This is a genomic window from Serratia liquefaciens (assembly GCF_027594825.1).
GTDB classification, from domain to species: Bacteria; Pseudomonadota; Gammaproteobacteria; order Enterobacterales; family Enterobacteriaceae; genus Serratia; species Serratia liquefaciens_A.
Map to the genome: position 1 here is coordinate 3,062,101 of NZ_CP088930.1, position 230,686 is coordinate 3,292,786.

The 230,686-nt window shown below is 55.5% G+C and carries 192 protein-coding genes, 12 tRNA genes, 6 rRNA genes, 1 other RNA gene and 1 riboswitch (2 of these 212 running past the window's edge); of the genes, 139 read left to right on the forward strand and 72 right to left on the reverse strand.

Features of this window, described 5'->3' with window-relative positions; all coding sequences use genetic code 11:
* Positions 1 to 272 carry the 3' portion of a dipeptide ABC transporter ATP-binding protein gene (gene dppD, locus LQ945_RS13910; protein WP_270100996.1) on the forward strand. Its footprint begins 709 nt before the window's first position, so the window shows 272 of its 981 coding nt (coding positions 710–981); its start codon lies off the left edge, out of view; it ends in the stop codon at positions 270 to 272.
* Positions 269 to 1,258 (forward strand): dipeptide ABC transporter ATP-binding subunit DppF, encoded by a 990-nt coding sequence (gene dppF, locus LQ945_RS13915; RefSeq protein WP_044554378.1) that lies wholly within the window; start codon positions 269 to 271, stop codon positions 1,256 to 1,258. Before dppD ends, dppF begins: the two co-directional genes overlap by 4 nt.
* Before the next feature lie 332 nt (positions 1,259 to 1,590).
* Here dppF and bcsG read toward each other — a convergent pair whose 3' ends face one another.
* Genes bcsG through bcsE form a run of 3 tightly spaced genes read right to left on the reverse strand, consistent with a single transcriptional unit; the run spans position 1,591 to position 4,998 of the window.
* On the reverse strand, positions 1,591 to 3,243 hold the full coding sequence (bcsG, locus tag LQ945_RS13920; protein ID WP_270100997.1) for a cellulose biosynthesis protein BcsG: 1,653 nt from the start codon (positions 3,241 to 3,243) through the stop codon (positions 1,591 to 1,593).
* The gene (gene bcsF, locus LQ945_RS13925; RefSeq protein ID WP_044554380.1) at positions 3,240 to 3,443 is read right to left on the reverse strand and encodes a cellulose biosynthesis protein BcsF; all 204 of its coding nucleotides are present in this window, start codon (positions 3,441 to 3,443) and stop codon (positions 3,240 to 3,242) included. The genes bcsG and bcsF overlap by 4 nt, the downstream gene beginning before the upstream one ends.
* Entirely contained in the window at positions 3,430 to 4,998 is a 1,569-nt protein-coding gene (bcsE, locus tag LQ945_RS13930) for a cellulose biosynthesis protein BcsE (RefSeq protein WP_270100998.1), read from the reverse strand. Before bcsE ends, bcsF begins: the two co-directional genes overlap by 14 nt.
* A 201-nt stretch (positions 4,999 to 5,199) precedes the next feature.
* On the opposite strand from bcsE, the gene bcsR reads away from it, so the two are divergent.
* From bcsR to LQ945_RS13975, 9 genes are all read left to right on the forward strand, one after another.
* Complete coding sequence (gene bcsR / locus LQ945_RS13935) at positions 5,200 to 5,391, forward strand: cellulose biosynthesis protein BcsR (RefSeq protein ID WP_044554382.1); 192 nt, start codon at positions 5,200 to 5,202, stop codon at positions 5,389 to 5,391.
* Between the two features lie 3 nt (positions 5,392 to 5,394).
* Positions 5,395 to 6,132: a cellulose biosynthesis protein BcsQ gene (bcsQ, locus tag LQ945_RS13940; RefSeq protein ID WP_044554383.1), complete on the forward strand. Its 738-nt coding sequence runs from the start codon at positions 5,395 to 5,397 to the stop codon at positions 6,130 to 6,132.
* Positions 6,129 to 8,732: a UDP-forming cellulose synthase catalytic subunit gene (gene bcsA, locus LQ945_RS13945; RefSeq protein WP_270100999.1), complete on the forward strand. Its 2,604-nt coding sequence runs from the start codon at positions 6,129 to 6,131 to the stop codon at positions 8,730 to 8,732. Before bcsQ ends, bcsA begins: the two co-directional genes overlap by 4 nt.
* A gap of 55 nt (positions 8,733 to 8,787) precedes the next feature.
* Positions 8,788 to 11,097: a cellulose biosynthesis cyclic di-GMP-binding regulatory protein BcsB gene (gene bcsB / locus LQ945_RS13950; protein WP_270101001.1), complete on the forward strand. Its 2,310-nt coding sequence runs from the start codon at positions 8,788 to 8,790 to the stop codon at positions 11,095 to 11,097.
* A gap of 5 nt (positions 11,098 to 11,102) precedes the next feature.
* Positions 11,103 to 12,215, forward strand: a complete 1,113-nt coding sequence (gene bcsZ, locus LQ945_RS13955) for a cellulose synthase complex periplasmic endoglucanase BcsZ (RefSeq protein ID WP_270102991.1) — start codon at positions 11,103 to 11,105, stop codon at positions 12,213 to 12,215.
* Complete coding sequence (gene bcsC, locus LQ945_RS13960; RefSeq protein WP_270101002.1) at positions 12,197 to 15,670, forward strand: cellulose synthase complex outer membrane protein BcsC; 3,474 nt, start codon at positions 12,197 to 12,199, stop codon at positions 15,668 to 15,670. The genes bcsZ and bcsC overlap by 19 nt, the downstream gene beginning before the upstream one ends.
* 214 nt (positions 15,671 to 15,884) lie before the next feature.
* Positions 15,885 to 17,891 carry a biofilm formation regulator HmsP gene (hmsP, locus tag LQ945_RS13965; RefSeq protein ID WP_270101003.1) on the forward strand — a complete coding sequence of 669 codons (2,007 nt, stop codon included), beginning with the start codon at positions 15,885 to 15,887 and terminating at the stop codon, positions 17,889 to 17,891.
* Positions 17,892 to 18,187: 296 nt separating this feature from the next.
* Positions 18,188 to 19,477 carry a dicarboxylate/amino acid:cation symporter gene (locus LQ945_RS13970; RefSeq protein ID WP_262240124.1) on the forward strand — a complete coding sequence of 430 codons (1,290 nt, stop codon included), beginning with the start codon at positions 18,188 to 18,190 and terminating at the stop codon, positions 19,475 to 19,477.
* Positions 19,478 to 19,756: 279 nt separating this feature from the next.
* On the forward strand, positions 19,757 to 21,250 hold the full coding sequence (locus tag LQ945_RS13975; protein ID WP_270101004.1) for a M16 family metallopeptidase: 1,494 nt from the start codon (positions 19,757 to 19,759) through the stop codon (positions 21,248 to 21,250).
* Between the two features lie 27 nt (positions 21,251 to 21,277).
* Here the strand turns inward: LQ945_RS13975 and ppiC are convergent, their stop codons facing one another.
* On the reverse strand, positions 21,278 to 21,559 hold the full coding sequence (gene ppiC / locus LQ945_RS13980; RefSeq protein ID WP_041415145.1) for a peptidylprolyl isomerase PpiC: 282 nt from the start codon (positions 21,557 to 21,559) through the stop codon (positions 21,278 to 21,280).
* 109 nt (positions 21,560 to 21,668) lie between these two features.
* Here ppiC and rep point away from each other — a divergent pair, with 109 nt between their 5' ends.
* Positions 21,669 to 23,693, forward strand: a complete 2,025-nt coding sequence (gene rep / locus LQ945_RS13985; RefSeq protein ID WP_270101005.1) for a DNA helicase Rep — start codon at positions 21,669 to 21,671, stop codon at positions 23,691 to 23,693.
* Positions 23,694 to 23,724: 31 nt separating this feature from the next.
* Here the strand turns inward: rep and ppx are convergent, their stop codons facing one another.
* Together ppx and rhlB are read right to left on the reverse strand one after the other, a co-directional pair.
* The gene (gene ppx / locus LQ945_RS13990; RefSeq protein ID WP_020824746.1) at positions 23,725 to 25,221 is read right to left on the reverse strand and encodes an exopolyphosphatase; all 1,497 of its coding nucleotides are present in this window, start codon (positions 25,219 to 25,221) and stop codon (positions 23,725 to 23,727) included.
* Between the two features lie 6 nt (positions 25,222 to 25,227).
* Positions 25,228 to 26,514 carry an ATP-dependent RNA helicase RhlB gene (rhlB, locus tag LQ945_RS13995; RefSeq protein WP_020824747.1) on the reverse strand — a complete coding sequence of 429 codons (1,287 nt, stop codon included), beginning with the start codon at positions 26,512 to 26,514 and terminating at the stop codon, positions 25,228 to 25,230.
* Positions 26,515 to 26,631: 117 nt separating this feature from the next.
* Here rhlB and trxA point away from each other — a divergent pair, with 117 nt between their 5' ends.
* The 19 genes from trxA to LQ945_RS14090 all read left to right on the forward strand — a co-directional run bounded on the left by trxA (position 26,632) and on the right by LQ945_RS14090 (position 44,441).
* A complete protein-coding gene (gene trxA, locus LQ945_RS14000; RefSeq protein ID WP_044554391.1) occupies positions 26,632 to 26,958 on the forward strand; it encodes a thioredoxin TrxA in 327 nt (108 codons plus the stop codon).
* A gap of 576 nt (positions 26,959 to 27,534) precedes the next feature.
* Positions 27,535 to 28,794 (forward strand): transcription termination factor Rho, encoded by a 1,260-nt coding sequence (gene rho, locus LQ945_RS14005; protein ID WP_004950874.1) that lies wholly within the window; start codon positions 27,535 to 27,537, stop codon positions 28,792 to 28,794.
* A gap of 315 nt (positions 28,795 to 29,109) precedes the next feature.
* Positions 29,110 to 30,207, forward strand: coding sequence for a UDP-N-acetylglucosamine--undecaprenyl-phosphate N-acetylglucosaminephosphotransferase (wecA, locus tag LQ945_RS14010; RefSeq protein ID WP_156033879.1), 1,098 nt, complete (start codon positions 29,110 to 29,112; stop codon positions 30,205 to 30,207).
* Positions 30,208 to 30,227: 20 nt separating this feature from the next.
* Entirely contained in the window at positions 30,228 to 31,280 is a 1,053-nt protein-coding gene (wzzE, locus tag LQ945_RS14015) for an ECA polysaccharide chain length modulation protein (RefSeq protein WP_262240195.1), read from the forward strand.
* A gap of 84 nt (positions 31,281 to 31,364) precedes the next feature.
* Complete coding sequence (wecB, locus tag LQ945_RS14020) at positions 31,365 to 32,495, forward strand: non-hydrolyzing UDP-N-acetylglucosamine 2-epimerase (protein ID WP_270101007.1); 1,131 nt, start codon at positions 31,365 to 31,367, stop codon at positions 32,493 to 32,495.
* Positions 32,492 to 33,754 (forward strand): UDP-N-acetyl-D-mannosamine dehydrogenase, encoded by a 1,263-nt coding sequence (gene wecC, locus LQ945_RS14025; RefSeq protein WP_129941186.1) that lies wholly within the window; start codon positions 32,492 to 32,494, stop codon positions 33,752 to 33,754. The genes wecB and wecC overlap by 4 nt, the downstream gene beginning before the upstream one ends.
* Complete coding sequence (rffG, locus tag LQ945_RS14030; RefSeq protein ID WP_270101009.1) at positions 33,745 to 34,818, forward strand: dTDP-glucose 4,6-dehydratase; 1,074 nt, start codon at positions 33,745 to 33,747, stop codon at positions 34,816 to 34,818. The genes wecC and rffG overlap by 10 nt, the downstream gene beginning before the upstream one ends.
* 51 nt (positions 34,819 to 34,869) lie before the next feature.
* Positions 34,870 to 35,751: a glucose-1-phosphate thymidylyltransferase RfbA gene (gene rfbA, locus LQ945_RS14035; RefSeq protein WP_270101010.1), complete on the forward strand. Its 882-nt coding sequence runs from the start codon at positions 34,870 to 34,872 to the stop codon at positions 35,749 to 35,751.
* A complete protein-coding gene (gene rffC / locus LQ945_RS14040; protein ID WP_270101011.1) occupies positions 35,729 to 36,460 on the forward strand; it encodes a dTDP-4-amino-4,6-dideoxy-D-galactose acyltransferase in 732 nt (243 codons plus the stop codon). The genes rfbA and rffC overlap by 23 nt, the downstream gene beginning before the upstream one ends.
* Positions 36,447 to 37,577: a dTDP-4-amino-4,6-dideoxygalactose transaminase gene (gene rffA / locus LQ945_RS14045; protein WP_270101012.1), complete on the forward strand. Its 1,131-nt coding sequence runs from the start codon at positions 36,447 to 36,449 to the stop codon at positions 37,575 to 37,577. The genes rffC and rffA overlap by 14 nt, the downstream gene beginning before the upstream one ends.
* Position 37,578: 1 nt before the next feature.
* Positions 37,579 to 38,829: a lipid III flippase WzxE gene (wzxE, locus tag LQ945_RS14050; protein WP_130016597.1), complete on the forward strand. Its 1,251-nt coding sequence runs from the start codon at positions 37,579 to 37,581 to the stop codon at positions 38,827 to 38,829.
* Entirely contained in the window at positions 38,826 to 39,911 is a 1,086-nt protein-coding gene (locus tag LQ945_RS14055; RefSeq protein ID WP_270101013.1) for a TDP-N-acetylfucosamine:lipid II N-acetylfucosaminyltransferase, read from the forward strand. Before wzxE ends, LQ945_RS14055 begins: the two co-directional genes overlap by 4 nt.
* Complete coding sequence (gene wzyE, locus LQ945_RS14060) at positions 39,908 to 41,284, forward strand: ECA oligosaccharide polymerase (protein WP_270101014.1); 1,377 nt, start codon at positions 39,908 to 39,910, stop codon at positions 41,282 to 41,284. Before LQ945_RS14055 ends, wzyE begins: the two co-directional genes overlap by 4 nt.
* A 14-nt stretch (positions 41,285 to 41,298) precedes the next feature.
* Entirely contained in the window at positions 41,299 to 42,039 is a 741-nt protein-coding gene (wecG, locus tag LQ945_RS14065) for a lipopolysaccharide N-acetylmannosaminouronosyltransferase (RefSeq protein WP_270101015.1), read from the forward strand.
* A gap of 367 nt (positions 42,040 to 42,406) precedes the next feature.
* Positions 42,407 to 43,810, forward strand: a complete 1,404-nt coding sequence (thrP, locus tag LQ945_RS14070) for a bifunctional threonine/serine APC transporter ThrP (RefSeq protein ID WP_182822686.1) — start codon at positions 42,407 to 42,409, stop codon at positions 43,808 to 43,810.
* 135 nt (positions 43,811 to 43,945) lie between these two features.
* Positions 43,946 to 44,022: transfer RNA gene (locus tag LQ945_RS14075), tRNA-Arg, on the forward strand.
* 62 nt (positions 44,023 to 44,084) lie between these two features.
* Positions 44,085 to 44,160 (forward strand) — tRNA-His (locus LQ945_RS14080).
* A gap of 43 nt (positions 44,161 to 44,203) precedes the next feature.
* Positions 44,204 to 44,290, forward strand: a tRNA-Leu gene (locus LQ945_RS14085).
* 74 nt (positions 44,291 to 44,364) lie between these two features.
* A tRNA-Pro gene (locus LQ945_RS14090) sits at positions 44,365 to 44,441 on the forward strand.
* A gap of 692 nt (positions 44,442 to 45,133) precedes the next feature.
* Here the strand turns inward: LQ945_RS14090 and hemY are convergent.
* The 4 genes from hemY to hemC are packed head-to-tail and all read right to left on the reverse strand — an operon-like array spanning position 45,134 to position 49,160.
* Positions 45,134 to 46,330, reverse strand: a complete 1,197-nt coding sequence (hemY, locus tag LQ945_RS14095; protein ID WP_270101016.1) for a protoheme IX biogenesis protein HemY — start codon at positions 46,328 to 46,330, stop codon at positions 45,134 to 45,136.
* Positions 46,331 to 46,333: 3 nt separating this feature from the next.
* On the reverse strand, positions 46,334 to 47,458 hold the full coding sequence (gene hemX, locus LQ945_RS14100; protein WP_270101018.1) for a uroporphyrinogen-III C-methyltransferase: 1,125 nt from the start codon (positions 47,456 to 47,458) through the stop codon (positions 46,334 to 46,336).
* A 17-nt stretch (positions 47,459 to 47,475) separates the two neighbouring features.
* Positions 47,476 to 48,222, reverse strand: a complete 747-nt coding sequence (gene hemD / locus LQ945_RS14105) for a uroporphyrinogen-III synthase (protein ID WP_270101019.1) — start codon at positions 48,220 to 48,222, stop codon at positions 47,476 to 47,478.
* Positions 48,219 to 49,160, reverse strand: a complete 942-nt coding sequence (gene hemC / locus LQ945_RS14110) for a hydroxymethylbilane synthase (protein WP_270101020.1) — start codon at positions 49,158 to 49,160, stop codon at positions 48,219 to 48,221. Before hemC ends, hemD begins: the two co-directional genes overlap by 4 nt.
* 316 nt (positions 49,161 to 49,476) lie before the next feature.
* Here hemC and LQ945_RS14115 point away from each other — a divergent pair, with 316 nt between their 5' ends.
* Positions 49,477 to 52,029, forward strand: a complete 2,553-nt coding sequence (locus tag LQ945_RS14115) for a class I adenylate cyclase (protein ID WP_270101021.1) — start codon at positions 49,477 to 49,479, stop codon at positions 52,027 to 52,029.
* A gap of 49 nt (positions 52,030 to 52,078) precedes the next feature.
* Here LQ945_RS14115 and cyaY read toward each other — a convergent pair whose 3' ends face one another.
* Positions 52,079 to 52,399 (reverse strand): iron donor protein CyaY, encoded by a 321-nt coding sequence (gene cyaY / locus LQ945_RS14120; RefSeq protein ID WP_270101022.1) that lies wholly within the window; start codon positions 52,397 to 52,399, stop codon positions 52,079 to 52,081.
* Positions 52,400 to 52,477: 78 nt separating this feature from the next.
* Here cyaY and lptM point away from each other — a divergent pair, with 78 nt between their 5' ends.
* From lptM to uvrD, 6 genes are all read left to right on the forward strand, one after another.
* Positions 52,478 to 52,684, forward strand: a complete 207-nt coding sequence (lptM, locus tag LQ945_RS14125) for an LPS translocon maturation chaperone LptM (protein WP_306341321.1) — start codon at positions 52,478 to 52,480, stop codon at positions 52,682 to 52,684.
* A 58-nt stretch (positions 52,685 to 52,742) separates the two neighbouring features.
* Complete coding sequence (dapF, locus tag LQ945_RS14130; RefSeq protein ID WP_020824769.1) at positions 52,743 to 53,567, forward strand: diaminopimelate epimerase; 825 nt, start codon at positions 52,743 to 52,745, stop codon at positions 53,565 to 53,567.
* Positions 53,564 to 54,268 carry a DUF484 domain-containing protein gene (locus LQ945_RS14135; RefSeq protein WP_182822697.1) on the forward strand — a complete coding sequence of 235 codons (705 nt, stop codon included), beginning with the start codon at positions 53,564 to 53,566 and terminating at the stop codon, positions 54,266 to 54,268. The genes dapF and LQ945_RS14135 overlap by 4 nt, the downstream gene beginning before the upstream one ends.
* Positions 54,265 to 55,176 (forward strand): tyrosine recombinase XerC, encoded by a 912-nt coding sequence (gene xerC / locus LQ945_RS14140; RefSeq protein WP_270101023.1) that lies wholly within the window; start codon positions 54,265 to 54,267, stop codon positions 55,174 to 55,176. The genes LQ945_RS14135 and xerC overlap by 4 nt, the downstream gene beginning before the upstream one ends.
* Positions 55,176 to 55,892, forward strand: a complete 717-nt coding sequence (gene yigB, locus LQ945_RS14145) for a 5-amino-6-(5-phospho-D-ribitylamino)uracil phosphatase YigB (protein WP_270101024.1) — start codon at positions 55,176 to 55,178, stop codon at positions 55,890 to 55,892. Before xerC ends, yigB begins: the two co-directional genes overlap by 1 nt.
* 77 nt (positions 55,893 to 55,969) lie before the next feature.
* A complete protein-coding gene (gene uvrD / locus LQ945_RS14150; RefSeq protein ID WP_044554480.1) occupies positions 55,970 to 58,132 on the forward strand; it encodes a DNA helicase II in 2,163 nt (720 codons plus the stop codon).
* Positions 58,133 to 58,183: 51 nt separating this feature from the next.
* Here the strand turns inward: uvrD and LQ945_RS14155 are convergent, their stop codons facing one another.
* Positions 58,184 to 58,669, reverse strand: coding sequence for a WbuC family cupin fold metalloprotein (locus LQ945_RS14155; RefSeq protein ID WP_270101025.1), 486 nt, complete (start codon positions 58,667 to 58,669; stop codon positions 58,184 to 58,186).
* 445 nt (positions 58,670 to 59,114) lie between these two features.
* Between LQ945_RS14155 and corA the strand changes: the two genes are divergently transcribed.
* Both corA and LQ945_RS14165 read left to right on the forward strand, forming a co-directional pair.
* Positions 59,115 to 60,065, forward strand: coding sequence for a magnesium/cobalt transporter CorA (gene corA / locus LQ945_RS14160; protein ID WP_020824775.1), 951 nt, complete (start codon positions 59,115 to 59,117; stop codon positions 60,063 to 60,065).
* A gap of 113 nt (positions 60,066 to 60,178) precedes the next feature.
* Positions 60,179 to 61,237, forward strand: coding sequence for an AbrB family transcriptional regulator (locus LQ945_RS14165; RefSeq protein ID WP_270101026.1), 1,059 nt, complete (start codon positions 60,179 to 60,181; stop codon positions 61,235 to 61,237).
* Positions 61,238 to 61,244: 7 nt separating this feature from the next.
* On the opposite strand, the gene rarD is transcribed toward LQ945_RS14165, so the two are convergent.
* Together rarD and LQ945_RS14175 are read right to left on the reverse strand one after the other, a co-directional pair.
* Positions 61,245 to 62,132 (reverse strand): EamA family transporter RarD, encoded by an 888-nt coding sequence (gene rarD, locus LQ945_RS14170; protein ID WP_270101027.1) that lies wholly within the window; start codon positions 62,130 to 62,132, stop codon positions 61,245 to 61,247.
* A 64-nt stretch (positions 62,133 to 62,196) separates the two neighbouring features.
* Positions 62,197 to 62,667: a thioesterase family protein gene (locus LQ945_RS14175; RefSeq protein WP_012004662.1), complete on the reverse strand. Its 471-nt coding sequence runs from the start codon at positions 62,665 to 62,667 to the stop codon at positions 62,197 to 62,199.
* A 202-nt stretch (positions 62,668 to 62,869) separates the two neighbouring features.
* Between LQ945_RS14175 and pldA the strand changes: the two genes are divergently transcribed.
* From pldA to rhtC, 3 genes are read left to right on the forward strand one after another with little or no spacing between them, the layout of a single operon-like run.
* A complete protein-coding gene (gene pldA, locus LQ945_RS14180; RefSeq protein WP_044554417.1) occupies positions 62,870 to 63,748 on the forward strand; it encodes a phospholipase A in 879 nt (292 codons plus the stop codon).
* A 48-nt stretch (positions 63,749 to 63,796) separates the two neighbouring features.
* Positions 63,797 to 65,629, forward strand: a complete 1,833-nt coding sequence (gene recQ, locus LQ945_RS14185; RefSeq protein WP_020824780.1) for an ATP-dependent DNA helicase RecQ — start codon at positions 63,797 to 63,799, stop codon at positions 65,627 to 65,629.
* A gap of 12 nt (positions 65,630 to 65,641) precedes the next feature.
* Positions 65,642 to 66,268 (forward strand): threonine export protein RhtC, encoded by a 627-nt coding sequence (gene rhtC, locus LQ945_RS14190; protein ID WP_270101028.1) that lies wholly within the window; start codon positions 65,642 to 65,644, stop codon positions 66,266 to 66,268.
* 51 nt (positions 66,269 to 66,319) lie between these two features.
* Here the strand turns inward: rhtC and rhtB are convergent, their stop codons facing one another.
* The gene (gene rhtB, locus LQ945_RS14195; RefSeq protein ID WP_122080562.1) at positions 66,320 to 66,940 is read right to left on the reverse strand and encodes a homoserine/homoserine lactone efflux protein; all 621 of its coding nucleotides are present in this window, start codon (positions 66,938 to 66,940) and stop codon (positions 66,320 to 66,322) included.
* 218 nt (positions 66,941 to 67,158) lie between these two features.
* On the opposite strand from rhtB, the gene pldB reads away from it, so the two are divergent.
* Together pldB and yigL are read left to right on the forward strand one after the other, a co-directional pair.
* Complete coding sequence (pldB, locus tag LQ945_RS14200) at positions 67,159 to 68,196, forward strand: lysophospholipase L2 (protein WP_270101029.1); 1,038 nt, start codon at positions 67,159 to 67,161, stop codon at positions 68,194 to 68,196.
* A gap of 11 nt (positions 68,197 to 68,207) precedes the next feature.
* Positions 68,208 to 69,008: a sugar/pyridoxal phosphate phosphatase YigL gene (yigL, locus tag LQ945_RS14205; RefSeq protein WP_020824784.1), complete on the forward strand. Its 801-nt coding sequence runs from the start codon at positions 68,208 to 68,210 to the stop codon at positions 69,006 to 69,008.
* 32 nt (positions 69,009 to 69,040) lie between these two features.
* On the opposite strand, the gene glpQ is transcribed toward yigL, so the two are convergent.
* Both glpQ and glpT read right to left on the reverse strand, forming a co-directional pair.
* On the reverse strand, positions 69,041 to 70,120 hold the full coding sequence (gene glpQ / locus LQ945_RS14210) for a glycerophosphodiester phosphodiesterase (protein WP_270101030.1): 1,080 nt from the start codon (positions 70,118 to 70,120) through the stop codon (positions 69,041 to 69,043).
* An 83-nt stretch (positions 70,121 to 70,203) separates the two neighbouring features.
* A complete protein-coding gene (glpT, locus tag LQ945_RS14215; RefSeq protein WP_020824786.1) occupies positions 70,204 to 71,559 on the reverse strand; it encodes a glycerol-3-phosphate transporter in 1,356 nt (451 codons plus the stop codon).
* A 365-nt stretch (positions 71,560 to 71,924) separates the two neighbouring features.
* On the opposite strand from glpT, the gene glpA reads away from it, so the two are divergent.
* The 3 genes from glpA to glpC are packed head-to-tail and all read left to right on the forward strand — an operon-like array spanning position 71,925 to position 76,025.
* Positions 71,925 to 73,568: an anaerobic glycerol-3-phosphate dehydrogenase subunit A gene (gene glpA, locus LQ945_RS14220; protein WP_270101031.1), complete on the forward strand. Its 1,644-nt coding sequence runs from the start codon at positions 71,925 to 71,927 to the stop codon at positions 73,566 to 73,568.
* Positions 73,558 to 74,829, forward strand: a complete 1,272-nt coding sequence (gene glpB, locus LQ945_RS14225; RefSeq protein ID WP_270102992.1) for a glycerol-3-phosphate dehydrogenase subunit GlpB — start codon at positions 73,558 to 73,560, stop codon at positions 74,827 to 74,829. The genes glpA and glpB overlap by 11 nt, the downstream gene beginning before the upstream one ends.
* Complete coding sequence (gene glpC / locus LQ945_RS14230) at positions 74,826 to 76,025, forward strand: anaerobic glycerol-3-phosphate dehydrogenase subunit GlpC (RefSeq protein ID WP_270101032.1); 1,200 nt, start codon at positions 74,826 to 74,828, stop codon at positions 76,023 to 76,025. Before glpB ends, glpC begins: the two co-directional genes overlap by 4 nt.
* Before the next feature lie 33 nt (positions 76,026 to 76,058).
* Here the strand turns inward: glpC and LQ945_RS14235 are convergent, their stop codons facing one another.
* The 3 genes from LQ945_RS14235 to LQ945_RS14245 all read right to left on the reverse strand — a co-directional run bounded on the left by LQ945_RS14235 (position 76,059) and on the right by LQ945_RS14245 (position 77,843).
* Positions 76,059 to 76,622 (reverse strand): DcrB family lipoprotein, encoded by a 564-nt coding sequence (locus LQ945_RS14235; protein WP_044554425.1) that lies wholly within the window; start codon positions 76,620 to 76,622, stop codon positions 76,059 to 76,061.
* 80 nt (positions 76,623 to 76,702) lie between these two features.
* The gene (locus LQ945_RS14240) at positions 76,703 to 77,137 is read right to left on the reverse strand and encodes a GNAT family N-acetyltransferase (RefSeq protein ID WP_269935301.1); all 435 of its coding nucleotides are present in this window, start codon (positions 77,135 to 77,137) and stop codon (positions 76,703 to 76,705) included.
* A gap of 40 nt (positions 77,138 to 77,177) precedes the next feature.
* Positions 77,178 to 77,843, reverse strand: coding sequence for a 7-cyano-7-deazaguanine/7-aminomethyl-7-deazaguanine transporter (locus LQ945_RS14245; protein WP_020824792.1), 666 nt, complete (start codon positions 77,841 to 77,843; stop codon positions 77,178 to 77,180).
* Positions 77,844 to 78,063: 220 nt separating this feature from the next.
* Between LQ945_RS14245 and tusA the strand changes: the two genes are divergently transcribed.
* A complete protein-coding gene (tusA, locus tag LQ945_RS14250; RefSeq protein WP_020824793.1) occupies positions 78,064 to 78,315 on the forward strand; it encodes a sulfurtransferase TusA in 252 nt (83 codons plus the stop codon).
* Positions 78,316 to 78,328: 13 nt separating this feature from the next.
* Here the strand turns inward: tusA and LQ945_RS14255 are convergent, their stop codons facing one another.
* The 4 genes from LQ945_RS14255 to LQ945_RS14270 form a co-directional block, all read right to left on the reverse strand.
* Positions 78,329 to 79,450 (reverse strand): DUF4056 domain-containing protein, encoded by a 1,122-nt coding sequence (locus tag LQ945_RS14255; protein ID WP_044554427.1) that lies wholly within the window; start codon positions 79,448 to 79,450, stop codon positions 78,329 to 78,331.
* A complete protein-coding gene (locus LQ945_RS14260) occupies positions 79,450 to 80,586 on the reverse strand; it encodes a BamA/TamA family outer membrane protein (RefSeq protein ID WP_270101033.1) in 1,137 nt (378 codons plus the stop codon). The genes LQ945_RS14255 and LQ945_RS14260 overlap by 1 nt, the downstream gene beginning before the upstream one ends.
* Positions 80,586 to 81,656, reverse strand: a complete 1,071-nt coding sequence (locus tag LQ945_RS14265; RefSeq protein ID WP_270101034.1) for a hypothetical protein — start codon at positions 81,654 to 81,656, stop codon at positions 80,586 to 80,588. Before LQ945_RS14265 ends, LQ945_RS14260 begins: the two co-directional genes overlap by 1 nt.
* A 175-nt stretch (positions 81,657 to 81,831) precedes the next feature.
* A complete protein-coding gene (locus LQ945_RS14270) occupies positions 81,832 to 84,147 on the reverse strand; it encodes a zinc/cadmium/mercury/lead-transporting ATPase (protein WP_270101035.1) in 2,316 nt (771 codons plus the stop codon).
* 673 nt (positions 84,148 to 84,820) lie between these two features.
* Between LQ945_RS14270 and LQ945_RS14275 the strand changes: the two genes are divergently transcribed.
* Together LQ945_RS14275 and LQ945_RS14280 are read left to right on the forward strand one after the other, a co-directional pair.
* Entirely contained in the window at positions 84,821 to 86,284 is a 1,464-nt protein-coding gene (locus LQ945_RS14275; RefSeq protein WP_262240162.1) for a serralysin family metalloprotease, read from the forward strand.
* Between the two features lie 55 nt (positions 86,285 to 86,339).
* On the forward strand, positions 86,340 to 86,717 hold the full coding sequence (locus tag LQ945_RS14280) for an AprI/Inh family metalloprotease inhibitor (RefSeq protein ID WP_269935307.1): 378 nt from the start codon (positions 86,340 to 86,342) through the stop codon (positions 86,715 to 86,717).
* A 39-nt stretch (positions 86,718 to 86,756) separates the two neighbouring features.
* On the opposite strand, the gene LQ945_RS14285 is transcribed toward LQ945_RS14280, so the two are convergent.
* On the reverse strand, positions 86,757 to 87,383 hold the full coding sequence (locus LQ945_RS14285; RefSeq protein ID WP_020824800.1) for a lysoplasmalogenase: 627 nt from the start codon (positions 87,381 to 87,383) through the stop codon (positions 86,757 to 86,759).
* Between the two features lie 405 nt (positions 87,384 to 87,788).
* On the opposite strand from LQ945_RS14285, the gene LQ945_RS14290 reads away from it, so the two are divergent.
* Positions 87,789 to 88,340 (forward strand): tyrosine-type DNA invertase, encoded by a 552-nt coding sequence (locus LQ945_RS14290; protein WP_269935337.1) that lies wholly within the window; start codon positions 87,789 to 87,791, stop codon positions 88,338 to 88,340.
* Between the two features lie 71 nt (positions 88,341 to 88,411).
* Here the strand turns inward: LQ945_RS14290 and LQ945_RS14295 are convergent, their stop codons facing one another.
* The 3 genes from LQ945_RS14295 to LQ945_RS14305 form a co-directional block, all read right to left on the reverse strand.
* Complete coding sequence (locus LQ945_RS14295; RefSeq protein WP_269935308.1) at positions 88,412 to 89,185, reverse strand: hypothetical protein; 774 nt, start codon at positions 89,183 to 89,185, stop codon at positions 88,412 to 88,414.
* 288 nt (positions 89,186 to 89,473) lie between these two features.
* On the reverse strand, positions 89,474 to 89,854 hold the full coding sequence (locus tag LQ945_RS14300) for a CaiF/GrlA family transcriptional regulator (protein WP_269935309.1): 381 nt from the start codon (positions 89,852 to 89,854) through the stop codon (positions 89,474 to 89,476).
* A gap of 721 nt (positions 89,855 to 90,575) precedes the next feature.
* Entirely contained in the window at positions 90,576 to 91,133 is a 558-nt protein-coding gene (locus LQ945_RS14305) for a tyrosine-type DNA invertase (RefSeq protein WP_269935338.1), read from the reverse strand.
* A gap of 145 nt (positions 91,134 to 91,278) precedes the next feature.
* Between LQ945_RS14305 and LQ945_RS14310 the strand changes: the two genes are divergently transcribed.
* The 4 genes from LQ945_RS14310 to LQ945_RS14325 all read left to right on the forward strand — a co-directional run bounded on the left by LQ945_RS14310 (position 91,279) and on the right by LQ945_RS14325 (position 94,015).
* Positions 91,279 to 91,584 carry a hypothetical protein gene (locus LQ945_RS14310; RefSeq protein WP_269935310.1) on the forward strand — a complete coding sequence of 102 codons (306 nt, stop codon included), beginning with the start codon at positions 91,279 to 91,281 and terminating at the stop codon, positions 91,582 to 91,584.
* Between the two features lie 22 nt (positions 91,585 to 91,606).
* On the forward strand, positions 91,607 to 92,293 hold the full coding sequence (locus tag LQ945_RS14315; RefSeq protein WP_269935311.1) for a hypothetical protein: 687 nt from the start codon (positions 91,607 to 91,609) through the stop codon (positions 92,291 to 92,293).
* 595 nt (positions 92,294 to 92,888) lie between these two features.
* Positions 92,889 to 93,572, forward strand: a complete 684-nt coding sequence (locus LQ945_RS14320) for a helix-turn-helix transcriptional regulator (RefSeq protein ID WP_270101037.1) — start codon at positions 92,889 to 92,891, stop codon at positions 93,570 to 93,572.
* An 86-nt stretch (positions 93,573 to 93,658) separates the two neighbouring features.
* Entirely contained in the window at positions 93,659 to 94,015 is a 357-nt protein-coding gene (locus LQ945_RS14325) for a DUF2500 domain-containing protein (RefSeq protein WP_270101038.1), read from the forward strand.
* A 27-nt stretch (positions 94,016 to 94,042) separates the two neighbouring features.
* Here LQ945_RS14325 and LQ945_RS14330 read toward each other — a convergent pair whose 3' ends face one another.
* Together LQ945_RS14330 and rsmD are read right to left on the reverse strand one after the other, a co-directional pair.
* Positions 94,043 to 94,315 (reverse strand): DUF1145 family protein, encoded by a 273-nt coding sequence (locus LQ945_RS14330; protein WP_006317223.1) that lies wholly within the window; start codon positions 94,313 to 94,315, stop codon positions 94,043 to 94,045.
* Positions 94,305 to 94,925, reverse strand: coding sequence for a 16S rRNA (guanine(966)-N(2))-methyltransferase (gene rsmD / locus LQ945_RS14335; protein WP_044554439.1), 621 nt, complete (start codon positions 94,923 to 94,925; stop codon positions 94,305 to 94,307). The genes LQ945_RS14330 and rsmD overlap by 11 nt, the downstream gene beginning before the upstream one ends.
* Before the next feature lie 221 nt (positions 94,926 to 95,146).
* Here rsmD and ftsY point away from each other — a divergent pair, with 221 nt between their 5' ends.
* From ftsY to rpoH, 4 genes are all read left to right on the forward strand, one after another.
* Positions 95,147 to 96,847: a signal recognition particle-docking protein FtsY gene (gene ftsY, locus LQ945_RS14340; protein ID WP_270101039.1), complete on the forward strand. Its 1,701-nt coding sequence runs from the start codon at positions 95,147 to 95,149 to the stop codon at positions 96,845 to 96,847.
* A gap of 5 nt (positions 96,848 to 96,852) precedes the next feature.
* A complete protein-coding gene (gene ftsE, locus LQ945_RS14345; protein WP_020824813.1) occupies positions 96,853 to 97,524 on the forward strand; it encodes a cell division ATP-binding protein FtsE in 672 nt (223 codons plus the stop codon).
* On the forward strand, positions 97,514 to 98,467 hold the full coding sequence (gene ftsX / locus LQ945_RS14350) for a permease-like cell division protein FtsX (RefSeq protein ID WP_269935314.1): 954 nt from the start codon (positions 97,514 to 97,516) through the stop codon (positions 98,465 to 98,467). Before ftsE ends, ftsX begins: the two co-directional genes overlap by 11 nt.
* Before the next feature lie 315 nt (positions 98,468 to 98,782).
* Positions 98,783 to 99,640 carry an RNA polymerase sigma factor RpoH gene (rpoH, locus tag LQ945_RS14355; protein ID WP_020824815.1) on the forward strand — a complete coding sequence of 286 codons (858 nt, stop codon included), beginning with the start codon at positions 98,783 to 98,785 and terminating at the stop codon, positions 99,638 to 99,640.
* Positions 99,641 to 99,699: 59 nt separating this feature from the next.
* On the opposite strand, the gene LQ945_RS14360 is transcribed toward rpoH, so the two are convergent.
* The 3 genes from LQ945_RS14360 to panM form a co-directional block, all read right to left on the reverse strand.
* Positions 99,700 to 101,697 carry a hypothetical protein gene (locus LQ945_RS14360; protein ID WP_269935339.1) on the reverse strand — a complete coding sequence of 666 codons (1,998 nt, stop codon included), beginning with the start codon at positions 101,695 to 101,697 and terminating at the stop codon, positions 99,700 to 99,702.
* A 70-nt stretch (positions 101,698 to 101,767) separates the two neighbouring features.
* Positions 101,768 to 102,985: a DUF3142 domain-containing protein gene (locus tag LQ945_RS14365; RefSeq protein WP_270101040.1), complete on the reverse strand. Its 1,218-nt coding sequence runs from the start codon at positions 102,983 to 102,985 to the stop codon at positions 101,768 to 101,770.
* Positions 102,982 to 103,374, reverse strand: coding sequence for an aspartate 1-decarboxylase autocleavage activator PanM (panM, locus tag LQ945_RS14370; protein ID WP_262240173.1), 393 nt, complete (start codon positions 103,372 to 103,374; stop codon positions 102,982 to 102,984). Before panM ends, LQ945_RS14365 begins: the two co-directional genes overlap by 4 nt.
* Positions 103,375 to 103,780: 406 nt before the next feature.
* On the opposite strand from panM, the gene LQ945_RS14375 reads away from it, so the two are divergent.
* The 12 genes from LQ945_RS14375 to LQ945_RS14430 all read left to right on the forward strand — a co-directional run bounded on the left by LQ945_RS14375 (position 103,781) and on the right by LQ945_RS14430 (position 116,359).
* Positions 103,781 to 104,896 (forward strand): branched-chain amino acid ABC transporter substrate-binding protein, encoded by a 1,116-nt coding sequence (locus LQ945_RS14375; RefSeq protein WP_044554444.1) that lies wholly within the window; start codon positions 103,781 to 103,783, stop codon positions 104,894 to 104,896.
* Between the two features lie 125 nt (positions 104,897 to 105,021).
* Complete coding sequence (gene livH, locus LQ945_RS14380) at positions 105,022 to 105,948, forward strand: high-affinity branched-chain amino acid ABC transporter permease LivH (RefSeq protein WP_044554445.1); 927 nt, start codon at positions 105,022 to 105,024, stop codon at positions 105,946 to 105,948.
* Complete coding sequence (locus tag LQ945_RS14385; protein WP_270101041.1) at positions 105,945 to 107,228, forward strand: high-affinity branched-chain amino acid ABC transporter permease LivM; 1,284 nt, start codon at positions 105,945 to 105,947, stop codon at positions 107,226 to 107,228. The genes livH and LQ945_RS14385 overlap by 4 nt, the downstream gene beginning before the upstream one ends.
* Positions 107,225 to 107,992: a high-affinity branched-chain amino acid ABC transporter ATP-binding protein LivG gene (livG, locus tag LQ945_RS14390; RefSeq protein ID WP_020824822.1), complete on the forward strand. Its 768-nt coding sequence runs from the start codon at positions 107,225 to 107,227 to the stop codon at positions 107,990 to 107,992. The genes LQ945_RS14385 and livG overlap by 4 nt, the downstream gene beginning before the upstream one ends.
* A gap of 3 nt (positions 107,993 to 107,995) precedes the next feature.
* A complete protein-coding gene (livF, locus tag LQ945_RS14395) occupies positions 107,996 to 108,697 on the forward strand; it encodes a high-affinity branched-chain amino acid ABC transporter ATP-binding protein LivF (protein WP_020824823.1) in 702 nt (233 codons plus the stop codon).
* A gap of 105 nt (positions 108,698 to 108,802) precedes the next feature.
* On the forward strand, positions 108,803 to 109,990 hold the full coding sequence (locus LQ945_RS14400; RefSeq protein WP_270101042.1) for a PLP-dependent aminotransferase family protein: 1,188 nt from the start codon (positions 108,803 to 108,805) through the stop codon (positions 109,988 to 109,990).
* Positions 109,991 to 110,303: 313 nt separating this feature from the next.
* Positions 110,304 to 111,623 (forward strand): sn-glycerol-3-phosphate ABC transporter substrate-binding protein UgpB, encoded by a 1,320-nt coding sequence (gene ugpB, locus LQ945_RS14405; RefSeq protein ID WP_044554448.1) that lies wholly within the window; start codon positions 110,304 to 110,306, stop codon positions 111,621 to 111,623.
* A gap of 108 nt (positions 111,624 to 111,731) precedes the next feature.
* Positions 111,732 to 112,619, forward strand: coding sequence for a sn-glycerol-3-phosphate ABC transporter permease UgpA (gene ugpA / locus LQ945_RS14410; RefSeq protein ID WP_044554449.1), 888 nt, complete (start codon positions 111,732 to 111,734; stop codon positions 112,617 to 112,619).
* On the forward strand, positions 112,616 to 113,461 hold the full coding sequence (gene ugpE, locus LQ945_RS14415; protein ID WP_044554450.1) for a sn-glycerol-3-phosphate ABC transporter permease UgpE: 846 nt from the start codon (positions 112,616 to 112,618) through the stop codon (positions 113,459 to 113,461). The genes ugpA and ugpE overlap by 4 nt, the downstream gene beginning before the upstream one ends.
* Positions 113,462 to 113,477: 16 nt before the next feature.
* Positions 113,478 to 114,554 (forward strand): sn-glycerol-3-phosphate import ATP-binding protein UgpC, encoded by a 1,077-nt coding sequence (locus tag LQ945_RS14420; protein ID WP_270101043.1) that lies wholly within the window; start codon positions 113,478 to 113,480, stop codon positions 114,552 to 114,554.
* Entirely contained in the window at positions 114,551 to 115,297 is a 747-nt protein-coding gene (ugpQ, locus tag LQ945_RS14425) for a glycerophosphodiester phosphodiesterase (protein WP_270101044.1), read from the forward strand. Before LQ945_RS14420 ends, ugpQ begins: the two co-directional genes overlap by 4 nt.
* A 105-nt stretch (positions 115,298 to 115,402) precedes the next feature.
* A complete protein-coding gene (locus tag LQ945_RS14430; RefSeq protein ID WP_270101045.1) occupies positions 115,403 to 116,359 on the forward strand; it encodes an AEC family transporter in 957 nt (318 codons plus the stop codon).
* Here the strand turns inward: LQ945_RS14430 and LQ945_RS14435 are convergent.
* Entirely contained in the window at positions 116,340 to 116,669 is a 330-nt protein-coding gene (locus LQ945_RS14435; protein ID WP_044554454.1) for a hypothetical protein, read from the reverse strand. The two genes, LQ945_RS14430 and LQ945_RS14435, sit on opposite strands and share 20 nt — an antisense overlap.
* A 150-nt stretch (positions 116,670 to 116,819) precedes the next feature.
* On the opposite strand from LQ945_RS14435, the gene LQ945_RS14440 reads away from it, so the two are divergent.
* Positions 116,820 to 117,683 carry a carboxylate/amino acid/amine transporter gene (locus tag LQ945_RS14440; RefSeq protein ID WP_044554455.1) on the forward strand — a complete coding sequence of 288 codons (864 nt, stop codon included), beginning with the start codon at positions 116,820 to 116,822 and terminating at the stop codon, positions 117,681 to 117,683.
* 32 nt (positions 117,684 to 117,715) lie between these two features.
* Here LQ945_RS14440 and metR read toward each other — a convergent pair whose 3' ends face one another.
* Positions 117,716 to 118,666 carry an HTH-type transcriptional regulator MetR gene (gene metR, locus LQ945_RS14445; RefSeq protein WP_044554456.1) on the reverse strand — a complete coding sequence of 317 codons (951 nt, stop codon included), beginning with the start codon at positions 118,664 to 118,666 and terminating at the stop codon, positions 117,716 to 117,718.
* A 90-nt stretch (positions 118,667 to 118,756) separates the two neighbouring features.
* Between metR and metE the strand changes: the two genes are divergently transcribed.
* Together metE and LQ945_RS14455 are read left to right on the forward strand one after the other, a co-directional pair.
* Positions 118,757 to 121,048, forward strand: coding sequence for a 5-methyltetrahydropteroyltriglutamate--homocysteine S-methyltransferase (metE, locus tag LQ945_RS14450; protein WP_270101046.1), 2,292 nt, complete (start codon positions 118,757 to 118,759; stop codon positions 121,046 to 121,048).
* Between the two features lie 201 nt (positions 121,049 to 121,249).
* Positions 121,250 to 122,107: an AraC family transcriptional regulator gene (locus LQ945_RS14455; protein ID WP_270101047.1), complete on the forward strand. Its 858-nt coding sequence runs from the start codon at positions 121,250 to 121,252 to the stop codon at positions 122,105 to 122,107.
* 15 nt (positions 122,108 to 122,122) lie between these two features.
* Here the strand turns inward: LQ945_RS14455 and LQ945_RS14460 are convergent, their stop codons facing one another.
* The 5 genes from LQ945_RS14460 to LQ945_RS14480 form a co-directional block, all read right to left on the reverse strand.
* Positions 122,123 to 122,467, reverse strand: a complete 345-nt coding sequence (locus LQ945_RS14460) for a PTS fructose-like transporter subunit IIB (RefSeq protein WP_270101048.1) — start codon at positions 122,465 to 122,467, stop codon at positions 122,123 to 122,125.
* 27 nt (positions 122,468 to 122,494) lie between these two features.
* Positions 122,495 to 123,391, reverse strand: coding sequence for a [formate-C-acetyltransferase]-activating enzyme (locus LQ945_RS14465; protein ID WP_270101050.1), 897 nt, complete (start codon positions 123,389 to 123,391; stop codon positions 122,495 to 122,497).
* Positions 123,357 to 125,654, reverse strand: coding sequence for a formate C-acetyltransferase (locus LQ945_RS14470; RefSeq protein WP_270101051.1), 2,298 nt, complete (start codon positions 125,652 to 125,654; stop codon positions 123,357 to 123,359). Before LQ945_RS14470 ends, LQ945_RS14465 begins: the two co-directional genes overlap by 35 nt.
* A gap of 55 nt (positions 125,655 to 125,709) precedes the next feature.
* Positions 125,710 to 126,030: a PTS fructose-like transporter subunit IIB gene (locus LQ945_RS14475; protein WP_270101052.1), complete on the reverse strand. Its 321-nt coding sequence runs from the start codon at positions 126,028 to 126,030 to the stop codon at positions 125,710 to 125,712.
* A gap of 61 nt (positions 126,031 to 126,091) precedes the next feature.
* Positions 126,092 to 127,171, reverse strand: a complete 1,080-nt coding sequence (locus tag LQ945_RS14480) for a PTS fructose transporter subunit EIIC (protein WP_270101053.1) — start codon at positions 127,169 to 127,171, stop codon at positions 126,092 to 126,094.
* 362 nt (positions 127,172 to 127,533) lie between these two features.
* Between LQ945_RS14480 and ptsP the strand changes: the two genes are divergently transcribed.
* Both ptsP and fsa read left to right on the forward strand, forming a co-directional pair.
* Complete coding sequence (gene ptsP / locus LQ945_RS14485; RefSeq protein ID WP_270101054.1) at positions 127,534 to 130,035, forward strand: phosphoenolpyruvate--protein phosphotransferase; 2,502 nt, start codon at positions 127,534 to 127,536, stop codon at positions 130,033 to 130,035.
* A gap of 50 nt (positions 130,036 to 130,085) precedes the next feature.
* Positions 130,086 to 130,751 (forward strand): fructose-6-phosphate aldolase, encoded by a 666-nt coding sequence (gene fsa / locus LQ945_RS14490; protein ID WP_270101055.1) that lies wholly within the window; start codon positions 130,086 to 130,088, stop codon positions 130,749 to 130,751.
* 42 nt (positions 130,752 to 130,793) lie between these two features.
* Here the strand turns inward: fsa and LQ945_RS14495 are convergent, their stop codons facing one another.
* Positions 130,794 to 131,630: a dienelactone hydrolase family protein gene (locus LQ945_RS14495; protein WP_270101056.1), complete on the reverse strand. Its 837-nt coding sequence runs from the start codon at positions 131,628 to 131,630 to the stop codon at positions 130,794 to 130,796.
* Positions 131,631 to 132,142: 512 nt separating this feature from the next.
* On the opposite strand from LQ945_RS14495, the gene udp reads away from it, so the two are divergent.
* The 12 genes from udp to hemB all read left to right on the forward strand — a co-directional run bounded on the left by udp (position 132,143) and on the right by hemB (position 142,808).
* Positions 132,143 to 132,904 (forward strand): uridine phosphorylase, encoded by a 762-nt coding sequence (gene udp / locus LQ945_RS14500; protein ID WP_044554459.1) that lies wholly within the window; start codon positions 132,143 to 132,145, stop codon positions 132,902 to 132,904.
* Positions 132,905 to 133,075: 171 nt separating this feature from the next.
* Entirely contained in the window at positions 133,076 to 133,858 is a 783-nt protein-coding gene (locus tag LQ945_RS14505; RefSeq protein WP_269935323.1) for a tyrosine-protein phosphatase, read from the forward strand.
* A gap of 87 nt (positions 133,859 to 133,945) precedes the next feature.
* On the forward strand, positions 133,946 to 134,476 hold the full coding sequence (locus LQ945_RS14510) for a DedA family protein (RefSeq protein WP_182822757.1): 531 nt from the start codon (positions 133,946 to 133,948) through the stop codon (positions 134,474 to 134,476).
* A 140-nt stretch (positions 134,477 to 134,616) separates the two neighbouring features.
* Positions 134,617 to 136,164 (forward strand): DNA recombination protein RmuC, encoded by a 1,548-nt coding sequence (gene rmuC / locus LQ945_RS14515; protein ID WP_270101057.1) that lies wholly within the window; start codon positions 134,617 to 134,619, stop codon positions 136,162 to 136,164.
* A 79-nt stretch (positions 136,165 to 136,243) separates the two neighbouring features.
* Entirely contained in the window at positions 136,244 to 136,999 is a 756-nt protein-coding gene (ubiE, locus tag LQ945_RS14520; RefSeq protein WP_020824839.1) for a bifunctional demethylmenaquinone methyltransferase/2-methoxy-6-polyprenyl-1,4-benzoquinol methylase UbiE, read from the forward strand.
* 13 nt (positions 137,000 to 137,012) lie between these two features.
* Positions 137,013 to 137,621 carry a ubiquinone biosynthesis protein UbiJ gene (gene ubiJ / locus LQ945_RS14525; protein WP_044554483.1) on the forward strand — a complete coding sequence of 203 codons (609 nt, stop codon included), beginning with the start codon at positions 137,013 to 137,015 and terminating at the stop codon, positions 137,619 to 137,621.
* The gene (gene ubiB / locus LQ945_RS14530; RefSeq protein WP_044554463.1) at positions 137,618 to 139,249 is read left to right on the forward strand and encodes a ubiquinone biosynthesis regulatory protein kinase UbiB; all 1,632 of its coding nucleotides are present in this window, start codon (positions 137,618 to 137,620) and stop codon (positions 139,247 to 139,249) included. The genes ubiJ and ubiB overlap by 4 nt, the downstream gene beginning before the upstream one ends.
* Positions 139,250 to 139,329: 80 nt before the next feature.
* Positions 139,330 to 139,593, forward strand: coding sequence for a Sec-independent protein translocase subunit TatA (gene tatA, locus LQ945_RS14535; protein ID WP_006323098.1), 264 nt, complete (start codon positions 139,330 to 139,332; stop codon positions 139,591 to 139,593).
* Positions 139,594 to 139,596: 3 nt separating this feature from the next.
* A complete protein-coding gene (tatB, locus tag LQ945_RS14540; RefSeq protein WP_270101058.1) occupies positions 139,597 to 140,163 on the forward strand; it encodes a Sec-independent protein translocase protein TatB in 567 nt (188 codons plus the stop codon).
* Between the two features lie 3 nt (positions 140,164 to 140,166).
* Positions 140,167 to 140,937: a Sec-independent protein translocase subunit TatC gene (tatC, locus tag LQ945_RS14545; RefSeq protein ID WP_128864858.1), complete on the forward strand. Its 771-nt coding sequence runs from the start codon at positions 140,167 to 140,169 to the stop codon at positions 140,935 to 140,937.
* A gap of 51 nt (positions 140,938 to 140,988) precedes the next feature.
* On the forward strand, positions 140,989 to 141,771 hold the full coding sequence (gene tatD / locus LQ945_RS14550) for a 3'-5' ssDNA/RNA exonuclease TatD (RefSeq protein WP_270101059.1): 783 nt from the start codon (positions 140,989 to 140,991) through the stop codon (positions 141,769 to 141,771).
* A gap of 14 nt (positions 141,772 to 141,785) precedes the next feature.
* Positions 141,786 to 142,808, forward strand: a complete 1,023-nt coding sequence (gene hemB / locus LQ945_RS14555; protein ID WP_044554465.1) for a porphobilinogen synthase — start codon at positions 141,786 to 141,788, stop codon at positions 142,806 to 142,808.
* 45 nt (positions 142,809 to 142,853) lie between these two features.
* Here the strand turns inward: hemB and rfaH are convergent, their stop codons facing one another.
* A complete protein-coding gene (gene rfaH / locus LQ945_RS14560; RefSeq protein ID WP_020824847.1) occupies positions 142,854 to 143,342 on the reverse strand; it encodes a transcription/translation regulatory transformer protein RfaH in 489 nt (162 codons plus the stop codon).
* A gap of 243 nt (positions 143,343 to 143,585) precedes the next feature.
* On the opposite strand from rfaH, the gene pepE reads away from it, so the two are divergent.
* The 3 genes from pepE (at position 143,586) to fre (ending at position 146,647) form a co-directional block, all read left to right on the forward strand.
* Positions 143,586 to 144,311 (forward strand): dipeptidase PepE, encoded by a 726-nt coding sequence (pepE, locus tag LQ945_RS14565; protein WP_044554466.1) that lies wholly within the window; start codon positions 143,586 to 143,588, stop codon positions 144,309 to 144,311.
* 63 nt (positions 144,312 to 144,374) lie between these two features.
* Positions 144,375 to 145,895 (forward strand): 4-hydroxy-3-polyprenylbenzoate decarboxylase, encoded by a 1,521-nt coding sequence (ubiD, locus tag LQ945_RS14570; RefSeq protein ID WP_270101060.1) that lies wholly within the window; start codon positions 144,375 to 144,377, stop codon positions 145,893 to 145,895.
* Between the two features lie 50 nt (positions 145,896 to 145,945).
* Complete coding sequence (gene fre, locus LQ945_RS14575) at positions 145,946 to 146,647, forward strand: NAD(P)H-flavin reductase (RefSeq protein ID WP_020824850.1); 702 nt, start codon at positions 145,946 to 145,948, stop codon at positions 146,645 to 146,647.
* Between the two features lie 168 nt (positions 146,648 to 146,815).
* Here fre and fadA read toward each other — a convergent pair whose 3' ends face one another.
* Positions 146,816 to 147,979, reverse strand: a complete 1,164-nt coding sequence (gene fadA, locus LQ945_RS14580) for an acetyl-CoA C-acyltransferase FadA (RefSeq protein ID WP_044554467.1) — start codon at positions 147,977 to 147,979, stop codon at positions 146,816 to 146,818.
* 10 nt (positions 147,980 to 147,989) lie between these two features.
* A complete protein-coding gene (gene fadB, locus LQ945_RS14585; RefSeq protein WP_269935328.1) occupies positions 147,990 to 150,179 on the reverse strand; it encodes a fatty acid oxidation complex subunit alpha FadB in 2,190 nt (729 codons plus the stop codon).
* A 233-nt stretch (positions 150,180 to 150,412) separates the two neighbouring features.
* On the opposite strand from fadB, the gene LQ945_RS14590 reads away from it, so the two are divergent.
* The 11 genes from LQ945_RS14590 to birA all read left to right on the forward strand — a co-directional run bounded on the left by LQ945_RS14590 (position 150,413) and on the right by birA (position 163,741).
* On the forward strand, positions 150,413 to 151,609 hold the full coding sequence (locus tag LQ945_RS14590) for an MFS transporter (RefSeq protein ID WP_270101061.1): 1,197 nt from the start codon (positions 150,413 to 150,415) through the stop codon (positions 151,607 to 151,609).
* 117 nt (positions 151,610 to 151,726) lie between these two features.
* The gene (pepQ, locus tag LQ945_RS14595) at positions 151,727 to 153,058 is read left to right on the forward strand and encodes a Xaa-Pro dipeptidase (protein ID WP_270101062.1); all 1,332 of its coding nucleotides are present in this window, start codon (positions 151,727 to 151,729) and stop codon (positions 153,056 to 153,058) included.
* On the forward strand, positions 153,058 to 153,672 hold the full coding sequence (locus tag LQ945_RS14600; RefSeq protein ID WP_262240191.1) for an IMPACT family protein: 615 nt from the start codon (positions 153,058 to 153,060) through the stop codon (positions 153,670 to 153,672). Before pepQ ends, LQ945_RS14600 begins: the two co-directional genes overlap by 1 nt.
* Positions 153,673 to 153,707: 35 nt before the next feature.
* Positions 153,708 to 155,159, forward strand: coding sequence for a Trk system potassium transporter TrkH (gene trkH / locus LQ945_RS14605; protein ID WP_020824856.1), 1,452 nt, complete (start codon positions 153,708 to 153,710; stop codon positions 155,157 to 155,159).
* 22 nt (positions 155,160 to 155,181) lie between these two features.
* Complete coding sequence (gene hemG / locus LQ945_RS14610) at positions 155,182 to 155,715, forward strand: menaquinone-dependent protoporphyrinogen IX dehydrogenase (protein WP_262240192.1); 534 nt, start codon at positions 155,182 to 155,184, stop codon at positions 155,713 to 155,715.
* A gap of 452 nt (positions 155,716 to 156,167) precedes the next feature.
* Positions 156,168 to 157,710: ribosomal RNA gene (locus tag LQ945_RS14615) — 16S ribosomal RNA — on the forward strand.
* 141 nt (positions 157,711 to 157,851) lie between these two features.
* Positions 157,852 to 157,927 (forward strand) — tRNA-Glu (locus tag LQ945_RS14620).
* Positions 157,928 to 158,172: 245 nt separating this feature from the next.
* Positions 158,173 to 161,082, forward strand: a 23S ribosomal RNA gene (locus tag LQ945_RS14625).
* Between the two features lie 98 nt (positions 161,083 to 161,180).
* Positions 161,181 to 161,296, forward strand: a 5S ribosomal RNA gene (gene rrf, locus LQ945_RS14630).
* The 16S, 23S and 5S rRNA genes sit together here with 1 tRNA gene alongside, the layout of an rRNA operon.
* A 448-nt stretch (positions 161,297 to 161,744) precedes the next feature.
* The gene (gene murB / locus LQ945_RS14635) at positions 161,745 to 162,782 is read left to right on the forward strand and encodes a UDP-N-acetylmuramate dehydrogenase (RefSeq protein ID WP_270101063.1); all 1,038 of its coding nucleotides are present in this window, start codon (positions 161,745 to 161,747) and stop codon (positions 162,780 to 162,782) included.
* Entirely contained in the window at positions 162,779 to 163,741 is a 963-nt protein-coding gene (gene birA / locus LQ945_RS14640) for a bifunctional biotin--[acetyl-CoA-carboxylase] ligase/biotin operon repressor BirA (protein ID WP_044554733.1), read from the forward strand. Before murB ends, birA begins: the two co-directional genes overlap by 4 nt.
* Before the next feature lie 45 nt (positions 163,742 to 163,786).
* Here birA and coaA read toward each other — a convergent pair whose 3' ends face one another.
* Together coaA and LQ945_RS14650 are read right to left on the reverse strand one after the other, a co-directional pair.
* Entirely contained in the window at positions 163,787 to 164,737 is a 951-nt protein-coding gene (gene coaA, locus LQ945_RS14645) for a type I pantothenate kinase (protein ID WP_261093971.1), read from the reverse strand.
* 220 nt (positions 164,738 to 164,957) lie between these two features.
* On the reverse strand, positions 164,958 to 165,506 hold the full coding sequence (locus LQ945_RS14650) for a GNAT family N-acetyltransferase (protein ID WP_270101064.1): 549 nt from the start codon (positions 165,504 to 165,506) through the stop codon (positions 164,958 to 164,960).
* A gap of 398 nt (positions 165,507 to 165,904) precedes the next feature.
* Here LQ945_RS14650 and LQ945_RS14655 point away from each other — a divergent pair.
* The 17 genes from LQ945_RS14655 to LQ945_RS14735 all read left to right on the forward strand — a co-directional run bounded on the left by LQ945_RS14655 (position 165,905) and on the right by LQ945_RS14735 (position 182,541).
* A tRNA-Thr gene (locus tag LQ945_RS14655) sits at positions 165,905 to 165,980 on the forward strand.
* A 24-nt stretch (positions 165,981 to 166,004) separates the two neighbouring features.
* Positions 166,005 to 166,089 (forward strand) — tRNA-Tyr (locus LQ945_RS14660).
* A gap of 46 nt (positions 166,090 to 166,135) precedes the next feature.
* A non-coding RNA gene (locus LQ945_RS14665) (RtT sRNA) lies at positions 166,136 to 166,250 on the forward strand.
* Between the two features lie 37 nt (positions 166,251 to 166,287).
* Positions 166,288 to 166,362: transfer RNA gene (locus LQ945_RS14670), tRNA-Gly, on the forward strand.
* 6 nt (positions 166,363 to 166,368) lie between these two features.
* A tRNA-Thr gene (locus LQ945_RS14675) sits at positions 166,369 to 166,444 on the forward strand.
* Positions 166,445 to 166,553: 109 nt separating this feature from the next.
* A complete protein-coding gene (tuf, locus tag LQ945_RS14680; protein WP_012147227.1) occupies positions 166,554 to 167,738 on the forward strand; it encodes an elongation factor Tu in 1,185 nt (394 codons plus the stop codon).
* A gap of 258 nt (positions 167,739 to 167,996) precedes the next feature.
* Positions 167,997 to 168,380 carry a preprotein translocase subunit SecE gene (gene secE, locus LQ945_RS14685; protein ID WP_020828746.1) on the forward strand — a complete coding sequence of 128 codons (384 nt, stop codon included), beginning with the start codon at positions 167,997 to 167,999 and terminating at the stop codon, positions 168,378 to 168,380.
* Between the two features lies 1 nt (position 168,381).
* Positions 168,382 to 168,927, forward strand: a complete 546-nt coding sequence (gene nusG, locus LQ945_RS14690) for a transcription termination/antitermination protein NusG (RefSeq protein WP_004953928.1) — start codon at positions 168,382 to 168,384, stop codon at positions 168,925 to 168,927.
* A gap of 162 nt (positions 168,928 to 169,089) precedes the next feature.
* Complete coding sequence (rplK, locus tag LQ945_RS14695; RefSeq protein WP_015376316.1) at positions 169,090 to 169,518, forward strand: 50S ribosomal protein L11; 429 nt, start codon at positions 169,090 to 169,092, stop codon at positions 169,516 to 169,518.
* 3 nt (positions 169,519 to 169,521) lie between these two features.
* Complete coding sequence (gene rplA / locus LQ945_RS14700; protein ID WP_012004742.1) at positions 169,522 to 170,226, forward strand: 50S ribosomal protein L1; 705 nt, start codon at positions 169,522 to 169,524, stop codon at positions 170,224 to 170,226.
* Positions 170,227 to 170,556: 330 nt separating this feature from the next.
* Positions 170,557 to 171,054 (forward strand): 50S ribosomal protein L10, encoded by a 498-nt coding sequence (rplJ, locus tag LQ945_RS14705; RefSeq protein WP_037425754.1) that lies wholly within the window; start codon positions 170,557 to 170,559, stop codon positions 171,052 to 171,054.
* Between the two features lie 62 nt (positions 171,055 to 171,116).
* A complete protein-coding gene (rplL, locus tag LQ945_RS14710) occupies positions 171,117 to 171,482 on the forward strand; it encodes a 50S ribosomal protein L7/L12 (protein WP_012004743.1) in 366 nt (121 codons plus the stop codon).
* Positions 171,483 to 171,816: 334 nt separating this feature from the next.
* Positions 171,817 to 175,845: a DNA-directed RNA polymerase subunit beta gene (gene rpoB / locus LQ945_RS14715; protein ID WP_044554731.1), complete on the forward strand. Its 4,029-nt coding sequence runs from the start codon at positions 171,817 to 171,819 to the stop codon at positions 175,843 to 175,845.
* Positions 175,846 to 175,963: 118 nt separating this feature from the next.
* Positions 175,964 to 180,184: a DNA-directed RNA polymerase subunit beta' gene (rpoC, locus tag LQ945_RS14720; RefSeq protein WP_262242645.1), complete on the forward strand. Its 4,221-nt coding sequence runs from the start codon at positions 175,964 to 175,966 to the stop codon at positions 180,182 to 180,184.
* Between the two features lie 170 nt (positions 180,185 to 180,354).
* Positions 180,355 to 180,801 carry a GNAT family N-acetyltransferase gene (locus tag LQ945_RS14725; protein WP_270101066.1) on the forward strand — a complete coding sequence of 149 codons (447 nt, stop codon included), beginning with the start codon at positions 180,355 to 180,357 and terminating at the stop codon, positions 180,799 to 180,801.
* A complete protein-coding gene (locus LQ945_RS14730; protein WP_270101067.1) occupies positions 180,801 to 181,265 on the forward strand; it encodes an oxidoreductase in 465 nt (154 codons plus the stop codon). The genes LQ945_RS14725 and LQ945_RS14730 overlap by 1 nt, the downstream gene beginning before the upstream one ends.
* Position 181,266: 1 nt before the next feature.
* A complete protein-coding gene (locus tag LQ945_RS14735; RefSeq protein ID WP_270101069.1) occupies positions 181,267 to 182,541 on the forward strand; it encodes a sensor histidine kinase in 1,275 nt (424 codons plus the stop codon).
* Here the strand turns inward: LQ945_RS14735 and LQ945_RS14740 are convergent.
* The 9 genes from LQ945_RS14740 to LQ945_RS14780 all read right to left on the reverse strand — a co-directional run bounded on the left by LQ945_RS14740 (position 182,527) and on the right by LQ945_RS14780 (position 190,666).
* On the reverse strand, positions 182,527 to 183,342 hold the full coding sequence (locus LQ945_RS14740; RefSeq protein ID WP_270101070.1) for a helix-turn-helix domain-containing protein: 816 nt from the start codon (positions 183,340 to 183,342) through the stop codon (positions 182,527 to 182,529). The genes LQ945_RS14735 and LQ945_RS14740 overlap by 15 nt on opposite strands.
* 304 nt (positions 183,343 to 183,646) lie before the next feature.
* Positions 183,647 to 184,138, reverse strand: coding sequence for an acyl-CoA thioesterase (locus LQ945_RS14745; protein ID WP_270101071.1), 492 nt, complete (start codon positions 184,136 to 184,138; stop codon positions 183,647 to 183,649).
* A gap of 306 nt (positions 184,139 to 184,444) precedes the next feature.
* Entirely contained in the window at positions 184,445 to 185,578 is a 1,134-nt protein-coding gene (thiH, locus tag LQ945_RS14750; protein ID WP_182825539.1) for a 2-iminoacetate synthase ThiH, read from the reverse strand.
* Positions 185,578 to 186,357: a thiazole synthase gene (locus LQ945_RS14755; RefSeq protein WP_270101072.1), complete on the reverse strand. Its 780-nt coding sequence runs from the start codon at positions 186,355 to 186,357 to the stop codon at positions 185,578 to 185,580. Before LQ945_RS14755 ends, thiH begins: the two co-directional genes overlap by 1 nt.
* A 1-nt stretch (position 186,358) precedes the next feature.
* Positions 186,359 to 186,559: a sulfur carrier protein ThiS gene (thiS, locus tag LQ945_RS14760; protein WP_270101073.1), complete on the reverse strand. Its 201-nt coding sequence runs from the start codon at positions 186,557 to 186,559 to the stop codon at positions 186,359 to 186,361.
* Entirely contained in the window at positions 186,556 to 187,305 is a 750-nt protein-coding gene (locus tag LQ945_RS14765) for a HesA/MoeB/ThiF family protein (protein ID WP_270101074.1), read from the reverse strand. Before LQ945_RS14765 ends, thiS begins: the two co-directional genes overlap by 4 nt.
* 4 nt (positions 187,306 to 187,309) lie before the next feature.
* Positions 187,310 to 187,948, reverse strand: a complete 639-nt coding sequence (gene thiE / locus LQ945_RS14770; protein WP_270101075.1) for a thiamine phosphate synthase — start codon at positions 187,946 to 187,948, stop codon at positions 187,310 to 187,312.
* Positions 187,941 to 189,884, reverse strand: a complete 1,944-nt coding sequence (gene thiC, locus LQ945_RS14775) for a phosphomethylpyrimidine synthase ThiC (RefSeq protein WP_270101076.1) — start codon at positions 189,882 to 189,884, stop codon at positions 187,941 to 187,943. The genes thiE and thiC overlap by 8 nt, the downstream gene beginning before the upstream one ends.
* Positions 189,885 to 189,998: 114 nt before the next feature.
* Positions 189,999 to 190,123: riboswitch (TPP riboswitch) on the reverse strand.
* A gap of 39 nt (positions 190,124 to 190,162) precedes the next feature.
* A complete protein-coding gene (locus LQ945_RS14780; RefSeq protein ID WP_044554717.1) occupies positions 190,163 to 190,666 on the reverse strand; it encodes an Rsd/AlgQ family anti-sigma factor in 504 nt (167 codons plus the stop codon).
* A gap of 99 nt (positions 190,667 to 190,765) precedes the next feature.
* Between LQ945_RS14780 and nudC the strand changes: the two genes are divergently transcribed.
* From nudC to LQ945_RS14810, 6 genes are all read left to right on the forward strand, one after another.
* Positions 190,766 to 191,533, forward strand: coding sequence for an NAD(+) diphosphatase (nudC, locus tag LQ945_RS14785; RefSeq protein WP_182825543.1), 768 nt, complete (start codon positions 190,766 to 190,768; stop codon positions 191,531 to 191,533).
* Positions 191,534 to 191,572: 39 nt separating this feature from the next.
* Entirely contained in the window at positions 191,573 to 192,637 is a 1,065-nt protein-coding gene (gene hemE, locus LQ945_RS14790) for a uroporphyrinogen decarboxylase (protein WP_020828729.1), read from the forward strand.
* Between the two features lie 9 nt (positions 192,638 to 192,646).
* Entirely contained in the window at positions 192,647 to 193,333 is a 687-nt protein-coding gene (nfi, locus tag LQ945_RS14795; RefSeq protein ID WP_270101077.1) for a deoxyribonuclease V, read from the forward strand.
* A 48-nt stretch (positions 193,334 to 193,381) separates the two neighbouring features.
* Positions 193,382 to 193,972: a YjaG family protein gene (locus tag LQ945_RS14800; RefSeq protein ID WP_004953973.1), complete on the forward strand. Its 591-nt coding sequence runs from the start codon at positions 193,382 to 193,384 to the stop codon at positions 193,970 to 193,972.
* Between the two features lie 188 nt (positions 193,973 to 194,160).
* Complete coding sequence (gene hupA / locus LQ945_RS14805) at positions 194,161 to 194,433, forward strand: nucleoid-associated protein HU-alpha (protein WP_012004757.1); 273 nt, start codon at positions 194,161 to 194,163, stop codon at positions 194,431 to 194,433.
* Between the two features lie 69 nt (positions 194,434 to 194,502).
* Positions 194,503 to 195,141, forward strand: coding sequence for a DUF1481 domain-containing protein (locus LQ945_RS14810; protein ID WP_182825545.1), 639 nt, complete (start codon positions 194,503 to 194,505; stop codon positions 195,139 to 195,141).
* A gap of 43 nt (positions 195,142 to 195,184) precedes the next feature.
* Here LQ945_RS14810 and purD read toward each other — a convergent pair whose 3' ends face one another.
* Both purD and purH read right to left on the reverse strand, forming a co-directional pair.
* Positions 195,185 to 196,468 (reverse strand): phosphoribosylamine--glycine ligase, encoded by a 1,284-nt coding sequence (purD, locus tag LQ945_RS14815; protein ID WP_270101079.1) that lies wholly within the window; start codon positions 196,466 to 196,468, stop codon positions 195,185 to 195,187.
* Between the two features lie 48 nt (positions 196,469 to 196,516).
* Positions 196,517 to 198,106 carry a bifunctional phosphoribosylaminoimidazolecarboxamide formyltransferase/IMP cyclohydrolase gene (purH, locus tag LQ945_RS14820; RefSeq protein WP_182825547.1) on the reverse strand — a complete coding sequence of 530 codons (1,590 nt, stop codon included), beginning with the start codon at positions 198,104 to 198,106 and terminating at the stop codon, positions 196,517 to 196,519.
* A 666-nt stretch (positions 198,107 to 198,772) separates the two neighbouring features.
* Here purH and LQ945_RS14825 point away from each other — a divergent pair.
* The 5 genes from LQ945_RS14825 to rrf (LQ945_RS14845) all read left to right on the forward strand — a co-directional run bounded on the left by LQ945_RS14825 (position 198,773) and on the right by rrf (LQ945_RS14845) (position 203,989).
* Positions 198,773 to 200,315, forward strand: a 16S ribosomal RNA gene (locus LQ945_RS14825).
* 75 nt (positions 200,316 to 200,390) lie between these two features.
* Positions 200,391 to 200,467, forward strand: a tRNA-Ile gene (locus LQ945_RS14830).
* 107 nt (positions 200,468 to 200,574) lie between these two features.
* Positions 200,575 to 200,650: transfer RNA gene (locus tag LQ945_RS14835), tRNA-Ala, on the forward strand.
* Between the two features lie 215 nt (positions 200,651 to 200,865).
* A 23S ribosomal RNA gene (locus tag LQ945_RS14840) occupies positions 200,866 to 203,775 on the forward strand.
* Positions 203,776 to 203,873: 98 nt separating this feature from the next.
* A 5S ribosomal RNA gene (rrf, locus tag LQ945_RS14845) occupies positions 203,874 to 203,989 on the forward strand.
* Between the two features lie 69 nt (positions 203,990 to 204,058).
* Here the strand turns inward: rrf (LQ945_RS14845) and LQ945_RS14850 are convergent.
* From LQ945_RS14850 to acs, 4 genes are all read right to left on the reverse strand, one after another.
* The gene (locus LQ945_RS14850; RefSeq protein ID WP_270101080.1) at positions 204,059 to 204,382 is read right to left on the reverse strand and encodes a hypothetical protein; all 324 of its coding nucleotides are present in this window, start codon (positions 204,380 to 204,382) and stop codon (positions 204,059 to 204,061) included.
* Positions 204,383 to 204,406: 24 nt separating this feature from the next.
* A complete protein-coding gene (gene actP / locus LQ945_RS14855) occupies positions 204,407 to 206,059 on the reverse strand; it encodes a cation/acetate symporter ActP (RefSeq protein ID WP_270101081.1) in 1,653 nt (550 codons plus the stop codon).
* Positions 206,056 to 206,367 (reverse strand): DUF485 domain-containing protein, encoded by a 312-nt coding sequence (locus tag LQ945_RS14860; RefSeq protein ID WP_044553908.1) that lies wholly within the window; start codon positions 206,365 to 206,367, stop codon positions 206,056 to 206,058. Before LQ945_RS14860 ends, actP begins: the two co-directional genes overlap by 4 nt.
* Before the next feature lie 92 nt (positions 206,368 to 206,459).
* On the reverse strand, positions 206,460 to 208,418 hold the full coding sequence (acs, locus tag LQ945_RS14865; RefSeq protein ID WP_182820985.1) for an acetate--CoA ligase: 1,959 nt from the start codon (positions 208,416 to 208,418) through the stop codon (positions 206,460 to 206,462).
* 833 nt (positions 208,419 to 209,251) lie between these two features.
* Here acs and gltP point away from each other — a divergent pair.
* Complete coding sequence (gene gltP / locus LQ945_RS14870) at positions 209,252 to 210,568, forward strand: glutamate/aspartate:proton symporter GltP (RefSeq protein ID WP_182820983.1); 1,317 nt, start codon at positions 209,252 to 209,254, stop codon at positions 210,566 to 210,568.
* Positions 210,569 to 210,642: 74 nt separating this feature from the next.
* Here the strand turns inward: gltP and actS are convergent, their stop codons facing one another.
* A complete protein-coding gene (actS, locus tag LQ945_RS14875) occupies positions 210,643 to 211,389 on the reverse strand; it encodes an amidase activator ActS (RefSeq protein WP_044553911.1) in 747 nt (248 codons plus the stop codon).
* Between the two features lie 210 nt (positions 211,390 to 211,599).
* On the opposite strand from actS, the gene LQ945_RS14880 reads away from it, so the two are divergent.
* Positions 211,600 to 212,223 (forward strand): DUF2238 domain-containing protein, encoded by a 624-nt coding sequence (locus tag LQ945_RS14880; RefSeq protein WP_044553912.1) that lies wholly within the window; start codon positions 211,600 to 211,602, stop codon positions 212,221 to 212,223.
* A gap of 79 nt (positions 212,224 to 212,302) precedes the next feature.
* Entirely contained in the window at positions 212,303 to 213,049 is a 747-nt protein-coding gene (locus tag LQ945_RS14885) for a sulfite exporter TauE/SafE family protein (RefSeq protein ID WP_044554255.1), read from the forward strand.
* A 141-nt stretch (positions 213,050 to 213,190) separates the two neighbouring features.
* Here LQ945_RS14885 and torD read toward each other — a convergent pair whose 3' ends face one another.
* From torD to torC, 3 genes are read right to left on the reverse strand one after another with little or no spacing between them, the layout of a single operon-like run.
* A complete protein-coding gene (torD, locus tag LQ945_RS14890; protein WP_270101082.1) occupies positions 213,191 to 213,832 on the reverse strand; it encodes a molecular chaperone TorD in 642 nt (213 codons plus the stop codon).
* Positions 213,833 to 213,844: 12 nt separating this feature from the next.
* Complete coding sequence (torA, locus tag LQ945_RS14895) at positions 213,845 to 216,379, reverse strand: trimethylamine-N-oxide reductase TorA (RefSeq protein ID WP_270101083.1); 2,535 nt, start codon at positions 216,377 to 216,379, stop codon at positions 213,845 to 213,847.
* A gap of 12 nt (positions 216,380 to 216,391) precedes the next feature.
* Positions 216,392 to 217,555, reverse strand: coding sequence for a pentaheme c-type cytochrome TorC (gene torC, locus LQ945_RS14900; protein WP_270101084.1), 1,164 nt, complete (start codon positions 217,553 to 217,555; stop codon positions 216,392 to 216,394).
* A gap of 134 nt (positions 217,556 to 217,689) precedes the next feature.
* Here torC and torR point away from each other — a divergent pair, with 134 nt between their 5' ends.
* On the forward strand, positions 217,690 to 218,385 hold the full coding sequence (torR, locus tag LQ945_RS14905) for a two-component system response regulator TorR (RefSeq protein WP_270101085.1): 696 nt from the start codon (positions 217,690 to 217,692) through the stop codon (positions 218,383 to 218,385).
* On the opposite strand, the gene torT is transcribed toward torR, so the two are convergent.
* A complete protein-coding gene (gene torT / locus LQ945_RS14910) occupies positions 218,332 to 219,414 on the reverse strand; it encodes a TMAO reductase system periplasmic protein TorT (RefSeq protein WP_270101086.1) in 1,083 nt (360 codons plus the stop codon). The two genes, torR and torT, sit on opposite strands and share 54 nt — an antisense overlap.
* 81 nt (positions 219,415 to 219,495) lie before the next feature.
* Here torT and torS point away from each other — a divergent pair, with 81 nt between their 5' ends.
* The gene (gene torS / locus LQ945_RS14915; RefSeq protein ID WP_270101087.1) at positions 219,496 to 222,237 is read left to right on the forward strand and encodes a TMAO reductase system sensor histidine kinase/response regulator TorS; all 2,742 of its coding nucleotides are present in this window, start codon (positions 219,496 to 219,498) and stop codon (positions 222,235 to 222,237) included.
* 223 nt (positions 222,238 to 222,460) lie between these two features.
* Here the strand turns inward: torS and LQ945_RS14920 are convergent.
* From LQ945_RS14920 to aspA, 6 genes are all read right to left on the reverse strand, one after another.
* Positions 222,461 to 222,536, reverse strand: a tRNA-Phe gene (locus tag LQ945_RS14920).
* A 159-nt stretch (positions 222,537 to 222,695) separates the two neighbouring features.
* Entirely contained in the window at positions 222,696 to 223,271 is a 576-nt protein-coding gene (dicD, locus tag LQ945_RS14925) for a division control transcriptional repressor DicD (protein ID WP_044553918.1), read from the reverse strand.
* Positions 223,272 to 223,311: 40 nt separating this feature from the next.
* Positions 223,312 to 225,021 carry a protein-disulfide reductase DsbD gene (locus LQ945_RS14930; protein WP_269935723.1) on the reverse strand — a complete coding sequence of 570 codons (1,710 nt, stop codon included), beginning with the start codon at positions 225,019 to 225,021 and terminating at the stop codon, positions 223,312 to 223,314.
* The gene (gene cutA, locus LQ945_RS14935) at positions 224,997 to 225,320 is read right to left on the reverse strand and encodes a divalent cation tolerance protein CutA (RefSeq protein ID WP_262241310.1); all 324 of its coding nucleotides are present in this window, start codon (positions 225,318 to 225,320) and stop codon (positions 224,997 to 224,999) included. The genes LQ945_RS14930 and cutA overlap by 25 nt, the downstream gene beginning before the upstream one ends.
* 125 nt (positions 225,321 to 225,445) lie before the next feature.
* Complete coding sequence (locus tag LQ945_RS14940; RefSeq protein WP_044553921.1) at positions 225,446 to 226,747, reverse strand: anaerobic C4-dicarboxylate transporter; 1,302 nt, start codon at positions 226,745 to 226,747, stop codon at positions 225,446 to 225,448.
* Positions 226,748 to 226,873: 126 nt separating this feature from the next.
* Entirely contained in the window at positions 226,874 to 228,310 is a 1,437-nt protein-coding gene (gene aspA, locus LQ945_RS14945) for an aspartate ammonia-lyase (RefSeq protein WP_020824881.1), read from the reverse strand.
* A gap of 345 nt (positions 228,311 to 228,655) precedes the next feature.
* Here aspA and LQ945_RS14950 point away from each other — a divergent pair, with 345 nt between their 5' ends.
* The 3 genes from LQ945_RS14950 to groL all read left to right on the forward strand — a co-directional run.
* Positions 228,656 to 229,147, forward strand: a complete 492-nt coding sequence (locus LQ945_RS14950; RefSeq protein WP_182820961.1) for an FxsA family protein — start codon at positions 228,656 to 228,658, stop codon at positions 229,145 to 229,147.
* Between the two features lie 184 nt (positions 229,148 to 229,331).
* Positions 229,332 to 229,625 carry a co-chaperone GroES gene (locus LQ945_RS14955; RefSeq protein ID WP_004952634.1) on the forward strand — a complete coding sequence of 98 codons (294 nt, stop codon included), beginning with the start codon at positions 229,332 to 229,334 and terminating at the stop codon, positions 229,623 to 229,625.
* Between the two features lie 44 nt (positions 229,626 to 229,669).
* Positions 229,670 to 230,686: the 5' portion of a chaperonin GroEL gene (gene groL / locus LQ945_RS14960; protein WP_262241313.1), read on the forward strand. Its footprint extends 630 nt past the window's final position; the window shows 1,017 of its 1,647 coding nt (coding positions 1–1,017); it begins with the start codon at positions 229,670 to 229,672; the stop codon falls past the right edge of the window.

A 230,686-nucleotide genomic window follows, 5' to 3' on the forward strand; every position in this document is an offset into this window, starting at 1 on the left:
AGGCATCGGAAATCTTCCGCGCACCGCGTCACCCTTATACTCAGGCGCTGCTGCGCGCGTTGCCGGAATTTGCCGCCGATAAAGCGCGCCTGGCTTCGCTGCCGGGCGTGGTGCCGGGTAAATATGACCGCCCAAGCGGCTGTTTGCTCAATCCACGCTGCCCGTACGCCACTGAGCGTTGCCGTACTGAAGAGCCGGAACTGCGCAGCATTCCCGGCCGTCAGGTTAAATGTCACACACCGCTGGATGATGCGGGGAGGCCGACCGTATGAGCCAGAATCAACCCTTATTGCAGGCGATTGACCTGAAGAAACACTACCCGGTCAAGAAGGGGTTATTTGCCCCGGAGCGGCTGGTCAAAGCGCTGGATGGCGTTTCCTTTACGCTTGAGCGTGGCAAAACGCTGGCGGTGGTGGGTGAGTCCGGCTGCGGTAAATCCACGCTGGGTCGCCTGCTGACGATGATTGAAATTCCGACCGGCGGCGAGCTGTACTATCAGGGGCAGGATTTGCTGAAGCCGGATGTCACTGCCGAGAAGCTTCGACGACAGAAGATCCAGATCGTGTTCCAGAATCCTTATGGATCGCTCAACCCACGCAAGAAGGTCGGGCAGATCCTTGAGGAGCCGTTGCAGATCAATACCGCGTTAAGCAGCGCAGAACGTCGTGAGAAAGCGCTGGAGATGATGGCCAAGGTCGGATTGAAAACCGAGCATTACGATCGTTATCCCCATATGTTCTCCGGCGGGCAGCGGCAGCGTATCGCCATTGCACGCGGGTTGATGCTTAACCCGGACGTGGTGATTGCCGATGAGCCGGTTTCCGCGCTGGACGTGTCCGTGCGGGCGCAGGTGTTGAACCTGATGATGGATTTGCAGCAGGATCTGGGGCTGTCTTACGTATTTATCTCCCACGATTTATCGGTGGTGGAGCACATTGCCGACGAAGTGATGGTGATGTATCTCGGGCGCTGCGTGGAGAAGGGCAGTAAAGACGCCATATTCAACAATCCGCGCCATCCGTATACCCAGGCATTGCTGTCCGCGACGCCGCGCCTGAATCCGGATATGCGTCGCGAGCGCATCAAGCTGACCGGCGAACTGCCCAGCCCAATGAATCCGCCGCCAGGCTGTGCATTCAATGCCCGCTGCCGTCGCGCTTTCGGGCCTTGCACCCAACTGCAACCGCAGTTAAAGCAATACGGCGAGCAGATGGTTGCCTGCTTTGCGGTCGATCAGGATGAAAATTCTGCGGCATAACTTTGTTATCCATGACAATTAACCAAGAATGCCGGCCTTTACGCCGGCATTTTTTTGCTTTTAATTATGAGCGTATTAATTAGTTTATTGAGAGGATTTTTTATTTGTATTAATGGCACTTATTTCTCTTAACGAAATCCTGACGAAATAAGCTGAATTAGGAATCTTCGCAAGCCAGTGATAATTAATCACCTGGCTTTTTCTGCCCGGATTATTACGCGGTTGGGAATGGAATTCCCAAAGTTAATGTAAAGGATTGAGGTTCCGCCGCAGATTGATGCCTGCAAAAAAGCACGCCCGAAGGCGTGCCCCTGAGTCATCACGTAATGCCATTACTGGGGATAAGGTACCCAATCGCCGCCGTTTAGCCGGATGTAAGGCTTGCCTTGGTATTGCATCACGATGGCGTTGTCATTCTCGGAAATGACCGCCGTCTGCGGCAGGTTCTGCGTCAGCGCCTGCCAGTCTACGCTCGGCGCGGTGAAGGCCTTGCCGTCCACCAAGCGAGAAACCAGCTCGGAAAGCGCCAGGTAGCTGCTTGGCGTTTTGACCTGCAGCGGACTGCCCTGATGCGGCGCTTTCATACCCACCAGTTTGATGCCCACCGGCGTATGGGTAATGTTCGGGCTGGGGATATCGCGCAGGCCGGACATCTGCATTTTGTCGCCTACCAGTGCTGCGCCGTGTTCCGGCACAATCACCACCATCACCTTGCGGCCGGATTTTTCCAGTTGTTCCAGGAAGGTGTTCAACTGGTCGAACAATTTCTGCGCCCGGGGTTGATAGTCCGCGCTCTTGTTCGAACCGACAAAACGGTTGCCGTCATGCAGCGGAATGATGTTGAAGAAGGTGGCGCTGCGGGTATCACCGGCCTTTTGCTGCTGATCCTGCCAGCGGGTGAGCAGTTCCAGATCGTTGTATATCGGTTCGCCGTCAAACGAGGCCAACTCATTACCGATCCCGGCCTGAGACATCAGCGGGGCCTGCATATCACCTTGTTCGCGCAGCTCTTTCAGGAAGTTGCCGAACACGCCGGAGTGATCCAGCATCAGCTGCTCTTTGAAGCCCAGCTTGGCAAGGTTATCAAACAGATAGCACTGCTGATTGACCGGCTGATACAAATCGTGATGCGAAGGCTGACCGCAGCTGGCGCGTAACAGACGAATTGCCGCCGGGCCGCTGTAGGCGGTTGCCGAGTTGAAGTTGTCGAACATGATGTCCATCTTCGACCACAGCGGGTGGTTTTCCAGTTTTACCGCGTCCATGTCGGCCCAGGCCAGCGAACAGATATTGATCACCAGCAGGTCAAACGGCTGAGCATCGGCAGGCAGGCTGGCCGGGAAGGCGGTAACGCGGGTTTTTTCTTTGTCGTAGAACTGGTTCAGATAGGCCGTCAGGTTGGCGCTGGTGGGGGGCGCGCTGTCTGCCGGTGCGCTGTCGCCCCCGGCAGCCGGGGCTGTCGTCGCCGGAGTGCTGCTGGTGGATGCACTGGTGCCGGTCGGCAGCAATGACACGGCTGGGCCGGCAATGGTGACCAGGTTCAGCCACACCAGCGCGGCAACGGTGAATACCGTAACCCGTACCCACTGGGCCAGAAACAGGTAGGCAACCAGCATCACAAAGGCGGCGCCGACCATCTGCCAATTGATAAAGCGATTTATCAGCTCCAGCAGATACTGGGCGCTGAAGCCGGTCAATTGCGAACCCTGGCTCATGATGCTGTTGATGCCGGGCAGCCAGGTATCGTGATAGAACAGCGCAATCCCAATCGGGATCGCCACGTAATGACGCCAGCGGTGCAGGCGCATCGCCGGTATCGGCATCAGCAGAAACGCCATGAACACCAGGTTGGGCAAGGCATGGAAGTTCAGGTAGCCGAACCACAGCAGGGCGAATTTGACCAGGAAGTAGTAGTTCCAGCCGCCCAGCCCACGCCAGTAGCGCCACAGGGAGTTATCGGATTGCGGGTTGTTTGTTGGCTTCATGGCTGTTTCTTACGCTTAATCTGAGAAGAAGACCCTTCGCGCACCCATAATCCGATGGATTTTAAATAGCGCGGTGATAACAACAGGTTTTGCCAGTACTGACGCCAGTGCGGGAAACGCCGGTGAAAGGCATAACCCAACGGGATAAAAATAACGGCGCACAGAATAATCAGTTGCACAATGTCGTTAAGATTCAACATGCTTATTCTCCCGTATGCCAGTCGTCAGCGTGAAGGCCACCGGTTGACGACGCTCCTGAGGGCGGTCAGCCGCGCTGGCGGCCTGGCGTGGCGCAGCCGTTGAGGTTGCCGCAGGCAACGGAATATTGGCGTTGTGCGCCAGCCGTTTGATTTCTGAAATAATATCCACGTCCTGGTGCCACACCACCCGGTTACTGAAGGCTTCATCCACCGGCAGACGAAAAATGAATTTCAGTGCGGTATCCAGATCGTTAATCCGGCAGGTGGAGAGGAACAGCACCAGCCGGCCTTGCACCACGGTCATCACGTCGCCGAAGCGCCGTAAAAAACACAGGGTCATCGCCTGTTCGGCGCGCAATCCGGGTACCGGACGTAGCGCGACCATCACGCCTTTGCCGTCTTCCGGCAGCAGCGTGTTGCCCATCAGCGAAATCACCGCCTGACTAAAATCGTCCGGCCGCATGTAACCCTTCAGTTGCAGCGGGCGCAGCCCGGCCAGCAGGGCATCGATATCTGCCGGAACGTGGCGGGAGAAGCGTTGCCCCTGGATCCCCTCAAGCATGGTCAAAAAACGCGATAACGGTGCCACGTGCGGCACAATCAGATTGGCGCCGCAGGCCAACAGCAGACGTTCGTCGCTGTAGCGCAGGCTGGCGCTCATCTCGCGTACGACAATTTTCAGGCCGTTGCCGCGTTGACGGCGCAGGCTGTGAATTTGATGCGCCAGCGCATCGATTTCGTCGCTCTGGTACAGGGCAAAAATCAGCGTTGCCGAGAGCGTCAACATGCCGTGTTGCGCCAGTTGCGCATTGGTTTCCAGCAGTTGCCAGTTGGCCGAGAGCGGTGGCGCACCTTCAAGAATGCTCCGTTGGGCCAGATAACGCCCTTCATCGCTGCGGATGGAGGTCGGAGAAGGTTTGTTGCTGTCGTCGTCACCCTGCCAGCCGTGCTCGCCGGTATATAACGTCAGCAGCTGGTTGGCGTTGATGCCGTTTTCGGTGCTCCACCAGTTAACCAGATACTGTGCGCTGTCCTGCTGCCACTGCAGGCTGGCCAACCCGTTAAGGATCCGGTGTTGGGTACTGAGTTGTCCTTTGAGTTTATTCACGCCGCCGCCGTGGCTGAGGATCAGCAGCGTACAGCCTTGTCGGCGCAGCCAGGCCACGGTGGCGCGGGTCCAGTCACGCAGCTCTTCGCGGGTGAAGGTCTGCCATAAACTGGCGTGGGCCAACAGAATCAATAGGCGATTTTGCGGTTTTAGGGCGCGCATCAGATCGTCGCCCAAGTGCAGCAGCGCCGCTTTTTTCTCGGGTAACTGGTACAGCGGGATTTTTTTCAATGCGGGCGAGGCCAGTTCCGCCAGCAACCCGTCGGGTTTTTCGCCGCTGCAAATCAACGCCACCTGGCTGGTCGCAGCCTGGGCAGCTAAAGTTTGCTGGCAGAGCTGGTTGGCATCGGTCTGACGGTCGACATTCACCCAATACAACCCCGGGGCTTGCATGACAGACAGTTCTTCCCAAATCTGCCGAACACCTAATGAGAAAGATTGCGCCATAGGATATTTTTCTACTTTCGTTGAAAGTGTCGTCGCGGCCCACTGAGTATAGCTATTCGGCCATCCTGTCATTGGGAACAATAATAAAAAAAATTAAAACCCGCCATGTACTAATATTTGTTGAGAATCATCTTATTGGCTATGTATTTTTTTACCGTTGCTATAGTTATTAACATTAGCCTATTTTTTTAAGGCGGCAGAATGAATAATCAATTAACGCGCTTTCATGCGGTGGCCCCATCGGAAACTCAGGACGATTTGCTGGCGCTCAGTCAGGCATTTTCGCTGCCAAAATTAAGCTATGTCGATATCGCACGTCAGGAGCGGTTAACGCAGATGATGGCCAACTGGCCGCTGCTGGCCGAATTGGCGCAGACCACGGGGAGCCGTTAGTTTATGCCGGTGATTGCTCTGCAGGGGTTGCGAGGCGGGATGGGGACGACGTCGGTCACCGCGGCGCTCGCGTGGGCATTACAGCAACTGGGCGAGTCGGTATTGGCGATTGATTTTGCGCCGGATAACCTGCTGCGTCTGCATTTTAATACGCCATTCGAGCTGGCTCGGGGTTGGGCCCGGGCCGAGCAGGACGGCGGCGATTGGCAACAGGGCGCGATGCGCTACTGTGAAAATCTCGACTTTCTCCCCTTTGGCCAGCTCACCCTGGCGGAACGGTTGAATGTACAACAATCTTGTCGGCAGCAGCCTGCTCGCTGGCAGGACAATCTGGCGCAGCTAAACGCCGCGGCGCAGTACAACTGGATCCTGTTGGATCTGCCGGCGGATGATGCGACGCTGGCTCAGCAGGCGCTGGCGGTGGCAGATTGTGTCTTTACCCTGATTGCCCCGGACGCCAACTGCCAGGTGCGGCTGCACCAGCAAGCGCTGCCGGAAGGCTGCCGTTTCCTGATTAACCACTATTTCGCTGCCAGCCGGCTTCAGCAGGATTTACACCAGCTGTGGCTGCAAACGCTGGGCGGATTACTGCCGGTGGTGATACACCGCGATGAGGCGATGGCTGAGGCCCTGGCGGTGAAACAGCCTTTGGGAGAATATCGGCCGGAAAGCCTGGCAGCAGATGAAGTGCTGACGCTGGCAAACTGGTGTTTGATCAACCTGAAGGAGACGGCGTCATGAGCCGGGTGTTGAACCTGCTGCTGGTGCCGCCGGTCCATCAGGCGGTGCAGGCGCGTTATCGCGCTTACCGTCGTCATGGTTCTTCGGCGTTCACCGCCTTTTTCACCACGCTGCTGGTGGCGTTGGGCTGGACTTTCCTGCGTTTCGAGTCTCCCGGCTGGCAACGGCTGAGGGCCGCGCGCAGCTACTGGTTCCCGCATCTGTCTTCCAGTCGTCCGCGGCCGGCGGATGCGCTGCGCTATCTGGTGCAAGGGTTGTGGCTGCTGGTGTTCCGCACCGATCGCGAACCTGTGGCCCGCCATCGTTTCGCCGGCTGGCGGCGCTTGCAATTGCGTTACGCGCAGTGGCTGCAAACCCTTCCTCAGCGGCTGGAAAGCGCTGGGCTGGAGCAGCGTTCGGTCGAGCGCCTTGGCCGGATGAGCCAGCGTATGCGTCGCCTGCTGTTTATCATTGTCGGCGTGCTGGCGGCAATCCTCGCCATACTCTGTATTTCGCAACCGTTTGATCTGCCGGCGCAGTTTGTGTTTGTTGTGCTGCTGTGGGGCATTGCCATGGTGGTGCGCCGGGTACCGGGCCGGCTGCCGGGGCTGATGTTGATCGTGCTGTCGCTGACCGTCTCCTGCCGTTACCTGTGGTGGCGCTATACCGCCACTTTGAACTGGGACGATCCGCTTAGCCTGACCTGCGGTCTGCTGCTGCTGATAGCGGAAACCTATGCCTGGGTGGTGCTGGTGTTGGGGTATTTCCAAACCGTCTGGCCGCTGAATCGCCAACCGGTGCCGATGCCCGCCGACAGCGCGACCTGGCCGACGATCGATTTGCTGGTGCCGACCTACAACGAAGATCTGGGGGTGGTGAAGCCCACCATCTACGCCGCGCTGGGCATCGACTGGCCGAAAGAGAAGGTCAGTATTTACATCCTCGATGACGGTAACCGGCCAGAATTCAAGGCTTTCGCCGAAGAGGTGGGGGTTAAGTATATCGCCCGGCCGACTCATGAGCATGCCAAGGCCGGCAACATCAACAACGCGCTGAAACAGGCCACCGGCGAGTTTGTCGCGATTTTCGACTGCGACCACGTACCCACGCGCTCGTTCCTGCAACTGACCATGGGTTGGTTCTTCAAAGACAAAAAGCTGGCGATGCTGCAGACCCCACACCACTTCTTCTCGCCGGATCCGTTTGAACGCAACCTGGGTCGCTTTCGTCAGACGCCGAACGAAGGCACGCTGTTCTATGGCCTGGTGCAGGACGGCAACGACATGTGGGACGCGACCTTCTTCTGCGGCTCCTGCGCGATCCTGCGCCGCAGTGCGCTGGACGAAATCGGCGGTATCGCGGTGGAAACCGTCACCGAAGATGCCCATACCTCCTTGCGTTTGCATCGCCGTGGACACACCTCGGCCTATATCCGTATTCCACAGGCGGCGGGGCTGGCGACCGAGAGCCTGTCGGCGCACATTGGCCAGCGCATTCGCTGGGCGCGCGGCATGGTGCAAATCTTCCGGCTGGATAACCCGCTGTTAGGCAAGGGGCTGAAGTTGGCGCAGCGGCTATGTTATGCCAACGCCATGCTGCATTTCTTGTCCGGTATTCCCCGCCTGATCTTCCTGACCGCGCCCTTGGCTTTCCTGTTGCTGCATGCCTATATCATCTTCGCGCCGGCGTTGGCGATCGCGCTGTACGTTTTGCCGCATATGATCCACGCCAGCCTGACCAACTCGCGCATTCAGGGGAAATACCGCCACTCGTTCTGGAGCGAGATCTACGAGACGGTTTTGGCCTGGTATATCGCCCGACCCACTACGGTGGCGCTGTTCAATCCGCACAAGGGCAAATTCAACGTCACCGCCAAAGGCGGACTGGTGGAGGAAGAGCACGTCGACTGGGTGATCACCCGGCCCTATATGTTCCTGGTGATCCTGAATCTGGCCGGGCTGGTCTTCGGCGTCTGGCGGTTGGGTTACGGCCCGACCGATGAAATCATGACGGTCATCATCAGCCTGGTGTGGGTGTTGTACAACATGACCATTCTCGGCGGCGCGGTGGCGGTGGCGGTCGAGGCCAAGCAGGTGCGCCAGGCACACCGGGTAGAGATTGCCATGCCGGCCGCCATTGCCCGCGCTGATGGCCACCTGTTCCCCTGCACGCTGCGCGATTATTCCGATGGTGGGGTGGGCATCGAGATGCGTGTCGCGGATGCATTGAAAGACGGCGACAAAGTGTCGCTGCTGCTCAAGCGCGGGCAGCAGGAATACAGCTTCCCGTGCGTAGTGACGCGCGCCTTCGGTAGCAAGGTCGGGATCCGCATGGTTTCCATGACCACCCGCGAACACATTGATTTTATTCAGTGCACCTTTGCTCGCGCCGATACCTGGGCGCTGTGGCAGGACGGATTCCCTGAAGATAAACCCATCGAAAGCCTGCGCGACGTTCTGGCGCTGGGCTTCCGGGGTTACGTACGTATGGCGGATTACGCACCGCCGATGGTGCGCCGGCTGCTGGTCGGGTTCACGACGCTGATTGCGTGGGGGGTGTCATTTATCCCGCACGGCGTTGGCAGAGCTCCGGCCTTCAGCCAAAAAGAGACAGTGGTATAGGCAAACCGCCCGCTCACTCGCCTGGCCTCCAGGCTATAACATTGATGATGATACGATGACGAGAAAAATAACCTGGTTTACCGCCCTGGCCTTAGGCATCAGCACCTTGTCTCAGGCTGAAACCGCCACCGCGCCAACCGTGGCCGCACAGCCGCCGGTGAATGTGCCTGCCGATGCGTCGGTCACCACACCTATGGGGTCGGCCGCGCCGGTGGATCCGAATGCGCCGGTGCGCGACGTGCAATTACCTTTCGCCACTATTGCCCCGCCGCCGGGGACCTTTACCCTGCGCGGAACCCGACCGGATGGTCAGGTTGAATTTGGCGTGCGCAGCGATGAAGTGGTATCGCAGGCGATGCTTGATCTGGAGTTTACGCCGTCACCGTCGCTGATCCCGGTGGAATCGCACGTCAAGGTGTACCTCAACGATGAATTGATGGGGGTAACCACCCTAGCCAAAGAGCAGCTCGGCAAGCCGAATCGTATCCAAATGGCGATAGATCCTCGCTATATCACCGATTTTAACCGCGTACGGCTGGTGTTCGTCGGTCATTACCAGAACATCTGCGAAAACCCGGCCAGCACCACCTTGTGGCTGGAGGTCAGTAAATCCAGCTCGCTGAACCTGCGCTTCCAGACCCTGCCGGTGAAGAACGAGCTGTCGCATTTCCCGGAGCCGTTTTTCGACAGCCGCGACAACCGCCCACTGATCTTGCCGATGGTGTTTGCCGGCCAGCCGGATATTACCCAGCAGCGCGCGGCGGGCATTTTGGCTTCGTGGTTCGGCAGCAAAGCGCAGTGGCGCGGCCAGTCGTTCCCGACGCTGTACAACAAGTTGCCGGAACAGCACGCCATCGTCTTCGCCACCAACAAGCAGCGTCCGGACTTCCTGCGGGATTATCCGGCGGTCAACGGACCAACGGTGGAGATGATCAGCCATCCGGATAACCCGTACATCAAACTGCTGCTGGTGCAGGGGCGCGATGACAACGATTTGATCACCGCGGTGAAAGGTATCGCGCAGGGCAATATTCTGTTCCGTGGCCAAAACGTCACGGTGGACAAGGTCGAACAGCTGGCTCCGCGTCAGCCCTATGATGCGCCTAACTGGGTGCGCACCGATCGGCCGATGACCTTTGCCGAGCTGCAGCAGTATGCTGAGCAATTGCAAACCAGCGGCATCGAACCGGGCCCCATTTCGTTGACCATGAACTTGCCGCCGGACCTGTTCCTGATCCGCAGCACCGGCATCGATATGCACCTGAAATACCGCTACACCGCGCCGCGCATTCAGGACGGTTCACGGCTGAGCGTCAGCCTGAACAATCAGTTCGTCCAGGCTTATTCGCTGGTACCGGAGCACGAGCAGGGTGCCCAGTTGCTGCGCTTGCCGCTCACCCAGGGGCTGATCGACTCGGACAAAAACGTCAATATTCCGGCGCTGCGTCTGGGGGCGACCAACCAACTGCGTTTCGATTTTGACTACACCACGCTGCTGGCCAGTGGCGCGGAAGGACGTTGTGAAACCTACTCCTTTACCGCTAACCATGCGGTGATCGATGGCGCCTCGACCATTGATTTCTCCGGTTACCGCCACTTTATGGCGATGCCGGACCTGCGGGCCTTCGCCAATGCCGGTTTCCCCTTCAGTCGGCTGGCCGATCTGTCGCAAACCCTGGTGCTGGTGAACAAGCAGCCACAGCCGCCGCAGGTCAGCGCCTTGCTGAACGCGATGGGCATCATCGGCGCGCAGACCGGTTACCCGGCGTTGGCGATGACGCTGAGTGACGACTGGTCGCAGGCCAAGGATCGGGATGCCGATATTTTGATGATCGGCACCATCCCCCCGGAGCTGAAGGACGACAAAAAGATCAGCCTGCTGGTGGATGCCACCCAGAGCTGGGTCAAACAACCAACGCGGCAGTTGCCGTTGCCGACCATGGACGTGCTGGCAGAAGACACCAAGCCGGACAGCAAAACCACCATCAGCTCAGAAGGCGCGATGTCGGCGATTATCGGCGTGCAGTCGCCGTTTAACGATCAGCGCAGCATCGTGGCGTTGCTGGCCGACAGCCCGCGTGGCTATGACCTGTTGAACACCGCGCTGCTGGACAGCGGCAAGCGTGCGGCGGTGTTTGGGTCGGTTGCGGTGATCCGTGAGTCGGGCGTGAACAGCCTGAGGGTGGGCGACGTTTATTATGTTGGCCATCTGCCATGGTGGGAACGTATCTGGCACGCGCTGTCGACGCACCCGGTATGGCTGGCGGTGATCGCCGTGGTGGTAGTGGTGGTGCTGGCGCTGATGTTGTGGCGTGGCCTGAAGGCCTTCAGCCGCCGTCGCCTGTCACCTGAAGACCGGGATTGATGACCATGCCTGCGCGGTTGAAGCGTCTGACCTTCGGCATGCTGCTGCTGTGCTCGTTCAGCGCGGCCGCAGCCTGTGAATGGCCGGCCTGGCAACAGTACAAACAGTTTTATATCAGCGAGCAGGGGCGGGTGATCGACCCGAGCAGTCCTGAGCGTATCACCACCTCGGAAGGTCAGAGTTACGGTTTATTCTTCGCCCTGGTGGCGAACGATCGGCCGGCATTCGACCTGTTGCTGGAATGGACGGAAAACAACCTGGCGGCGGGCGACCTCAGTGCGCATTTGCCCGCCTGGCTGTGGGGCGAAAACGAGAAGAAACAGTGGACGGTGCTGGACAGCAATTCGGCATCCGATGCCGACCTGTGGATTGCCTACAATCTGCTGGAAGCCGGCCGGCTGTGGAAAAGTCGCCGTTATCAAACCCTTGGCACGTTACTGCTGCAGCGTATTGCCCGCGAAGAAGTGGCGGAGATCCCGGGGCTGGGGTTGATGCTGTTACCGGGCAAAGTCGGCTTCGTGGCGGAAGATCGCTGGCGCCTCAATCCGAGCTATTTACCCCCGCAACTGCTGGCACGTTTTGCCGTGCTGAATGGCCCATGGCGGAAGATGCAGCAAACCAACCAGCGGTTGTGGTTGGAAACCGCGCCGCACGGCTTTTCGCCGGACTGGGTGGTGTGGCAGGTCGGCAAAGGCTGGCAGCCGGATACCGTCAAACCGAACATTGGCAGCTATGACGCCATCCGGGTTTATTTGTGGGCGGGCATGCTGGCGGATGACGACGAGCATAAGGCGGCGTTGCTCAAGCAATTGCAACCTATGGCGCAGCTAACGGCTCAGCAAGGCGTGCCGCCGGAGAAAACCGACACTGCCAGCGGTAAAACCCACGGCGATGGCCCGGTGGGTTTCTCGGCGTCGATGTTGCCGATGTTGGCGCACGAGCCAGGGGCCTTGCAGGCGCAGCGCCAACGCATCAAGCAAAACCCGCCTGGCGATCGGGCCTATTTCAGCGCCTCGCTGACGCTGTTCGGCCAGGGATGGGATCAACAACGTTATCGTTTTAATCGGCAGGGTGAACTTCAACCCTCCTGGGGCGGCCAATGCGTAACTTCCGAATAAACTGGCTGGGCCTGGTGCCTTTAAGCCTGGCGATGCTGCCGCAGGCGCAAGGGGCGGAAACCGTTGCGCCGGAGCAGTGGCTGCTGGAGCAGGTGCGTGTTGGTGAGGCCGGCAACAAAGATGAGCTGGTGCGGCAGTCGCTCTATCGGCTTGAGCTGATGGATCCGAATAACCCGGAGGTAATTTCCGCGCGTATGCGTCTGGCATTGCGTCAGGGCAATTTGGCGTTGGCGCAGCAGCAGTTGGATAAGCTGAAACAGATTGCGCCGCAGTCAAACAGCTATCGACAGGCAGAAATGAACATGCTGCTTACCCAGCCGGAAACCCGTCAAAAGCTGCAGCAGGCGAGGCTGATGGCGACCGCCGGGCGTTTGCCGGAGGCGAAGGCGCAGTATGACGAGCTGTTCCACGGCGATCCGCCGACGTTGGAGCTGGCGGTGGAATACTGGCGTCTGGTCGCCCGGTTGCCGGGCCAGGAAGCCGCGGCGCTGAAACAGTTACAGAGGCTGGATCAGCAATACTCCGGCAACGTGCCGCTGCGCATGTCGTTGGCACGGATGCTGTTTAGCCAGGATCGCGATGCGCAGGCCTATGATCTTTTGCAGAAAGTGGCTGCCGATCCTGCCGGGCGCGGGGATGCCGCCGATCTGTGGCTGGAGAAAGTCAAAGCGATGCCGGTCAGTCCGCAGAGCGTTGCTGCCCTTAACCGTTTTCTTGGCGTTTTTGAAACCGGCGATCAGGCGGTCAGCGCCCGGCAAGAACTGGCCCGGCAGCAGGCACTGCTTGCCGATCCTGTCTACCTGGCGCGGGTGCGCGGGCTGGCGCAGGTCGACAAGGGCGGCAGCCGCGCCGCCATTCCAGAGTTGAAAAAAGCGTTGGCGGCTTCACCCAACGACGCCGAGGTGCTGGGGGCGCTGGGGCAGGCCTATTCCCGCGTCGGTAATCGCCCACAGGCGTTGAGCCTGTTTCGTCAGGCCTTGCAGGCCGATAAAAGCGGTTACGGCAGCAGTAAATGGCAGAGCCTGATCAAGAGCAACAGCTACTGGCTGGCGGTTGACGAGGGCGATAAGGCCCTGAAAGCCGGCAATTTGGAGCTGGCCCAGCAAAAATACCAACAGGCGCGACAGATAGACAACAGTGACAGCAGTGCGGTAATTGGCTTGGGCGACGTTGCGGTGGCGCGTAAAGATGATGCTGCCGCCGAACGTTTCTACCAGCAGGCGCTGCGCTTGGATCCAGGCAGCGGCAGCGCGGTACGCGGTCTGGTGAATATCTATCAGCGTCAGTCTCCGGAAAAGGCGCTGGCCTATCTCAACAGCCTGCCACGCAGCCAGCAAAATAAATTGCGCAGCACGCTGGAAGGTTTGCAGCTAGACATGCTCAAGCAGCAGGCTGACCAGCTTGCAGAGCAAAAACAGTGGCATCAGGCGGCAGAGAAATATCGCCTCGCCCAACAGAAGGATCCTGACGATGTGTGGCTGACGTATCATTATGCTCAGACTCTGCGTCAGGCCGGGCAACCGGAGCAGGCGGACGCCCTGTTCAGTCGACTGGCGCAAAAACAGCGTGGCAACCCGCAACTGACGTATGCCTACGCACTGTATCTTTCCGGCAGCGATCGCGATCAGCAGGCGCTGGCGCAGTTGAATACCTTGCCTGCCGCGCAGTGGAACGACAATATGCGCGAACTGGCACAACGGCTGAAGATGCAGGCGACGCTGGAACATGCCGATCGGCTGCGTGCGGCGGGTGATGAGGCCGGGGCGGTGGCTTATCTGCGCCGGCAGCCGGCGGATACCCGCATCGATCTCCAGTTGGCCGACTGGGCGCTGGCGCGCGGTGAATATGATGCCGCACTAGCGGATTATCAGCGCGTGCGGACGCGTGAGCCGAACAATCCAGACGCGCGATTGGGTGAAATAGAAGCCTATGTGGCGCAGGGCAAGCTGAGTGAGGCGCGTCAGCGATTGCAAACCGCCGCGCCGGACCCAAGCGAATCAGACAACAGCGAACGGCGGGTGGCCAATGCCTGGTATGCCGTCGGCGAACCCCAAAAAGCGACCGAGATCTTTACCCGGCTAAAAATCGCGGCGCAGCAAGCGCCGGCAAGCCAGGCGAAGGCACTGATTTACCGCGATGCGGCGCGGCTTGAACGCGATCGGCAGCAGCCGGCACTGGCACAACAGGATTATAAACAGGCGATGGTCGCCAGCGGCATTACGCCGAGCGTGCCGCAGGATAATGACAGTTATACCTATCTGACGCGCAACAACCCGACAGATGACTGGCTGAAACGAGGCATTCGTTCGGACGCGGCGGATTTGTACCGCCAGCAAGACGTCAACGTCACCCTCGATCACGATTACTGGGGCTCCAGCGGCACCGGCGGCATCTCCGATTACAAAGCGCACGACACCATGTTGCAGGTGGATATGCCGTTGTATGACGGGCGGGCTTTTTTCCGTTCCGATACCGTGCAGTTGAATGCCGGCAGCTTTTCCAGCGACGGCAGTGGTAAATATTACGAAACCTTCGGCACCTGTAATACTCAAGGGTGCAGCGGCGATGAGCGTCAGAAAACCACCGGCACCAGCGTGGCGGTCGGTTGGAAAAACGATCGCTGGGCGGGGGATATCGGCACCACGCCAATGGGCTTTGAGGTGGTCGACTGGGTCGGCGGGCTGGCCTACAGCAACGACTGGAACCACATTGGCTGGACGTTGGCGGCTTCGCGGCGCCCCATCTCCAGTTCGTTGCTGGCGTTCGGCGGCACCAGGGATCCAAACACCGGTACCACCTGGGGCGGCGTGCGTGCGACCGGGGTCAGCCTTAGCGCCAGTTACGATCGTGGCGATGCGCATGGCGTCTGGGCCGACCTCAGCGCACATCAGTTAACTGGCAAAAACGTTGAGGATAACCAGCGTGAGCGCTTTATGGCCGGTTATTACTACAAGTTGATCAATGAAGATAACCGCCGTGTCACCGTCGGGCTGAACACCATGCTGTGGCACTACCAGAAGGATTTGAGCGGTTATTCTCTCGGTCAGGGGGGCTATTACAGTCCACAGCAATATATGTCGCTGGCGGTGCCGGTCAATTATCGCCAGCGCACCGAAAACTGGTCCTGGGAGTTGGGCGGATCGGTGTCGTTGTCCCATTCAAAAACCAACAGCCAACGGCGTTACCCACTGCAGGGGCTGATCCCGGATTCGCTGCCCGACAAGTTTGCCGTCGAGGACGGCAGCTCTTCTTCCGGCGTCGGTTATACCCTGCGGGCGCTGGTTGAGCGTCGCCTCAGTTCGCACTGGACGCTTGGTGCCGGCATCGACATCCAGCAGGCAAAAGACTATACACCGAGCCACGCTTTGATTTATCTGCGCTATTCGTTGGCCGGTTGGCAGGGTGACCTGGATTTACCGCCGCAACCACTGACGCCGTACGCCGACTTCAAGTAACCCAACAGAGGGAGATTCGGAGTGTCGACACAGGGTAGTTTTGCTACCCTGTGTTTATTCCCATTAGGAAAAGACTGAAACCCTGGTTTTTCTCGGTTTTGCCCAGGGCATGAAGAGATAAAAACAGCCAACAATCGAGTATACTCAGACCGGTTCAAGGGATGGGTATTATTCATCCCTTTTTTATTTCAGCCCGAATTAGCGGAGAGCAGGTTTGCGGGTCAGGCGCTCATTAACGATTAAACAGATGGCAACGGTGTCCGGCGTGGCGCTGGTGACGATCTGTATCTTTATCGTGATCCAGTTATTTCATTTTGTGCAGCAGCGCAGGGATGACTATGCCCAGCAACTTGAGAATATCGCTCATTCGGTACGCCAGCCGCTGGCGGAAGCCGTGCTGCGCATGGACGTGCTGGAAACGAAGAAGGTGCTGAATACGCTGTTGCCGGTAGGGATCCTGACGCGCGCGGATATCGTGCTGCCGAACGAATTTCAGGCACTACACGCCAACTTCCCGCCGGAACGCCCGGTACCGACAATGATCGCCCGCCTGTTCGAGTTGCCGATCCAGATTTCCGTTCCCCTCTATTCGGTAGAGCGCGTGCCGGCCAACCCGCAGCCATTGGCTTATCTGGTGCTGCAGGCCGATTCGTTCCGCATGTATCAATTTATTCTCAGTATGCTGTCGACCATGTTGTCGACCTATTTGCTGCTGGCCTTGATTTTGTCGGTTGCTATCAGCTGGTGTATGAACCGGCTGATGGTGCACCCGCTACGCGCTATGGCCAAAGAGCTGGAAAACATTTCCCAGGAAGAAGCGCCTTATCATCAACTGATGTTGCCGGCGTTGCACCAGGACGATGAACTGGGGCTGCTGGTGCGCAACTACAACCGCAATCAGCAGCGGCTGGCCAAGGCCTATGCCGAACTGAGCCGCATGAGCACTCGCCATCCGGTCACCGAGTTGCCCAATCAGGCGCTGTTCACCGCGCTGCTGGAACAACACATTGCTTCCAGCCTGCGGCCCGAGCGTTTCAATCTGCTGGTTATCGGCATTGAAACGCTGCATGAGGCCTCTGGCGTGCTCAACCCGACGATGCGTGAAGCGCTGTTGTTGACGCTGGCGAAGAAATTGCGTGAATGCATTGATGAAAACGGCGTGCTGGCGCAGTTAAGCAATACCGAATTCGCCATTCTGGCCAAAGGCGTTGAACGGCCGTTCCATGCCATGCAGTTGGCCCGCCGTATCATGGCGCAGATCAATGCGCCGCTGAGCCTGCAGGAAATGCCGTTGCGGCCCAGCGCCAGTATCGGTATTGCCCATTACCTGAACGCAGGGGAGAGCGCGGAGCAGCTGTTGCGCAGCGCCACCTCGGCGATGATGTCGGCGCATCGCGAAGGCAAAAATCAGGTGCTGTTCTTCGAACCGAGGCTGACGGAACGCACCCAAAAGCGTCTGACGCAGGAAAGTGAGATCTTGCATGCCATTGAGCAGCGTCGTTTCACCCTGTTCCTGCAGCCGCAGATAGATATGCAGTCCAACGCGGTGATCGGCGCGGAAGCATTACTGCGTTGGCAGCAGTACGACGGCAGCTTTACCTTGCCGGCAGACGTCATTCCATTGGCTGAAGAGCTCGGGGTGATTGTGCCGCTGGGCAACTGGGTACTGGAAGAGGCTTGCCGTATCCTGGCGGATTGGCAGGCTCGGGGCATCACCCTGCCGCTGGCGGTAAACGTCTCGCCTATCCAGATGCAGCATGAGAATTTTGTCCCGCATCTGAAAAGCCTGCTGGCTCAGCATCGGATTGACCCGCGCAAGCTGCTGCTGGAAATTACCGAAACGGTGCGCATTGACGACCTCGATCGTGCGCTGGCGCTGCTGCGGGAACTGCACGATCTGGGGCTTTCCATCGCGTTGGACGATTTCGGCATGGGCTATTCCAGCCTCAATTACCTCAATCGATTGAAATGCTTGCCGATAGACTTGATTAAAATCGACAAGAGCTTTATTCAGGGGCTGCCGACGGATGACGCCATGGTGCGCATCGTCAGTTCGATCTCCGAAGTGCTGGCGCTGCCGGTGATGGCCGAAGGCGTGGAAAATGCCGAGCAACGCGACTGGCTGCTGCAGCAAGGTATCCATAGCGGTCAGGGGTTCTTGTTTGCCCGCCCGTTGCCACGGGGCGAATTTGAAGCCGAGTTCTGCCCGCCGCCAGCCTGATTTCCCGCTTGGGCCTTTTGCTACGGGTGACATTCACGTCGCCCACTGGCCTTCTGGCTTGAAATACCCCGCTTTATCTACCCCTTTTGCGTTAGTGCAAAGAAAGGGTTACATCCTTTACAGCCTTGCATTCGGGCTGGCGCGTTTCAGCTCTTAAATTCGTATCAACATGTATCTATTGGTGCAACAAATTATTTCCATGTTGTTAGGCGGGTGTTATTTTCCGCGCAAGCGATGAACAGGCGAGATAACCATAACACCGCCTGGTGCGTGTCTTCCCCCCAAAGGATGTCCATATGAAACTCACTATCTTTAAAAGCCTCTATTTTCAGGTGCTGACGGCGATTACGCTGGGTATCCTGCTTGGCCATTTCTATCCTGACATTGGCGCACAGATGAAACCTCTGGGCGATGGATTCGTTAAGCTGATTAAAATGATCATCGCTCCGGTGATCTTCTGTACCGTGGTGACCGGTATCGCGGGCATGGAAAGCATGAAGGCCGTTGGCCGTACCGGTGCGATTGCACTGCTTTATTTTGAAATCGTCAGCACCATTGCGCTGCTGATAGGTTTGCTGATCGTCAACCTGGTACAGCCGGGCGCCGGGATGAACATCGATCCGGGTACGCTGGATGCCAAAGCGGTGGCGGTCTACGCCGAACAGGCTCAGCAGCAGGGCATCATTCCGTTCTTGCTGGATATCATTCCGGGTAGCGTTATTGGCGCCTTCGCCAGCGGTAACATCTTGCAGGTGTTGCTGTTTGCCGTGCTGTTCGGCTTCGCTCTGCACCGCCTGGGTGAGAAAGGTCAGTTAATTTTCAATGTGATCGACAGCTTCTCCCGCGTGATTTTCGGCATCATCAATATGATTATGCGTCTGGCACCGTTGGGGGCTTTCGGGGCGATGGCATTCACCATCGGTAAATATGGCGTGGGCACGCTGCTGCAACTTGGCCAGTTGATCGCCTGCTTCTACATCACCTGCGTTCTGTTCGTGGTGGTGGTGCTGGGCTCCATTGCTCGCGCCAACGGCTTCAGCATTTTCAAATTCGTTCGCTATATAAAAGAAGAGCTGTTGATCGTGCTCGGGACCTCTTCCTCCGAGTCGGTGCTGCCGCGCATGCTCGACAAAATGGAGAAACTGGGGTGTAAGAAATCGGTGGTGGGCCTGGTTATTCCTACCGGCTACTCCTTTAACCTGGACGGCACCTCGATTTACCTGACCATGGCGGCGGTGTTTATCGCGCAGGCGACCAACACCCATATGGATATCGTGCATCAGGTGACGTTGCTGGTGGTGCTGTTGCTGTCCTCGAAAGGGGCCGCGGGGGTGACCGGCAGCGGCTTTATCGTGCTGGCTGCGACCATTTCCGCCGTGGGCCACCTGCCGCTGGCCGGTCTGGCGCTGATTCTGGGTATTGACCGCTTCATGTCTGAAGCCCGCGCCCTGACCAACCTGGTCGGTAATGGCGTGGCTACGGTAGTGGTGGCCAAATGGTGTAAACAGCTGGACGAAAAACAGCTGCAAGACACCCTGTCCAACAAGCCGGGTGCAGGTGCCGACAAAACGCTGCCTTCAGCCTGATTTAATCCTCAAATCACCGGTTGCAGCCGCAGCCGGTGACGTTTTATCCCCCCGCGTAATGATTTCTTGCATTAAAAAACCGGTTATCCATTATTTTTCACCCCAATGAGTGACATCCGCAAAGGCGCGCGGTCTAACTCGATGGTACACTTTCTGCTTTCCGCCCCACCGTGAAACTCAGGGCGTTTTTATAGGCTGTGCGTCATGGCCTAATATTCCGGCGAATGGAATATCCGCATTTGCATAAAGAAATTGGATAGTCATTAAGTAGGGGTTCACATGCAGGGCACCAGAATTCATCTCATAGTAGGTGGGCTGCTGTTGGCTGCAGCCAACAGCAGCGTGCAGGCCGAAGCACTGCAACCCGATCCTGCCTGGCAGCAGGGGGCACTGGCCAACGGGTTTTCATGGCAGATACTGGATACACCGCAGCGGCCGAGTGACCGCGTAGAGCTGCGGTTGATGATCAATACCGGCTCGCTGGTCGAGTCCTCACAGCAGATCGGCTTTGCCCATCTGCTGCCGCGCCTGTCTTTAGCGCGCAGCGAAAGCTTTACGCCGCCGCAGTTGCGTTCACTGTGGCAGCAGAGCGTGGATCCGGAGCGGCCTCTGCCGCCGGCCATCAGCTCTTATGATTTCACCCTGTATAATCTCAGTTTGCCGAATAACCGCCCAGACTTGCTGAAAGAAGCGCTGGCGTGGCTTTCCGACACCACCGGCAAACTGGCGATCGACGAGCATACCGTGCATGCGGTAATAAACTCCAATGTCGATCCGGTGGGCACTTTCCCGCCGAACCCGAAAGAGGCCTGGTGGCGATATCGCCTGAAAGGCTCGACGCTGTTGGCGCACGATCCGGCCCAGCCACCGAAGCGGCCGGTGAATGTCGATCAACTGAAAAAATTCTACCAACAGTGGTATACCCCGGACGCCATGACGCTGTACGTGGTGGGCAAGGTAGACAGCCGCAGCCTGGGCGAACAAATCAACAAGGCCTTCTCGCCGCTGAAAGGCAAGCGTGAAACGCCGGCCACCATGCCGACGCTGACGCCGTTGCCACCGCAGCCGGTCAGCCTGATCAGCGAGCAGGTCAAGCAGGATACGCTGTCGATCATGTGGGATGCGCCATGGCACCCGATCCGCGATTCGCAGAATTTGAGCCGCTACTGGCGTGGTGATATGGCCCGCGAGGCGCTGTTCTGGCATCTCCAGCAGGTACTGGAAAAGAGCGACCAGAAAAACCTGCATCTGGGCTTTGATTGCCGCGTGCAATACCAACGTGCCCAATGCGCTATTCATCTCGACACGCCGAATAACAACCTGAACAACAGCCTGGGCTTTATTGCTCGTGAGCTGGCAAACGTGCGTAACAATGGGTTGTCGCAGGATGAGTTTAATGCCCTGCTGGCGCAGAAAACCGATCAGCTGAGCAAGCTGTTCGCAACCTATGCCCGTACCGATACCGACGTGCTGATGAGCCAACGCCTGCGTTCACAGCAGAGCGGCGTCGTGGATATCGCACCGGAGCAGTATCAGAAACTGCGCCAGGAGTTCCTGAGTGGATTGACGCTGGAAGCGCTGAATCAGGAGCTGAAACTGCAGCTTTCTCAGGATGCGACGCTGGTGTTGATGCAGCCGAAGGGCGAACCGGAAATGAGCATGAAGCAGTTACAGGAAACCTATAACGGCATTATGTCTCCGGCTCCGGCCGTGGTGTCGGAGGAGGTCAAACCGGCCGATACCGCCCCGGCACCGGAAACCAGCGCACAATAACGGCTGAGGGGGCGTTTGCCCCCTCACTCAGTTGCGGTACAGCACCTTGATGATGTGGTAGCCGAACTGGGTTTTCACCGGGCCGTAGGGCTTCAGCAGCGGAATGCTGAACACCGCTTTATCGAAGGCCGCCACCATGGTGCCCTTGTTGAATTCGCCAAGCGAGCCGCCGTTGCGCTTTGACGGGCACGTTGAGTATTTGCGCGCCAGCGTGTCGAAACTGACGCCGCGTTTAAGCTTGGCCAGCAGTTCTTCAGCCAGTTTTTCGTTATCTACCAGAATGTGCAGGGCGCACGCCGTCTTTGCCATGGTATTGCCTTTGTCGATACAGAAATTGCGCTGATTATACCCGTTAAATCTCATCGGCGCTTTCTGCTACAATCCTCTCCCACGTTATAAAGTCGAGCAATAAAGCGCCATGCGATTAAACCCCAGCCAACAACAAGCCGTCGAATTCGTTACCGGGCCCTGCCTGGTGCTGGCCGGTGCCGGTTCCGGCAAGACGCGCGTCATCACCAACAAGATTGCTCACCTGATCCATAACTGTGGCTATCAGGCGCGGCACATCGCCGCCGTGACCTTTACCAATAAGGCCGCGCGCGAGATGAAAGAACGTGTGGCGCAAACCATGGGGCGCAAAGAGGCGCGCGGGCTGATGATTTCTACGTTCCACACCCTGGGGCTGGAAATCATCAAGCGGGAATATGCCGCGCTGGAGATGAAATCCAACTTCTCGCTGTTCGACGATCAGGACCAGTTGGCGCTGTTGAAAGAGCTGACTGAAAAATGGCTGGAGAATGACAAAACGCTGGTGGCGCAGCTGATTTCCACCATCTCCAATTGGAAGAATGATCTGGTCGATCCCAAGAAGGCGATGGAGCTGGTGCGCTCTGAGCGCGACAAGCTGTTCGCGCATTGCTACGGCCTGTATCACGCGCATATGCGAGCCTGTAACGTACTGGATTTCGACGATTTAATTCTGTTGCCGACCCTGCTGCTACAACGCAATGAAGAGGTGCGCGAGCGTTGGCAGAACCGTATTCGCTACCTGCTGGTGGACGAATATCAGGACACCAACACCAGTCAATACGAGCTGGTGAAATTGCTGGTGGGTAACCGCGCGCGTTTTACCGTGGTGGGTGATGACGATCAGTCTATCTACTCCTGGCGCGGCGCTCGCCCGCAGAACCTGGTGCTGTTGAAGGAAGACTTCCCGGCGCTGCAGGTGATCAAGCTGGAACAGAACTACCGTTCGAGCGAACGCATTCTGAAGGCGGCGAATATTCTGATCGCCAATAACCCACACGTGTTTGAAAAACGACTGTTTTCCGAACTGGGTTACGGCGAAGAGCTGAAGGTGGTGACCGCCAATAATGAGGATCACGAGGCCGAGCGCGTAGTGGGCGAACTGATCGCCCACCATTTCGTGAAGAAAACCAACTACGGCGATTATGCGATCCTCTACCGTGGCAACCATCAGTCGCGGTTGTTTGAAAAAATGCTGATGCAAAACCGCATCCCCTACAAAATCTCCGGCGGCACCTCGTTTTTCTCGCGGCCGGAAATCAAGGATCTGCTGGCCTACCTGCGCGTTCTGACCAATCAGGATGATGACAGCGCCTTCCTGCGCATCGTCAATACGCCAAAACGCGAGATTGGCCCGGCGACGTTGCAAAAGCTGGGTGAATGGGCAAACCAACGCAATAAAAGCCTGTTCCGTGCCAGTTTTGATCTTGGGTTGAGCCAACACCTGACCGGGCGCGGGCTGGAGTCTTTGCAACGCTTCACTCACTGGCTGGACGGTATCGCCCAACTGGCGGAGCGCGAGCCGGTGGCTGCGGTGCGTGATTTGATTCACGGGGTAGATTACGAGAGCTGGCTGTTCGAAACCTCTCCCAGCCCGAAAGCCGCCGAAATGCGCATGAAAAACGTCAATACGCTGTTCGGCTGGATGACGGAAATGCTGGAAGGCAGCGAGCTGGATGAGCCGATGACGCTGACCCAGGTGGTGACGCGCTTTACCCTGCGCGACATGATGGAACGCGGTGAAAGCGATGAAGAGCTGGATCAGGTGCAACTGATGACGCTGCACGCCTCCAAAGGGTTGGAGTTCCCCTATGTGTTTCTGGTGGGGATGGAGGAGGGGTTATTGCCACATCAGAGCAGCATTGACGAAGATAACGTCGATGAAGAGCGACGTTTGGCCTATGTAGGCATCACTCGTGCTCAAAAGGAGCTGATTTTCACGCTGTGCCGCGAGCGCCGTCAATATGGCGAACTGGTCCGCCCGGAGCCGAGCCGTTTCTTGTTGGAACTGCCGCAGGATGACCTGGCGTGGGAAAGTGAGCGCAAAGTGGTCAGCCCGCAGGAAAGGATGCAAAAAGGGCAGAGCCATCTCGCCAATATTCGCGCTCAGTTGGCCAAGGCCAAGGGCGGAAGCTAGAAGAAAGGGCGCGGTTAGCGCCCTTGTCATTTTAACGTTGCTCTTCCAGTATCAGCGGCCAGTGAACGTAGCTTTGCCAATGACTTTCCTGTTCCAGCGCTTCTGCCCGTAACGGGTGCTGCTCCAGCCAGCCTGGCGGCAGGATCACCGTCAACTCGTCATCATGATTGGCGCGCAGGCGCACCGCTGGCAGCGTGTCGTCGCGGCGACGGCTGGCAAAGATGATCGCCAGGCGCAAAATCCGACATAAACGTTGTGCCGTACGTGGCGGCAGGGCGTTTTGCTGGCTCAGCAGTGGCAGGTCAAGGGTATTGCTCTGGTTTTGCAGCAGGGTGGCTAACAGTTTTTTCTGTGCCGGGGTGAAACCGGGTAAATCCAGATGGCGGATCAGGTAGGCGGCGTGTTGCGGCGCCTGCTTGAAATCAACGCTGAGGCCGATTTCGTGGATCAGGCAGGCGCTGTGCAATAACTCGCGACATCGCGCGTCCAACTGCCATTCATTGCTCACCTGCTGCGAGAAATTGGCCGCCAGTTGGCTGACGCGTTCGGCCTGCTCGGTATCCAACAGATAACGCCGTTGCAGGTTGCGGATGGTGCGGCTGCGGATATCCTGTTCAACCGGCAGATGCAGCATGCCGTAAACCAGACCTTCGCGTAGTGCACCGCCGGCCAGCATCATGCTTTCAATGCCCAACTCCTGGAAAATCGCCAGCAGAATGGACAGCCCGCTTGGGAACACCAGGGCGCGCTCCAGCGTTAGCCCTTCGATTTCCAGCTCTTCCAGCTTGCCGCACTGAATGGCACGCTGTTTCAATTGGCGCAGTTTGGACAGGGTGATGCGTTCATCCATGCCCTGCGCCACCATGATTTCCTGCAGCGCCTGGACGGTGCCGGAAGCGCCGACGCAGATTTGCCAGCCGTGCTGACGCAGCTGTGGCGCTATCGGGCGCACCATTTCACGCGCAGCCTGTTCGGCACGCTCGAAATTTTCCTGCCCCAAATTACGATCGGTGAAGAACCGTTCCAGCCAGGTGACGCAGCCCATCGACAGGCTATACAACTGAGCGGCCTGCGCGCCGGTCCCCGTGACCAGCTCCGTGCTGCCCCCGCCGATATCGACCACCAAACGTTGGTCCGGACCGCCGGTGGTATGGGCTACACCGTGATAAATCAGGCGCGCTTCTTCCTCGCCACTGATCACCTGGATCGGACAACCGAGGATCTGCTCGGCGGTCTGCAGGAATTCATCGGCATTGGACGCCAGCCGCAGCGTGGCCGTGGCGACCACGCGGATTTGCTCGCGAGGGATGTCCTGCAGGCGTTCGGCGAACAGCTTCAGGCATTGCCATCCGCGTTGCATGGCCTCATGCGACAGAAGATTGTTCTGATCCAGTCCGGCCGCCAGACGCACTTTGCGCTTGATGCGCGCCAGGGTCTGAATACTGCCGGCCACCTCGCGCACCACCAACATGTGGAAGCTGTTGGAGCCGAGATCGATAGCGGCATAAAGTGCGCTGGAACTGAGCATTGTCTATCAGCCTGAACGTTTACGGTTGTTGCGCGGCGCACCGCCACGACGTGGCGCTGAGTTACGACGTGGACCGTTGCCGCCGCGTGGGCGAGCCAGGCGTTTCGGCGCAGGCAGGTCAGTCAGTAACGCATCGCTGTTGTACTTGCTCACCGGGATGCTGTGGCCGGTATAGGTTTCGATCGCCGGCAGGTTGAGCGCGTACTCTTCGCAGGCCAGGCTGATGGAATGGCCACTTTCGCCAGCACGGCCGGTACGACCGATACGGTGGACGTAGTCTTCGCAGTCGTCAGGCAAGTCGTAGTTGAATACGTGCGTCACCAACGGGATATGCAGACCGCGAGCGGCGACGTCGGTGGCGACCAGGATATCCAGGTTGCCTTTGGTGAAATCGTCCAGAATGCGCAGGCGTTTTTTCTGCGCCACATCGCCGGTCAACAGGCCTACGCGGTGACCATCGGCGGCCAGGTGGCCCCAGACGTCTTCACAGCGGTGCTTGGTGTTGGCGAAGATGATGCAGCGGTCTGGCCACTCTTCTTCGATCAACGTCTGCAGCAGACGCATCTTTTCTTCGTTAGAAGGGTAGAACAGTTCTTCTTTAATGCGGTGGCCGGTTTTTTGTTCCGGTTCCACTTCGACATATTCAGCGTTGTTCATCTGCTCGAAAGCCAGTTCGCGTACGCGATAGGACAGAGTGGCAGAGAACAGCATGTTCAGGCGTTGATCGACCGCAGGCATGCGGCGGAACAACCAGCGAATGTCTTTGATAAAGCCCAGATCGTACATACGGTCGGCTTCATCCAGCACCACGACCTGGATTGCGCCCAGATCGATATAGTTCTGTTTGGCGTAATCGATCAAACGACCGGTAGTACCGACCAGGATATCCACGCCGCTTTCCAGCACTTTCAGCTGTTTGTCGTAGCCGTCGCCGCCATACGCCAGGCCAAGTTTCAGGCCGGTGGATTGGGACAGGGCTTCCGCGTCGGAGTGGATCTGTACCGCCAGTTCACGCGTTGGCGCCATGATCAAGGCGCGCGGCTGGTTGGTCTGGCGATCCTGTTTCGCCGGGTGAGAAAGCAAATAGTGAAAAGTAGACGCTAAAAATGCCAACGTCTTTCCGGTACCGGTTTGCGCCTGACCTGCAACGTCACGCCCGGAGAGCGTGAGCGGCAATGCTAACGCCTGGATAGGCGTGCAATGTTGAAACCCTTTCTTTTCAAGGGCTTCAAGGACTAACGGGTGCAGGGCGAAGTCGGAAAACTTCTGTTCGGTCAAGTGTGTTTTGCTCATAGTGTGGTAGAATATCAGCTAACTATTGCTTTACGAAAGCGTATCCGGTGAAATAAAGTCACCTTAGGTTGGTTAATGCTACACCAACAAGGTAGACACAATCCTTTGGAGTAGAACATGAGCGATAAAATTATTCACCTGACTGACGGCAGCTTCGAAAACGACGTGCTGAAAGCTGAAGGGCCAATCCTGGTCGATTTCTGGGCTGAATGGTGTGGACCGTGCAAGATGATTGCTCCGATTCTGGATGAGATTGCCGAGGAGTTCGACGGCAAGCTGACCATCACCAAGCTGAATATCGACCAAAACCCGGCAACCGCACCTAAGTACGGTATCCGTGGTATCCCTACGCTGTTGCTGTTCAAGAACGGTGAAGTGGCTGCGACCAAGGTTGGTGCGCTGTCCAAAGGCCAGCTCAAAGATTTCCTTAACGCGAATCTGTAATCGGGCGGGATGCCCTATGCCCAAGGGGTCTGACGTCGCGGTCAAAAAGCCGCGAAGTGAGAGACTGCGGGGATATACAGGCGTCTAGCGGGGATGTTCAATTCACCGCTAGACGCCTGCCAAGAAGCGTGTTAAGTTTAACCATACTGCATATAGAACTTGCCCGAAGTTTTAAATCTAAAGAGTCTAAATCTAAAGCTTTACTCTGTGTTGAACCGCTGGCGTTGAAAGAAAAAATGAACTCAGCCCGTGTTTTAACAATCAAACGGTTTTGCAAAATCAATTTAAGGTACCTTCGATCTTAAACCGTCAATGCGCGCGTCCTCTGTAAGCCATTTCTTACCGTGACGGCTCAGCGCCCGGCGATCGAACGTCCAGTAAACAGGCACGAATATCCAAAGGATTTCAAGGCGTGGCCCGTCGGCAACCGAACGAATCTCTGCAGCTTAGTCCGCTAAGTGGCGGGGTAAGCAAGGAAGGCCAAGGCAACCACCAGAAAGACGAAAGATATATCCCGCTGCCATACCATTCACGATACAAGTTCGAGACATACCCCGAGTTTAAGAACCCACCACTATGAATCTTACCGAATTAAAGAATACGCCGGTTTCTGAGCTGATTACTCTCGGCGAAAATATGGGGCTGGAAAACCTGGCCCGCATGCGCAAGCAGGACATTATCTTCTCTATCCTTAAGCAGCATGCGAAAAGTGGAGAAGATATCTTCGGCGATGGCGTGTTGGAGATATTGCAGGATGGATTTGGTTTCCTCCGCTCTGGAGACAGCTCCTACCTTGCAGGCCCCGACGACATCTACGTATCCCCTAGCCAAATCCGCCGTTTTAACCTCCGTACAGGTGACTCCGTTTCCGGTAAGATTCGTCCGCCAAAAGAAGGCGAGCGCTACTTTGCCCTGTTGAAAGTTAACGAAGTTAACTACGACAAACCGGAAAACGCCCGCAGCAAGATCCTGTTCGAGAACTTAACCCCACTGCATGCCAACTCCCGTCTGCGGATGGAACGCGGTAACGGTTCAACCGAAGACCTGACGGCTCGCGTGCTGGATCTGGCTTCGCCGATTGGCCGTGGTCAGCGTGGTCTGATTGTTGCTCCGCCGAAAGCCGGTAAAACCATGCTGCTGCAGAACATTGCACAAAGCATCGCTTACAACCACCCAGACTGCGTGCTGATGGTCCTGCTGATTGACGAACGTCCGGAAGAAGTGACCGAGATGCAGCGTCTGGTGAAGGGCGAAGTTATCGCTTCTACCTTTGACGAGCCAGCTTCCCGTCACGTCCAGGTGGCAGAAATGGTGATCGAGAAGGCCAAGCGCCTGGTTGAGCACAAGAAAGACGTTATCATCTTGCTCGACTCCATCACCCGCCTGGCTCGTGCCTACAACACCGTGGTACCGGCTTCCGGTAAAGTGTTGACCGGTGGTGTGGATGCCAACGCCCTGCATCGTCCCAAGCGTTTCTTCGGTGCGGCACGTAACGTTGAGGAAGGCGGCAGCCTGACCATCATCGCTACCGCGCTGGTCGACACCGGGTCGAAAATGGATGAGGTTATCTACGAAGAGTTTAAAGGTACCGGCAACATGGAATTGCATCTGGCGCGTAAAATCGCCGAGAAGCGCGTATTCCCTGCGATCGACTACAACCGCTCTGGTACTCGTAAAGAAGAATTGCTCACCACCTCTGAAGAACTGCAAAAAATGTGGATCCTACGTAAAATTATTCACCCAATGGGCGAAATTGACGCGATGGAATTCCTCATTAATAAGTTGGCCATGACCAAAACCAACGATGAATTCTTCGATATGATGAAGCGCTCATAAATGACGATGCGCTCATAATTGAGTAAAAAATTCAGAGAACGCCACGCCTAGTCGTGGCGTTTTTTGCTTTTGGCAGATACGATAAGTAACAGAAATGGAAACGTAAGTTATTTTCATGGCTTACTGAGAATTCATCTTATTTGCGGTCGACGTTTCGTCGTTAGCACATTGTTACTGTTTAAACGGCAGGCAGAAGCGTTGGAATAAGAATGAATGGCTGTTGTCATAGGAAATGACTGAAAGGTAGCGGGGCCCGATGGCGTGACCTGTCGCCCGTGTTAAGCTGCCTTATCTTCTACAGAGATCTTGTTAACTGTGAACTTACTCACTATGAGTACTGAAATTCTATTTGTTTTCCTGTTTTCCTTGGCTTTTCTCTTTGTTGCTCGTAAAGCAGCAAAACGTATTGGTCTGGTTGATAAACCTAATTACCGCAAACGTCATCAGGGGTTGATCCCACTTGTCGGGGGTATTTCTGTTTACGCCGGGCTGTGCTTTGCTTTCCTGATCTCTGACCAAACGATTGCGCACGGAAAACTCTACCTCGCCTGTGCGGGGCTATTAGTGTTTGTTGGCGCTCTCGACGATCGTTTCGACATCAGCGTTAAAATTCGCGCGCTGGTTCAGGCATTGGTCGGCATTGCGATGATGGTGTTCGCCGGGCTCTACCTGCGCAGTTTTGGTCATGTGCTGGGCGACTGGGAAATGCAACTGGGGCCGTTCGGCTATCTGGTCACGCTGTTTGCCGTTTGGGCAGCCATCAACGCCTTTAACATGGTAGACGGCATCGACGGCCTGCTGGGCGGGCTCTCGTGTGTTTCTTTCGGTGCGCTGGGCGTGTTGTTGTACCTGAGCGGCCACTCCGACTTGGCTTTCTGGTGCTTCGCGATGATTGCCGCTATCGTTCCTTATATCCTGCTTAACCTCGGCATTCTTGGCCGACGTTACAAGGTGTTTATGGGGGATGCGGGCAGTACGCTGATCGGTTTCACCGCCATTTGGCTGCTGTTGCAGAGTTCACAGGGTAAAGCCCATTCCATCAATCCTGTTACCGCCCTGTGGATTATCGCTATTCCGTTGATGGACATGATTGCGATCATGTATCGTCGCTTACGCAAAGGGATGAGCCCCTTCTCCCCAGACCGTCAACACATTCACCATCTGATTATGCGCGCTGGCTTTACGCCGCGGCAGGCTTTCGTGCTGATTACCCTGGCGGCGGCGCTGCTGGCGGCCATTGGCGTGCTCGGCGAACGTCTTACTTTTATCCCTGAATGGGTAATGTTGGCATTATTCTTGCTTGCCTTCTTCTTGTACGGTTACTGCATTAAGCGCGCCTGGCGTGTTGCACGTTACATTAAGCGTATCAAACGGCGCCTGCGGCGTTCGAACGACAATAAGCAAGAATCCTAACCAGAGGCTTTTGGGCAGTGATGAATCCAGAAACAACGTCTGACAAGACTATCCCGGCAGTGGATAACGAACTCGATATTCGCGGCCTGTGCTGTACCCTGTGGCGCGGTAAGTCATGGATTATCGGTATTGCGGCGCTGTTCGCCGTGGTGGCGCTGGTGGTGTCCTACCTGGTGAAACAGGAGTGGAGTGCGGCGGCGATTACCGATCGGCCCACGGTGAATGCGTTGGGGGGGTATTATTCCCAGCAACAGTTCCTGCGTAATCTGGATGTGCGTACTCTGCCGGCGGCGGCTAGCGAGCAACCGGGCATCGCTGACGAAGCCTATAATGAATTTATTATGCAGTTGGCGGCTTACGATACGCGCCGAGATTTCTGGCTGCAGAGCGATTATTACAAACAGCGCCAGGAAGGCGACGCAGGCGCCGATGCGGCCTTGCTCGACGAGCTGATTAACAATATCCAGTTTACGCCGCGCGACGACAAAAAAGTGCCGAACGACGGAGTGAAACTGACGGCGGAAACGGCGGTAGATGCCAATCGCCTGCTGCGTCAGTACGTGGCGTTTGCCAGCCACCGCGCGGCTCAGCATTTAAACGAAGAGATCCAGGGCGCCTGGGCGGCCCGGACTACGTCGATGAAAGCACAGGTTAAGCGCCAGGAAGCGGTGGCAGAGGCCGTGTACAAGCGTGAGCTGAACACCATCCAACAGGCGTTAAAAATTGCCGAGACGCAGGGTATCAGCCGGACTCAGACCGATACCCCGGCAGAACAACTGCCAGACTCTGATTTGTTCCTGCTGGGCAAACCTATGCTGCAGGCGCGTCTGGAAGGATTGCAGGCATCGGGCCCAACCTTTGATTTGGACTACGACCAAAATCGCGCGATGCTGGCGACCCTGAACGTGGGCCCAACGTTGGACGAGAAGTTTCAGACTTACCGCTATTTGCGGACCCCGGAAGAGCCGGTAAAACGTGACAGTCCACGGCGGGTATTCTGGTTGATCACGTGGGGCGCGATGGGCGCTTTGGTTGGCGCAGGTGTTGCCCTGGTGCGTCGGCCGCGTAAATAAAAATAATATAATAATTCGCTGATGGGCGTGTGAGCGCCCAATTCGCAGGTACGCCTGCGGTTAACCGACCAAAAGAGATTCGCTGTGAAAGTGTTGACTGTTTTCGGCACCAGGCCTGAAGCCATCAAAATGGCACCGCTGGTACATGCCCTGGCTCAGGATGAAGCCTTTGAATCAAGAGTCTGCGTGACGGCACAGCATCGTGAGATGTTGGATCAGGTATTGCGGTTATTTGAGATAGTGCCTGATTACGATCTGAACATCATGAAACCAGGCCAGGGATTGAGTGAGATCACCTGCCGCATCCTTGAAGGCCTGGAAGGCGTTCTTGAGGAATTCAAACCGGATGTGGTGCTGGTTCACGGCGATACCACCACCACGCTGGCGACCAGCCTGGCGGCATTTTATCAGCGTATCCCGGTAGGGCATGTAGAGGCGGGCCTGCGTACCGGCGACCTTTACTCCCCGTGGCCGGAAGAGGCTAACCGCAAGCTGACCGGCCACCTGGCGATGTACCATTTTGCCCCGACGGAAAACTCGCGGCAGAACCTGTTGCGCGAGCTGTTGCCGGACGATCATATCTTCGTCACTGGCAACACGGTGATTGACGCGTTGTTCTGGGTACGCGATCGGGTGATGGGTGATGCGGCCTTGCATGACAGCCTGGCTCAACGCTACCCGTTCCTGGATGCCGACAAAAAGTTGATTCTGGTAACTGGCCATCGACGTGAAAGTTTTGGCGGCGGGTTCGAACGAATTTGCAGCGCGCTGGCAGAAATTGCCCGCACTCATCCCGATGTGCAGGTGGTGTATCCGGTACACCTCAACCCCAACGTCAGCGAGCCGGTCAACCGCATTCTGAAAGGGATTGATAACATCGTCCTGATCGACCCGCAGGATTATTTACCTTTTGTCTATCTGATGGCTAAGTCATATATGATCCTGACCGACTCTGGCGGTATTCAGGAGGAGGCTCCGTCATTGGGTAAGCCGGTGCTGGTGATGCGTGACACCACCGAGCGGCCGGAGGCGGTAGATTCGGGCACGGTGCGGCTGGTGGGGACCGATGTGGCAAAAATTGTTGATGCGGTTAACCGGTTGCTGACGGACGAAAACGAATATCACGCCATGAGCCGGGCGCATAACCCTTACGGTGACGGGCATGCCTGCCAGCGTATTCTGGAAGCTTTGAAGAATCATCAGGTGACACTATGAGTTTTAACACTATTTCGGTTATCGGCCTGGGTTATATCGGTCTGCCAACGGCGGCGGCGTTTGCCTCCCGCAAGAAAAAAGTGGTGGGCGTAGATGTTAACCAACATGCGGTGGATACCATTAACCGTGGCGCGATCCATATCGTTGAACCCGATCTGGATAAAGTGGTGAAAGACGCGGTCGACGGCGGTTATCTGCAGGCGGTGACCAAACCTCTGGCAGCGGATGCTTTCCTGATTGCGGTACCGACGCCGTTTAAAGGCGACCATGAGCCGGATCTGGCGTATGTCGAAGCCGCGGCCAAATCTTTGGCTCCTGTGCTGAAAAAAGGCGATCTGGTGATCCTGGAGTCCACCTCGCCAGTGGGCGCTACCGAACAGATGGCTCAGTGGCTGGCCGAAGCGCGTAGCGATCTCAGTTTCCCGCAGCAGGCCGGTGAAGCCGCTGATGTGAACATTGCATATTGTCCGGAGCGCGTGCTGCCGGGGCAGGTGATGGTTGAGCTGATTCAAAACGACCGTGTGATTGGCGGTATGACGCCAAAATGCTCGGAGCGTGCCAGCGAGCTGTACAAGATTTTCCTCGAGGGCGAGTGTGTGATTACCAATTCACGCACCGCTGAGATGTGCAAGCTGACCGAAAACAGCTTCCGCGATGTGAATATCGCCTTTGCCAATGAGCTGTCGTTGATTTGTGCCGATCAGGGCATCAATGTCTGGGAGCTTATCCGTCTGGCGAATCGCCATCCGCGGGTCAATATTTTGCAGCCTGGCCCCGGCGTAGGCGGCCACTGCATTGCGGTCGACCCTTGGTTTATCGTCTCGCAGAATCCGCAGCAGGCGCGTTTGATTCATACCGCGCGCCTGGTGAATGACGGAAAACCGCTGTGGGTGGTTGATCGCGTGAAAGCTGCGGTGGCTGACTGTCTGGCGGCTACCGACAAGCGCGCATCGGAAGTGAAAATTGCCTGCTTCGGCCTGGCTTTCAAGCCGAATATCGATGACCTGCGCGAAAGTCCGGCGGTGGAAGTGGCGCATTTGATTGCCGATTGGCATGTGGGTGAAACCCTGGTGGTTGAGCCGAACGTCGAGCAACTGCCGAAATCACTGGCGGGCCATGTGACGCTGAAAGCGATGGCCGACGCGTTGCAGCAGGCAGATGTGATCGTGATGTTGGTCGATCATAAGCAGTTCAAGGCAATTAGGCCGGAAGAAATAAAACAAACGTGGGTTGTGGATACCAAAGGAGTATGGCGTTGAAACGTATTTTAGTCACTGGGGGCGCCGGTTTCATCGGCTCTGCGGTCGTCAGACATATTATTGAAGACACGCAGGACAGCGTGGTGGTAGTGGATAAGCTGACTTACGCGGGCAACCTGGAGTCGCTAGCGGTGGTTGCCGATAGCGAACGCTATTCCTTCGAACAGGTGGATATCTGCGATCGCACGGCATTGGATCGGGTGTTTGCCCAGTATCAGCCGGACGTGGTCATGCACCTGGCGGCGGAAAGTCACGTCGACCGTTCGATAGATGGCCCGGCGGCCTTTATCGAAACCAACGTGGTGGGCACTTACGTCATGCTGGAGGCGGCCCGTCATTACTGGCAGCCGCTGGAGGCGGAGAAGAAGCAGAGCTTCCGTTTCCACCACATCTCCACCGACGAAGTGTATGGCGACTTGCACGGCACGGACGATCTGTTCACCGAAACCACACCTTATTCGCCAAGCAGCCCGTATTCGGCCTCCAAGGCTTCCAGCGACCATCTGGTCCGTGCCTGGCTGCGTACCTATGGCTTGCCGACGCTGGTCACCAACTGCTCCAATAACTACGGCCCGTATCACTTCCCGGAAAAACTGATCCCGCTGGTGATCCTCAATGCCGTTGCCGGCAAACCTTTGCCGGTGTATGGCAACGGTGCGCAGGTGCGTGACTGGCTGTATGTCGAAGACCATGCGCGCGCGTTATATCAGGTGGTTACCGAAGGTGTAGTGGGTGAAACCTACAATATCGGTGGTCACAATGAGCGCAAGAATATCGAAGTTGTGCATACCATTTGCGATCTGCTGGAAGAGTTGGCGCCGAACAAACCACAGGGCGTGGCGAAATACCGCGATCTGATCACTTACGTCAAGGATCGCCCGGGCCATGATATGCGCTACGCGATCGACGCCGGCAAAATTGACCGGGAACTGGGCTGGCACCCACAAGAAACCTTTGAAAGCGGCATTCGCAAAACGGTTTCCTGGTACCTGAACAATGAAACCTGGTGGCGTCGCGTTCAGGATGGTTCCTATACCGGTGAACGTTTAGGTTTATCCGACTAAGTTTAGCCCGGATCGCCTGAGTGGCGGCCCTGTGGGTTTTTTGGAGTGAGTATGAAAGGTATTATTCTGGCAGGGGGGTCCGGCACGCGTCTGCACCCTATCACCCGTGGCGTATCCAAGCAGTTGCTGCCGATCTACGACAAGCCGATGATTTATTACCCAATGTCGGTGCTGATGCTGGCGGGTATCCGTGACATTTTGATTATTTCCACACCGGAAGATTTGCCTTCGTTCCAGCGTCTGTTAGGCAATGGCGATCAGTTCGGCGTGAATCTCAGCTATGCCGAGCAACCTAAGCCGGAAGGGCTGGCGCAGGCATTCCTGATCGGTGAAGAGTTCATCAATGGCGACTCCTGTTGTCTGGTGTTAGGGGATAACATCTTCTTCGGCCAATCTTTCAGCCCAAAACTGAAAACCGTAGCGGCGCGCACTGAAGGCGCAACAGTATTCGGCTACCAGGTGATGGATCCTGAGCGTTTCGGCGTAGTGGAGTTTGATGATAATTTCCGTGCGCTGTCGATCGAGGAAAAACCGAAAAAGCCAAAATCTGACTGGGCGGTGACCGGTTTGTATTTCTACGACAAGCAGGTGGTGGAGTTTGCCAAGCAGGTGAAGCCTTCAGAACGCGGCGAACTGGAAATTACCAGCATTAACCAGATGTATCTGGAGCGTGGTGAGTTGACCGTTGAATTGCTGGGCCGCGGTTTCGCCTGGCTGGACACCGGCACCCACGACAGCCTGCTGGAAGCCAGCAGCTTCGTGCAGACGGTGGAAAAACGCCAGGGCTTTAAAATTGCCTGCCTGGAAGAGATCGCCTGGCGCAACGGTTGGCTGGATGATAAAGATCTGAAACGTGCTGCCGGTGCCCTTTCCAAAACCGGTTACGGCAAGTATCTGTTGGATTTGCTGCATGCGCGCCCACGCCACTATTGAGCCTTTAGCCTGGGAAACTGAGTTTTTCGCTCTTAGCAGCGCCAAGCTTAACTTTTCCGCTACGGCCCCGGCGTTGACCGAGGCCGATTTGGCCCCCTATGCCTTGGTGCAAGCTAAAATTCCGGCACACCAAACCGCCTGGGCGGATGGCTTGTCGGTGCTCGGTTTCCAACTGGTTGAGGCTGAAGTCGATCTTGCGCTGAATATCGGCACGGAATGTGCGTCGTCGCAGAGTGCGCCAGCGCTGGCGATTCGCCCGGCAATGCCGGAGGATATTCCGGTATTGCGTGCGGCAGCGGCCAATGTGTTCACCGCCAGCCGTTTTCGGGCCCCTTGGTACGACGTTCAGGATAGCGGGCGCTTCTATGCCGCCTGGATCGAAAAAGCGGTACTGGGAACCTTCGATCACCAATGCCTGTTGGCACTGGACCAGGCCGGTCAGCCGGAGGGTTTTGTCAGCCTGCGCGATATCGGCAATCAGGAGATGAGAATCGGTCTGCTGGCGGCCTTCCCCGGCGCGTCAGGCAAAGGGATTGGTGCGCGGCTAATGGCGGCGGCCATTGCAGAGTGTCAGCAACGGTCGCAGCAGCGTCTGCGGGTGGCGACCCAACTCGGCAATATCGCCGCACTACGGCTCTATCAACGACAGGGTGCTGTTATTGAAAGCACCTCGTATTGGTTATACAGAGGTAAACATGATCCCATTTAACGCTCCACCGGTTGTTGGCACTGAACTTGACTATATGCAGGCTGCGATGGGCAGTGGCAAGCTGTGCGGGGATGGTGGTTTTACTCGCCGTTGCCAGCAGTGGATGGAACAGCGTTTTGGCAGCCCGAAGGTGCTGTTGACACCGTCTTGCACCGCGTCGCTGGAGATGGCGGCGATCCTGCTGGATATCCAGCCGGGCGATGAAGTGATCATGCCGAGCTTCACCTTTGTTTCAACCGCCAATGCCTTCGTGCTGCGCGGCGCCACCGTGGTGTTTGTCGACCTACGTCCGGACACCATGAACATCGATGAAACTAAAATCGAAGCGGCCATCACCGAAAAGACGCGAGCCATCGTGCCGGTGCATTACGCCGGGGTGGCCTGTGAGATGGACACCATCATGGCGCTGGCGAAAAAATATAACCTGTACGTGGTGGAAGACGCCGCACAGGGGGTGATGGCTACCTACAAGGGCAAAGCGCTCGGTACCATCGGTCATATTGGTTGCTTTAGCTTCCATGAAACCAAAAACTACACCGCAGGCGGTGAGGGCGGCGCTACGCTGATCAACGATCCGGCGCTGATCGACCGGGCGGAAGTCATTCGTGAGAAAGGCACCAACCGTAGCCAGTTCTTCCGCGGTCAGGTGGATAAATATACCTGGCGCGATATCGGCTCCAGCTATCTGATGTCAGATTTGCAGGCCGCTTATTTGTGGGGCCAACTGGAAGCGGCCGATCGCATCAATCAGCGCCGCCTGGCGCTGTGGCAAAAGTATTACGACAGTTTCCTACCGCTGGCTAAAGCTGGACGCATCGCGCTGCCGACTATCCCGACAGACTGCGTGCACAATGCACACATGTTCTATATCAAACTGCGTGATATTGAAGACCGCACGGCGTTTATCGATTATCTGAAAGAAGCCGAAATCATGGCGGTGTTCCATTACATCCCGCTGCACGATTGCCCGGCGGGCGATCGCTTTGGCCGTTTTGCCGGCGAAGACCGCTTCACCAGCCAGGAAAGTGCGCGTCTGGTGCGTCTACCGTTGTTCTACAATATGTCTGATGTCACTCAGCGTACGGTGATCAATACCATTCTTAACTTCTGCGCCTGATATGTCGCTGGCAAAAGCATCGATTTGGACCGCCGGTTCCACGCTGATCAAGATTGGCGTGGGGCTGTTGGTGGTGAAACTGCTGGCGGTGGCCTTTGGCCCCAGCGGGGTTGGGCAGGCGGGCAACTTCCGTCAGTTGATTACCGTGCTGGGCGTGCTGTCCGGCGCCGGGATTTTTAACGGCATCACCAAATACGTTGCCGAATACCATCAGGATCCGCAGCGGTTGCGGCTGGCTGTCGGGACGGCGTCAAGCATCGTGCTGGGCTTCTCCACGCTGCTGGCGCTGGTGTTTCTGTTCGCGGCGGAGCCTATCAGTATCGGGTTGTTCGGCCATGCTGACTATGTCGGCGTGGTGCGGGCGGTAGCCTTTATTCAGATGGGCATCGCCTACGCCAACCTGTTTATGGCGGTGCTGAAAGGCTATCGCGATGCGATGGGCAACGCGCTGGCGGTGATTGGCGGCAGCCTGATTGGCGTGGTGGCCTACTACCTGTGCTTTAAGCTGGGCGGCTACGAAGGCGCGCTGGCGGGTTTGGCACTGGTGCCGGCCTTGGTGGTGTTGCCCGCAGGTTTCATCCTGTGGCGGCGTAAAACCTTGCCGCTGCGCTATTTGGCATTGGCCTGGGACAAGGCGTTAGCCAGCCATCTTGGCAAGTTCACCATCATGGCATTGATCACATCAGTGACGCTGCCGGTGGCCTATGTGATGATGCGTAACCTGCTGGCCAGCCATTACAGTTGGGATGAGGTCGGGATTTGGCAGGGCGTCAGCAGCATTTCCGACGCTTACCTGCAGTTTATCACCGCCTCATTTACCGTTTATCTGCTGCCTACGCTGTCGCGGCTGAAGGAAAAAAGCGCCATCTCTCAAGAGATTGTGCGCTCGTTAAAATTTGTACTGCCTGCGGTAGCGGCGGCGAGTTTCACGGTCTGGTTGCTGCGCGACTTCGCCATCTGGTTGCTGTTCACGGACAAGTTCGTCGCGATGCGCGATCTGTTTGCCTGGCAACTGGTGGGGGACGTCCTGAAAGTGGGCGCCTATGTGTTCGGCTATCTGGTGATTGCCAAGGCGTCGCTGCGTTTTTATATCCTGACCGAAGTCAGTCAGTTCCTGCTGTTAACGCTGTTCTCGCATTGGTTGATACCGCTGCATGGCGCGCTGGGAGCGGCACAGGCCTACATGGCAACCTACATCGTGTACTTCACGCTCTGTAGCTGCGTATTTATTCTTTATCGTAGACGAGTATGACTACACTGATTCACGTATTGGGATCTGACATCCCGCATCATAATCAGACGGTGCTGCGTTTCTTCAACGATGTGTTGGCGAAGCGCCTGCCGTCCGAACAGACGCGTCATTTTATGGTAGCCGCCAAAGATGCCGCCGCGTTAGGGGCGTTTCCCGAACTGAACCTCGAATGCCATCCGGACAAGAAAAGTCTGGCGATGGCGGTTATTGCCCGTGCTCAGGCCGATCGCAATCAGCGTTTCTTCCTGCACGGCCAGTTCAACCCTACGCTGTGGCTGGCGTTGCTGAGCGGTAAAATCAAGGCCGATCAGGTGAGCTGGCATATCTGGGGCGCTGACTTGTATGAAAACGCCACCAGCTGGAAATTCCGCCTGTTCTATTTGCTGCGCCGTATTGCGCAGGGCAGAGTGAGACACGTGTTCGCGACCCGCGGTGATATTATTCATTACCAGCAACGACACGCGCGCGTGCCGGCCTCTCTGTTGTATTTCCCGACGCGGATGGATCCGGCGCTAACCGGCATTGAGGTAGAGAAAAACCTGGCCGGGCCGATGACCATTCTGGTGGGGAATTCCGGCGATCGCACCAACCGGCACGTTGAGGCGCTGAAAGCGATTCATCAGCAGTTTGGTGCAGACGTTCGCGTGATCCTGCCGATGGGCTACCCGGCCAATAACGACGCCTACATTGAACAGGTGCGCAGCGCCGGGCTAGAGCTGTTCAGCGCCAGGAACCTGCAGGTGCTGACGCAGCAGGTGGCGTTTGACGATTACCTGAATATTCTGCGCGAGTGCGATCTCGGTTACTTTATTTTTAACCGCCAGCAGGGCATAGGCACGCTGTGCCTTCTGATCCAGTTTGGCGTGCCCTTTGTGCTGAGCCGACAGAACCCGTTCTGGCAGGATCTGGCGGAGCAACATCTGCCGGTGCTGTTCTATGGCGATTCGCTGGATGAGGCGGTGGTGCGTGAAGCGCAACGCCAACTGGCATCCGTCGATAAACAGGCCATCGCTTTCTTCAATCCTAACTACGTTGATGGCTGGCAGCAGGCATTAACCCTGGCGGCAGGGGACAACGTATGACGCTGGCGCAATTTGGCGGGTTGTTTATCGTTTATCTGGTGAGCGTGCTGTTTATTCTGACGCTGGCTTACCAGGAGTTCAGGCGCGTCCGATTCAATTTTAACGTCTTCTTTACGCTACTGTATCTGCTGACGTTTTACTTCGGTTTCCCGTTGACCTGTCTGCTGGTGTTTCAGTTTGACGTCGAGGTGGTACCGGTAGAGTTTTTACTCTATGCGATCCTCTCCGCTACTGCGTTTTATGCGATTTATTACGTCAGCTATAAAACCCGGCTGCGAAAGCGCAGCGTGCAACCGCGTAAGCCGGTCTTCACCATGAACCGGGTGGAAACCCATCTGACCTGGATGCTGCTGGCGCTGGTGGCGATGGCGACCGTCGGCATTTTCTTCATGCAAAACGGTTTCCTGCTGTTCAAACTCAACTCTTACAGCCAAATTTTCTCCAGCGATGTCTCCGGGGTGGCGCTCAAGCGGTTCTTCTATTTCTTCATCCCGGCGATGCTGGTGGTGTATTTCCTGAAGCAAGATCTGCGCGCCTGGTTCTTTTTCCTGGCGGCGACGGTGGCCTTTGGCATCCTGACTTACGTGATCGTCGGCGGTACCCGCGCCAATATCATAATTGCCTTCTCGCTGTTTCTGTTTATCGGCATCGTGCGCGGCTGGATCTCGTTGTGGATGCTGGTGGCCGCCGGAGTGTTCGGTATCGTCGGCATGTTCTGGCTGGCGTTAAAGCGCTACAGCCTGGACGTCAGCGGCCCCGAAGCGTTTTATACTTTCCTTTATCTGACGCGCGATACCTTCTCGCCATGGGAAAACCTGGCGTTGTTGCTGCAAAACTACGACAAGATAGATTTCCAGGGCCTGGCACCGATAGTGCGCGATTTCTACGTGTTCATTCCGACCTGGCTGTGGCCGGGACGACCGGACACGGTGCTCAATAGTGCCAACTATTTCACCTGGGAAGTGCTGAATAACCATTCCGGCCTGGCGATTTCGCCAACGCTTATCGGCTCACTGGTGGTGATGGGCGGCGCGGTGTTTATTCCCGTTGGCGCGGTGCTGGTCGGGATGATCATCAAGTGGTTCGACTGGCTGTATGAGATGGGCAAAAGCGAACCTAACCGCTATAAGGCCTCGATATTGCAAAGTTTCTGTTTCGGTGCGGTATTCAACATCATCGTGTTGGCGCGAGAAGGGGTGGATTCCTTTGTCTCGCGGGTGGTGTTCTTCTGCCTTATTTTTGGCGCCTGCCTGCTGATGGCCAAGTTGTTGTACTGGCTGTTTGACACTGCCGGGTTAATTAAGGCACGAGTGCGGCGTACGCGTACGTTGGCATCGCCGCCATCATCCGTACGGGTCGACGGCCTTCTGTAAGGGTAATAATAACGATGGAAGCAAAGATTTCGGTTCCCCAATATCAGCTGCGTGGTTTCAGCCTGTGGGGATTTCGCGATATGGCGCAATGCCTGGATTTTCTATTTGATGGCGGCCGGGTAAAGCAGGGCACGCTGGTCGCGATGAATGCCGAAAAGATCCTCAAGGCGGAAGAAGATACGGCGCTGCACGCCTTGCTGGATGAAGCCGAATACAAGTATGCGGACGGGATCAGCATGGTACGTTCGATCCGCCGTAAATATCCGGGGGCAGAAGTATCGCGCGTCGCAGGAGCCGATCTGTGGGAAGCGTTGATGCAGCGCGCCGGGCGCGAGGGGACGCCGGTATTCCTGATTGGCGGCAAACCCTCGGTGCTGGCGGAAACAGAACAGAAGCTGCGTAGCCAGTGGAATGTAAACCTGGTGGGCAGTCAGGACGGCTATTTCAAGCCCGAACAGCGGGATGCGCTGTTCGAACGCATTCGCGGCAGCGGTGCCGCCATAGTGACGGTGGCCATGGGATCGCCGAAACAGGAAATCCTGATGCGCGACTGCCGTAAAGTGCATCCGCAGGCGCTCTATATGGGCGTAGGCGGCACCTACGACGTGTTCACCGGGCACGTAAAGCGTGCGCCAAAGATTTGGCAGAGCCTCGGTCTGGAGTGGCTGTATCGGCTGCTAAGCCAACCGAGCCGTCTGGGGCGCCAACTGAAGCTGCTGAAGTTTGTCGGCTACTATTACCGCGGCAAGATGTGATCTTTGCGTTGGGGCGGGGGATCCCGCCCTGATGCGACAAATTGTTCAAATAACCTGCTTTGTGGCGTATTCGTCAGCACTCCTATAACCTCAGCCCATAAACTCGCCTGTATTTATTCCATAAAGTTTTAAATTGCGGTTTGCTTATAGCGGCAAAATGCGAAACGATACCGCCCGGAAATTATCCCCGAGCGTTGGCGCAAAACGTGATAGCGCTTAACGACGTTTTTCTCGCCGTAAGATCGTCCCATCACCAGCTGATGTCCGCCAACGCGGCGGGAGAGGTTTTACGCTATTTTCATTAAAACAATAACGACCGGTAACGGCCGGCATGCAAACACAATCAAAAAAATAATATTGAGGATTTATGGCACACAAAGAAAAACCGCAAGGCCTACACCGGGGGCTGGAAGCCCGGCATATCGAGCTGATTGCTTTGGGGGGCACCATCGGGGTTGGCCTGTTTATGGGCTCGGCCAGTACGCTGAAGTGGGCGGGGCCGTCGGTGTTGCTGGCTTATATCATTGCCGGCCTGTTCGTGTTCTTCATTATGCGTTCGATGGGCGAGATGCTGTTCCTTGAACCGGTCGCGGGCTCCTTTGCCGTTTATGCCCATAAATACATGAATCCCTATTTTGGCTACCTGACCGCCTGGGGCTATTGGTTTATGTGGATTGCCGTGGGCATCTCGGAAATCACCGCCGTCGGGGTCTACGTGCAGTATTGGTTCCCGGAAATGCCGCAGTGGATACCGGCGTTGATCGCCGTGGCGATGGTAGCGCTGGCCAACCTGGCCGCCGTGCGCCTGTACGGCGAGCTGGAGTTCTGGTTTGCCATGATCAAGGTCACCACCATTATTGTGATGATTTTGGTGGGGCTGGGGGTGATCTTCTTTGGCTTCGGGAATGGAGGGCAGCCGATTGGCTTTGCCAACCTGACCGAGCATGGCGGTTTCTTTGCCGGCGGTTGGAAGGGCTTCCTGTTCGCGCTCTGTATTGTTGTGGCGTCCTATCAGGGCGTTGAGCTGGTCGGTATTACCGCCGGTGAAGCCAAGAACCCGCAGGTGACACTGAAGCGTGCAATTAACAATATCCTGTGGCGCATCCTGATCTTCTACGTAGGCGCTATCTTTGTCATCGTCACCATTTTCCCCTGGAACGGCATCGGCACCGCAGGCAGCCCCTTCGTGCTGACCTTTGCCAAAATCGGCATCGTCGCTGCTGCCGGCATCATTAACTTTGTGGTGTTGACCGCCGCGCTTTCAGGTTGTAACAGCGGGATGTACAGCGGCGGTCGTATGCTGTACGCGCTGGCCAAAAACCGGCAGTTGCCTGCGTCGTTGACCAAACTGTCTGCCAACGGCGTGCCGGTTAACTGTATTGCCGTGACCATTGCCTGCCTGTTGGTCGGTTCCGGATTGAATTACCTCATTCCCAATCCACAGGCGGTCTTCGTTTATGTCTATAGCGCCAGCGTGTTGCCGGGCATGGTGCCGTGGTTCGTGGTGCTGATTAGCCAACTGTATTTCCGTCGCGCCCATAAAGAAGCGATTAAAACCCACAGCTTTAAGTCGATTATGTTCCCCTATGTGAACTATCTGACCATCGCTTTCTTGGTCTGCGTGCTGATCGGCATGGGAATTAACCCGGATACGCGAATTTCTTTGCTGGTCGGGGCGATTTTCTTAGCGGCAGTCAGCCTGTGCTACTTTGCTTTCGGGATGCACAAGAAACATCATCCGGCTGAAAAACGGACAGAAACACAGCAATAACCGGTGAAAAGGGGCTGCGGATAGCGCTTTCCTGCGCGGGAGTGAGCAAAGCGTAATCAAACACAACATTTCTGCGAAAAAGCACTAGACAGGATTGTGTTAAATCCGTAGTATCCCCTCCCGCAACGGCGCTATGCGCCCGTAGCTCAGCTGGATAGAGCGCTGCCCTCCGGAGGCAGAGGTCTCAGGTTCGAATCCTGTCGGGCGCACCATTAAGTTTGTGTGCAAGAGCTGCGGTGGTAGTATTACCGCGTGAAGTAGTGAAGAAGTAATGGTGGCTATAGCTCAGTTGGTAGAGCCCTGGATTGTGATTCCAGTTGTCGTGGGTTCGAGTCCCATTAGCCACCCCACTTCCTAAGAGAAGTGAAGAATTTTAAGCTGTTTTGTGACTGTGCGAAGGTGGCGGAATTGGTAGACGCGCTAGCTTCAGGTGTTAGTGTTCTTACGGACGTGAGGGTTCAAGTCCCTCTCTTCGCACCACACAAAATGTCTAATAAATTTAATATTTACATAGACATAAGCGATAAAATTTAGTAGTATCTGCAACAAGAAATCGGCGAGTAGCGCAGCTTGGTAGCGCAACTGGTTTGGGACCAGTGGGTCGGAGGTTCGAATCCTCTCTCGCCGACCACATTCAAGAAAAGCCCGTTCAGCAATGAACGGGCTTTTTGCTTTCTGACATTCCGCTTTTCATCCTCCTGCTCTGATTTTGCCTCTGCCCGCTATCTGTCGGATCCCGCCAGAATACTTTTGGCTCGGTGTTGGCTTCCGGCGACATTGGCATACCGAATTGTCGTCAGCTTGAGACATTTAGTATATTGATTTTTATGAATAAAAATGACTTTGGCTTAAGTCGTCGTTTTAAGGCGACATATCTGCAGACGTCAGGTGAGAACAGCAGGAAGGGACAGTGAACGGTGTGAACCTAAGTGCTGAGATTAAATTTGTTTTAATTCAGTTTATTAGATTGATTATCTGAAGGGTTGATGCATTTTTTCCAAAGTTGGCACGCCAAGTGCAATATCCATTACGTAGATGCTCATTCCACCTCTTATGTTCGCCTTAGGCTTCATAAACCCTGGGAATGACGCAGAGCCGATTTAGGGTGCCTATTGCCCACCAGAACGATGACGGCGTTGCTTGCAATGGCTGACATCACACTCCGGGCAAAACGTTGAGTGAGGCACCGCCCCTGTTGTCCTAGACCTGATTGCTTTTTTATACACTTGCCACCGCGGCAAGTGTTTTTTTTTGCCTGCGAGCGGCCGACAGGCAAAAAAAAGCGCGACACAATGCCGCGCTTCGATGGTATTGATGATGTTGTTAGGGCTCGCCGTTTTGTTTCAGCGTCAGCATCAGGCCTTCACGACGCATTTGAGCCGCTTCATCCGAGCGGTGCAGCTTCTCCAGCACGTCAGCCAACCAAGCGTAATCGTAGGCATCAGGGCGCTGTTTCAGCGCTTCCCGCAATGCATCGGCCGCCGCTTGCCATTCGCCGTGCTTCATCAGCAACTGGCCCAGGGTGCTGTTCAGCAGTGGCGTGGCGCCATGCTGCTTCACCTGTTGACGCAACGCTTTCTCCAGCTGTTGCGGGTTGCCGGACTTCAGACGCGGGATCAGCAACACCAGGCGTTCGTCATACTGACGCTTGAGGCCGTCGAGCACGATTTCTTGCGCCAGTTCATGGTCATTGCATTCGATCAGGTGCTCAACCATCGCGATTTGCAACGGCACCTCATGCCGGATTTTTCGGCTCTGATCTTTCCACCAGCGTTTCAGGCCATCGCTGCCCTCATCCGCCATCGCCTGATTCATCAGGCCAATGTAGGCCTGCTGTTGCAGCGCCTGCAGCTCAGCCTCGCTGTGCAGATTGATCTTGCTCATCGACGGCAGGATCTCCAGCAATGAGGCAAAAGCGCCGGTGCGCAGATAGGCCATTTCCGCCAGTCGCAGCACTTCCGGATGACGCGGGGCCTGATTAAGCAGGCGATCGACACCGTGGCGTGCCGCATGGTTTTCACCCTGAGCCAGTTGGATGCGCACGCGGGTGATGTCTACCGGCAACTGGTCGGTGTCGGCGGCTTCGGCGGCGCGTTCGAGATACTGATTGGTACGGAAATCGTCACCCCGTTGCTGGGCGGCCTCCGCGGCCAGCAGGTAGTTCACCACCGGTTGTTCGGCGTGATCGGCATTGCGCGTCAGCAGTTTTTCAACCTGCTTGTAATCACCTTCGGCCAGTTTGATCAGCGCGGCCTTGGTCTGCTTGCGCGCACGGCTGCGTTTGCGGCCCAGGAACCAGCCGCGAGTGCGGGCGCTGGTGCTGAAGATGCGACGCAGGATCCACTCGATCACCAGCAGCACCACAAACAGCAAGATACCCATGATCACCAGGCCGGTGACGCTGGTTTCGATATTGTAGTTATCGGTCTGAATCAGCACATAGCCCTGATGGCCGGCCAACATCGGCCCAACCACCACGCTGGCGATCAGCACCAGGAACAGAAATAGCACGCGTAACATGGCTTATTCCTCCTGATGAGCGGCAGGGGACTGGGCCATCAGATTACGCACCCGGGTCTGCATCAGTTTTTCCAGCAGCGGCTGGCTTTTCAGCTGATCCGGCACGTCCATGGTGATCGACTGCTGGCTCAGGGTATCCAACTCTTCCAGGAAAGCTTTCGTGGCCGGGTCGGTGGTATCAAAGTAGGCGCGAACCCAAGTGGAAATGGTCTCCAGCGACTGCTTATACACTTCGTTCTGATGGCGCGGGATGGCCTGTGCGGCAACCAGCAGGCGCGAACGGATATTTTCGCGCAGGTAAATGTCCTGGTTCGGAGCCAGCAGCGGCTCGGCATTGCTATCGCGACGGCGGACGGTAATAAAGTCGGCCATAAAGTTGTGCCAGCTTTTGGTCAGGTTTTGCCGCCATTCGCCGATCGAGCTCGACAGCTCGCTGCTGTCTTGATCCATCGGCGCTTCGTCGCTGTCGTTATCCGCCAGGCGCAGATTATCCACCTGATTGGACAACTGATTGGTCTTGAGAATGATGCCGTCGAAATCCACCTGAGTCAGCGTGGACAGCGTGCTGACGTCTTCGGTGATGGCGCGGCGAACCTCGAGCAGGCTCGGGTCATTCATGTCTGCCAGGCTGGCATCGGCGCTTTTCAACAGGGCGGCGGCGGTGGTGACGTCCTGATCGCTCCACAGTTTACGTCCGGCCATTTTCACCAGAAAATCGGCCTGCGCCAGCAACCAGGTTTTGGCGTCGCTGCCGGAGATAATGGCGACTTTCTCTTGCAGTTCATTGAGCTGTCGCGCCAGGGTTGCCTGTTCGCGATCGGCGGCGTCCAGCGTTTTGCCCTGTTGCTGCAACAGGCCTTCCAGCGCACTTCTTTCCTGCTGTTGGTTCTGTTTCAGCGCTTCAAGCTGTTGCTGCAAGGTTTGATTGGCGGCGATAAGCTGCTGCGCCTGCCGATGGGTGTGGTAATAGCCACCGGCGGCCAGAGCGATGACCAGCACGATCGCTATTGCGCCCAATACCGGGCCGGTATTTTTACCTTTACGCTTTTCAGCGTCTGGCTGCTGGGGGCTCTCAACCGCAGAGGTGGGTTCTTCAACCGGGGCGGATGGGGTATTTTGTTCCGTCATAGTGGCACATCCCATAGTCAGGTTTGTTGTAGCGCGCGGATCAGCGCGTCATTATCGGCATTATCAGCTACCCGAATTGTGCTCCAGCCCAATTCCTGGGCGAGGGTAGCCAGGCGTTCACTCACTACCACCAGGCGGCAACGCAACAGCCACGAAGAACGGTAGTAATCAGGAACTAAAGTATAGAGCTGTTGTAACATTTCACCGCTGGTAACCACCAGCGTATCAACACCGGCACGCTGCCAGTGGGCGCTTTGCTCGCTGCCATCATAGTGCACCGGGCTGCGTTGATAACATTCATAATAGCTGACGGCGGCGCCGCGCTCGCTCAGGGTGTTGCCGAGCAGCTCGCGTCCGCCGTTACCGCGCAGGATCAGCGCCTGTTTGCCGTCCAGCTTCTGCAGCGCCGGCAGCAGCAGCAATGTTTCACTGATCTCCTGCTCACGCGGATATTCTATCGGCAGGCTGCTGATGCGGTGCATGGCTAACGCCGTGTTGCGACCAATAGCATAATAGGCCAGCCTGGCGGGCCATGACAGCCCGACGCGGCCCATCACCGAGTTGGCGTAGCTCACCGAGTGCTGCGACAGGATGAACACCAGATCGCCATCGTTAAGCTGCTGCAAGGCCTGTGGTAATTTGGGCAGATCGCCGCCGGGGGCGAAATCGATCAGCGGAGCATGATAGGCAACCCGGCCGAGCGCGCGCAGTCGGCTTACCAGTTCTTCTCCTGACGGAGAGGGGCGGGTTACCAGGATCGTCATGCCGGGGGATTTCCCTGATAAACGTCCTGCAGAATTTCACGAGCGCCTTGCGCAAGCAGTTCTTCCGCCAGCGCCACGCCCATCTGTTCAGCCTGCGCTGCCGGACCACGGCGTTCGCCGCGCACCATTTGGCTGCCGTCTGGTGAGCCCACCAGGGCTCGCAGCCACAGGGTGTCGCCATCCAGTTCGGCATAACTGCCGATCGGTACCTGGCAACCGCCCTCCAGTCGGGTATTCATCGCCCGCTCGGCGCGTACGCGGGTTTCCGTGGCAACGTGATTGAGCGGTGCCAACAGCGCGCGGGTGGTTTCGTCGTCGAGGCGGCATTCGATACCCACTGCGCCCTGGCCGACGGCCGGCAGGCACTCTTCCGGGCTCAATGGGCTGCGGATACGCTGTTCCAACCCCAGGCGCTTAAGCCCGGCGACCGCCAAAATAATGGCGTCGTAATCACCGTTATCCAATTTTGCCAGTCGGGTACCGACATTGCCGCGCAGATCGCGCACGATCAGATCCGGGCGGCGCTCACGCAATTGGCACTGACGACGCAGGCTGGAGGTACCGACCACGCTGCCCTGCGGCAGTTGATCGAGCGAAGCGAAACGATTGGAAACAAATGCGTCGCGCGGGTCGTCGCGCTCACAAATGGTCACCAAACCCAAGCCATCGGGGAAATCTACCGGGACGTCTTTCATCGAATGCACGGCGATATCCGCGCGGCCATCCAACAACGCCAGCTCAAGTTCCTTAACAAACAGCCCTTTACCACCGACTTTCGCCAGCGGCGTATCCAGAATAATGTCGCCCCGCGTGACCATCGGCACCAGTTCGACCTGCAGGCCAGAGTGGCTGGCCATCAGGCGCTGCTGCACATAATGTGCTTGCCAGAGAGCGAGCGGGCTTTGTCGGGTGGCAATTCGAATAATTTTGTCTAACATGCTTGTTACCGTTTTTATAATTCGCCGTTCATCCTACCACTGAGTGCGAAAACTGTCAGTGCAAGAAGCCACAGGCGAAGAAAGGACAACGGAATCAACGGGACGTGTGATGTGTTTTGGGGCAGTTAACACTGCGGGTAAATCGTTTGGAGTGGCGCTACAATAATAGTGAAGCGTTACTTCCTTTACGGTCAATCAGCAAGGTGTTAAATTGATCACGTTTCCAACAATAAGTTGCCAAATATTCTTCCAACACTAACGGCGCTTATGGAATACGGGTTTTTTTCTAAACACCGGGATAATCAGGCGAGACGTCTTGTACCTCTACATCGAGACACTGAAGCAGAGACTGGATGCGATCAATCAATTACGAATCGATCGCGCCCTAGCGGCCATGAAGCCCGCGTTTCAACGGGTATACAGTCTGCTGCCTACCTTATTGCATCACCACCACCCACTGATGCCAGGTTACCTGAACGGTAACGTTCCCCATGGCGTTTGCCTCTACACGCCTGATGAAACCCAAAAAGATTACCTCAACGATTTAGAAGACAAATGGGGCAGCCCATTTGACAAAATGGCCAGCGGTGAACTGCCGATTACCGGGGTTTACTCGATGGGCAGCACCTCGTCGATCGGCCAGAGCTGCAGTTCGGATCTCGACATCTGGGTGTGTCACCAATCCTGGCTGGACAACGAAGAGCGTAACCGCCTGCAGCAAAAATGCAGCCTGCTGGAAAAATGGTCGGCGTCGATGGGGGTGGAAGTCAGCTTCTTCCTGATCGATGAAAACCGCTTCCGTCATAACGAAAGCGGCAGCCTGGGGGGCGAAGACTGCGGCTCCACCCAACATATCCTGCTGCTGGACGAATTCTACCGCACCGCGGTGCGCCTGGCCGGCAAACGTATTTTATGGAACATGGTGCCGGGCGAAGAAGAAGCGCATTACGATGAGTATGTGCTGTCGCTGTACTCGCAAGGCGCGTTAACGCCGAACGAATGGCTGGATCTCGGCGGGCTGAGCACGCTGTCGGCGGAAGAATACTTCGGCGCCAGCCTGTGGCAGCTGTACAAAAGCATCGACTCGCCTTACAAGGCGGTGCTGAAGACCCTGCTGCTGGAAGCTTATTCCTGGGAATATCCCAATACTCAGCTGTTGGCGATGGACATCAAACAGCGCCTGCATCAGGGCGAGATTGTCTGCTTTGGTCTCGACGCCTACTGTATGATGCTCGAACGCGTTACGCATTATCTGAATCAAATCAACGACACTACCCGCCTCGATCTGGTCCGCCGCTGTTTCTACCTGAAAGTCTGTGAAAAACTGTCGCGTGCCAATGCGTGCGTCGGCTGGCGCCGTGAAATCCTCAGTCAATTGGTCAGCGAATGGGGCTGGGACGAAGAGCGTCTGGCGATCCTGGATAATCGCGCCAACTGGAAAATCGAACGGGTACGTGAAGCGCACAACGAATTGTTGGATGCGATGATGCAAAGCTATCGCAACCTGATCCGCTTTGCCCGTCGCAACAACCTTAGCGTCAGCGCCAGCCCGCAGGATATCGGCGTGTTGACCCGCAAGCTGTACGCCGCGTTTGAAGCGCTGCCCGGCAAGGTGACGCTGGTGAACCCGCAGATTTCGCCGGACCTGTCAGAAGACGACTTGACCTTTATTCACGTGCCGATTGGCCGCGCCAACCGGACCGGCTGGTACCTTTATAACCAGGCACCGGCCATGGACTCGATCGTCAGCCATCAGCCGCTGGAATATAACCGCTACCTCAACAAGCTGGTGGCCTGGGCCTATTTCAACGGGCTGCTGACGCCGAAAACCCGTCTGCACATCAAGAGCGGCAACCTGTGCGATACGGCCAAACTGCAGGAACTGGTGGCCGATGTGTCGCACCACTTCCCGCTGCGGCTGGCGGCTCCCACGCCAAAAGCGCTGTACAGCCCGTGCGAAATTCGCCACCTGGCGATAATCGTCAATCTGGAAAACGATCCGACCGCCGCCTTCCGCAATCAGGTGGTGCATTTCGATTTCCGCAAGCTCGATGTATTCAGCTTTGGTCAGCAACAGCAGTGTCTGGTGGGCAGTATCGATCTGCTGTACCGCAACTCCTGGAACGAAGTGCGTACCTTGCATTTCAGCGGCGAGCAATCGGTGCTGGAAGCGTTGAAGACCATTCTCGGCAAAATGCACCAGGATGCCGCGCCGCCGGAATCGGTCGAGGTGTTCTGCTACAGTCAGCACCTGCGCGGCCTGATCCGTACCCGTATACAGCAGTTGGTGTCGGAGTGTATTGAGCTACGCCTGTCCAGCACCCGACTGGAGCCGGGCCGTTTCAAAGCGGTACGGGTTGCCGGCCAGACCTGGGGCCTGTTCTTCGAACGGTTGAGCGTGTCGGTGCAGAAGCTGGAAAACGCGGTGGAGTTCTACGGCGCCATTTCCAACAATAAATTGCACGGCCTGTCGATCAAAGTGGAAACCGATCAGGTGCATCTGCCGCCGGTGGTAGACGGTTTCGCCAGCGAGGGGATTATTCAGTTCTTCTTCGAAGACACCACGGACGACAAGGGCTTTAACATCTATATTCTGGATGAGTCTAACCGGGTTGAGGTTTATCACCATTGCGAAGGCAGCAAAGAGGAACTGGTGCGCGACGTTAGCCGTTTCTACTCGTCCTCGCACGATCGCTTCACCTACGGCTCCAGCTTTATCAACTTCAACCTACCGCAGTTCTACCAGATCGTACATCTTGATGGCCGAACTCAGGTGATCCCGTTCCGCAGCAATGTGCTGTCGAGCCTGTGCGTTCCCCTGACCGACAGCGCCGTCCAACCGCTGAAGCAACAGTTCCAGCTGCATTGATATCGTCAAGGTTCAGCAGGCTGAGCCTTGACGACGGATGCGGCCATTCTCAGGAAAACTTCACCTCTTCGCCGGCCTGCGCGCTGGCCGCTTCGCTCAGTAAGGGGTAGAAGGCGCGGTCGCTGCGATCGCACAGCCACACGCCGTCACGGTAGTTAAAGTGGTAGCCGCCGGTTTTGGTCGCCAGCCAAATCTGATGCAACGGCTCCTGGCGATTGATCACAATTTTGGTGCCATTTTCGAAGCTTAACGTCATTACGCCACCGTTAGTTTCGTAATCGATGTCCGCATCGCCGTTAAAATCGTCCAGGGTCTCTTCAATATTCAGCATCAGTTGGTCAGCCAACTGGTGAAACTCACTGTCGTTCATATTCAATTCCTATTGCTTTTCATGATCCACCTGCGATTATAGAGACCTTGGACGCATGAATTACAGGCATTAATGCAAATGAAAAAACAACTACGCTATGCGCTGATGGCAGTTCTGCTTGCCGGGCTCTCCGGCTGCGGCCTGAAAGGCCCGCTGTACTTCCCGCCAGCCGATCCGGCCAGCGCTAAGAAACCGGCTACCCAGGTTCAGACCGGAGATCAGGTACAGAAAAATCAGCAGGAACTTTCTGGCTCTCAGCAAAAACCGTCGATGAGCGACCAGTAACACCTTGTTTGCGGCGGCATGAGTCACCGCAAACCCAAGACGGATAGCGGAGTATGATATGCAGTTCTCCAAAATGCACGGTCTGGGCAACGACTTTATGGTGGTCGATGCCGTTACACAGAATGTCTATTTCTCACCCGAGCTGATCCGCCGTTTGGCCGATCGGCACTTGGGCGTTGGCTTTGACCAGCTGCTGGTGGTAGAACCGCCTTACGATCCGGAACTGGATTTCCATTACCGCATTTTTAACGCCGACGGCAGTGAAGTGGCGCAGTGCGGTAACGGCGCTCGCTGCTTTGCCCGCTTTGTACGGCTGAAAGGCTTGACCAACAAGCGCGATATTCGCGTAAGTACCCAGACCGGGCGCATGGTGTTGAGCGTGACCGACGATGATCTGGTGTGCGTGAATATGGGCGAGCCGAACTTCGATCCCCAGGCAGTGCCGTTTCGCGCAACCAAAGAAGAAAAGACGTACATCATGCGGGCAGCGGAGCATACGGTGCTGTGCGGCGTGGTATCGATGGGCAATCCACATTGTGTTTTACAGGTGGATGATGTAAAAACCGCCAAGGTGGAGTTGCTCGGGCCGGTGCTGGAAGGGCATGAGCGCTTCCCGGAACGGGCCAACATCGGTTTTATGCAAATTGTCAGTCGCGAGCACATTAAACTGCGCGTCTATGAGCGCGGTGCTGGCGAAACGCAGGCCTGCGGTAGCGGAGCCTGTGCGGCCGTGGCAGTAGGGATTCAACAGGAATTGCTGTCAGAAGAGGTGCATGTAGAACTGCCGGGCGGCAGCCTGCATATTCGCTGGAAAGGGCCGGGCAGCCCGCTGTTTATGACCGGTCCGGCAACCCATGTATATGACGGATTTATTCATCTATGAAGAGCGTTGAGGACCAGGCTGTCGCAGGCATTGAGCTTGATGACGACGCCGTGATGCAGTTTCTGCTGCAAAACCCGGATTTCTTTATGCGCAACGCACGGTTGGTGGAGCAGATGCGCGTTCCCCATCCCGTTCGCGGCACCGTATCGTTGGTCGAGTGGCATCTGGCTCGCCAGCGCAATCACATCCATCGGCTGGAAGAAGAAATCACGCTGCTGATGGAGCAGGCCAGCGCCAACGAAACGCTGTTTGCCAGCCTGCTGCATTTACAGGCCAATCTGGCCACCGCCGACAGCCTGCAGGATATGCTTAACCGCCTGCAGCGTTGGGCGCGCGGTTTCGGTTTGGCCGGCGCCAACATCCGCCTGTTTTCCGAAAGCTGGAAAATCGGCGCACCTTCCGATTTCACCCACCTTGCCCTGACGCGCTCTTCGTTTGAACCGTTGCGCATTCAGCGCCTGGGTGACCAACAGCACTTTCTCGGCAGTCTGAATGGCCCCGAACTGCTGCTGTTGCTGCCGCAGGCCAAACTGGTCGGCTCGGTAGCGCTGTCGATGCTGGGTGATGAGGGCGAGCTGGGCATGGTGATTTTCAGCAGCCGCGATACGCAACATTATCAGCAGGGTATGGGCACGGTGATGCTTAATCAACTGGCGCGCATGCTGCCGGAACTGCTGGAACGCTGGATCGAACGAGTATGACCCCGCTGGCGGCCAGCCTGCAACAGCCGGTCGATGCCTTTCTGCGCTATCTGAAGGTGGAACGCCAGCTCAGCCCCTTGACGCAGTTAAGCTATTCACGCCAATTACAGGCGCTGATGGCGCTGGCTCAGGATATGGGCATCACGGAGTGGCCGTCGCTGGACGCCGGCAAAGTCCGGATGCTGGCAGCACGCAGCAAACGCGCCGGCCTGCAGTCTTCCAGCCTCGCGTTGCGCTTGTCGGCATTACGCAGTTTTCTCGACTGGCAGGTCAGCCAGGGCATGCTGATAGCCAACCCCGCCAAAGGGATCCGCACGCCGCGCAGCGGCCGTCATCTGCCGAAAAACATCGACGTCGATGAAATGAATCAGCTGCTGGATATCGATCTCAACGATCCGCTGGCGGTGCGCGATCGCGCTATGCTTGAGGTGATGTACGGGGCAGGGCTGCGTCTTTCTGAACTGGTGGGGCTGGACTGTCGCCACGTCGATCTGGCCGCCGGTGAAATTTGGGTGTTGGGCAAGGGCAGCAAGGAACGCAAGCTGCCGGTCGGCCGCACCGCCGTGACCTGGCTGGAACACTGGCTGGCGATGCGCGATTTGTTTGGGCCGTCAGACGATGCGATGTTCCTGTCCAATCAGGGAAAACGCATCTCGACTCGCAACGTGCAAAAGCGTTTTGCCGAATGGGGCGTCAAGCAGGGCGTTAACAGCCATATCCATCCGCACAAGCTGCGCCACTCCTTTGCCACCCATATGCTGGAGTCCAGCGGCGATCTGCGAGCGGTGCAGGAACTGCTTGGCCACGCCAACCTGACCACCACCCAAATCTATACCCACCTCGACTTTCAACATCTGGCGAACGTGTACGATGCTGCGCATCCGCGCGCCAAACGGGGGAAATCCTGATGCACTTTTATCGTCCGCTACGCCCGCTGGCGGCACTGACCTTCGATCTGGACGACACGCTGTATGACAACCGTCCGGTGATCAAACAGACTGAATTGCAGTCGGTCGCTTTTTTGCAGAACTATCACCCCGGGCTGAACCACTTCCAGTCGGCGGATTTTCATCGCCTGCGCCGGGAGCTTCGCGAGCAGGATCCGGAGATTTACCACGACGTCACCCAGTGGCGCTGGCGCGCTATCCACCTGGCGCTGAGCCGCCAGGGACTGCGTGATGCCCAGGCTGCTGAGGGGGCTGATGCGGCGATGCAGAATTTTGCGCTGTGGCGCAGCCGTATCGAGGTTCCTGAAGTCACCCACGCCACGTTGAAAGCGCTGGGCGAACGCTTCCCGCTGGTGGCGATCACCAACGGCAATGCCGATCCTTCGCTGTGCGGGCTGGACGGTTACTTTCAGTTTGTGCTGCGCTCCGGGCCGGATGGCCGTGCCAAACCTTACCAGGACATGTACCAGACGGCTGCCGAGCGGTTAGGGATCGCCCCTGAGCATATACTTCACGTCGGCGATGATTTAACCACCGACGTCGCCGGCGCGTTGCGCTCCGGCCTGCAAGCCTGTTGGATCAACGACCGCCAGCGCAGCCTGATGCAGGCCGCCGATAGCCGGCTGCTGCCACATATTGAGATTTCGCAGTTGGCATCGCTGACAGCATTGTTATAATCCCTGCCAGAACTCTGTATAAATTCCCAGTGGAATCGCGTCGCTGACGCGCTTTCCCTTACCAATTAATGGTGCCTATGGACGTTTCCGATCTGCTCGACAGCCTGAATGAAAAACAACGCGAAGCCGTGGCGGCGCCACGTGGCAACCTGTTGGTATTGGCCGGCGCGGGCAGCGGTAAAACCCGGGTACTGGTGCACCGCATCGCCTGGCTGCTGTCGGTAGAGAACTGTTCGCCGTATTCGATCATGGCGGTGACGTTCACCAACAAAGCCGCGGCGGAAATGCGCCACCGTATCGAACATCTGATTGGCACCAGTCAGGGCGGCATGTGGATCGGCACCTTCCACGGGCTGGCTCACCGGTTGCTGCGCGCACACCATATGGACGCCAATCTGCCGCAGGATTTCCAGATCCTCGACAGCGACGACCAGTTCCGCCTGCTCAAACGCATCGTCAAGGCGTTGAATATCGACGAGAAACAATGGCCACCGCGTCAGGCGATGTGGTACATCAACGGCAAAAAAGATGAAGGCCTGCGCCCGCAACACGTCGAAACCTACAATAACCCGGTAGAGGCGACCTGGCTGCGTATCTACCAGGCCTATCAGGAAGCCTGCGATCGCGCGGGGCTGGTGGATTTTGCCGAGCTGTTGCTGCGCGCCCATGAGCTGTGGCTGAACAAACCGCATATCCTCAACCATTATCGCGAACGTTTTACCAACGTACTGGTGGATGAGTTTCAGGATACCAACAGCATTCAATATGCCTGGATCCGCCTGCTGGCCGGCAATAACAGCAACGTGATGATCGTGGGTGACGATGACCAGTCGATTTATGGCTGGCGCGGCGCTCAGGTGGAAAATATTCAACGTTTCCTGAAGGACTTCCCCGGTGCGCAGAGCGTCCTTCTGGAACAAAACTACCGTTCGACCAGCAATATTCTGAAGGCAGCCAACACCCTGATCGCCAACAACGGCGGGCGCATGGGGAAAAACCTGTGGACCGAGGGTGGGGATGGCGAACCTATTTCCATCTACTGCGCTTTCAACGAACTCGATGAGGCGCGCTTTGTCGTCGGCCGCATCAAAACCTGGCAGGAAAATGGCGGAGCACTGAATGACTGCGCCATCCTTTACCGCAGTAACGCCCAGTCGCGCGTGCTGGAAGAGGCGCTGCTGCAAACCGCCATGCCTTACCGCATTTACGGCGGGCAACGCTTCTTCGAACGTCAGGAAATCAAGGATGCGCTGGCCTATCTGCGGCTGATAGCCAACCGTAATGACGACGCTGCGTTTGAACGTGTGGTGAATACCCCGACGCGTGGCATTGGCGACCGGACGTTGGACGAAGTGCGTCGAACGGCGCGCGATCGCCAATTGACCCTGTGGCAGGCCACCCGCGCCCTGCTGCAAGATAAAGTGCTGGCCGGCCGTGCGGCCTCTGCGCTGCAGCGTTTTACCGAACTGGTGGATTCACTGGCGCATGAAACCGCCGATATGCCCTTGCACGTACAGACCGACCGGGTGATCCGCGACTCGGGGCTGTTCATTATGTATGAGCAGGAAAAGGGCGAGAAAGGTCAGGCGCGTATCGAAAACCTTGAGGAACTGGTGACGGCAACCCGTCAGTACAGCTATCAGGATGAAGATCAGGATCTGATGCCGCTGCAGGCATTTTTGTCGCACGCTGCGCTGGAGGCGGGCGAAGGCCAGGCCGATGCCTATCAAGATGCGGTGCAGCTGATGACTCTGCACTCGGCCAAGGGGCTTGAGTTCCCGCTGGTGTTTATCGTCGGCATGGAAGAGGGGATGTTCCCGAGCCAGATGTCGCTGGATGAAGGCGGGCGGCTGGAAGAAGAACGTCGTCTGGCCTACGTTGGCCTGACGCGCGCCATGCAGAAACTGACGCTGACCTATGCCGAAACGCGCCGTCTGTACGGCAAAGAAGTCTACCATCGGCCATCGCGTTTTATCGGCGAACTGCCGGAGGAGTGCGTGGAAGAAGTGCGGTTGCGTGCCAGCGTATCGCGACCGGTGAGCCATCGTCGTATGGGCACGCCGATCAGTGAAAACGACACCGGTTACAAACTGGGCCAGCGGGTGCGTCATCCTAAATTTGGCGAAGGTACCATCGTCAATCTGGAAGGCAGCGGCGAACACAGCCGGCTGCAAATTGCGTTTCCGGGAGAAGGCATCAAATGGCTGGTGGCAGCCTATGCCAGACTGGAAACGGTGTAGAAGGGCAGTAACGGGCAAAACCCAAAGGGGCGAATCTCTTCGCCCCAGCAGTCAGGCATAAAGCGTGCGGTTGTAACGATCGCCAATCTGCGCGGTGGCATACCAGCGCATCACAGACTCAATGCCTTCACCGCCTTCCGGTGGCGCCCAGTGCATGCAGTCCTCTTCCGAAAGCGCCTGATAAGGTCCCTGTTTTACTTCGAACACCACGCCGCCCGGATCAACCGACAGCACGGCATGCCAGGTAAACGCCGGCATCTCCAGCACTTTGGTTTCTTCGCCGAGCAGGGTGCGTTGGGTAACGACCCCTTCTTCGTTAAACTGCAGTACCACAAAGCGCCCGCGCAGCGGCGTCAGCAGCTCCCAGGTTTGCGGATGGCGGTGCGGTCGGATATAGGTGCCAGGTTCCATGGCGATTGCCAGTCGCTGCACCGGCTCGCTCAACTCGTCGTGTAACGTACGGTGCGCGCGCAGGCGAGCCACTTTAGCGGCCTGCTCACTCATGGCGGTCAGGTCGTGGGCGGTAATCTGTTTCATCGTTAAAGTCCGCAAGCTTATCGTGGCTTCATATTAGCAATATTCACCGACGCGGTCAGAGATCCCCGCGACTTTTTCGTTACCCTTTATCGCGGATTAAACTGATTTTGTCCCATTGGTTATGGCGATGAATTGTTGCGCAATTATCGGGCCTAACCGGTTGACAGACTTTTTCTTCTCGGCGTAACATGCGCGCACTATTATCAATGAGGACATACGCCTTGGACACACCCAGTAGATACTGGCTCACTGACCTGGACAACAACAGGTACAACTTCTAAGGCTATCCCATCGAGCTGATAGCCTTCGTGGTTGTCGGCGACCTCTTATGTGTCGATACGAGTCAGATCCTTCATGGTCTGAAACAAGCTGGTGATGCAACACCCCTCTGTTTCTGTGCTTCCACGCGTTGTTTACCCCTGTCACCCTAAGGGAGTTTTAGCACATGCTGAGCGCGTTTAAATTAGATAAAAGCCGCCTGTCCCGTCTGGAGTTGGATGACTCCGATGATCTCACCACCTCGCTGTGGGTTGATCTGGTTGAGCCGGAAGAAGGTGAGCGTGAACGCGTGCAAAACGAGCTGGGCCAAAGCCTGGCGACACGTCCGGAGCTGGATGATATCGAAGCCTCCGCGCGTTTCTTCGAAGACGAAGACGGCCTGCATATTCACTCCTTCTTCTACTTTGAAGATGCAGAAGATCATGCCGGTAACTCCACCGTAGCTTTCACCATCCGTGATGGCCGCCTGTATACCCTGCGTGAGCGTGAGCTGCCGGCGTTTCGCCTGTACCGCATGCGCGCCCGTAACCTGACGATGGTGGACGGCAACGCCTACGAGCTGCTGCTGGACTTGTTCGAAACCAAGATTGAGCAACTGGCGGACGAAATTGAAAACGTCTACAGCGATCTGGAAAAGCTCAGCCGGGTGATCATGGAAGGCCATCAGGGCGACGAATACGATGAAGCACTGTCGACGCTGGCCGAACTGGAAGATATCGGCTGGAAAGTGCGACTGTGTTTGATGGATACCCAGCGTGCGCTGAATTTCCTGGTGCGCAAGGCGCGGTTGCCGACCGGTCAGCTGGAGCAGGCGCGTGAAGTGCTGCGCGACATCGAATCCCTGTTGCCGCACAACGAATCGCTGTTCCAGAAGGTGAACTTCCTGATGCAGGCGGCGATGGGTTTCATCAATATCGAACAGAACCGCATCATCAAGATCTTCTCGGTGGTTTCGGTGGTGTTCCTGCCGCCGACGCTGGTGGCTTCAAGCTACGGGATGAACTTCGAGTTTATGCCGGAGCTGAAGTGGTCGTTCGGCTATCCGGGCGCCATCAGCCTGATGATCCTGGCGGGGCTGGCCCCGTACCTGTACTTCAAACGCAAGAATTGGCTGTAAGCTGACGGGCGAACCGCTGTTCGCCCGATATTTCTGTGGTTGACCAACGCTTAGCCTGCTAAATAGGGGTAGAATGCCCTTTTGGCTTATCTGTCCGTAAGGCATGCGTTTTGATGGAGAGATTTCCCCGCTTGATCCAATGGTCGCTCCTGCTGCTGGCTTCGCTGGTACTGGGGTTTGGCCTGCAAACCTTCCATATTCCTGCCGCGCTGTTGCTGGGGCCGATGATTGTCGGCGTGGCGATGGGGCTGTTGGGCGCCACGGTTCGCATCCCCGGTTACCTGTTTATCGCTGCCCAGGCAGTACTGGGTTGCATGATCGCGCAAAGTCTCTCTCCTGCTATTCTCACACCGTTAGTGGATGACTGGCCGTTGGTGCTGCTGGTGTTGATCGCTACGCTGCTGGCCAGCGGTGTCTCCGGTTGGTGCCTGGTGCGTTACAGCAGCCTGCCTGGGCCGACCGGTGCCTGGGGGGCATCGCCCGGTGGAGCATCGGCGATGGTAGCGATGGCCGGGGATTTCGGTGCCGACGTGCGGCTGGTGGCGTTTATGCAATATCTGCGGGTATTGTTTGTCGCAACGGCGGCGGCGATGGTGGCACGTATTGGGTTGGGTGATGAAGCGGGTCAGGGTAGCGCGATGCTGGAATGGTTCCCATCGCTGGATTGGCGTTTCCCGGCGACGCTGGGCGTGGCGCTTGTCGGTGCCTGGCTTGGCCCCCGGCTGCGTATTCCCTCCGGCGCGCTGTTGCTGCCGATGATCATCGGCGCGGCGCTGCATTCCAGCGGTACCCTGGCGTTGCAGGTGCCGGAATGGTTGTTGGCCCTGGCTTACACCCTGATTGGCTGGAGCGTCGGGCTGCGTTTCACCCGGCCGATATTTTTGTTGGCGCTGCGCACCTTGCCGCAAATGGTGGTCTCGATCGTCGCCCTGATGCTGTTTTGCGGTCTGCTGGCATGGATGCTGACGCGCTTCCTGCCGGTGGATTTAATGACCGCCTATCTGGCGACCAGTCCGGGCGGGTTGGATACCGTGGCGATCATCGCCGCCGGCAGCCGGGTGGACATGTCGTTCGTGATGGCGATGCAGACGCTGCGTTTGTTCACCATCTTGCTGACTGGCCCGGCGATGGCGCGATTCATCTCTAACCGCGCCGCGCCGGCCTCAACCTAGCGCTGGATCAACGCAGTTTGCGTTGGGTATAAAGCGCGTCGAGGATAAACAGCAACAGTGCCGCCCAGATAAAGCCGAAGGTCACCAGCTTGTCCTGGCCGATGGTTTCACCGTAGAAGGTGACGGCCAGCAGGAACATCAACGTGGGGCCGAGATACTGGAAGAAGCCGAGTGTCGACAGGCGCAGGCGGGTGGCTGCGGCGGTAAAGAACAGCAGCGGCACGGTGGTGACGATACCGGCGGCGACCAGCAGCAGATTTAGCGACCAAGGGTTGGCGCTCAGATGGCTGGTCGGGCTGTCGGCGAACAGAAACAGATATGCTGCGGCGACCGGCAGTAGCCACAGGGTTTCAATCAGCATGCCGGTTTGCGCGTCGATGGCGATCTTCTTGCGCAGCAGGCCGTAGAACGCGAAGCTAAATGCCAACCCCAGCCCGATAATCGGCAGCGAACCGAACTGCCACAGCTGAATCAGCACGCCGGCAAATGCCAGTGCCACCGCAATCCATTGCATGCGGCGGAAGCGCTCACCCAGGAACAGCATCCCCAACAGCACGTTCACCAGCGGGTTAATGAAATACCCCAGGCTGGCTTCCAGCATATGGTGGTTATTCACTGCCCAGATAAACAGCAGCCAGTTGCCGCCGATCAACACCGCGGTCACCGCCAGCAAGAACAGCCGTTTGCGGTCACTGCAGGCCGCACGGACCTGTGGCCAGTTACGGCCGAGCGTGATCAGCGCCAGCATGAAGAAGAATGACCAAATGACCCTGTGGGTGAGGATCTCATCCGCAGGCACCTGTTGGATCAGTTTGAAATAGGCCGGAGCTATGCCCCAAATAAAATAAGCGGCCAGGGCAAAGAAAATGCCCTGCCGCGTTTGCTGTGCGTCCATGACGTTACTCGGATGGGAAAAACGGAGATGCGGTGAGTGTACTCAAGAGCCTCACCGCATACAATCACCCGACCAGATAGGTCGCAGTGGCGCTGGCGATGTGCAGACCATCGTGGTTATGCAGTTCAACGCGGGCGACCGCGACTTTGTTGCCGCTGCGCAATACGCTGGCGGCAGCGACGAAATGTTCGCCACGGCCCGGGCGAAGATAGTCAACGCGCAGATCTATGGTGCCCATACGCGAAAGGCGGGTGGCGACTTCTTCTTCGATCAGCGGATCCAGGCGCATCAGTACGCTACCGGCGCAGGCTAACCCGGCGGCGACGTCCAGCACTGAGGCGATCACTCCGCCGTGCAGGATCTTCTGGGCCGCATTGCCGACCAGCTTGGGCTGGTTGGTGAAACTCAGCTCCACGTAGTCGTCGTCAAAGCGGCGCAGCTCGAGGCCCAGCTCGCGGTTAAACGGCATATGATAAACAAAGATTTCGCCAATTTTCTGGCGTGCGGCTTCTAGTGTGAGTGGTGTGGTAGACATAAATACCCATTCTTGTTCTGTGTCGTAGGGGAAGTTAACTGGTCAGTCCAGGTTAACTGTTTGTTGATATTATGCCTATATTTTGTTGCTTTCCAGACTAATCCAATAAATACACGCCGCGCTGCTGTAAAATCCCCTTTGTGTGTAAAATGGCCTGTTTTTATTTCAGAGTTTGTCATTTTTTGTTGGGGTGAGGAACGTTATGCGCATTTTGTCAGGGATCGTTTTGGCCACGCTGGCCGCGCCGCTGCTGGTACAGGCGGAAGAAGCCAAACAGCAGCAAATTCATGATAAACCGGCGGTACGCGGCAGCATTATTGCCAACATGCTGCAGGATCACGACAACCCATTTACGCTGTATCCGTATGAAACCAACTATGTGTTGTATACCGATACCAGCAATATCAATAAAGAAGCCATCCAGTCCTATAACTGGTCCGATAACGCCCGCAAGGACGAGGTCAAGTTCCAGCTTAGCCTGGCATTCCCACTGTGGCGCGGCATCGCCGGCGACAACTCGGTGCTGGGTGCATCTTATACTCAGCGCTCCTGGTGGCAGCTTTCCAACCACGGTGAATCATCGCCGTTTCGCGAAACCAACTACGAGCCGCAGGTGTTCCTCGGCTGGGCGACCGATTACAGCTTTGCCGGCTGGACATTGCGCGATGTGGAAGTGGGCCTCAATCACCAGTCCAACGGCCGCTCTGATCCCACATCACGCAGTTGGAACCGCGGTTACGCGCGCTTTATGGCGCAAAACGGCAACTGGCAGGTGGATCTGAAGCCCTGGTTCCGATTCTCGGAAAGCAGCAGCAGCGACGATAACCCGGACATCACCAAATACATGGGCTACTACCGCCTGAAAGTCGGTTATGCCTGGGGTGACAGCATATTCAGCGTCGATAGCCACTATAACTGGAACAGCGGCTACGGCGGCGCGGAAATGGGCTGGAGCTACCCGATCAGCAAGCACGTGCGTTTCTACACTCAGGTGTTCAGCGGTTACGGCGAATCCTTGATTGATTACAACTTCCGGCAGACACGGGTTGGCGTTGGTGTCATGCTTAACGATATTATGTAATCCGGCCGTCATACAGGCGTCGCTACGCAGCAAAAAATGGGGAAGTGTGTGTCAACCGCAGCAGTGATAAACAAAGAGTTGCTGGCAGAGCAGGTATTACGCGATACCTTCGGCTATCAGCAATTCCGACCGGGTCAACAAACGATTATCAACACGGCGATCGGCGGGCAGGATTGCCTGGTTGTCATGCCGACCGGCGGCGGTAAATCGTTGTGCTACCAAATCCCGGCGCTGGTGATGGATGGCCTGACGTTAGTGGTTTCCCCGTTGATTTCGCTGATGAAAGATCAGGTCGATCAACTGTTGGCCTATGGCGTCTCCGCCGCCTGCTATAACTCGACGCAAACGCGCGAGCAGCAGCTTGAAGTGATGGCGGGTTGTCGCAGCGGCCAAATCAAAATGCTGTACATCGCCCCAGAGCGGTTGATGATGGACAGCTTCCTCGATCTGCTCGACCACTGTCCGCCGGCCTTGCTGGCGGTAGACGAGGCACACTGTATCTCGCAGTGGGGCCACGATTTCCGTCCTGAATACCGTGCATTGGGGCAGTTGAAGCAACGCTTCCCTGCCATGCCGGTGATTGCCCTGACGGCGACGGCCGATGAATCGACCCGTGGCGACATTGTGCGCCTGCTGGCGCTGCAGGATCCCTTGGTGCAGGTCAGCAGCTTTGACCGGCCGAACATCCGCTATACGCTGGTGGAGAAGTTTAAACCTCTCGATCAACTGTGGCGTTTCGTGCAGGACCAGCGCGGCAAGAGCGGCATTATTTATTGCAACAGCCGCGCCAAGGTAGAAGACACCACCGCACGCCTGCAAAGCCGTGGGCTGAGCGTGGGCGCCTATCATGCCGGGCTGGACAACGATCGCCGCGCCCAGGTGCAGGAAGCGTTCCAGCGCGACGATTTGCAGGTGGTGGTTGCCACCGTGGCCTTCGGTATGGGCATCAACAAACCCAACGTGCGCTTTGTGGTGCACTTTGATATTCCGCGCAATATCGAATCTTATTATCAGGAAACCGGCCGCGCCGGGCGTGATGGCCTGCCGGCCGAAGCGATCTTGCTATACGATCCGGCCGATATGGCCTGGCTGCGCCGCTGCCTGGAAGAAAAGCCTGCCGGGCAACAATTGGATATCGAGCGCCACAAGCTGAACGCCATGGGCGCATTTGCCGAGGCGCAAACCTGCCGCCGCCTGGTGTTACTCAACTATTTTGGCGAAGGCAAGCATCAGAACTGCGGCAACTGCGATATCTGCCTGGATCCGCCCAAGCGCTACGATGGGCTGGAAGATGCGCGCAAAGCACTGTCTTGCGTCTATCGCGTCGGGCAGCGTTTCGGGCTGGGGTACATTGTCGAGGTGCTACGCGGTTCCAATAATCAGCGCATTCGCGAATACGGTCATGAAAAGCTGCCGGTGTACGGCATTGGCCGCGACCAAACCACCGAACATTGGACCAGCGTACTGCGCCAGCTGATCCACCTGGGCTTTATCACCCAGAACATTGCCATGCACTCGGCGCTGCAACTGACCGAAGCTGCCCGCCCGGTGTTGCGCGGCGAGCTGGAGCTGCAACTGGCGGTGCCGCGTATTCAAAGCCTGAAGTCGCGTGGCAGCGCTAACCAGAAATCCTATGGTGGTAATTACGATCGCAAGCTGTTCGCCAAACTGCGCAAGCTGCGTAAATCGATTGCCGATGAAGAAAATATTCCGCCTTACGTGGTGTTTAACGATGCTACGCTGCTGGAAATGGCGGAGCAGATGCCGATCAAGGCTGGGGATCTGTTGAGCGTTAACGGCGTTGGCCAGCGTAAGCTGGAGCGTTTTGGCGCCCCGTTTATGGCGATGATCCGCGATCATCTCGATAATGACGAAGACTAAGGGCAGTAAATCATGCTGATGTTGTTTCTGACCGTGGCGCTGGTGCACCTGATTGCGTTAATGAGCCCGGGGCCGGATTTCTTTTTTGTTTCGCAAACCGCCGCCAGCCGTTCACGCCGTGAGGCGATGATGGGGGTGGTGGGGATCTCGCTGGGCATCGTCGTCTGGGCGGGCGTGGCGCTGATGGGTCTGCACCTGATCCTGCAAAAAATGGCCTGGCTGCATCAGGTTATCATGGTAGGCGGTGGAATTTACCTGTGCTGGATGGGCTGGCAACTGCTGCGCTCCGCACGCTCTCAGAATGCGCAATCTGCACCTGTACCGGAAGTGAAAGTGGCCCTGCCGAAGCCTGGCCGCAGCTTTATTCGTGGCTTTTTGACCAACCTGTCAAACCCGAAAGCGGTTATCTATTTCGGCAGCGTGTTTTCACTGTTTGTCGGTGACGACGTCGGTGCCGGCGCACGTTGGGGGTTGTTCCTGTTGATCATCGCCGAGACTTTTGTCTGGTTCAGCTTAGTGGCCGTGGTGTTTGCGCTGCCGGCAATGCGCCGTGGCTATCAACGCTTGGCGAAGTGGATTGACGGATTGGCGGGCGTCTTGTTCACCGGTTTCGGTTTGCACCTGATCTTTACCCGTTGATTTTGGGGCAGTGAACCAGAGGGCCGAACAGCGATGTTCGGCCTTTTTGCATCAGGCCTTCTTTGCCGTGGCCAGCAGTCCTGCGACCAGAATGAACAACGAGCCGAAGATGCGGTTCAGCAGTTGCATCTGGCGTGGGGTCTTCAGCCAACCGGCAATACGGGTCGCCAAAGTGGCGTAGCCAATCATCACGATGATATCCACTACCACCGTGGTGACGCCAAGCACCACATACTGTTCGGCCTGGGGCTGATTGGGCAAAATAAACTGCGGAAACAGCGCGGCCAGAAAAACGATGCTTTTCGGGTTGGTCAGATTTACCAGCACGGCACGGCGAAACAGACGGCGGCGCGGCAGGGTACCGGCCAGCGTATGCAAGTCCAGCGAACCGGCGGCGCGCCACTGCTGAATACCGAGCCACACCAGATAAGCGGCACCCAGCCATTTCAGCAATTCAAAAGCCATCAGCGACTGCGAGATCAGCGCCCCCAGGCCAATGCCCACCAGCAGGATATGCAGGCTCAGCCCGACCTGCAGCCCGGCGATCGAGGCTGCTGCCCCACGATAACCGTGGCTGATGCCGGTGCTCATGGTGTTGATCGCCCCAGAGCCGGGTGACAGGCTGAGGATAAGGGTTGTCAGCAGGTAGGTTAGCCACCAGTCCAAAGTCATTGCAGTGCTCCCTGAAAGCGCCAATTTGTGCCAAAATAGGCTATACCCGTCGTCTTTCAAGCTGCAGCGTTGTTACCTGCACTCGTGCACCCCAGTCACTTACCTGAGTAAGCTCCTGGGGATGAACGAGCTGGGCGCCTAGCTGCAACTTGAAATCCATAGGGTATAGTAATATTTATCATATTTTTGTAGGCACTTCCCTCGCTAAAAGGCATGCGATGACGTCGTTTACTCTCAGCACCGATGACTGGTTAAAGCGTGAAACGCAGTTTGCTGCTTTCGCCACCGGCCCGCTGCTGGATTTTTGGCGGCTGCGTGAGGAGGGCGAGTTCATCGGCGTTGGCGGCGTACCCATCCGCTTCGTACGATTCCGTTCTGCGCGTCATCAGCGGGTGGTGGTGGTAAGCCCCGGCCGCATCGAAAGTTACGTGAAATATCCTGAAGTTGCCTACGATCTGTTTCAGTGCGGCTACGATGTGATGATCCTGGATCACCGCGGGCAAGGCCGTTCCGGCCGTTTGCTGGCAGATACCCACCGCGGTCATGTGATAAACTTCAGCGATTACGTCGACGATTTCACCCAGTTTTATCAGCAGGAAGTTAAGCCGCGTGGTTATCGGCAAAGCTTTGCGCTGGCGCACTCGATGGGGGGCGCGATCCTGGCGCAATTCCTGGTACGTCAGCCGCAGGCCTTTGACGCTGCCGCGTTTTGTGCGCCCATGTTCGGCATTTATCTACCGATGCCGGGTTGGATGGCGAATCGCATTCTTAACTGGGCGGAGAAGCACCCGGCGGTGCGTGATTACTATGCGATAGGCACCGGCCAGTGGCGGCCACTGCCGTACGTGGTTAACGTATTGACCCACAGTCGTGAACGCTATCGGCGTTGCTTGCGCTATTACGCCGATTATCCCGAGCTGCAGGTGGGGGGGCCCACTTACCATTGGGTGCGAGAAAGTCTCCAGGCCGGTCGGGATATCATCGCTCAGGCGGCTAACATCACCACGCCGCTATTGTTATTGCAGGCCGGAGAGGATCGGGTGGTCGACAACCGCTCTCATCAGGCTTTTTGTCAGGCATTGTCAGAAGCGGGGCACCCTTGCGAAGGGGGAAAACCGCAGGTTATCGAAGGCGCACGGCATGAGATCCTGTTTGAGCGGGACGCGATGCGCGCCGAAGCACTGAACGCAATCCTGCGTTTCTTTGCTCAACACTTAGGTGGTACCCCAACCGCCGACCACTCCATCAGAGGTTAGAACATACCGCTATGTATCACGTCGTCGCTTCCGATTTAGATGGCACGCTGCTGTCACCTGACCACACCTTGTCCCCGTACGCCAAAGAGACCTTGAAGCTGCTGACCCAGCGCGGCGTTCATTTTGTTTTTGCTACCGGGCGTCACCATATCGACGTTGCGCAGATCCGCGATAACCTCGACATCAGCGCCTTTATGATCACTTCCAACGGCGCTCGCGTGCACAACACCGACGGTGAGCTGATTTTCAGCCATAACCTGGCCGAAGACATTGCCCGCGATCTTTACGGTATGCTGCATAACGATGCCGATATCACCACCAACGTTTACCGTAACGACGACTGGTACATCAACCGGGAAAGTCCTGAACAGAAAGAGTTTTTCCAGGAATCCATTTTCCAGTACCAGTTGTTCGAACCGGGCCTGTTGGAAACTGACGGCGTGTGCAAGGTGTACTTCACCTGCGACGATCACGAAAAGCTGCTGCCGCTGGAAGATGCCATCAATGCGCGCTGGGGCGATCGGGTTAACGTCAGTTTCTCGTTCCCAACCTGTCTGGAAGTGATGGCGGGTGGCGTGTCAAAAGGGCATGCGTTGGAAGAAGTGGCCAAGATCATCGGTTATACGTTGAAAGAGTGCATCGCCTTCGGCGACGGCATGAACGACCTGGAAATGCTGTCGATGGCCGGCAAAGGCTGCATCATGCGCGACGCGCATCAGCGCCTGAAAGATAAACTGCCTGAGCTGGAAGTCATAGGCTCCAACGTCGACGACGCGGTGCCGCATTACCTGCGCAAAATGTTCCTGGGCTGATATGAACAGGGCGCCTTGCGGCGCCCTGATGGTTACTTGTGCTGGCCCTGCTTTTGCAGGAATTGCACGCCCTTGTCAGGGAAGTCGGTGAATACGCCATCCACGCCTGCCTGGTTGTAAATCACGTCATACAGCTGATGCACGTCGGTCACGTAGTCTGGCAGCGCATCAGCGCGGATGGTGAATGGGTGCACCGCCAACTTGTTGGCATGCGCTTCTTTCACCATGTCGGTCAAGACCACCTTGCCCGGCTTGGATTTTTCCGCCACCACCAGCATGTGGTAGTCCGGCCCGATACCGTCGGCATACTGGGCGATCTGCTTCATCGCGCCCGGTTTGAACATCCAGTCATAGTCGTATTCCACCCATTTGCCGTCGGCTCTCTGCTCATAGGTTTCCTGCCATTTGTTGTAGGCAATCAGTTGGATCAGTTTCAGATCCATGCCCATTTTCGGTTCCAGCTCGGTTTTAATCCGCTTCAGCTCGTTGGCATCGAAGCATTGCAGATAAACGTTATCGCCCTTGCCGGTGTAGCCATACTGCTTGAGTACTGCCAGCACTTTGCTGGAAATGTCTTTGCCTTCCTGCTTGTGGAACCACGGCGCTTTGATTTCCGGGTAAATACCGATGTTTTTGCCGGTTGAATGATTCAGCCCCTGCACAAATTCGATCTCTTCCTGGAAGGTATGGACGCGGAAGTCGGATTTACCCATCGGGAAACGACCCGGGTAGCCCTGCACCTTCTTGCCATTTTCGATCTCAAAACCTTCGGTGAACTTCAGCGACTTGATTTCAGGCAGCGTAAAGTCGATGGCGTAATAACGGCCGTCTTTGCGCGCGCGGTCCGGGAAACGCTCGGCTACGTCGGTGACGCGATCGAGGTAGTGGTCATGCAACACCACCAGCTCGTTGTCCTTGGTCATCACCAGATCTTGTTCAAGGAAGTCCGCACCTTGCGCGTAGGCCATGGCTTTCGCTGGCAGCGTGTGTTCCGGCAGATAACCGCTGGCGCCACGGTGGGCAATCACCACCTTGTCGGCGGCTTGTGCAGCGCTGACCATTGAGGTGGCCAGGATAATCCCTGTCAGCAGGGCTTTGACTTGAGTCCGCATATTGTTGTTCTCCATGTTGTAGGTGCAGGGGTAGAAAAAAGGCCGCAATGCGGCCTTTAAATAATGCGAAAGTTGTATGACGCTTAACCGCGTTTGTTGGCAGCGATTTCCGCGTGGTGTTTTTTCTCGCTCATCATGGTCAGCAACAGCAGCACTACCGCGCCGATGCTACCGCCAATCATCACCATAAAGCCGCCGTCCCAACCGAAGTAGTCAACGGTGTAGCCGACGATGGCGCTGGCTGCAACAGAGCCGCCCAGGTAACCGAACAGACCGGTGAAGCCTGCGGCGGTGCCAGCGGCTTTCTTCGGCGCCAGTTCCAGTGCGTGCAGGCCAATCAGCATGACCGGGCCGTAAATCAGGAAGCCGATGGTGATCATACAGGCCATGTCAATGCCAGGATTACCGACCGGGTTCAGCCAGTAAACGACGGTGGCAATGGTCACTAGCGTCATGAAGAACACGCCGGTGGCACCGCGGTTGCCTTTGAACACCTTGTCCGACATCCAGCCGCACAACAGGGTGCCCGGAATACCGGCATATTCGTACAGGAAGTAAGCCCAGGAAGACTTGTCCAGCGCGAAGTGTTTCACTTCTTTCAGGTAGGTCGGTGACCAGTCCAGAATGCCGTAACGCAGCAGATAAACGAACACGTTGGCTACGGCGATGTACCACAGCAGTTTGTTCGGCAGGATGTACTGCATGAAGATCTGCTTGGCCGTCAGCTCCTCTTCCGCTTTATCGGTGTAGTCGTCCGGATAATCGTTTTTGTATTCTTCAATCGGCGGCAGGCCGCAGGATTGCGGGGTGTCGCGCATCAGGGCAAAGGCGATCAGGGCTACCAGAATGGCACCGAAGGCCGGCATGTACAGCGCCGCGTGCCAGTCGTTGAACCAGGCCATGCCCAGCAAGAACAGTAGCGGTGGCAGACCGCCACCCACGTTATGGGCGCAGTTCCAGACCGAAACGATACCGCCGCGTTCCTTCTGTGACCACCAGTGCACCATGGTACGGCCACAAGGCGGCCAGCCCATGCCCTGGAACCAACCGCACAGGAACAGCAGGACGAACATGACTGCGATGCTCGATGTCGCCCATGGCACGAAGCCCATGAACAACATGACCGCGGCAGCCAAAATCAGGCCGGCGGGCAGGAACACGCGTGGGTTGGAGCGGTCAGAAACCGACCCCATGATAAATTTGGAGAAACCGTAGGCGATGGAAATACCGGACAGCGCGAAACCGAGGTCACCGCGGCTGAAGCCCTGGTCAATCAGGTAAGGCATGGCCAGGGTGAAGTTCTTGCGCACCAGGTAGTAGGCGGCATAACCGAAGAAAATCCCCATAAATATTTGCCAGCGCAATTTACGGTACAGCGGGTCGACTTTGTCGACCGGCACACGTGAAATGTGTGCTGCCGGCTTAAAAATACTCAACATGAGCGCCTCCGATGGCTTTATCTAGTTATCACATCAATATGATCTTTTACGTTCATTTGATGATTGAGCGGATATCGAATGTGGTGTTTTTTTGTTCCATAACGAGCGTCATCCTAGTCAAAACCGCCTGGTGTCGCTGTGATGAATGGCGCAAATGTTACACTTTTATGAAACACCGGCGGATTTTGAGCGATTCGTTAACGTTATGAAATAGAAAAACGCCTAAAAATCGTGATTGTGATCACATTCGTGGTTTTTTGTGGACATTTTACTTTCGTTTTAAGTTCGTTATTGTTCCTTATCAAACAAAGACCCCAATGACTGTGGCCCAATAGGGCAATAATCACGGATCCAGAGGGAGCGTCATGAGCAGCCATTCAGCAGAAAACGAAACGGATGTGATCATCATTGGCGGCGGCGCGACCGGCGCGGGCATTGCTCGTGACTGCGCACGCCGCGGTCTGCGTTGCATACTGCTGGAGCGTCATGATATCGCCACCGGCGCGACCGGGCGCAACCACGGCCTGCTGCACAGCGGAGCGCGTTATGCGGTTACCGACGGCGAGTCGGCACGCGAATGCATAGAAGAGAACCGCATCCTCAAGCGCATTGCGCATCACTGTATTGAGCGAACCGACGGGCTGTTTATCACCCTGCCGCAGGATTCGTTGGCATACCAACAGCAGTTTATTGTCTCCTGCCACAGCGCCGGTATCAACGCCGAAGCGATTGATCCCCAACTGGCACTGCGTCTGGAGCCCGCGGCCAACCCGGCGTTGATCGGCGCGGTACGCGTGCCGGACGGCACCGTCGATCCTTTTCGTTTGACCGCCGCCAATATGCTCGATGCCCGTGAGCACGGCGCGCAGATCCTCACCTATCACCAGGTGGTCGGTTTATTGCGCACGGGCGATCGCGTTACCGGAGTGCGTGTTTTCGACCATCAATCGTCGCGCCGTTACGACATTCACGCCGAAGTGGTGGTCAACGCCGCCGGTATCTGGGGTCAGCAGATTGCAGAATATGCCGACCTGCGGATCCGCATGTTCCCGGCCAAGGGCGCTTTGCTGATCCTGGGCCATCGCATCAACAACATGGTGATCAACCGCTGCCGCAAGCCGGCGGACGCCGATATTCTGGTGCCGGGCGACACCATCTCGCTGATTGGCACCACCTCCACCCACATTGACTATGACCAGATCGACAACATGCTGGTGACGCCGCAAGAAGTGGACATTCTGATCCGCGAGGGCGCGTTGCTGGCACCTAAACTGGCACAGACCCGCATTCTGCGTGCTTATGCCGGCGTGCGCCCCCTGGTCGCCAGTGACGACGACCCCAGCGGCCGCAACGTCAGCCGTGGCATCGTGCTGCTCGATCATGCCAGCCGCGATGGCCTGGAAGGCTTTATCACCATCACCGGCGGCAAGCTGATGACCTACCGGCTGATGGCGCAGTGGGCGACCGATAAAGTGTGCGAAAAGCTTAGGGTAGACAGCCCCTGCACCACTGCGCAGGAGGCGCTGCCGGGCTCTCGTCAGTCGGCGGAAGAAACGGTTCGCAGCGTGGTTTCCCTGCCCGCCAGCATTCGCGGCTCGGCGGTTTACCGTCACGGCGACCGTGCAAACCGGGTACCGGCGGGGGATCGGTTGGACAACAGCCTGGTGTGCGAATGCGAAGCGGTGACCGCCGGCGAGGTGCGCTACGCGGTTAACTCTCTCACCGTCAATAACCTGGTCGATTTGCGTCGCCGTACCCGCGTTGGCATGGGTACCTGCCAGGGGGAGCTTTGCGCCTGCCGTGCCGCGGGGCTGCTGACACGCTTTAACGTCACCACCCCGCAGCAGTCGATCGACCAGCTATCGCATTTTCTCAATGAACGTTGGAAAGGTGTCCGGCCCATCGCCTGGGGCGATGCGCTGCGCGAAAGTGAATTTACCAGTTGGGTTTACCAGGGATTGTGCGGGCTCGATGCCCGGGGGGAACAGGAGGCCGATGATGCGATTTGACGTAGTGGTGATTGGCGGTGGCCTGGCGGGAATGACCTGCGCCATTCGGCTGGCGGAACAGGGCAAGCGTTGTGCGGTGGTCAGTTCTGGCCAGAGCGCACTCTATTTTTCATCCGGCTCGCTTGATCTGCTGGCGCAGCTGCCCGACGGCACCCCGGTGACAGAGCCATTGGCGGCGTTGCCCGCGTTGGCAACACAAGCGCCCCGGCATCCTTATGCGTTGATCGGCACCGAACGGGTGGCAGCGCTGTCGGGTGAAGCCGCTTCACTGTTGCAGCGCTGCGGGCTTGATCTGCAGGGCGACAACGAACGCAATCATCTGCGCATCACGCCGCTGGGCACGCGCCGGGCTACCTGGCTCAGCCCGCGGGCTATCCCCGTTACGCCGTTGGACGGCGAACTGCCGTGGCAGCACATAGCCGTGATCGGCATTGAAGGCTTTTTGGATTTTCAGCCGCAGTTGGCCGCCAGTTCACTGACGCAGAGCCTGGGCGTTCGGGCTGAGGTGGCAGATATGCATTTGCCGGCACTGGATCGGCTGCGCAACAACCCCAGTGAATTCCGGGCGGTAAATATCGCCAGGGTCTTGGATCTGCCGGAAAACCTGACGCCAATGGCGGACGAGCTTCGGCGGTTGGCTGCGGACGCCGAGGCAATATTCTTGCCGGCCTGTCTGGGGCTGGAGGATGACGGGCCACTGGCGGCGCTGCAGGCCGCGGTCGGCAAACCGATTCGCCTGCTGCCGACGCTGCCGCCTTCGGTGCTGGGGATGCGGTTGCACCAGGCGCTGCGCGCGCGGTTGCAGCAATTGGGCGGTATTTTTATGCCGGGGGACAGTGTGCTGCGGGCAGATATTGAAGCCGGGCGTGTCACCGGTCTTTATACCCGCAACCACACCGACATTCCGCTGGTGGCGCAGCAGGTGGTACTGGCCAGCGGCAGCTTTTTCAGTAATGGGCTAGTGGCGGACTTCGACGGCATACGTGAACCGGTATTTGGACTGGATGTCGACAGTAAGGCGGAGCGTGCAGACTGGAGTTGTCGTGAGCTGTTTGCTCCACAACCCTACTTGCAGTTTGGCGTGCGCACCGATAACCGGCTGCGAGCACTAAGGCAGGGAGAGCCTTTGAGTAACCTGTACGCCATAGGGGCGGTGACCGGCGGCTACGATCCGCTGCAGCAGGGCTGCGGTGCAGGTGTTTCGCTGGTGGGAGCATTGCATGTCGTGCAACAGATTGCGGCACAGGAGGAGCAGCCATGAGCCTGCAGAAAGACAACAGTTTTGAAAACTGCATCAAGTGCACCGTCTGCACCACCTATTGCCCGGTAGCCAAAGTGAATCCGCTTTATCCCGGGCCCAAGCAGGCGGGGCCGGACGGCGAACGCCTGCGGTTAAAAGATCCGGCGCTGTACGATGAAGCGCTGAAGTATTGCACCAACTGCAAACGCTGCGAGGTGGCCTGCCCGTCCGACGTCAAAATTGGCGATATCATTCAGCGGGCGCGTGCCGACTTTGCCCAGAGCAAGCCGACGCTGCGCGACGCCATCCTCAGTCATACCGATATCATGGGCTCACTGTCGACGCCGTTTGCGCCGATCGTTAACGCCGCCACCGGGTTGAAGCCAGTGCGCGCCCTGCTGGACAAGGCGTTGAAAATTGACCACCGTCGCGAACTGCCGAAATACTCGTTCGGCACCTTCCGCCGCTGGTACCGCCAGCAAGCGCAGGCCCAACAGCGTTATGCTGAGCAGGTGGCTTTTTTCCACGGCTGCTTCGTCAATTACAACCATCCGCAGCTGGGTAAAGACCTGATCAAAGTCTTCAATGCGATGGATATCGGCGTGCAGTTGCTCAAGCGGGAAAAATGCTGCGGCGTGCCGCTGATTGCTAACGGCTTTATTACCCAGGCCAAGAAACAGGCCAGGGTGAATGCCGAATCGCTGCATGAGGCGGTGTTGGAGCGCGGTATTCCTGTTGTGGCCACTTCATCGAGCTGTACTTTTACGCTGCGTGACGAATACCCGCATTTGCTGGAGGTGGATACCTCGGCGGTGCGAGAACGGGTGGAGCTGGCGACGCGCTATCTGTACCGCCTGCTCAATCAGGGGCGCAGGTTGCCGCTGAAGCACACGCCGTTGCGGGTGGCCTACCATACGCCGTGTCACATGGAGAAAATGGGCTGGACGGCCTATACGCTGGAAGTACTGCGGCAGATACCGGGGCTGGAGCTGGTGGTATTGGATTCGCAGTGTTGCGGCATTGCCGGCACCTACGGTTTTAAATCCGAGAACTATGCGACTTCGCAAGGGATTGGCGCATCGCTGTTTCGTCAGATTGAGGAAAGCGGGGTCGATTTGGTGGTGACGGACTGCGAAACCTGCAAATGGCAAATCGAGATGTCGACCAGCAAGCGCTGCGAACATCCGATCACCCTGTTGGCACAGGCTTTGGCGTAGGGCGCAGCAGTGTGAACTGCGCCCCGGAAAAGTTTACTTGTTCAGTTTCAGCGTGTTGATGATGCCTTCAGCTTCACTTTGCGCCTGCTGCTGGTTATCCGCCGGCAACGTCACCTGAATGGTCAGCATGTTGTTGTCCAGCGTGCCAATCAGGATGGAGGAGTAGGCCTTCTCGCCGCCGCTGGTAATGATGCTGTCCAACTGACGCAGCGGCACGCCGTTTACGTCGATGGCTTTGTTGGTCACCACCTGCAGGTTGGCGTCGCGTGAACGCTGGGTATCTTCGAGACGCTTGCTCAAGGTTTCCAGACTGTCGGCGGTTTTGTCGCCGAGGATCACGATCACTGCGCGTTGGCCGGTGCTGTCGGCGTAAACGTGCATGTTGTTCGCCTGATTACCCAGCTTGCCGCTTTGGTCCGCCATACCGACCGGCAGGGTGAACGCCAGCTTACCCTCCAGCAAGCTTACCTGTTGCCCGGCCGGTGCGCTGGCTGCGGCATCGCCTGCCGGTGCTTTGGTGTCTTTGGTTTCGCCGTCGCAGGCCGCCAGGCCAAGCACTAACAGGCTGATACCCATCAATTTTGCTACTTTACGCATTGGGCTTCCTTCTTCCTTTCAGGTAGGGTTTCACTGCCGTATCGCAACCTATTCCAGGGTGAAATGCAAGGCAGATGTTGTCACAAGGTTTTCTCAAGTAATAGCCGATAATCAGCCACTTCGCCTTTCTTTTCCAGTTGAACAATCTGATAGTGATGGTCGATGAGCATCATCAGCATCGCCCGGAACTGATTGCGGGTTTTCACCCTCAGTTGGCGATAGCCCTGTCCTCGAGCCCAGTTTTCCTGCTCTGCCAATAGCGTCAATGCCACACCGTGACGGCGATAAGCCGGCAATACGGCACCCAACCAGCTGTAAAACACCCCGTCTTGCTGCTGATAACCGAGTTTGAAACCGGCAGCCTGGCCGTCGACTTCGGCGATCAGTGCGCTCATCGGGAGTGAGCCGATGCGCCGTTGCAGATCGTTGAGATTGTGCAGATTGCCGAATTCGGGGATTTGCTGATACAGACGGTGAATTTCTTCGAGGGTGGCGTGGCGGGTGGTGACGGTCATGGCGGCCTCCGGATGGGTAGGCCGCCAATGATAACACGGGTCAGCTCGGTTGCAGGCTGCTGTCGCCCTGGCGAGCGGCAATGCGTTTGAGCAGCATATTCAGCAGCACGCCATACATTGGCAGGAAGAACAGCATGCAGATCAGCACCTTGAAGCTGTAATCGACCAGCGCAATCTCGACCCAGTTGTTGGCCATAAAGGCGTCGCTGCTCTTGTAGAATGCAATAAAGAAGAACGACAGCGTGTCGCTGATATTGCCGAGGAACATGGCCGCGGCAGGGGCCACCCACCAGGCGCTGCGCTGGCGTAACCGGTTGAAAACGTGTACGTCGAGGATCTGACCGAGCACGTAAGCCATAAAGCTGGCGACGGCGATGCGTGCGACAAACAGATTAAAGCTGCCCAGTGCGGCAAACCCCTGCCATTCCCCCTGATAGGTGACGGTGGAGATGACGTACGAGATAAACAGGGCCGGCACCATCACCGAAAGAATGATGCGTCTCGCCAGCGGGGCGCCAAAAATACGCACCGTCAGGTCGGTTGCCAGAAAGATAAACGGGAAGGTAAACGCGCCCCAGGTGGTATGGAAGCCGAAAATGGACATCGGCAACTGCACCAGGTAGTTACTGGAGGTAATGATGACAATATGGAACAGCGATAGCCAGACCAACGCGGTAAGGCGCTGTCGAGCGGTAAACGAGTACATGTTGTAGCCTTTTTAGCAGTGGGGTGAGGGAACCCAGAATGTCTTGTCTGTGCAGCGAAATAAGCTGCGCGGCCGCATGATACGCGTTTGCGCAACCAATGCAATGGTTAAATTTAACGCAAACGTTAACGCATCTTGCACAGAAAAACTACCGGCGTAAACTAGGCGCTAATGAGATGCGGCGAGCGTGCGCCGATCGCTTTTGACCGAGAAAAATTGCATGACTGACTTGTTTGCCCAGGCCGACCAGACGCTTGATGCGCTGGGGCTGCGCTGTCCGGAACCGGTAATGATGGTGCGTAAAACCGTGCGCCATATGGATAACGGTGAAACCTTGCTGATTATCGCTGACGATCCGGCCACCACCCGGGATATCCCGGGCTTCTGCCGTTTTATGGAGCATACGCTGGTGGCGCAGGAAACTGAAAAAACGCCTTACCGCTATTTATTGCGTAAAGGTGTTGAGCGCTAATCGCCGCTTTTGCCTAGCGTTTTTGCAGTATTTGCTGTGCGTCCGATGCGCGAGCATGCATTGCCAGCCCCCTGAAATCCTGCGGGCGGTAATAGTGGGGCGGCACCGGCAGAGAATGCATCGCATCCGTCGGCCAGAGTTGCAGTTCACCCAGCCTGGCCAGCCAGAACCCCTGAACCTGCAGCGGTAACATCAGGCGCTGTGGGGCGGTACTTTCGAACGGGGGCCGATGGGGCAGGCGATTGCTGCCGGTGGTGTAATCCCGTTTCAAGACCAAAAACTTCTCCGGCACCCGGCGATGGCTGTCCCACCAGTCGCCATCAATCCCGTCGAGTTGCCGCTGTGTTTCCCTGATGGAGACGGCGCCAAGCTGGTGCAGGGCCTGGGGGAGCAGCGTCTCCATGGCGTGGTTGTAGGCCGTGAGGGAAACCGCCTGCCCCTGCAAGATAGCATCGATCGCCAGCCGTGATCCCAGCAGGTTGGAATACAAATCCTCCGGTGAAAAAGCCGAGACCTCCTCTGAAAACCCCGGTACCGACTGATAGCCATACCACTGTGCCACTTCATGCCACGCCGCCATTTGAAAGGCGAGTTCTCCTGCCAAATACGCCGCGAGCGTATAGCGCTGCGCAGCATCCTGAGGCGGGGTAAAGGCGTTCAGCTGGATACGGCGTATTGCCAACTCGGGGCTAAGATCGATATTCCATTGCTGGCCCAATCGGGGTAGCAGTTGGCTGAACAGGAAAAGGGTATTGTCGGCGGTGTCGCGCACGTGAGCGATATCGATAAATCCCCCGCGGCGGGTGTACATCACCCCCAATTGCTCGCTGCCAAGTCCCATCAAGTTGCTAACGGCATTGAAAGCGCTGTCGTTATAGTGGTGACGGCCAAGCCGGTCTGCATCCACCAGGTTACCCAACTGATAAAAGGGCACCGGGATACCCCAAACTTGCGCTTTGAGGTTGTAGCCAAAGGCACAGCAGGGGCGCAAACCATCCGGCGGGGACAGCGGCGCAGCCACCGGCCAGGCGATACGGCTTTCGTTGATGGGTTGCGAGGTCACCAACGTTTCCACGGGTTTGGCAGTTAGCGCGGAAGTAAACGACAACAAAACCAGCAGTACAACAGAGCGCATTAAAAAGCTTCCCCAACCTGAAAGTAAAATCCACTGCTGCCACGTCCGATGCCAAAATCGAGCCGCACGTTCATTTTCGGTTTGAATTCAAAACGGTAACCCGCTCCCAGCGTGGGTAACCAGGGCCCCTGGCCCAAATCGCCAGCCTTGCTACTTAGCGTGCCCGCACCGGCCCAAAGAACGTAACCGTGGCGCCAGTTCAGCTTGCGACGGTATTCAAGCTGGCTGCTGAACACATTTCTGTCGCGATAACGGCCTTGATAATACCCCCGCATGCGTTTGTCGTCGCCCAGCCCGAACAGCCTGTCCCAGGGGACATCGCCAGTGATCAGGCGGCTGTAGGCGTCCAACGCCAGCACGCTTTTCGCACTCAAGCTGTGGTAAGCATTGTACTGACCCTCCACGGCATTGAAACGGCTGTCGCCGCCCAATTCCGGCGCAAAATAGGTGTCACTCAGGCGAAGATACTGGCCACGGCTGGCATTAGAAACGAAGTCGCGCGTATCGTAACTCAGCGAACCGCTGACTCCTGAACTTAGCGATGAAACGCCGGCCTTTTGGGCCCTTAGCAGGCTGCTGCCATCTTCATCAGTCTTGCTGGCGTGCGTCGAGGAAAAATCCCAGCCAACCCCCGCGTAGGTGGCATTGGCAATGCGATACAGCAGCTGTGGCGCTATCTGGAATGCCTGTTGCGTGTACTTTTCTTTGTTACCGTTGTTATGTCCAGCCTGGTAACCGGTGCCCCAGAAATAGGTAGGCATATTATTCAGCGAGCCGTCGGCAAAGAAACGCCATTGGTCTTCAGCGAAAAAACTGTGGTTTTGGAAACCGACGCCGAAGGCGCCGGTGGTGCTGAAAAAGCCCTTTAACGCCAGCGTCGAGTTTTGGCTGACTTTATCGTGTGTGTCCGGTCGGTATATTCCCACCACGGCGGTGCCGATGCCCAGACCGAGTTCTGGCGTATAGAACGGGCCGGGCAAAACGCCCCAATCGATGGTTTTGCTGCTGTCGAAATGATTGTCAGATCCCAGCGGGGCCAACATTCCATCGATTTGCTGACGTGACAATAAGGCGGCGTTGGCAGCGGGCAGCAGCACCAACAAGGCCAGCGGCAAACTGCGAATCGATATTGCCATCAGAAGCGATATTCACCCGAGACCATAAAGCTGTTGCGTTCGCTAAAGCCAAACTCGGTCAACAGGTTAAAGTGTCTGGTGATTTCATATTGCGTGCCAATCAGTACGTTCCACGGTGATTGCAGATGCTGCTTCACGTCGAAGCGGCCTTCACCCTTCTGGTTGGCAATCATCATCAGATTTTGCAGCTCAACCGGCATTTGTAAATCGCTCAGGCTGCCCTTGAACCTTTGCTGCACGTCCTGATACATGGTGCCGACCCACAGGTTGAGATGGGTTTGCCCACTGATACCCGGCACCAGGAAACGGTAACCTACCCGAGGCGACACCGTCAGTGCGGAAATTTGGCCATCAAGGATATCGAAATTGGTGCGGGTGTAGTTGGTATCGACCGAGGTGAACCAGTTGTCATACCCGCCGACCAAGGTGAAACCGGCACCGTAAGTGGTGCCTTTAAAATCGAGTTTGAAATCCAGATCGCGCAGTGTCCCTTCCTGGTTCATACCGTGCACCATACCGGCGATTAGATTCTCCATCGAGCCTTCGGCATATTGGCTGGGATGGCCGTCGACGGAGACCTTGGACAGCGAGCTGCCTTTGGTATGGCCGACAATGCCGTAAACATTGAGGAACGGCAGCACCCAGGTATCCAGACGCATGGTTTCCGTTTTGCTTTGTTCGCGAGTTTTGCTTACGTCTATGTCGAACAAATTGGCTGGCAGGGCGAATGTGTCCCAACCTAGTCCAGTAAAGTTGATGCTATCGACATCGATATTCTGCCGCATGTTCATGTAGTTGATGCCGATCCCGAAGGGTTCCGGCAGATCATAACCGCGGGCCCGTGCTTCATCCCCCCAAAGGGGCAGCAGGCGGTGCTCCGGCAGGGGTTTCGCCTTCGGTACATCAGCATGCTGGGCTGCCGGTAAGGCATGTTGGGTGATGAAGAGGGGGCGATCGGCAGTATCAATGAGCTGCTCGGTGGGGGCTGAATCAGGCTGCTGCGCCAGAGCAAGTGAAGGGATAAAAGGGATGGCGAGCAGGTTCAGGATTTTAAAATATAGCGGTTTCATTCATTCGGCCATGACTCTGATAAGTTTAATTGGCTTATCGGGTTTCAGTGAATAGATGGCGGAAGAATATAGAAAGGCATGCTGGCTTTATGGTTATTACGTGCGACTTGTCGGTGTTATTTTTCGGGTAAGTGAGTCAGGGTGCCGCCAATGGCACCCTGACATGTTGCTCTTATTACTGACGTTTTTTCAGCAAGCGCAGGGCGTTGGCGGTGACCAGCGCGGTAGCGCCGGAGTCTGCGAGCACCGCCAGCCACAGCCCGGTCAGGCCCATTAGGGTGGTGATCAGGAATATCCCTTTCAGCCCCAACGCAATGGTGATGTTTTGCCGGATATTGGCATGTGTGGCGCGCGAGATGCGGATCATCTCCGCTACGCCCAGTAGCCGATTGTGAGTCAGCGCTGCGTCGGCGGTTTCCAGCGCCACGTCGGTGCCGCTGCCCATGGCAATACCAATGCTGGAGGCTTTCATTGCCGGCGCGTCGTTGATGCCGTCACCGATCATCGCCGTTGGGCGCAGCTCGCTCAGCTCGGTCACCGCTCTTACCTTGTCTTCCGGCAGCAGCCCGGCGCGGTAATCCAGCCCCAGCTCAGTGGCAATCGCTGCGGCGGCACGCGGGTTGTCACCGGTTAACATCACCCCGTTGATCCCCAGCGCATTCAGTTCGGCAATCGCCTGCTTGGCGTCGCTGCGCAGCGTATCGCGCAGGGCCAACAGGCCGATCGGCACGCCATCTTCCAGTACCACTACCGCCGTTTTACCGGCATTTTCCAACTGTTCTACCCGGTCAGTACCCTGCCGGTCGAGCAAGCCGGCAGCCAGCTTGGCCGGTGTGCTGATCAGCACGGTTTTACCGTCGACAACGCCTTCCACACCGACACCGGCCAACGCGCGGCGATGCTGTGCCGGCGGCAGAGGGGCGCCATATTGTTCTGCGCGGTTGATAATGGCCTGCGCCAACGGGTGATGGGAGCCGGCTTCTACCGCCGCGGCAAGGGTCAACAATGACTGTTCGCCAATGCCGTTGAGCGGCAGGACATCCGTGACCGTCGGCTTGCCTTCCGTCAGGGTACCGGTTTTGTCGAAGGCAATGGTTTGCACCTGGCCCAGTTGTTCCAGCGCGGCGCCACCTTTAATCAGCGCACCGCGACGGGTTGCCGCCGCCAGTCCGGAAGTAATGGCGGCTGGCGTGGAGATCACCAGCGCACAAGGACAGCCGATCAACAACAGGGTCAGGCCGCGATAAATCCAGACATCCCAGGGTTGCGCATACATCAACGGCGGAACCAGGATCACCGCAATGGCCAGCAACATGATGGCCGGTGTGTAGTAACGGCTGAAACGGTCGAGGAAACGCTCGATCGGCGCACGGCGCTCTTCGGCTTCTTCAATCAGCTGCAGGATGCGGTCAATGGCGTTTTTGCCCGGCTCGGAAATCACCTTCATTTGTGCAGCCTGATCGACCGATAAACTGCCCGCCGCCACTTTCTGACCCTGCTGACGTTCGACCGGGACCGACTCGCCGGTCAGGGCACTTTCGTCGAAGCTGGCGAACGGGTTGAGCAGTTCGGCATCGGCCGGCAGGCGACCGCCGGGAGCAATTTCAATCACATCGCCGGGGCGCAGGCTGGCGACCGGTACGCGTTTGCGTTCGGTTCCCCGCAGCAGCAGGGCATCTTCCGGGACCAGTTCCATCAGCGCCTTCACGCCACGGCGAGCGCGGTTGGCGGCATAGGATTCGAGCATTTCGCCGACCATAAACAGCAACAGCACCATGGCCGCTTCGGCGGTCGCGCCTATAAACAGCGCGCCGATGGCTGCCACGCTCATCAGAGTTTCAATGGCAAACGGCGTGCCCGAGCGGATCAATCGCAGCGCTTTGGTGGCGACCGGTGCCAGCCCTACCAGCGTGGTGGCGATAAAGGCAATTCGGCTCAGCTCAGGGTTGACCATGCTGAGCGCCCAGCTGACGATCATCAGCGCGGTGAGCAGCAGCAATGGGCCAAATTCCCCCAGGCGCGAAGGCTTTGGTGGCTCGGCTTGGGTTGCCTGGGTGCCAAGCAGGGTAAAACCGGCTTGTTTTACCGCATCCTGAATGCGCAGGCTGAGATCGGACTGGCCGTCGACCACCAGCTTTTCAGTGGCAAACAGCACGCGGGCATTTGCAACGCCTGGAATAGCGGTAACGGCATTCTCAATTTTTTTGGCGCAGCTTGGACAGTCCATACCCGTGACCTTCCAGCTGTAGCGTTGACTACCGGCGAGGGGGGCGGCAACTAGCCTGTCGCTCTCCTCGTCGGGATCCCCATGATCGTCAGCGCTGCAACAGCTGGCGCCATGATCGTGGCTATGGGCGTGCTCGCTGTGGTCAGCGGCATTTTGTTTTTCACTGCTGCAACCGTGCTGAGTTTTGCTGTGGCTGTGATTGCAACCGCAGCCGCCTTCGGCGTGGTTATGTTCCTGATGATTATGGTTTTCATGGTTATGCATAACGTCCCCCTCAGGGCAGTTAATGAGCTTCTTGAAACAGACTCTACACCCTGGAGTCCACTCCAGAGTCAAGCGACGGATGAGAATTATTGCTAACGGCGCATCTGAGGGGAGATTGGGGATGTTTCTTTCTGCCTATGTCGTTTATCGCGGGGACAACGAGCGCGAATCGGTCAAGTGGGCACGAGGCTATTAGTCAAAAAAAGAAAATGTTATTCCGGCAGGAACTAAAAAATACCGGCGGCTAATAATAAAGAGTTATTAATCTATAACGCTTTAGCAAAATTTAACTTTTGGCCGTCTAAATCCCAGCACGATTCGCTTGACCCTACAGGCCGCATTTTTGTTGGAGTTTGTTACCAACTCATGGCGTTTAAGTTTCATTAATATTGTAAAGAATGGAAAAAACCAGCAGAAATCGCCTTCGAAACGACAATAAATGGCTGATTATTTTATGTTCAGTTTTGCACCCCTGCCTATAATTGGAATCGATTACCTTTTATAGCGGTAATCTTATTTACTGATATATATGCATTAATTCTATCTAACACACTGCCGTCAACGGCGCATAAAGCCCTTCCCGTTAGCATGCGGTTAGTTATCCGTGGCTTCCTGGCAGGTTATGTCTATCTGTCTGATTGAAAACAATCGGCTAATGAGTGGAATCGAACCAATGCAATCTACTAAAAAGGCAATTGAAATTACTGAATCCAGCCTTGCGGCTACGGGCTCCGGTTACAATGCAGTAGACGATTTACTGCATTATCATGAGCGCGGCAACGGCATTCAGGTTAATGGCAAGGACTCATTTTCTACCGAACAAGCCGGGCTGTTTATTACCCGCGAGAACCAAACCTGGAACGGTTATAAAGTTTTTGGCCAGCCGGTTAAATTAACCTTCTCTTTCCCGGATTATAAATTCTCTTCCACCAACGTCGCCGGCGATACCGGGCTGAGCAAATTCAGCGCGGAACAGCAGCAGCAGGCCAAGCTGTCGTTGCAGTCCTGGTCTGACGTGGCCAATATCACCTTTACCGAAGTTGGCGCCGGCCAGAAGGCCAACATCACCTTCGGTAACTACAGCCAGGATCGTCCCGGCCATTATGACTACGATACCCAGGCCTACGCCTTCCTGCCGAACACCATTTATCAGGGCCAAAACCTGGGCGGGCAGACCTGGTATAACGTCAACCAGTCGAACGTGAAACACCCGGCCAGCGAAGACTATGGCCGCCAGACCTTTACCCACGAAATTGGTCATGCCTTGGGCTTGAGCCATCCGGGTGATTACAACGCCGGTGAAGGCAACCCGACCTACAGAGACGCCAGCTACGCCGAAGATACTCGTGAGTTCAGCCTGATGAGTTACTGGAGTGAAACCAACACCGGTGGCGACAACGGCGGGCACTACGCTGCGGCACCGTTGCTGGATGACATTTCCGCTATTCAGCATCTGTATGGCGCCAACCTGACCACCCGCACCGGCGATACCGTGTATGGCTTCAACTCCAATACCGGTCGTGACTTCCTCAGCACCACCAGCAACTCGCAAAAAGTGATCTTCGCGGCCTGGGATGCGGGCGGTAATGACACCTTCGATTTCTCCGGTTACACCGCTAACCAGCGCATTAACCTGAACGAGAAATCTTTCTCCGACGTGGGTGGGCTGAAAGGCAACGTGTCCATTGCCGCAGGTGTGACCATCGAGAACGCGATTGGCGGTTCAGGCAATGACGTGATCGTCGGCAATGCGGCCAACAACGTGCTGAAGGGGGGCGCGGGCAACGACGTGCTGTTCGGCGGCGGCGGGGCCGATGAGCTGTGGGGCGGTGCGGGCAAAGACACCTTTGTCTTCTCTGCGGTCAGCGATTCTGCGCCGGGTGCTTCCGACTGGATCAAGGATTTCCAGAAAGGCATCGATAAAATCGACCTGTCATTCTTCAATCAGGGTGCGCAGGGCGGCGATCAGATCCACTTCGTCGATCATTTCAGCGGCGCAGCGGGCGAAGCCTTGCTGTCTTACAATGCGTCGAATAACGTCAGCGATCTGGCCCTGAATATCGGCGGCCATCAGGCGCCGGACTTCCTGGTGAAGATCGTCGGCCAGGTGGACGTCGCCACTGACTTTATCGTGTAACAGTCCAGACGGTAACGCCCGGTCCCGGTTGGTCGGGCGTTATACGGGAGCCGATATGAAGGGCAGCTTAGCGCACGCCGCCTTAGTGGCAGGCGGCATGATGGTTACGGGAGCAGTTATGGCCGGCAGTTTGGTTCTTCTCAGCGCGCAGTCACTGGCGGGGCAATGGCAGGTTGCCAATGCGGAACAGCAATGTCAGATACAATTTTTGGCCGACGAACAGCATGAAACCCACGGCTACGTCTTGGTCGATCGCCAGCATTGTTTGGAGAAGGTGTTAACCGCCGAGGTCGTCGGTTGGCGGCCGGCGCCGGATGGCATCGCTTTGCTTCGGGCGGATGGCAGTACGCTGGCGTTCTTCTCGCGCGATGGCGATATTTACCGCAACCAGCTTGGGGCCGATGATGGTCTGACGCTGAAGGCGCTGGTATAACAACAGCGGGTTCGGTAGCCGAACCCGCCCTGATGAGCTTTAAAGGTACAGAGAACGTACGATCAGGAAATGGCCGGAGAAATAGCAGAAAGCCACCAACGCATCCGCGGCGCGGAAGGTCCAACGATAGCGGTTTACCAGCCACACGACATTGGCCAGCAGCAGCAGTGATGTGCCCGCCAGCAGCGAGAAACCGAAATCGGTGCTGCGCATAAAGTATTGTTCACCCGCCAGCCACACCATCAGTAGCGTCATGGCTACATAGGTGGCGATCGGCCAACGCATTTCTTCCAACCGCGTCCAAATCGTCGCCAGTAACAGCACGCCGATAATCAGCAGCGCCAGCGGCAGCGGCCAAAACAGGCTGAAGGTCATCTGGCTGGCGAAGCTCAGGGTATACAGCAAGTGCGAAAGGAAAAATGCCCCGATGGCGTAAAGCACGCGCTCGCGCGGTAGCAGCAGCAGAGTGTCGGCGATCAAGGTTGCCAGCAGGCCGAGGACGATCAAATACCCGGCAGGCCCCAACACCGGCGCCTGCCAGGCCAGCAATAACAGCAACAGCAGGGTGATGGGCTTAAACACCCAACGCTGCCAACGCGGCCCGCGGTAGGAGGCATCGACGAACAGCCAACCGGAAAAGAATACGGCAAGGAACGGCCAACTCATTATGTCTTCCTTATTCATTATGGGAACCGCAGCAGCCGGTTCCAAATTGTCACCAGTGTCACTTCCTGATTGCAGTGTAGGCAGCGCCCCTGCAATCGACAATGCTTTCTTGCTGATGAACGGTAACTTATTTGCAGAGCAAGAAAGGGCGGCGAAGTTTCTTTCGAACAAACCTGCTGACAATGGCGGTTCAAGCGTTGCGGATCATTTTCTGAGAGCCATAACGTTCAGATGAGAATGCTAATTAATTAGTCATTAATGCTGTGCGTGACAATAATAGCTAAGGATTAATCTTAGAATCTCATTATTATTTAGCAGGTTGGGTAACTGTATTTGCAGTTTTAGCTTTTTTTAGACCCACCATCGGTCCCGCTTGATACATGATGTTTCTGGGGAGTTATGCAATTGGAAATAAGAAAATATCTGAATGAATCAGAAATAAAAAAAATGATAAAAAATATAAAGGGGGGACTGAATTCGATCAGGGACAGTTGCATGATCACCATGTGTTTTGTTCACGGTTTGCGGGCCAGCGAGTTAAGCCGTATGACGGTGGACAATATAGAACTCGCCGAGCGGCGGGTTTTTATTTCGCGATTGAAGAATGGTCTGTCGGTTCAGCACCCATTACAACCTGATGAGACCCTGATGCTTAAACGCTGGCTGGATTACCGCAAAGACAGCCCGCACGCCGGCCAGCCCTGGTTATTTTTGTCGCGTAAAGGCGGCCGGTTATCGCGCCAGCAAATCTACCGACTGATCCGTGATTACGGCAAAGCGGCACGTCTCGAATTACCAGCCCATCCCCATATGTTACGCCACGCCTGCGGCTACAGTCTGGCAAATAAAGGTATGGATACCCGACTGATACAGGATTATCTCGGCCACCGGAATATTCAGCATACGGTACTCTATACCGCCAGTAATGTCCGCCGTTTCAAAAGAATCGAATTTTAACTTTCGCCCAGAAGATTAATTCTCTTGAAATAGCCACAGTGTGAACTCACTGTCGTAACGGCCGTCGGTCATTAAATGACACTCTTCCACCGCTGTGTGAACGGGGTGTTTGTTTCGGGCTCAATATTGCAATGCTCGGCGGCGGCGGCAAACAATGCCACCTCATGGGGCACGTTAAGTCGCCGCATAATATTGTGCTTTTGACCACTGACCGTTTTGACGCTTTTCCCCAGCGACTGTGCGGTCGCCGTGACGCTGCCGTTGCACAGCAGAGCGGTCAACACCTGTTGTTCCGCCGCCGGCAAGGCAACTTGCGCAGTGGTGTGGTGCGGGCCGTAAAGCAGCGCCCCCAGCGCATAGAGCTCGCCGTTGTGCCGCAAGCCGGCTTTGTCCATTGCTCGCTTTTTATGGCTGGAAATGGTGCGAATATCTCGGTTCATGCGGGCGGCCAACTGCCAGGGATGCATACCGCCGAGCAATGTCAGTAATACCCGACTCTCAGTTAGCGTCAAGAATGGCAGGCTTTGTGGCTGTTTGGCGGCCAGACCGGGGGCAATGTTCAGCACGCCTAACAGACGGTGCCAGGCGGGGGCGGAAAACGGTGCCAGCAGGCTCAGCTTCAGGTCATGCCGACAGGACTTCAGCACCACCAGTTGCCACAGTAGCGGCAGCCAGTTGACGCCGCCGGTATGGGGCAGGGGCTCCAGCCGCACGGCGCTTTCGGCGGCGGGGTGTAGTTTAAGGACAATGCTGGGCAGACTGTCTGCCGTGGCGATATTACGCAGCAGGTCCTGCTCCCTGGGGGCGGGGAAATAGCCGGTGTGCTCGTTAACGGTCAAACGCATATCATCTCTCCTGCAATCAAATGAAAAATAGCGCCGGGGTTAAAACACCCAGTAGAGCAGCAGCGCAAACAGACACCAGAGCAGTGCACTGAGAGCAAACACCAGATCCCAGGCAAACTGTTCCAGGTAATACAGGGTTCTTTTGGTCAAGAGCGGGTTATCCCCCTTGGTTTGAAAAAGCCGGGGCCGATTAAACGCAACGCTGTTCATGTCATCACGGCCTGGCCCCGGTGGGAAAAGTTGTCTATAAGCAACGTCCCCAACGAGGGGAGCGAAGAGGGCCGGCTATTACAGATGCAGTTCGCTCCACGGTCGCTGAAGCAGCTGTGCCCAGACGTTTTGCCTGTCTTCACTGTGAACCCGGGTGCTCTTCGTTCGTAATGGCTGGGGTTGGCTTACCGTGCGGATCCAGACCCGCAGTTCCTGGCGGTGCGATCGCGGATGGGTGTAAACGTGTTGATCGCAGGTGATGCAAGGGCTGTGCACTATATAGCGCAGAATATAACCCGCCTTGCGGCGCGATACGTTAAAGGCCTGCATGATGCGTTGGCGGTTCAGATAGTGGTTTTGCAGTAACCCCCAGGTGGCCACAATACGACATAACGGCTGTTCGGCCAGGTGCGCTACCGTTTCTGGCAGGGTGATATTCTCGTCATGCTGAAGCTTCATAAAGTCCCCAGTCTCCTTGATCAATGAATAGTTGTTAGGGTGGCCTTCAGTCGCCGCGCCATTTCCCACAGGACGCTATCGGCCAGGTAACTTTGCCATTTTCATTTCACCAACCGGTTATTTTGGGATGGCAACGTATAACTTTTCTTACACCCGATGCTTCTGATTAATTAATGGAGTCGCTGTTGGATAGCTTGAAAAAAGCATTTGTGAAGCTGCTGTCACTATTGGGTGCTTTCTTCATATGCACGTTTCCATCAATATTTCCACCCTTGCTATTTTAAGGGAGGATCAGGTGCCAAGATGCAAAATTGCCACACAGTATATTTGTTTGAGTTATTTTTTATTTCCCCTTTAATTTCAATTGGTTATTCGTGTTTCTGATGTGCTGAAAATGCGACATTTTGGACCAAAGTGTGACATTCAGATAATTAAGCTGATTTTTTTGTATTTTGGTATGGCAATGTTTCATTTTGTGCTGAATATAGCCGATTTATCAGTGCATATATCTAAAAATAAAATGACGTTGCCTCACTGTTTAATTGAGTTAATTTATTTAACAAAGGTTCGCTCTTGCGGGCCTTTTTTATTTATTTTCGTGGGTGGTTGATATTGAAGGGAATAAAATTATTGCGTAAAAGCGGGGGGTATTCTTATTGACTTGAAATTGTACAAAACTAAGATATGTAACACTTTGGTCCAAAATGACCTATTTTTCACCTCACTTTTTTTGCCATAATCCAATAAAGCGATTGGGATTGCTGGCGGTATATATCACCGTATGTCGAATATTCCGGTGACCCAGATAATCCTGAATCAAACGCGTGTCGACGCCCGAATCCGCCAGTGCAAAGCCACAGGCATGCCGCAGCATATGTGGGTGCGATGACACCGTAATATTGGCGGCCTCGCCGTAACGTTTAATCAAGTAATGCACGTGTTTACGCGTCAGTTGGCCGCCTTTTTGCGACAGAAATAGCCACTCGCTGTCAGCATCGCGCCACCTGCCGCGCAAATTCAGCCAGCACAACAAGTGCGGCAGCTCATCTTGCGCCAGGGGATGCACGGTCGAAAAACCGTTCTTCAGGCGACGGATATAAATCACGTTATCGCGCAAATCGATATCAGATATTTTTAACTGACAGGCTTCGCTGGCGCGCAGCCCATGGATAAAACACATCTGAATTAAACAACGGTCACGCTCCGGATGTTTTCCAATGTGCGTGGCAAACAGAATGTCATTTATTTCACCGAGAGTGAGGTGTTTTCGAGTTTTCATTATTTTGGCTCCATATACCCTCTCCGGCCCGATGCCGTATGAGGATCTTACCGGAGAGAAAATAGCCTGTTTCCATTTTTTACGTATCTATTTTCTTCGCGAATAAATGGCGGCAGCCGATCTGACATGAGGAGTAAAAACCACCATGCAGCAGGAAATAACCGCGATGTCCGCACCCACGATACTCACCCGCAAGGCCGCCCGTGCCGTTGCCGGAAAAGCCGCCAGTTTGGAGCGGCGCATCATGCAACTTAGCGGCATGGCTTATGGCGTAGAAGATTGGTTGTGCGCTTTGCGCAAGGCTGCCGAGCTGTGGCGTTGCGTCAGTGAGACGCCATTGTTGGCTGAAAACGAACGGCGCTATGCCCGGTTACGCCACCGGCATTGTTCGCACCCGGCTACCCAATTGCTGGTACGTCAACGCTATCAGGCCGATAGCCAGCAACCCTGAATCCACTGCAGAGGACAAATTTATGTCTGCAAGCTCCCTTCCACCGCGTTTGCGTGTGGTCGTGATGATGAGGCCGGGGTTGATGCGCGAAGGCACCCTGCGGGTGCTCGAACTGGCCGGTCAGGCAATCGCATCGTTAACCGTGGTCGACGATCTTTTGACTCTGCGACAGGCGCTGTCGCAAGGCGGAGCGGATGTCATCCTCACCGGCCTCTTCGGGCACCGCGACAGGCTGCGCGACTTTTTTCTGTTCTATTCCCACTACCTGCGCTTCAACATCGACACGACCTGGCTGCTGTACAGCGAACCCCTGACGCCGTTGCTAACCACCTTAAGCCCGTTAGCCCCCCATGAAGGGCCGTTGTGCTTGCCACACGATCTGCAGCCGCATCTGTTGCACGATTTGCTGATGAAACGCCAGGCATTGAGCCACCTTGCCTTTATGAACCGCGACCCATTGCACCGGATGCCGGCGAATATTGTGCTCAGTTGGCCGGAGTTGCAGGTTCTCAGTCATTTTGTCTGTGGCGTACTTGAACATCTCACTACACCGACGGGCGGGTTCACGACGAAGACCCTGAGCGCCCATAAACGCAGCGCGATGCGCAAACTGGGCGTGTGTTGCGATCAACAACTCCATGCGTTGCTGCATGGATCTCGGCTATGCCCAGCAAGGAGGCTCCCGGATGTGGCCGTCAGCCAGGGATAAACGTATCCGTCGCTACACCTGGCTGGCGATGCTGCTGGTTTGTGGCATGTTTTGGTGGGGGGTTATTTGGTGCGTGCTGAAATTTACCGGTCTTTAATGGCCAGCCGGCGATGGTCAAGCCGATTCTTAAAACAATTTTCCGACAAGTGCTTACCCCCTCAGGGCTTTACGCTCGCCGTTGGGGGGGCGGCAGCTTTGTTGGGGGGCATGCTGTTTTTCCCTCAGGCTGAGGCGAGCACGTGGATGGGCAGCTCGCCGGCTTCTTTTATCGGCAGCTGTCGGAAGAACGCATTGCTGCAGATAGTGGCGCAGTGCCGCCATGATGCGAGCGCGCTTGATACTTCGCCCGCGCGTCACTCCGGGCGTTATCTCCACGCGCTGAACGACCGGCTTGCTCAATGGGGGATCGGCCCTGCAGCAGATGCCAGCTCTTCGTTGACCCGCCGTCAGCGTTGCGAGCTGTATCAATTCTGTGGGTTGTTGCATCAGCAGGCGGGCAGGCAACTGTTGGACCAGCTGTTTTTGCCACAGGGTGGGATGGCTGAAGTGGATTATCGTACGGTGGCCATCAAGGCTCCCTGTTTAAGGAGAAACAATGATACGTCTAAAAGTGATGATCATGGAGCCGGATCCCTGGTTTCGGCTCGGGGTCTTGTCGGTGCTTGCCTCGCTCCCGGCTCAGTTTGAAGTCTGTGGGGTCACCGATCGGCTGTCGGATTTACAGAGTCTGGTGCACAAACAGCCGTTTGATCTGTTGCTTTCAGACACTCATGGGCAGGGTGAAAGCCTGGATGACTACTTTGTCTTTCGCAGGGGATTTTGCAAGAGGCACTCTCATGTGACCTGGCTGATGTGGAGCGACGGTTATGGCCCTTTCTTATCGGGCCTGTCTTCTCGGCTGAAACTGCCGGTTTGCCTGCAAAAAACGCTGGGGCCTGCCGAGTTGAATTCGCTGTTGGTGCTGCGTCATCGGCTGGGGCATCAGCATTTTTTGGTCGAACATCAGCGGACCCAAGTGTGCGTATGCTGCCACCTGACGCAAAAAGAGCTTTTGGTTATCAGCGCGCTGGCACATGGCGAACCGCAAAAGCAACTGGCGCGGCGCTTGGGCCGCAGTGAAAAAACCATCAGTTCACACAAGATCCAGGCCTTGCACAAGCTGGGCGCCAGTAGCGATCGGCGGTTATTTCATCATCAAGGAGAAAACCTCCTGCTGGAAATTCTGCGCTATGCGGGCATCAATATTCCCCATGACCCCTATGGGAGTTACTCGGCGTAACTCAATCTGATGCCGGTGATAAGCTGTGTAGTGGGGAGCGTATGCTATGTTTACGCTGATTTCACCGCGTGGAGATGGGAATAAAGATGAGTAAGCCGCCGCTGTTTTTTATCGCCGTGATTGCGTTGATCGCCGTACTGGCGACGCAGCGCTATTTCAATCAGCGCCGTACTGAAGCGGATAACGACCGGGCACCGGTGCGCAGTCTGCAGGTCACGGTGAGTGACAAACGTGAGTTTCCAGTCGCCAAGACCCGGGCACCGCAGCGGGAGCCGCTGGTCAATGAGCCGATGCATTATGAGGTGGTGTTTAGTCCGCAGGGTGGCGGTGAAGAGCTCCGGCTGCGGCTGAAGCCGTGGCAGTACAATCCGATTGAAAAAGGCGCACAGGGTACGTTGAGCATGCAGGGCACGCGCTTCGTCTCCTTTACCGCCCAGCCGTAGGGCGCCGGATCCGGCGCCCATGCGGGGTTATTTTCTTTTGATCGGCGGCTGTTTTTTCTGCCAGGCCAGCAGTTCGAAGACGCCAAAGATGAAGATCTTGGCTTCTTGCCAGTAGCTTATCGGCTGATCTTTCGGTTGCGTGGACTTCAGCAGAACCAATTGCAGCCCGTGCATTACCACCATAAAGAACAGCGCCACGTCGATGAAATATTTCAGCGGCTTGGGAAAGGGGTGAAACAGATTGGAGAGCAGAAAGCCCCACACGCACAGCATCAGCAGGCGACCCAGATTAATCAGCATTTTCGGTTTTCTCTTGCGAACGGATATAAAGACGATAAGCCACCTGACCGGCGACTTTTTCACGGTGTAACTGCCAGTTGGCCGGGACATCAGCGGCGGCGCTTTCGGCTTCGGCCTCTACGTAGATCCAGGCCTCATCGGCCAGCCAGCCCTGCTGCTCCAGCAGCGTGACGGTTTCAGCCAGCAATCCTTTACGAAAAGGCGGATCGAGAAACACCACGTCAAACGGCTGAGCGGGAGTCGCCAGCCAGCTCAGCGCGTTGGTATTGACCACCTTGCCATTGCCCTGCAGCAGGGCCAGATTTTTTTCCAGTTGCTGCGCCACCGGGCGCTCAAACTCCAACAGCGTGACGCTGCCGGCATAGCGCGACAGCGCTTCCAGGCCGAGTGCGCCGCTACCGGCGAAACAGTCCAGGCAACGTGCGCCCTGGATCACCGGCGCCAGCCAGTTGAACAGGGTTTCACGAACGCGATCGGTGGTTGGACGTAGCCCGGGGCTGTTGGGTACCGGCAGTTTTCGTCCGCGCCATTGGCCGCCGATAATGCGGATCTGCCCGGCCGCAGCCTGAGGCGCTTTTTTTGCCGATGCCCGTGGCGATATTCTTGTCATAGGTTTGCTTTGATGGTTTTTCTGGCGATGAGGCCGAATGAGTTAGCGATCAGTTGCCTCTATTCTACCGGTGAGACGCGCCGGGGGAAACGGTAAAACTTTGTTGCCTGATTTCACAGTGGAAAGCGTGCCGGATGCGTGTTGCTGGGCGAGGGAAAGTGATAGACTCGGCGAATTATTGTCAGCATAAGCAAGCCTTCGGTACGGAGTAGAGTCATAACATGGCAAAAGATAAGAAACGCGGGTTTTTCTCCTGGCTGGGCTTCGGCCAGAAGGAAGAAGAGCAACAGCAACCTGAGACGCCGGTAGAAGCGGCGGAAGATCAGGCCGTGGAGGTCCCGGCTGAGCCGGTCGCTCCCAAGCTGGATGACCAGCTCCCCGCGCAGGAATCTGAACCTGCCGCCTCCGTAGAGACGCCTGGGGAGTGGGACGGCAGTCTGACCGGCGAGCATATTGCAGAAAGCGTGCCGGCCGTCGTCGAACACTCTGCCCCGGCAGAAAAGCTGGCGGAAGAGATTGTCACCCTCACCGAACAGGTGGCGGCGGAGCAACTGCCGGCAGTTGAAGAGATTGCCGAACCGGTGGCTGTGGTTCAGCCTGAACCCGAACCCGCCATTGAGCCCGAGCCTGAAGCGGCGGTGATATCAGAACCCGAAGTGGTTATGCCAGAGCTGATTATCGCGCCAGAGCCGGAAGGGGTTGAACCGGAACCGGTGATAGTGCGCGAACCGGAAGTGATTGCGCCTGAACCTATTATCGTGCCAGAGCCAGAGCCAGAGCCAGAGCCAGAGCCAGAGCCAGAGCCAGAGCCAGAGCCAGAGCCAGAGCCAGAGCCAGAGCCAGAGCCAGAGCCAGAGCCTGAACCTGAACCTGAACCTGAACCTGAACCATTGCCGGCCAGCGTGGCGCTGGAACCGATTATCGTTGCGCCGGCCATTGAAGAAGAAAAAGAAGCTGAGCTGCTGGCCCCTGCGGTCACTCAGGAACAGGAACGCCCGACCAAAGAAGGCTTCTTTGCCCGGCTGAAACGCAGCCTGGTGAAAACCAAGCAAAATTTGGGCTCCGGTTTTGTCGGCCTGTTCCGCGGCAAGAAAATTGACGACGAGCTGTTTGAAGAGCTGGAAGAACAACTGCTGATTGCCGACGTCGGCGTGGAAACCACGCGTAAAATCATTACCTCTCTGACTCAGCATGCCAGCCGCAAGCAGTTGAAAGACGCCGATGCGTTGTACGGTAAGCTGAAGGAGGAAATGTCCGAAATTCTGGCTAAAGTTGATCAGCCGCTGGATGTTGGCGGTAAAAACCCGTATGTCATTCTGATGGTTGGGGTGAACGGCGTGGGTAAAACCACCACCATCGGTAAGCTGGCTCGCCAGTTCCAGGCGGAAGGCAAATCGGTGATGCTGGCGGCGGGGGACACCTTCCGTGCCGCGGCGGTAGAGCAACTGCAGGTGTGGGGCGAGCGCAATCGTATTCCGGTGGTGGCGCAGCATACCGGCGCGGATTCTGCCTCGGTGATTTACGACGCGGTCCAGGCCGCCAAGGCCCGTGGCATTGACGTGCTGCTGGCCGATACGGCAGGGCGTTTGCAGAACAAAGCGCACCTGATGGAAGAGCTGAAGAAGATCGTCCGCGTCATGAAAAAACTGGACGACCAGGCCCCCCATGAGGTTATGCTGACTCTTGATGCCAGCACCGGACAGAATGCTGTCAGCCAGGCGAAATTATTTAATGAAGCCGTGGGCTTAACCGGTATCACACTGACTAAACTGGACGGTACCGCCAAGGGCGGGGTGATCTTCGCCATTGCCGATCAGTTCGGTATCCCGATTCGCTATATCGGCGTTGGGGAAGGCATCGAAGATTTGCGGCCGTTTAAGGCTGACGATTTTATTGAGGCACTTTTTGCCCGAGAGGATTAATACGGATGATTCGCTTTGAACAGGTCAGTAAAGCTTATCTGGGCGGACGGCAGGCCCTGCAGGGGGTAGATTTCCATCTGCGCCCGGCAGAGATGGCGTTTCTGACCGGCCATTCCGGCGCGGGGAAGAGTACCCTGCTGAAACTGATTTGTGGTATCGAACGGCCAAGCGCCGGCCATATTTGGTTTGGCGGCCATGACATCAGCCGGTTGAAAAACCGCGAGGTGCCGTTCCTGCGTCGTCAGATCGGCATGATTTTCCAGGACCACCATTTGCTGCTGGATCGCACGGTGTATGACAACGTGGCGATGCCACTGATCATCGCCGGTGCCAGCACCGAAGACATCCGTCGCCGCGTTTCCGCTGCGTTGGACAAGGTCGGGCTGCTGGATAAGGCGAAAAACTTCCCGATTCAGCTTTCCGGCGGTGAGCAGCAACGCGTGGGTATCGCCCGTGCGGTGGTGAACAAGCCGGCGGTACTGCTGGCGGATGAGCCTACCGGTAACCTGGACGATGCGCTGTCGGAAGGCATTCTGCGCCTGTTCGAAGAGTTTAACCGCGTGGGTGTCACCGTGCTGATGGCCACTCATGACACCGGGCTGATCGCTCGTCGCAATTACCGCATTCTGCGCCTGAGTCAGGGCCGCATGGCTGGAGGAGCGCATCATGGCGAATAATGCAAAAACCGCCAAGAGCAAAGCGCTGCGTGGCGGCTGGCGGGAACAATGGCGCTATGCCTGGATGAACGCCGTCAAGGATATGCTGCGCCAGCCACTGGCTACGCTGCTGACGGTGATGGTAATCGCCATCTCCCTGACGCTGCCAAGCGTGTGTTATATCGTTTGGAAAAACGTCAGCACCGCGGCGACGCAGTGGTACCCCACGCCGCAGTTAACGGTGTACCTGGATAAATCCCTGGATGACGACGCGGCGGTGAAAGTGCTCGACGCCATCAAGGCGGAAGCCGGCGTAGAGAAAGTGAATTACCTGTCGCGTGAAGAGGCCCGGGGCGAGTTCCGCAACTGGTCCGGCTTTGGCGGCGCGCTGGACATGCTGGAAGAGAACCCGTTGCCGGCAGTGGCTATCATCACGCCGAAAATGAGCTTCCAAAGTTCCGACACCCTCAATACCCTGCGCGATCGCGTAGCGGCGGTGCAGGGTGTGGATGAAGTGCGAATGGACGACAGCTGGTTTGCCCGTCTGGCCGCACTGACCGGGTTGGTGGGGCAAGTGGCCGCGATGATCGGCGTGCTGATGGTGGTGGCGGTGTTCCTGGTGATCGGCAACAGCGTACGTCTGAGCATCTTCAGCCGTCGCGATACCATCAACGTGATGAAGCTGATTGGTGCCACCGACGGTTTCATCCTGCGGCCGTTCCTGAACGGCGGGGCGATGCTGGGCTTCTTTGGCGCATTGCTGTCGTTGCTGTTGTCCGGGGCGATGGTATGGCGGCTGGAGTCGGTGGTCACCGGCGTGGCCAAGGTGTTCGGTACCACCTTTACCCTGCACGGCCTGGGTTGGGACGAGGCGTTGCTGCTGCTGATTGTCTCTGCGATGATCGGCTGGATCGCCGCCTGGCTGGCGACGGTGCAACATTTACGCCGATTTACACCACAATAAAGATTTTTTGGTATACTCTTCTCCTGCTGCTCCGAGCGTGTTGTGGGAGAAGAGCTACCGGCACTAATCTAAGCCTCATCCAGTCTCTTCTTAGCGCACAAATTCCCTATCGGCCTGAGTTTTCGTCACGTATTGTCATGCACAATGCGATCGAAAAACTGTGAACTAATAGGGCGGAACGCGGTCAAAATCTGCAGCAAAATGTTATGGTGCCCGGCGTGTGGACCGCTTTTGCAATAGCAACTGCCGTAAAATCAATCTTTTCCCCGCCGTGACAATCACCTGCATGACCTGTTTTTTCAAGAGAGGGTTTGAATGACCAAAGAAATGCAAACTTTAGCTTTAGTGCCCCAGGGCAGTTTGGAAGCCTATATCCGGGCCGCCAACACCTATCCGATGCTGACGGCAGAGGAAGAGCGGGAGCTGGCTGAACGGCTGCATTATCAGGGCGATCTGGAAGCCGCTAAGCAGCTCATCCTGTCTCACCTGCGCTTTGTCGCTCATATTGCCCGCAATTACTCCGGTTACGGCCTGCCGCAGGCAGACCTGATCCAGGAAGGTAATATTGGCCTGATGAAAGCTGTTCGCCGCTTCAACCCAGAGGTTGGTGTGCGTCTGGTTTCCTTTGCGGTGCATTGGATCAAGGCAGAAATTCACGAGTACGTACTGCGTAACTGGCGTATCGTTAAAGTGGCTACCACCAAAGCACAGCGCAAGCTGTTCTTTAACCTGCGTAAAACCAAGCAGCGTCTGGGCTGGTTCAATCAGGATGAGGTGGAATTGGTCGCTCGCGAGTTGGGTGTGACCAGCAAGGACGTCCGCGAGATGGAATCCCGCATGGCGGCGCAGGACATGACGTTCGATCCTACGCCGGACGACGAAGCCCGTGATGGCCAGTCTATGGCGCCGGTGCTGTACCTGCAGGATAAAAGCTCGGACTTCGCCGAAGGCATCGAGGAAGATAACTGGGAAAGCAACGCCGCAGACAAACTGGCCTATGCGCTGGAAGGTCTGGACGAGCGTAGCCAGCATATCATTCGTGCCCGCTGGTTGGATGACGACAATAAATCCACGCTGCAAGAGCTGGCCGATCAGTACGGTGTTTCCGCTGAGCGTGTGCGCCAGCTAGAAAAGAACGCCATGAAGAAATTGAAAATGGCGATCGAAGCCTAATCCCGCATAAGCGTTAAAAAGCCCGGCTAGCCGGGCTTTTTTGTGCCTGAAATTCGACGTTATGGCGTAACCGCCGCGAAATCTGGTGCCGGGCAATCGTAGCCAAACTTGTTGGCCCAGTTGTAACGCGTCCCGGTATTGATATAGCGCTGATACAGCGCCCGGCCGGTTTTCGCGTCACGCTTGATCACCCAACTGGCGGCATTGCACAGCACGGCGGCATAGGCCTGGCTTTTTGGCGGCAGTAAGTCGGCGGCCTGCTGCGCCAGATCAACCGCCTGCCAGCGGTAGTGCAGGAAGCGATTATCCTGTGGCGGCAATGCCGCTTTGGCCCGAGCCGCCTCTGCGTTGCTGATCCAGCTCTTATGCTTGAGCTCGCGCGTATCAAAGGCATCCCCCAGATAAGAATAGCCCGCGTCATAAATCGCATAATCTGGCGTCATCTCATAACCCGTGAATACCAGCCCCTGGCTGCGCAGCAGCGTTGCTGCCTGATAGTAGGCTTTGGCGCGCGCCAGTTTGTCAGCGGTTTTGTCCTGCGCCGCTTTCAGCGTATCGGCGTACTGTTGGGCAACCTGACGATAGTTCGGGATATCAAAGTAGGCCATTGCTTCTTGAGGGCGTCCGGCGCGCATCAGCCGCCGCGCCAGCAGCTCGCGTAGTTGCACGTCCGGCGTCAGCGACTGGCCGTTGTACTCGTCGGGGTTGACCGGTTTCAACGGCGTAGCCGGGGCCGGTACATGCTTATCAACAAAGCCTTTCAGCTCATCGATGGTCAGCACGCGTTCGGCCACGTCGGCGACGTCCGCCCAGTAAATTTCTTTGCCGCGATAAAGGAAGTCCATTGCCTGCAGATAGTCGCCGCGATCCAGGGCCAGAATGGCCTGCTCCCCCGCGACCCGGCATTCGGGCACGATAGTTTCTGGCGTAAAGTCCGCGTTGCGCTGTTCGCCCCAGCTTTCATTGGAGGGGAACGCGGCCGCTGCTTTGGCGTAGTCTGCGGTGGCGGCTTTAACATCCCCGTCGCGCAGCGCCATCTTGGCGCGCAGCCACCAGGCCAAACCGCTGTCACCGGCATGTTTCAGCAGGCTGGCGGCCATCGGGTACTGCCCGGCGCGATAGGCCAGCGCCGCCAGCCGATCGCTGCCGCTGAAGCCGCTTTTTACCGAGGCATCCAGCAGCGTCAGAATCTGGCTGATGATCTGCGCAGAACGGGTGCCGGTGCCGTCCGTGTCCGCCATTTGCAGATTGCTGCTGCGGGCAAACAGCTCAATGGTGACCAGTTGTTGGATCAGCGGGTCGGCGATCGCCTGTTTCAAAGCCTCGAAGTGATCGGGATTGACCAGGTAACTGGAGACGTACTGCAACGACAGCCCACCCTCCTGGTCGCCCTGTGCCGCCTGTTGCGCATACAACCTGGCCGCCTGAGGGATATCGCCCAGCCAAAGATGAATACGGGCCTGCTGCCCCAGGCTGCTCAGCGCCAGTTGATCAGGATCGGCCGTACCGTTCTTCACTTTATCAATCACCTGCTGGAAAGCCGTCAGTGCCTTTTCGAGCTGGGGCTTCGCGGGATGTTCGACCGCGAGGCTCGAGCCGTCGCCTTCGTTTTCCGGCGTGCCGTGATCGCCCATCAACAACCGGCCGAGTGAATACTGTGCCCTTAGCCCCCAGTCACCTTGATCTGCGGCGGGCAGAGCCAGAACCTGCTGGAAGTACTCACCGGCGCGTGGATCTTTACCGGCGAAGGCCACGGCACCCAGTTGGTAAAGACGGGCCGCATCAGACAGCCCCTGGCTATTGACCGCATCGGCCTCTTCAACGGTTTTGGCCGCGCGCATCTTGCCGATGATGACAGTTTCCGGCGACAGCGGCATCGGTTTCGGCGGCATGGCCGGCGGTGGCGCTTTCCACAGCGGCAGCTGTTTATCCACTGCGACCAGGCGCCCGGCTTCAAAGGCAAAGTTGCCTTCCGGCATATACAGCAGCGTGCCGTTGCGATCGACCAGCAAACGGTTAGGGAAATCCGGCCCGCAGGCGTAGCCATTAAGCGGCATTGCCAGCGCCGAGCCGATCAGGGCAGCCAATGGAAGAGTTCGACCGCGCAGACTCCGTGTGGCGCGCGTATTAAGGTGTGACAAGGGTGCCTCCTGGCTTTAGTTGTTGGCAGCGCAGCCAGCCCAGCGGCCGGGACTGCCCGGCGCGCAGCTGGTCACTGCGGATAAGCACAAAGCGTTGCCGTTGAGGCTCGCTTTCCAGCCGGTAGTTGCCCGCCGCGTCCGCCGCCAGGCACTCGCTGGCGGTGATGACAATTTCATGCGGTAGCGGCGCATCCACCGGTCCGTTGTTTTGAATTATCAGATCATTTAGGCCGTTTTGCTGTGTCTGAGGGCTAAATTTTACCTGCCAGCTGACGTCAAGCGGCTGCTTTTCTATTACCGCCCGCAGCGTAGCCAGTGACCAGGCGCGGCGATCGTCCTCCAGTGGCAAACGGAACCAGATCAGGCCCAGCAGGTGCGGCGTCGTCCGTGTGTTCAACTGGTGCAGAAAATCGGCCACCTGCTGTGGCGCGACCGTCAGTTCGCGTGTTGTCCCCGTCACCCTCAAAGAGGTTTCGCTTTCAACCTGTGCGCCCTGCGCATCGAATCCAACCAGGCCCATGCCATAGGCAGGCAACGCCACCCGGAAAGGTTTTGACGTGATTTGTGCGTACTGTTTTATCCAACGCAGCGCCAGCGGGGTGGCAAACAGCCCCTGCTCGGGCGAGAGTACGGCATGCACCTGCAGCACCGAGCTGTCTGCCTGTTGCAAGACACCGGGCAGCGCAGCTGAGCCGATCCAGGCCGGCAATGCCGTAATGCCCAGCTGCAGTGAGGAGGGTAACTGCTGGCGCAGCTGCTGCAGGAAATGTTGATACGCGGGCAGTCGGGCGGTGGCGGCGTCATGATCTATTTCAACGCCGATGACCGGCAGCCCCGCGGCCTGCCAGTGCTGAACCTGTTTAAGCAAGCGTCGGCGAATTGCTGATTCATCCAACTGCGCCAGTTGCCCGTCCAGGCGGGCCACCAGCCACAGTGGGCGACCATCTTGTTTCAGTAAAGGGAGATTGACCGGCATTTCCCGCCAACCTTCACGCGGGTGTACCTGCAGGGCCAGCACCCGCATCACCGGGAACAGATCGCGGCTTTGTGCCAGCGCAGCATCATGCTGCGGCGTCCAAACCCGTTGCCAGACGTAAACCTGATTATCCCAGGCCGGCTGTAGCCGCAACGCCTGCTGGCGGCCACCAAACCAGGCGATTAACGCCAGCACCAGCATCAACAGTGCGAGGAGCCTGCGTTTCATCGCAGCCAGAGTTCGCCTTGCTGGGTGAAACCACAGGCACGCATAAAGTTATCCACCTCACCGCGCTCACGCGGCGTCAGACCGGCAGTCGAAAGCTGCCAATGCGTTATCTGCGGCAGCTGGCGCTGCGCGTCCTGCACCAGATACAGCCCGACACCACGACGGCGTGTCACTTCACGCACCAGCAAATCCTGCAGTTGGGCACGGTCACCGTCCAGCTCGATTTTCACCGCGCCCAGCAGTCGTTCATTGAAGCGGGCGGCAAACAACGCTTTATCGCCGCCCAGCCAGCTTTCCCACTGTTCCGGCTGCTGATGCGGCCAGATTTTGCCAAGGTCGATAAGGTCTTGCTGGGACAGCGTGGTTAATCGCTCAATAGTCAGTTTCATGCAGGATTTCCGAACGGCTAATCGATGCCGACAGTGTAATAGATCTTGCACAGAGCGTTGTGTAAGTTTTTCTGTACGATTACTGCGCAAAATGTTTTTTGCAGGACGCATTTTCCGAGTAAATATGTAGTAAAGCGATCGAGAACCAGCATAACGCGCTGTGCCTGATGCAAAACAGCGCAGATTTAATCCGGATTTTATGCTGTTTACACCGCTTGTTTCTGATTGTGTAAGTTGATTTGCAGCAGAAAATTCCTGTTTAATGGCATGAAAAATAAAGTCTTATTAGAAAATATTGCCACTAAAACACCTAAATCATTATTACTTATGAATAAAAGCAGTAAATAAGGGTCAGGTGCCGGCAAACACAACAGGTACGTTCACAACGACAGAGGGGGATTTGCGGATGAAATTAACAAAGGGTAAGGCGCTGTTGGCGGGTTGTATCGCGATGGCTATCGGGCATTCGGCAATGGCGAAAGACATCAAGGTGGCGATCGTCGGGGCGATGTCCGGTCCGGTGGCGCAGTATGGCGATATGGAATTCACCGGCGCCCGTCAGGCGATTGCCGATATCAACGCCAAGGGCGGTATCAAGGGCGACAAGCTGGTCGGCGTGGAATATGACGACGCCTGCGATCCAAAACAGGCGGTAGCCGTCGCCAACAAGGTGATCAATGACGGTATCCGCTATGTGATTGGCCACCTGTGCTCATCCTCGACGCAGCCGGCTTCCGACATTTATGAAGATGAAGGCGTAATCATGATCACCCCGGCGGCCACTAACGCCGATCTGACCACTCGCGGTTACAAAATGATCATGCGTACCACCGGCCTGGATTCCGATCAGGGACCGACGGCGGCGAAATACATCCTCAGCGAGATCAAACCCAAGCGCATTGCCGTGGTACACGACAAGCAGCAGTACGGCGAAGGCCTGGCGCGCTCGGTGCGCGACAGCCTGAAAAAGCAGGGCACCGACGTGGTGATGTTTGAAGGTATCACCGCCGGCGATAAAGATTTCTCCACCCTGGTGGCGCGCCTGAAGAAAGAAAACGTCGATTTCGTTTACTTTGGCGGTTACTACCCGGAAATGGGCCAGATCCTGCGCCAGGCTAAACAGGCCGGTTTGACCACCCGCTTTATGGGGCCGGAAGGCGTGGGCAACTCCTCGCTGTCCAACATCGCCGGTGCTGCCTCTGAAGGCATGTTGGTGACCCTGCCTAAGCGTTACGATCAGGTGCCTGCCAACAAACCGGTGGTGGATGCGCTCAAAGCCAAAAAGTTGGATCCAACCGGGCCGTTCGTCTGGACCACTTACGCGGCGTTGCAATCTCTGACTGCCGGGATGGAGCGCAGCGGCAGCCAGGAACCGGCCGACATCGTCAAGGATCTGAAAACCGGCAAGCCGGTGGACACCGTGATGGGGCCGTTGAGCTGGGATGATAAAGGCGATCTTAAAGGCTTCGAGTTCGGCGTGTTCGAATGGCATGCCGATGGCACTTCAACGCCGATTAAATAAGCCATAATAATTAGGGTAGGGCGCAGCTAGCTGCGCCCGCAGGCCGGCTTGCCGGCCCGCACCCCTTTACCTGAATTTCTCTACGCGTTCAGGTTTGCTATAAAAGCGCAGCCAAGGGTTAGAGTATGTCTGAGCAGGTTCTCTATTTTCTGCAGCAAATGTTCAACGGCGTCACGTTGGGCAGTACCTATGCATTGATCGCCATCGGTTACACCATGGTCTACGGCATCATCGGCATGATCAACTTCGCCCACGGCGAGGTGTATATGATCGGCAGCTATGTCTCCTTTATTGTTATCGCTGCCCTGATGATGATCGGCATCGACGTCGGTTGGCTGCTGATTGGCGCGGCTTTCCTGGTATCGATCGTGATTGCCAGCGCTTACGGCTGGAGCATCGAGCGGGTGGCCTACAAGCCGGTACGCAGCTCCAAACGCCTGATCGCGCTGATTTCCGCCATAGGGATGTCGATATTCCTGCAAAACTACGTCAGCCTGACTCAGGGGTCGCGCGACCTGGCGTTGCCAAGCCTGGTCACCGGGCAATGGGTACTGGGGGAAAGCAACGGCTTTGCCGCCACCATCAGCACCATGCAATTGATCATCTGGGGCGTTACCTTCCTGGCGATGCTGGCGTTGACGATGTTTATTCGCTATTCACGCATGGGCCGCGCCTGCCGCGCCTGTGCGGAGGATTTGAAGATGGCCAGCCTGCTGGGCATCAATACCGACCGGGTGATCTCGCTGACCTTTGTCATCGGCGCGGTGATGGCGGCGGTCGCCGGCGTACTGCTCGGGCAATTCTACGGAGTGATTAACCCCTATATTGGCTTTATGGCCGGCATGAAGGCCTTCACCGCGGCGGTGCTGGGCGGCATCGGCAGCATCCCCGGCGCGATGATTGGCGGCCTGGTCCTGGGGGTGGCGGAAGCGCTGACTTCGGCTTACCTGAGCACCGAATATAAAGACGTGGTGTCGTTCGCGCTGCTGATTGTGGTGCTGCTGATCATGCCAACCGGCATCCTTGGGCGTCCGGAGGTTGAGAAGGTATGAAACTCAATTTGCTCAACGCGCTGATCGCTACCCTGGTGCTGTTTGTGATGGCTTCATTCCTGATGGGCATGCAGCTGAGCCTGGACGGCACCAAACTGGTGGTGCACGGCGCGGCGGAAGTGCGCTGGATGTGGATCGGCATCGGCTGCGTCATCGTGTTTTTCTTCCAACTGCTGCGCCCGTTGATGCAGCACGGGCTGAAAAAAATCTCCGGCCCGGCCTGGGTATTGCCGAGCTTCGATGGCACCACCACCCGGCAGAAGCTGTTGGCCGCAGCAATCATTATCGCCGCGGTTGCCTGGCCGTTTCTGGTCTCACGCGGCTCGGTGGATATTGCCACGCTGACGTTGATCTACGTAATGTTGGGCCTGGGCCTGAACGTGGTGGTGGGCCTGTCCGGTTTGCTGGTGTTGGGCTACGGCGGTTTCTATGCGATTGGCGCTTACACTTACGCACTGCTGAACCATTATTACGGCCTGGGTTTCTGGGAGAGCCTGCCGCTGGCGGGTATGGTCACCGCCCTCTTTGGTTTTCTGCTCGGGTTCCCGGTGCTGCGCCTGCGCGGCGATTATCTGGCGATTGTCACGCTGGGGTTCGGTGAGATCGTGCGCATCCTGTTGTTGAACAATACCGAGATCACCGGCGGGCCGAACGGCATCAGCCAGATCCCGAAACCGACCTTTTTCGGCCTGGAGTTCAACCGCAGCGCGCGTGACGGCGGCTGGGACACCTTCCATAACTTCTTTGGCCTGAAATATGATCCGAGCGATCGCATTGTCTTTTTGTACCTGGTGGCGTTGTTGCTGGTGGTACTGACGCTGTTTGTGATCAACCGCCTGCTGCGCATGCCGTTGGGCCGTGCCTGGGAAGCCTTACGTGAAGATGAAATCGCCTGCCGTTCGCTGGGGCTTAATCCGACCAGAATCAAACTGACCGCTTTTACCATCAGCGCTGCCTTCGCCGGTTTTGCCGGTACGCTGTTCGCTGCGCGCCAGGGCTTCGTCAGCCCGGAATCCTTCACCTTTGTCGAGTCGGCCTTCGTGTTGGCGATCGTGGTCTTGGGCGGCATGGGATCGCAGTTCGCCGTGATCCTGGCGGCGATCCTGCTGGTGGTGTCGCGCGAACTGATGCGTGACCTGAACGAATACAGCATGCTGTTGCTGGGTGCCTTAATGGTATTGATGATGATTTGGCGGCCGCAGGGGCTGCTGCCGATGAAGCGGCCACAGCTAAAACTGAAGGCGGCGGATATCCAGGCAGGCAAGGGGGAGCAAGCATGAGCATGCAACCTTTGTTGAAGGTCGAAGGGCTGTCGATGCGCTTCGGCGGCCTGCTGGCGGTCAATAACGTGGCGCTGACGCTGAACGAGGGCGAGATTGTTTCGTTGATCGGCCCGAACGGTGCCGGAAAAACCACGGTGTTTAACTGCCTGACCGGCTTTTACCGTCCGACCAGCGGGACCATCAAACTGCGCGAGCGCCATCTGGAAGGGCTGCCCGGCCAGGCCATCGCCCGGATGGGCGTGGTGCGGACTTTCCAGCACGTACGGCTGTTTCGCGAGATGACGGTGATCGAAAACCTGTTGGTCGCACAGCATCAGCATCTGAAAAGCGGCGTGTTCGCCGGGCTGCTGAAAACGCCGGCCTTCCGCCGTGCCGAAGCCGATGCGCTGGAGCGCGCCTCGGTTTGGTTACAACGGGTTGGCCTGCTGGAGATGGCGAACCGTTCGGCGGGTAATCTGGCTTACGGCCAGCAACGGCGGCTGGAGATTGCGCGCTGCATGGTCACCCGGCCGGAATTACTGATGCTGGACGAGCCGGCGGCGGGCCTGAACCCAAAGGAAACCGACGAGCTGGATCACCTGATCGTCGAATTGCGCAATCAGCATAAGGTGTCGGTGCTGCTGATCGAGCACGACATGAAACTGGTGATGGGCATCTCCGATCGTATCTATGTGGTGAACCAGGGCACGCCGTTGGCGCAGGGCACCCCGGCAGAAATCCGTAACAACCCGGACGTGATCCGGGCCTATCTGGGCGAATAATTTATGTTGTCATTTAATCAGGTATCCGCCCATTACGGCAAAATCCAGGCGCTGCATCAGGTTAGCCTGAACATAAAGCAGGGCGAGATTGTCACTCTCATCGGCGCTAACGGCGCCGGTAAAACCACGCTGCTTGGCACGCTGTGCGGTGAGCCCCGCGCCAGCGAAGGCAGCATAACCTTTCTCGATCAGGACATTACCCAGTGGCAGACGTCGCGCATCATGCGCGAAGCGGTGGCGATCGTCCCGGAAGGCCGGCGGGTATTCTCGCGCATGACGGTGGAGGAGAACCTGGCGATGGGCGGTTTCTTTGCCGACCGTCACCAATATCAACAGCGCATCGAAAGGGTGTTTGGCCTGTTTCCGCGCCTGCTGGAACGCCGTACACAGCGCTCGGGCACCATGTCCGGCGGTGAGCAACAGATGTTGGCGATAGGCCGTGCACTGATGAGCCAGCCGAAGCTGCTGTTGCTCGACGAGCCCTCTCTGGGGCTGGCGCCGATCATCATTCAGCAGATTTTTGACATCATTCAACAGCTGCGTGAAGAGGGTATGACCATCTTCCTGGTCGAACAAAACGCCAATCAGGCGCTGAAACTGGCCGATCGCGGTTATGTACTGGAAAACGGGCGCGTGGTGTTGGAAGATACGGGAGCCGAATTGTTAGCAAACGAAGCAGTAAGGTCGGCGTATCTGGGCGGTTGAAATACCCGTCGAAGCGGTAGGGGGCGAATATCTTCGCCCCGAGCGACTCGGGCGCAGCGTATCGGACCCCTACAACATTTTTAACGATTACGAGAAGAATAAGAAATGAACACAGAAGGGTTACTCGCGCAGCGCATCGTAAAAGTAAAAAGCTCGGCAATCCGTGAATTGCTCAAGCACAGTAAGATGGAAAACGTCATTTCGCTGGCGGGCGGCATCCCCTCTGATGCCCTGTTTGATTTCGAAGGGCTGAGCATCGCCACTCATCAGGCGATCACCGAACAGCCGAAAAGCGCTTTTCAGTACGGTCTGACCGAAGGCAGCCCGGTGCTGCGTGAACGTATTTGCGAGCTGTGTGCCGAACGCGGCGTCACCGCCACCGCCGATGAAGTGATGGTCACGGCCGGTTCCCAGCAGGCGCTGGATCTGGTGATGCGCGCCATCGTGAATCCGGGCGACGTGTTCGTGGTGGAACGTCCGACCTACCTGGCGGCGTTGCAGACGCTGGAACTGGCGGAAGCCAACATCATGTCGGTGTCGTCCGACAGCGATGGCATGGTGGTCGAAGAACTGGCCGAGCTGTTGAAAACGCAGCGCATCAAGGGTGTGTATGTGGTGCCGAACTTCGGCAACCCAAGCGGCATTACCCTGAGCGCCTCGCGTCGCGAACTGTTGGTCAAGCTGGCGGCCGAGCACAATTTCCTGATCATCGAAGATGACCCGTACGGTGAACTGCGTTTTACCGACGAGCGTAACGCGACGCTGCACCAGGTTTCACAGCAGGTGCTGGGCCATACCGATAATATTATCTATACCTCGACCTTCTCCAAGATCCTGGCTCCGGGCTTACGTTTGGGCTGGGCTATCCTGCCGCCGTTTTTGCTGCATAAAGTGGCGATCATCAAGCAGGCGGCGGATCTGCATGCCAGCGCATTGTCGCAGAGCATCGTAGAGTGTTACCTGGGGCTGGATCGCCTGCCGGCGCAGATCGAAAAGATCCGCGCGGCGTACAAACAAAAAGGCGAGATCCTCGCCGGACTGGTGGAAAAAGAGCTGGGTGACCATATCAGCTTCGATATGCCAAAAGGCGGCATGTTCCTGTGGGCGCGTTTCCGTCAGCCGTTCAACGCCACCGAATGGCTGAAAACCACCCTGCAGCAGGGCGTGGTGTTTGTGCCAGGAGAATACTTCTTCTCAGACAATCCGGACCGTTCGACTTTCCGCCTGTCTTTCGCCACTGCCACTGAACAGCAAATGCAGGAGGCGGTCGCTCGACTGCGTCGCTCACTGTAATCCTCACGGCGGCGGGGAAGGTTCTCCGCCGCCGACATCAAACCGCAATCTGCACTTCACCCTTCCGTCATCTGGCTGTCACCTGACAGTTATATTTCTGTCATCCGAGCATGGCATGTTATCCCCGTCATCTTTCAAGCCGCAGCGTTGTTGCCTGCCCTGATGTTTCCCTGTCACTTAGTTATCTAAGCTCCGAGGGATCCATCAGGTTGCCGTCTAGCCGCGACTTGAAAGCTATAGGGGAACACTTCCGAACAAGAATTGATTCTTTTCGCTCACGCGCTTATTACACCAGCTTTTTCAGGAGTTAGGCATGCTCACCTACGCTATTCGCAAAACCACGCTGTGCGTCGCGTTGACCCTGGCGGTCAGCACTCAGGCACTGGCGGCGACCGAGATCCCGTTCTGGCATTCGATGGAGGGCGAACTGGGTAAAGAAGTGGACTCCCTGGCGGACCGCTTTAACCAGTCGCACACCGACGTCAAAATTGTTCCGGTTTATAAAGGCAACTACGAACAGAGCCTGGCAGCGGGCATCGCGGCTTACCGCTCCGGTAAAGCGCCGGCGATCCTGCAGGTGTACGAAGTGGGCACCGCCACCATGATGGCCAGCAAGGCGATCAAGCCGGTGTATGAAGTGTTTAAAGACGCGGGCATCAGTTTCGACGAATCGGTATTCGTGCCTACGGTGTCCGGTTACTACACCGACAACAAAAGCGGACACCTGCTGTCGCAGCCGTTCAACAGCTCCACCCCGGTGCTGTATTACAACAAAGATGCCTTCAAGAAAGCCGGCTTGAACCCAGACCAGCCGCCAAAAACCTGGCAGGAGCTGGCGGCGGACACCGCCAAACTGCGTGAAGCCGGCATGAAATGCGGCTATGCCAGCGGCTGGCAGGGTTGGATCCAGCTGGAGAACTTCAGTGCCTGGCACGGCGTGCCATTCGCCACGGAGAACAATGGTTTTGGTGGCGCGAGCGCCAAGCTGGAGTTCAACAAACCGTTGCAGGTCAAGCATATCCAACTGCTGGAAGAGATGAACAAAAAAGGTGACTTCACCTATTTCGGCCGTAAAGACGAATCCACCGAGAAGTTCTACAGCGGTGACTGTGCCATTACTACCGCTTCATCCGGCTCGCTGGCGGACATCAAGCATTACGCCAAATTCAACTATGGCGTGGGCATGATGCCGTATGACGCCGATGCCAAAAATGCGCCGCAGAACGCCATTATCGGTGGTGCCAGCCTGTGGGTGATGAACGGCAAAGATGCCGCCACCTATAAAGGCGTAGCCGAGTTCCTGCAGTATCTGGCACAGCCGGAGATCGCCGCCGAGTGGCACCAGAAGACCGGCTATCTGCCGATCACTACGGCAGCGTACGACCTGACCAAACAACAGGGGTTCTATGACAAGAATCCGGGAGCGGACGTGGCGACGCGTCAAATGCTGAACAAGCCGCCATTGCCGTTCACCAAGGGGCTGCGTTTGGGCAATATGCCGCAAATCCGCACCGTCGTGGATGAAGAGCTGGAGGGCGTGTGGACCGGTAAGAAAACGCCACAGCAGGCATTGGATGCTGCCGTACAGCGCGGTGATGTATTGCTGCGTCGCTTCGAGTCCTCGACCAAGTAAGCCTGTGTTAAGGGCGCAATTTATTGTGCCCCAGCAGAAGTACGGGTTCAGCATGATGAGCCCGTACTTCCACGGTCATATTTCAGTACCTGAAAACGGTTAACCCCTATGTCATCTTCCCGTCCCGGTTTCGGCTGCAGTTGGCTGCCCTATGTTCTGGTGCTGCCGCAGTTGCTGATCACCGCAATCTTCTTTCTGTGGCCTGCCGGTGAGGCGCTGTGGTACTCGGTGCAAAGCCTCGATCCGTTCGGCCTGTCCAGCCAGTTTGTCGGGCTGGACAACTTTACCCAACTGTTCCACGACCCTTACTACCTGGACTCGTTTTACACCACGCTGATTTTCAGTTTCCTGGTGGCGGGTATCGGGCTGGTCGTGTCGTTGTTCTTCGCCGCGTTAGTGGATTACGTGCTGCGCGGCAGCCGAATCTACCAGACGCTGATGATCCTGCCTTACGCCGTGGCGCCCGCGGTGGCGGCGGTGCTGTGGATTTTCCTGTTCAACCCCGGCCTGGGGCTGATTACCCATTTCCTCAACGGACTGGGCTACAACTGGAACCATGCGCAAAACAGCGGACAGGCGATGTTCCTGGTAGTGTTGGCCTCGGTATGGCAGCAAATCAGCTATAACTTCCTGTTTTTCCTGGCTGCGCTGCAGTCAATTCCCCGCTCTCTGGTTGAGGCGGCGGCCATTGACGGTGCCGGCCCGGTACGGCGTTTCTTCAATCTGGTGCTGCCGTTAATCACGCCGGTCAGCTTCTTCCTGCTGGTGGTGAATCTGGTGTACGCCTTCTTCGATACCTTCCCGGTGATCGATGCCGCGACCGGCGGCGGACCGGTACAGTCCACCACCACGCTGATCTACAAGATTTACCGTGAAGGCTTTGCCGGGCTGGATCTGTCCAGCTCTGCGGCACAGTCGGTGATCTTGATGTTGCTGGTGATTGGCCTGACGGTGATCCAGTTCCGTTTTGTCGAACGTAAGGTGCGTTACCAATGATTGAGAACCGACGCGGGCTGGACATTTTCAGCCACGTAATGCTGATTATCGGCGTGCTGGTGGTGCTGTTCCCGCTGTACGTGGCCTTCGTGGCGGCTACACTGGACGACAAACAGGTGTTTCAGGTGCCGATGACCCTGATCCCCGGTGGTCACCTGTGGGAAAACATCCGCAATATTTGGCAGGGCGGCGTGGGCAACCTTAAGGTGCCGTTTTCGCTGCTGCTGTTGAACAGCGTGGTAATGGCACTGGCCATCACCTTCGGCAAAATTGTGGTGTCGGTGTTGTCCGCCTATGCCATCGTTTATTTCCGCTTCCCGCTGCGCAGCCTGTTCTTCTGGCTGATATTCCTCACCCTGATGCTGCCGGTTGAGGTGCGTATTTTCCCGACGGTGGAGGTTATCTCCAACCTCAACCTGCTGGACAGCTACACCGGCCTGACGTTGCCGCTGATGGCGTCGGCGACCGCCACCTTCCTGCTGCGTCAGTTCTTTATGACGCTACCGGACGAACTGCTGGAAGCCGCGCGGATTGACGGCGCCGGCCCGATGCGTTTTTTCTGGGATATCGTGCTGCCGCTGTCGAAGACCAATCTGGCGGCGCTGTTTGTCATCACCTTTATCTACGGCTGGAACCAGTATCTATGGCCGATCCTGATCACCAGCGATGCCTCGATGGGCACCGCGGTGGCGGGTATCAAGAGCATGATCTCCACCTCCGGCGCGCCGACCCAGTGGAATCAGGTGATGGCGGCGATGATTCTGACTTTAATTCCACCGCTGACGGTGGTTCTTCTGATGCAGCGCTGGTTTGTACGCGGCCTGGTTGATAGCGAAAAGTAACGAGAGAAATTTTCACATGGCAGGTTTAAAACTACAGGCAGTCACCAAGTCTTACGACGGTAAAACGCCGGTGATCAAGCAGATTGACCTCGACGTGGCGGACGGCGAATTTATCGTGATGGTCGGCCCGTCCGGCTGCGGCAAATCGACGCTGTTGCGCATGGTGGCAGGGCTGGAACGCACCACCAGCGGCGATATTTATATCGACAGTCAACGCGTAACGGATATGGAGCCGAAAGATCGCGGCATCGCGATGGTGTTCCAGAACTATGCGCTGTATCCGCACATGAGCGTATTCGACAACATGGCCTATGGCCTGAAAATTCGTGGCTTCGGCAAACAGCATATCCAGCAGCGGGTAGAAGAAGCTGCGCGTATTTTAGAGCTGGAGCCGCTGTTGCAACGCAAGCCGCGCGAGCTTTCCGGCGGCCAACGTCAACGGGTGGCGATGGGGCGCGCTATCGTGCGTGAGCCGGCGGTATTCCTGTTTGATGAACCGTTGTCGAATCTGGATGCCAAGCTGCGCGTCCAAATGCGCCTGGAACTGCAACAACTGCATCGCCGGCTGAAAACCACCAGCCTGTATGTGACGCACGATCAGGTGGAGGCGATGACGTTGGCCCAGCGGGTGATCGTCATGAACAAAGGCGTGGCAGAGCAAATTGGCACCCCCAGCGAGGTCTATCAGCGCCCGGCGTCGCTGTTCGTCGCCAGCTTTATCGGTTCGCCGGCGATGAACCTGTTGCCGGGTACCCTGAGCGCAGACGGCAGCCAGCTGCAGCTGGCGGAGGGGATGACGCTGAATTTGCCGCAGCCAAAAGCGCAGTGGGGCGGTCGCCGGTTGACGCTCGGCATCCGCCCGGAGCATATTCAACTGACTACCCCCGAGCAAGGGGGCGTGCCGCTGGCGCTGCAAACGCTGGAATTATTGGGCGCGGATAACCTGGCGCATGGGCAGTGGGGCGGTCACGGCGTGATTGCGCGTTTGTCGCATGAAACTATGCCGACGGCGGGCAGCACGCTATATTTGCAGTTGCCTGCACAGGCGCTGCACTTTTTTGATACCGATAGCGGATTACGGATGGAATCATGACCACAGCCTGGCCTTATCCCCACATTGTCGCCCACCGCGGCGGCGGTTCTCTGGCGCCGGAAAATACCCTGGCGGCGATCGACGTCGGCGCACGCCACGGTCATAAAATGATTGAGTTCGACGCCAAACTGGCTCAGGACGGGCAAATATTTCTGTTGCACGACGATACCCTGGATCGCACCAGCAACGGTTGGGGCGTGGCGGGTGAGTTGCCGTGGGACAAACTGGTGCAGCTGGATGCCGGCAACTGGTACAACTCCGCTTACAAGGGCGAACGCTTGCCGCTGTTGGCCGAAGTGTCGGAACGCTGCCTGCAGCACGGCATGATGGCGAACATTGAAATCAAACCCACCACCGGCAGCGATGATGAAACCGGCCGTGTTGTGGCGCTGGCGGCACGTTTGCTGTGGCAGGGCCAGACCGATCCGCTGCTCTCCTCATTCTCGATTGAGGCGCTTGAGGCAGCGCAGCGTACGGTGCCGGAACTCCCACGCGGCCTGTTGCTGGATCAATGGGACGACAACTGGCAGGCGCTGACCGAAAGACTGGGCTGCGTTTCATTGCACATCAACCATAAAGAATTGACGGCCGAACGGGTGTCGGCGCTGAAGGCGGCGGGGCTGCGCATTCTGGTTTATACCGTTAACCAGCCCGCCCGTGCGCGCCTGTTGTTGAACTGGGGCGTTGACTGTATTTGCACTGACCGGATAGATTTGATCGGCCCGGACTTTCCCAACGAGTGATCCCGTTGCCACGGGCGCAGTTTGCTGCGTCCGTGAGAAAGCCGTCGGCGCCTGTTGTATATTGCGACGTCAGCCCTTTGCCGCCGCGCTAACGGAAGGGATGCGATGTCAGTTTTCATGGTTTCTTTATGGCACCAAATAGCGCTTTCTTTGCCGTTGTTTGTGCTGATCGTGTTGGGGTATGGCCTTATCCGCTGGGGTAAATGGCCGGCTACCATCACCGACGGTTTAACGCGTTTTGTCTTCTCTTTGGCTCTCCCCGCCATGTTGTTCCGCATGATGTGCGACTTTTCGCAGCGTCCGGCGGTAGATGCTCGCTTGTTGATTGCCTTTTTCGGCAGTTGCCTGATTGTGTTCGTGATCGGGCGAATCACGGCGCGCCGGGTATTTAAACTGGATGGCGTGGCAGGATCGGTGTTTGCGTTGGGCGGAATTTTCTCCAATAACGTGATGCTGGGTCTGCCCATCGCCAGCGTCATGCTTGGCGAGGCGGCGATCCCGTCGGTGGCATTGGTGTTGGTGTTTAATGGCCTGATCCTCTGGACTCTGGTGACTATCTCCATCGAATGGGCGCGCAATGGTTCGCCGACGTTGCAGGGTTTTATCAAAACCGTGCGCAGCGTGCTGACCAATCCGCTGATTATCGGCATTCTTTCCGGCACGCTGTTCAGCCTGACCGGCCTGCCGCTGGCGACGTTTGTCGATCAGCCGGTCAGTATGCTGGGTCAGGTTGCCGCGCCGCTGTCACTGGTGGTCCTGGGTATGGGGCTGGCGGAATATCGTATCAGCGAAGGCTGGCGCCTCAGCAGCGGCATCTGTTTCCTCAAGCTGATCGTTCAACCGCTGATTATCTGGCTGCTGGCGTGGGTGATGAACCTGCCGCCGATGGAAACCCGGGTGGTGGTATTGCTGGGGTCGATGGCCGTTGGCGTCAATGTTTACCTGATGTCACGGCAGTTCAACGTATTGACCGGCCCTGCCGCCACCAGCCTGGTGATGTCCACCGTGCTGGCAGCGGTCACCACGCCGCTGATCCTTACCATCATGGGCGTGCGGGGCTAGCCGGCAGCGGTGCCTGGGATACCGGCGGCGCCGTGCGATTGAATGGGCTGCGCGGCTGGTTGCCATTGGGCAGCAGTTGCCCGCCGTTTGGCGCCGTTCGCTGCAGTTGTTGCTGATTATTATCGAACTGCCGCTGCTGTTGCAGGCGGCGCTGATCCATCTGCTGATTATTCAACATACGCTGTTGTTGCGCCTGTTGAGTGCGTTGGTTGAGAAACTGCTGTTGCGAGCTGAGCTCGGTAACGCCGTTGGCTGCAGTGGCCAATCCTGACAGCAGCAACAGGCCATAGAGCAGATGATAACTTTTCATGATGTTCTCCTCGTCTTTTAGTAAGCCTAACCCAGCGGTGAAAATTTGCCGACAGTTTGTATTTTGCTCAGATGTAAACCTCCTTTTCATCACGCCCTTTCCTGCCTTCCGTTACAATCGCCCTTTCTGAATCTTTAGGGTGAACCCATCGTGCTGCTTCTGGTGATTACAACCATCCTGTGGGCATTTTCTTTCAGCCTGATTGGCGAATATCTGGCGGGTCAGGTCGACAGCTGGTTCTCGGTGCTGATGCGCATCGGTTTGGCGGCGGCCGTGTTCCTGCCTTTCCTGCGCTGGCGCAACATCAAGCCGAAAGTGATCCTGCTGTATATGCTGGTAGGAGCCTGCCAGCTTGGCATCATGTACCTGTTCAGCTTCCGTGCTTACATGTACCTGACGGTGCCGGAATTCCTGCTGTTTACCGTGCTGACGCCGCTGTACGTTACGCTGATTTATGACTTGATCAGCGGTCAACGTCTGCGCTGGGGGTATGTGCTCAGCGCGCTGCTGGCGGTGCTGGGGGCTGCGATTATCCGTTACCATCAGTTGAGCGAGCACTTTTGGTGGGGGCTGTTACTGGTGCAGGCGGCGAACATCAGCTTCGCTATCGGGATGGTCGGTTACAAACGGCTGATGGAAGTACACCCGCTGCCGCAACACACCGCATTTTCCTGGTTCTATCTGGGGGCCTTGGTTGTGGCGGTGGTCGCCTGGTGCCTGTGGGGCAATCCGCAGCAGCTGCCAACCACTAACCTGCAGTGGGGGATTCTGGTGTGGCTGGGCGTGGTGGCTTCCGGGCTGGGTTATTTCATGTGGAACTACGGCGCAACGCAGGTGGATGCCGGTACTTTGGGCATCATGAATAACATGCATGTGCCGGCCGGGCTGTTGGTTAATCTGGCCATCTGGCAGCAACAGCCGCATTGGCCAAGTTTCATTATCGGCGGGGCGGTGATTGTCGCTTCGCTGTGGGTGCATCGCCGCTGGGTAGCACCGAAAGTGGTCAGCAAATAAACGGGCAGCCCAAGCGCGAACTGCCCTGACGGTCAGGGTTGCGAAGCCAGCGGTTTCACGCTGGCGACGCCGGCGCTTGGGCGTGCAGCATCACGCACGAAGGGCAGATGATTGCAGGCGTGCTGGCGTGCCGAGCGAATAAAGGCTTCGGTGACGGCCTGGCGCTGTTCACCGTCGCGTACCGCCGCGTACAGGCGGCTCCACAGGCCATCCCCCAGGGTTTTGGTCACCACTAACCCCTGGCGTTCAAAACTTTCCACCACCCAGTGCGGCAACGCCGCGATCCCCATCCGCGCCGATACCATCTGGATCAGCAACAGGGTGTTATCCACGTTTTTCAGCGCCGGGCTGATGCCTGCGGGCTGCAGGAAATGGCGCCAGATATCCAGCCTCTGACGCTGTACCGGGTAAATCATCAGCGTTTCGTCAATCAAATCTTCAGGCTCGATGTGCAGCTTGCTGGCCAATGGATGATCCGGCGCCAGCACCAGTCGCACTTCGAAATCAAACATCGGCGAATAGTGCAAACCGCTGCGCGGCAGAATGTCGGAGGTCAGCACCAGATCCAGTTCACCCTGTTGCAGCGCCGGCTGTGGATCAAAGGTGACACCGGATTTAAAGTCCATCGCCACCTGCGGCCAACTCTGCCGGAAGTTATCCAGCGCCGGCGTCAGCCATTGAATGCAGCTGTGGCATTCAATGGCGATACGCAGCGTGGCCTGATGAGGTTCGTGGCATGCCTGCAGCGCCTGCTGGATTTGCGGCAGCACCTGCTCTGCCAGCTGCAACAGGATCTCACCCTGCGCGGTAAAGCGCAGCGGCTGGCTTTTACGAACGAACAGCTTGAAGCCCAGACGCTGCTCCAGATCGCTGAACTGATGCGATAGAGCAGACTGTGTCTGATGGAGTTGGGCCGCCGCGGCCGCCAGCGAGCCGGTATTGCGCAGAGCCTGCAGCGTCCGTAAGTGTTTCAGTTCGATCATGAGAGTCCTTCACAGTGACAGTGAATAAATTGCGCTTGTGGTTAATACAGTACCTGCGGATTATGGATGTGTAAACATCTGGACGGCTAAATGGGGAATATGACGATGGCAATTTTAAATCACACACTGGGTTTTCCTCGCGTTGGGCTAAGACGTGAACTGAAAAAAGCTCAGGAAAGCTACTGGGCTGGCAACTCAACGCAGGAAGAACTGTTGGCGGTTGGCCGCGAGCTGCGTGCTCGCCATTGGCAACAACAGCAGCAGGCCGGGGTGGATTTGGTGCCGGTCGGCGATTTCGCTTGGTACGACCATGTATTGACCACCAGCCTGCTGCTGGGCAACGTGCCGGCACGTCATCAGAATGCGGATGGCTCAATCGATCTGGATACGCTATTCCGCATTGGCCGTGGCCGCGCACCCACCGGAAAACCGGCAGCGGCGGCAGAAATGACCAAATGGTTTAACACCAACTATCACTACATGGTGCCTGAGTTCCACAAAGGCCAGCAGTTCAAACTGGGATGGACCCAACTGCTGGAAGAAGTGGACGAAGCGCTGGCCCTAGGCCACAAAATCAAGCCGGTGTTGCTGGGGCCGGTGACCTATCTGTGGCTGGGTAAAGTGAAAGGCGAGGCGTTTGACCGTTTGTCGCTGCTGAAAGACATCCTGACGGTTTACCAGCAGGTGCTGGCCGAATTGGCGCAGCGCGGCGTGGAGTGGGTGCAAATTGACGAACCTGCACTGGTGCTGGAGCTGCCGCAGGAATGGCTGAGCGCCTTCAAGCCGGCTTACGACGCGCTGCAAGGTCAGGTAAAACTGCTGCTGACCACCTACTTCGACAGCGTGGGTCACAACCTCGATACGATCCGCGAGCTACCGGTGCAGGGGCTGCACGTTGATCTGGTTGCCGGTCATGACGATATCGACGCATTGAACAAGGCGCTGCCGAAAGCGTGGCTGCTGTCTCTGGGCGTCATCAACGGGCGTAACGTCTGGCGTGCCGATCTGAGCAGTTGGTTCGAACGCCTGCAACCGTTAGTCGGCAGCCGCCCACTGTGGATCGGCACCTCCTGTTCACTGTTGCACAGCCCTATCGATCTGAGCGTGGAAACTCGTCTGGACGAAGAAGTGAAGAGCTGGTTCGCCTTTGCCCTGCAAAAATGTACCGAATTGGCCCTGTTGAGCGCGGCGCTGAACGCACCGGGTGCAGACAAGCAGGCCGAACTGGACGCCTATAGCGCGCCAATCCGTGCTCGTCGTCAGTCCAGCCGCGTACATAATGCGCAGGTAGGGCAACGTCTGGCGGCGATTACCGCACAGGACAGCGAACGTCAGCGCCCTTACGCCGAGCGAGCTCAGGCACAGCGTGAGCGTTTTAACCTGCCTGCCTGGCCGACCACCACGATAGGGTCTTTCCCGCAAACCACGGAAATCCGCGGCCTGCGCCTGGACTTCAAGCAGGGGCGTTTGGACGGCAACAACTACCGCACCAGCATTAGCGAACACATCAAACAGGCGATCGTTGAACAAGAGCGCCTGGGGCTGGACGTGTTGGTGCACGGCGAAGCCGAGCGTAACGACATGGTGGAATACTTCGGTGAAAACCTGGACGGCTTCGTATTCACTCAAAACGGCTGGGTACAGAGCTACGGTTCCCGTTGCGTAAAACCGCCGGTGATCATTGGCGATATCAGTCGCCCTGAAGCCATCACCGTCGAGTGGGCGAAGTATGCTCAGTCGCTGACCGACAAGCCGGTAAAAGGCATGCTGACCGGTCCGGTGACCATTCTCTGCTGGTCGTTCCCGCGTGAAGACGTGACCCGCGAAGTGATCGCCAAACAGATCGCCCTGGCGCTGCGCGACGAAGTGGAAGATCTGGAAAAAGCCGGTATCGGCATCATCCAGATTGACGAGCCTGCACTGCGTGAAGGTTTGCCGCTGCGTCGAGCCGACTGGGCTGCTTACCTGAACTGGGCGGTGGAAGCGTTCAAACTGAACGCCGCTGTGGCGCAGGACGACACGCAGATCCACACTCACATGTGTTATTGCGAGTTCAACGACATCATGGACTCCATCGCGGCGTTGGACGCCGACGTGATCACCATCGAAACCTCACGTTCCGATATGGATCTGCTGGAAGCCTTCAAAGAGTTTGAGTACCCGAATGAAATTGGACCGGGCGTGTATGACATCCACTCGCCGAACGTGCCAAGCGTGGAATGGATCGAAGCGCTGCTGCGCAAAGCTGCGCAGAACATCCCGGCAGAGCGCCTGTGGGTGAACCCGGACTGCGGCCTGAAAACCCGTGGCTGGCCGGAAACCCGTCAATCGCTGACCAACATGGTGCTGGCCGCACAGCGCCTGCGTGAGCAGTTGGTTTAAGGGGTTAACAAAAAAACATCAGCGCCCCTTCTTTGATGTGGGGGCTACGGGGGATTGGCGAGCCATTCCCCCGCCTGCGTTTTCCCATCAATATTTTTCGTTCTATGCCACCTACGTCTTTGTTGTCCTGAATCCACGTTTTCAGCGCCACTTTTGGTTACTATCAGCTATCGCTTTTTCTCGATTTAAAGGATTGTTTCGATGAAAACCCCGCTCGCGGCCGTGCTGGCTCCCTTGCTTGATGATGTTCAGGGGATCCGACAGGTGTATTTTGCCGGTAATCAGCATCCGGCACCGGAGCTGGCTTATCAGGTCGATTTTCCTCGTCTGGAACTGGTGATCGAAGGTGAACAGGAAATGGAGTGGGAGGGCAGTCATGGGATCCAACAGCAACTGATGCTGCCGGGGGATCTCTTGTTTGTTCCGGCACAGGGGTGGAATAGCCCGCTTTGGCAACGGCCCGTCACGACCCTCAGCCTGCTGTTCGGCAAGCAGCAGTTGGGGTACAGCCTGCTCGGCTGGGATGGCGAAAATACGCTGCCGCTGGGTAAAGACAACGTGGCGCGACGTGGTCCACGCGTGGGCTCGTTTATGTTACAGGCGCTTAACGAGCTGGCCTGGCACCAAAGCGATCAATCCACTGCCCGTTTTCTGGCGAAGGGGTTACTGAGTCATGCCCTCGATTTGTTCGGCTCCTCGGTAAAAACCGCTTCGCGTAGCCAGGCTCTGTTCGACGCAGTGCGTCGCTATTTGGAAGAACATTACCGCGAACCCCTGACCCGCGAGTCGGTAGCTCAGGCGTTTTATATTTCCTCCAACTACCTTTCTCATCTGTTTCAAAAGGCTGGGGGTGTGGGGTTTAACGAGTATTTAAATTACGTGCGGTTGGAGCAGGCGAAACACCTGCTCAAACGCTATGACATGAAGGTAAAAGAGGTGGCGCACGCCTGCGGATTTGTCGACAGCAACTATTTTTGTCGCCTGTTTCGTAAGAACACCGAGCGTTCCCCTTCGGAATACCGCGGCCAATACCACAGTGAACTGAAAAATCGGGATTAGTGCGTCACCCGATAGTTACGCCACGCGGATCTGGGTTTCTTGCGGCGATGTTGCGGCCTTACGTACCGCGCTGAGTGCCTTGGCCGGGCTGTGTAAAAAGGTATTGATTCCAATCATCACGCAGCGGTGATGCTCAAAGCGCTCACTTTCCGCCAGCAATATATCGCTGATTAACAACACCACATCGGCATGGGCCAGATCGTCCTGCGTCAGCGGATTCTCAATCCCCAATGCCCCCTGGGTTTCAACCTTCACCGGCCATTTTTCCTGTGCGCACAGTTTCTCCAGCCGTTCGGCGGCCATATAGGTATGGGCCACCCCGCTGACGCAAGCCGTCACCGCCACCAGTTTTATCGTCATAAGTGCCCCTTCTTCTGTTACGCGTGTTCAACCGCCAAGGGTGACCCGATAGCCTGCCTGGTGAGCCAGTGCCAGCAACGGCGCGATTTCCCGTTCAGTGGGGGGAACAACATCGCGCAGTGCATATTCCCGCCCCAGCAGTTTGTACTTGGCCTCGCCATACTGATGAAAAGGCAGCAGGTGGATCTCTGGTAGAGCGAAAGGAGCAAGGAAAGCCAATATCTGCTCCATGTTATCCAGATTTAGGGTGTAGCCGGGGATCAGCGGTAAGCGGGGGATCAGGTTCATGCCCCGTTGCGCCAGGGCGGTAAAGTTTTCCAACACCCGAGGTTGGTTCATCTTCAACAGTCGCTTGGCGGCACCAGGGTTCATGATTTTCAGGTCAAACAGCACCTGATCGCTGTGTTCTGCCAAAGCCAGAACGTGGGCCAATGGCGCATCTCCGGCGGTTTCTATTGCGGTATTGATGCCCAGCGCCTGCAACCGTTGCAGCAATTGGCCGGCAAACTCGGCCTGCATCAGCACTTCGCCGCCGGACAGCGTAATCCCACCGCCGGAACTGCGGTAAAACACCTCATCTTTTAGGATCTGCGCCAGCAATGTATCCAGCGTCATATTCTGACCGATAAGCTCCATCGCTCCGCTTGGGCACTCTTGCACACTATTCAGGCAGGGTTGGCAATGCAGGCATTTTGCATCACGCCTCACCCGTTGGATCTTGCCCGACATTGATTCAGGATTGGCGCACCAGGGACAGGTATGCGGGCAGCCTTTGAAAAATACCAGGGTGCGAATACCCTGGCCGTCATTGAGCGAATAACGCTGTATGTTGAAAATACGGCCCTGAAGCCGTTCTGAAGCGGCCCGGGTGAACCCGGGCGCTATAAGGTTACAGTTGATGCGCTGTACGGCGGATGATGTCATCCTGGATCTCCTTCGACAACTCCACGAAGAATGCGCTATAGCCGGCGACGCGAACCACTAACCCGGCGAAGTCCTGTGGCCGGGCTTGCGCTTCCCGCAAAGTTTCGGCATTCACCACGTTGAACTGGACATGCTGTAACTTGAGCTTGGTAAAAGCGCCGAGAAAATCAGCCAGTTTGTTCAGCCCTTGTTGACCTTCCAGAGTGTTTGGCGTGAATTTCACGTTTAACAGCGTGCCGTTTGAAAGCAGATAGTTGTCCAGTTTGCTTACCGATTTCAGCACTGCAGTTGGCCCTTGTTCATCCTGGCCAAGCATCGGCGAAAGGCCGCCGTCCGCCAGTTGTTCACCCGCGTAGCGCCCATCCGGCGTAGCGCCCACCACGGCACCCAACGGCACGTGGGCGGAGACGGTATAGGAACCGGGGGTGAATTGTCCGCCACGCGGATTGCGGTATTTTTCGACTTCTTTGCAGTAAAATCGCAACAAATCGGCGCTAATCAGGTCGACTTCGTCGATATCATTGCCGTATTTATCGAAGTGATTGATCAGCCTTGCCCGGACTTTTTCACCTTCCGGCGTGGCGAAGTTGCCTTTCAGCGTCAGCAGGAGTTCATCGAAACTCAGGCGTTGCTGCTCAAATACCAGCCCTTTTAAAGCGAATAATGAGTCGCTCAAATTCGCGATGCCGATACCTTGCACTCCGGAGAAGTTATAGCGTGCCCCACCTTCGGTAATGTCTTTGCCGTTTTGCAGGCAGTCTTCAATAAACGAAGACAGTAAGGGGACCGGTGCCCAGTCCCGGTGGCCGATATCGCAAATATTGCTGCCTTGCGCCATTAACCGAACATAGTGGCGGATTTTTTCACGGATTTGCTCCAGCAACTGGGGGTAGGTGAGGCCGCTATTGCCCTCGTTGTCCAACAGTGTCAGCTCCATCACTTTCAACAGGTTGAACATGGCAATATCGTGTAGGCCGTAGGTCTTGCCGGGAATCGACAGTTCGACGCAGCCGACGACCGCATAGTCACGTGCATCCTCCAGCGAAACTCCTCGGTTAAGAAACGCCGGAACCACAACCTCGTCGTTGAAGATTTGGGGAATACCGGTGCCGAGGCGAATGGTTTCTGCCGTTTTCAGCAGGAAAGCTCGATCGATAAATTCATTCACGCGAACACCCAGGTTGGGCTGCGGCAAACGGATATTCTGATAGGCATCAAGGCACAGAAATGACAGCACGTTGACCGCACTGCGCCCGGTTTCCGTCAGGCCACCCAGCAAAATGGTGTACCCGGTAGGAAAACCGGCAAAATAACGGGCGCTGGAGGTGGAACGCAGCAGCACGATGTCGTTGCATTTTACCCACAGACTCTCCAGCAGTTCCCGCAGAAAAGCCGGATCTTCTCCCCGGTTAAGCGAGGCCTGGTAAAACGGCAACATGTACTGATCAAAACGGCCCAGGGACAACGAACTGGCATTGGATTCGTACTGCAAAATGATGTTCATGTACCAGAACAACTGGCAGGCCTGATAGAAATCCTGTGGTTTATGATGCGCGACGTGGGCGGAGAGGGTGGCGATACGCAGCAATTCGCCGCTGCGGGTATTATCGCTGCACTCTGCCGCCATGCGGCGTGCCAGGCCGGCGTAGCGCAGAATATGGCGCTGAGAGGCCTGCAACAGCAGCAAGACCGCACTGTAGAACGTATTGTCTGGCTGCTGTGCAACTAGGTTTTGCAGGTCTTCTAACAGATTATCCAACCCGCAGTTCAGCAGGCGCGGGTAATCGATAATGATATGTCCCTGACCTTTGTCGGTTTGATTGATGCTGAAAATCTGGGTTTGCGTGGCAGCAGCGATCTCTTCCGGCATTTGGCTATTGATAAAGTCTTTCATCGAGCGTTTTTCCCAGTAGGGAAAAAGTTGTTCGCGGTAAAGCCGTTTGTCGGCATCAGAGATAGCAAAACGATCCTGTGGGCGTGTAGGGAAGGTATCCAGTTCTTTCAATAGCCAGTAGGGATCCATCTCCGGCGACATGATCCCCGCCCGTGGCTTTACCGTACGGTTGCCGGCGATTAACTCATCTTCCCGCAGTGAAATCTTAACGTGATCCAGAATGTACGCTGTGGCTTTGGCGCGACGGATAAGGGTTGGTTCCCCTTCCGTCTGGCGGTGGCTCAGGGTGTAAAGCTGTGCTCGCTCGAGTGATATTTCGCGCGGTGCAGAGAATAAAGCGGTTTTTAGACGTTCGATTCGGGAGGTCATCACGGTTTCCTTCTGTGCGGGCGAGAGTGCCCGGCATGGGGCGCCGGGCTCGCGATTAGGCCAGTTGCGCCAGGTGGGCGGCAATTTTATCCATGATGGCGTCGGCGCGTTTTACCGCATCGCTGATGGCAACGCGCACCAGGGTTTTCCCTTTGAAGCGCTCTTCAAACTTGATACCGATATCTTTAGTCAGGATCACCACATCTGCGGCTGCCACGTCCTCGGCGGTGAGTTCGTTTTCCAAACCAATCGAACCCTGGGTTTCCACTTTGCATTGCCAGCCCTTGGCTTTGGCTGAACGTTCGAGAGATTCGGCGGCCATATAGGTATGGGCAACGCCTGATGGGCATGCGGTCACGGCAATAATCATAGTCATACTCAGTTCTCCTATGCCTCAAGCCATGCCTTGATGAGCAGCAGCCTGAGTACGTTGCGGGTTAGTTAATTTCGAAATCCAAATCCAGCTCGCTCTCCTGCGGAGTATTGGCGGCCTGTCTTTTGGCGGCAAAACTTTTCAGCAGGTTAACCAGCAGCGCAGTAACCACCATGCCCACTATCAAAGCGGCCACGAAGCCCAATTTGCCTTCCACCACCGGCAGTACGATCAGGCCACCCCAACCGGCATAACACTGCGCACCCGCCAAGGCAGCGGTGACGGCAGCGCAGGCGGAACCGATCATGATGGAGGGAATGACGCGCAGCGGATCGGCGGCGGCAAACGGGATAGCCCCTTCGGTGACGCCGACGCAGCCCATCAACAGCGCCGCTTTACCAGCTTCTCGTTCTTCGCTGCTGTAGTATTTACGGCCGATCAGTGTGGCGAACCCCAAACCGAGTGGCGGTGTGGCGATAGCCACCGCCGCAATAGCCACGACGGAATAAACCCCTTGAGCCACGCAGATCAACATAAAGGCGTAGGCCACTTTATTGACCGGACCGCCCATATCAAATGCCAACATCAGGCCCATGATAATGGCCAGCAGGATGATGCTGCCTTGCTGCATACCCTGTAGCCAATGAGTCAGGCCGTTAGTCAACGCGCCGACCGGTTCCCCCAGGCCCCACATCATGATTCCCGCAGTGAACAGGGTGCCAATAATCGGGATCACGAAGATCGGCATGACAGATCGCAAGATCTTAGGGACCGGGATCTTCTTGAGGTAGAACACGATAATGCCGCCTAACAGACCGGCGATGATGGCACCAAAGAAACCGGCACCGAAAGAGGCGCCGACCCAGGCGCCAATGGCTGAAGGGGCCAGTGCGGAACGATCGGAGATGGAGTAGCCGATATAGGCGGCCAGGAATGGCACCATTAGCGTCAGCCCCGCGACACCGATATCGAACAGCTTTTTCAGGTTTGGATCGGTAGCGGCAGCGGGTACCGCACCCTTGCCGTAGAGCATGACGGAGACAGCCAGCAGAATACCGCCGGCAACTACAAACGGGATCATATGGGAGACCCCGGTCATTAAATGCTGACGCGTGTTTTTCAGTATGCCGATCAAATCGTTCATTTTTCACTCCTCGGTTGCTACCGGCGTGCTTTTGGGTACGCAAACCACCGGAAAAATAACCCCTGTTGGAGAAAGGTTGTTGGCTATCACAATAGGCATCTGGCTGAACAACAAACAGTGGATAAAATTGCCATTTACTGGATTTTTGTAATGTCAGAAGAAAAGTGCGATCAAACTCAAACTGTGGGGAAGGACAAACATGAACTGAGGAATCACGCTTTGTGAGCAATATCTCATTTATGTAGTGACCATACATTTGTCCAGTGTTTGACATTTTTATCCGATAGCTGTCACCCGCTTCGGGCTTTTATCCTTGTGGCAAACCGGTGTTGTCTACCGCGGCTTGGTATGAGGAAAGAGTGATGGCTAAAATTTTGACGTTTGTCTGCGCGCTACCCAATGGGGTTCATGCCCGCCCAGCCAGCCATATCGAAACGCTGTGCAATGGGTTCGGTTCCCGCTTTGAATGGCATAACCCACGTAGCGGCATCAGTGCTGACGGTAAAAGCGTGCTGTCATTGATCGGCGCCGACATCCTGCAAGGGGATGAATGCCAGATCACCATACAAGGGGAAGATGAGGGGGCGGCGTTTGAGCGGCTGAGTCATTTCATCAAGCACGAATTTCCGCACTGCGATGAAGCCTTGCCGCAGGCGGACGCCCACACGGAACAAGAGCCGATCCCGGCTTCTCTGGCCAATCTGGATCCTAAGTTACTGCGCGCCCGCGCCGTCAGCCTGGGCACTGCTAGGGGGAAGCTGATTCATCTGGCGCGGGTAGATCTGAACACTCTGGCGTTGCCTGCGGCTAAGAATATTGAACAAGAACAGCAGCAGCTGACCGATGGCCTGATGCGATTTGGCAAAGCGCTGGAGCTGCAATTGATGGCAGGTAACAGCACTACAACGGCAGTGCTGGAAGCGCACCGTTCGTTATTGCGCGATGGCGCGTTCCGACAACATCTGTTTGACGGCTTGCTGCGAGGAGAAAGTTGTGCAACGTCGATAGTGGCCGCCGCAGCTCACTTCAGCCGACAATTGGCACAGTCTGCCAGCGCTTATTTGCGCGAGCGCGAGCTGGATATTCGTGATGTCAGCTTTCAACTGTTGCAGCACATTTATGGCGATCGGTGCTTCCCGGCACAACAGGTGCTGAGTACCGACAGTATTTGCATTGCCGACGAGTTAACGCCGAGCCAGTTCCTCGAGTTGGATAAACGCTACCTGAAGGGACTGCTGTTGGGCTGCGGTGGCAGTACGTCACATACGGTGATTCTGGCGCGCTCATTTAATATTCCGACGCTGGTGGGAGTAGAGCCTGCACGGTTACTGCCTTATCTGGATCAACAGGTGCAGATCGATGGCGATCTCGGGCTGGTGGCTTGGGATCTTAGTGAGGCGGTCTGCCGCTATTATCAGCAGGAACAATGGCTGAGTGAGCAAATTCGCCATCAGCAAAGTGCTTACAGGGATCAGCCGGGTTGCACGGCAGACGGTATCCGTATGGAAGTGGCTGCCAATATCGCTCACGCGGTGGAGGCACAAGCCGCATTCGGTAATGGTGCCGAATCGATAGGCTTGTTCCGCACTGAAATGCTGTATATGGATCGCCTGACCGCCCCCAGTGAAGATGAACTGTACAATATTTACTGCCAGGCGGTAGAGGCGGCGGTCGGCAAGACAATCATTGTGCGTACCATGGATATCGGCGGTGACAAACCGGTGGATTACCTGAACATCCCGGCAGAGAACAACCCTTTCCTCGGCTATCGGGCTGTGCGCATTTATCAGGAATTCCTGCCGTTGTTCCGCACCCAACTGCGTTCGATCCTGCGGGCTTCGGCACATGGGCCGTTGAAGATCATGATCCCGATGATTTCCTCGATGGAGGAGATCCTGTGGGTGAAAGATCAACTGGCGGAGGTGAAGCAATCGCTGCGTGCCGGTCAGATCCCTTTTGATGAAAAAATTCAACTCGGCATCATGCTGGAAGTCCCTTCGGTGATGTTCATCATCGATCAGTGCTGCGAGGAAATTGACTTCTTCAGTATCGGCAGCAACGACCTGACGCAGTACCTGCTTGCTGTTGATCGCGATAACGCCAAAGTCACCAAACACTACAACAGCCTGAATCCGGCGTTCCTGCGGGGGTTGGATCATGCAGTACGCGAAGCGCATCGTCACGGTAAGTGGATCGGCCTGTGCGGCGAACTGGGCGCTAAAGGCTCGGTACTGCCGTTACTGGTGGGGATGGGATTGGATGAGATCAGCATGAGCGCACCTTCTATCGCCGCCACCAAAACCCGATTGGCCAAACTCGATAGCCGTGAATGCCGTTTGTTGTTGAACCGAGCGATGGCCTGCCGGACATCACTGGAAGTAGAACATCTGTTGGCGCAGTTCCGTATGGATCAAAGCGATGCGCCGCTGATTACGCCGGAGTGCGTAACCCTGGAGGCAGATTGGCGTAGTAGAGAAGAGGTGATTAAAGGCATGGCGGATAACCTTCTGCTGGCCGCGCGCTGTCGCTATCCACGCAAACTGGCTACCGATTTATGGGCGCGTGAAGCAGTATTTTCCACCGGACTGGGCTTTGGTTTCGCTATTCCGCACACCAAATCCGAACACATCGAACAATCCACCATTAGCGTAGCCAAGTTGGTACAGCCGGTGGAATGGGGCGATGAAAAGGTGCAGAACATCATCATGCTGACACTCAACAAGCATGCTGCCGGTGATCAGCACATGCGAATTTTCTCCAAACTGGCACGACGCATTATGCATGAAGGTTTCCGCGACGCACTGGTGAACGCTACTTCGGCTCAGCAGGTGGTGGCGCTTCTTAAACAAGAGCTTGAGCTGTAATTCATTCGGGGCGCTGTGGTGCCCTTCATTTTTAACTTTGGGGGGCAATTATGGAACTCTATCTGGATACTGCCGATATCAGCGCGGTAAAACGTTTGGCGCGTGTATTGCCACTACAAGGGGTGACGACGAACCCGAGCATTGTCGCGGCGGCGCGTACATCACTATGGGAAGTGTTACCGGCATTGCGAGATGTATTGGGCGGAGAGGGCAAGCTTTTTGCTCAGGTTTTGGCCTCCACGGCCGATCAAATGGTAATGGAAGCTGTCGCGCTTAACCAGCGGGTCCCCGGCCTGATAGTGAAAGTACCAGTGACGGTTGAAGGGCTGACGGCGATCAAAAAGCTGTGTGGCATGGGTGTCCCAACGTTAGGGACGGCCGTTTATGGTGCGGCGCAGGGGCTGTTTTCTGCATTGTCCGGGGCGGAGTATGTGGCACCTTACGTTAATCGGATTGATGCTCAGGGCGGCAACGGCATTGCTGTTGTGCAAGAGTTACAGCAGCTATTGGACCTGCATACGCCACAGGCCAAAGTGCTGGCCGCCAGTTTTAAAACGCCACGCCAGGCATTGGAATGCCTGCTCGCGGGCTGCGAGGCAATCACGCTGCCGGTGGATGTGGCAGAGCAGTTTATCAATACGCCGGCGGTGCGGGCTGCAGTGGAAAAATTTGAGTGCGACTGGCGCAGTGCATTTGGGACATTGGCATTAGCCTAGCAGCGAAATAAAAATTCAGGGGCAAGGGGTTGCCCCTGAGCGTTATTTAACGCCGGGCACTCCGTACTGCGCGAACCAAGCGAGCATGCGTTGCCAACCATCTTCTGCGGCTTCGGCGTCAAAGCTGGGCCGGTAGTCGGCATTGAAGGCATGGCCGGCTGCGGGATACACCACGATCTCGGCATTGGCGTTGGCGGCGCGGATCGCCTGACGCATGCTTTCCACCGTCTCTTGCGGGATGCTGCTGTCCTGGCCGCCGTAGAGCCCCAGCACCGGTGCCGTCAGTTGCGTGGCGATATCGACCGGATGTTTTGGTGAATTCAGCGTTTTTTCACCCACCAGTCTGCCGTACCAGGCCACCGCGGCTTTTAACTGCGGGTTGTGCGCGGCATAGAGCCAGCTAATACGTCCTCCCCAGCAGAAACCGGTAATCGCCAGCTTGCCGGCATCGCCGCCGTGGCGAGTAGCCCAATGGGCAGCATGATCCAGATCCGCCAACACCTGACGATCCGGCACCTTGCTCACCAGCTTTTGGAACAGTTCGCTGATGTCGGTGTATTCCCGGGCATCCCCTTGACGGAAGTACAGCTCCGGCGCTATCGCCAGATAACCCTGCTTCGCCAGACGACGGCACACATCCTGAATATGTTCATGTACGCCAAATATCTCCTGTACCACCAGAACGACCGGGAAGGGGCCGCTGTGGTCCGCCGGTTTGGCGATATAGGCGGGCAGGTTGTCACCCTGAGAAGGAATGGTGGTTTCCCCGGCATGAATGCCTTGCTCGTCGGTGAGGATGGTAGAAGCCGCCAGGGGGGTTACGGCCGGGGTGAATCCCCCCTGGGCCTGTTTTAATGTCATCACATGATCGGTTTTCATTGCGGTCTCCGTGCAATCAATAGAGAAAAGCGCTGCGATTAACTATAGGAAAGATTACCCGTTATTGGCATTGAGTGGAGCATTTTCAGTCAAGTCTGTAAAAAACGATTAAATATCCGGCTTTACCGCGTTTTTATTGTCTTTTTATCATGCTATTACGCAAGTTGACCTGCATTAGTACCATAAGGTGCCTTAGTTCCGCTTATTCTGGCTAAGTCACCGATAAACCAAGGCTATTTTTCTGTATCGGCATACGGGATTTATTGGTAAACCGCCTTGATAGATTCCGAGTGGCGGGGGAAACCGGCGGTGCGATTTGTCGACTAGACTGGTGGCTATTGGGGCCATCGGGCGGGCCTTATTGCTAATTTTTGTGACTTTAGTCACAAGAGTTATGTAGATTGCATTCTGTTTCTTTGTCTGTAGTGATTGCCGTCACGAAATTACGTGACGATTTTCAGTAGAGTACTTTTTTGTTCCTCCCAATAAACATGATCTATGAGGAGTCTCGTATGTCTCAATCTGACGTTTTCCATCTCGGCCTGACCAAAAACGATTTACAAGGGGCCCAGCTTGCCATCGTTCCTGGCGATCCGCAGCGCGTAGAGAAAATTGCCAAGCTGATGGAAAATCCGGTGCACCTGGCTTCCCATCGTGAATTCACCTCCTGGCGTGCAGAGCTGGACGGCAAGGCAGTGATCGTCTGCTCCACCGGTATCGGCGGCCCGTCGACTTCTATCGCGGTTGAAGAGCTGGCACAGTTGGGTATCCGCACCTTCCTGCGTATCGGCACCACGGGTGCGATCCAGTCAGACATCAATGTAGGTGACGTTCTGGTCACCACCGCGGCGGTTCGTCTGGACGGTGCCAGCTTGCATTTCGCGCCGATGGAGTTCCCGGCGGTGGCCGATTTTGCCTGTACTACCGCACTGGTCGAGGCTGCCAAGGCAGCAGGCGCTACCACGCACATCGGCGTGACCGCGTCTTCCGACACCTTCTATCCGGGCCAGGAACGTTATGATACTTACTCCGGTCGTGTCGTCAGCCGTTTCAAAGGTTCGATGGAAGAATGGCAATCGATGGGCGTGATGAACTATGAAATGGAATCCGCCACGCTGCTGACCATGTGTGCCAGCCAGGGCCTGCGTGCCGGTATGGTTGCCGGTGTGATCGTTAACCGTACCCAGCAGGAAATTCCGAACGCGGAAACCATGAAAAACACCGAGAGCAAAGCGGTGCAGATCGTGGTTGATGCGGCGCGTCGTCTGCTGTAATCCCTCCGTAATTCAACGGGCCGCCATGCGGTCCGTTTTTCCATTCAGCCGTAATCTGTTACGGTTATCATCATTAGCGCCATCTAACTGGCCACCTCTTTGACCCGTTGAGCCCGGTTTTACCGATGCTCTCAGGTTGCGTTTTATCAGACAATAACCACGAGGACGTCTATGACCGCCCAGATCCTGCTTCATCCTTCATTGGCACCGCTTGATGGCGGCATTAACTTTCGCGATCTCGGCGGTAACAGCGTTGCTGATGGCCGCCGCATCAAGCGAGGGTTACTGTTCCGTTCCGGGTCGCTGGAGCGCCTGACGGAAAACGACTGCACCTTCCTGGCCGGCGTGCCGGTGCGATCGGTGCTGGATTACCGCGATCCCGATGAAGTGCAGGCCAAGCCCGATATCCTGTGGCAGGGCGCGGATTACCACCATTTTCCTGCCAACCCGTTGAGCAATGAGGTTAATGCCAACCTGGAAAAACTGACCAGCGAAACGCTGGCCGGTTTCGATGCGCGGGCGTTTATGCTGGAGTTGTACCGCCGGCTGCCGTTCGGCAATGCGGCTTACAAGCAGTTAGCCCATCTGCTAAGCCATACCGATAACGGTGCCATCGTCCAGCACTGCGCAGTCGGTAAGGACCGCACGGGGGTTGGATCGGCGTTGGTATTATTCGCACTGGGTGCCGATGAGGCGACGGTGGTGGAGGATTACCTGCTGACCGAAACCACGTTGGCGACCTTCCGTGAACAGATGTTGGATCAACTGTCGATTCGTTTAAGTGACTCGGCATTGGGGCAGTTTGCCTATGTGCTTAGCGCCCGAGAAGAGTTCCTGATGACCGCCCTGGGTTGCATCCGTGACCAATACGGTTCTACCGATCGTTGGCTGGAGACGGAATACGGGCTGGGGCAAAGCCAACGAGCAGCGCTGCAGGCGTTCTACCTTGAGTAAACCGCGTGGACGTTTAGCCGGGGTTTAACCGACGCCGGCTGGCATTGCGTATCCTTGGGGCAGTAAACCCCGCATCAGGAGCCCGTATTGAGCCTCAATGACATTATCCACTGGGTCAGCGACACCGTGCGCCAGCACGAAGGCTGGGCCATCCCGATTATCTTCTTCCTGGCGTTTGGCGAATCGCTGGCGTTCTTGTCGCTGCTGTTGCCGGCCACGGTGATCTTGCTGGCGCTGGGCGCGCTGATTGGCGAAAGTGGCATTGCCTTTTGGCCTATCTGGGCCGCCGCCGCCGCGGGTGCCTTCTTTGGCGACTGGCTTTCCTACTGGATTGGCTACCACTATCAAGATCGCGTGGCGCACATGTGGCCGCTATCGCGTAATCCGCAACTGCTGACGCGCGGTCATGCGTTTTTTGAGCGCTGGGGCGTGCTGGGCATTTTCATTGGCCGCTTCTTTGGTCCGTTACGGGCCGTGGTCCCGCTGGTCGGTGGCATTTGCGCTATGCCCCAGCGTTATTTTCAGGTGGCGAATGTTACCTCGGCGATGATCTGGGCGTTCGGCATTCTGGCGCCGGGGGCGTTTGGTATCAAGTGGTTAAGCCAGTGGTTTGGCTAATCTTTGCCTGACTTGCGCAGCGTTTCGCAATAATGCGCCGTCGGGACAAAATCAGGCTGGACATCCATACAGCATCCCCTTAACGTGACGGGCAGCGGGCGGATAAAACGCCGGAACGGTCAGGTGTAACAGGAGGCAGGGTGGATACCATTTTGGTTTACGGTATAGGCGGGGTGGCGGTAGGCCTGCTGTTGGGCTGGTTAATCGCCAGCCTGCGCGTGCAACAGTCCCATGCGCAGCATGAAACCGAGCTGCGGCTGCTGGAACAATCGCTGCAACAGGCGCAGCAGGAAACGGCAGCACGGCAAGAGACGCTGCTGCGCAATGAACAGCAAATGCGGCAGAACGATTTGGAGCTGCGCAATTTGCATAGCCAGTTGGCTGCCGGACACGAAAAGCTTCAGCAGCTTAATCACTGGCGTAACGAATGCGAATTGTTGAACCAGGAACTGCGCGCACAGCGTGAAGTGAACAGCGCCCAAGAAGCCGAGCTGCGTGAGGTGACCATCCGTCTGGAGGAAACTCGCATGGCGGCGGAAGAGAAACAGCGTCTGTTGATCAACAGCGAGCAGCGCCTTACCACCCAATTTGAAAATTTGGCCAACCGCATTTTTGAACACAGCGGACGTAAGGTGGATGAGCAAAATAAGCAGAGTCTGGATCGCCTGCTGTTGCCGCTGCGCGAGCAACTGGACGGTTTTCGCCGCCAGGTGCAAGACAGTTTTGGCCAGGAAGCTCGCGAACGTCATACGCTGACCCACGAAATACGCAACCTGCAGCAGCTTAATGCGCAAATGGCGCGTGAGGCCATTAACCTGACCAAGGCCTTGAAAGGGGATAATAAAACCCAGGGCAATTGGGGCGAAGTGGTATTAAGTCGGGTGTTGGAAGCTTCGGGTCTGCGAGAAGGGCACGAATACGAAACGCAGGTCAACGTGCGGCTGGACCATCAGAGCCGGATGCAGCCCGACGTTATCGTTCGTCTGCCGCAGGGCAAGGACGTGGTGATCGATGCGAAAATGTCGCTGGTGGCCTACGAGCGTTACTTCAACAGCGAAGATGAAACGGAGCGCGAAGCCGCGTTGAGTGAGCATATTGCCTCGCTACGTGGCCATATTCGTCTGCTGGGCCGTAAGGATTATCAGCAGTTGCCCGGCCTGCGTTCGCTGGACTACGTGTTGATGTTTATCCCGGTGGAGCCGGCCTTCCTTTTGGCGATAGACCGTGAGCCGGAGCTGATTAGCGAAGCGCTCAAGCACAACATTATGCTGGTGAGCCCAACCACCTTGCTGGTTGCCCTGCGCACCATCACCAACCTGTGGCGCTATGAGCATCAGAGCCAGAATGCTCAACGCATTGCCGACCGGGCTGCAAGGTTGTATGACAAAATGCGGTTGTTCGTTGACGACATGTCGGCGCTTGGGCAGAGCCTGGATAAGGCCCAGGGGAGTTATCGCCAGGCGATGAACAAACTGAGTGAAGGCCGTGGTAATCTTATCGGCCAGACCGAGGGGTTCCGCGCGCTGGGGGTTGAGGTGAAAAGACCGATCAACCCGCTGCTGGCCCAGCAGGCCAGCGCACAGCATGATGAAGAATTCGAGGCAGCGGGCGAAGATGACATTGACGCGCTGCCGGGGGCGGAGGATGACGACGCCGCAGAGCAACCACGTTCCGCATCGCAGGCATGACAGCCGCGGCGAGGTGGGGTATTTCGTGGGGTTCTGGTACACTCACCCACACTAAATTGACTGAATAGCAGGCAGGACAATGGCAGATCAACCGCAGGAAACCACCGATTTCGGTTTTCGCACCGTAGCTCGAGACGAAAAGCAGGCCATGGTGGCAGACGTTTTTCATTCGGTAGCGGCAAAGTATGACGTGATGAACGACCTGATGTCGTTTGGTATCCACCGTATCTGGAAGCGTTTTACCATTGATTGCAGCGGCGTGCGCCGTGGGCAGCGTGTGTTGGATCTGGCCGGCGGTACCGGTGACCTGGCCGCCAAGTTCTCCCGCATGGTCGGTGAGCAAGGGCAGGTGGTATTGGCGGATATCAACGATTCCATGCTGAAAATGGGGCGCGAAAAGCTGCGGGACCGCGGCATTGTCGGCAACGTCAGCTACGTTCAGGCCAACGCCGAAGCGCTGCCGTTCCCGGACAACTATTTTGACTGCATCACCATCTCCTTCGGCCTGCGCAACGTCACCGACAAAGACAAGGCACTGCGCTCCATGTTCCGCGTGTTGAAGCCGGGTGGCCGTTTGTTGGTGTTGGAGTTCTCCAAACCCCTGCTGGCGCCGCTGAGCAAGGCTTACGACGCTTATTCTTTCCACGTGTTGCCGAAAATCGGCGAACTGGTGGTGAAGGATCCAGAAAGCTACCGCTATCTCGCCGAGTCGATCCGCATGCATCCCGATCAGGAAACGCTGAAGGGTATGATGGGCGCAGCCGGTTTTGACAACGTGACCTATTTTAACCTGACCGGCGGTATTGTGGCCCTGCATCGCGGCTTCAAGTTCTGATATGGACATGCCGATGCTGCTAACCCCTTTGTTGACCGGCGTGCTGGAAACATCGCTCAATAGCTTGCTGTTCCGCGATCGCAGCATGAAGGCCGCCCGTCTTCGCCTGGCTGGCAAGGTGCTGCGCATAGAGTTGCAGGAGCTTGCTTCGCCGTTGGTACTGATCTTCAGTGAGCAGCGCGTCGATGTGCTTGGCCAGTCTGACGATACTGCCGACTGCACGGTGCGCAGCCGCATATCTGTGTTGCTGCAACTGCGGGATCGTCAACAGCTTTCGCCCTTGATGCGCAGCGGCGAGCTGATTGTTGAGGGTGATATTCAGGTCGTGCAGCAGCTGGTTGGCCTGCTTGATCTGGCTGAGTGGGATCCGGCGGAATGGCTGGCGCCTTATCTCGGTGATATTGCCGCGCAGGGTATCACTCAGGCGTTCGGCAAGGGTGCGAATCTGCTGAAGAGAGGTTTGCAGCGTCAACAGCATTACGTGGCCGAAACCTTGACGGAAGAGTGGCGTGTGGCTCCTGGCCCGCTGGAAGTGGTGTGGTTTAACGAGGAAGTTGACGCCACCGTTCGCAGTGTCGAAGCGCTGATGGCTCGCATGGACAAGTTGGAGGGTAAACGATGACCCCTGGCGAACTACGCCGCCTGTATTTGATCGTCCGCGTTTTCCTCAGTTATGGCCTGGATGAACTGATCCCCAAGATACGTTTGACGTTGCCGCTGCGTTTTGGCCGACGTCTGCTGTTCTGGATGCCAAACCGCCACGCGGATAAACCGCTGGGGGAGCGTTTGCGTCTGGCCTTGCAGGAGCTGGGGCCGGTATGGATTAAGTTTGGTCAGATGATGTCTACCCGTCGTGACCTGTTCCCGCCACAGATTGCCGATCAGCTGACTTTGCTGCAGGACAGGGTTGCCCCTTTCGACGGTGCCCTGGCGCGTAAGCATATCGAATTGGCGATGGGCGGCCCGCTGGAAACCTGGTTCGATGATTTTGACCAACAGGCGCTGGCTTCGGCATCCATAGCGCAGGTCCATACCGCACGGCTGAAAACCACCGGGCAGGAAGTGGTGCTGAAGGTGATCCGGCCGGATATCGGGCCGATCATCAAGGCCGACGTTCGTCTGATGTATCGCCTGGCGGGCTGGGTGCCAAAACTGATGCCGGACGGTCGCCGTTTGCGCCCGCGTGAAGTAGTGCGCGAATATGAAAAGACCTTGCTGGACGAACTGAACCTGCTGCGCGAAGCGGCCAACGCCATTCAGCTGCGCCGTAATTTCGATGGCAGTCCGATGCTGTATGTGCCTGAGGTTTATTCCGATTACTGTCGCGAAAGCGTGCTGGTAATGGAGCGGATCTACGGCATCCCGGTTTCGGATATCCCTACGCTAGAGAAGCAGGGCACCAACATGAAACTGTTGGCCGAACGCGGGGTACAGGTGTTCTTTACCCAGGTCTTCCGCGACAGCTTCTTCCATGCAGACATGCATCCCGGCAATATTTTTGTCAGCTATGAGCATCCTGAAGATCCCTGCTACATCGGCATTGACTGCGGTATTGTCGGTTCGCTGAACAAAGACGATAAGCGCTACCTGGCGGAAAACTTTATCGCCTTCTTCAATCGCGACTACCGCAAAGTGGCAGAGTTGCACGTTGATTCAGGCTGGGTGCCGCGCGATACCAACGTGGAGGATTTCGAATTCGCTATCCGCACCGTGTGCGAGCCTATTTTCGAAAAACCCCTGTCGGAAATTTCGTTCGGCAACGTGCTGTTGAACCTGTTCAATACCGCGCGCCGTTTCAATATGGAAGTGCAGCCTCAACTGGTGTTATTGCAGAAGACCTTGCTGTATGTTGAAGGTCTGGGACGGCAGCTCTATCCGCAGTTGGATTTGTGGACCACCGCCAAGCCTTTCCTGGAAAGCTGGATGCGCGATCAGGTCGGTATTCCGGCGGTGATCCGGGCACTGAAAGAAAAAGCGCCGTTTTGGGCGGAGAAACTGCCCGAACTGCCTGAATTATTTTACGATAGCCTGCAGCAACATAAGCTGTTGCAACAAAGCGTTGATAAGCTGACCAATCAGATGCAGGCCCAGCGCGTTCGCCAAGGGCAATCACGTTATTTGTTCGGCGTTGGCGCTACACTGTTAGTAAGCGGTACGATTTTGCTGTTGGGGGACGTCGATGTGTTCCCTGCGTGGCTGATGGCAGCCGGCATCGTATCCTGGGTGATTGGCTGGAAGCGAACCACCTGAATTGATTCGAAACTCTGGTAAAATCTGCCGTATAATGCGACGGATTTTGAAAAAACCCTTTTAAAATAGAGGTAATTGCAATGGGCGGTATTAGTATTACGCAATTGTTGATCATCGCGGTGATCGTGGTGCTGCTGTTCGGTACCAAAAAGCTCCGTACTCTGGGGTCCGATCTCGGTGCATCAATCAAGGGCTTCAAAAAGGCGATCGGCGATGACAACACGCCGCCGACCAACACGGCTGAAAAAAGCAGCCTGGACGACGCTGACTTCACGGCCAAGCCTATTACCGATAAGCAGCCGGAAGTGAAAACGGAAGAGTCGAAGAACAAAGAGCAGGTATAAACCGTGTTTGACATTGGGTTTAGTGAACTGCTGCTGGTTCTGGTGATTGGCCTGGTAGTACTTGGGCCAGAACGGTTGCCGGTAGCGGTAAGAACAGTTTCGGGCTGGATCCGCGCGCTGCGTTCGCTGGCGGCTTCGGTGCAGAATGAGCTTTCTCAGGAACTTAAGCTGCAGGAACTGCAGGACAGCCTGAAAAAGGTAGAGAAGGCGGGCATGCAGAATTTGTCGCCGGAGCTGAAGGCGTCGATGGATGAGCTGAAAGACGCAGCGGAATCGCTGAAACGCTCTTATCAGGGCGACAGTGGCACCAAAACCGACCCTGCGCACACCATCCATAACCCTCTGGTCACCGACCCGGAAGCCATTCATGACGGCGTGACGCCGGCGGAAGCCGCGGCCGTGGCATCCTCTCCGGCCGCAGTGCCGGAGCCGGTTGTAACGGCCACGCCGCAGGTGGCACAACCTGCCACGGCACCGGTGAAACAACCGGTCGCGCCGGCTGTTCAGGCAACCCCAGAACCTGTTGTGGATAAAACCCCAACGTCTCACCAACCTAGTGGCGATCGTTAAAACATGGCTGTTGAAGATACCCAACCCCTTATCAGTCATCTGATAGAACTGCGTAAGCGGCTGTTAAACTCGATTATCAGCATACTGGCGATCTTCCTGGTGCTGGTTTTTTTCGCCAATGATATTTATCAACTGGTGTCCGCGCCGCTGATCAAGCAGCTGCCTGCCGGGGCAAGCATGATCGCCACAGACGTGGCTTCACCTTTCTTTACCCCGATCAAGCTGACGATGATCGTCTCGGTATTCGTGTCCGCGCCGGTGATCTTGTATCAGGTCTGGTCCTTTATTGCGCCGGCGTTGTATAAGCATGAACGTCGCCTGATGATGCCTTTACTGGTCTCCAGCAGCCTGCTGTTTTATCTCGGCATGGCCTTTGCCTACTTTATCGTCTTCCCGCTGGCGTTCGGCTTTTTTGCCAAAACCGCACCGGCCGGGGTGATGATCGCCACCGATATCAATAACTATCTCGACTTCGTCATGGCGCTGTTTATGGCGTTTGGCGTGGCGTTTGAGGTGCCGGTTGCCATTATTTTGCTGTGCTGGAGTGGCGTCACCTCACCGGAAGATCTGAAAAAGAAACGTCCTTACGTTCTGGTCGGGGCTTTCGTGGTCGGCATGCTTCTGACCCCGCCGGATGTGTTCTCGCAAACCCTGCTGGCAATTCCGATGTATCTGCTGTTTGAAGTGGGTGTGTTCTTTGCCCGTTTCTATACCGGTAAACGTCGTCCGCAGCCGGAAGAAGAAGACGAGGGTGACGAACCCCCGACACCTTAAATTTGTTTGCTCCTGAGCCGCCCGATGGGCGGCTTTTGCATTGGGAAAACCATGTTTGATATTGGCGTAAACCTCACGAGTTCACAGTTTGCCAAAGACGGCCCTGCGGTGGTGGATCGCGCACGAGCCGCAGGCGTGACAGGACTATTGATTACCGGCACTGATTTGCAGGAAAGCCAGGCTGCCTGTGAACTGGCGCAGCAGCATGCGGGTTATTGCTGGTCCACCGCCGGTGTGCATCCCCATCAGGCCAGCAGTTGGAATGAGCAGGTCGCAGAGCGGCTCCGTGAGTTGGCCTCTCAGCCGCAGGTCGTAGCCATGGGTGAATGTGGGCTCGATTTTAACCGTAATTTTTCCACCCCAGAGCAGCAGGAGAGGGCATTCAGCGCTCAACTGGCGCTGGCGGCGGAGCTGGAGATGCCGGTTTTCCTTCACTGCCGTGATGCGCACGCACGTTTTGCCGCGCTGTTGACGCCGTGGTTGGATAAACTGCCCGCGGCGGTAGTGCACTGTTTTACCGGCACCGCCGAAGAATTAGAAAGTTGCTTGTCGCTGGGCCTGTCGATCGGGATTACCGGTTGGGTCTGTGATGAGCGACGTGGCCTGGAGTTGCGCGCATTGCTGCCGCAGATCCCCGCCGATCGTCTGTTGTTGGAAACCGACGCACCCTATCTGTTGCCCCGGGATTTACATCCGAAACCTGCATCTCGCCGCAACGAACCCTGTTTTTTGCCTCATATCGTCCGGCAGGTGGCTACCTGGCGACAAGAAGATCCCGAATGGCTGGGGCAGAAAACCGATGAGAACGCCCGCCGGCTATTCCGGCTGGAATGAGTTAGGAGAAAATTATGAGCTATGCATTTCCGGGTACCTTCCCGGGTCGCCGTATGCGCCGAGTGCGCCGTCACGATTTCAGCCGCCGCCTGGTGGCTGAGAACCAACTTACGGTTAACGACCTGATTTATCCGGTATTTGTCATGGAAGGCAGTAACCGTCAGGAAGCGGTGGCATCGATGCCCGGCGTATCGCGCATGAGCATCGATCTGCTGATCAAAGAAGCGGAAGCCATCGCCAAGCTTGGCGTGCCGGTGATCTCCCTGTTCCCGGTAATTGAACCTGGCCTGAAGTCACTGCACGCGGAAGAAGCTTATAACCCGGAAGGTCTGGTACAGCGTACGGTGCGTGCACTGAAAGATGCGGTGCCAGAGCTGGGTATTCTGACGGACGTGGCGCTCGATCCCTACACCACTCACGGTCAGGACGGCGTCATCGACGAACAGGGTTATGTCATTAACGACATCACCAAAGAGATCCTGGTTCGCCAGGCGCTGTCTCACGCGGAAGCCGGGGCAGAGATCGTGGCACCGAGTGACATGATGGACGGCCGTATCGGCGCGATCCGCGATCGCCTGGAGCATCAGGGGTTGGTGAATACTCAAATCATGGCTTACTCCGCCAAATATGCGTCTTGCTACTATGGCCCGTTCCGCGATGCGCTCGGTTCCAGCGGTAATCTGAAAGGCGGCAACAAGAAAACCTATCAGATGGACCCGGCCAACAGCGACGAAGCGCTGCAGGAGATCGCACAGGATCTGCAGGAAGGCGCGGATATGGTGATGGTGAAGCCAGGTATGCCGTATCTCGACGTAGTGCGTCGGGTGAAAGACACCTTTGGCGTGCCGACTTTCGCCTATCAGGTTTCCGGTGAGTATGCGATGCACATGGCGGCGATTCAAAACGGTTGGTTGCAGGAGCAACCGGCGGTGATGGAATCGCTGATGTGCTTTAAGCGTGCCGGCGCCGATGGCGTACTGACCTACTTCGCCAAGCGAGTCGCTCAGTGGATGCATGAAGAGGCTATGCAGCGCTAAGGCGCTAGCCATAGAGACAAAAGGCGCCCTGGGCGCCTTTTTGCATTACAGTTTTTGGAATTGTCGGTTATCCACGCTTTGGCTGACCTGCTTGTTGATCAGGTTCAGCAGAAGCATTGAACGAGCTTCGCCGTCCGGCTCGGTGTAAATCGCTTTCAACCCTTCGAACACGCCATCGACGATTAACACGCTATCACCCGGCTGTGGCGTTTCCGGATCGACGTAGGTTTCACCGGTATGCGTCTGCAACTCTTCGATGACTTTCTGCGGGATGGTGGTCGGCGTTGAGCCAAAGCGCACAAAGTGGCTGACACCACGAGTTGCACTGATGGTGGTGGTGTGGATGCGCTCCGGATCGAACTTCACAAACAGGTAGTTCGGAAACAGGGGCTCGCTGACCGCAATGCGTTTACCGCGTACGATCTTTTCCAGCGTAATGATCGGACTCAGGCAGTTTACTTCCTGCCGTTCCAAATGGTCCTGCGCCCGTAAAAGTTGGCCGCGCTTGCAATACAGTAGGTACCAAGATTCCATAATTTCACATGCCTTTCTGTCAGCCGGTAAGCATATCAAAAGCCATTACGGATACATAGTGATGCAAGTTTCAGCATGTAACGGCCGCTATCTGCATGAATCGTTGGCAATTAGCGAAGGGTCACACACTTATTCGCACGGCTTGGGTATAACAGAGGGCTAAAAATTTGTTACCGTCGGAGTATGCCTTGTGCGGCTTTTGTCGGGTGTGACGTATTCATCGTTTTCGATTGAGGGGGAAAAATGGAGTTATTTCTGTTGAGCAACGGCAAGCTGTCCGGTGAGGATGAGCTGCTGGGTTATGCCAAGAGCCACTTGCTGGCGATGATCGCGCGCCGTGGCATTACGTCCGCCGTATTTATCCCCTATGCCATGATCCGCAGCGATTACGATCAGCGTGCGCAGGAACTGGCGAAAATTCTCGGCATCAAGGTCACCAGTATTCACCACGCCGACTCTCCCGCAGCGGCGATTGAACAGGCAGAATGCATTTTAGTCAGCGGCGGCAACACCTGGATGCTGAACCAGATGCTGCATGAAAACGGCCTAATCATCCCGATTCAACGGGCGGTTCGTGAACGTAGCGTGCCTTACGTAGGGTGGAGCGCAGGGTGTAACGTTGCCACACCAAGTATTCGCACCACCAATGACATGCCGGTGCGTAACAGCGTCGTACTGCCGGCGCTGAGCCTGTTCCCGGTGCAGATTAACCCGCATTATATCGACGCCCATATTAGTGGTCACATGGGGGAAACCCGCGATGAACGCCTGGCCGAGTTCTGCGCGGTTAACCCGAGCGAATCCGTAGTGGCGCTGCGCGAGGGCAGCCTGTTGCACGTTGAGGGTAATGATCTGCGTTACTTTAGCGCCAGAGATCAAGGTTTCAAGGTGTTCCGCCACGGTGTGGAAACTCAGGAATATCGCGATACCCGGGCATTGCGTCCGCTGGTGCCCTTTACCTGCCACTAATGCCGACGATGTCTTTACCGGTGTTTAACAAAAGTGCAGCAACAACTGTGAAGAGGGCTTATAATGCCCTCCTCACTGGCCGTTATAATGATCAGCATGAAATACCGTGACTTACGCGATTTCCTCTCGTTGCTGGAAAAGAGAGGGGAACTAAAACGCATCAGCCAGCCGATTGATCCCTATCTGGAAATGACAGAAATTGCCGATCGTACTTTACGTGCGGGCGGCCCGGCACTGCTGTTCGAAAACCCTAAAGGGTACGATATGCCGGTGTTGTGCAATCTGTTCGGTACCGCTAATCGCGTTGCGATGGGCATGGGCCAGGAAGATGTCAGCTCGTTGCGCGAGGTCGGCAAATTGCTGGCGTTCCTGAAAGAGCCAGAGCCACCGAAGGGCTTCCGCGATCTGTTCGATAAACTGCCGAAGTTCAAACAAGTGTTGAACATGCCGACCAAGGTGTTGGGTTCAGCCCCTTGTCAGGAACAAGTATGGCAGGGCGATGACGTTGATCTCAGCCGTATCCCGGTGATGTACTGCTGGCCGGAAGACGCTGCGCCGCTGATCACCTGGGGGTTGACGGTAACCCGCGGGCCGCAAAAAGAGCGCCAGAATCTGGGTATCTATCGCCAGCAGGTGCTGAGCAAAAATAAAGTGATCATGCGTTGGCTGTCTCATCGTGGCGGCGCGTTGGATTATCAGGAATGGTGTCAGGCGCATCCCGGTGAACGTTTCCCGGTTGCTGTGGCATTGGGGGCAGATCCCGCCACTATCCTCGGCGCGGTGACGCCAGTACCGGATACCCTGTCTGAATATGCTTTTGCCGGGCTGTTGCGCGGCAACAAAACCGAAGTGGTCAAGTGCCTCTCCTGCGATTTGGAAGTGCCGGCCAGCGCGGAAATCGTGTTGGAAGGCTACATTGAGCCGGGTGAAATGGCGCCGGAAGGTCCGTATGGCGATCACACCGGATACTACAACGAGATCGATCACTTCCCGGTATTTACCATCACTCACATCACCCAGCGTCGCGATGCCATTTACCACTCGACCTACACCGGCCGTCCGCCGGATGAGCCGGCGGTGCTGGGCGTGGCGCTGAACGAAGTCTTCGTTCCCATTCTGCAAAAGCAGTTCCCGGAAATTGTCGACTTCTATCTGCCGCCCGAAGGCTGTTCTTATCGTCTGGCGGTGGTGACCATCAAGAAACAGTATGCTGGTCATGCTAAACGCGTAATGATGGGCGTCTGGTCGTTCCTGCGTCAATTTATGTACACCAAGTTCGTTATCGTCTGCGACGATGACGTCAATGCGCGTGACTGGAATGATGTGATTTGGGCGATTACCACCAGAATGGATCCGGCAAGGGATACCGTGATGGTGGAGAATACGCCGATCGATTATTTGGACTTCGCCTCACCGGTTTCCGGTTTGGGTTCGAAGATGGGGCTGGATGCCACCAATAAATGGCCGGGTGAAACCGAGCGCGAATGGGGCCGTCCGATTGAGATGGATGAAAAGGTGCGTGCGCGCATCGATGACATCTGGGATGAGCTCGCAATTTTCAGTGACAGAGAACCGACTCTATAGCGCCAGGCTCTGTTCTCAGTTTTGCATTGATGACCCGACAGAGGGAACGCATGACAATATTGAGCTGTAAAGTGACCTCCGTAGAGGCCATTACCGATACGGTTTACCGGGTACGTTTGGTGCCAGAGGCGCCGTTTTCTTTCAAGGCAGGGCAGTATCTGATGGTGGTGATGGATGAGCGCGACAAGCGTCCGTTCTCGCTGGCATCGACCCCGACAGAGCAGGATTATATTGAACTGCATATCGGCGCTTCGGAACTGAATCTGTACGCCATGGCCGTGATGGATCGCATTCTGAAAGAGCAGGCCATTACCGTTGATATTCCGCACGGCGACGCTTGGCTGCGTGAAGAAGGCAGTCGCCCACTGGTGTTGATCGCCGGCGGTACCGGTTTCTCTTATGCACGCTCGATTCTGTTGGCCGCGCTGGAGCAGCAGCCTGACCGCGATATCTCTATCTATTGGGGCGGGCGCGAGCTCAAGCACCTGTATGATTTGAGCGAGCTGGAAGCGCTGTCGGTGCAACACCCGAACCTGAAAGTCATTCCGGTGGTTGAACAGCCGGAAGAAGAGTGGCGTGGCCGAAGCGGCACGGTGCTCAGTGCGGTATTGCAGGATTTCGGTACGCTGGCGGAGCACGACATTTATATTGCCGGTCGTTTCGAGATGGCGAAAATCGCTCGTGAACGCTTCTGTGCCGAACGCGGCGCGCTGGAAGCGCACATGTTTGGCGACGCCTTCTCGTTTATCTAAGCGACGAAGCGGGTAACAACGGGGTGGCCAATGGCTGCCCTTTTTTATTGGGCCGTCTGTGGATTTCAGGCATAAAAAACCCGCCCCTGACAGGCGGGAAGTACGGCAACTAAACTTGTTGGCATGCTGCGGTTTAAAGTGTGACGCAGTCAGGCCAAAGAGACACAGCTAAACGCGTTCAAAGACGGTGGCAATCCCCTGGCCCAGGCCAATACACATGGTCGCCAGACCGAACTGTACATCGCGGCGTTCCATGTTGTTCAGCAGGGTGGTCGAGATGCGGGAACCCGAGCAACCCAGCGGGTGACCCAGCGCAATGGCGCCGCCGTTCAGGTTGATCTTGTCGTCGATACTGTCCAGCAGGCCCAGATCCTTGATACAAGGCAAGGACTGTGCAGCAAAGGCTTCGTTCAGTTCGAACAGGTCGATATCCTGTACGGTCAGTCCGGCGCGCTTCAGCGCCAGCTTGCTGGCAGGCACCGGGCCGTAGCCCATAATGGACGGATCGCAGCCGACTACCGCCATCGAGCGAATGCGTGCACGGGCTTTCAGACCGAGCGCTTTGGCACGAGATTCACTCATCAGCAGCATGGCGGATGCCCCGTCGGACAAGGCCGAAGAGGTGCCGGCGGTCACGGTGCCGTTGACCGGGTCGAATGCCGGGCGCAGCGCCGCAAGGCTTTCGACGGTGGTTTCCGGGCGGATCACTTCGTCGAAGTCATAACGGGTCAGCACGCCATCGGCATCGTGGCCGGTGGTGGGAATAATTTCATTCTTGAAGTAGCCGGCCAGGGTGGCGGCATGTGCACGTTGGTGCGAACGCGCGGCAAACTCGTCCTGCATCTGACGGCTGATATTGTGTATCTTGGCCAGCATCTCGGCGGTCAGGCCCATCATGCCGGCGGCTTTTGCCACGCTGCGGCTGAGCCCCGGGTGGAAATCCACGCCGTGGTTCATAGGTACGTGGCCCATATGTTCGACGCCACCAATCAGGCTGACGTGTGCGTCGCCGACCATAATGGCGCGTGCTGCGTCGTGTAACGCCTGCATGGAGGAACCGCATAGCCGGTTGACGGTCACTGCCGGTACGCTGTGCGGGATCTCTGCCAGCAGCGAGGCGTTACGGGCGATGTTAAAGCCCTGCTCCAGCGTCTGTTGCACACAGCCCCAGTAAATGTCGTCAATTTCGGCTGCGTCCAACGCAGCATTACGGCTCAGTACGGCGCGCATCAGGTGAGCGGAAAGATCTTCGGCACGTACCTGGCGGAAGGCGCCGCCCTTGGAGCGGCCCATCGGCGTGCGTACGGCATCAACAATAACTACGTTTTCCATCTTTATGACCTCATGCCGGTTGGCCAGTGGAGACATCGGACAGCGGCGCTGCCACCGGGTAGTAGCTTTCATTACGTTCGGCTTTGGCGCGCAGGCCGGCAGGCACCTGATACAGAGCGCCAAGGTGCGCATAACGCTGGGCCAGTTCGACGTAATGGGTGGTGCCAAGCGTATCCAGGTAGCGGAATGCTCCCCCGTGGAACGGCGGGAAACCGATGCCGTAGACCAGTGCCATATCGGCCTCGGCCGGGCTGGCGATGATGTTTTCTTCCAGGCAACGCACCACTTCATTGATCATCGGGATCATCATGCGGGCGATAATTTCTTCGTCGCTGATGGTCTGACGTGGCTGGCTGACGCTCGCCAACAGCGCATCGGTTTGCTCATCGTTGTCTTTACGCGGCTTGCCTTTGTTGTCCTGGCTATAGCGATAGAAGCCCAACTGATTTTTCTGACCGAAACGCTGGTTATCGAACATCACGTCGATAGCGTCACGGTAATCTTTGCTCATACGCTCAGGGAAACCGGAAGCCATCACTGCCTGGGCATGGTGTGCGGTATCAATCCCCACCACGTCGAGCAGATAAGCCGGGCCCATTGGCCAGCCAAATTGTTTTTCCATCACTTTGTCGATCTGGCGGAAGTCCGCCCCGTCGCGCAGCAGCAGGCTGAAACCGGCGAAATACGGGAACAGCACGCGGTTGACGAAGAACCCCGGGCAGTCATTCACCACAATCGGCGTTTTACCCATGCGACTGGCATAGGCCACCACGGCAGCGATGGTGCTGTCGCTGGTCTGCTCGCCGCGGATGATTTCTACCAGCGGCATACGGTGTACCGGGTTAAAGAAATGCATGCCGCAGAAATTTTGCGGGCGCTTCAGCGATTTCGCCAGGTGATTAATGGGAATGGTTGAGGTATTGGACGCCAGGACGGTATCTTCGCCAATCAGGCCTTCCACTTCGGACAGCACTGCCGCCTTGATCTTGGGATTCTCGACCACGGCTTCGACAATCACCTGCGCGCGCTCGATACCTGCATAGTCCAGCGTTGGCTGAATGGTCGACAGCACCTGGGCCATCTTCATGCCGTCCAACTTGCCACGCTCCAGTTGCTTGTTCAGCAGCTTGGCGGCTTCGTTCATGCCGAGCGTCAGGGATTTGTCGCTGATGTCTTTCATGATCACCGGCACGCCTTTCAGCGCGGACTGGTAGGCGATGCCCCCGCCCATGATGCCGGCCCCCAATACTGCTGCCTGCTTCGGTGCTTCAGCATTCAGCGCTCGCTTCTTCGCCTGACCTTTCACGAACTGATCGTTGAGGAAGATGCCGACCAGTGCGCGTGCTTCTTTAGAGCGGGCCAAGGGTACAAAGCTGGCGGTTTCCAACTTCAACGCTTCGTCACGGCCCAGTTTGGCGGCGGCTTCAATGGTTTTGACCGCGGTCATCGGTGCCGGGTAATGTTTGCCCGCGGTTTGCATCACCATGCCTTTGGCGGTGGTAAAACTCATCGCGGCTTCGATTGGGCTAAGCTTCAACGGCTCGAGCTTTGGCTGACGATACGCGCGCCAATCCAGTTTGCCGTCGATCGCCTGTTGCAGCATTTTCAGGGCGGCATCGACCAATTTTTCCGGGGCGACCACGGCATCCACCAGGCCGACTTTCAGGGCGTCTTTGGCGCTGACGTCTTTACCGGCGGCGATGATCTCCAGAGCGCTGTCGTTACCCAACAGGCGTGGCAGACGGACGGAACCGCCAAAGCCGGGCATGATACCCAGTTTGGTTTCCGGCAGGCCAATGCGCGCATCCGGTGAGGCGACGCGGAAGTCGGTTGCCAAAATGCATTCGCAGCCGCCGCCGAGCGCATAGCCGTTAATGGCCGAAATGGTCGGCACCGGCAGATCTTCCAACCGGTTAAAGATGCTATTGGCAAAGACCAGCCATTCCTGCAGTTTTTCAGCTGGAGCCGCAAACAAAGAAAGGAACTCGGTGATATCGGCGCCGACAATAAAGGCGGCTTTCGTGGAACGCAGCAGCAGGCCTTTCAGTTCGGTCTGCTTTTCCAAAACCGTGAGCGCTTCGCCCAGGCTGGCAACGGTGCGGGTATCCAGCTTGTTTACAGAACCTGGGGCATTGAACACCAGCTCGGCGATGCCGTTGTCGAGCCAGTGCAGTTGTAATGTTTCGCCTTGGTAGAGCATGTCTATCTCCTGAATCAGCGTTTGATCTGGTATGACCAGATGATGAGGAGTGTGGTTTTTATGTTAACAATATGCAAATGAGAGATTGCATTTTTGCAGGTCGGATCACATGGCTTTGGGTTATGATTTTGATTTAAAACGAAGTTATATTTTATGCGTTATGGTGATTTGCTGGTGTCGGAAACCCCTCATACACTTGCCGGAGCGGAGTGCTAAACACCCAGAGGTGCGAAATGAGTAAAGCGGTATGTGCAAAACAGAGTGGGTTTTGGAGTCTTCCCGCCAGAACCATGACGCTGGCCTGCTTGCTGGTCTTCATGGCGCAGATGGCGACAACGGTGTATCTGCCTTCGTTACCGACGGTGATGCAGGAGTTGTCGATGACGCGTCGTGCCACCGAGCTATCGATATCGATATTCGTCATTGGCGCCGCGCTGCCGGTGCTGTTCTGGGGGGCGGCAGCCGATCGCTTTGGGCGGCGCCTGCCGCTGACGTTGTCGTTGGCGTTGTTTATCACTTGCAGCGCGCTGCTGGCGTTTTGCAGCAATGGCACCCAATTATTGGTGCTGAGGGCACTGCAGGGTATCGCCGCCGGGGGCGCCGCGATCATCGCACGCATTATTGTTCGCGATAACTGGAGCGGCGACGAGCTGGCACGGCGCCTTTCGGTGCTGTCGATTGCTTTTATCGCTGCATTGGGCGGCGGGCAGTTTATCGGTGGGTTGCTTAGCCAATATTCGCACTGGCAAATGGGCTTTGTACTGATGGGGCTGACCGGGTTGGCGATCCTGCTGCTTATGCAGACGCTGCCGTTGGAAGCCGGCAGGGCTGCGGGGCCTCGTCCACCCATGGCCACGGCCTATTGGCGCATTTTGCGTCGGCCGGGGTTTTTCTGGCCGGCCTGCGTCGGCGGATTGGGGTTCGCAACCACGGTGACCCTGCAAGAGGTGAGCCCGTTTATTATGCAGCAGGGGTTTGGTCTGAACGTGACGGCCTTTGGGGCGCTAGGATTGGTGATCGGCGTAGCTTACTTTACCGGGGCGATGGCGGTGAACCGGACGGTGGCTCGTTTCGGCGGCAAACGGCTAATGCAGGTGGGAGCGAGTATTGTCGCTATGACGACCGTCGCGATCATGCTGCTGTGGTGGAGTGGCGTGCTGGTGGGGCTTTCCGGCATGACGTTATTCATCGTGCTGTACTGCCTGACGATTTTTGGCCAGGCGGTATTGTTTCCTAACAGTATGGCGATGGCCGTCAGCGATGCCAAAGAGCAGGGTGCCTATGCCATGGCGTTGTGCGGATTTCTGCAGCAGTGCTTGGCGGGTATTGCTGCGGCCGGCGCTGTTTTGCTTGAACATCACGGTCTGTGGGCCGCCGCGATCGCCTCGTCAGGTTTTATCGCCTGGTTAATTGTTAAGCTGCGGATGTAACGACATTTACAGTGATTTGCGAAGCGCCCCGCATGCCAGAGGTGATGAGGTTGGTGCGCAGGAACGGTGTGCTAAGATGAGGCATTCCGTTCTAATGGTATGTAAAAGGGTATTGTGATGGAAACACTGGCTTCTTTGTATAACGACCACCTGGCAGAACTGCAAAAACGGGCGCGTGAAGTGTTAACGCGCAACAAACTGGACGCGTTGCTGATTCACTCCGGGGAACTGCAGCGGATATTCCAGGACGACCGCAGTTATCCGTTCAAAGTGAATGCGCATTTTAAAGCTTGGGTGCCGGTGACTTCGGTCCCAAACTGCTGGCTGTGGGTGGACGGCGTTAACAAACCGAAGCTGTGGTTCTATTCGCCGGTTGATTACTGGCATAGCGTTGAGCCGCTGCCGGACAGTTTCTGGACCAAATCTGTTGAACTGATGCCGTTGGCCAATGCCGACGATATCGCTCAGCAGCTGCCAGCCCAGCGTGAGCGCGTGGGCTATATCGGTTATGCGCAACAGCGCGCTCGCGATCTCGGTATTTCGGCAGAAAACGTCAACCCTAAAGCGGTGCTGAACTACTTCGACTTCCATCGCTCAATCAAAACCGGCTACGAGCTGGCCTGCATGCGTGAAGCGCAGAAGACCGCGGTTATGGGGCATCGTGCTGCCCACGAAGCTTTCCTGTCAGGCATGAGTGAGTTTGATATCAACCTGGCTTATCTCACGGCGACAGGCCATCGCGACACCGATGTGCCTTACGACAATATCGTTGCGCTGAATGAGCATGCGTCTGTACTGCATTACACCACGCTGGATCACCAACCGCCGGCTGAAATGCTGAGCTTCTTGATCGATGCTGGTGCGGAATATAACGGCTATGCGGCCGATCTGACTCGTACTTATGCTGGCCAGAGCGGTAGCGATTTCGCCCAGTTGGTTAAAGATCTTAATAGCGAACAGTTGGCGCTGATGGAAACCATCAAAGCCGGTGTGCGTTACACCGATTATCATGTGCAGATGCACCAACGCATCGCCAAATTGCTCAAGAGCCACAAACTGGTGAGCGGTATCAGCGAAGAAGCCATGGTGGAACAAGGGCTCACCACGCCGTTCCTGCCGCACGGTTTGGGCCACCCTCTGGGCCTGCAGGTGCACGACTCAGCCGGTTTTATGCAGGATGAACAGGGTACCCATCTGGCGGCGCCATCGAAATACCCATACCTGCGCTGCACCCGCGTATTGCAACCTGGCATGGTGTTGACCATCGAACCTGGCCTCTACTTTATTGAATCCCTGCTGGCACCGTGGCGCAGCGGCGAATTCAGCCAGCACTTTGCCTGGGATCGCATTGATGCGCTGAAACCTTATGGTGGTATCCGTATTGAAGACAATATCGTGATCCATGAAAAGCGCATTGAGAACATGACGCGCGATCTGAACCTGGCCTGATGCAGCCTTATCCGATCCCCGCAGGCCCCATTAGCGTCAGCGAGGAAATCAAGAAGAGCCGTTTTATCACCCTGCTGGCGCCGACCAGCGGGGTTGATGCGGCCAAGGCGTTTATCCAGCAGGTACGTGATGAGCACCCGGCAGCCAGGCATCATTGCTGGGCATTTGTCGCCGGGCCGCCGACCGATTCTCAGCAATTAGGCTTCTCCGATGACGGGGAGCCCTCCGGCACGGCGGGTAAACCTATCCTTGCGCAGCTCATGGGCAGTGGCATAGGCGAAATCACCGCCGTAGTGGTACGTTACTACGGCGGTATCAAGTTGGGCACCGGCGGTTTGGTGAGAGCCTACGGCAGCGGGGTGCAGCAGGCATTAAAACAGTTGGCCGTGAGCCACAAGATCCCGCAGGCCGAATATACTTTGCAATGCGACTATGCTCAGTTGGCGCTGGTAGAGAATCTGTTGCAGCAAACAGAAGGGCGGATTGTACAGGGGGAATATGGTGCCTCCGTCATGCTGCATCTGGCTTTGCCTGTCACCGGCGTTGAGGCGTTCGGGGATAAATTACGTGATCTCAGTCGCGGTAATTTGCAATTAACCCCCATTTCGCAATAATTCCCCCCAACTGAATTGCTAAGGATCGTGCTGAAATGCATTTTCGCGCTATTACCCGTATCGTGGGTTTGTTGGTCATCCTGTTCTCCGGGACGATGTTTATTCCTGGTCTGGTGGCATTGATATACCGCGATGGGGCGGGGCGGGCGTTCAGCCAGACCTTCTTTGTGGCGGTAACCATTGGCCTGATGCTGTGGTGGCCTAACCGTAAACAAAAGCACGAGTTGAAGCCGCGGGAAGGCTTTTTGATCGTGGTGCTGTTCTGGACGGTGCTGGGCAGCGTCGGGGCATTGCCGTTTTTATTTTCGGAGCGGCCTAACCTGTCGCTGACCGATGCCTTCTTCGAGTCGTTTTCCGGCTTGACCACCACGGGGGCGACAACGCTGGTGGGGTTAGACTCGTTGCCCAAAGCCATCTTGTTCTATCGGCAGATGCTGCAATGGATGGGCGGGATGGGGATCATCGTGTTGGCCGTAGCGATACTGCCGATCCTCGGTGTCGGGGGGATGCAGTTGTACCGGGCAGAAATGCCGGGTCCACTGAAAGATAACAAAATGCGCCCGCGCATTGCCGAAACGGCTAAAACCCTGTGGCTGATTTACGTTCTGCTGACCATTGCCTGCGCGTTGGCGCTCTGGGGGGCCGGCATGTCGATGTTCGACGCCATAGGCCACAGCTTCTCGACCATCGCCATTGGCGGCTTCTCTACCCACGATGCCAGCATCGGTTACTACGCCAGTCCCACCATCAACACCATTATTGCTATTTTCCTGCTGATCTCCGGTTGTAACTACGGCCTGCACTTTGCCTTGTTGAGCGGACGCAGCCTGAAAGTGTACTGGCGTGACCCTGAGTTTCGCATGTTTATCGCCGTCCAGTTGACGCTGGTGGTGGTCTGCACTGGGGTACTCTGGGGGCATGGCGTTTACAAAACCGGTATGGAAACGCTCAATCAGGCATTCTTCCAGGTGGTGTCGATGGCGACGACGGCCGGCTTTACTACCGACAGCATTTCCAAGTGGCCGTTATTCTTGCCGATGTTGCTGCTTTGCTCTGCCTTTATCGGCGGCTGTGCCGGCTCGACGGGCGGTGGCCTGAAAGTGATTCGTATTCTGTTGCTCTATTTGCAGGGCTCGCGTGAGTTAAAAAGGCTGGTGCACCCTAACGCGGTTTACACTATCAAATTGGGTAACCGCGCACTGCCGGAACGGATCCTGGAGGCGGTATGGGGATTCTTCTCGGCTTATGCATTGGTCTTTATCGTCAGCATGCTGGCCATTATCGCAACCGGTGTGGATGATTTCTCTGCCTTCGCTGCTGTGACGGCGACGCTGAACAACCTGGGGCCGGGGTTGGGGGTGGTGGCAGATAACTTTACTACTATGCCTGCACCGGCGAAGTGGATCCTGGTTCTGACGATGCTGTTCGGTCGCCTTGAGGTCTTTACACTGCTGGTTCTGTTTACGCCGACGTTCTGGCGCGAATGACCTTGATAAAAGGAGTAACGCCGTGAAGGCACTGATTCTTTATTCTAGCCGTGATGGGCAAACACGTTCTATCGCCTCTTATATAGCAAACAAACTGCAGGATACGCTGCGCTGCGATGTGATCGATTTGCTGCAGGCGGATAATATTGACCTCACGCAGTATCAGCAGGTGTTGATTGGCGCATCGGTGCGTTATGGCCATTTCCATCCGACATTGGAAAAGTTCGTCAAACGTCATGCCGAACAATTGAACCGCATGCCGAGCGCATTCTTTAGCGTCAACCTGACCGCCCGTAAAGCGGACAAGCGTTCCCCACAGACCAATGCTTATACCCGCAAGTTCCTGCTGGCGTCGCCTTGGCAGCCAAAACAGTGCGCCGTGTTTGCCGGCGCACTGCGTTATCCACGTTATCGCTGGCTCGATCGCGTAATGATTCAACTTATTATGCGTATGACCGGGGGCGAAACAGACAGCAGTAAAGAAGTGGAGTACACCGATTGGCAGCAAGTGGAACGTTTTGCCCAGGAGTTTGGCCATATTCAGTATGAAAAGTGACGAAAACGCTGGCTTGTGCAGCGTTTTGTCGAAAAATACCGCGCTTGAAAAGTTTTTTGCATTTAGGGGTTGCGGCCTTCTGAGAACTCCCTATAATGCGCCTCCACTGACCGGGAACAACGACTCCTCTAACGAGAACCAGTCGCCCAGCCAGAAAGATTCAAGCCGGTGAAAACACCGTTTCTTAATAAGAAAAAAGCTTGACTCTTCAGGTGAAAAGCGTAATATACGCCACCTCGAGTTAGCAACCTAACTCACTGCTCTTTAACAATTTATCAGACAATCTGTGTGGGCACTCCACAAGACGATATCCAGAACCTTCGGGTTCGAAAAAATATCAAGTCTTGAAGAGTGACCAAGCAATAAGTCAGTCGGTTGATTCGTCAACGGTCTGATTATTACGAAAGTTAATTTTCGAGCATCGCTTCACGAGTTGAAGCAAATCAAGCTTTTAATTGAAGAGTTTGATCATGGCTCAGATTGAACGCTGGCGGCAGGCCTAACACATGCAAGTCGAGCGGTAGCACAGGAGAGCTTGCTCTCCGGGTGACGAGCGGCGGACGGGTGAGTAATGTCTGGGAAACTGCCTGATGGAGGGGGATAACTACTGGAAACGGTAGCTAATACCGCATAACGTCTTCGGACCAAAGTGGGGGACCTTCGGGCCTCATGCCATCAGATGTGCCCAGATGGGATTAGCTAGTAGGTGGGGTAATGGCTCACCTAGGCGACGATCCCTAGCTGGTCTGAGAGGATGACCAGCCACACTGGAACTGAGACACGGTCCAGACTCCTACGGGAGGCAGCAGTGGGGAATATTGCACAATGGGCGCAAGCCTGATGCAGCCATGCCGCGTGTGTGAAGAAGGCCTTCGGGTTGTAAAGCACTTTCAGCGAGGAGGAAGGGTTCAGTGTTAATAGCACTGTGCATTGACGTTACTCGCAGAAGAAGCACCGGCTAACTCCGTGCCAGCAGCCGCGGTAATACGGAGGGTGCAAGCGTTAATCGGAATTACTGGGCGTAAAGCGCACGCAGGCGGTTTGTTAAGTCAGATGTGAAATCCCCGCGCTTAACGTGGGAACTGCATTTGAAACTGGCAAGCTAGAGTCTTGTAGAGGGGGGTAGAATTCCAGGTGTAGCGGTGAAATGCGTAGAGATCTGGAGGAATACCGGTGGCGAAGGCGGCCCCCTGGACAAAGACTGACGCTCAGGTGCGAAAGCGTGGGGAGCAAACAGGATTAGATACCCTGGTAGTCCACGCTGTAAACGATGTCGACTTGGAGGTTGTGCCCTTGAGGCGTGGCTTCCGGAGCTAACGCGTTAAGTCGACCGCCTGGGGAGTACGGCCGCAAGGTTAAAACTCAAATGAATTGACGGGGGCCCGCACAAGCGGTGGAGCATGTGGTTTAATTCGATGCAACGCGAAGAACCTTACCTACTCTTGACATCCAGAGAATTCGCTAGAGATAGCTTAGTGCCTTCGGGAACTCTGAGACAGGTGCTGCATGGCTGTCGTCAGCTCGTGTTGTGAAATGTTGGGTTAAGTCCCGCAACGAGCGCAACCCTTATCCTTTGTTGCCAGCGCGTAATGGTGGGAACTCAAAGGAGACTGCCGGTGATAAACCGGAGGAAGGTGGGGATGACGTCAAGTCATCATGGCCCTTACGAGTAGGGCTACACACGTGCTACAATGGCGTATACAAAGAGAAGCGAACTCGCGAGAGCAAGCGGACCTCATAAAGTACGTCGTAGTCCGGATCGGAGTCTGCAACTCGACTCCGTGAAGTCGGAATCGCTAGTAATCGTAGATCAGAATGCTACGGTGAATACGTTCCCGGGCCTTGTACACACCGCCCGTCACACCATGGGAGTGGGTTGCAAAAGAAGTAGGTAGCTTAACCTTCGGGAGGGCGCTTACCACTTTGTGATTCATGACTGGGGTGAAGTCGTAACAAGGTAACCGTAGGGGAACCTGCGGTTGGATCACCTCCTTACCTAATGATATTGATTGCGTGAAGTGCTCACACAGATTGTCTGATGAAAAGTAACGAGCAAAGCGCTACCTGTTGATGTAATGAGTCACTGACTCATGCTGATACGAGAAACGGTTAAACCCTGGTTTAATCGGATTTTGTGTCCCCATCGTCTAGAGGCCTAGGACACTGCCCTTTCACGGCTGTAACAGGGGTTCGAATCCCCTTGGGGACGCCATCCGATAATGAGTGAAAGACATTATCACCGGTTAGCAATAACCGAAAACATCTTAAAGATGACTCTTGCGAGTCGTGTTTAAGATATTGCTCTTTAACAATCTGGAACAAGCTGAAAATTGAAACATGACAGCTGAAACTTATCCCTCCGTAGAACTATTGGGGTAAGGATTAACCTGTCATAGAGTCTCTCAAATAAACAGCACGACAGTGTTTTCTGTTTACAGAAACACCTTCGGGTTGTGAGGTTAAGTGACTAAGCGTACACGGTGGATGCCTAGGCAGTCAGAGGCGATGAAGGGCGTGCTAATCTGCGATAAGCGTCGGTAAGGTGATATGAACCGTTATAACCGGCGATACCCGAATGGGGAAACCCAGTGCAATTCGTTGCACTATCATACGATGAATACATAGTCGTATGAGGCGAACCGGGGGAACTGAAACATCTAAGTACCCCGAGGAAAAGAAATCAACCGAGATTCCCCCAGTAGCGGCGAGCGAACGGGGAGGAGCCCAGAACCTGAATCAGTTCTTGTGTTAGTGGAAGCGTCTGGAAAGTCGCACAGTAAAGGGTGATAGTCCCGTACACTAAAATGCATTAATTGTGAGTTCGATGAGTAGGGCGGGACACGTGACATCCTGTCTGAATATGGGGGGACCATCCTCCAAGGCTAAATACTCCTGACTGACCGATAGTGAACCAGTACCGTGAGGGAAAGGCGAAAAGAACCCCGGCGAGGGGAGTGAAATAGAACCTGAAACCGTGTACGTACAAGCAGTGGGAGCCTACTTTGTTGGGTGACTGCGTACCTTTTGTATAATGGGTCAGCGACTTATATTTTGTAGCAAGGTTAACCGTATAGGGGAGCCGTAGGGAAACCGAGTCTTAACTGGGCGAATAGTTGCAAGGTATAGACCCGAAACCCGGTGATCTAGCCATGGGCAGGTTGAAGGTTGGGTAACACTAACTGGAGGACCGAACCGACTAATGTTGAAAAATTAGCGGATGACTTGTGGCTGGGGGTGAAAGGCCAATCAAACCGGGAGATAGCTGGTTCTCCCCGAAAGCTATTTAGGTAGCGCCTCGTGAACTCATCTTCGGGGGTAGAGCACTGTTTCGGCTAGGGGGCCATCCCGGCTTACCAAACCGATGCAAACTCCGAATACCGAAGAATGTTATCACGGGAGACACACGGCGGGTGCTAACGTCCGTCGTGAAGAGGGAAACAACCCAGACCGCCAGCTAAGGTCCCAAAGTCATGGTTAAGTGGGAAACGATGTGGGAAGGCATAGACAGCCAGGATGTTGGCTTAGAAGCAGCCATCATTTAAAGAAAGCGTAATAGCTCACTGGTCGAGTCGGCCTGCGCGGAAGATGTAACGGGGCTAAACCATGCACCGAAGCTGCGGCAGCGACGCTTAGGCGTTGTTGGGTAGGGGAGCGTTCTGTAAGCCGTTGAAGGTGACCTGTGAGGGTTGCTGGAGGTATCAGAAGTGCGAATGCTGACATAAGTAACGATAAAGCGGGTGAAAAACCCGCTCGCCGGAAGACCAAGGGTTCCTGTCCAACGTTAATCGGGGCAGGGTGAGTCGACCCCTAAGGCGAGGCCGAAAGGCGTAGTCGATGGGAAACAGGTTAATATTCCTGTACTCGGTGTTACTGCGAAGGGGGGACGGAGAAGGCTAGGCTAGCCGGGCGACGGTTGTCCCGGTTTAAGCGTGTAGGGGGAGTGACCTGGTAAATCCGGTGACTTATTCAACCCTGAGGCGTGATGACGATGCACTACGGTGCAGAAGTAGTTGATGCCAAGCTTCCAGGAAAAGCCTCTAAGCATCAGGTAACACAGAATCGTACCCCAAACCGACACAGGTGGTCAGGTAGAGAATACCAAGGCGCTTGAGAGAACTCGGGTGAAGGAACTAGGCAAAATGGTGCCGTAACTTCGGGAGAAGGCACGCTGGCGCGTAGGTGAAGAGACTTGCTCTCGGAGCTGAAGCCAGTCGCAGATACCAGCTGGCTGCAACTGTTTAATAAAAACACAGCACTGTGCAAACACGAAAGTGGACGTATACGGTGTGACGCCTGCCCGGTGCTGGAAGGTTAATTGATGGGGTCAGCCGCAAGGCGAAGCTCTTGATCGAAGCCCCAGTAAACGGCGGCCGTAACTATAACGGTCCTAAGGTAGCGAAATTCCTTGTCGGGTAAGTTCCGACCTGCACGAATGGCGTAATGATGGCCAGGCTGTCTCCACCCGAGACTCAGTGAAATTGAACTCGCTGTGAAGATGCAGTGTACCCGCGGCAAGACGGAAAGACCCCGTGAACCTTTACTATAGCTTGACACTGAACATTGAGCCTTGATGTGTAGGATAGGTGGGAGGCTTTGAAGCGTGGACGCCAGTCTGCGTGGAGCCAACCTTGAAATACCACCCTTTAATGTTTGATGTTCTAACTCGGCCCCGTAATCCGGGGTGAGGACAGTGTCTGGTGGGTAGTTTGACTGGGGCGGTCTCCTCCCAAAGAGTAACGGAGGAGCACGAAGGTTAGCTAATCACGGTCGGACATCGTGAGGTTAGTGCAAAGGCATAAGCTAGCTTGACTGCGAGAGTGACGGCTCGAGCAGGTACGAAAGTAGGTCTTAGTGATCCGGTGGTTCTGAATGGAAGGGCCATCGCTCAACGGATAAAAGGTACTCCGGGGATAACAGGCTGATACCGCCCAAGAGTTCATATCGACGGCGGTGTTTGGCACCTCGATGTCGGCTCATCACATCCTGGGGCTGAAGTAGGTCCCAAGGGTATGGCTGTTCGCCATTTAAAGTGGTACGCGAGCTGGGTTTAGAACGTCGTGAGACAGTTCGGTCCCTATCTGCCGTGGGCGTTGGAAGATTGAGAGGGGTTGCTCCTAGTACGAGAGGACCGGAGTGAACGCACCACTGGTGTTCGGGTTGTCATGCCAATGGCACTGCCCGGTAGCTAAGTGCGGAAAAGATAAGCGCTGAAAGCATCTAAGCGCGAAACTTGCCTCGAGATGAGTCTTCCCTGGGCCTTTAAGGCCCCTGAAGGAACGTTTAAGACTAAGACGTTGATAGGCTGGGTGTGTAAGTGCAGCGATGCATTGAGCTAACCAGTACTAATGATCCGTGAGGCTTAACCTTACAACACCAAAGGTGTTTTAGAGAGACAGATTTTCAGCGAAGTTCCGAGATTGGTTCTGATGGCTACGTGAGTAGCGGTTAGAATGAAACAGAATTTGCCTGGCGGCAATAGCGCGGTGGTCCCACCTGACCCCATGCCGAACTCAGAAGTGAAACGCCGTAGCGCCGATGGTAGTGTGGGGTCTCCCCATGCGAGAGTAGGACACTGCCAGGCATCAATCAAGCCAAGAGGCCATCCGTAAGGATGGCCTTTTTGCTATGCGGAAAAGAAAAAATGGCGCAGCCAGTCGGTACCTGGATAGCCGATCCTCGACAATATCCTGTGAATAAATCCCTCCTCGTTATACTTATGGTTATAAATATGAACAATATTTAAAAAACATAACTGTTCTCGGATGAATATAAGTCAAATTGAATAGAATTGTTTTAGGTTTATAGCAATTAGCCTGTCTTTAAGAAAATCGTGATTAATCATCTTAATTATTGTCATTGATGTATTACCTAATTAATTTATATAGAAATTACCTTATAAAACAATTAGAAATATTTAATCCGTTGATGTTCTCCAGATAAAAGCAATATCAATGAAAACAAATATTAGCCTGACGTGCCGAATCGAGTAGACTAGGTGGAGGTTCATTTCCGTATAGGTATTTATCGTTATGTCTACTGAAAGCGCGTCATTAAAAAGCCACAATACCTTTGCGCTCCCGGTCAACGCAGCGCATCTGGTCATTGCCAACACCATCGAATTGATGATCAAGGTTTGGCAGAAAACGCAGAAGCGCCAAGAGCCGCTGCTGGTACTCGGTGAAGGAAGTAACGTCCTGTTTCTTGAGGACTTTGCCGGTACGGTCATGATCAATCAATTAAAAGGCATCGATATCAGAGAAGAAAAAGATGCCTGGTTTCTCCATGTCAGCTCCGGTGAGAATTGGCATGGCCTGGTTTGTCGCACTCTTGATATCAGCATTCCTGGCCTGGAAAATTTGGCTCTGATCCCTGGCCTGGTCGGTTCTGCCCCCATTCAGAATATCGGCGCCTATGGCATCGAGCTCAAGAGCGTATGTGACTACGTTGATCTATTGGATCTGAGTACGGGAGCTATCGATCGCATTCCGGCGTCAGATTGTGGGTTTGGCTACCGTGAAAGCATTTTCAAACATCATTTTCAGAAGGGGCACATCATTGTTGGCGTAGGCTTACGCCTGAACAAGCAATGGAACCCGATGCTTAATTATGGCGATCTGGCAAAGCTGGATCCGGACACGGTGACCCCGCGTCAGGTCTTTGACTCAGTGTGCGCCATGCGTCGCAGTAAGCTGCCGGATCCTAAGGTGATGGGTAATGCCGGCAGTTTCTTCAAAAATCCGTTGGTCAGTAGTGAAAAGGCTACTGCGCTGATGGCCGAATATCCTGGGATGCCGCATTACCCACAGCAGGATGGTCAGATGAAGTTGGCTGCAGGTTGGTTGATCGACCAGTGTCAGTTGAAAGGCCATCAGATGGGGGGGGCGGAGGTACACAGTCAGCAGGCGCTTGTACTGGTTAATGTGGATAATGCCACCAGTCAGGACGTGGTCGCCTTGGCACGCCATGTGCGCAATACCGTAGCGAAAAAGTTTGATGTATGGTTAGAGCCAGAAGTTCGCTTTATCGGTAAGGATGGTGAGTTGAACGCCGTAGAGGTTCTGTCATGAAGGATACCAAAGTTCCCCTCAAGCTGATTGCGATACTGGCCGATGGCGGTTTCCATTCTGGCGAGCACCTTGGTGAGCTACTCGGTATGAGCCGTGCAGCCATTAACAAGCATATCCAGACCATCCGCGAGTGGGGCCTGGACGTGTTTACCGTACCGGGAAAAGGTTACAGCTTGCCTGGCCCAATCCAATTGTTGGATGCTGAACGTATTCTCAGTCGACTGGCCGATAAGCGTGTCACCGTGTTGCCGGTCGTGGATTCTACCAATCAATATCTGCTGGATCGCATTGCTGAACTGCAGTCGGGTGATGCCTGTGTTGCTGAGTATCAGCAAGCAGGACGTGGCCGGCGTGGACGCCAATGGATCTCTCCATTTGGTGCCAATCTGTATCTTTCGATGTTTTGGCGTCTTGATCAAGGGCCGGCAGCTGCAATGGGTTTGAGCCTGGTGATTGGCATAGTAATGGCCGAAGTGTTGCAAGGCCTCGGTGCGGAGGATGTCAGAGTCAAATGGCCGAACGACTTATACCTTAACGATCGTAAGTTGGCGGGTATCTTGGTCGAATTAACGGGGAAAACCGGTGATGCGGCACAGCTCGTCATTGGTGCCGGTATCAATTTAGCCATGCGTGAAACCAATGCCAATGCAATTAATCAGGGTTGGATAAACCTGCAGGAAGCGGGTATTAATATCGATCGCAATGAGCTGGCTGCGACTTTGCTTAATGAGTTGCGCCAATCGCTGCGTCAGTTTGAGATTGAGGGTTTGACCCCCTTTATTTCACGCTGGCATGCGTTAGATAACTTTATTGATCGGCCTGTTAAGCTATTAATCGGTGAGCAGCAAATATTCGGCACTGCTCGCGGTATCGATCAGCAAGGTGCGTTATTGCTTGAGCAAAATGGTGTTATTAAGCCATTTATCGGCGGAGAAATATCGCTACGCAGTGCAGAGTAACTAATTATTAATAAGGGGCTCTAAAGCCCCTTTTCGTTAATTAAATTACTTTCTCAAACGAACGCTCTCGACGGCATGATTAGCGCTTTTGGTCATAATCAGGCTCGCACGTTCACGTGTCGGAAGGATGTTTTCCTGTAAATTCAATCCATTAATTTCATTCCACAGCTGAGTGGCTATATTTACAGCCTCGGGCTCTGGAAGCTTGGAATAGTTATGGAAATAAGAATCAGGATTGGAAAACGCTCCCTGACGGAATTTAAGGAACCGGTTGATGTACCAGGACTGCAACAGTTCCTCCGGTGCGTCGACATATATCGAGAAATCAACAAAGTCAGAAACAAATACGCGATGCGGATCATGAGGGTAGTCCATACCGCTTTGTAATACGTTGAGCCCTTCCAAAATAAGAATGTCCGGCTGCTCGATGACTTTATTTCCTTCAGGAACAACATCATAAATCAGATGGGAATATACCGGGGCAGTGACACGTTTGGCGCCGGATTTCACTTCAGAAACGAACTTGACCAGGCTGTGCATATCGTAAGACTGTGGAAAGCCTTTTTTCTTCATCAGCCCACGTTCGTTCAACACTTTATTAGGATGGAGGAAACCATCGGTGGTTATCAGCTCAACGCTGCGGTGTTCCGGCCAACTGCCAAGCAGTGCCTGCAACAAACGTGCGGTGGTGCTTTTGCCTACGGCAACGCTGCCGGCGATGCCGATGACGTAGGGGATTTTTTGTCCATCGGTTCCGAGAAATTGCTCAAGTACGGCCTGACGGCGCAGGTTGGAACTGATATAGAAGTTCAGCAACCGCGACAGCGGCAGATAAATCTGAGCCACCTCTTCCAAAGAGAGATCTTCGTTAATCCCTTTTAGTTTAACAATCTCTTCTTCTGACAGTGTCAGCGGCACCGAATCTCGCAACGCAGCCCACTGGGTACGATCGAACTGAAGATAGGGCGTCGCTAAAGATTGATCTCTTTTTATCATAAGCCAAATTCTGCCTGTTAACGCAGGTTGGGAAAGGCGCCGGACGCCAACTCCAGATAATAAACAAGCTGCATATTATAGACAGCTTGGTTTTTGGCGTAGACTTTTTTCGCAAAAGTTATCGATTGGCGGCAGTTTATGTCAATTGTGAGAAGCGGCGCTCAGTTGATGGCAGAGGCGTTGCAAAGCGGTATCTCAAGGAAATGATACCGCTTTCATGCTAGCTGGCAATGGCAGGGGAGGCTTGGTTCACCGCGAACAGGTGTTTGTAGTAAATGACCGTAGGGTGATAGTAGCCATCGGGTGCGGCGGCATAATCGGGTAACTCTCCGAGGCAGCGATAGCCCAATGAGCGATACAGCGCTTCTGCAGCGGAACCTGCCTGCGTGTCGAGATATAGCAAGCCACGCTGCTGCTGAAGTGCCGACTGTTCCAATGCTTTCATCAGGGCTTGTCCGACACCGTTACGGCGTGCGCGGCTGTGAACTAACAGTTTTTGTACTTCAGCCCGGTTGCGTCCATTCGGTTTCTGGCATAGCTCCAGTTGTACCGTGCCGATAACGCCGCGCTCGTCTCTGGCAATCCACAACAACAGCTCGCCTTTGGCCAAGGCAGGCCTCAGGCTGTGGAAATAGCTTTCGGCGTCTTCATGCGGGATCAGTGTGTCGTAGCCCACTGAGGCGCCATGCGTTACCGCATCGGTCAACAGGCGAGCCAGTTCATCTCGGTAAATGGGCAGCGTGGCGGCATTAATCAGGACAATTTTCATCGGTCATTCCTCCTGGATGAGGGGGTAATGAAGACTTGCAATAATTGCGCCAGAGCGGCGGTGGGTGCTCTGGCGACGAAAGGCGTGAAAAATAATGGTAGTTGATGTCATTACGTGGGGCACTCATCCCTTTTTTGGTGCATCGATCCCGCTCACAGTTTCCTGATTGGGGTTTACGGATTTGAGATAACGGGCACGGGGAAAGAAAGGGTCAATGCTTGCAAAAAGTGGATTAAATTGTAGAGAATGATTCCTGCAGTTGATGAATCTTTGCACGCTATGCGCTGTGAATTGCCAGACACTGTGCAAAATTGGGTAATTTGTGAGCGAAAGTGCAGCTAACGCAATTTTTTTGTTGCATAGGCCGTCCGGTCTACCTAGAATGCGCTGCACTTGATGCCGGCTTAGCTCAGTTGGTAGAGCAACTGACTTGTAATCAGTAGGTCACCAGTTCGATTCCGGTAGCCGGCACCAATCAAGTCACAGTAGTTAAAATCTGGTGGGGTTCCCGAGCGGCCAAAGGGAGCAGACTGTAAATCTGCCGTCACAGACTTCGAAGGTTCGAATCCTTCCCCCACCACCATATCTTGCCTTAGGCAGTTAACAGGCCAGCGATAATCTCGCAACGGTTGACTTGCAGAAGGGGAAGGCGAAAGCCTTCGCAAGGTTCGAGTTGTACAGCGCGTAGCGCAGCCAGCTCGAAGGGTGAGAGTTAAGCGATAAACAATCCTTCTCCTCCCTTAAAATTCTACAGAAAAGTCAGGTAGCCGAGTTCCAGGATGCGGGCATCGTATAATGGCTATTACCTCAGCCTTCCAAGCTGATGATGTGGGTTCGATTCCCACTGCCCGCTCCAAGATGTGCTGATATAGCTCAGTTGGTAGAGCGCACCCTTGGTAAGGGTGAGGTCGGCAGTTCGAATCTGCCTATCAGCACCACTTCTTATCATCTCGCCCCCTGATTTTCTTTCTGTTCTGGATTCAACAAGCAAATGCTTGGTTGATGTGGTGATACCACCGATTTATCCGTGTCTTAGAGGGACAATCGATGTCTAAAGAAAAGTTTGAACGTTCAAAACCGCACGTTAACGTCGGTACTATCGGCCACGTTGACCACGGTAAAACTACCCTGACTGCAGCAATCACCACCGTTCTGGCTAAAACCTACGGCGGTTCTGCACGTGCTTTCGACCAGATCGATAACGCGCCAGAAGAAAAAGCTCGTGGTATCACCATCAACACTTCTCACGTTGAATATGACACCCCAAGCCGTCACTACGCGCACGTTGACTGCCCAGGGCACGCCGACTACGTTAAAAACATGATCACCGGTGCTGCTCAGATGGACGGCGCTATCCTGGTTGTTGCTGCGACTGATGGCCCTATGCCTCAGACCCGTGAGCACATCCTGCTGGGTCGTCAGGTTGGCGTTCCTTTCATCATCGTATTCATGAACAAATGCGACATGGTTGATGATGAAGAGCTGCTGGAACTGGTAGAAATGGAAGTTCGTGAACTTCTGTCTGCTTACGACTTCCCTGGTGATGACCTGCCGGTTGTTCGTGGTTCAGCGCTGAAAGCACTGGAAGGCGAAGCTGAGTGGGAAGCTAAAATCATCGAGCTGGCCGGTTACCTGGATTCTTACATCCCAGAACCAGAGCGTGCTATCGACAAGCCGTTCCTGCTGCCAATCGAAGACGTCTTCTCCATCTCCGGTCGTGGTACCGTTGTTACCGGTCGTGTTGAGCGCGGTATCGTTAAAGTGGGCGAAGAAGTTGAAATCGTTGGTATCAAAGACACCGTTAAGTCTACCTGTACCGGCGTTGAAATGTTCCGCAAACTGCTGGACGAAGGCCGTGCTGGTGAGAACGTAGGTGTTCTGCTGCGTGGTATCAAACGTGAAGACATCGAACGTGGTCAGGTACTGGCTAAACCAGGTTCAATCAAGCCACACACCAAGTTCGACTCAGAAGTGTACATCCTGAGCAAAGAAGAAGGTGGTCGTCATACTCCATTCTTCAAAGGCTACCGTCCACAGTTCTACTTCCGTACAACTGACGTGACCGGTACCATCGAACTGCCAGAAGGCGTTGAAATGGTTATGCCTGGTGACAACGTGAACATGGTTGTTACCCTGATCCACCCAATCGCGATGGACGACGGTCTGCGTTTCGCAATCCGTGAAGGCGGCCGTACCGTTGGCGCTGGTGTTGTTGCCAAAGTTATCGCTTAATCGCTGATAACGTTTGACGCGACACGCGGTAAAAGGGCATCATTTGATGCCCTTTTTCTACGCTGTGAACTAGAACCTATCTCATCAGCGATTTTGCAGTCATAATCATTGGTGAGATGGGCTCTTAAAGCCGTATTGACTGAGATACGTCATAGCGTAAAACACCGAAATGCCGCCGAGCGGCATTTGATCGGTTTGGTTTGTCTTGCTGTGCGAGGCAAAGTTGTCTGTTCTGAATTCATTGTGACAGGTTGGTTTATGAGTGCGAATACCGAGGCTCAAGGGAGCGGGCGCGGCCTGGAAACGGCTAAGTGGCTGATCGTCGCCGTTCTGTTGGTTGTAGCGATTGTCGGTAACTATTACTACCGTGATTTCAGCCTGCCATTACGTGCGCTGGCCGTTGTAGTGGTTATCGCTGTTGCTGGCGCCGTGGCGCTGATGACCACCAAAGGCAAGGCCACCGTTGCGTTTGCACGCGAAGCGCGTACTGAAGTGCGCAAGGTGATCTGGCCAACTCGTCAGGAAACGCTACATACCACGTTGATCGTTGCCGCAGTAACTGCCGTGATGTCACTGATTCTGTGGGGCCTGGACGGTATTCTGGTCCGTCTGGTATCGTTTATTACTGGCCTGAGGTTCTAAAATGTCTGAAGCTCCAAAAAAACGTTGGTACGTCGTTCAGGCGTTTTCCGGTTTTGAAGGTCGCGTAGCGCAATCGCTGCGTGAACACATCAAACTGCACGATATGGAAGAATTGTTCGGCGAAGTGATGGTACCTACGGAAGAAGTTGTTGAAATCCGTGGTGGCCAACGTCGCAAAAGCGAACGTAAATTCTTCCCGGGCTATGTTTTGGTTCAGATGGTGATGAATGACGCCAGCTGGCACCTGGTACGTAGCGTTCCGCGCGTAATGGGTTTCATCGGCGGTACCTCTGACCGTCCGGCACCGATCAGCGACAAAGAAGTTGATGCGATTATGAACCGCCTGCAGCAGGTGGGTGATAAGCCGCGTCCTAAAACGCTGTTCGAACCGGGTGAACTGGTCCGTGTTAACGATGGTCCGTTTGCTGACTTCAACGGTGTTGTTGAAGAAGTGGATTACGAGAAGAGCCGCCTGAAAGTTTCTGTTTCCATCTTTGGCCGTGCAACGCCGGTGGAACTGGACTTCGCTCAGGTTGAAAAAGGCTGATCAATTAATCAGCAGCGAGTGGCGTTTGCCGCTTGTCAGAGGCGCGAAATTGAACTATAATTTCGCGCCTTTTGTTTTTATAGGCCTTGCTCATTGAGTTGAGCGGGGTGAAACACGGGGAGCCTCTATTGAGGCGATATTACCCAAACCGAGGAATTGTAAATGGCCAAGAAAGTACAAGCCTACGTTAAGCTGCAAGTTGCAGCCGGTATGGCTAACCCAAGTCCGCCAGTTGGTCCAGCTCTGGGTCAGCAAGGCGTTAACATCATGGAATTCTGTAAGGCGTTCAATGCTAAGACTGACAGCGTTGAGAAAGGTCTGCCGATTCCGGTTGTTATTACCGTTTATTCTGATCGCTCCTTCACTTTCGTTACCAAAACCCCGCCAGCAGCAGTTCTGCTGAAAAAAGCGGCTGGTATCAAGTCTGGTTCAGGCAAGCCGAACAAAGACAAAGTAGGTAAAGTGACTCGTGCTCAGGTACGTGAAATCGCAGAAACCAAAGCTGCGGACATGACTGGTTCTGACGTTGAAGCGATGACTCGCTCCATCGAAGGTACTGCTCGTTCCATGGGCCTGGTAGTGGAGGATTAAGAAATGGCTAAGCTGACCAAGCGCATGCGCGTGATCCGTGACAAAGTTGATGCTACTAAACAGTATGACATCACCGAAGCTGTTGCTCTGCTGAAAGAGCTGGCCACCGCTAAATTCGTAGAAAGCGTTGACGTTGCTGTTAACCTCGGCATCGACGCTCGTAAATCTGACCAAAACGTTCGTGGCGCTACCGTTCTGCCAAACGGCACCGGTCGTTCCGTTCGCGTTGCCGTATTTGCCCAGGGCCCTAACGCTGAAGCTGCTAAAGCTGCAGGCGCAGAGCTGGTAGGTATGGAAGATCTGGCAGACCAGATCAAGAAAGGCGAAATGAACTTCGACGTTGTTATTGCTTCCCCGGATGCAATGCGCGTTGTTGGTCAACTGGGCCAGATCCTGGGTCCACGTGGCCTGATGCCAAACCCGAAAGTGGGTACCGTTACTCCGAACGTTGCTGAAGCAGTGAAAAACGCTAAAGCAGGCCAGGTTCGTTACCGTAACGACAAAAACGGCATCATCCATACCACTATCGGTAAGGTTGATTTCGAGTCAGACAAGCTGAAAGAAAACCTGGAAGCCCTGCTGGTTGCGCTGAAAAAAGCAAAACCATCTCAGGCTAAAGGCGTGTACATCAAGAAAGTTAGCCTCTCCACCACCATGGGTGCTGGCGTTGCTATCGATCAAAGCGGCCTGACTGCTGTAGCGAACTAATCGCCCTGCGATTATCGCTTTGACTTGGGGCTAAGGTTCGTCTAGAATCTTATGCCCCAAGGTTTTGCTATTGGCAATAGCCATAAGCGGAACAAAGATTTTTCGGTTGGAGCCTGGCCTATCCAGGCCTCCGTCCAAGACCGCAGGTGTATCGAAAGATACTTAATCCTTCCTGCGTAGACGGTGACAGAGCCTAAAGAAAATTTTAAATTGTCTTTGCTGGATTCTGCTCACCGTGTTTGAACGCTCTCACTGCGTGATTTATCACAAGGTGTTGAGTGATGTGAGTGCCGGGGATTTCCCCCGGCTAAATCCAGGAGCAAAAAGCTAATGGCATTAAATCTTCAAGACAAACAAGCGATTGTTGCTGAAGTCACCGAAGTAGCCAAAGGCGCGCTGTCTGCGGTTGTTGCGGATTCCCGTGGCGTTACCGTTGATAAAATGACTGAACTGCGTAAAGCAGGTCGTGAAGCTGGCGTTTACATGCGTGTTGTTCGTAACACCCTGATGCGTCGCGTAGTTGAAGGCACTCCATTCGAATGCCTGAAAGACACGTTCGTCGGTCCTACCTTGATTGCATTTTCTCATGAACACCCGGGCGCTGCTGCTCGTCTGTTCAAAGATTTCGCGAAAGCGAATGCAAAGTTCGAGATTAAAGCTGCGGCCTTTGAAGGTGAGCTGATCCCTGCGGCACAAATTGACCGCTTGGCAACTCTGCCTACTTACGATGAAGCAATCGCACGCCTGATGGCAACCATGAAAGAAGCCGCTGCCGGCAAATTGGTTCGCACTTTGGCTGCACTGCGCGATCAGAAAGAAGCGGCATAAGCCCTTTTTCTTATCCGTTGCTTACGTATTTAAACTATTTCTGAATTTTAGGAACATTTGTTATGTCTATCACTAAAGACCAAATTATCGAAGGCGTTGCAGCTCTGTCTGTAATGGAAATCGTTGAACTGATCGCCGCTATGGAAGAGAAGTTCGGTGTTTCTGCTGCTGCTGTAGCTGCAGGTCCTGCTGCTGCTGCTGAAGCTGTTGAAGAAAAAACTGAATTCGACGTTGTACTGAAAGGTATCGGCGCGAACAAAGTTGCAGTAATCAAAGCAGTACGTGGCGCAACTGGCCTGGGTCTGAAAGAAGCTAAAGACCTGGTTGAGTCTGCACCAGCAGCACTGAAAGAAGGCATCAGCAAAGACGACGCTGAAGCACTGAAAAAAGCTCTGGAAGAAGCTGGCGCTGAAGTTGAAGTTAAATAAGCCACTGCTTTCTGAGTGCAGTCTGTTTTAACTAACAGACTGATGGCTGGTGACTTTTTGGTCACCAGCCTTTTTGCGCTGTAGGGCGTCAGTAGAGTTTCACACTGTTTGGCTACTGACTAACCCCAATATTTCTTTCTATCGACGACTTAATATATTGCCCTCCCTGCCGCAGCAAAATCTGCCGTACAGCGCAACGAAATGATTTAAGCGTGATAGAAACGAGTATTGCGGAAAGTGTTCCCGCTTTCCGGTCGACAAAATGGTGTTGCGTGAACCGTCCTATATCCGGACGGACAGATAGGTTCGACTTTCCAGCGAGCTGAGGAACCCTATGGTTTACTCCTATACCGAGAAAAAACGTATTCGTAAGGATTTTGGTAAGCGTCCACAAGTTTTGGACATTCCCTATCTCCTTTCTATCCAGCTTGACTCGTTCCAGAAGTTCATCGAGCAAGATCCAGAAGGGCAATACGGCTTAGAAGCCGCATTCCGTTCTGTTTTCCCTATCCAGAGCTACAGTGGCAATTCGGAGCTGCAATACGTTAGCTACCGTCTTGGTGAGCCGGTCTTCGACGTCAAAGAGTGCCAGATCCGTGGTGTGACGTTCTCTGCACCGCTGCGCGTAAAACTGCGCCTGGTAATCTACGAGCGTGAAGCTCCGGAAGGTACGGTCAAAGACATCAAGGAACAAGAAGTCTATATGGGCGAAATTCCGCTCATGACCGAAAACGGCACCTTTGTGATCAACGGTACTGAGAGGGTTATCGTATCTCAGCTTCACCGTAGTCCTGGCGTATTCTTCGACAGCGATAAGGGTAAAACCCACTCTTCGGGTAAAGTGCTGTATAACGCACGTATCATCCCTTACCGCGGTTCATGGTTGGATTTCGAGTTTGACCCGAAAGACAACCTGTTTGTACGTATTGACCGTCGCCGTAAATTGCCTGCGACCATCATTCTGCGTGCATTGAACTACACCACTGAGCAGATCCTTGACCTGTTCTTTGCGAAAGTAGTTTTCGAGATCCGTGATAACAAGCTGCAGATGGAGCTGGTTCCAGAGCGTCTGCGTGGTGAGACTGCTTCGTTTGATATCGAAGCCAACGGCAAGATCTACATTGAGAAAGGCCGTCGTATCACCGCTCGTCATATCCGTCAGCTCGAAAAAGACGACATTCAGAGTATTGAAGTACCGGTTGAGTACATTGCGGGCAAAGTGGTCGCGAAGGACTATATCGATACCAATACCGGTGAGCTGATCTGCGCAGCCAACATGGAGCTGTCGCTGGATCTGCTGGCCAAACTGAGCCAGTCAGGCCACAAGCGTATTGAAACGCTGTTCACCAACGATCTGGACCATGGTGCGTACATCTCTGAGACCGTACGTGTCGATCCAACAAGCGATCGTTTGAGCGCGCTGGTAGAAATCTACCGCATGATGCGCCCAGGTGAGCCGCCAACGCGCGAAGCTGCCGAAAGCCTGTTCGAGAACCTGTTCTTCTCTGAAGACCGCTACGATCTGTCTGCGGTTGGCCGTATGAAGTTCAACCGTTCTCTGCTGCGTGACGAGATCGAAGGTTCGGGCATCCTGAGCAAAGACGACATCATTGAAGTGATGAAGAAGCTCATCGATATCCGTAACGGTAAAGGCGAAGTGGACGATATCGACCACTTGGGCAACCGTCGTATCCGTTCCGTTGGCGAAATGGCTGAGAACCAGTTCCGTGTAGGTCTGGTGCGTGTTGAGCGTGCGGTTAAAGAGCGTCTGTCCCTGGGCGATCTGGACACCCTGATGCCACAGGACATGATCAACGCCAAGCCAATTTCGGCGGCGGTGAAAGAGTTCTTCGGCTCCAGCCAGCTGTCTCAGTTTATGGACCAGAACAACCCGTTGTCCGAGATCACGCACAAGCGTCGTATCTCTGCATTGGGCCCAGGCGGTCTGACCCGTGAACGTGCCGGCTTTGAAGTTCGAGACGTACACCCGACTCACTACGGTCGCGTGTGCCCAATCGAAACGCCGGAAGGTCCAAACATCGGTCTGATCAACTCCTTGTCCGTGTACGCACAGACAAACGAGTATGGCTTCCTGGAAACTCCGTACCGCCGCGTGCGTGACGGTTTGGTTACCGATGAAATTAACTATCTGTCTGCTATTGAAGAAGGCAACTTCGTTATCGCTCAGGCGAACTCCAACCTGGATGATGACGGCCGCTTCGTAGAAGACCTGGTCACCTGTCGTAGCAAAGGCGAATCAAGCCTGTTCAGCCGCGATCAGGTTGACTATATGGACGTATCAACCCAGCAGGTTGTTTCCGTTGGTGCCTCACTGATTCCATTCCTGGAACACGATGACGCCAACCGTGCATTGATGGGTGCGAACATGCAACGTCAGGCGGTTCCAACCTTGCGTGCTGACAAGCCGCTGGTAGGTACCGGTATGGAACGTGCTGTAGCGGTTGACTCCGGTGTTACTGCCGTAGCTCGCCGTGGCGGTGTGATCCAGTACGTGGATGCTTCCCGTATCGTTATCAAAGTTAACGAAGACGAGATGCACGCGGGCGAAGCAGGTATCGATATTTACAACCTGACCAAGTACACCCGTTCTAACCAGAACACCTGCATCAACCAGATGCCGTGTGTGAATCTGGGTGAGCCAATCGAGCGCGGCGACGTGCTGGCAGATGGCCCGTCCACTGACCTGGGTGAACTGGCGTTGGGCCAGAACATGCGTGTGGCATTCATGCCATGGAACGGCTACAACTTCGAAGACTCCATCTTGGTGTCCGAGCGCGTAGTTCAGGAAGATCGCTTCACTACCATCCACATCCAGGAACTGGCGTGTGTGTCTCGCGACACCAAGTTGGGGCCTGAAGAGATCACTGCCGACATCCCTAACGTGGGTGAAGCTGCGCTCTCCAAACTGGATGAATCCGGTATCGTGTATATCGGTGCTGAAGTGACCGGTGGTGACATTCTGGTCGGTAAGGTAACGCCAAAAGGTGAAACCCAGCTGACGCCAGAAGAGAAACTGCTGCGTGCGATCTTCGGTGAGAAGGCATCTGACGTTAAAGATTCCTCTCTGCGTGTACCAAACGGCGTTTCCGGTACCATTATCGACGTGCAGGTCTTCACCCGCGATGGCGTGGAAAAAGACAAGCGTGCGTTGGAAATCGAAGAGATGCAGCTGAAGCAGGCGAAGAAAGACCTGACTGAAGAACTGCAGATCCTGGAAGCAGGCCTGTTCACACGTATCCATGCGGTGCTGGTTGCCGGCGGTGTCGAAGCTGAGAAGCTGAGCAAACTGCCACGCGATCGCTGGCTGGAACTGGGCCTGACCGACGAAGAGAAGCAAAACCAGCTGGAACAGCTGGCAGAGCAGTACGACGAACTGAAATCCGACTTCGAGAAGAAGCTGGACGCCAAGCGTCGTAAGATCACCCAGGGCGATGATCTGGCACCAGGCGTGCTGAAAATCGTTAAGGTTTATCTGGCCGTTAAACGTCAGATCCAACCGGGTGACAAGATGGCAGGCCGCCACGGTAACAAAGGTGTTATCTCCAAGATCAACCCGATCGAAGATATGCCTTACGATGAAAACGGCACGCCGGTTGACATCGTACTGAACCCGCTGGGCGTACCATCACGTATGAACATCGGTCAGATCCTGGAAACCCACCTGGGTATGGCTGCGAAAGGCATTGGTGAGAAAATCAACCAAATGCTGAAGCAGCATCAGGAAGTGGCCAAGCTGCGTGAGTTCATTCAGAAGGCCTACGATCTGGGCGACGATGTCTGCCAGAAAGTTGACCTGAACACCTTCACCGACGACGAAGTTCTGCGTCTGGCAGAGAACCTGAAAAAAGGTATGCCAATCGCAACGCCGGTGTTTGATGGTGCGAAAGAGACTGAAATCAAGCAACTGCTGGAAATGGGCGGGATCCCAACCTCGGGTCAGATTACGCTGTTCGATGGCCGTACCGGTGAGCAATTCGAGCGCCAGGTTACCGTTGGCTATATGTACATGCTGAAACTGAACCACTTGGTTGACGATAAGATGCACGCCCGTTCAACCGGTTCTTACAGCTTGGTTACTCAGCAACCGCTGGGTGGTAAGGCGCAGTTCGGTGGTCAACGCTTCGGTGAGATGGAAGTGTGGGCACTGGAAGCATACGGCGCGGCTTATACCCTGCAGGAAATGCTCACCGTTAAGTCGGATGACGTTAACGGCCGTACCAAGATGTACAAAAACATCGTGGATGGCGATCACCGCATGGAACCAGGCATGCCGGAGTCCTTCAACGTACTGTTGAAAGAAATCCGCTCGCTCGGTATCAACATCGAACTGGAAGACGAGTAATCGTTTTTCCGGCTCAGGCTCCCGGCCTTAGGGAGCCTGAGGGTGGTTGTTCAGGTCACACGGGTGCGCGATTTGTCAGCGTGCACCCAACAGGTTTAACTCCGACAGGAGCCAATCCGTGAAAGACTTATTGAAGTTTCTGAAAGCGCAAACTAAGACCGAAGAGTTTGATGCGATCAAGATTGCTCTGGCATCGCCAGACATGATCCGTTCGTGGTCGTTCGGTGAAGTTAAAAAGCCGGAAACCATTAACTACCGTACGTTCAAACCAGAACGTGACGGCCTTTTCTGCGCCCGTATCTTTGGGCCGGTAAAAGACTACGAGTGCCTGTGCGGTAAGTACAAGCGCTTAAAACACCGCGGCGTGATCTGTGAGAAGTGCGGCGTTGAAGTGACCCAGACCAAAGTACGCCGTGAGCGTATGGGCCACATCGAGCTGGCTTCACCGACTGCGCACATCTGGTTCCTCAAATCGCTGCCTTCGCGCATCGGTTTGCTGCTGGATATGCCGCTGCGTGACATCGAGCGTGTACTGTACTTCGAATCCTATGTGGTTGTTGAAGGCGGTATGACCAACCTCGAGCGTCGTCAGATCCTGACTGAAGAGCAGTATCTGGATGCGCTGGAAGAGTTCGGTGACGAATTCGACGCCAAAATGGGTGCGGAAGCTATTCAGGCCCTGTTGAAAAACATGGATCTGGAAGCCGAGTGCGAGCAGCTGCGTGAAGAGTTGAACGAAACCAACTCCGAAACCAAGCGTAAGAAGCTGACCAAGCGTATTAAGCTGCTGGAAGCGTTCGTACAGTCTGGCAACAAGCCAGAGTGGATGATCCTGACCGTGCTGCCGGTACTGCCGCCGGATCTGCGTCCGCTGGTTCCGTTGGATGGGGGTCGTTTCGCGACTTCAGATCTGAACGATCTGTATCGCCGCGTGATCAACCGTAACAACCGTCTGAAACGCCTGCTGGATCTGGCTGCGCCTGACATCATCGTGCGCAACGAAAAGCGTATGCTGCAAGAAGCGGTAGATGCCCTGCTGGATAACGGCCGTCGCGGTCGTGCCATCACCGGTTCCAACAAACGTCCTCTGAAATCTTTGGCCGACATGATCAAAGGTAAGCAGGGTCGTTTCCGTCAGAACCTGTTGGGTAAACGTGTTGACTACTCTGGTCGTTCTGTAATCACCGTAGGTCCATACCTGCGTCTGCATCAGTGCGGTCTGCCTAAGAAAATGGCACTGGAGCTGTTCAAACCGTTCATCTACGGCAAATTGGAGCTGCGTGGCCTGGCCACCACCATCAAAGCCGCCAAGAAAATGGTTGAGCGCGAAGAAGCTGTCGTTTGGGACATCCTGGACGAAGTTATCCGCGAACACCCGGTACTGCTGAACCGTGCACCAACCCTGCACCGTTTGGGTATCCAGGCGTTTGAACCGGTTCTGATCGAAGGCAAGGCAATCCAGCTGCACCCGCTGGTTTGTGCGGCATACAACGCCGACTTCGATGGTGACCAGATGGCTGTACACGTACCCTTGACGCTGGAAGCCCAGCTGGAAGCGCGTGCGTTGATGATGTCTACCAACAACATCCTGTCACCTGCGAACGGCGAGCCAATCATCGTTCCTTCTCAGGACGTTGTATTGGGTCTGTACTACATGACCCGTGACTGTGTTAACGCCAAAGGCGAAGGCATGGTGCTGAGCGGCCCGAAAGAAGCGGAGCGTATTTACCGCGCCGGTCTGGCTTCTCTGCATGCGCGTGTCAAAGTGCGTATCACCGAAGAGATCAAAAACACCGAAGGCGAGTCTGTACACCAGACTTCGATCATCGACACTACCGTGGGTCGCGCCATCCTGTGGATGATCGTACCGCGCGGTCTGCCGTACTCGATCGTTAACCAGCCTTTGGGCAAGAAAGCTATCTCCAAGATGCTGAACACCTGTTACCGCATCCTGGGCCTGAAGCCGACCGTTATCTTTGCTGACCAGATCATGTACACCGGTTTTGCTTACGCAGCCCGTTCAGGCGCTTCCGTAGGTATCGATGACATGGTTATCCCGGCCAAGAAAGCGGAGATCATCGAAGAAGCGGAAACCGAAGTGGCCGAGATCCAGGAGCAGTTCCAATCTGGTCTGGTTACCGCCGGTGAACGTTATAACAAAGTGATCGATATCTGGGCTGCGGCAAACGAACGTGTTGCTAAAGCGATGATGGAAAACCTGTCGGTTGAAGACGTGGTTAACCGTGACGGCGTTGTGGAACAGCAAGTTTCCTTCAACAGCATCTTTATGATGGCCGACTCCGGTGCGCGTGGTTCCGCCGCTCAGATTCGTCAGCTGGCCGGTATGCGTGGTCTGATGGCGAAGCCGGACGGCTCCATCATCGAAACGCCAATCACCGCGAACTTCCGTGAAGGTCTGAACGTACTCCAGTACTTCATCTCCACGCACGGTGCTCGTAAAGGTCTGGCGGATACCGCACTGAAAACGGCTAACTCCGGTTATCTGACCCGTCGTCTGGTTGACGTGGCGCAGGACTTGGTAGTCACCGAAGACGACTGTGGTACTCACAACGGCATCATGATGACTCCGGTTATCGAAGGTGGTGACGTTAAAGAGCCACTGCGCGAACGCGTTCTGGGCCGTGTGACAGCAGAAGATATCATCAAGCCGGGTACGGCTGATATCCTGGTGCCACGCAACACCCTGCTGAACGAGAAGACCTGTGACCTGTTGGAAGAGAACTCTGTCGACAGCGTTAAAGTCCGTTCCGTAGTTAGCTGTGAAACCGACTTTGGTGTGTGTGCAAACTGCTATGGTCGCGACCTGGCACGTGGTCACATCATCAACAAAGGTGAAGCTATCGGCGTTATCGCGGCACAGTCAATCGGTGAGCCGGGTACACAGCTGACGATGCGTACGTTCCACATCGGTGGTGCGGCATCTCGTGCGGCTGCTGAATCCAGCATCCAGGTGAAAAACAAGGGTACTCTGAAGCTGAGCAATGTGAAGTTCGTAATGAACGCCGCAGGCAAGCTGGTGATTACCTCTCGTAACACCGAACTGAAGCTGATCGACGAATTCGGCCGTACCAAAGAAAGCTACAAAGTGCCTTATGGTGCCGTGATGGGCAAAGGTGACGGTGCAGAAGTTAACGGCGGCGAAACCGTTGCTAACTGGGATCCGCACACCATGCCAGTTATCACCGAAGTGAGTGGTTTCATCCGCTTCGCTGATATGGTTGACGGCCAGACCATTACACGCCAGACCGACGAACTGACCGGTTTGTCTTCTCTGGTAGTATTGGACAGCGCAGAACGTACCGGTAGCGGTAAAGACCTGCGTCCGGCACTGAAAATCGTTGATGCCAAAGGCGACGACGTATTGATCCCAGGTACTGATATGCCTGCTCAATACTTCCTGCCAGGTAAAGCGATTGTGCAGCTGGAAGACGGCATTCAGATCGGTGCGGGTGATACCCTGGCGCGTATTCCTCAGGAATCCGGCGGTACCAAGGATATTACCGGTGGTCTGCCACGCGTTGCGGATCTGTTCGAAGCTCGTCGTCCGAAAGAGCCGGCAATCCTGGCTGAAATCAGCGGGATTATCTCGTTCGGTAAAGAGACCAAAGGCAAACGTCGCCTGGTCATCTCTCCACTGGACGGCAGCGACGCTTACGAAGAGATGATTCCAAAATGGCGTCAGCTCAACGTGTTTGAAGGCGAAGTTGTGGAGCGTGGTGACGTTGTTTCTGACGGCCCAGAATCTCCACACGACATTCTGCGTCTGCGTGGTGTGCATGCGGTTACCCGCTACATCACCAACGAAGTGCAGGAAGTTTACCGTCTGCAAGGCGTTAAGATTAACGATAAACACATTGAAGTTATCGTTCGTCAGATGCTGCGTAAAGGCACCATCGTCAGCGCAGGTAGCACCGAGTTCCTGGAAGGCGAGCAGGCTGAAGTGTCACGCGTTAAGATTGCCAACCGTCAGCTTGCTGCTGAAGGTAAAATCGAGGCAACCTTCTCACGCGATCTGCTGGGTATCACCAAGGCTTCCTTGGCGACCGAGTCCTTCATCTCCGCAGCATCGTTCCAGGAAACGACGCGCGTTCTGACCGAAGCGGCTGTTGCCGGTAAGCGTGATGAACTGCGTGGCCTGAAAGAGAACGTCATCGTGGGCCGTCTGATCCCAGCCGGTACCGGTTACGCTTATCATCAGGACCGCATGCGCCGTAAAGCACAGGGTGAAGCACCGGTTGTTCCGCAGGTGAGCGCGGAAGAAGCTACGGCTAACCTGGCTGAGCTGCTGAACGCAGGCCTGGGTGGCAACAACGATTAATCGTTGAATGCCCCGGGGTTCGGCTTGCCGGGCCCTTGCCAGATAAACCGCTCCTCCGGGGGCGGTTTTTTTTTGCCCGCTCCCCCAGAGGCAATCTTTGCTACTATGAAGAAACCCGAGATAATGGCTAAAATCGCCTGTGTACTATGTCAACCAAGGATTGTGCAGATATGGACAGCCTGATCACCTTCGAAAAACTTGCTGCAAAACACCTGCCTTACCTGTATGAAATCAGATTTTCCGTCGAAGAGAATCCGCTTCATCCTCACCAGATCCAATACCTTCAGAGAACCCAGGCGCTGGATGATATCAATCAGGGCGGTGGCTGGATTTGCAAATACGGTGAAGATTATGCCGGTGTCGGTTTCGGCCTCTTTATTCCTGACCCCTTGATCGGCGGGCTGTTTGTCAAGCCGGAGTACCAGTCGAAAGGTATAGGCTCCGCTTTACTGAACGCCGTAACGGCATGGTTGTTTGAGAATGGCGCCGAAGAAATCCATCTCACTACCGATCTGGGCTCCAGGGCTGAGGTGTTTTATCAGCGGCGTGGCTGGGTTGCCATTGGCCAGGATGAATTTGGTCAGGCGGAACTGGTTAAACGTAAAGGTGAAAAGTAATGAAAATCAAAGGACTGATAGCATTATTTATGATTTCCCTGTTTAGTGCGCCGCTCTATGCGAGCGTTGATTATTTTTATCTTAAAAAGAACGATGGCGAGAAGATCAAAATTACTCTACAAGCGTTAGAAGCGATGCCATCCTCTTCGATTAAAACCTCTACCAATTTCACCCCTGAGGCCGTTTTTACCGGCGTTGAGTTTAGCGTACTGGCAAAGGAATATGGCCTGAAGGGAGGCAAGGTTCGCGCTTTTGCCTGGGATGATTATTCATATTCAATGCCCGTTGCTGAGCTGGATAAATACAAAGTTATTATCGCCTATAAGAAAAATGGCGAGCTGATGGACGTTGCACAGTTAGGGCCGTTTGCGATCATCTATCCTCGCGATAGCCACCCAGAATTGAACAAGATTGATGTGAACGCAAAGACCGTTTGGCAAATAAAAATGCTAGAGGTTAAGTGAAATGAGCAAGAAATTTATCGGGACTCTCATCACCCTCATTGCGGCGCTGCTGTTCTTGATCCTGTTGATTGCCGTAAATTTCGGCAGTGTGAAAGAACGATACAAGCAGATTGAGCCTAATCTCGATAATTACTCCGTCGCTGAAATTCTCTTTTTATCCTTTGAAAGAACGAAAACCGCACTGCTTCTGGGCGATGAGGATCACTACGACGCTTTTAAGCTCAAAAAGAAAATATTTGCATCAAAAATTGCCATTCTTGAAAACCGTTCCACATTCAATGACTCTTTTTATTACGACGAAGAGTTTATCAACACCCTTGCGGTTTTGAAGCGTCAGTATGCCGAGCTGGATCTACTTAGCGCAGGGCTGGCAAATGGCACGAAGACCAAAGCCGATATACTCTCCTTTATGGGCGATATGGAAATTACTCTGGTCGATATTCAAGAGATAATTTACAAAATACAGATAAGGAATTTCACCGAGGTTAAAGACATCATCAAAGATAATTCGAGCAAAGCCGAGCTATTTGCCATTATCTCGCTGGCGCTGATTTTCTTGATGATGTTCCTTATCTTGAAAAATGCGCTCTCGCTGAAGGAGATAATCAAAAATAAGAATATCTTTATTTCCTCCATCTATCATGAGATTGCCGGCTCAACGCAGGCTATCGTGATTGCCGCAGACATCATGGAGCATGAGCTGGTTCAGGATGAGCTGAAAAAAGAAGCCCGGCTAATCTCGCACCATGGCAATAAAATTGCAGAGCAAACCCGTGAGGTCATGGATTACTCAAGGCTTGAAATGGGGGAGGTAAAGATAAACGACTCTCTGTTTTCACTCAATGAGGTGGTTGACGATGCCGTCGCCGCGGTGAGTGGGGAGGGCCGCAATCAATTTATTGTCCGGCACTCGTCCCATACAGGGGGGATCTACTCCGATAAATACAAGCTATATCGAATACTCGTCAACCTGTTGAGCAATGCAGACAAATATACGTATTGCGGTCAGGTCACTGTGAATGTGAAGGTTTATAATAGCCGTCTTCATCTTCTGGTGAAGGATAACGGTATCGGCTTTAACGTGAAAAATATTGACCGATTATACAAGGCGTTTAATCAGGGGCTGGAAAGAGAGACGCGGCAGGGGCTGGGCTTGGGGCTGACCATTATAAAGAACTATGTGACCAGAATGAAAGGCACCATCAGAGTGAAATCAGCCGAGGGCAAAGGGGCGTCATTTTTGATTTGCCTGCCAATAAAATCAGTTGAAAAATAAATGGGAAAGCAGCAGTGAAGAGATAATCAGCGGCTTGGCCGGTTTCTCAACCAAATGCACGTCGTAGTTTAATATCATATCGCCTATGTTTTTCTCATAGTGGTTTAACTGGCCGGTCAGGATGATGATTTGTGCAGGGGGATCCACTCGGTCTTTGATCTTTTCTACGACCTTTTCGGACGTCTCACCGAAGTCTAACAACCAATCAAGAATAAAGGCTTCGTAGGCGTACCGCTCCAGGCCGTCGATGATCGCTGCCGCCGTCGAGTAAGTGTCTGTTTCAATCCCGTAGCGGGTGGTGATTTTCTTTAGCAGCTCCAGAATGTCCTGGTCGTTGTCGAGTATGGCTATTCTTGGCGCCGGCAGAAAGTCTATTTTTTTGACCTTATACAGCTCGGCAGCCGCGCTTTTATCTCTGCCGGTGTTAATAACAAAAAGATCGTCTTTTCTGAATGCGTAGGTTTCCGCATCCTCAATGTTAGCTACCGGTTTGTCATCCACTTCAATATTGCATCGTTTATGTATGCTGTTCATGATAAACACGCAATTATGGGCTCTGCGCCCTTCAAACGATTCGTTGAAGTATTGAAATACCTTTTTTGCCTCGTCGAGAGTGATGCCTCTTTTCCCGTCCAGCTTCTGCTTGGCGCTGTTGTATTGAAGGTTAAGTATGCTCGCCAGCGTGGATGCATGCTTCCTGTCACCCACCCCTTTTTGGGTCAACAAGGCGCTAATGGCCTCTGCATAATTTGGCGTTTTTTTCATGATCACCTCGATTTTTCTGATGCTGACCACGAGCATTGGATGTCCCGAGGTTGCCTGCTGGCTCGATTATAGATGAAGTCAGGATGGCTGCGCCTATATCCGTTTGATTTTGTTAATCAAACTCAAAACATACTCGCCAGTGCCAAAAATAACACTCAAAAGACATTCACATTTTATCGTCGATATGATTAATTAGCATCATATGTGTGATTCGCGTTCCTAGGGGGGGCTGCCTGTCTCACAGAATAAGCTGCCTGCATCTGTTTTCAAGCCGGGTGCAGGCAGCAAAAAGATACACGGCCAACACCAGGGGCCATTACAGCATCAGGGACTCATTCCATCACTGCGGCGCGGTTGGCTTACTCTCTTTTGCCTGCTGATATTGCTGCACGCTTTTCACTACCTCTTCCGGCGCCACCACGCCTTCTTTCCCAAGCACCACAGCCTGTGACGTACCCAACGCTACGATCCGATCACCGACGCTGAAAGTGTGGGTCGCATAAAAGTAACGATCGTCCCAGTGGGTAATGGTCATGCTGACTTGATAACGCTGGAATGGTTGCAGCGCCTTTTTGTAATCCATGTTCAGTTGGCTAACTATCGGCGACCAACGCCGCTTCAGCATTAACTTCATCAGGCCTGTGCGGATAAACATATCCACCCGATTGAGATCGCAAACCGTCAGATAGCGACCATTGTTCATATGCAGATTGATATCGATGTCATTCAGCCACACTCGGGTTTGCAGGGTGCTGGTCAGGGCATCCATCGACATGCGCGGTTTCCAGCATGATGAGATCAAGATCCAAAGCAGTCGCAGGTACAGGTTCATGGTTATTATCCCGCCAGGTTGTCAGACCAGTTTAACGGTCAGACTTTAACTGTGGTCAAACCAGATTGTTTTGTCAAAAAACCGATGAGGATATTCATGGGGGAGGATCCGGAGTCGCGCAGGAAGGTATCCGACGCGATCCGGGGGAGTAGGGCGGAGCCACCGGGAAGAAGGCGACTCCGGCTGGCGCCAGGTTTGGCGACCAGCAGCGCCACTATAGCGAGGCGGGTTAACCTTACCAGCAGCGTCAACCGCTTCTGCGCAGTGCCTCCACCGCTTTTCCCATGATGCCAAAGGCGTTGCAGCTTATTGCGGGCTGCGTCCCAGATAGCCGTCCCAGTCCTTCCACACCGGCTGCAATCCGGCATCGCTGATGGCTTGCGCCACCTGCTGCGGCGTACGGCCATCGTGCGGTTCGAACTGTTCCAATTCAGGCGGCACGTCGTCGGCATAGCCACCGGGCTGTGTCTTGGATCCGGCACTGACGCTGTTGATCGCCACCGGGATCATGTGATCGCGGAAGAACGGTGATTCACGCGTCGACAAAGAAAGCTCCACGTCGGGCGCGAACAGTCGGAAAGCGCAGATCAGTTGCACCAGTTGCGGTTCACTCATGATCGACGCCGGTTCGATGCCGCCGGCGCAAGGCCGTAAGCGCGGGAAAGAGATGGAATAACGGCTCTGCCAATAGGTTTGCTGTAGATAAAACAGGTGCTCGGCCAGCATATAGCAGTCGGTACGCCAACTGTTGGAAAGCCCGACCAGAGCACCGAGACCGATCTTGTCGATCCCGGCGCGGCCCAGGCGATCCGGCGTGGCCAGCCGCCAATGAAAGTCCTGCTTCTGCCCACGGAGGTGATGCTGCAGATAGGTGGCGGGATGATAGGTTTCCTGATACACCAGCACGCCATCCAGCCCCAGCGTTTTCAGTTCGGCATACTCTTCTTGCGCCAGCGGTTGCACCTCCATCATCAGCGAACTGAAATGGCGGCGGATCGCCGGAATATGCTGGCGGAAGTAATCCATGCCCACCTTGGTTTGATGTTCACCGGTCACCAACAGCAGATGCTCGAAACCCAGTGCTTTTATCGCCAGGCATTCGCGCTCGATTTCTGCGGCATCCAGGGTTTTGCGCTTGATGCGATTGCTCATCGAAAAGCCGCAGTAGGTGCAGTCGTTGGCACACAGATTGGACAGGTATAAGGGAACATAGAAGCTGACTACGTTACCAAAACGCTGGCGAGTCAGTTGTTGTGCACGTTGCGCCAGGGGTTCCAGATAGGGGGCGGCGGCGGGAGAGATCAAGGCCATAAAGTCTTCGCGCGTCAGCTTGTCCGCATTGAGTGCGCGCTCCACATCCCGCGCCGTCTTGCTGTTAATGCGCAGCGAGATATCATCCCAATCCAACTGCTGCCAGCGGCGGCTGAAATCATCGGCCATCACAGCGCCTCCCCGGCCTGGCTGAGAAAAGCCGTCAGCGGGCTGGAGGCCGCAGCACCGCGTTGGCTACTGCCCAAACCGGCCTGGCGCGCCAGTTCGCCGGCTTCCAATGCCAAACGGAAAGCACGCGCCATCTGCACGGGATCGCGTGCCACGGCGATAGCCGTATTCACCAGCACCGCATCGGCGCCCAGTTCCATGGCTTCCAGCGCATGGCTTGGTGCACCGATACCGGCGTCCACCACCACCGGTACTTTGGCCTGCTCGATAATGATCTCCAGAAAGTCGCGGGTGCGCAGACCCCGGTTGGAACCGATTGGCGATCCGAGCGGCATGACCGCCGCGCAGCCCACTTCTTCCAACCGTTTACAGAGCACCGGGTCGGCACCGCAGTAAGGCAGTACCACAAAACCTTCTTTTACCAAGGTTTCCGCCGCTTTCAGGGTCTCTATGGGGTCTGGCAGCAGGTATTTCACGTCAGGGTGAATTTCCAGTTTGACCCAGTGGGTGCCGAGCGCTTCACGCGCCAACCGAGCGGCAAACACTGCCTCGGCAGCGGTTTTGGCACCTGAGGTATTTGGCAGCAAGCGAACGCCCAACTGCTGCAGCGGGGCCAGAATGGCATCATTGCCGCCGCGCAGATCAACGCGCTTCATCGCCATGGTCACCAACTGCGAGCCGGAGGCCTGCAGGGCATCCAGCATCAGCGTTGGGGTGGCGAATTTGCCGGTGCCGGTAAACAGGCGTGAAGTAAAGAGGGTATCGGCGATTTGCAGCATGTCAGCCTCCGGCGATCGCTTGAAACAACAGGATGTCATCACCGTCTTGCACCAGGTGGTTAGCCCAGTCTGCACGCGGGATGATGATTTGGTTGATAGCCAGCGCCGTACCTGGCTGGTGGTGCTCCAACTGCTCGAGCAGTGCGTCGACGCTCAGTGGCTGCGCCAATGCCAACGGCTGATCATTAAGCCGGATTTTCATGCTGTCCCTCCGCATACCGCGCAGGTGCTGGCCTGGCTGAGTTGCAAGGTGCTCCAGCTTTGTTGCTTACCGTCGAACAACCGCAGCTTGCCGTTGAGTGACGAAGGCATACCCGCCAGCATTTTTATCGCCTCCAGGGCTTGCAGCGTGCCTATGACGCCGACCACCGGGCCGAGTACACCGGCGGTGCGGCAATTACGCTGCGGTTCGGTTTGCTCCGGGTACAGGCAGGCGTAACAGCCGTGGGCATAAGGCGGTTCAATGACCAGCAGCTGGCCGCTGAAGCCCACCGCGCTGCCGCTGATAAGCGGTTTGTTGGCCCTGATGCAGGCAGCGTTCACTGCATGACGGGTTTCCATGTTGTCGCAGCAGTCCAAAATGAGATCGGCGCGTTCCACGGCGTGGTGCAAGATTTCGCCTTGCAGCCGTTGTTCCAGCGCAATGGATTCGACCATCGGATTCAGTGCCTGCAGCTGGCGCTGTGCCAAAGCGGCTTTGCTTTTTGCAACGTCGGGGCTGCGGTACAAGATCTGGCGCTGCAGGTTGGTGACGTGAAGCGTATCGTCATCGGCCAGCAACAGAGTACCGACGCCGGCGGCAGCCAGATAGAGCGCTGCAGGGGAGCCTAAGCCCCCGAGCCCGACGATCAGCGCCGTCGAACCTTTTAGCTTCTCCTGGCCTTCCGGGCCAATGTCTTCCAGCAGTAACTGGCGGCTGTAACGCAGAAACTCTTGATCGTTCAACATGAGGTTACTCCTTGCCTTCGATCAGCTGCAGCAGTTGAGCGGTGGCGACGCGCCAGTCCGGCGCCTGAGTAATGGCGCTGACCACCGCCACGCTACCGACGCCGCAGGCCAACACGTCCGCCACGCGATCGATACTGATCCCGCCGATCGCCACCGTCGGATAGTTGCTCAGCCCGAGGATATGGCGTTTCAGCTCTGCCAAGCCCTGGGGAGCGGAAGGCATGTCTTTGGTTTGCGTCGGGAAGATATGCCCCAGCGCAATATAAGAAGGCTTCACTGCAATGGCCCGTGCCAGTTCGGTATCGTCATGGGTAGAAACCCCTAAACGTAATCCGGCGCGGTGAATGGCCGCCAAATCGGTGGTCTCCAGATCTTCCTGACCCAGGTGTACGCCATAGGCATCGTGTTTAATCGCCAATTGCCAATAGTCGTTGATAAACAGCCGGGCGTTGTACCTTTTACCGAGTGCAATGGCGGCGGCAATATCCACTTCGACCTGCTCATCCGGCAGATCCTTGATGCGCAGTTGGATCGTGGTAACACCCGCATCCAGCAGGCGAGCAATCCATTCGACACTGTCGACTACCGGGTATAACCCCAGCTTGTGCGGGGTGGCGGGGAAAGGTGTGGTGATATCAGTCATTGCTCAGTTCCTCTTGCAGGTTGCCTGCGCTGTGGTAGAGCTCGCTGCCGCGCGAACGGAACTCGGCCGACATTTTTTCCATGCCGGTGAGTTGTACTTCTATCGGTTTGGCGGCTTCCTGCGCGGCGGCATAATCGCGAACTTCCTGCGAAATTTTCATCGAGCAGAATTTGGGGCCGCACATGGAACAGAAGTGGGCGATTTTGCCGGACTCTTGCGGCAGGGTTTCGTCGTGATAAGCCCGTGCGGTAGCCGGATCGAGCGCCAGGTTGAACTGATCTTCCCAGCGGAATTCGAAACGCGCCTTGGACATGGCGTTATCGCGGATCTGAGCGCCAGGGTGGCCTTTGGCCAAATCGGCGGCGTGGGCGGCAATTTTGTAGGTGATCAGCCCCTGTTTGACGTCTTCTTTGTTCGGCAGCCCGAGGTGCTCCTTCGGCGTGACGTAACACAGCATGGCGCAGCCGAACCAACCGATCATCGCGGCGCCGATACCGGAGGTGAAGTGGTCATAGCCCGGAGCGATATCGGTGGTTAGCGGGCCAAGGGTGTAGAACGGCGCTTCGTGGCAATGCTCCAACTCTTCGGTCATGTTGCGACGGATCATTTGCATCGGTACGTGACCAGGGCCTTCGATCATCACCTGCACGTCGTATTCCCAGGCAATTTTGGTCAACTCGCCCAGCGTGTGCAGTTCTGCGAACTGCGCTTCGTCATTGGCGTCCTGAATCGAGCCTGGGCGCAGGCCGTCGCCAAGGGACAGTGAGACGTCATAGGCGGCGCAGATCTCGCAGATTTCACGGAAGTGCTGGTACAGGAAGTTTTCCTGATGGTGTGACAGACACCATTTAGCCATGATCGAACCACCGCGTGAGACGATGCCGGTCAGGCGCTTGGCGGTCATCGGTACATAGCGCAACAGCACGCCGGCGTGGATGGTGAAGTAGTCAACGCCTTGTTCTGCCTGCTCCAGTAACGTATCGCGGAACATTTCCCAGGTCAGGTTTTCCGCCACGCCGTTCACTTTTTCCAGTGCCTGATAGATAGGCACCGTGCCGATCGGTACCGGACTGTTACGCAGGATCCATTCGCGGGTTTCGTGGATATAGCGGCCGGTGGACAGGTCCATCACCGTATCCGCGCCCCAGCGGGTGGACCAGACCAGTTTCTCGACTTCCTCTTCGATGGATGAGGTCACCGCCGAGTTGCCGATATTGGCGTTAACTTTCACCAGAAAGTTGCGACCGATGATCATCGGCTCGGATTCGGGATGGTTGATATTGGCGGGAATGATGGCGCGCCCGGCGGCGACTTCCTGCCGAACGAATTCCGGCGTGATGTTCTCCGGCAGGTTGGCGCCCCAGCTTTGGCCCGGATGCTGCTGGCGCAGGACATCGCCGCGGATACGCTCGCGGCCCATGTTTTCGCGGATGGCGATAAACTCCATCTCCGGGGTGATTATGCCAGCGCGGGCGTAGTGCAACTGGGTGACGCATTTGCCAGATTGCGCCTTGCGCGGCCGCGGCAGATGTTCAAAACGCAGGTGATCCAGGCCTTCATCCGCCAGGCGCTGCTGGGTGAAACCGGAACTGACGCCATTGAGCTCTTCGGTATCACCGCGTTCAGCTATCCAGCCTGCACGCAGTTTAACCAGGCCGGTATGCACATTAAGTTCAGATTGCGGATCGCCGTAAGGACCCGCGGTATCGTATACCGGAATGGCTTCGTTGGGCTCGTACCGTGGGTTGTCTTTGTCGCCGCCAAGCAGCGTCGGGCTAAGCTGGATTTCACGCATCGGCACCTGCAGATCGTTGCGTGAGCCCTGCAGATAAATCCGGCGTGAATTGGGAAAGGAAACGCCTTGAAGGGTATCGATAAACTGCTGGGCTTCTTCGCGTTGCTCTTTACGGGCACGGGGTTTTTTAACGTTAGACATAGCAAGTTCCTACCAGTGTGTTGGGTTGGGAAAGTTGCTTGTCTGGAGCTCGGAGGGAGTAATGATGCTGGCCGACAGGGCGGGATTATCCCTGTTGGGATCACCTGCCTGTAGCGATAGATTACTCTTGTTCCCTTCGCGGGTATTAACCCGATCAGGTTCCGCGGATCCCGAATTAACGGTCTCAGCCTGGCCAATTTGATGAACAAATCAGGCGCTAGGCACTCCGACAAGATGCCCCCCAGTATAGGAGGGATAATAAAAAAAACTACAAAATTCTAACGAACCTGATCCAGCGCCTGGTCCGGTACCGCTTGTTGCCAGGCATCGGCCGCCAGCAGGATCAGCTTATCTTCCAGGGTAAAACGCGCCGCCAGAGTTTCACCGATATCCGACAATGCCTGATGGAATTCCAGGCATACGTCCTGATCGATATCCACTTCGGTATAGCGATCGTGGAAAGCCATAATCTGCTCGGTATTGGCCCAGAGCTTGGGATAGATGTTGACTGCCAGACTCATTTTCGGACTGGATGCGCCTTCCACTTGCTTGATAATTCTGTCATAGATATGAAAATGACCGGCGGAGAGGTAATCCACCAGATTATGGCAAAAGTTCTCCAGCGCTTTTTCATTCAGCGGCGTATGCTTTTCTTTATTCGGTTTAATGCCCACGAGGGTGCAATAGGCGACCAGCAGTTGCTTGCGAGCCTGAAGCCATTGATCAACTAATTCATTACTACCACCAACGCGCTGAGTCAGGCTTTCCAAACGGTTGAGCATGTTTGACTCCGTAAGTAATAAAACGTAACAGTAAGTTATTAAAATGTTACAAGGCCGATTCGTAGAGTGCCAGTGAAGCTGAGGTTGTGCAACAACGATATGGAACTTGCATTAACGGGTAATGAAAATGGCTGGTGGATCGTCAGCCATGAAAGCAAACTTTGGTTACCAAACGGTGAATTGCCGTGCGGTTTGGCGGCGTCATTCTCCCTGCAGGGGCGGATGGCCCGGGCTATTGGTGAATGGGAGGGGTTGCCGGTCTGGCTGGTGCGTCAGGCGATGCCGCAGGAAATGGGCTCGGTGCGTCAACTGCTTGAGCTCGATCGCGGACTGTTCCAACTGGCTGGTCGGGGAGTGCAGCTGGCCGACTTCTACCGTTCCCATCGCTACTGCGGTTACTGTGGCCACGAGATGCACCTCAGTCGTACCGAGAGCGCCTGCCTGTGCGGCAATTGCCGGGAGCGTTACTACCCGCAGATCGCGCCCTGCGTGATCGTTGCCATCCGGCGTGACGATGAGATCCTGCTGGCGCAGCACGTACGTCATCGTGGCGGCATTCATACCGTCTTGGCCGGTTTTGTCGAGGTCGGTGAAACGCTGGAGCAGGCGGCAGCACGCGAGGTGATGGAGGAAAGTAACATTGAAATCAAAAATCTGCGTTACGTCACTTCGCAGCCCTGGCCGTTCCCGCATTCGCTGATGATGGCCTTTATGGCCGATTATCACCGGGGTGAGATCCGCCACGATCCGAAAGAACTGCTTAACGCCGGCTGGTACCGCTACGATCGGTTGCCGCTGTTGCCGCCGCCCGGCACCGTGGCGCGCCGCCTGATAGAGGACACCGTAGCCTTATGCCGCGAGCAATAACTCGCTACAATAGCGGCAGATGAATAAGGGAGCCCCATAATGAATGAGTTGAAGAACGATCGTTACCTGCGCGCGCTGCTGCGTCAGCCGGTGGATGTGACCCCCGTATGGATGATGCGTCAGGCCGGTCGTTATTTGCCGGAGTACAAAGCCACCCGTGCCCAGGCCGGTGATTTTATGTCGCTGTGCAAGAACGCGGAACTGGCTTGCGAGGTTACGCTGCAGCCATTGCGCCGCTTCCCGCTGGATGCGGCCATTCTGTTCTCCGACATCCTCACCATTCCCGATGCTATGGGGCTGGGGCTGTATTTCGAAACCGGCGAAGGCCCGCGTTTCTCTTCCCCCATTACCTGTCGTGCCGACGTGGACAAGTTGCCGGCCTTCGATCCGGAAGTGGAGCTGGGCTATGTGATGAACGCGGTGCGTACTATCCGCCGCGAGCTTAAAGGCGAAGTGCCGCTGATCGGTTTCTCCGGCAGCCCATGGACCCTGGCAACCTACATGGTGGAAGGCGGCAGCAGCAAGGCCTTCACCAAGCTGAAAAAAATGATGTACGCGGAACCGGCTACGCTGCACCTGCTGCTGGATAAACTGGCAGACAGCGTCATTTTGTATCTCAATGCCCAGATCAAAGCCGGCGCGCAGTCGGTAATGGTCTTCGACACCTGGGGCGGCGTGCTGACCGGCCGTGACTACCGCGAATTCTCTTTGCATTACATGCATAAGATTGTCGATGGGCTGCTGCGTGAAAACGATGGCCGCCGCGTGCCGGTCACGCTGTTCACCAAAGGCGGAGGCCAGTGGCTGGAGGCCATGGCGGCCACGGGTTGTGACGCATTGGGTCTAGACTGGACGACCGACATCGCCGACGCGCGCCGACGTGTAGGCGATAAAGTGGCACTGCAGGGCAATATGGATCCGTCCATGCTGTATGCGTCGCCTGAGCGTATTGCCCAGGAAGTGGAAACCATTCTGGCCGGTTTCGGTCACGGTGAAGGGCATGTGTTCAACCTGGGTCACGGCATTCATTTGGATGTGCCGCCAGAAAATGCCGGCGCCTTTGTTGAGGCGGTTCACGCTCAATCGGGCAAATACCATCGCTAAGGACTGGATGTGATAGATACCCAAGCCCTGCGCGCGGAGCAATTGCAGCGCGCCTCGGAGGTGATTCGTTTCGATGACTTCCGGACCGAGTCGCCGGCCTTTATTGCCGGTGCCGACGTGGGCTTTGAACAGGAAGGTGAGGTGACGCGTGCCGCCATTGCCATCCTGCGCTATCCATCGCTGGAGCTGGTGGAGTATCGGGTGGCTCGTGTCGCGACCACCCTGCCTTACATTCCCGGCTTTTTATCGTTTCGTGAATACCCTGCGTTGCTCGCGGCCTGGGGGCAACTGCAGCAGAAGCCGGACCTGGTTTTTGTCGACGGCCATGGTATCTCGCACCCGCGACGTCTGGGCGTTGCCAGCCATTTTGGCCTACTGGTCGACGTGCCGACCATTGGCGTCGCCAAAAAGCGTCTGTGCGGTAAATTCGCCCCTTTGGACGCCGCCGCAGGCGCGTTGGCGCCACTGGAAGACAAAGGCGAGCAGTTGGGTTGGGTGTGGCGTAGCAAGGCGCGTTGTAATCCGTTGTTTATCTCCACCGGCCACCGCGTCGGGGCCGACAGTGCGTTGGCCTGGGTACAACGTTGCATGGCGGGCTACCGTTTGCCGGAACCTACGCGCTGGGCCGATGCCATCGCCTCGCGCCGGCCGGCCTTCCAGCGCTGGTTGCAGCAGCATCCAGAGGTGTCGCAATGACCGATTTCGGGTACACTGCGGCGCAGATAACGCGTAAGAGAGTGAATAATGCTACGTAACCCGATCCATTTACGTCTGGAAAAGCTTGAAAGCTGGCAACATTTGACCTTTATGGCCAGTTTGTGCGAGCGTATGTATCCGAATTACCAGATGTTCTGCCTGCAAACCGAGTTTGGCGATCCGGCGATTTACCGCCGTATTCTGGATTTGGTGTGGGAAACGCTGGTGGTCAAGGACGCCAAGGTCAACTTTGACAGCCAGCTGGAGAAGTTGGAAGAGGCGATACCTTCGGCAGAAGATTACGATCTTTACGGCGTTTACCCGGCTATTGACGCCTGTATCGCATTAGGGGAACTGATCCATTCGCGACTCAGCGGGGAGACGCTAGAGCACGCCATCGCCATTAGCGAAACGTCAATTCGCACCGTGGCGATGTTGGAAATGACTCAGGCCGGTAAAGAAATGACCGACGATGAGCTCAAGGTTTTGCCTGCGGTAGAGGAAGAATGGGACATTCAATGGGAAATTTTCCGCCTGTTGGCTGACTGCGAAGAACGTGATTTAGAGCTGATCAAAGGCTTGCGTTCCGACCTCCGCGAGGCGGCGGTAAGTAATATCGGGATAAATTTAACGCAATAAGGCAAGAAAACGTGATTTAACGCCTGATTTGTCATGCCTTAAGGCTTCACATCCGCACCCTGTCTGGTCTACATTTGGGGGGCGTAAAAAAAGTGGCTATCGGTGCGTGTATGCAGGGAGTGCTGTCAATCGGCATATCCGTCGCACTCGATGCTTTGCAAACGATAAACACACTGTAAGGATAACTTATGAACAAGACTCAACTGATTGATGTAATCGCGGACAAGGCTGACCTTTCCAAAGCACAAGCTAAACTGGCTCTGGAATCCACCCTGGCTGCTATTACTGAGTCTCTGAAAGAAGGTGATGCAGTACAATTGGTTGGTTTCGGTACTTTCAAGGTCAACCACCGCAACGAGCGCACTGGTCGCAACCCGCAGACTGGTAAAGAAATCAAAATCGCAGCTGCTAACGTGCCTGCGTTCGTTTCTGGTAAAGCACTGAAAGACGCGGTTAAGTAATACTGCGTGTTGGTGAAAAGATTAAACAGGGGGGCAAAAGCGCCCCTTTTGTTTATCCGACAGGCGCTCATGGTCATCGGCCTTGCCGGTGTCCTGAGCGCCTGCAGCAGTCATTCAGATCCCCCTGCCTTTAGTGCCAGCGGCTTTGTGGCCGACCAGGGCGTTATTCGCCTGTGGCGCAAAGACGACGATCGGCACCGCCCACAAGTGTTGATGAGCGTCTACAGTCCTTATCGCGGCCCGGGCACCGTCACCACGTTGTACGAATACCAAAACGGCGAACTGCGCCAGATTAAACGCACCGATGCCGATGGCGATCGTGACTCGATCCAACTTCGCTTCACCGATGACGGCGAAGTGAGCTTTATGCAGCGCCAACTGGCCACGCGGCGTGAACAACTGACCGCCGATGAAATCGCGCTGTACCAATACCAGGCGCGTCGAGTGCTTGAAGTGAGTAATGCGTTGCGTGCCGGCAATGTGAAACTGCTGCAGGGGCGTTGGCAACAGGGCACGGTGCAAACCTGCGATGGGCAAACGTTGAAACCTGGGCTGGACGGCAGTGCCGAAGCCTGGATTGAGCGTCGCGCCCGCAACAGCAGCCAACCGGTGAATATTGCCTGGTTGGATGCGCCGGAAGGGCGTGAACTGCTGCTGGTGGCAAACGAAGATTTTTGCCGCTGGGAACCGAAAGAAGATCAGCTATAAAAAAGGCCCCGCATGGCGGAGCCCTGAGAGATTGGCGTTCAGATCATTTGCCGCGTGCAATCGCACGATAGCCAATGTCCTTACGGCAGAAGCTGCCTGGCCACTGAATGCCTTCCGCCAACTGGTAAGCGCGTTGTTGCGCCTGAGCCACCGTTTCACCCAGTGCGGTAACGCACAGCACGCGGCCACCGCTGGTCACCACGTCGTTACCCTGCATGCGGGTGCCGGCATGGAATACCTTACCGTCGGCGCTTTCTTGCTGCGGCAGACCCTGAATGACCTCACCGTTGTTATAGTCACCCGGATAACCGCCGGCAGCCAGTACTACGCCTAACGCAGGGCGTTCATCCCATTCAGACGTTTTCTCATCCAGCTTGCCTTCCGCACCGGCCAGGCACAGTTCAACCAGATCGGAACGCAGACGCACCATGATCGGCTGGGTTTCCGGATCGCCAAAGCGGCAGTTGAATTCAATGACTTTCGGCTGACCGTCCGCAGAGATCATCAGCCCGGCATAAAGGAAACCGACATAGGTGTTTCCTTCCGCCGCCATGCCGCGCACGGTTGGCCAGATAACCTGGTCCATCGCGCGCTGGTGGATTTCATCGGTCACCACTGGCGCCGGGGAATAAGCCCCCATGCCGCCGGTGTTCGGGCCGGTGTCGCCATCGCCGACGCGTTTATGATCCTGGCTGGTGGCCATCGGCACCACGTTTTCACCGTCGACCATGACGATAAAGCTGGCTTCTTCCCCATCCAGGAACTCTTCCACCACGATACGGTGGCCTGCATCGCCGAAGGCGTTGCCTGCCAGCATGTCTTGCACGGCGTCTTCCGCTTCCTGCAGCGTCATGGCAACAATCACGCCTTTACCGGCAGCCAGGCCGTCAGCCTTGATGACGATCGGGGCACCTTTACTGCGAACATAGGCCAGCGCGGGTTCGACTTCGGTAAAGTTTTGATACTCGGCGCTTGGGATATTATGGCGCGCCAGGAAATCTTTGGTGAAGGCTTTAGAGCCTTCTAACTGGGCTGCGGCCTGAGAGGGGCCAAAGATTTTCAGACCGGCGGCCTGGAAGGCGTCAACCACGCCGATCACCAACGGCGCTTCCGGCCCGACAATAGTGAGGCCGATATCGTTGCTCTGGGCAAAAGCGAGCAGGGCTGGAATATCGGTCGCGGAGATCTCGACGTTCGTAAGACTGGGTTCCAGCGCGGTACCGGCATTGCCCGGCGCTACGTAAACTTTGTCCGCCAGCGGTGATTGGGCGGCTTTCCAGGCCAGCGCGTGTTCGCGTCCGCCGTTGCCGATAATTAAAATGTTCATCAGGTGCTCCACGAAGGGCGTGCGCCGCAGCGCACGCAGCAAAAAGGATTAATGGCGGAAGTGACGCATATCGGTAAAGATCATCGCAATGCCGTGTTCGTTGGCGGCGGCAATCACTTCATCATCGCGGATCGATCCGCCTGGTTGGATCACGCAGGTGATGCCAACGGCTGCCGCGGCATCGATACCGTCACGGAACGGGAAGAAGGCGTCGGACGCCATGGCGGAGCCTTTGACTTCCAGACCTTCGTCGGCGGCTTTGATGCCCGCGATCTTGGCTGAGTAAACGCGGCTCATTTGCCCCGCGCCTATGCCGATGGTCATGTTGTCGCGCGCATAAACAATTGCGTTGGACTTAACAAACTTGGCCACTTTCCAGCAGAACAGCGCATCACGCAATTCCTGAGCGGTAGGTTGGCGTTCGGACACTACGCGCAGATCGCTTTCACTTACCATGCCCAGATCGCGATCCTGCACCAGCAAGCCCCCGTTGACGCGCTTGAAGTCCAGAGCGGCAACGCGTTGCTGCCATTGGCCGCAGGCCAGCACGCGGACGTTCTGCTTGGCAGCCAGCAGGGAACGCGCTTCCTGGCTGATGCCAGGTGCGATAATCACTTCCACAAACTGACGACTGATGATGGCCTGCGCAGTGGCGGCGTCCAGTTCGCGGTTGAAGGCGATGATGCCGCCGAACGCGGAGGTAGGATCGGTTTGATAGGCACGTTCATAGGCTGCCAGAATATCGTCGCCTATCGCCACGCCACAGGGGTTGGCATGCTTGACGATAACGCAGGCCGGTTCGACGAACTCTTTCACGCACTCCAGCGCCGCATCGGTATCGGCGATGTTGTTGTACGACAGCGCTTTGCCCTGTAGCTGATCGGCGGTGGCGACAGAAGCTTCCTGAACATTCTCTTCTATATAGAAGGCGGCCTGCTGGTGGCTGTTTTCACCGTAGCGCATATCCTGCTTCTTGATGTAGTTAAGGTTCAGCGTGCGAGGGAAGCGACCGGAAGGTTGCTCGGTGTCGCCATGGTAGGCCGGCACCAGCGCGCCGAAGTAGTTGGCGATCATGCTGTCGTAAGCGGCGGTGTGTTCAAAAGCCTTGATAGCCAGATCGAAACGGGTGACGTATTGCAGTGAGCCGTCGTTGTTATCCATCTCGGTAATGATAGCGGCGTAGTCGCTGCTCTTGACGACGATGGCAACGTCTTTGTGGTTCTTGGCTGCAGAGCGCACCATAGTCGGGCCGCCGATGTCGATATTCTCTACTGCATCTGCCAGCGAGCAATCCGGGCGCGCCACGGTTTGGGCGAACGGATACAGGTTTACCACCACCATGTCGATCGGCTTGATGTCATGTTGGCTCATGATGCCGTCGTCCTGGCCGCGACGGCCCAGAATGCCGCCGTGTACTTTCGGGTGCAGCGTCTTCACTCGTCCATCCATCATTTCCGGGAAGCCGGTGTAGTCGGAAACTTCGGTAACAGGCAGGCCGGCATCTGCCAGCAGGCGGGCGGTACCGCCAGTGGAGAGCAGTTCAACGCCACGGCTTGAAAGCGCTTCGGCGAATTCAACGATACCGGCTTTGTCAGAGACGCTGAGCAGGGCCCGGCGGATTGGACGAGGTTGTTGCATGGTTTTATCCCTTGGCTTTGGAGTCGCAATAAAAGAGCGTTACGTGAATTTCCACCTTCTACTCTCTATAAGGAAAGGTTTTTCTCTCTATAAAGGGGGCATCGGGCACAAATTCAGGTAACGCCCCCATAAAAAGGGGAGCGTTTCGTCGCGGGGAATTGTAGCGAAAACGTTTGCGTGGCGCTCGTAAATTTTCCGTGCAAATGGCTTCTGTGGATAAGTTTGTGCACAACAGGGTATAAGGCGGGCTTTTGCTGTGGAATGCAGCAAACGATCGTTTTTGTCGAAAATACCTGTTGCGGCCTGCGAGGAACTCCCTATAATGCGCCTCCATCGACACGGAACATGTGAACAACTTCACAGAGTCTCCGGGGTTCGAAGAGAAAAAATCCTGAAATTTAGGGGTTGACTCTGAAAGAGGAAAGCGTATTATACGCCACCTCGAGATAGCAAGCTACGGCGGCTAACTCACTGCTCTTTAACAATTTATCAGACAATCTGTGTGGGCACTCCACAAGACGATATCCAGAACCTTCGGGTTCAAAAAAATATCAAGTCTTGAAGAGTGACCAAGCAATAAGTCAGTCGGTTGATTCGTCAACGGTCTGATTATTACGAAAGTTAATTTTCGAGCATCGCTTCACGAGTTGAAGCAAATCAAGCTTTTAATTGAAGAGTTTGATCATGGCTCAGATTGAACGCTGGCGGCAGGCCTAACACATGCAAGTCGAGCGGTAGCACAGGAGAGCTTGCTCTCCGGGTGACGAGCGGCGGACGGGTGAGTAATGTCTGGGAAACTGCCTGATGGAGGGGGATAACTACTGGAAACGGTAGCTAATACCGCATAACGTCTTCGGACCAAAGTGGGGGACCTTCGGGCCTCATGCCATCAGATGTGCCCAGATGGGATTAGCTAGTAGGTGGGGTAATGGCTCACCTAGGCGACGATCCCTAGCTGGTCTGAGAGGATGACCAGCCACACTGGAACTGAGACACGGTCCAGACTCCTACGGGAGGCAGCAGTGGGGAATATTGCACAATGGGCGCAAGCCTGATGCAGCCATGCCGCGTGTGTGAAGAAGGCCTTCGGGTTGTAAAGCACTTTCAGCGAGGAGGAAGGGTTCAGTGTTAATAGCACTGTGCATTGACGTTACTCGCAGAAGAAGCACCGGCTAACTCCGTGCCAGCAGCCGCGGTAATACGGAGGGTGCAAGCGTTAATCGGAATTACTGGGCGTAAAGCGCACGCAGGCGGTTTGTTAAGTCAGATGTGAAATCCCCGCGCTTAACGTGGGAACTGCATTTGAAACTGGCAAGCTAGAGTCTTGTAGAGGGGGGTAGAATTCCAGGTGTAGCGGTGAAATGCGTAGAGATCTGGAGGAATACCGGTGGCGAAGGCGGCCCCCTGGACAAAGACTGACGCTCAGGTGCGAAAGCGTGGGGAGCAAACAGGATTAGATACCCTGGTAGTCCACGCTGTAAACGATGTCGACTTGGAGGTTGTGCCCTTGAGGCGTGGCTTCCGGAGCTAACGCGTTAAGTCGACCGCCTGGGGAGTACGGCCGCAAGGTTAAAACTCAAATGAATTGACGGGGGCCCGCACAAGCGGTGGAGCATGTGGTTTAATTCGATGCAACGCGAAGAACCTTACCTACTCTTGACATCCAGAGAATTCGCTAGAGATAGCTTAGTGCCTTCGGGAACTCTGAGACAGGTGCTGCATGGCTGTCGTCAGCTCGTGTTGTGAAATGTTGGGTTAAGTCCCGCAACGAGCGCAACCCTTATCCTTTGTTGCCAGCGCGTAATGGCGGGAACTCAAAGGAGACTGCCGGTGATAAACCGGAGGAAGGTGGGGATGACGTCAAGTCATCATGGCCCTTACGAGTAGGGCTACACACGTGCTACAATGGCGTATACAAAGAGAAGCGAACTCGCGAGAGCAAGCGGACCTCATAAAGTACGTCGTAGTCCGGATCGGAGTCTGCAACTCGACTCCGTGAAGTCGGAATCGCTAGTAATCGTAGATCAGAATGCTACGGTGAATACGTTCCCGGGCCTTGTACACACCGCCCGTCACACCATGGGAGTGGGTTGCAAAAGAAGTAGGTAGCTTAACCTTCGGGAGGGCGCTTACCACTTTGTGATTCATGACTGGGGTGAAGTCGTAACAAGGTAACCGTAGGGGAACCTGCGGTTGGATCACCTCCTTACCTAATGATATTGATTGCGTGTAGTGCTCACACAGATTGTCTGATGAAAAAGTAACGAGCAGAAATACCTTTAATAGGCTTGTAGCTCAGGTGGTTAGAGCGCACCCCTGATAAGGGTGAGGTCGGTGGTTCAAGTCCACTCAGGCCTACCAATTCTTTCCCATACTGCGTTGCTTCACCGCATGGCTGTAAAGCCGCGTGGCGCCGCGTCTTGTTTGGAATCGAATGAGGTAACAAAGGTATCTGCAAGTGACTGTATGGGGCTATAGCTCAGCTGGGAGAGCGCCTGCCTTGCACGCAGGAGGTCAGCGGTTCGATCCCGCTTAGCTCCACCATATAGTCCTGTATCAATACTTCAGAGTGTACTGGCAACAGTATGCTGCGAAGTATTTTGCTCTTTAACAATCTGGAACAAGCTGAAAATTGAAACATGACAGCTGAAACTTATCCCTCCGTAGAACTATTGGGGTAAGGATTAACCTGTCATAGAGTCTCTCAAATAAACAGCACGACAGTGTTCTCTGTTTACAGAAACACCTTCGGGTTGTGAGGTTAAGTGACTAAGCGTACACGGTGGATGCCTAGGCAGTCAGAGGCGATGAAGGGCGTGCTAATCTGCGATAAGCGTCGGTAAGGTGATATGAACCGTTATAACCGGCGATACCCGAATGGGGAAACCCAGTGCAATTCGTTGCACTATCATACGATGAATACATAGTCGTATGAGGCGAACCGGGGGAACTGAAACATCTAAGTACCCCGAGGAAAAGAAATCAACCGAGATTCCCCCAGTAGCGGCGAGCGAACGGGGAGGAGCCCAGAACCTGAATCAGTTCTTGTGTTAGTGGAAGCGTCTGGAAAGTCGCACAGTAAAGGGTGATAGTCCCGTACACTAAAATGCATTAATTGTGAGTTCGATGAGTAGGGCGGGACACGTGACATCCTGTCTGAATATGGGGGGACCATCCTCCAAGGCTAAATACTCCTGACTGACCGATAGTGAACCAGTACCGTGAGGGAAAGGCGAAAAGAACCCCGGCGAGGGGAGTGAAATAGAACCTGAAACCGTGTACGTACAAGCAGTGGGAGCCTACTTTGTTGGGTGACTGCGTACCTTTTGTATAATGGGTCAGCGACTTATATTTTGTAGCAAGGTTAACCGTATAGGGGAGCCGTAGGGAAACCGAGTCTTAACTGGGCGAATAGTTGCAAGGTATAGACCCGAAACCCGGTGATCTAGCCATGGGCAGGTTGAAGGTTGGGTAACACTAACTGGAGGACCGAACCGACTAATGTTGAAAAATTAGCGGATGACTTGTGGCTGGGGGTGAAAGGCCAATCAAACCGGGAGATAGCTGGTTCTCCCCGAAAGCTATTTAGGTAGCGCCTCGTGAACTCATCTTCGGGGGTAGAGCACTGTTTCGGCTAGGGGGCCATCCCGGCTTACCAAACCGATGCAAACTCCGAATACCGAAGAATGTTATCACGGGAGACACACGGCGGGTGCTAACGTCCGTCGTGAAGAGGGAAACAACCCAGACCGCCAGCTAAGGTCCCAAAGTCATGGTTAAGTGGGAAACGATGTGGGAAGGCATAGACAGCCAGGATGTTGGCTTAGAAGCAGCCATCATTTAAAGAAAGCGTAATAGCTCACTGGTCGAGTCGGCCTGCGCGGAAGATGTAACGGGGCTAAACCATGCACCGAAGCTGCGGCAGCGACGCTTAGGCGTTGTTGGGTAGGGGAGCGTTCTGTAAGCCGTTGAAGGTGACCTGTGAGGGTTGCTGGAGGTATCAGAAGTGCGAATGCTGACATAAGTAACGATAAAGCGGGTGAAAAACCCGCTCGCCGGAAGACCAAGGGTTCCTGTCCAACGTTAATCGGGGCAGGGTGAGTCGACCCCTAAGGCGAGGCCGAAAGGCGTAGTCGATGGGAAACAGGTTAATATTCCTGTACTCGGTGTTACTGCGAAGGGGGGACGGAGAAGGCTAGGCTAGCCGGGCGACGGTTGTCCCGGTTTAAGCGTGTAGGGGGAGTGACCTGGTAAATCCGGTCGCTTATTCAACCCTGAGGCGTGATGACGATGCACTACGGTGCAGAAGTAGTTGATGCCAAGCTTCCAGGAAAAGCCTCTAAGCATCAGGTAACACAGAATCGTACCCCAAACCGACACAGGTGGTCAGGTAGAGAATACCAAGGCGCTTGAGAGAACTCGGGTGAAGGAACTAGGCAAAATGGTGCCGTAACTTCGGGAGAAGGCACGCTGGCGCGTAGGTGAAGAGACTTGCTCTCGGAGCTGAAGCCAGTCGCAGATACCAGCTGGCTGCAACTGTTTAATAAAAACACAGCACTGTGCAAACACGAAAGTGGACGTATACGGTGTGACGCCTGCCCGGTGCTGGAAGGTTAATTGATGGGGTCAGCCGCAAGGCGAAGCTCTTGATCGAAGCCCCAGTAAACGGCGGCCGTAACTATAACGGTCCTAAGGTAGCGAAATTCCTTGTCGGGTAAGTTCCGACCTGCACGAATGGCGTAATGATGGCCAGGCTGTCTCCACCCGAGACTCAGTGAAATTGAACTCGCTGTGAAGATGCAGTGTACCCGCGGCAAGACGGAAAGACCCCGTGAACCTTTACTATAGCTTGACACTGAACATTGAGCCTTGATGTGTAGGATAGGTGGGAGGCTTTGAAGCGTGGACGCCAGTCTGCGTGGAGCCAACCTTGAAATACCACCCTTTAATGTTTGATGTTCTAACTCGGCCCCGTAATCCGGGGTGAGGACAGTGTCTGGTGGGTAGTTTGACTGGGGCGGTCTCCTCCCAAAGAGTAACGGAGGAGCACGAAGGTTAGCTAATCACGGTCGGACATCGTGAGGTTAGTGCAAAGGCATAAGCTAGCTTGACTGCGAGAGTGACGGCTCGAGCAGGTACGAAAGTAGGTCTTAGTGATCCGGTGGTTCTGAATGGAAGGGCCATCGCTCAACGGATAAAAGGTACTCCGGGGATAACAGGCTGATACCGCCCAAGAGTTCATATCGACGGCGGTGTTTGGCACCTCGATGTCGGCTCATCACATCCTGGGGCTGAAGTAGGTCCCAAGGGTATGGCTGTTCGCCATTTAAAGTGGTACGCGAGCTGGGTTTAGAACGTCGTGAGACAGTTCGGTCCCTATCTGCCGTGGGCGTTGGAAGATTGAGAGGGGTTGCTCCTAGTACGAGAGGACCGGAGTGAACGCACCACTGGTGTTCGGGTTGTCATGCCAATGGCACTGCCCGGTAGCTAAGTGCGGAAAAGATAAGCGCTGAAAGCATCTAAGCGCGAAACTTGCCTCGAGATGAGTCTTCCCTGGGCCTTTAAGGCCCCTGAAGGAACGTTTAAGACTAAGACGTTGATAGGCTGGGTGTGTAAGTGCAGCGATGCATTGAGCTAACCAGTACTAATGATCCGTGAGGCTTAACCTTACAACACCAAAGGTGTTTTAGAGAGACAGATTTTCAGCGAAGTTCCGAGATTGGTTTCAATGGCTACGTGAGTAGCGGTTGGAATGAAACAGAATTTGCCTGGCGGCAATAGCGCGGTGGTCCCACCTGACCCCATGCCGAACTCAGAAGTGAAACGCCGTAGCGCCGATGGTAGTGTGGGGTCTCCCCATGCGAGAGTAGGACACTGCCAGGCATCAATCAAGCCAAGAGGCCATCCGCAAGGATGGCCTTTTTGCTATGCGGAAAAGAAAAAATGGCGCAGCTAGGCTGCGCTTTTTAACCAGTCGGCGATAAAGTCAGCGATGCACTCTGGATCATTAAGGTCCAACAGTCTGGCCTTTCCAGTGATTAACCGATCGCTGGCAACGGCGATAACGCACTCGTCCAGCATATCCTCCAGCGGTTTACCCACCTCTTTAGCGTTGTCATGATTGAAAATTATCGCACTGGCATTATTTGGCGCTTGTATATGCAAATGAGGCGGTGAAGGGAGGCGTTGCTGCGATTGGCTTGACTGCACGAAGCCGAACCTCAGCAGAGTAACAATACTGGCTGTTGCCAGGTGATGAATGAGCGGGCTCAGCATGCTGAACCCGCTCTCTTTTTGACTTTAATGCGAACTGCCCTGGGAAATCCCCAGCCCAGTTTGTGAACGTACAAATTGAGAACGGAAGCGCTCGCGCTCTTGTTGCCCTGCCAAAGAGCTGTCGGTAACCGAGAACAGCCAGGTGCCGACGAAGGCGACAATCATCGAGAACAGCGCCGGATATTCATACGGATAGATGGGTTTCTCGTGCCCCAAAATCTGTACCCAAATCGTCGGGCCGAGGATCATCAGGATCACCGCAGTCAGCAGGCCCAACCAGCCGCCGATCATGGCACCACGGGTCGTCAGACGCGACCAGTACATCGAAAGAATAATGATCGGGAAGTTACAGCTGGCGGCGATAGAGAAAGCCAGCCCGACCATAAAGGCAATATTCTGTTTCTCAAACAAAATCCCCAGAGCTATCGCCACGATACCCAGGATCACCACGGTAATCTTGGAGACGCGCAGTTCATCACGCTCCGTCGCTTTGCCGTTTTTAATCACGCTGGCGTACAAATCGTGAGATACCGCTGAAGCACCCGCCAACGTCAGGCCTGCCACTACGGCCAAAATGGTGGCAAAGGCGACGGCAGAGATAAAGCCGAGGAAGAAGTTGCCGCCCACGGCGTTGGCTAAATGCACCGCAGCCATATTGGTACCGCCCAGCAACGCCCCGGTGGCATCTTTGAACGCCGGGTTAGGGCTGACCAACAAGATGGCGCCGAAGCCGATAATAAAGGTCAGGATATAGAAGTAACCGATAAAACCGGTGGCGTAGAACACGCTTTTGCGGGCCTCTTTAGCGTCGCTAACGGTAAAGAAACGCATCAGAATATGTGGCAGACCGGCGGTACCGAACATCAGCGCCAGCCCCAGGGAGAGCGCAGAAATAGGGTCGGAGACCAGACCGCCCGGGCTCATGATGGCCAGGCCTTTTGGATGCACCTTCACGGCTTCGGCAAACAGCGTGTTGAAGTCGAAATTGACCGATTCCATCACCATCAACGCCATAAAGCTGGCGCCGGCCAGTAACAGCACCGCTTTGATAATCTGCACCCAAGTGGTGGCCAGCATCCCGCCGAACAAGACGTACAGCACCATCAGAATGCCGACCAGAATGACCGCCACGTGGTAATTGAGGCCGAACAGCAGCTGAATCAACTTGCCGGCACCGACCATTTGGGCAATCAGGTACAGCGCGACCACCACCAGAGAGCCACAGGCGGAGAGCGTGCGGATTGGCTTTTGTTTCAACCGGTAGGAAGCCACGTCGGCAAAGGTGTAACGGCCCAGGTTACGCAGGCGTTCCGCGATCAGGAACAAAATGATCGGCCAACCGATCAGGAAACCGATGGAGTAAATCAGCCCGTCATAGCCCGAGGTATATACCAGTGCGGAAATGCCCAGGAAAGAGGCCGCTGACATAAAGTCGCCGGCAATCGCCAGACCGTTTTGCAGACCGGTAATTTTCCCACCGGCGGTATAATAGTCCTGACGTGAACGGGTGCGTTTAGAGGCCCAATAGGTGATATACAGCGTGGCGCCGACAAACAGGATGAACATCACGATGGCCTGAATGTTCAACGGTTGGCGCTTCACTTCACCACCAATGGCATCGGCAAAGACCAGACCCGGTAGCATCAGCAGAGCGGCGGCGGACAGTAAACGCTTCATTTCTTCACCTCACGCAGGACTTCTGCAGTCAGGCGATCGAATTCGCCGTTGGCGCGGAATACGTAGATCCCGGTGAGTACAAAAGAGATCACGATCAGGCCAACGCCTACCGGGATCCCACGGGTAATAGTCGATCCTTCAGCGATCGGGGTGCCCAACCACTGAGGATCGAAAGCGATCAATAAAATAAAGCCAACGTAGAGTGCCAGTGTAATCAGCGAGAGCAGCCAGGCAAATCGGCTACGTTTTCGCACCAGCTCGATAAAGCGCGGGTTTTCCTCAATCCCTTGATAAATGGTGTCATTCATCAGAGTGTCTCCAGTAGGTATTGAACGAATGCGCCGCGCTTGAAGCCGATCATTGGGTTATCTTCCCGCCGATCGGCCAGAGGCGGCGTAAATTATGACGGCACTTTCATTGATTGTTTTTCTTCCAACAGCTTGTCGACTACGGCCGGATCCGCCAGCGTTGAGGTATCCCCCAGGTTGCTGGTATCGCCGGCGGCAATTTTGCGCAAGATACGGCGCATGATCTTGCCGGAGCGCGTTTTGGGCAGGGAGTCTGTCCAGTGCAGCACGTCCGGAGTAGCGATCGGCCCTATTTCTTTACGTACCCAGTTACGCACTTCGGTATAGAGCTCAGGCGAAGGTTCCTCGCCGTGATTGAGCGTGATATAGGCGTAAATTGCCTGGCCTTTAATGTTATGCGGAATGCCGACTACCGCCGCTTCGGCGATTTTCGGGTGAGAGACCAGGGCAGATTCGATTTCAGCGGTGCCCAGACGGTGGCCGGACACGTTCAGTACGTCGTCGACGCGGCCGGTGATCCAGTAGTACCCGTCTTCGTCACGGCGCGCGCCGTCACCGCTGAAATACATGCCTTTAAAGGTGGAAAAGTAGGTTTGCTCGAAGCGATCGTGATCGCCGAACAGGGTTCGCGCCTGGCCAGGCCAGGAGTCGGTGATCACCAGGTTACCTTCGCAGGCCCCTTCTTGCGGCGTGCCGACATTATCGACCAGCGCCGGCTGCACGCCGAAGAACGGACGCGTTGCCGAACCGGCTTTCAGCTCGGTGGCACCCGGCAGCGGGGTGATCATAAAGCCGCCGGTTTCGGTCTGCCACCAGGTGTCAACGATGGGGCATTTGCCGTTGCCGATTTTATTGTAATACCACTCCCAGGCTTCCGGGTTGATTGGCTCACCCACCGATCCCATGATGCGCAGCGAGTCGCGTTTAGTGCCTTCGATCGCTTTGTCGCCTTCAGCCATCAGGGCGCGAATGGCGGTTGGGGCGGTGTACAGAATATTGACCTGATGCTTGTCGATCACCTGTGACAGACGGTTGACGCCAGGGTAGTTGGGCACGCCCTCAAACATCAGGGTAATGGCGCCGCAGGCCAGCGGGCCATACAGCAAATAGCTGTGTCCCGTGACCCAACCCACGTCGGCGGTACACCAATAGACGTCGCCATCGTGATAATCGAATACGTACTTAAAAGTCATGGCGGCGTAGACCAGATAGCCACCGGTGGTATGCAGCACGCCTTTGGGTTTGCCTGTTGACCCGGAGGTATAAAGGATAAACAGCGGATCTTCCGCATTCATCTCTTCCGGCGGACAGTCGGCTGAGACGCCTTCGGTCAGCTCATGCCACCACAGATCGCGACCTTCCTGCCAGTAACCCGGTTTGCCGGTGCGCTTAAACACCACAACGTTGGTGACGCTTTTCACCCCAGGATTCTTCAGCGCATCATCGACGTTTTTCTTCAAGGGTACAGAACGTCCGGCACGCAGGCCTTCGTCAGCGGTAATAACCAGTTTTGAGTTGGAGTCGATAATTCGCCCGGCGACCGCTTCCGGCGAGAAACCGCCAAAGATAACCGAATGCACGGCTCCGATGCGGGCGCAGGCCAGCATGGCCACAGCGGCTTCCGGCACCATCGGCATATAGATAGCCACGACGTCGCCTTTTTTAACGCCCAGCTTTTTCAGCACGTTGGCGAACTGGCAGACATCGTGGTGCAGTTGTTTGTAGGTCACCTTTTTTGACTGGGTGGGATCATCACCTTCCCAGATGATGGCGGTTTGGTCACCACGTTCGGCCAGATGGCGATCGAGGCAGTTGGCCGCCAGGTTAAGGGTTCCGTCTTCAAACCAGCGAATGCTGATATGGCCCGGATCAAAAGAGGTGTTTTTCACCCGGCTATAAGGCTTTATCCAGTCGAGGATTTTTCCCTGTTCGCCCCAGAACGTTTCTGGGTCTTGCACAGATTGTTGATAATATTGTTGATATTGTGTCGGGCTGATCAGGGCGTGTTCTGCAATTGCAGAAGGAATAGCGTGTTTATGCACTTGGCTCATAGCTTTTCTCCTTGAAGTTGTTAATGATATGTCAACTGAAGGTTAAGTATAGTTTGCTCCGATTCTTTGTTTCTTTTTTGCGCGGCAGATCACGCAACGAAGATATTGATTTGTAATAGTTCTGCCCCATTTGTGTTGAGCATCTACCTGCTTGGCGGGAAAAAACGCTCAGATACTAAGTTTTCGCCAGAAAACACTATCTAAAGAACTAAAAAGAATAACCAATCCGACAATAAACCCGATTTTTATTGCCATTTTTTAATATAAAACACCACCGTTTAAATCTCGGTTAAATCCTTTTGGAACATAGTTCCCTTTTGATATTCGATGTGGATATTAATAGCCCGGTGGTCAGTCATCGGTGTTAATAAGGGAATAACTTGAGAATTATCCTAATAAATAGACGATAAAATGAGGCTGTTGGACGCTCTGCTATTTTCATTTTTAAAACCTTATCGCAACAAAATATAAACATTCTCGATGGACTAAATATGCAAGATTAGCGAGAATAAACGCACTTTCATCCGATTAAAAAAGCAAAGTATGAGGTGGTTTCGTGATGTATCTCGCATAAAATTATGCTTTTAATAACAACCAATTATGTTTGGTGAAATTAAATACTAAATTCATTGGTGATTATATTTTGCACAAATGGCCGATAAAACAAGGCTTGCAGAGCATGCCTTCCAGATGGTACAGATTTAAATAGCGTCACACTAAGGGCAGGTGAGCGCTTCGTTGTCATCAACATAAGCCTGTATTAAATGATTAAGTATTCTTTTCGGCGCATTGTTTTAAATACGCGGAAAAGAGTCTTTGAGGACTTTTTGGGTATGAAAAGTGTAAAAATCAGTCTTGCTTGGCAAATCCTGATCGCGTTGGTACTGGGTATTATCGTTGGGGCCGTGCTCCATAATCAGACGGAATCACGGGAGTGGTTAGTCAGCAATATTCTTAGCCCGGCGGGAGATATATTTATTCGCCTGATTAAGATGATTGTTGTGCCGATCGTTATTTCTACACTGGTTGTCGGTATCGCCGGGGTGGGAGATGCGAAAAAGCTGGGTCGGCTCGGATTGAAAACCATTATTTACTTTGAAGTGATCACCACCGTTGCCATCGTGGTGGGGCTGACGCTGGCTAATGTTTTTCAACCCGGTCACGGCATCGACATGTCGACGCTGACCGCAGTCGATATCTCGCAGTATGAGAAAACCACGGAGCAGGTGCAAAGTGGGTCGCACAGCCTGGTTGCTACGGTTCTGTCGTTGATCCCGTCGAACATTTTCGCTTCGATGGCGAAGGGCGACATGTTGCCGATTATCTTCTTCTCGGTACTCTTTGGTCTGGGCCTGTCGTCATTGCCGAAAGAAACCAAAGAACCGCTGCTGAAGGTGTTTAAAGCCGTTTCCGAAAGCATGTTCAAAGTTACTCATATGATCATGCGCTATGCGCCGATCGGGGTATTTGGTCTGATCTCAGTGACGGTCGCCAACTTTGGTTTCGCCTCGCTGTTGCCTTTGGCCAAGCTGGTGGTGCTGGTGTACTTCGCTATCGCCTTCTTCGCTTTGGTGGTACTGGGCGCTGTTGCTCGCATCTGCAATCTGCGTATCTGGACGTTGATTCGTATTTTAAAGGATGAACTGATCCTGGCCTTCTCCACTGCCAGTTCAGAAACGGTGCTGCCGCGTATCATCGAAAAAATGGAAGCCTATGGTGCACCGAAAGCGATCACCAGTTTTGTGGTGCCTACGGGGTACTCCTTCAATCTGGACGGCTCAACGCTGTATCAGAGCATCGCCGCCATCTTTATTGCGCAGCTGTACGGCATTGAACTGTCCCTGGGGCAGGAGATTGTCCTGGTGGTGACGCTGATGCTGACTTCGAAGGGCATTGCCGGCGTGCCGGGCGTTTCCTTTGTGGTGCTGTTGGCCACGCTGGGCAGCGTCGGGATCCCGCTGGAAGGTCTGGCGTTTATCGCCGGGGTTGACCGTATTCTGGATATGGCACGTACCGCGCTGAACGTGGTGGGCAATGCGCTGGCGGTACTGGTGGTTGCAAAATGGGAGCACCAGTTCGACAGCAAAAAAGCACGGGCTTACGAGCAAGCTTTCTTGTCCGGCAAGGTAAAGCAGGTCAACGAGTCTTAACGGCACTTGGCTGGATATGAAAAACCCGCCTTGAGCGGGTTTTTTCGTCCATTTTTTCCTTTACCGATGCAGGATCAGCAGGACGGTGCGGAACCCTGCGGCGGCAAGAAGCGCAGCGGATCCAGGGCGGTGGCACGATAGCGGATTTGGAAGTGCAACATGACTTTATCGGTGCCGGTGCTGCCCATGGTGGCAATTTTTTGCCCGGCTTTCACTTCCTGCGCATTACGCACCAGCAAGGTATTGTTGTGGGCGTAGGCGCTGATGTAATCATCATTGTGCTTTATCATAATCAGATTGCCATAGCCCCGCAGCTGGTTACCCACGTACACCACTCGCCCTTTGGCTGCGGCAAATACCGGCTGCCCGCGGTTACCGGCGATATCAATGCCTTTATTGCCGCCGTCGGCGGTAGAATATTTACTGACGATATTGCCCTGGGTTGGCCAGCGCCAGCATTTGATGCTGCTGCGGATCGGCGGTGTCACGGCTGCAATTTGGCCCGTTGATTTAGTTTTGCGCGTTTTGCCTTTCTTCGCTGTCGTATTGTTTAACGCCAGCGTTTGACCAATTTCCAGATTGTAAGGCTTGGGGATCTTGTTGCGACGCGCAAGTTCGCTGACTTCGCTATTGGTGATCCAGGCTATATAAAACAGGGTATCACCGCGTTTGACGGTATAGGTATTGCCGCTATAGCTGCCTCTGGCCAGGCTATCGTAGTCGCGGTCATAGGTGTTCGCCTTCTTGGAGCCACAGCCCAGCAACGCAAGACTGACTACGCACACGGCAATCAGCCGCCATACAGCGAATGTGCTTCCCATACTCAAATATCGTCCTTAAACGTCGTCGCTCTTAGTAGTTATGCTGCCAGATGGTGCCTGTGCGGGAGCATAGTGATCTTCGTATAGTAACATCAACGGCTATGTGGTCAAAAAAGCTGCCTGGCGGCTTTGCCGAACGGCGAAGTATGCCGCCTTTATTTTGCCACTGTATAATAATGCGATAACTTTCACCGCTTTGGTAACTTCAGCATGTCCCTCTTGTCTGCCCGTTATTTATTACCCACCGCAGCTTTGTTGCTGATTGCACTGCTGATTTACAGCGGCGTGTATCCTTATGACCGAATGACCTGGCTGATGGAAGTCATGCCGGTTGTGATAGCGCTGGTTGTTTTGTGGCTGACCCGGCGTCGCTATCCGCTAACCCCCTTGTTGTATCAGCTGATTTTTCTCCATGCGTTAATTTTGATTTTTGGCGGCATGTATAGCTATGCGCGCGTGCCTGCCGGGTTTTACGTGCAGGAGTTATTGGGATTGGGGCGCAACCCCTACGATAAGCTCGGGCATTTTTTCCAGGGGCTGGTGCCTGCGCTGGTGGCGCGGGAAATTCTGCTGCGTGGGGATTATGTCCGAGGCCGGAAAATGTTGGGTTTCGTGGTGTGCTGCATTGCGTTGGCTATCAGCGCGGTTTATGAACTGATCGAATGGTGGGCCGCATTGGCATTAGGGCAGGGGGCCGATGAGTTTCTGGGAACACAGGGCGACCCATGGGATACCCAGTCTGACATGTTCTGTGCCCTGTTGGGGGCAGCATGTGGGCTGTTGCTGCTTGGCCGTCGACAGGATCGGCAACTTGCTGGTTTAAGCGCGAAATAGCGTTCCTCCGTTTATCTACTAAAGTATTAGGTTTTAGCCTGCAGCTCGCTTCAGGGGAATGGACTAGGCGGAAATGGATATGCAAGAAACCCTAACGCTCTCAAGCTATCTGGTACTGGCCGCCACCTTGCTGGTGGCCTATGTCATTTTCGGTATTGCCGGCTTTGGCTCGGCGTTAGTCGCCAGTCCGGTGATGGCGCTTTATATTCCGGTGGCGAAAATTGTTCCTTTGCTGGCGCTGCTGGACATGTGCGCGGCCATTGTTAACGTCAGCCGCGATGGTCGCAATGCGCAATGGGGAGAATTAAAGCGGCTGATCCCGGTGATGATTATCGGCAGCTTACTGGGCGCGGCGATCCTGCTGAAAACCAGGCCGGATATCCTCTTGCTGGCGTTGGGCATTTTTGTGGTGTTCTATGCTCTCTATTCACTAAGCGGTTTAAAACCCGATCGGCAATTTTCGCCCAGGGCTTCGGTGCCTTTTGGCCTGGTGGGCGGGATTTTCAGTGCATTATTCGGCAGCGGCGGCTTTATCTATGCCATCTATCTCAGCGGTCGTATTGAGAAAAAAGAGGCTTTCCGGATAACTCAAACCACACTTATCGGGATGAGTACGCTGACGCGGGTGGTTATTTTCACCTTTGCCGGTGTTTATCTGGACGTTGATTTATTGCTACTGGCGTTGGTGCTGCTGCCGGGTATGTTGGTGGGGATTACCCTGGGGCGTCATTTCACTTTGAAAATGTCACGTGAGCAATTCCTGAAGCTAATCAATGTGATTTTGTTAGCCTCGGGTACCATGCTGATGGTTAAGTATTTCAGTTGAGCATGAGTGGCGGAATGCCTTCGGCCATGCCAGCAAGCTTTGCTTCGATCCCAATTGAGCGACGCTCGTGGGCGTAGCCACTTATTCCGGCATCCTCGCAGGCGCGCTTGGCCCTCAGGTTATGAGGGCCAAGCCGGTGATTTATGGCATGGGCATGCCGGCATCGAGGCGCATCAACGCTAGCAGTAAGCCGCTGAGTGCGGCATAGAAGCCAAACTTGTCGTAACTGAGGCAGCGCTGATTAAACTCCGGCAGCCAACTCAGACAGTGAATCAAGGCTTCGCTTCGCAGTTCAAGCAACTCCCTGCGTTCATCCCCCGCTTCCGTTAATGCAAAATTCAGGTGGCTCAACAGCTCGACAACCAGGGCTAAATGATCTTCCGGTTCGCCAAAGGAACTCTCCACCACCATGCCCGATTGTGCCAACAGCGCTTTCATCTGCGCGCTGGGTTCCTGCTTAAAACGCGCAGATGCCAACTGATAACAAGAGGAATAGGGTAACGCAGCGGATTTCTCCGTCATCAGGAACAGCCCGGCGAAGTCGGCGGCCAATTCCAGCTGGGCGTCGGGCCGCCGTTGGAGTGCCGTAACGGTTTGTCTGAACCGGGTTACCGGCGCTGTCAGCTCTGGCAGCGGCTCAAGTATTGCCAACCATGCGGTGAGTTCAGGGCTGGTCAGTTCTGCAATTTGCACGTCGCTAAGCTCACGGGCGAAACTGCCGGATAACCAGGCATAGAGGCAAGCATAATGCGGGTGTCCCAGCGCTGAAACATGATCTTCCATGGAACTTCCTCTTCACTGCGCCACGTTTGCCGGCGTCATCGGCACATAGTCGCATTGCGCAACCATTTCCAATGGGCCATTAAACGCGGTAACAGGTGCGATTTTGCCAGTAAAGCGCTCAATCTCAACCAGTGCCGTATGGGCGCTGGTCGCCTGAGCCAGTTCGGAGGAGCCGATATCCAACGTCAGCACATTCGGATTGCCGTATTTGCACAGGCTACCCGCCACGCCGCCATGCTCAGGATCGTACCAGGCACCTTCATGGATGCGGATCACTCCCGGCGCATAACGATCGGAAACCACTGCGCCGGCCAAGACCTGTCCACGGGCATTAAACACTCGTACAACATCACCATTATTGATGCCGCGAGCATCCGCGTCCTGCGGGCTGATAAATACCGGTTCCTTACCCGCGACGCTGTACTGTGCACGAAGGGTTTCAGATTCGCACAGCTGGGAGTGCAGCCGGAAATCGGGATGCACCGACTGCAAATGCAGTGGGTAGCGCGTTGAAAGCGGCCCGCCGTGTGAACGTTCCGCCTTCTCAAACCACATAGGGTAGCCTCGGCAGTTTTTATAATTCATATCGGCAATGCTCTTTGAGTAAATCTCGATCAGGCCGCTTGGGGTGCCTAAAGGCTCCAGATCCGGGTCTTGACGAAACGCCTGGTGACGCACGAACATTTCGGGGTGTTGGAACTCGACGTAGCCGTCACCATCCCAAAACTCATCGAAGGCAGGCAAAGCCACGCCGCGCCCTTTGCCCTGGCGCGCGCCGTCCTGATAAATGCGTTTGAGCCAACCCATTTCATCCAGGCCTTCGGTGAAATCACGTTCGCGATCGAACAGTTTGCAAAGTTCGCGCAGGATATCGAAGTCATTGCGTGCCTCAAACTGTGGCGGTACCAGTTGTTTCATCGCGATAATGCCGCGATTGGAGTGGTTGCCAAACTGATCGAGATCGTTGCGTTCGAATTGTGTGGTAGCAGGCAGAACGATATCGGCAAAACGGCAGGTTGAGGTCCACTGATTATCAATAGAAATGACGGTTTCCAGCTTCTGCCAGCCGGTAATCATCCGGTTAACCTGCTGATGGCGATGGAACGGGTTGGTGCCAGCAAATACGCACATTTTCAGCATCGGCAGCTTGACGCGTTTGCCATTCCAATCGATCTCCATGCCCGGTTCCAGCATGGCATCGATAAAGCGCGCGATCGGAATGGTGCTGCTGTAACCTTTAAAATCCCCCTTAGCATGGCGAGCTGGCGTGGTGGTTGAGCCGGAAAAACCGCTCAGGATCACCCCTTTTCGGCTCGGTGTCCCCGCGCCGTTATAGTGCCAACCAAAGCCAAAGCCGCCGCCAGGTAAGCCTATTTGGCCCAACATGGCCGCCAGCACTACCGTCATCCACGCCCATTGTTCGCCGTGTTGCATGCGTTGCACGCACCAGCCGGCAATGATTTGCGTACGGTTGGCCGCCATTTGGCGCGCCAATGCCTGGATGATTTCGGCATCGACGCCACACAGTGCCGACGCCCATTGGGCATCTTTGGGCTGGCCGTCCGTTTGGCCCAGCAAATAAGGGAGGAATTGCTCGAAGCCAACGCAATAGGTTTTGAGGAAGTGGGTATCGTGCAGATTTTCGCTGTACAGCGTGTGCGCCAGCGCTAACTGTAAGGGCACGTCTGTTTGCGGGTTCAGAGCAATGTGCTGCACATGCTCGCGGCCCAAAAACGCATGGGTAGATGACACCACAGGGTCAATGCTGACGACGTTGATTTCGCCTTTGGCCACCTTGGCTTTTAGTTCGGCGTAATATTCATAAACATCATGATCCGGACACCACCAGTTGGCCTGCTGGTTTTTCACCAGATCCGATCCCCAAAGCACCAGAGTTTTGCTGTGTTGCAGCACCAGCGGCCAGGACGTTTGCTGTTCATACACTTCCATTGAACCCACCACCCGCGGCAAAATCACCTGGGCGGCGCCCGTTGAGTAGTCGCCGCCGGTACCGACGGAATCTCCGTGCAGGGCCAGCGCCCGAGCCAGCATGCCGGCGGCATTGTGGAACATGCCGGTCGATTGCCAACCGGTGCCGGATAGCAGAGCCGACGGGCCGTAGGTGTTCTGCACCCGCTCAAGCTCTTGATAGAACAGGTTCAGTGCTTCATCCCAACTTACCCGCACAAAACGGTTGTCGCCGCGCTGCGTGGTATCACTCAAATGGCGTTTACGCATCCAGTCAATTCGTACCATCGGATAGCGGATACGTGCCGTGCCATGGACGTGATCGGGCAAGCCCGCAATCATTTTTGAGGGATGTTTATCCATTTCGAAGGGTTTGGCAGCGACAAACCGCCCGTCTACCACGGTGGCGCGGATGGCTCCCCAATGGGAACCGGTCAGGATGCCTTCTTGTAACCCTCCCTGGGCCAGGGCATTTTTCGGCACTAACAGCGAAGGGCCTATCATGCCAATGGCCGTTAAGCCACCAAGCTGGGCCAGAAAACGACGGCGGGACAAGCTGACGTTCTGTGATGATTTCATGTGCATTCTCCCTTAGTGCTTCTGGTCTGCGCCGCCGGTATCGGAAGCATTCATCTGCAAATATTTCAGCAGGGTGCGTTCTTCCCGCTTATCCAGGCTGGTAAAGCCCACCATGCCGTTTAGCGTGCCGATCCAGCCGTTGGCGTCAAAGTGCGCAATGTCCGGGGCACCGTGGCATTGGTTACAGGTGCCGGTGTACAGCGCGCTGGTGTAGGCCCAAATCGGTTTGATATCGTTGACCAGGTCACCTTTTTGCACCCAGGCGGTGGTTTGCAGTTTGCTCCACTCCGTGCCGGTGGTGGCTACCGTAGTTTTTTCTAGCGTTTGGGCGTGCTTTTGCACTTCATCGCGAATGGAAGAAACAAAAATGCGTTTGCCAGGCAGCAGCGAAAGCACGCGCTGGCGTCCCTCGGTTTCTGTCCAACCCACGATTTGCACTTCAAGCCAGTCGCCGTCACGTTTGACGACCTTAACTTCCGAAGCCGGCAGCAAAGAGCCCGCCGGTTCTTTATCACCTTTGGCCGCGTAGATAGGCTTCATGTCCAGCGTATACAGTGTGTTGCCGTCACTGTTTTCGTTGGCGTGCAGGCGCATATCTTCAAATTGCTTGCGGAAACCGCTGCTCATGTCCGGCAACTGGTGGGCAATACCCTTGTGGCAATCGACGCAGGACTGATTGTCTTTCGCCGCAATGCTCATCTGTTTGGCTGCTTCCGGGTGCTGCTTGCTGTGCTCCATGGCCTCGTAGTTATGGCAAGAACGGCAGCCGACGGAGTTGTTGTCTTTCATGCGCTTCCATTCGCGCTTGGCCAGTTCGGCGCGTTTCGCTTCGAATTTTTCAGGCGTATCAATCGAATGGGCAATAAAGTTTTGGTAGAGATCGTTGGCTGCTTCCAGCTTGCGCCACAGCATGCCTGGAACATCCGGTGGGATATGGCAGTCCCGGCATTCCGCGCGTACGCCGGATGCATTTTTGAAGTGAATGGACTGTTGGTATTCTTGATAGACCGGCTGCATCGCATGACAGCTGACGCAGAATTCCGTATTGCTGGTGATCTTAATGCCGGTATGCGGCACGATAATGAGGGCCAACCCGATAATGCAACCGATCCCTAACAATGCCAGCACTGACCACCTGGCGCTGGGCCGGGTCAGTTTTCGCCAAAGTTTGCTCATAAATAAACCTTCTCGTTATTATGGGTACTCCTTTGGTAGGATATTGAGTAAATATGAACGGGGTCACCGGTCTGGATGAATGGAATAAGTCAGAATATGAATGGATATGAACAGGCTGGGGCGAGCGTGAAATCATGAGCCATCACATTGTTATCGTTGAGGACGATCCGGTTACCCAGGCGCGCTTACGTGATTATTTTGTTCATGAGGGCTACCAGGTTTCTGTGGCAGAAAGCGGGGCGGGGCTGAAGGAAATTATGCTGCTTCAGCCGGTAGATCTGGTGCTGCTGGACATCAACCTGCCCAATGAAAATGGCTTGTTGCTGACCCGATCCCTGCGTGAGCGTTCAAACGTCGGCATTATTCTCGTGACTGGCCGTTGCGAGCAAATTGATCGGATTGTAGGGCTGGAAATGGGGGCGGATGACTATGTCACTAAACCTCTAGAATTGCGTGAGCTGGTGGTGCGGGTCAAAAACCTCCTTTGGCGCATCGATCTGGCCAAAACGCCCACAAGGCAAGGGCAACAGGAAAACTGCTATCTGTTCGCCGGGTATTGTCTTAATCCTTCCAGGCATACGCTGGAATGCGAGGGGGAGCCGATTCGCCTGACGCGAGCCGAATACGAAATGCTGCTGGCATTTATCACCAACCCGGGCACGGTGTTGAGCCGCGAACGGCTGCTGCGCATGTTGTCATCTCACCGTGTTGACCAGCCTGATCTTCGTACTGTGGATGTCCTGATCCGCCGGTTGAGAAACAAATTGAGCCACGAGTTATTTGTCACCCGGCATGGCGAGGGTTACTTTCTGGCGGCTGACGTTAGCTGAAGGCAACAGGTACACCGGGCGAAAACCCAGGGGAGAAAGGGATAACTTTACCTTCTCAGGGGTAATATTCGCCGGCGTCAGCACCAGAATTTGCGGGCTGATGTTCATGTCAACGTGTTGATGCTGCAAGGCTCGTATGGCTTGATCGACGGCCAGCTCGCCCTGAAGCGCCATTTGGTCACTGGCCGCCACGATGATTCTGCCACGTTTCAGTCCCCGGTATACCTGATGAGACAGGTAAAAAGAGACAATTCCCAAGGGATGGCGGCGGTTGCGTGCTTCTCCCATAGCGACCTGAGCGGCGATGGCATTCCCGGCAATCAGGTTGATTTCAGGGTGTTTTTCCAGCATGTCTTGTAATAGGTTACGCTGTATTTCTACGTCGTTATCGCCATAAACCACATCGACGATCTTGATCGAACTTCCTTCCACCGCGGTGCGAAACCCGTCAACCATTGCCTGGCTGCCACCGGCATCCTTTGGCCCTGGCATCAGCAGCACATGGAGTGAAGGGTGAGGGGGATGTTCGGCCAGATATCGGCCAGGTTGGTAGCCCATTTGAAACCAGGGCACGCCCACCCGGGCTTTGGCCACCGCAAAATTCAGTTCATTCACTACGGCAATCACCGGCGTGTCGCTAACGGAGGCCGCCAGATCGGGGAATTGAGCCAGGCTGCTGCCAAGCAAAATTGCATCGGCCCCCCATTGGCGACAGAGCGTTAATTGCTCGCGTTGGGTTTCAAGCTGCGAATAGCCACCGGCTTCAAATATCTTCAACTGCACGTTAGTCCGCTGGGCTTCACGGATCATGCCGTAATTGATGGAGAGCCAGTAAGCGTCCTTCAGGCTGGGGTAGAGGGCGCATAATTTCCAACGGCGTTCCACCTGCAATACCGGCATGGCGGCCACCGGCTCTGATTGCCGCTCGTTTAGCCAACGCACCAGAGGGGCTTGCGACACAGCCAATGCCGAGCAGGTTATCGCGCCGCAGAAAAACGGCAGAAGAAAACGGAAAATCGCGCTGCGCATAATAGCCTCATAATTAATAAGCCTTTATGCTAGAGGTTTCGTCACTGATAAAACAACTTTAATTTCATAATCAGGATATCTATGGGGCACCCTTCATTAACGCAGCGACTTTGGTTGGCTTTTTTGCTGATGGTAGGGTTAGCGCTGATCAGTTCGCTGATAGGTTGGTTGGGTTTTCGCTTTATGGGCGAGGTCGAACAAAATCGCACCCGGTCAGTGATCCCGACGATGAATTTGGCCCGGCAACTCAGTGAGGCCAGCGCATACGAATTGTTTTCCGCCCAAAGTTTGACCAATGCCGACACCCAGGCCGATTGGATGGCACAAGGGAAAATGCTCACGGTGCAAAGTTTACGTATCAACCGGCTTTTGGAGCGCTTGCGCAGCCAAGGGTTTGATACGGCGGCAATAGAGCAGCAGGAGTCCGACATTACGCGCAGTTTAGGCCTGCAGGGTGAATTGGTTGGCCAGCGCCTGGCGCTGCGCAAACAGCAGCGCGATCTTTCCCGTGAAATTATGGATGCGGCGGCCCGCATTGCCGAGTTGGCCAAAGGGCAGTTAAACAATGCGGCAACGGCCGCAGGCGTTACGCAGGCAGGGATTTACGATTTGATTGAGCAGCATCGCAGTCAGACCGCGGAGCAGGCGTTAGATCGCCTGATTGATATCGATTATGAATATCAAAATCAAATGGCTGAGCTGCGGCTCAATGCGATACAAATTGAGCATCTGATTTTGCTGCTGGAGAAGGAATTGGCCGAGCGCGTGCCGGCAGAATTAATCTCCCGTATCGGCAACTACGTTCGTATTCTCCAGCGCAGGCAGGAGCGAGTTGAAGATCCCCTCACAGGCGAAAAGATAGCGCGTGAATTACAGACCCTGGCACGTTATCAACAGCTTGCGGCACTGTATCAGCGGGAAAGGGATCTCCGCGCGCAGCTTCAGGCGCTGTCGCAAGACAACCTGGATATGTTTACTCGCTTCAGTACTGAAATCAGCCGTCAGGTCGGCGATATCGAACTGCGCAATACTCAGGCGTTAGAGGCACTTCGGCAGGCTCGGGAAACGGGAAAGTTCTGGCTGATTGCCTTGAGTTTGTTCTCGTTGGTGGCGCTGTCGCTGATCCTGTGGCGCGTGGTTTGGCGCTCGGTGACGTTGCCCTTGGCAAAGCAAACAGCCGCTTTGGAAAGGTTATTGGAGGGCGATCTCAACACGCCATTTCCGGCGACTTCCGGTGTGCGGGAGTTAAATACCATGGGGCAGTTGATGGAGGCTTTTCGCGCCAATGCCTATGCCTTACAAAACCAGCGCCAAGACTTGGTGGAGCAGGTCGAATTACGTACCGCCGAGTTGGAAGCCATGGTGATGGAGCACCACCAGGCTCGGGCAGAGGCGGAAAGGGCCAACCGGGCTAAGTCCGCCTTTTTGGCCGCGATGAGTCATGAAATTCGCACTCCGCTGCACGGTATACTGGGCACGGCTCAACTGTTATCAGAGCAACCGTTGTCGATAAAGAATATCTCCTACGTTCAGGCGATTAATGATTCCGGTGAAAGCCTGCTGGCGATCCTCAACGATATTTTGGATTACTCTGCGCTCGAGGCGGGTAAGGGCAGCGTTACGCTCAACGAAGAGGCGTTCGATCCGCGCCAGTTATTGGCGAGTATCGTACAGTTGATGTCCGGGCGGCCCCGCCATCGTGAGGTCACGTTAACGCTCATTTGCGCCGACGAGTTGCCTCAATGGCTAAAAGGCGATCCGAGGCGCATTCGCCAAATTGTGATGAATCTGCTGGCCAATGCTCTGCGTTTTACCGAGAGAGGCCAGGTGGAGGTTCGCTGCCATAGCGACGGGCAGCGCTGGCAAATTGACGTTGCAGACACGGGGTGTGGCATTGCTGGTGAAGCGCTGGCGCAGATTTTTAAACCCTTTGTGCAACTGACGACAAAGCGTGGCGGTACCGGACTTGGGCTGGCGATCAGTCGGGGGTTGGCGGAGGCGCTGCAGGGGAGCTTAAGCGTGACCAGCACGCCGGGAAGCGGCAGCTGTTTTTCACTGAGTCTGCCGCTGGTTATCGCAGCTACGCCGATACAGCATCGGGCCGAAGAGCGAACGAGTCTCTCCGGTTACCGCCTGCTGCTGGTGGAGGACAATCTGGTTACCCAGCGTATTACCGCCGAAATGTTGCTGTCTTGCCATGCCCAGGTGGAGGTGGTGGATGATGGTCAAAGCGCACTGAACACATTGGCGGCTGATGGCGCATTCAGCGGCGTGCTGGTGGATTTAGACCTGCCGGATATGGACGGTGTGACGCTCGCCGTGCAGATTGCCGCGCTTCGGCCAGGGTTGCCCCTTATCGGTTTCAGTGCCCATGCCGTCGATGAAGCCTTAAGGCTGAAGGCCGGGCAGGTCTTCTGCGGATTAATACAAAAACCCATCGCGTGCGAGGCATTAAGTCGACTGATTGGACACTATTTAACGGCGGAAAAACGCCCGATGCCACTCGCTCCCACTTTGGATCTCGTTCAGCTAACGCAGGATATGGCTGTATTCGGTAAAGAGAAAATCAGCGAGTGGCGAGACCTGTTCGCAGAACATGCCTTGTCATGGGTGACCGAACTTGAACAAGCTAGCGAAGCAGGGGATGAGCGCAGGGTTGCGCATTTGGCACATAAACTAAAAAGCAGCTGTGCCAGTTTGGGCATGCAGCGTGCGGTTGAGGCCTGTTCCGAGCTGGAGCAGACACCGAATAAGCAGATTCCATTACGCCAAACAGTAATGGATGAGTTACAGCAGCTTTCGGCCTGGCTCGATATGGAATAAGCTCGTGGGGTGAAGAGTCTTATCCCAGAAAGCAAAAAACCCGCCATAGGCGGGTTCTTCTAAATATGGTGCCCGGACTCGGACAACCGGCCTTGCGCCGGATTGAACAACGCTTTAGCGTTGGCCCGCAGGGTGAGGCCTCTGGCCGAATAATCGAACTTGTTCGATGAAGAGTCCTGCCCCAGAAAGCAAAAAACCCGCCATAGGCGGGTTCTTCTAAAGATGGTGCCCGGACTCGGAATCGAACCAAGGACACGGGGATTTTCAATCCCCTGCTCTACCGACTGAGCTATCCGGGCAACGCGCAGCATTAAACCGTATTGGCCGAAGGCAGTCAACGGCTTTGTGAACGAAATAAGGCAAAACGCATCCGGTTGCTGTCTTTTCAGTCAAAGGGAGCAAAAAAAACGCGAGATGGGCTTAAAGTACCATGGTTGCGCTCGCCACCACGGTGTCATTCAGCTTAATGCGCCATTTCTGCGGCACTGAGCGACCTGCAAGATGTCTTCCGCCAGCCGCTTGGCGACGGATACGTCCTGGAGCTGGCGTTTTATCAGCAGTTTGCTGAGGCAGCCCTCTTGGATCAGTTCCATCTGCTGCGCCACCATATCCGCATCGTCGGCGTCCATTTCTCGCAGCAGGTCGCGCGTCAGTTCCAGTGAAGTCAACTTCTGCTGCTCGGCCAACTGGTGGATAGGGTGATCCACTTCCGGGAAGAAGCTACAGGCGGCAATAAACAGGCAGCCAGGATAGCGATCGTGTTGGACGTACTCTGCCAGCACGTCGTAGCGTGCCAGCAATTTTTGCTGCGGGCTCAGGGTTTCATCCAGCAGCAACTGACGACGCCAGGTGTCAATTTGCTGGCCGTGATAGCGCAGGCAGTCGTACAGCAGTGCTTCGCGGTCCGGCCAGAAGCGTTTTAGATCGCCCGGCTGTACGTCGAGTTTTTCTGCCAGCATTTCTAATGTGGTGGTTGCCAGGCCCTGTTGTTCCAACAGCCCCAGTGCCGTATCAAGAACTTGTTCGCGTTGCACTTGTGCTCCCTCCAAATTCGGTTCTGAACTTCAGTGTTATTTATTGCACTACTTTCTGCAAATGCGCGTTGAACGTTGGAGCATCCATAAAGCCGGTCACCCGCTGAGCCGTCAACTCTTGTCCTGCGCCGTTAAAAAATAGAATTGTCGGCAAACCCAGGACTTTCAAGTGCTTGAGCAATGCTGCCTGTTCGGCATTGTTGGCGGTTACATCCGCCTGCAGCAGCACGGCATTGGCCAGCTTAGCCTGAACGGCTGCATCACTAAAGGTATACTTTTCGAACTCTTTGCAGGCTACGCACCAATCGGCATACAGATCCAGCATCACCGGTTTACCCTGTGCTTGCTGCAGCGCCAGGTTGAGCTGTTCCACATTACTGACCTGCGTAAAGCTCAGGTGTGGCGTAGCCTGCTGCGAACTATTGGCGCCAAAAGCCCAGTCTTGCAACGGCCGAGCGGCGATCACCGCCGCTGCCAACAGCAGCATCTGCAAGGCGCGGGCCCAGCCGCGAGAGGTTTTCAGGCTGAGTGCGAAGGCCCAGCCGAAGAACGCCAAACCCAGCAGGCTCCACAGCCGCAGCCCCCACAAATCGCCGATCACACGTTCCAGCAGAAATACCGGCAGGGCGAGGATCACAAAGCCGAAAGCCTCTTTGACATACTGCATCCATGGGCCGCTACGCGGCAGCAGGCGGTTGCCGAACAGGGTGACGAGCACCAGCGGGATCCCCATGCCTAATGCGTAAAGGTACAAGGTACCGCCGCCGGCCCACATATTGCCGCTCTGGGCAATGTAGAGCAGGATCGCGCTGAGCGGTGCGGTGGTACAGGGAGAACAGATCAATCCGGCCAGAGCCCCCATCAGGAACACGCCGGGCAGCGAGCCCCCCTTTTGGGTATTGCTCCAGCCCGCCAGGCGCGTTTGCAGCGAGGCCGGTAATTGCAATGAATAGAGGCCAAACATCGACAATGCCAGCGCGATAAACAGCACCGAGAGGCCAATCAATACATACGGATGTTGCAGTGCCGCCTGAAACTGCAGCCCGGCGGCAGCAACCACCAAACCCAGCAAGGTATAGGTCAGCGCCATGCCCTGCACGTAAACCACCGCCAACGCCAGGATACGCCCGCTGCTGTGCGGTTTTTCACGACCTAAAATGATGCCGGAAATCAGAGGGTACATCGGCAGAACGCAGGGGGTGAAAGCGATGCCGATACCGATCAGCAATGCCCACAGCGGCGAGAATGGCAGATCGTTAGGTGCCTTTACCGGCTCTGTCGGCTCTGGGATTACCGGAACGGCGGAAGCGCTCACGGCATTCAACGGGATCACTCGCGTTTCCGGTGGGTAGCAGAAGCCGGCTTCTGCGCAGCCCTGGTAGGTTACGCTCAGGCTGGCATCCGCCGTTGCTTGCTGCAGCGGAACCTTCAGGTTCAGCTGTTGCTTGAAAATGGCGACTTCGCCGAAAAATTCGTCTTTGTGGCTCAGCCCTGCGGGCAGTTCGAAGGTGCCCAGCGAGGCCTGTTTCGGCACCAGTTTGATCTGCTGGCGATAGAGGTAATAACCGGGACGAATTTGCCAGTCCAGCGACAGCTGATTGCCTTGCTGTTTGAAATCAAAGGCGAAGGCCTGATCGACAGGCACGAACTGGCTGCCGCCGTTTTGGCCGAACAGCGAAGCCTGGGCCGCCTGCGGCAGAAAGAACAGGCTGCAAAGCAGAAAAATCAGTTTAATGAGGCGTTGATCCATAACAGGTAGTCTTTATCTCCGGCCATCACCGGCAGCACCAGCAGCTCGGGCGTCTGGTAGGGGTGATGTTGTTTCAGGTAGCTGAGCAGGGCGTCTTGATGGCGGCGATCGCTTTTGAACAGCATCTGCACTTCATATTCCTGTTCCAGTTTCCCTTCCCAGTAATATAACGACGTTGCGCCGGGTAACAGCGTGGCGCAGGCCGCCAGCTTTTCTCCCAGAACCCGGGCCGCCAGGTCTTGTGCCGTGGCTTCATCGGGTGCGGTGCAGAGTATGACGACAGCTTCGCAATCAGACATCTTCAGCCCTCTCATCCAGATTATCAGTGGGCACTATACCTTGAAGGGCGGTCAGCTAGAAGGCGAGTTTATCGCCAGTGGGGCAGGAGGAAGGGAAACCGGGGCCGCAGCCCCGGGGTGAAGCATTACAGCATCACGCTGCCCAGCAGGAAGCCAAACAGCACCGCCAATATCACGCCGATGGTGCCGGGGATAAAGAACGGATGGTTAAACACAAAACGCCCGATACGGGTGGTGCCGGTATCATCCATTTGTACCGCAGCGACCAGCGTTGGGTAGGTTGGCAGGATAAACAGGCCGGAAACGGCGGCGAAGGAAGCCACTGCGGTCAATGGCGACACGTTCAACGCCAGCGCCATCGGCATCAGCGCCTTGGCGGTGGCGGCCTGAGAATACAGCAGTGCCGAGCAGAAGAAGAAGATCACCGCCAACAGCCACGGGTGGGACTGGATCACCGTGCCTGCTGTCTCTTTGATCCAGTCGATGTTGGCCTGCACGAAGGTGTCGCCCAACCAGGCTACCCCCAGAATACAGATACAGGCGCTCATCCCGGCCTTAAAGGTACTGGAATTAAGCACCATATCAGTATCGACGCGGCACAGCAGGGTGGTCAGGGTAGCGACGCTAAGCATGATGATCAGAATGGCGTTGGTGGTGTTCATCAGCGGTTTTGCCACCAGGCCCAGGCCCGGGCTGTTGATGATGGCGTAAGCCACGACGCAGAGCACGCCCAGCAGGAACAGCAGCACCGACACTTTGGCGCGGGGTTTGATTTCCATGATCTTGTTGCCGCGCAGGGTCACCAGGCCTTCTTCCAGGCGTTTGAGGTAAACCGGATCGTCAGACAGCTTGGAGTCGAACAGCCAGCTTACCAGCAGCGACATCACCAGTACGGCGCAGAAGGTAGACGGCATCACGACCATCAGCAGGTGCAGATAGCTGACGCCGTGGCCTTCCATCACTGATGACATGTACACCACCGCGGCGGAAATCGGTGAGGCGGTGATGGCAATCTGGGCGGATACCACGGCGGTAGACAGCGGACGGCAAGGCTTGATGCCCTGTTCTTTCGCCACTTCGGCGATCACCGGCAGTGCGGAAAGCGAGATGTTGCCGGTACCGGCGAAGATAGTCAGAAAATAGGTGACGATCGGCGCCAGAATAGTGATGTGTTTAGGGTTCTTGCGCAGCAGTTTTTCCGTTTGCTGAACCAGATAATCCATACCGCCGGCGACCTGCATCGCCGAGATCGCGGCAATCACCGCCATGATGATGGAAATGACGTCGAACGGAATACTGCCCGGTTTCACGCCAATCAAAGCCAGGACCAAAACCCCCAGCCCGCCTGCAAATCCAATCCCGATACCGCCCAGCCTGGCCCCTAAAAAAATGGCCAGCAGAACGATAACCAATTCTACGGCTAACATAGTGTCTACTCCTTAAAATAAGTTTTTTTGAAAACGAAAAGTTAAAATTTTGTGGGCGATGGAAAGTAAAAAGGCACGCTATCCAGGGGATTCAGCGTGCCTTTTTTGGGCTACCGGGTGTGTCTGTTATTGTTCATTTTCATCCGTATAGCGTTTGGCTTTATAGGCCGGATGCATCAGGTTCTCCACGGAGAAGATGTCATCCAGCTCGGCTTCGGTCAGCAGGCCGCGTTCCAGCACGACTTCACGTACGCTCTTGCCGGTTTCGGCGCAGATCTTCCCGACGATGTCACCATTGTGGTGGCCAATGAACGGGTTCAGATAGGTGACGATACCGATAGAATTGAAGACGTAGTGTTCACACACTTCTTTATTCGCGGTGATGCCGTTAATGCATTTTTCCAGCAGGTTATAGCAGGCGTTGGTCAGGATGTGGATTGACTCGAACATCGCTTGGCCAATCACCGGCTCCATAACGTTCAACTGCAGTTGGCCCGCTTCGGCCGCCATGGTAACGCAAGTGTCGTTGCCAATCACCTTGAAACACACCTGATTGACCACTTCCGGCACTACCGGGTTGACCTTGGCCGGCATGATGGAAGAACCCGCCTGCAGTTCCGGCAGGTTAATTTCGTTCAGACCGGCGCGTGGGCCTGAAGACAACAGGCGCAGGTCGTTACAAATTTTAGACAGTTTAACCGCGAGGCGTTTCAGCGCGCTGTGCACCATCACGTAGGCGCCGCAGTCGGAGGTGGCTTCGATCAGGTCTTCGGCCGGCACGACAGGCAGATTGCTGACTTCTGCCAATTTTTGAACCGCCAGTTGCGGGTAGCCTTCCGGGGTGTTCAGCGCCGTTCCGATTGCTGTCGCGCCCAGGTTCACTTCCAGCAGCAGCTCGGCGGTGCGATGCAGGTTGCGGGTTTCTTCTTTCAGCAACACGCTGAAGGCATGGAATTCCTGGCCCAAAGTCATTGGTACCGCATCCTGCAACTGGGTGCGCCCCATTTTCAGGATGGTTTCAAACTCTTTTGCCTTGCGGTCAAACCCTTCACGCAGTTGATTGATTGCGTCGATCAGCTTTTGGTTGGAGGCGTAAACCGCAATGCGGAAACCGGTTGGGTAGGCGTCGTTGGTAGACTGGCACTTGTTGAGATGATCGTTAGGGTTCAGGTATTGGTATTCGCCTTTCTGGTGGCCCATCAGCTCCAGACCAATATTCGCCAGCACTTCGTTGGTGTTCATGTTCAATGAAGTGCCCGCGCCGCCCTGGAACACGTCCACCGGGAACTGGTCCATGCATTTGCCTTTATCCAGCACTTCGTCACAGGCCTGGATGATGACATCAGCGATTTTACGTGGAATGGTTTTGAGTTCTTTGTTCGCCATCGCGGCGGCTTTTTTTACCATTACCATGCCGCGAACAAACTCGGGCACATCGCTGATTTTGCTGTTGCTGATATAAAAGTTTTCAATCGCACGCAGAGTGTGAACACCGTAATAGGCTTCTGCGGGGACTTCACGTGTTCCTAACAGGTCTTCTTCGATACGAATGTTATTTGACATGTGAACCTTCTTTGTATTGCTGCCGAATTAATTAATTGTCAGGGAACCAAATTATGTTGCCGAAGGCTTCAGGCATGAAACGATTAACCACTGTGCCCGTTGCTGCCCAGATCATATGCTGGTTAGTAATAAATGACTGAATCCAGATCACCTTCTGAGCCTTCTTAAATTGCCTGTTTCTGGTTCTGTGATCCCTTTCACGTTTATTAACTTTAGCAATAAAAAAGGGCCTTTGGTTGAAATGCACACCGGCAGACCCCATTGTATTTAGGTCGGCCGTTTACCGGCCCCCTTTTCGCGCCGTCGCCAACGTGCGGTTGCGCAGATCTACCAGAGGAGAACCAGGTGCGCTGGTTACCGTTACTGCTGATATTTCTGTTGGCTTACATAGAGATATCCCTATTTATCAAAGTCGCCGCCGTATTGGGTGTGGCGATCACCCTGTTGCTGGTGGTGTTCACTTCCTGCGTCGGCATTTCGCTGGTGCGCAATCAGGGCATGAAAACCTTCATGCAGATGCAACAAAAACTGGCGGCGGGGGAAAGTCCTGCTTCAGAAATGGTGAAGAGCGTGTCATTGGTGCTGGCGGGCTTTTTGCTGCTGGTACCGGGTTTCTTTACCGATTTCCTCGGCCTGTTGCTGTTACTGCCCCCGGTGCAAAAATCGCTGACGCTGAAACTGATGCCGCATCTTTCCGTTTATCGCCCCGGCGGTTGGAGCCAGGGCGGCGATGCCGCCAACGGCAACACCTTCGACGGCGAGTTCCAGCGTAAAAACGACGATCGCTATACGCTGGATCATCAGCCCGACGATCATGACAAACGCAACGATCGTTGAAAAAACGCGGCCCAGGCCGCGTTTTTCGCATCAGTAGCTCAGTATTGCCATCAAAAGCGAAAATTTTTTTGGCTGCCCCCTTGAAGGGGGATGGAATGCCCCCATTTCAAATCCCACAAGCCGGTATTAACAATCCGGTGACAACCCTAAATCTGATAGAGACCTTCTTACAGGAGAGCGTTCAATGAGTATTCGTCCATTGCATGACCGCGTTATCGTCAAGCGCAAAGAAGTTGAATCAAAATCTGCTGGCGGCATCGTCCTGACTGGCTCTGCAGCGGGTAAATCTACTCGTGGCGAAGTTGTCGCGGTGGGTAAAGGGCGTGTTCTGGAAAGCGGCAACATCCAGCCGCTGGATGTGAAAGTTGGCGATATCGTGATTTTCAACGACGGTTACGGCGTGAAAGCAGAGAAGATCGACAATGAAGAAGTGTTGATCATGTCCGAAAGCGACATTCTGGCAATTGTTGAAGCGTAAACACGCTTTATCTTCTGAACTGAACGAGTTGAAGGGAAATACCAATGGCAGCTAAAGACGTAAAATTCGGCAATGACGCACGCGTGAAAATGCTCCGCGGCGTGAATGTTCTCGCTGATGCAGTAAAAGTGACCCTGGGCCCGAAAGGCCGTAACGTAGTGCTGGATAAGTCCTTCGGCGCTCCTACCATCACTAAAGATGGCGTATCTGTTGCTCGTGAAATCGAACTGGAAGACAAGTTTGAAAACATGGGCGCGCAGATGGTGAAAGAAGTTGCCTCTAAAGCGAACGACGCGGCAGGCGACGGTACCACCACTGCAACCGTACTGGCTCAATCCATCATCACCGAAGGCCTGAAAGCAGTGGCTGCCGGCATGAACCCAATGGATCTGAAGCGCGGTATCGACAAAGCGGTTATCGCCGCTGTTGAAGAGCTGAAAAAACTGTCCGTACCTTGCTCTGACTCCAAAGCTATCGCTCAGGTAGGCACCATCTCTGCAAACTCCGACGAAACCGTGGGTAAACTGATTGCAGAAGCGATGGAAAAAGTAGGCAAAGAAGGCGTTATCACCGTTGAAGAAGGCACTGGCCTGCAAGACGAGCTGGACGTTGTTGAAGGGATGCAGTTCGACCGCGGTTACCTGTCTCCATACTTCATCAACAAGCCAGAAACCGGTTCTATCGAACTGGAAAGCCCGTTCATCCTGCTGGCTGACAAAAAAATCTCCAACATCCGTGAAATGCTGCCAGTACTGGAAGCCGTAGCGAAAGCCGGCAAACCACTGCTGATCATTGCTGAAGATGTTGAAGGCGAAGCGCTGGCTACTCTGGTGGTGAACACCATGCGCGGCATCGTGAAAGTGGCTGCGGTTAAAGCACCTGGTTTCGGCGACCGTCGTAAAGCCATGCTGCAGGACATCGCGACTCTGACTGCCGGTACCGTTATCTCTGAAGAGATCGGTCTGGAGCTGGAAAAAGCGACCCTGGAAGACCTGGGCCAGGCTAAGCGCGTTGTGATCAACAAAGACACCACCATCATCATCGATGGCGTGGGTGACGAA

Bases quoted from the DNA above. Each gene is read 5' to 3' on its own strand.
- LQ945_RS14280 (WP_269935307.1), top strand. From the start codon at position 86,340: ATGAAGGGCAGCTTAGCGCACGCCGCCTTAGTGGCAGGCGGCATGATG.
- LQ945_RS14360 (WP_269935339.1), bottom strand. From the start codon at position 101,697: ATGCCGCTTAATGGCTACGCCTGCGGGCCGGATTTCCCTAACCGTTTG.
- tatC (WP_128864858.1), top strand. From the start codon at position 140,167: ATGGCTGTTGAAGATACCCAACCCCTTATCAGTCATCTGATAGAACTG.
- LQ945_RS14470 (WP_270101051.1), bottom strand. From the start codon at position 125,654: ATGACCTCCCGAATCGAACGTCTAAAAACCGCTTTATTCTCTGCACCG.
- LQ945_RS14650 (WP_270101064.1), bottom strand. From the start codon at position 165,506: ATGAAAATTGTCCTGATTAATGCCGCCACGCTGCCCATTTACCGAGAT.
- actP (WP_270101081.1), bottom strand. From the start codon at position 206,059: ATGAAGCGTTTACTGTCCGCCGCCGCTCTGCTGATGCTACCGGGTCTG.
- tatA (WP_006323098.1), top strand. From the start codon at position 139,330: ATGGGCGGTATTAGTATTACGCAATTGTTGATCATCGCGGTGATCGTG.
- LQ945_RS14365 (WP_270101040.1), bottom strand. From the start codon at position 102,985: ATGAAACGCAGGCTCCTCGCACTGTTGATGCTGGTGCTGGCGTTAATC.
- actS (WP_044553911.1), bottom strand. From the start codon at position 211,389: ATGGGAAGCACATTCGCTGTATGGCGGCTGATTGCCGTGTGCGTAGTC.
- LQ945_RS14300 (WP_269935309.1), bottom strand. From the start codon at position 89,854: ATGAAGCTTCAGCATGACGAGAATATCACCCTGCCAGAAACGGTAGCG.
- rhtB (WP_122080562.1), bottom strand. From the start codon at position 66,940: ATGACTTTGGACTGGTGGCTAACCTACCTGCTGACAACCCTTATCCTC.
- LQ945_RS14590 (WP_270101061.1), top strand. From the start codon at position 150,413: ATGAGTAAAGCGGTATGTGCAAAACAGAGTGGGTTTTGGAGTCTTCCC.
- LQ945_RS14240 (WP_269935301.1), bottom strand. From the start codon at position 77,137: ATGACCGTCACCACCCGCCACGCCACCCTCGAAGAAATTCACCGTCTG.
- glpT (WP_020824786.1), bottom strand. From the start codon at position 71,559: ATGTTGAGTATTTTTAAGCCGGCAGCACACATTTCACGTGTGCCGGTC.
- torR (WP_270101085.1), top strand. From the start codon at position 217,690: ATGAGCCATCACATTGTTATCGTTGAGGACGATCCGGTTACCCAGGCG.
- thiS (WP_270101073.1), bottom strand. From the start codon at position 186,559: ATGAAAATCCGGCTTAATGATCAGCCGTTGGCATTGGCGCAGCCACTG.
- fadB (WP_269935328.1), bottom strand. From the start codon at position 150,179: ATGCTCTACCAAGGCGAAACATTACAACTGCACTGGCTCGACAACGGC.
- thiH (WP_182825539.1), bottom strand. From the start codon at position 185,578: ATGGCCGATGATTTCAGCCGCCGCTGGCAGCAGTTGGATTGGGATGAT.
- dppF (WP_044554378.1), top strand. From the start codon at position 269: ATGAGCCAGAATCAACCCTTATTGCAGGCGATTGACCTGAAGAAACAC.
- hemY (WP_270101016.1), bottom strand. From the start codon at position 46,330: ATGTTACGCGTGCTATTTCTGTTCCTGGTGCTGATCGCCAGCGTGGTG.
- LQ945_RS14285 (WP_020824800.1), bottom strand. From the start codon at position 87,383: ATGAGTTGGCCGTTCCTTGCCGTATTCTTTTCCGGTTGGCTGTTCGTC.
- LQ945_RS14850 (WP_270101080.1), bottom strand. From the start codon at position 204,382: ATGCTGAGCCCGCTCATTCATCACCTGGCAACAGCCAGTATTGTTACT.
- livF (WP_020824823.1), top strand. From the start codon at position 107,996: ATGTTGTCATTTAATCAGGTATCCGCCCATTACGGCAAAATCCAGGCG.
- thrP (WP_182822686.1), top strand. From the start codon at position 42,407: ATGGCACACAAAGAAAAACCGCAAGGCCTACACCGGGGGCTGGAAGCC.
- trkH (WP_020824856.1), top strand. From the start codon at position 153,708: ATGCATTTTCGCGCTATTACCCGTATCGTGGGTTTGTTGGTCATCCTG.
- rfaH (WP_020824847.1), bottom strand. From the start codon at position 143,342: ATGGAATCTTGGTACCTACTGTATTGCAAGCGCGGCCAACTTTTACGG.
- LQ945_RS14255 (WP_044554427.1), bottom strand. From the start codon at position 79,450: ATGCGCTCTGTTGTACTGCTGGTTTTGTTGTCGTTTACTTCCGCGCTA.
- ugpQ (WP_270101044.1), top strand. From the start codon at position 114,551: ATGACCACAGCCTGGCCTTATCCCCACATTGTCGCCCACCGCGGCGGC.
- LQ945_RS13970 (WP_262240124.1), top strand. From the start codon at position 18,188: ATGAAACTCACTATCTTTAAAAGCCTCTATTTTCAGGTGCTGACGGCG.
- rpoB (WP_044554731.1), top strand. From the start codon at position 171,817: ATGGTTTACTCCTATACCGAGAAAAAACGTATTCGTAAGGATTTTGGT.
- wzzE (WP_262240195.1), top strand. From the start codon at position 30,228: ATGAATCCAGAAACAACGTCTGACAAGACTATCCCGGCAGTGGATAAC.
- secE (WP_020828746.1), top strand. From the start codon at position 167,997: ATGAGTGCGAATACCGAGGCTCAAGGGAGCGGGCGCGGCCTGGAAACG.
- glpB (WP_270102992.1), top strand. From the start codon at position 73,558: ATGCGATTTGACGTAGTGGTGATTGGCGGTGGCCTGGCGGGAATGACC.
- ubiJ (WP_044554483.1), top strand. From the start codon at position 137,013: ATGCTGCTAACCCCTTTGTTGACCGGCGTGCTGGAAACATCGCTCAAT.
- rfbA (WP_270101010.1), top strand. From the start codon at position 34,870: ATGAAAGGTATTATTCTGGCAGGGGGGTCCGGCACGCGTCTGCACCCT.
- bcsC (WP_270101002.1), top strand. From the start codon at position 12,197: ATGCGTAACTTCCGAATAAACTGGCTGGGCCTGGTGCCTTTAAGCCTG.
- LQ945_RS14055 (WP_270101013.1), top strand. From the start codon at position 38,826: ATGACTACACTGATTCACGTATTGGGATCTGACATCCCGCATCATAAT.
- hupA (WP_012004757.1), top strand. From the start codon at position 194,161: ATGAACAAGACTCAACTGATTGATGTAATCGCGGACAAGGCTGACCTT.
- rplL (WP_012004743.1), top strand. From the start codon at position 171,117: ATGTCTATCACTAAAGACCAAATTATCGAAGGCGTTGCAGCTCTGTCT.
- wzxE (WP_130016597.1), top strand. From the start codon at position 37,579: ATGTCGCTGGCAAAAGCATCGATTTGGACCGCCGGTTCCACGCTGATC.
- ptsP (WP_270101054.1), top strand. From the start codon at position 127,534: ATGGCTAAAATTTTGACGTTTGTCTGCGCGCTACCCAATGGGGTTCAT.
- rsmD (WP_044554439.1), bottom strand. From the start codon at position 94,925: ATGACAAGAATATCGCCACGGGCATCGGCAAAAAAAGCGCCTCAGGCT.
- LQ945_RS14955 (WP_004952634.1), top strand. From the start codon at position 229,332: ATGAGTATTCGTCCATTGCATGACCGCGTTATCGTCAAGCGCAAAGAA.
- thiE (WP_270101075.1), bottom strand. From the start codon at position 187,948: ATGACTGATATCACCACACCTTTCCCCGCCACCCCGCACAAGCTGGGG.
- bcsF (WP_044554380.1), bottom strand. From the start codon at position 3,443: ATGTTGAATCTTAACGACATTGTGCAACTGATTATTCTGTGCGCCGTT.
- thiC (WP_270101076.1), bottom strand. From the start codon at position 189,884: ATGTCTAACGTTAAAAAACCCCGTGCCCGTAAAGAGCAACGCGAAGAA.
- bcsB (WP_270101001.1), top strand. From the start codon at position 8,788: ATGACGAGAAAAATAACCTGGTTTACCGCCCTGGCCTTAGGCATCAGC.
- ubiE (WP_020824839.1), top strand. From the start codon at position 136,244: ATGGCAGATCAACCGCAGGAAACCACCGATTTCGGTTTTCGCACCGTA.
- LQ945_RS14800 (WP_004953973.1), top strand. From the start codon at position 193,382: ATGCTACGTAACCCGATCCATTTACGTCTGGAAAAGCTTGAAAGCTGG.
- LQ945_RS14780 (WP_044554717.1), bottom strand. From the start codon at position 190,666: ATGCTCAACCGTTTGGAAAGCCTGACTCAGCGCGTTGGTGGTAGTAAT.
- LQ945_RS14480 (WP_270101053.1), bottom strand. From the start codon at position 127,171: ATGAACGATTTGATCGGCATACTGAAAAACACGCGTCAGCATTTAATG.
- lptM (WP_306341321.1), top strand. From the start codon at position 52,478: ATGAAAAAACAACTACGCTATGCGCTGATGGCAGTTCTGCTTGCCGGG.
- nusG (WP_004953928.1), top strand. From the start codon at position 168,382: ATGTCTGAAGCTCCAAAAAAACGTTGGTACGTCGTTCAGGCGTTTTCC.
- fadA (WP_044554467.1), bottom strand. From the start codon at position 147,979: ATGGAAAACGTAGTTATTGTTGATGCCGTACGCACGCCGATGGGCCGC.
- rffA (WP_270101012.1), top strand. From the start codon at position 36,447: ATGATCCCATTTAACGCTCCACCGGTTGTTGGCACTGAACTTGACTAT.
- hemC (WP_270101020.1), bottom strand. From the start codon at position 49,160: ATGTTAGACAAAATTATTCGAATTGCCACCCGACAAAGCCCGCTCGCT.
- LQ945_RS14810 (WP_182825545.1), top strand. From the start codon at position 194,503: ATGGTCATCGGCCTTGCCGGTGTCCTGAGCGCCTGCAGCAGTCATTCA.
- metR (WP_044554456.1), bottom strand. From the start codon at position 118,666: ATGATCGAACTGAAACACTTACGGACGCTGCAGGCTCTGCGCAATACC.
- bcsR (WP_044554382.1), top strand. From the start codon at position 5,200: ATGAATAATCAATTAACGCGCTTTCATGCGGTGGCCCCATCGGAAACT.
- ugpB (WP_044554448.1), top strand. From the start codon at position 110,304: ATGCTCACCTACGCTATTCGCAAAACCACGCTGTGCGTCGCGTTGACC.
- LQ945_RS14175 (WP_012004662.1), bottom strand. From the start codon at position 62,667: ATGTCTACCACACCACTCACACTAGAAGCCGCACGCCAGAAAATTGGC.
- LQ945_RS14155 (WP_270101025.1), bottom strand. From the start codon at position 58,669: ATGAAACAGATTACCGCCCACGACCTGACCGCCATGAGTGAGCAGGCC.
- rffG (WP_270101009.1), top strand. From the start codon at position 33,745: ATGGCGTTGAAACGTATTTTAGTCACTGGGGGCGCCGGTTTCATCGGC.
- torD (WP_270101082.1), bottom strand. From the start codon at position 213,832: ATGGAAGATCATGTTTCAGCGCTGGGACACCCGCATTATGCTTGCCTC.
- LQ945_RS14465 (WP_270101050.1), bottom strand. From the start codon at position 123,391: ATGACATCATCCGCCGTACAGCGCATCAACTGTAACCTTATAGCGCCC.
- ftsX (WP_269935314.1), top strand. From the start codon at position 97,514: ATGGCGAATAATGCAAAAACCGCCAAGAGCAAAGCGCTGCGTGGCGGC.
- LQ945_RS14305 (WP_269935338.1), bottom strand. From the start codon at position 91,133: ATGAAAACTCGAAAACACCTCACTCTCGGTGAAATAAATGACATTCTG.
- pepE (WP_044554466.1), top strand. From the start codon at position 143,586: ATGGAGTTATTTCTGTTGAGCAACGGCAAGCTGTCCGGTGAGGATGAG.
- dapF (WP_020824769.1), top strand. From the start codon at position 52,743: ATGCAGTTCTCCAAAATGCACGGTCTGGGCAACGACTTTATGGTGGTC.
- LQ945_RS14260 (WP_270101033.1), bottom strand. From the start codon at position 80,586: ATGGCAATATCGATTCGCAGTTTGCCGCTGGCCTTGTTGGTGCTGCTG.
- LQ945_RS14320 (WP_270101037.1), top strand. From the start codon at position 92,889: ATGATACGTCTAAAAGTGATGATCATGGAGCCGGATCCCTGGTTTCGG.
- rpoH (WP_020824815.1), top strand. From the start codon at position 98,783: ATGACCAAAGAAATGCAAACTTTAGCTTTAGTGCCCCAGGGCAGTTTG.
- LQ945_RS14165 (WP_270101026.1), top strand. From the start codon at position 60,179: ATGGAGAGATTTCCCCGCTTGATCCAATGGTCGCTCCTGCTGCTGGCT.
- LQ945_RS14435 (WP_044554454.1), bottom strand. From the start codon at position 116,669: ATGAAAAGTTATCATCTGCTCTATGGCCTGTTGCTGCTGTCAGGATTG.
- rplA (WP_012004742.1), top strand. From the start codon at position 169,522: ATGGCTAAGCTGACCAAGCGCATGCGCGTGATCCGTGACAAAGTTGAT.
- LQ945_RS14730 (WP_270101067.1), top strand. From the start codon at position 180,801: ATGAAAATCAAAGGACTGATAGCATTATTTATGATTTCCCTGTTTAGT.
- fsa (WP_270101055.1), top strand. From the start codon at position 130,086: ATGGAACTCTATCTGGATACTGCCGATATCAGCGCGGTAAAACGTTTG.
- LQ945_RS14420 (WP_270101043.1), top strand. From the start codon at position 113,478: ATGGCAGGTTTAAAACTACAGGCAGTCACCAAGTCTTACGACGGTAAA.
- pldB (WP_270101029.1), top strand. From the start codon at position 67,159: ATGACGTCGTTTACTCTCAGCACCGATGACTGGTTAAAGCGTGAAACG.
- bcsZ (WP_270102991.1), top strand. From the start codon at position 11,103: ATGCCTGCGCGGTTGAAGCGTCTGACCTTCGGCATGCTGCTGCTGTGC.
- livH (WP_044554445.1), top strand. From the start codon at position 105,022: ATGTCTGAGCAGGTTCTCTATTTTCTGCAGCAAATGTTCAACGGCGTC.
- uvrD (WP_044554480.1), top strand. From the start codon at position 55,970: ATGGACGTTTCCGATCTGCTCGACAGCCTGAATGAAAAACAACGCGAA.
- tusA (WP_020824793.1), top strand. From the start codon at position 78,064: ATGACTGACTTGTTTGCCCAGGCCGACCAGACGCTTGATGCGCTGGGG.
- hemD (WP_270101019.1), bottom strand. From the start codon at position 48,222: ATGACGATCCTGGTAACCCGCCCCTCTCCGTCAGGAGAAGAACTGGTA.
- wecG (WP_270101015.1), top strand. From the start codon at position 41,299: ATGGAAGCAAAGATTTCGGTTCCCCAATATCAGCTGCGTGGTTTCAGC.
- LQ945_RS14275 (WP_262240162.1), top strand. From the start codon at position 84,821: ATGCAATCTACTAAAAAGGCAATTGAAATTACTGAATCCAGCCTTGCG.
- tuf (WP_012147227.1), top strand. From the start codon at position 166,554: ATGTCTAAAGAAAAGTTTGAACGTTCAAAACCGCACGTTAACGTCGGT.
- LQ945_RS14245 (WP_020824792.1), bottom strand. From the start codon at position 77,843: ATGTACTCGTTTACCGCTCGACAGCGCCTTACCGCGTTGGTCTGGCTA.
- LQ945_RS14430 (WP_270101045.1), top strand. From the start codon at position 115,403: ATGTCAGTTTTCATGGTTTCTTTATGGCACCAAATAGCGCTTTCTTTG.
- LQ945_RS14460 (WP_270101048.1), bottom strand. From the start codon at position 122,467: ATGACGATAAAACTGGTGGCGGTGACGGCTTGCGTCAGCGGGGTGGCC.
- fre (WP_020824850.1), top strand. From the start codon at position 145,946: ATGACAATATTGAGCTGTAAAGTGACCTCCGTAGAGGCCATTACCGAT.
- LQ945_RS14265 (WP_270101034.1), bottom strand. From the start codon at position 81,656: ATGAAACCGCTATATTTTAAAATCCTGAACCTGCTCGCCATCCCTTTT.
- acs (WP_182820985.1), bottom strand. From the start codon at position 208,418: ATGAGCCAAGTGCATAAACACGCTATTCCTTCTGCAATTGCAGAACAC.
- LQ945_RS14385 (WP_270101041.1), top strand. From the start codon at position 105,945: ATGAAACTCAATTTGCTCAACGCGCTGATCGCTACCCTGGTGCTGTTT.
- torS (WP_270101087.1), top strand. From the start codon at position 219,496: ATGGGGCACCCTTCATTAACGCAGCGACTTTGGTTGGCTTTTTTGCTG.
- bcsQ (WP_044554383.1), top strand. From the start codon at position 5,395: ATGCCGGTGATTGCTCTGCAGGGGTTGCGAGGCGGGATGGGGACGACG.
- LQ945_RS14735 (WP_270101069.1), top strand. From the start codon at position 181,267: ATGAGCAAGAAATTTATCGGGACTCTCATCACCCTCATTGCGGCGCTG.
- LQ945_RS14755 (WP_270101072.1), bottom strand. From the start codon at position 186,357: ATGCTGCAAATCGCCGATACCCTCTTTACTTCACGCCTGTTTACCGGC.
- ubiD (WP_270101060.1), top strand. From the start codon at position 144,375: ATGCCCTCCTCACTGGCCGTTATAATGATCAGCATGAAATACCGTGAC.
- ubiB (WP_044554463.1), top strand. From the start codon at position 137,618: ATGACCCCTGGCGAACTACGCCGCCTGTATTTGATCGTCCGCGTTTTC.
- trxA (WP_044554391.1), top strand. From the start codon at position 26,632: ATGAGCGATAAAATTATTCACCTGACTGACGGCAGCTTCGAAAACGAC.
- purH (WP_182825547.1), bottom strand. From the start codon at position 198,106: ATGCAACAACCTCGTCCAATCCGCCGGGCCCTGCTCAGCGTCTCTGAC.
- pepQ (WP_270101062.1), top strand. From the start codon at position 151,727: ATGGAAACACTGGCTTCTTTGTATAACGACCACCTGGCAGAACTGCAA.
- LQ945_RS14475 (WP_270101052.1), bottom strand. From the start codon at position 126,030: ATGACTATGATTATTGCCGTGACCGCATGCCCATCAGGCGTTGCCCAT.
- LQ945_RS14330 (WP_006317223.1), bottom strand. From the start codon at position 94,315: ATGCTGATTAATCTGGGTCGCCTGCTGATGCTGTGCGTGTGGGGCTTT.
- hemE (WP_020828729.1), top strand. From the start codon at position 191,573: ATGAATGAGTTGAAGAACGATCGTTACCTGCGCGCGCTGCTGCGTCAG.
- hemB (WP_044554465.1), top strand. From the start codon at position 141,786: ATGAGCTATGCATTTCCGGGTACCTTCCCGGGTCGCCGTATGCGCCGA.
- LQ945_RS14310 (WP_269935310.1), top strand. From the start codon at position 91,279: ATGCAGCAGGAAATAACCGCGATGTCCGCACCCACGATACTCACCCGC.
- glpQ (WP_270101030.1), bottom strand. From the start codon at position 70,120: ATGCGGACTCAAGTCAAAGCCCTGCTGACAGGGATTATCCTGGCCACC.
- rplJ (WP_037425754.1), top strand. From the start codon at position 170,557: ATGGCATTAAATCTTCAAGACAAACAAGCGATTGTTGCTGAAGTCACC.
- corA (WP_020824775.1), top strand. From the start codon at position 59,115: ATGCTGAGCGCGTTTAAATTAGATAAAAGCCGCCTGTCCCGTCTGGAG.
- LQ945_RS14505 (WP_269935323.1), top strand. From the start codon at position 133,076: ATGACCGCCCAGATCCTGCTTCATCCTTCATTGGCACCGCTTGATGGC.
- tatD (WP_270101059.1), top strand. From the start codon at position 140,989: ATGTTTGATATTGGCGTAAACCTCACGAGTTCACAGTTTGCCAAAGAC.
- LQ945_RS14940 (WP_044553921.1), bottom strand. From the start codon at position 226,747: ATGTTAGCCGTAGAATTGGTTATCGTTCTGCTGGCCATTTTTTTAGGG.
- rplK (WP_015376316.1), top strand. From the start codon at position 169,090: ATGGCCAAGAAAGTACAAGCCTACGTTAAGCTGCAAGTTGCAGCCGGT.
- LQ945_RS14135 (WP_182822697.1), top strand. From the start codon at position 53,564: ATGAAGAGCGTTGAGGACCAGGCTGTCGCAGGCATTGAGCTTGATGAC.
- rhlB (WP_020824747.1), bottom strand. From the start codon at position 26,514: ATGAGCAAAACACACTTGACCGAACAGAAGTTTTCCGACTTCGCCCTG.
- birA (WP_044554733.1), top strand. From the start codon at position 162,779: ATGAAGGATACCAAAGTTCCCCTCAAGCTGATTGCGATACTGGCCGAT.
- torT (WP_270101086.1), bottom strand. From the start codon at position 219,414: ATGCGCAGCGCGATTTTCCGTTTTCTTCTGCCGTTTTTCTGCGGCGCG.
- LQ945_RS14235 (WP_044554425.1), bottom strand. From the start codon at position 76,622: ATGCGTAAAGTAGCAAAATTGATGGGTATCAGCCTGTTAGTGCTTGGC.
- ugpE (WP_044554450.1), top strand. From the start codon at position 112,616: ATGATTGAGAACCGACGCGGGCTGGACATTTTCAGCCACGTAATGCTG.
- cutA (WP_262241310.1), bottom strand. From the start codon at position 225,320: ATGTCTGATTGCGAAGCTGTCGTCATACTCTGCACCGCACCCGATGAA.
- torA (WP_270101083.1), bottom strand. From the start codon at position 216,379: ATGAAATCATCACAGAACGTCAGCTTGTCCCGCCGTCGTTTTCTGGCC.
- yigB (WP_270101024.1), top strand. From the start codon at position 55,176: ATGCACTTTTATCGTCCGCTACGCCCGCTGGCGGCACTGACCTTCGAT.
- LQ945_RS14375 (WP_044554444.1), top strand. From the start codon at position 103,781: ATGAAATTAACAAAGGGTAAGGCGCTGTTGGCGGGTTGTATCGCGATG.
- murB (WP_270101063.1), top strand. From the start codon at position 161,745: ATGTCTACTGAAAGCGCGTCATTAAAAAGCCACAATACCTTTGCGCTC.
- LQ945_RS14885 (WP_044554255.1), top strand. From the start codon at position 212,303: ATGCAAGAAACCCTAACGCTCTCAAGCTATCTGGTACTGGCCGCCACC.
- LQ945_RS14400 (WP_270101042.1), top strand. From the start codon at position 108,803: ATGAACACAGAAGGGTTACTCGCGCAGCGCATCGTAAAAGTAAAAAGC.
- xerC (WP_270101023.1), top strand. From the start codon at position 54,265: ATGACCCCGCTGGCGGCCAGCCTGCAACAGCCGGTCGATGCCTTTCTG.
- wzyE (WP_270101014.1), top strand. From the start codon at position 39,908: ATGACGCTGGCGCAATTTGGCGGGTTGTTTATCGTTTATCTGGTGAGC.
- udp (WP_044554459.1), top strand. From the start codon at position 132,143: ATGTCTCAATCTGACGTTTTCCATCTCGGCCTGACCAAAAACGATTTA.
- purD (WP_270101079.1), bottom strand. From the start codon at position 196,468: ATGAACATTTTAATTATCGGCAACGGCGGACGCGAACACGCGCTGGCC.
- LQ945_RS14725 (WP_270101066.1), top strand. From the start codon at position 180,355: ATGGACAGCCTGATCACCTTCGAAAAACTTGCTGCAAAACACCTGCCT.
- torC (WP_270101084.1), bottom strand. From the start codon at position 217,555: ATGAGCAAACTTTGGCGAAAACTGACCCGGCCCAGCGCCAGGTGGTCA.
- yigL (WP_020824784.1), top strand. From the start codon at position 68,208: ATGTATCACGTCGTCGCTTCCGATTTAGATGGCACGCTGCTGTCACCT.
- bcsG (WP_270100997.1), bottom strand. From the start codon at position 3,243: ATGAAGCCAACAAACAACCCGCAATCCGATAACTCCCTGTGGCGCTAC.
- LQ945_RS14270 (WP_270101035.1), bottom strand. From the start codon at position 84,147: ATGCATAACCATGAAAACCATAATCATCAGGAACATAACCACGCCGAA.
- LQ945_RS14740 (WP_270101070.1), bottom strand. From the start codon at position 183,342: ATGCTCGTGGTCAGCATCAGAAAAATCGAGGTGATCATGAAAAAAACG.
- hemX (WP_270101018.1), bottom strand. From the start codon at position 47,458: ATGACGGAACAAAATACCCCATCCGCCCCGGTTGAAGAACCCACCTCT.
- ugpA (WP_044554449.1), top strand. From the start codon at position 111,732: ATGTCATCTTCCCGTCCCGGTTTCGGCTGCAGTTGGCTGCCCTATGTT.
- rep (WP_270101005.1), top strand. From the start codon at position 21,669: ATGCGATTAAACCCCAGCCAACAACAAGCCGTCGAATTCGTTACCGGG.
- bcsA (WP_270100999.1), top strand. From the start codon at position 6,129: ATGAGCCGGGTGTTGAACCTGCTGCTGGTGCCGCCGGTCCATCAGGCG.
- LQ945_RS14930 (WP_269935723.1), bottom strand. From the start codon at position 225,021: ATGGATCAACGCCTCATTAAACTGATTTTTCTGCTTTGCAGCCTGTTC.
- ppiC (WP_041415145.1), bottom strand. From the start codon at position 21,559: ATGGCAAAGACGGCGTGCGCCCTGCACATTCTGGTAGATAACGAAAAA.
- LQ945_RS14600 (WP_262240191.1), top strand. From the start codon at position 153,058: ATGCAGCCTTATCCGATCCCCGCAGGCCCCATTAGCGTCAGCGAGGAA.
- LQ945_RS14745 (WP_270101071.1), bottom strand. From the start codon at position 184,138: ATGAACCTGTACCTGCGACTGCTTTGGATCTTGATCTCATCATGCTGG.
- aspA (WP_020824881.1), bottom strand. From the start codon at position 228,310: ATGTCAAATAACATTCGTATCGAAGAAGACCTGTTAGGAACACGTGAA.
- LQ945_RS14880 (WP_044553912.1), top strand. From the start codon at position 211,600: ATGTCCCTCTTGTCTGCCCGTTATTTATTACCCACCGCAGCTTTGTTG.
- ppx (WP_020824746.1), bottom strand. From the start codon at position 25,221: ATGCTCAGTTCCAGCGCACTTTATGCCGCTATCGATCTCGGCTCCAAC.
- LQ945_RS14765 (WP_270101074.1), bottom strand. From the start codon at position 187,305: ATGTTGAACGATCAAGAGTTTCTGCGTTACAGCCGCCAGTTACTGCTG.
- LQ945_RS14315 (WP_269935311.1), top strand. From the start codon at position 91,607: ATGTCTGCAAGCTCCCTTCCACCGCGTTTGCGTGTGGTCGTGATGATG.
- cyaY (WP_270101022.1), bottom strand. From the start codon at position 52,399: ATGAACGACAGTGAGTTTCACCAGTTGGCTGACCAACTGATGCTGAAT.
- nudC (WP_182825543.1), top strand. From the start codon at position 190,766: ATGGAACTTGCATTAACGGGTAATGAAAATGGCTGGTGGATCGTCAGC.
- rho (WP_004950874.1), top strand. From the start codon at position 27,535: ATGAATCTTACCGAATTAAAGAATACGCCGGTTTCTGAGCTGATTACT.
- glpC (WP_270101032.1), top strand. From the start codon at position 74,826: ATGAGCCTGCAGAAAGACAACAGTTTTGAAAACTGCATCAAGTGCACC.
- coaA (WP_261093971.1), bottom strand. From the start codon at position 164,737: ATGATAAAAAGAGATCAATCTTTAGCGACGCCCTATCTTCAGTTCGAT.
- gltP (WP_182820983.1), top strand. From the start codon at position 209,252: ATGAAAAGTGTAAAAATCAGTCTTGCTTGGCAAATCCTGATCGCGTTG.
- glpA (WP_270101031.1), top strand. From the start codon at position 71,925: ATGAGCAGCCATTCAGCAGAAAACGAAACGGATGTGATCATCATTGGC.
- rhtC (WP_270101028.1), top strand. From the start codon at position 65,642: ATGCTGATGTTGTTTCTGACCGTGGCGCTGGTGCACCTGATTGCGTTA.
- pldA (WP_044554417.1), top strand. From the start codon at position 62,870: ATGCGCATTTTGTCAGGGATCGTTTTGGCCACGCTGGCCGCGCCGCTG.
- LQ945_RS14495 (WP_270101056.1), bottom strand. From the start codon at position 131,630: ATGAAAACCGATCATGTGATGACATTAAAACAGGCCCAGGGGGGATTC.
- LQ945_RS14860 (WP_044553908.1), bottom strand. From the start codon at position 206,367: ATGAATGACACCATTTATCAAGGGATTGAGGAAAACCCGCGCTTTATC.
- LQ945_RS13975 (WP_270101004.1), top strand. From the start codon at position 19,757: ATGCAGGGCACCAGAATTCATCTCATAGTAGGTGGGCTGCTGTTGGCT.
- LQ945_RS14455 (WP_270101047.1), top strand. From the start codon at position 121,250: ATGAAAACCCCGCTCGCGGCCGTGCTGGCTCCCTTGCTTGATGATGTT.
- bcsE (WP_270100998.1), bottom strand. From the start codon at position 4,998: ATGGCGCAATCTTTCTCATTAGGTGTTCGGCAGATTTGGGAAGAACTG.
- panM (WP_262240173.1), bottom strand. From the start codon at position 103,374: ATGAAACTGACTATTGAGCGATTAACCACGCTGTCCCAGCAAGACCTT.
- wecC (WP_129941186.1), top strand. From the start codon at position 32,492: ATGAGTTTTAACACTATTTCGGTTATCGGCCTGGGTTATATCGGTCTG.
- ftsE (WP_020824813.1), top strand. From the start codon at position 96,853: ATGATTCGCTTTGAACAGGTCAGTAAAGCTTATCTGGGCGGACGGCAG.
- LQ945_RS14295 (WP_269935308.1), bottom strand. From the start codon at position 89,185: ATGCGTTTGACCGTTAACGAGCACACCGGCTATTTCCCCGCCCCCAGG.
- rffC (WP_270101011.1), top strand. From the start codon at position 35,729: ATGCGCGCCCACGCCACTATTGAGCCTTTAGCCTGGGAAACTGAGTTT.
- LQ945_RS14325 (WP_270101038.1), top strand. From the start codon at position 93,659: ATGAGTAAGCCGCCGCTGTTTTTTATCGCCGTGATTGCGTTGATCGCC.
- rarD (WP_270101027.1), bottom strand. From the start codon at position 62,132: ATGGACGCACAGCAAACGCGGCAGGGCATTTTCTTTGCCCTGGCCGCT.
- livG (WP_020824822.1), top strand. From the start codon at position 107,225: ATGAGCATGCAACCTTTGTTGAAGGTCGAAGGGCTGTCGATGCGCTTC.
- metE (WP_270101046.1), top strand. From the start codon at position 118,757: ATGGGGAATATGACGATGGCAATTTTAAATCACACACTGGGTTTTCCT.
- ftsY (WP_270101039.1), top strand. From the start codon at position 95,147: ATGGCAAAAGATAAGAAACGCGGGTTTTTCTCCTGGCTGGGCTTCGGC.